Source organism: Amycolatopsis sp. NPDC043885 (assembly GCF_056435685.1).
Map to the genome: position 1 here is coordinate 98,380 of NZ_JBWKEA010000010.1, position 210,491 is coordinate 308,870.

General features: G+C 69.4%; 170 protein-coding genes, 2 tRNA genes, 4 pseudogenes and 1 riboswitch. Of the genes and pseudogenes, 105 read left to right on the forward strand and 71 right to left on the reverse strand.

Annotated elements, in window-relative coordinates:
- Positions 1 to 295 precede the first annotated feature (295 nt).
- A complete protein-coding gene (locus AC069I_RS26680; protein WP_478224815.1) occupies positions 296 to 1,165 on the reverse strand; it encodes an alpha/beta fold hydrolase in 870 nt (289 codons plus the stop codon).
- 121 nt (positions 1,166 to 1,286) lie between these two features.
- Here AC069I_RS26680 and AC069I_RS26685 point away from each other — a divergent pair, with 121 nt between their 5' ends.
- Positions 1,287 to 4,370 carry a BTAD domain-containing putative transcriptional regulator gene (locus tag AC069I_RS26685; RefSeq protein WP_478266616.1) on the forward strand — a complete coding sequence of 1,028 codons (3,084 nt, stop codon included), beginning with the start codon at positions 1,287 to 1,289 and terminating at the stop codon, positions 4,368 to 4,370.
- Between the two features lies 1 nt (position 4,371).
- Here the strand turns inward: AC069I_RS26685 and AC069I_RS26690 are convergent, their stop codons facing one another.
- The 3 genes from AC069I_RS26690 to AC069I_RS26700 are packed head-to-tail and all read right to left on the reverse strand — an operon-like array spanning position 4,372 to position 8,823.
- Complete coding sequence (locus AC069I_RS26690; protein ID WP_478224813.1) at positions 4,372 to 4,668, reverse strand: hypothetical protein; 297 nt, start codon at positions 4,666 to 4,668, stop codon at positions 4,372 to 4,374.
- Positions 4,665 to 8,060: a TM0106 family RecB-like putative nuclease gene (locus AC069I_RS26695; RefSeq protein ID WP_478266617.1), complete on the reverse strand. Its 3,396-nt coding sequence runs from the start codon at positions 8,058 to 8,060 to the stop codon at positions 4,665 to 4,667. The genes AC069I_RS26690 and AC069I_RS26695 overlap by 4 nt, the downstream gene beginning before the upstream one ends.
- A 52-nt stretch (positions 8,061 to 8,112) precedes the next feature.
- Positions 8,113 to 8,823: a GntR family transcriptional regulator gene (locus AC069I_RS26700; protein WP_478224811.1), complete on the reverse strand. Its 711-nt coding sequence runs from the start codon at positions 8,821 to 8,823 to the stop codon at positions 8,113 to 8,115.
- A 121-nt stretch (positions 8,824 to 8,944) separates the two neighbouring features.
- Here AC069I_RS26700 and AC069I_RS26705 point away from each other — a divergent pair, with 121 nt between their 5' ends.
- From AC069I_RS26705 to AC069I_RS26715, 3 genes are all read left to right on the forward strand, one after another.
- The gene (locus AC069I_RS26705; protein ID WP_478266618.1) at positions 8,945 to 9,859 is read left to right on the forward strand and encodes a glycoside hydrolase family 16 protein; all 915 of its coding nucleotides are present in this window, start codon (positions 8,945 to 8,947) and stop codon (positions 9,857 to 9,859) included.
- A gap of 9 nt (positions 9,860 to 9,868) precedes the next feature.
- Positions 9,869 to 10,732, forward strand: a complete 864-nt coding sequence (locus tag AC069I_RS26710; RefSeq protein ID WP_478224809.1) for a sigma-70 family RNA polymerase sigma factor — start codon at positions 9,869 to 9,871, stop codon at positions 10,730 to 10,732.
- A 124-nt stretch (positions 10,733 to 10,856) separates the two neighbouring features.
- On the forward strand, positions 10,857 to 12,194 hold the full coding sequence (locus AC069I_RS26715; RefSeq protein WP_478266619.1) for a deoxyguanosinetriphosphate triphosphohydrolase family protein: 1,338 nt from the start codon (positions 10,857 to 10,859) through the stop codon (positions 12,192 to 12,194).
- A gap of 53 nt (positions 12,195 to 12,247) precedes the next feature.
- On the opposite strand, the gene AC069I_RS26720 is transcribed toward AC069I_RS26715, so the two are convergent.
- Entirely contained in the window at positions 12,248 to 13,492 is a 1,245-nt protein-coding gene (locus AC069I_RS26720) for an HNH endonuclease signature motif containing protein (RefSeq protein ID WP_478266620.1), read from the reverse strand.
- Positions 13,493 to 13,735: 243 nt separating this feature from the next.
- On the opposite strand from AC069I_RS26720, the gene AC069I_RS26725 reads away from it, so the two are divergent.
- The 3 genes from AC069I_RS26725 (at position 13,736) to AC069I_RS26735 (ending at position 16,993) form a co-directional block, all read left to right on the forward strand.
- On the forward strand, positions 13,736 to 14,524 hold the full coding sequence (locus tag AC069I_RS26725; RefSeq protein WP_478266621.1) for a tyrosine-protein phosphatase: 789 nt from the start codon (positions 13,736 to 13,738) through the stop codon (positions 14,522 to 14,524).
- A gap of 85 nt (positions 14,525 to 14,609) precedes the next feature.
- On the forward strand, positions 14,610 to 15,386 hold the full coding sequence (locus tag AC069I_RS26730; RefSeq protein WP_478224801.1) for a cyclase family protein: 777 nt from the start codon (positions 14,610 to 14,612) through the stop codon (positions 15,384 to 15,386).
- Complete coding sequence (locus tag AC069I_RS26735) at positions 15,383 to 16,993, forward strand: thiamine pyrophosphate-binding protein (protein ID WP_478266622.1); 1,611 nt, start codon at positions 15,383 to 15,385, stop codon at positions 16,991 to 16,993. Before AC069I_RS26730 ends, AC069I_RS26735 begins: the two co-directional genes overlap by 4 nt.
- A 5-nt stretch (positions 16,994 to 16,998) precedes the next feature.
- On the opposite strand, the gene AC069I_RS26740 is transcribed toward AC069I_RS26735, so the two are convergent.
- Genes AC069I_RS26740 through AC069I_RS26750 form a run of 3 tightly spaced genes read right to left on the reverse strand, consistent with a single transcriptional unit; the run spans position 16,999 to position 20,920 of the window.
- A complete protein-coding gene (locus tag AC069I_RS26740) occupies positions 16,999 to 18,261 on the reverse strand; it encodes a class I SAM-dependent methyltransferase (protein WP_478224799.1) in 1,263 nt (420 codons plus the stop codon).
- A gap of 26 nt (positions 18,262 to 18,287) precedes the next feature.
- Entirely contained in the window at positions 18,288 to 19,673 is a 1,386-nt protein-coding gene (locus tag AC069I_RS26745) for an FAD-binding oxidoreductase (RefSeq protein ID WP_478224798.1), read from the reverse strand.
- A gap of 38 nt (positions 19,674 to 19,711) precedes the next feature.
- Positions 19,712 to 20,920, reverse strand: coding sequence for an SGNH/GDSL hydrolase family protein (locus AC069I_RS26750; protein ID WP_478266623.1), 1,209 nt, complete (start codon positions 20,918 to 20,920; stop codon positions 19,712 to 19,714).
- Between the two features lie 114 nt (positions 20,921 to 21,034).
- Here AC069I_RS26750 and AC069I_RS26755 point away from each other — a divergent pair, with 114 nt between their 5' ends.
- The 4 genes from AC069I_RS26755 (at position 21,035) to AC069I_RS26770 (ending at position 26,254) form a co-directional block, all read left to right on the forward strand.
- Entirely contained in the window at positions 21,035 to 21,406 is a 372-nt protein-coding gene (locus tag AC069I_RS26755) for an MmcQ/YjbR family DNA-binding protein (RefSeq protein WP_478224796.1), read from the forward strand.
- A 119-nt stretch (positions 21,407 to 21,525) separates the two neighbouring features.
- Entirely contained in the window at positions 21,526 to 22,692 is a 1,167-nt protein-coding gene (locus AC069I_RS26760) for a sensor histidine kinase (protein ID WP_340685656.1), read from the forward strand.
- Positions 22,689 to 23,351, forward strand: a complete 663-nt coding sequence (locus AC069I_RS26765) for a response regulator transcription factor (protein ID WP_340685655.1) — start codon at positions 22,689 to 22,691, stop codon at positions 23,349 to 23,351. Before AC069I_RS26760 ends, AC069I_RS26765 begins: the two co-directional genes overlap by 4 nt.
- Positions 23,351 to 26,254: an AfsR/SARP family transcriptional regulator gene (locus AC069I_RS26770; RefSeq protein WP_478224794.1), complete on the forward strand. Its 2,904-nt coding sequence runs from the start codon at positions 23,351 to 23,353 to the stop codon at positions 26,252 to 26,254. Before AC069I_RS26765 ends, AC069I_RS26770 begins: the two co-directional genes overlap by 1 nt.
- Here the strand turns inward: AC069I_RS26770 and AC069I_RS26775 are convergent.
- On the reverse strand, positions 26,226 to 26,666 hold the full coding sequence (locus AC069I_RS26775) for a hypothetical protein (RefSeq protein WP_478266624.1): 441 nt from the start codon (positions 26,664 to 26,666) through the stop codon (positions 26,226 to 26,228). The genes AC069I_RS26770 and AC069I_RS26775 overlap by 29 nt on opposite strands.
- A gap of 258 nt (positions 26,667 to 26,924) precedes the next feature.
- Positions 26,925 to 27,665 (reverse strand): carbonic anhydrase family protein, encoded by a 741-nt coding sequence (locus AC069I_RS26780; protein ID WP_478266625.1) that lies wholly within the window; start codon positions 27,663 to 27,665, stop codon positions 26,925 to 26,927.
- A 243-nt stretch (positions 27,666 to 27,908) separates the two neighbouring features.
- Here AC069I_RS26780 and AC069I_RS26785 point away from each other — a divergent pair, with 243 nt between their 5' ends.
- Positions 27,909 to 28,394 (forward strand): hypothetical protein, encoded by a 486-nt coding sequence (locus tag AC069I_RS26785; protein ID WP_478266626.1) that lies wholly within the window; start codon positions 27,909 to 27,911, stop codon positions 28,392 to 28,394.
- A gap of 4 nt (positions 28,395 to 28,398) precedes the next feature.
- On the opposite strand, the gene AC069I_RS26790 is transcribed toward AC069I_RS26785, so the two are convergent.
- Positions 28,399 to 29,052 carry a TetR/AcrR family transcriptional regulator gene (locus AC069I_RS26790; protein WP_340685650.1) on the reverse strand — a complete coding sequence of 218 codons (654 nt, stop codon included), beginning with the start codon at positions 29,050 to 29,052 and terminating at the stop codon, positions 28,399 to 28,401.
- Positions 29,053 to 29,168: 116 nt separating this feature from the next.
- Here AC069I_RS26790 and AC069I_RS26795 point away from each other — a divergent pair, with 116 nt between their 5' ends.
- From AC069I_RS26795 to AC069I_RS26815, 5 genes are all read left to right on the forward strand, one after another.
- Positions 29,169 to 31,865, forward strand: coding sequence for an MMPL family transporter (locus AC069I_RS26795; RefSeq protein ID WP_478266627.1), 2,697 nt, complete (start codon positions 29,169 to 29,171; stop codon positions 31,863 to 31,865).
- A complete protein-coding gene (locus AC069I_RS26800; protein ID WP_478224786.1) occupies positions 31,865 to 33,925 on the forward strand; it encodes a YhgE/Pip family protein in 2,061 nt (686 codons plus the stop codon). Before AC069I_RS26795 ends, AC069I_RS26800 begins: the two co-directional genes overlap by 1 nt.
- A gap of 252 nt (positions 33,926 to 34,177) precedes the next feature.
- Entirely contained in the window at positions 34,178 to 35,011 is an 834-nt protein-coding gene (locus AC069I_RS26805; RefSeq protein ID WP_478224785.1) for a class I SAM-dependent methyltransferase, read from the forward strand.
- Positions 35,011 to 35,622, forward strand: a complete 612-nt coding sequence (locus AC069I_RS26810; RefSeq protein WP_478224784.1) for a TetR/AcrR family transcriptional regulator — start codon at positions 35,011 to 35,013, stop codon at positions 35,620 to 35,622. Before AC069I_RS26805 ends, AC069I_RS26810 begins: the two co-directional genes overlap by 1 nt.
- 102 nt (positions 35,623 to 35,724) lie before the next feature.
- Positions 35,725 to 36,186 (forward strand): ATP-binding protein, encoded by a 462-nt coding sequence (locus AC069I_RS26815; protein ID WP_340685645.1) that lies wholly within the window; start codon positions 35,725 to 35,727, stop codon positions 36,184 to 36,186.
- A gap of 6 nt (positions 36,187 to 36,192) precedes the next feature.
- Here AC069I_RS26815 and AC069I_RS26820 read toward each other — a convergent pair whose 3' ends face one another.
- On the reverse strand, positions 36,193 to 37,548 hold the full coding sequence (locus AC069I_RS26820; RefSeq protein ID WP_478266628.1) for an MFS transporter: 1,356 nt from the start codon (positions 37,546 to 37,548) through the stop codon (positions 36,193 to 36,195).
- Positions 37,549 to 37,637: 89 nt separating this feature from the next.
- The gene (locus AC069I_RS26825) at positions 37,638 to 38,240 is read right to left on the reverse strand and encodes a TetR/AcrR family transcriptional regulator (RefSeq protein ID WP_478224782.1); all 603 of its coding nucleotides are present in this window, start codon (positions 38,238 to 38,240) and stop codon (positions 37,638 to 37,640) included.
- A gap of 88 nt (positions 38,241 to 38,328) precedes the next feature.
- Here AC069I_RS26825 and AC069I_RS26830 point away from each other — a divergent pair, with 88 nt between their 5' ends.
- Positions 38,329 to 39,378, forward strand: coding sequence for an NAD(P)-dependent alcohol dehydrogenase (locus tag AC069I_RS26830; RefSeq protein WP_478266629.1), 1,050 nt, complete (start codon positions 38,329 to 38,331; stop codon positions 39,376 to 39,378).
- Positions 39,379 to 39,448: 70 nt separating this feature from the next.
- Here the strand turns inward: AC069I_RS26830 and AC069I_RS26835 are convergent, their stop codons facing one another.
- Together AC069I_RS26835 and AC069I_RS26840 are read right to left on the reverse strand one after the other, a co-directional pair.
- Positions 39,449 to 40,318, reverse strand: a complete 870-nt coding sequence (locus tag AC069I_RS26835; RefSeq protein WP_478266630.1) for a lysostaphin resistance A-like protein — start codon at positions 40,316 to 40,318, stop codon at positions 39,449 to 39,451.
- Between the two features lie 52 nt (positions 40,319 to 40,370).
- On the reverse strand, positions 40,371 to 40,940 hold the full coding sequence (locus tag AC069I_RS26840; protein ID WP_478266631.1) for a TetR/AcrR family transcriptional regulator: 570 nt from the start codon (positions 40,938 to 40,940) through the stop codon (positions 40,371 to 40,373).
- Positions 40,941 to 41,014: 74 nt separating this feature from the next.
- Here AC069I_RS26840 and AC069I_RS26845 point away from each other — a divergent pair, with 74 nt between their 5' ends.
- Positions 41,015 to 42,754, forward strand: coding sequence for an ABC transporter ATP-binding protein (locus AC069I_RS26845; RefSeq protein ID WP_478266632.1), 1,740 nt, complete (start codon positions 41,015 to 41,017; stop codon positions 42,752 to 42,754).
- Between the two features lie 6 nt (positions 42,755 to 42,760).
- On the opposite strand, the gene AC069I_RS26850 is transcribed toward AC069I_RS26845, so the two are convergent.
- Positions 42,761 to 43,516 carry a sigma-70 family RNA polymerase sigma factor gene (locus AC069I_RS26850; protein ID WP_478224778.1) on the reverse strand — a complete coding sequence of 252 codons (756 nt, stop codon included), beginning with the start codon at positions 43,514 to 43,516 and terminating at the stop codon, positions 42,761 to 42,763.
- A gap of 88 nt (positions 43,517 to 43,604) precedes the next feature.
- Between AC069I_RS26850 and AC069I_RS26855 the strand changes: the two genes are divergently transcribed.
- The 6 genes from AC069I_RS26855 (at position 43,605) to AC069I_RS26880 (ending at position 49,202) form a co-directional block, all read left to right on the forward strand.
- Positions 43,605 to 44,285, forward strand: a complete 681-nt coding sequence (locus AC069I_RS26855) for a TetR/AcrR family transcriptional regulator (protein ID WP_478224777.1) — start codon at positions 43,605 to 43,607, stop codon at positions 44,283 to 44,285.
- A 55-nt stretch (positions 44,286 to 44,340) separates the two neighbouring features.
- On the forward strand, positions 44,341 to 44,973 hold the full coding sequence (locus tag AC069I_RS26860) for a GNAT family N-acetyltransferase (RefSeq protein WP_478266633.1): 633 nt from the start codon (positions 44,341 to 44,343) through the stop codon (positions 44,971 to 44,973).
- A gap of 70 nt (positions 44,974 to 45,043) precedes the next feature.
- Positions 45,044 to 46,075: an L-threonine 3-dehydrogenase gene (gene tdh / locus AC069I_RS26865; protein WP_478224775.1), complete on the forward strand. Its 1,032-nt coding sequence runs from the start codon at positions 45,044 to 45,046 to the stop codon at positions 46,073 to 46,075.
- Positions 46,075 to 47,256, forward strand: coding sequence for a glycine C-acetyltransferase (locus tag AC069I_RS26870; RefSeq protein ID WP_478224774.1), 1,182 nt, complete (start codon positions 46,075 to 46,077; stop codon positions 47,254 to 47,256). The genes tdh and AC069I_RS26870 overlap by 1 nt, the downstream gene beginning before the upstream one ends.
- Positions 47,253 to 48,167: a LysR family transcriptional regulator gene (locus AC069I_RS26875; RefSeq protein WP_478224773.1), complete on the forward strand. Its 915-nt coding sequence runs from the start codon at positions 47,253 to 47,255 to the stop codon at positions 48,165 to 48,167. Before AC069I_RS26870 ends, AC069I_RS26875 begins: the two co-directional genes overlap by 4 nt.
- Positions 48,168 to 48,206: 39 nt before the next feature.
- Positions 48,207 to 49,202, forward strand: coding sequence for a TerC/Alx family metal homeostasis membrane protein (locus AC069I_RS26880; protein ID WP_478266634.1), 996 nt, complete (start codon positions 48,207 to 48,209; stop codon positions 49,200 to 49,202).
- Here the strand turns inward: AC069I_RS26880 and AC069I_RS26885 are convergent.
- Positions 49,199 to 49,762: a TetR/AcrR family transcriptional regulator gene (locus AC069I_RS26885; RefSeq protein ID WP_478224771.1), complete on the reverse strand. Its 564-nt coding sequence runs from the start codon at positions 49,760 to 49,762 to the stop codon at positions 49,199 to 49,201. The two genes, AC069I_RS26880 and AC069I_RS26885, sit on opposite strands and share 4 nt — an antisense overlap.
- A gap of 81 nt (positions 49,763 to 49,843) precedes the next feature.
- On the opposite strand from AC069I_RS26885, the gene AC069I_RS26890 reads away from it, so the two are divergent.
- Together AC069I_RS26890 and AC069I_RS26895 are read left to right on the forward strand one after the other, a co-directional pair.
- Complete coding sequence (locus AC069I_RS26890) at positions 49,844 to 50,896, forward strand: FAD-dependent oxidoreductase (protein WP_478224770.1); 1,053 nt, start codon at positions 49,844 to 49,846, stop codon at positions 50,894 to 50,896.
- A 352-nt stretch (positions 50,897 to 51,248) separates the two neighbouring features.
- A complete protein-coding gene (locus AC069I_RS26895; RefSeq protein WP_478266635.1) occupies positions 51,249 to 52,400 on the forward strand; it encodes an HNH endonuclease signature motif containing protein in 1,152 nt (383 codons plus the stop codon).
- 567 nt (positions 52,401 to 52,967) lie between these two features.
- Here the strand turns inward: AC069I_RS26895 and AC069I_RS26900 are convergent.
- The 3 genes and pseudogenes from AC069I_RS26900 to AC069I_RS26910 all read right to left on the reverse strand — a co-directional run bounded on the left by AC069I_RS26900 (position 52,968) and on the right by AC069I_RS26910 (position 55,911).
- Positions 52,968 to 54,120: pseudogene (locus AC069I_RS26900) on the reverse strand (MFS transporter).
- 64 nt (positions 54,121 to 54,184) lie between these two features.
- A complete protein-coding gene (locus tag AC069I_RS26905; protein WP_478224768.1) occupies positions 54,185 to 54,967 on the reverse strand; it encodes an alpha/beta fold hydrolase in 783 nt (260 codons plus the stop codon).
- Complete coding sequence (locus tag AC069I_RS26910; RefSeq protein WP_478266689.1) at positions 54,964 to 55,911, reverse strand: LysR family transcriptional regulator; 948 nt, start codon at positions 55,909 to 55,911, stop codon at positions 54,964 to 54,966. Before AC069I_RS26910 ends, AC069I_RS26905 begins: the two co-directional genes overlap by 4 nt.
- 86 nt (positions 55,912 to 55,997) lie before the next feature.
- Between AC069I_RS26910 and AC069I_RS26915 the strand changes: the two genes are divergently transcribed.
- The 3 genes and pseudogenes from AC069I_RS26915 to AC069I_RS26925 all read left to right on the forward strand — a co-directional run bounded on the left by AC069I_RS26915 (position 55,998) and on the right by AC069I_RS26925 (position 59,675).
- Positions 55,998 to 57,146 (forward strand): acyl-CoA dehydrogenase family protein, encoded by a 1,149-nt coding sequence (locus AC069I_RS26915; RefSeq protein WP_478224767.1) that lies wholly within the window; start codon positions 55,998 to 56,000, stop codon positions 57,144 to 57,146.
- A 17-nt stretch (positions 57,147 to 57,163) separates the two neighbouring features.
- Positions 57,164 to 58,282 (forward strand): annotated as a pseudogene (locus AC069I_RS26920) (CaiB/BaiF CoA transferase family protein); the annotation flags it as partial.
- A gap of 439 nt (positions 58,283 to 58,721) precedes the next feature.
- Positions 58,722 to 59,675, forward strand: coding sequence for a helix-turn-helix transcriptional regulator (locus tag AC069I_RS26925; protein ID WP_478224766.1), 954 nt, complete (start codon positions 58,722 to 58,724; stop codon positions 59,673 to 59,675).
- A gap of 138 nt (positions 59,676 to 59,813) precedes the next feature.
- Here the strand turns inward: AC069I_RS26925 and AC069I_RS26930 are convergent, their stop codons facing one another.
- A complete protein-coding gene (locus tag AC069I_RS26930) occupies positions 59,814 to 60,446 on the reverse strand; it encodes a TetR/AcrR family transcriptional regulator (RefSeq protein WP_478224764.1) in 633 nt (210 codons plus the stop codon).
- Between the two features lie 48 nt (positions 60,447 to 60,494).
- On the opposite strand from AC069I_RS26930, the gene AC069I_RS26935 reads away from it, so the two are divergent.
- Genes AC069I_RS26935 through AC069I_RS26945 form a run of 3 tightly spaced genes read left to right on the forward strand, consistent with a single transcriptional unit; the run spans position 60,495 to position 63,673 of the window.
- On the forward strand, positions 60,495 to 61,442 hold the full coding sequence (locus AC069I_RS26935) for a patatin-like phospholipase family protein (RefSeq protein WP_478266636.1): 948 nt from the start codon (positions 60,495 to 60,497) through the stop codon (positions 61,440 to 61,442).
- Between the two features lie 48 nt (positions 61,443 to 61,490).
- Complete coding sequence (locus tag AC069I_RS26940) at positions 61,491 to 62,195, forward strand: SDR family NAD(P)-dependent oxidoreductase (protein WP_478266637.1); 705 nt, start codon at positions 61,491 to 61,493, stop codon at positions 62,193 to 62,195.
- The gene (locus tag AC069I_RS26945; RefSeq protein ID WP_478224761.1) at positions 62,192 to 63,673 is read left to right on the forward strand and encodes a flavin-containing monooxygenase; all 1,482 of its coding nucleotides are present in this window, start codon (positions 62,192 to 62,194) and stop codon (positions 63,671 to 63,673) included. Before AC069I_RS26940 ends, AC069I_RS26945 begins: the two co-directional genes overlap by 4 nt.
- On the opposite strand, the gene AC069I_RS26950 is transcribed toward AC069I_RS26945, so the two are convergent.
- The 3 genes from AC069I_RS26950 to AC069I_RS26960 all read right to left on the reverse strand — a co-directional run bounded on the left by AC069I_RS26950 (position 63,658) and on the right by AC069I_RS26960 (position 65,972).
- On the reverse strand, positions 63,658 to 64,536 hold the full coding sequence (locus AC069I_RS26950) for an alpha/beta fold hydrolase (RefSeq protein ID WP_478224760.1): 879 nt from the start codon (positions 64,534 to 64,536) through the stop codon (positions 63,658 to 63,660). The two genes, AC069I_RS26945 and AC069I_RS26950, sit on opposite strands and share 16 nt — an antisense overlap.
- 88 nt (positions 64,537 to 64,624) lie before the next feature.
- On the reverse strand, positions 64,625 to 65,377 hold the full coding sequence (locus tag AC069I_RS26955) for a hypothetical protein (RefSeq protein WP_478224759.1): 753 nt from the start codon (positions 65,375 to 65,377) through the stop codon (positions 64,625 to 64,627).
- A gap of 4 nt (positions 65,378 to 65,381) precedes the next feature.
- Positions 65,382 to 65,972 carry a papain-like cysteine protease family protein gene (locus AC069I_RS26960; RefSeq protein ID WP_034316771.1) on the reverse strand — a complete coding sequence of 197 codons (591 nt, stop codon included), beginning with the start codon at positions 65,970 to 65,972 and terminating at the stop codon, positions 65,382 to 65,384.
- 385 nt (positions 65,973 to 66,357) lie between these two features.
- Here AC069I_RS26960 and AC069I_RS26965 point away from each other — a divergent pair, with 385 nt between their 5' ends.
- The 7 genes from AC069I_RS26965 to AC069I_RS26995 all read left to right on the forward strand — a co-directional run bounded on the left by AC069I_RS26965 (position 66,358) and on the right by AC069I_RS26995 (position 78,229).
- The gene (locus AC069I_RS26965; RefSeq protein WP_478266638.1) at positions 66,358 to 69,189 is read left to right on the forward strand and encodes an ATP-binding protein; all 2,832 of its coding nucleotides are present in this window, start codon (positions 66,358 to 66,360) and stop codon (positions 69,187 to 69,189) included.
- Between the two features lie 159 nt (positions 69,190 to 69,348).
- On the forward strand, positions 69,349 to 70,806 hold the full coding sequence (locus AC069I_RS26970) for a trypsin-like serine protease (protein WP_478266639.1): 1,458 nt from the start codon (positions 69,349 to 69,351) through the stop codon (positions 70,804 to 70,806).
- A 27-nt stretch (positions 70,807 to 70,833) separates the two neighbouring features.
- The gene (locus AC069I_RS26975) at positions 70,834 to 72,372 is read left to right on the forward strand and encodes a S8 family serine peptidase (protein WP_478224756.1); all 1,539 of its coding nucleotides are present in this window, start codon (positions 70,834 to 70,836) and stop codon (positions 72,370 to 72,372) included.
- 214 nt (positions 72,373 to 72,586) lie between these two features.
- Positions 72,587 to 73,285: a TetR/AcrR family transcriptional regulator gene (locus AC069I_RS26980; RefSeq protein WP_478266640.1), complete on the forward strand. Its 699-nt coding sequence runs from the start codon at positions 72,587 to 72,589 to the stop codon at positions 73,283 to 73,285.
- A complete protein-coding gene (locus tag AC069I_RS26985; protein ID WP_478224754.1) occupies positions 73,285 to 75,807 on the forward strand; it encodes an ABC transporter ATP-binding protein/permease in 2,523 nt (840 codons plus the stop codon). Before AC069I_RS26980 ends, AC069I_RS26985 begins: the two co-directional genes overlap by 1 nt.
- Entirely contained in the window at positions 75,804 to 77,519 is a 1,716-nt protein-coding gene (locus tag AC069I_RS26990; protein WP_478224753.1) for an ABC transporter ATP-binding protein, read from the forward strand. The genes AC069I_RS26985 and AC069I_RS26990 overlap by 4 nt, the downstream gene beginning before the upstream one ends.
- Complete coding sequence (locus tag AC069I_RS26995) at positions 77,516 to 78,229, forward strand: alpha/beta fold hydrolase (protein ID WP_478266641.1); 714 nt, start codon at positions 77,516 to 77,518, stop codon at positions 78,227 to 78,229. The genes AC069I_RS26990 and AC069I_RS26995 overlap by 4 nt, the downstream gene beginning before the upstream one ends.
- Positions 78,230 to 78,355: 126 nt before the next feature.
- Here AC069I_RS26995 and AC069I_RS27000 read toward each other — a convergent pair whose 3' ends face one another.
- Positions 78,356 to 79,282 carry a hypothetical protein gene (locus AC069I_RS27000; RefSeq protein ID WP_478266642.1) on the reverse strand — a complete coding sequence of 309 codons (927 nt, stop codon included), beginning with the start codon at positions 79,280 to 79,282 and terminating at the stop codon, positions 78,356 to 78,358.
- A gap of 238 nt (positions 79,283 to 79,520) precedes the next feature.
- Here AC069I_RS27000 and AC069I_RS27005 point away from each other — a divergent pair, with 238 nt between their 5' ends.
- On the forward strand, positions 79,521 to 85,892 hold the full coding sequence (locus AC069I_RS27005) for a DUF7927 domain-containing protein (RefSeq protein WP_478266643.1): 6,372 nt from the start codon (positions 79,521 to 79,523) through the stop codon (positions 85,890 to 85,892).
- Positions 85,893 to 86,076: 184 nt separating this feature from the next.
- On the opposite strand, the gene AC069I_RS27010 is transcribed toward AC069I_RS27005, so the two are convergent.
- Positions 86,077 to 86,490, reverse strand: coding sequence for a RidA family protein (locus tag AC069I_RS27010; RefSeq protein ID WP_478266644.1), 414 nt, complete (start codon positions 86,488 to 86,490; stop codon positions 86,077 to 86,079).
- Between the two features lie 112 nt (positions 86,491 to 86,602).
- On the opposite strand from AC069I_RS27010, the gene AC069I_RS27015 reads away from it, so the two are divergent.
- Positions 86,603 to 87,253, forward strand: coding sequence for a maleylpyruvate isomerase family mycothiol-dependent enzyme (locus tag AC069I_RS27015; protein WP_478266645.1), 651 nt, complete (start codon positions 86,603 to 86,605; stop codon positions 87,251 to 87,253).
- Here the strand turns inward: AC069I_RS27015 and AC069I_RS27020 are convergent.
- Positions 87,244 to 87,573 carry a rhodanese-like domain-containing protein gene (locus AC069I_RS27020; protein ID WP_465536937.1) on the reverse strand — a complete coding sequence of 110 codons (330 nt, stop codon included), beginning with the start codon at positions 87,571 to 87,573 and terminating at the stop codon, positions 87,244 to 87,246. The genes AC069I_RS27015 and AC069I_RS27020 overlap by 10 nt on opposite strands.
- 81 nt (positions 87,574 to 87,654) lie before the next feature.
- On the opposite strand from AC069I_RS27020, the gene AC069I_RS27025 reads away from it, so the two are divergent.
- Genes AC069I_RS27025 through AC069I_RS27040 form a run of 4 tightly spaced genes read left to right on the forward strand, consistent with a single transcriptional unit; the run spans position 87,655 to position 92,269 of the window.
- Positions 87,655 to 88,230: a TetR/AcrR family transcriptional regulator gene (locus AC069I_RS27025; RefSeq protein WP_478232272.1), complete on the forward strand. Its 576-nt coding sequence runs from the start codon at positions 87,655 to 87,657 to the stop codon at positions 88,228 to 88,230.
- A gap of 28 nt (positions 88,231 to 88,258) precedes the next feature.
- Positions 88,259 to 88,651, forward strand: coding sequence for a hypothetical protein (locus tag AC069I_RS27030; protein WP_478224747.1), 393 nt, complete (start codon positions 88,259 to 88,261; stop codon positions 88,649 to 88,651).
- 60 nt (positions 88,652 to 88,711) lie between these two features.
- On the forward strand, positions 88,712 to 90,991 hold the full coding sequence (gene secD / locus AC069I_RS27035; protein ID WP_478224746.1) for a protein translocase subunit SecD: 2,280 nt from the start codon (positions 88,712 to 88,714) through the stop codon (positions 90,989 to 90,991).
- A gap of 54 nt (positions 90,992 to 91,045) precedes the next feature.
- Positions 91,046 to 92,269, forward strand: a complete 1,224-nt coding sequence (locus AC069I_RS27040) for a cation:proton antiporter (protein WP_478266646.1) — start codon at positions 91,046 to 91,048, stop codon at positions 92,267 to 92,269.
- A 72-nt stretch (positions 92,270 to 92,341) separates the two neighbouring features.
- Here AC069I_RS27040 and AC069I_RS27045 read toward each other — a convergent pair whose 3' ends face one another.
- The gene (locus AC069I_RS27045) at positions 92,342 to 92,599 is read right to left on the reverse strand and encodes a hypothetical protein (RefSeq protein ID WP_478224744.1); all 258 of its coding nucleotides are present in this window, start codon (positions 92,597 to 92,599) and stop codon (positions 92,342 to 92,344) included.
- 21 nt (positions 92,600 to 92,620) lie between these two features.
- Complete coding sequence (locus AC069I_RS27050) at positions 92,621 to 93,928, reverse strand: DUF5919 domain-containing protein (protein WP_478266647.1); 1,308 nt, start codon at positions 93,926 to 93,928, stop codon at positions 92,621 to 92,623.
- Between the two features lie 160 nt (positions 93,929 to 94,088).
- On the opposite strand from AC069I_RS27050, the gene AC069I_RS27055 reads away from it, so the two are divergent.
- Both AC069I_RS27055 and AC069I_RS27060 read left to right on the forward strand, forming a co-directional pair.
- A complete protein-coding gene (locus AC069I_RS27055; RefSeq protein ID WP_034316722.1) occupies positions 94,089 to 95,072 on the forward strand; it encodes a LysR family transcriptional regulator in 984 nt (327 codons plus the stop codon).
- 132 nt (positions 95,073 to 95,204) lie between these two features.
- Complete coding sequence (locus tag AC069I_RS27060) at positions 95,205 to 96,530, forward strand: alpha-lytic protease prodomain-containing protein (protein WP_478266648.1); 1,326 nt, start codon at positions 95,205 to 95,207, stop codon at positions 96,528 to 96,530.
- Positions 96,531 to 96,946: 416 nt separating this feature from the next.
- Here AC069I_RS27060 and AC069I_RS27065 read toward each other — a convergent pair whose 3' ends face one another.
- Together AC069I_RS27065 and AC069I_RS27070 are read right to left on the reverse strand one after the other, a co-directional pair.
- Positions 96,947 to 97,261: a DMT family transporter gene (locus AC069I_RS27065; protein ID WP_063277207.1), complete on the reverse strand. Its 315-nt coding sequence runs from the start codon at positions 97,259 to 97,261 to the stop codon at positions 96,947 to 96,949.
- A gap of 11 nt (positions 97,262 to 97,272) precedes the next feature.
- A riboswitch (guanidine-III (ykkC-III) riboswitch) is annotated at positions 97,273 to 97,341 on the reverse strand.
- A 78-nt stretch (positions 97,342 to 97,419) separates the two neighbouring features.
- On the reverse strand, positions 97,420 to 98,631 hold the full coding sequence (locus AC069I_RS27070) for an MFS transporter (RefSeq protein WP_478266649.1): 1,212 nt from the start codon (positions 98,629 to 98,631) through the stop codon (positions 97,420 to 97,422).
- A gap of 83 nt (positions 98,632 to 98,714) precedes the next feature.
- Between AC069I_RS27070 and AC069I_RS27075 the strand changes: the two genes are divergently transcribed.
- Positions 98,715 to 99,617, forward strand: a complete 903-nt coding sequence (locus AC069I_RS27075) for a LysR family transcriptional regulator (protein WP_478266650.1) — start codon at positions 98,715 to 98,717, stop codon at positions 99,615 to 99,617.
- A gap of 2 nt (positions 99,618 to 99,619) precedes the next feature.
- Here the strand turns inward: AC069I_RS27075 and AC069I_RS27080 are convergent, their stop codons facing one another.
- Positions 99,620 to 100,201, reverse strand: coding sequence for a TetR/AcrR family transcriptional regulator (locus AC069I_RS27080; protein WP_478266651.1), 582 nt, complete (start codon positions 100,199 to 100,201; stop codon positions 99,620 to 99,622).
- Between the two features lie 59 nt (positions 100,202 to 100,260).
- Here AC069I_RS27080 and AC069I_RS27085 point away from each other — a divergent pair, with 59 nt between their 5' ends.
- On the forward strand, positions 100,261 to 100,806 hold the full coding sequence (locus AC069I_RS27085) for an SRPBCC family protein (RefSeq protein WP_478224738.1): 546 nt from the start codon (positions 100,261 to 100,263) through the stop codon (positions 100,804 to 100,806).
- On the opposite strand, the gene mptB is transcribed toward AC069I_RS27085, so the two are convergent.
- The gene (mptB, locus tag AC069I_RS27090) at positions 100,710 to 102,149 is read right to left on the reverse strand and encodes a polyprenol phosphomannose-dependent alpha 1,6 mannosyltransferase MptB (protein WP_478266652.1); all 1,440 of its coding nucleotides are present in this window, start codon (positions 102,147 to 102,149) and stop codon (positions 100,710 to 100,712) included. The genes AC069I_RS27085 and mptB overlap by 97 nt on opposite strands.
- A 111-nt stretch (positions 102,150 to 102,260) precedes the next feature.
- Here mptB and AC069I_RS27095 point away from each other — a divergent pair, with 111 nt between their 5' ends.
- The 4 genes and pseudogenes from AC069I_RS27095 to AC069I_RS27110 all read left to right on the forward strand — a co-directional run bounded on the left by AC069I_RS27095 (position 102,261) and on the right by AC069I_RS27110 (position 106,354).
- On the forward strand, positions 102,261 to 102,896 hold the full coding sequence (locus AC069I_RS27095; protein WP_478224736.1) for a DUF4230 domain-containing protein: 636 nt from the start codon (positions 102,261 to 102,263) through the stop codon (positions 102,894 to 102,896).
- A gap of 59 nt (positions 102,897 to 102,955) precedes the next feature.
- Positions 102,956 to 105,297, forward strand: a pseudogene (locus AC069I_RS27100) (molybdopterin oxidoreductase family protein).
- A 3-nt stretch (positions 105,298 to 105,300) separates the two neighbouring features.
- Positions 105,301 to 105,759, forward strand: coding sequence for a hypothetical protein (locus AC069I_RS27105; RefSeq protein WP_478231998.1), 459 nt, complete (start codon positions 105,301 to 105,303; stop codon positions 105,757 to 105,759).
- 85 nt (positions 105,760 to 105,844) lie between these two features.
- Entirely contained in the window at positions 105,845 to 106,354 is a 510-nt protein-coding gene (locus AC069I_RS27110) for an SRPBCC family protein (protein WP_478224734.1), read from the forward strand.
- 249 nt (positions 106,355 to 106,603) lie between these two features.
- Here AC069I_RS27110 and AC069I_RS27115 read toward each other — a convergent pair whose 3' ends face one another.
- From AC069I_RS27115 to AC069I_RS27125, 3 genes are read right to left on the reverse strand one after another with little or no spacing between them, the layout of a single operon-like run.
- Positions 106,604 to 107,860: a cation:proton antiporter gene (locus tag AC069I_RS27115; RefSeq protein ID WP_478266653.1), complete on the reverse strand. Its 1,257-nt coding sequence runs from the start codon at positions 107,858 to 107,860 to the stop codon at positions 106,604 to 106,606.
- A 44-nt stretch (positions 107,861 to 107,904) separates the two neighbouring features.
- Positions 107,905 to 108,804, reverse strand: coding sequence for a transcriptional regulator (locus AC069I_RS27120; protein ID WP_478266654.1), 900 nt, complete (start codon positions 108,802 to 108,804; stop codon positions 107,905 to 107,907).
- Positions 108,801 to 109,106 (reverse strand): hypothetical protein, encoded by a 306-nt coding sequence (locus AC069I_RS27125; protein ID WP_478266655.1) that lies wholly within the window; start codon positions 109,104 to 109,106, stop codon positions 108,801 to 108,803. Before AC069I_RS27125 ends, AC069I_RS27120 begins: the two co-directional genes overlap by 4 nt.
- Before the next feature lie 158 nt (positions 109,107 to 109,264).
- On the opposite strand from AC069I_RS27125, the gene AC069I_RS27130 reads away from it, so the two are divergent.
- On the forward strand, positions 109,265 to 111,082 hold the full coding sequence (locus tag AC069I_RS27130) for an NAD(P)-binding domain-containing protein (RefSeq protein WP_478266656.1): 1,818 nt from the start codon (positions 109,265 to 109,267) through the stop codon (positions 111,080 to 111,082).
- A 134-nt stretch (positions 111,083 to 111,216) separates the two neighbouring features.
- Here the strand turns inward: AC069I_RS27130 and AC069I_RS27135 are convergent, their stop codons facing one another.
- Entirely contained in the window at positions 111,217 to 112,170 is a 954-nt protein-coding gene (locus AC069I_RS27135; RefSeq protein ID WP_478266657.1) for a helix-turn-helix transcriptional regulator, read from the reverse strand.
- Positions 112,171 to 112,261: 91 nt separating this feature from the next.
- Here AC069I_RS27135 and AC069I_RS27140 point away from each other — a divergent pair, with 91 nt between their 5' ends.
- From AC069I_RS27140 to AC069I_RS27155, 4 genes are all read left to right on the forward strand, one after another.
- Positions 112,262 to 112,825 carry a DinB family protein gene (locus AC069I_RS27140; RefSeq protein WP_478224729.1) on the forward strand — a complete coding sequence of 188 codons (564 nt, stop codon included), beginning with the start codon at positions 112,262 to 112,264 and terminating at the stop codon, positions 112,823 to 112,825.
- A 297-nt stretch (positions 112,826 to 113,122) separates the two neighbouring features.
- The gene (locus AC069I_RS27145) at positions 113,123 to 115,159 is read left to right on the forward strand and encodes an acyltransferase family protein (protein WP_478224728.1); all 2,037 of its coding nucleotides are present in this window, start codon (positions 113,123 to 113,125) and stop codon (positions 115,157 to 115,159) included.
- Positions 115,160 to 115,277: 118 nt separating this feature from the next.
- Positions 115,278 to 116,033 (forward strand): carbon-nitrogen hydrolase family protein, encoded by a 756-nt coding sequence (locus AC069I_RS27150; protein ID WP_478224727.1) that lies wholly within the window; start codon positions 115,278 to 115,280, stop codon positions 116,031 to 116,033.
- Positions 116,030 to 117,721: a flavin monoamine oxidase family protein gene (locus tag AC069I_RS27155; RefSeq protein WP_478224726.1), complete on the forward strand. Its 1,692-nt coding sequence runs from the start codon at positions 116,030 to 116,032 to the stop codon at positions 117,719 to 117,721. Before AC069I_RS27150 ends, AC069I_RS27155 begins: the two co-directional genes overlap by 4 nt.
- Here the strand turns inward: AC069I_RS27155 and AC069I_RS27160 are convergent.
- The 5 genes and pseudogenes from AC069I_RS27160 to AC069I_RS27180 form a co-directional block, all read right to left on the reverse strand.
- A complete protein-coding gene (locus tag AC069I_RS27160) occupies positions 117,685 to 118,197 on the reverse strand; it encodes a VanZ family protein (protein WP_478224725.1) in 513 nt (170 codons plus the stop codon). The two genes, AC069I_RS27155 and AC069I_RS27160, sit on opposite strands and share 37 nt — an antisense overlap.
- A 12-nt stretch (positions 118,198 to 118,209) precedes the next feature.
- Entirely contained in the window at positions 118,210 to 118,455 is a 246-nt protein-coding gene (locus tag AC069I_RS27165; protein WP_478224724.1) for an isochorismatase family protein, read from the reverse strand.
- 82 nt (positions 118,456 to 118,537) lie between these two features.
- Positions 118,538 to 118,882, reverse strand: a pseudogene (locus AC069I_RS27170) (isochorismatase family protein); the annotation flags it as partial.
- Positions 118,770 to 119,759 (reverse strand): TolB family protein, encoded by a 990-nt coding sequence (locus AC069I_RS27175; RefSeq protein ID WP_478266658.1) that lies wholly within the window; start codon positions 119,757 to 119,759, stop codon positions 118,770 to 118,772. The gene AC069I_RS27175 and the pseudogene AC069I_RS27170, both read right to left, overlap by 113 nt.
- Positions 119,760 to 119,933: 174 nt before the next feature.
- Positions 119,934 to 120,797: an alkaline phosphatase family protein gene (locus AC069I_RS27180; RefSeq protein ID WP_478224722.1), complete on the reverse strand. Its 864-nt coding sequence runs from the start codon at positions 120,795 to 120,797 to the stop codon at positions 119,934 to 119,936.
- 346 nt (positions 120,798 to 121,143) lie between these two features.
- On the opposite strand from AC069I_RS27180, the gene AC069I_RS27185 reads away from it, so the two are divergent.
- A complete protein-coding gene (locus tag AC069I_RS27185) occupies positions 121,144 to 121,779 on the forward strand; it encodes a MerR family transcriptional regulator (protein WP_478232009.1) in 636 nt (211 codons plus the stop codon).
- On the opposite strand, the gene AC069I_RS27190 is transcribed toward AC069I_RS27185, so the two are convergent.
- The 5 genes from AC069I_RS27190 to AC069I_RS27210 all read right to left on the reverse strand — a co-directional run bounded on the left by AC069I_RS27190 (position 121,736) and on the right by AC069I_RS27210 (position 126,394).
- The gene (locus tag AC069I_RS27190; RefSeq protein WP_478232010.1) at positions 121,736 to 122,542 is read right to left on the reverse strand and encodes a serine hydrolase; all 807 of its coding nucleotides are present in this window, start codon (positions 122,540 to 122,542) and stop codon (positions 121,736 to 121,738) included. The genes AC069I_RS27185 and AC069I_RS27190 overlap by 44 nt on opposite strands.
- A 174-nt stretch (positions 122,543 to 122,716) precedes the next feature.
- Positions 122,717 to 123,067, reverse strand: a complete 351-nt coding sequence (locus AC069I_RS27195; RefSeq protein ID WP_478266659.1) for a hypothetical protein — start codon at positions 123,065 to 123,067, stop codon at positions 122,717 to 122,719.
- A gap of 164 nt (positions 123,068 to 123,231) precedes the next feature.
- On the reverse strand, positions 123,232 to 123,501 hold the full coding sequence (locus AC069I_RS27200) for a hypothetical protein (RefSeq protein ID WP_340685579.1): 270 nt from the start codon (positions 123,499 to 123,501) through the stop codon (positions 123,232 to 123,234).
- Positions 123,502 to 123,660: 159 nt separating this feature from the next.
- Positions 123,661 to 125,613 carry a glycerol kinase GlpK gene (gene glpK / locus AC069I_RS27205; protein ID WP_478266660.1) on the reverse strand — a complete coding sequence of 651 codons (1,953 nt, stop codon included), beginning with the start codon at positions 125,611 to 125,613 and terminating at the stop codon, positions 123,661 to 123,663.
- A 13-nt stretch (positions 125,614 to 125,626) separates the two neighbouring features.
- Positions 125,627 to 126,394, reverse strand: coding sequence for an IclR family transcriptional regulator (locus tag AC069I_RS27210; protein ID WP_007033228.1), 768 nt, complete (start codon positions 126,392 to 126,394; stop codon positions 125,627 to 125,629).
- 151 nt (positions 126,395 to 126,545) lie between these two features.
- Here AC069I_RS27210 and AC069I_RS27215 point away from each other — a divergent pair, with 151 nt between their 5' ends.
- Genes AC069I_RS27215 through glpD form a run of 3 tightly spaced genes read left to right on the forward strand, consistent with a single transcriptional unit; the run spans position 126,546 to position 130,614 of the window.
- Complete coding sequence (locus tag AC069I_RS27215) at positions 126,546 to 127,367, forward strand: MIP/aquaporin family protein (protein ID WP_340685576.1); 822 nt, start codon at positions 126,546 to 126,548, stop codon at positions 127,365 to 127,367.
- Between the two features lie 11 nt (positions 127,368 to 127,378).
- Positions 127,379 to 128,896: a glycerol kinase GlpK gene (gene glpK / locus AC069I_RS27220; RefSeq protein WP_478266661.1), complete on the forward strand. Its 1,518-nt coding sequence runs from the start codon at positions 127,379 to 127,381 to the stop codon at positions 128,894 to 128,896.
- Positions 128,897 to 128,901: 5 nt separating this feature from the next.
- The gene (gene glpD / locus AC069I_RS27225; RefSeq protein ID WP_478266662.1) at positions 128,902 to 130,614 is read left to right on the forward strand and encodes a glycerol-3-phosphate dehydrogenase; all 1,713 of its coding nucleotides are present in this window, start codon (positions 128,902 to 128,904) and stop codon (positions 130,612 to 130,614) included.
- Between the two features lie 64 nt (positions 130,615 to 130,678).
- On the opposite strand, the gene AC069I_RS27230 is transcribed toward glpD, so the two are convergent.
- A complete protein-coding gene (locus AC069I_RS27230; protein WP_478232016.1) occupies positions 130,679 to 131,410 on the reverse strand; it encodes an SDR family oxidoreductase in 732 nt (243 codons plus the stop codon).
- Between the two features lie 106 nt (positions 131,411 to 131,516).
- Here AC069I_RS27230 and AC069I_RS27235 point away from each other — a divergent pair, with 106 nt between their 5' ends.
- Positions 131,517 to 131,999: an RrF2 family transcriptional regulator gene (locus tag AC069I_RS27235; protein WP_478224715.1), complete on the forward strand. Its 483-nt coding sequence runs from the start codon at positions 131,517 to 131,519 to the stop codon at positions 131,997 to 131,999.
- A 103-nt stretch (positions 132,000 to 132,102) separates the two neighbouring features.
- Here the strand turns inward: AC069I_RS27235 and AC069I_RS27240 are convergent, their stop codons facing one another.
- On the reverse strand, positions 132,103 to 132,255 hold the full coding sequence (locus tag AC069I_RS27240; protein ID WP_478266663.1) for a hypothetical protein: 153 nt from the start codon (positions 132,253 to 132,255) through the stop codon (positions 132,103 to 132,105).
- 36 nt (positions 132,256 to 132,291) lie between these two features.
- Between AC069I_RS27240 and AC069I_RS27245 the strand changes: the two genes are divergently transcribed.
- Positions 132,292 to 132,942 carry an Lrp/AsnC family transcriptional regulator gene (locus tag AC069I_RS27245; RefSeq protein WP_478266664.1) on the forward strand — a complete coding sequence of 217 codons (651 nt, stop codon included), beginning with the start codon at positions 132,292 to 132,294 and terminating at the stop codon, positions 132,940 to 132,942.
- On the opposite strand, the gene AC069I_RS27250 is transcribed toward AC069I_RS27245, so the two are convergent.
- Entirely contained in the window at positions 132,932 to 133,738 is an 807-nt protein-coding gene (locus AC069I_RS27250; protein ID WP_478232018.1) for an NmrA family NAD(P)-binding protein, read from the reverse strand. The two genes, AC069I_RS27245 and AC069I_RS27250, sit on opposite strands and share 11 nt — an antisense overlap.
- A gap of 142 nt (positions 133,739 to 133,880) precedes the next feature.
- Between AC069I_RS27250 and AC069I_RS27255 the strand changes: the two genes are divergently transcribed.
- From AC069I_RS27255 to AC069I_RS27270, 4 genes are all read left to right on the forward strand, one after another.
- Positions 133,881 to 134,096, forward strand: coding sequence for a hypothetical protein (locus AC069I_RS27255; protein WP_478224710.1), 216 nt, complete (start codon positions 133,881 to 133,883; stop codon positions 134,094 to 134,096).
- 167 nt (positions 134,097 to 134,263) lie between these two features.
- Positions 134,264 to 136,840: a glycoside hydrolase family 3 protein gene (locus tag AC069I_RS27260; RefSeq protein WP_478266690.1), complete on the forward strand. Its 2,577-nt coding sequence runs from the start codon at positions 134,264 to 134,266 to the stop codon at positions 136,838 to 136,840.
- Positions 136,841 to 137,496: 656 nt separating this feature from the next.
- Complete coding sequence (locus tag AC069I_RS27265) at positions 137,497 to 138,702, forward strand: MFS transporter (RefSeq protein WP_478224709.1); 1,206 nt, start codon at positions 137,497 to 137,499, stop codon at positions 138,700 to 138,702.
- A gap of 56 nt (positions 138,703 to 138,758) precedes the next feature.
- Positions 138,759 to 139,259, forward strand: coding sequence for a TetR/AcrR family transcriptional regulator (locus AC069I_RS27270; RefSeq protein WP_478266691.1), 501 nt, complete (start codon positions 138,759 to 138,761; stop codon positions 139,257 to 139,259).
- Positions 139,260 to 139,371: 112 nt separating this feature from the next.
- Here AC069I_RS27270 and AC069I_RS27275 read toward each other — a convergent pair whose 3' ends face one another.
- The gene (locus AC069I_RS27275; protein ID WP_478266665.1) at positions 139,372 to 140,337 is read right to left on the reverse strand and encodes an aldo/keto reductase; all 966 of its coding nucleotides are present in this window, start codon (positions 140,335 to 140,337) and stop codon (positions 139,372 to 139,374) included.
- Between the two features lie 2 nt (positions 140,338 to 140,339).
- Entirely contained in the window at positions 140,340 to 141,140 is an 801-nt protein-coding gene (locus AC069I_RS27280) for an SDR family oxidoreductase (protein WP_478224707.1), read from the reverse strand.
- A 302-nt stretch (positions 141,141 to 141,442) separates the two neighbouring features.
- Between AC069I_RS27280 and AC069I_RS27285 the strand changes: the two genes are divergently transcribed.
- From AC069I_RS27285 to AC069I_RS27305, 5 genes are read left to right on the forward strand one after another with little or no spacing between them, the layout of a single operon-like run.
- The gene (locus AC069I_RS27285; protein ID WP_478266666.1) at positions 141,443 to 147,754 is read left to right on the forward strand and encodes an SDR family NAD(P)-dependent oxidoreductase; all 6,312 of its coding nucleotides are present in this window, start codon (positions 141,443 to 141,445) and stop codon (positions 147,752 to 147,754) included.
- Positions 147,748 to 151,770 carry a beta-ketoacyl synthase N-terminal-like domain-containing protein gene (locus tag AC069I_RS27290; protein ID WP_478266667.1) on the forward strand — a complete coding sequence of 1,341 codons (4,023 nt, stop codon included), beginning with the start codon at positions 147,748 to 147,750 and terminating at the stop codon, positions 151,768 to 151,770. The genes AC069I_RS27285 and AC069I_RS27290 overlap by 7 nt, the downstream gene beginning before the upstream one ends.
- Positions 151,771 to 151,786: 16 nt before the next feature.
- Positions 151,787 to 152,086: a phosphopantetheine-binding protein gene (locus AC069I_RS27295; protein ID WP_478224704.1), complete on the forward strand. Its 300-nt coding sequence runs from the start codon at positions 151,787 to 151,789 to the stop codon at positions 152,084 to 152,086.
- 4 nt (positions 152,087 to 152,090) lie between these two features.
- Entirely contained in the window at positions 152,091 to 152,876 is a 786-nt protein-coding gene (locus AC069I_RS27300; protein ID WP_478224703.1) for an alpha/beta fold hydrolase, read from the forward strand.
- Positions 152,873 to 154,003, forward strand: a complete 1,131-nt coding sequence (locus AC069I_RS27305; RefSeq protein WP_478266668.1) for a glycosyltransferase — start codon at positions 152,873 to 152,875, stop codon at positions 154,001 to 154,003. Before AC069I_RS27300 ends, AC069I_RS27305 begins: the two co-directional genes overlap by 4 nt.
- Positions 154,004 to 154,130: 127 nt before the next feature.
- On the opposite strand, the gene AC069I_RS27310 is transcribed toward AC069I_RS27305, so the two are convergent.
- A complete protein-coding gene (locus AC069I_RS27310; protein WP_340685560.1) occupies positions 154,131 to 154,985 on the reverse strand; it encodes an ABC transporter permease in 855 nt (284 codons plus the stop codon).
- Positions 154,982 to 155,926 carry an ATP-binding cassette domain-containing protein gene (locus AC069I_RS27315; RefSeq protein WP_478224701.1) on the reverse strand — a complete coding sequence of 315 codons (945 nt, stop codon included), beginning with the start codon at positions 155,924 to 155,926 and terminating at the stop codon, positions 154,982 to 154,984. Before AC069I_RS27315 ends, AC069I_RS27310 begins: the two co-directional genes overlap by 4 nt.
- A gap of 237 nt (positions 155,927 to 156,163) precedes the next feature.
- On the opposite strand from AC069I_RS27315, the gene AC069I_RS27320 reads away from it, so the two are divergent.
- From AC069I_RS27320 to AC069I_RS27370, 11 genes are read left to right on the forward strand one after another with little or no spacing between them, the layout of a single operon-like run.
- Complete coding sequence (locus AC069I_RS27320) at positions 156,164 to 156,943, forward strand: hypothetical protein (protein WP_478266669.1); 780 nt, start codon at positions 156,164 to 156,166, stop codon at positions 156,941 to 156,943.
- A gap of 2 nt (positions 156,944 to 156,945) precedes the next feature.
- Positions 156,946 to 157,749, forward strand: coding sequence for an MlaE family ABC transporter permease (locus AC069I_RS27325; protein WP_125796979.1), 804 nt, complete (start codon positions 156,946 to 156,948; stop codon positions 157,747 to 157,749).
- Between the two features lie 4 nt (positions 157,750 to 157,753).
- Entirely contained in the window at positions 157,754 to 158,593 is an 840-nt protein-coding gene (locus AC069I_RS27330; RefSeq protein ID WP_034315131.1) for an MlaE family ABC transporter permease, read from the forward strand.
- Positions 158,590 to 159,813, forward strand: coding sequence for an MCE family protein (locus tag AC069I_RS27335; protein WP_478232026.1), 1,224 nt, complete (start codon positions 158,590 to 158,592; stop codon positions 159,811 to 159,813). The genes AC069I_RS27330 and AC069I_RS27335 overlap by 4 nt, the downstream gene beginning before the upstream one ends.
- Positions 159,810 to 160,823: an MCE family protein gene (locus AC069I_RS27340; protein WP_478224698.1), complete on the forward strand. Its 1,014-nt coding sequence runs from the start codon at positions 159,810 to 159,812 to the stop codon at positions 160,821 to 160,823. Before AC069I_RS27335 ends, AC069I_RS27340 begins: the two co-directional genes overlap by 4 nt.
- The gene (locus tag AC069I_RS27345; RefSeq protein WP_478224697.1) at positions 160,820 to 161,830 is read left to right on the forward strand and encodes an MCE family protein; all 1,011 of its coding nucleotides are present in this window, start codon (positions 160,820 to 160,822) and stop codon (positions 161,828 to 161,830) included. The genes AC069I_RS27340 and AC069I_RS27345 overlap by 4 nt, the downstream gene beginning before the upstream one ends.
- Entirely contained in the window at positions 161,830 to 162,834 is a 1,005-nt protein-coding gene (locus AC069I_RS27350; protein ID WP_478224696.1) for an MCE family protein, read from the forward strand. The genes AC069I_RS27345 and AC069I_RS27350 overlap by 1 nt, the downstream gene beginning before the upstream one ends.
- On the forward strand, positions 162,831 to 163,811 hold the full coding sequence (locus tag AC069I_RS27355; protein ID WP_478224695.1) for an MCE family protein: 981 nt from the start codon (positions 162,831 to 162,833) through the stop codon (positions 163,809 to 163,811). The genes AC069I_RS27350 and AC069I_RS27355 overlap by 4 nt, the downstream gene beginning before the upstream one ends.
- Positions 163,811 to 164,911 carry an MCE family protein gene (locus tag AC069I_RS27360; RefSeq protein ID WP_478224694.1) on the forward strand — a complete coding sequence of 367 codons (1,101 nt, stop codon included), beginning with the start codon at positions 163,811 to 163,813 and terminating at the stop codon, positions 164,909 to 164,911. The genes AC069I_RS27355 and AC069I_RS27360 overlap by 1 nt, the downstream gene beginning before the upstream one ends.
- A gap of 5 nt (positions 164,912 to 164,916) precedes the next feature.
- The gene (locus AC069I_RS27365) at positions 164,917 to 165,420 is read left to right on the forward strand and encodes a hypothetical protein (protein ID WP_478224693.1); all 504 of its coding nucleotides are present in this window, start codon (positions 164,917 to 164,919) and stop codon (positions 165,418 to 165,420) included.
- Positions 165,421 to 165,431: 11 nt separating this feature from the next.
- Positions 165,432 to 166,064, forward strand: a complete 633-nt coding sequence (locus AC069I_RS27370) for a hypothetical protein (protein ID WP_478224692.1) — start codon at positions 165,432 to 165,434, stop codon at positions 166,062 to 166,064.
- Between the two features lie 1,091 nt (positions 166,065 to 167,155).
- Here AC069I_RS27370 and AC069I_RS27375 read toward each other — a convergent pair.
- The 4 genes from AC069I_RS27375 to AC069I_RS27390 all read right to left on the reverse strand — a co-directional run bounded on the left by AC069I_RS27375 (position 167,156) and on the right by AC069I_RS27390 (position 172,516).
- Entirely contained in the window at positions 167,156 to 168,400 is a 1,245-nt protein-coding gene (locus AC069I_RS27375; RefSeq protein ID WP_340685549.1) for a PucR family transcriptional regulator, read from the reverse strand.
- 36 nt (positions 168,401 to 168,436) lie between these two features.
- Positions 168,437 to 169,627 carry a PucR-like N-terminal domain-containing protein gene (locus AC069I_RS27380; RefSeq protein WP_478224897.1) on the reverse strand — a complete coding sequence of 397 codons (1,191 nt, stop codon included), beginning with the start codon at positions 169,625 to 169,627 and terminating at the stop codon, positions 168,437 to 168,439.
- 340 nt (positions 169,628 to 169,967) lie between these two features.
- Entirely contained in the window at positions 169,968 to 170,957 is a 990-nt protein-coding gene (locus tag AC069I_RS27385) for an alpha/beta fold hydrolase (RefSeq protein WP_478224691.1), read from the reverse strand.
- A 338-nt stretch (positions 170,958 to 171,295) separates the two neighbouring features.
- Complete coding sequence (locus AC069I_RS27390) at positions 171,296 to 172,516, reverse strand: PucR-like N-terminal domain-containing protein (protein ID WP_478266670.1); 1,221 nt, start codon at positions 172,514 to 172,516, stop codon at positions 171,296 to 171,298.
- Positions 172,517 to 172,829: 313 nt separating this feature from the next.
- Between AC069I_RS27390 and AC069I_RS27395 the strand changes: the two genes are divergently transcribed.
- Positions 172,830 to 174,026 carry a PucR-like N-terminal domain-containing protein gene (locus tag AC069I_RS27395; RefSeq protein ID WP_478224689.1) on the forward strand — a complete coding sequence of 399 codons (1,197 nt, stop codon included), beginning with the start codon at positions 172,830 to 172,832 and terminating at the stop codon, positions 174,024 to 174,026.
- Here AC069I_RS27395 and AC069I_RS27400 read toward each other — a convergent pair.
- The 3 genes from AC069I_RS27400 to AC069I_RS27410 all read right to left on the reverse strand — a co-directional run bounded on the left by AC069I_RS27400 (position 173,966) and on the right by AC069I_RS27410 (position 176,415).
- Positions 173,966 to 174,505: a GtrA family protein gene (locus tag AC069I_RS27400; protein ID WP_478224688.1), complete on the reverse strand. Its 540-nt coding sequence runs from the start codon at positions 174,503 to 174,505 to the stop codon at positions 173,966 to 173,968. The genes AC069I_RS27395 and AC069I_RS27400 overlap by 61 nt on opposite strands.
- 8 nt (positions 174,506 to 174,513) lie before the next feature.
- Positions 174,514 to 175,728, reverse strand: coding sequence for a lipase family protein (locus AC069I_RS27405; protein ID WP_478224687.1), 1,215 nt, complete (start codon positions 175,726 to 175,728; stop codon positions 174,514 to 174,516).
- Between the two features lie 123 nt (positions 175,729 to 175,851).
- Complete coding sequence (locus AC069I_RS27410) at positions 175,852 to 176,415, reverse strand: hypothetical protein (RefSeq protein WP_478224686.1); 564 nt, start codon at positions 176,413 to 176,415, stop codon at positions 175,852 to 175,854.
- On the opposite strand from AC069I_RS27410, the gene AC069I_RS27415 reads away from it, so the two are divergent.
- The 8 genes from AC069I_RS27415 (at position 176,414) to AC069I_RS27450 (ending at position 186,220) form a co-directional block, all read left to right on the forward strand.
- Positions 176,414 to 176,662, forward strand: a complete 249-nt coding sequence (locus AC069I_RS27415; RefSeq protein ID WP_478266671.1) for a hypothetical protein — start codon at positions 176,414 to 176,416, stop codon at positions 176,660 to 176,662. The two genes, AC069I_RS27410 and AC069I_RS27415, sit on opposite strands and share 2 nt — an antisense overlap.
- 249 nt (positions 176,663 to 176,911) lie before the next feature.
- A complete protein-coding gene (locus AC069I_RS27420) occupies positions 176,912 to 178,150 on the forward strand; it encodes a DUF6801 domain-containing protein (RefSeq protein ID WP_478224684.1) in 1,239 nt (412 codons plus the stop codon).
- 73 nt (positions 178,151 to 178,223) lie between these two features.
- Positions 178,224 to 179,345: a DUF6801 domain-containing protein gene (locus tag AC069I_RS27425; protein ID WP_478232038.1), complete on the forward strand. Its 1,122-nt coding sequence runs from the start codon at positions 178,224 to 178,226 to the stop codon at positions 179,343 to 179,345.
- Between the two features lie 597 nt (positions 179,346 to 179,942).
- Positions 179,943 to 182,171 carry a heavy metal translocating P-type ATPase gene (locus tag AC069I_RS27430; protein ID WP_478266672.1) on the forward strand — a complete coding sequence of 743 codons (2,229 nt, stop codon included), beginning with the start codon at positions 179,943 to 179,945 and terminating at the stop codon, positions 182,169 to 182,171.
- Positions 182,172 to 182,220: 49 nt separating this feature from the next.
- Positions 182,221 to 184,104 carry a serine/threonine-protein kinase gene (locus tag AC069I_RS27435; RefSeq protein ID WP_478266673.1) on the forward strand — a complete coding sequence of 628 codons (1,884 nt, stop codon included), beginning with the start codon at positions 182,221 to 182,223 and terminating at the stop codon, positions 184,102 to 184,104.
- A 9-nt stretch (positions 184,105 to 184,113) separates the two neighbouring features.
- On the forward strand, positions 184,114 to 185,958 hold the full coding sequence (locus AC069I_RS27440; RefSeq protein WP_478266674.1) for a serine/threonine-protein kinase: 1,845 nt from the start codon (positions 184,114 to 184,116) through the stop codon (positions 185,956 to 185,958).
- A gap of 80 nt (positions 185,959 to 186,038) precedes the next feature.
- Positions 186,039 to 186,113, forward strand: a tRNA-Val gene (locus AC069I_RS27445).
- Positions 186,114 to 186,148: 35 nt separating this feature from the next.
- A tRNA-Val gene (locus AC069I_RS27450) sits at positions 186,149 to 186,220 on the forward strand.
- Between the two features lie 83 nt (positions 186,221 to 186,303).
- Here the strand turns inward: AC069I_RS27450 and AC069I_RS27455 are convergent.
- A complete protein-coding gene (locus AC069I_RS27455) occupies positions 186,304 to 187,587 on the reverse strand; it encodes an IS701 family transposase (protein ID WP_478266675.1) in 1,284 nt (427 codons plus the stop codon).
- Between the two features lie 175 nt (positions 187,588 to 187,762).
- Entirely contained in the window at positions 187,763 to 188,347 is a 585-nt protein-coding gene (locus AC069I_RS27460) for a TetR/AcrR family transcriptional regulator (protein ID WP_478266676.1), read from the reverse strand.
- Between the two features lie 88 nt (positions 188,348 to 188,435).
- Here AC069I_RS27460 and AC069I_RS27465 point away from each other — a divergent pair, with 88 nt between their 5' ends.
- Positions 188,436 to 188,855: a VOC family protein gene (locus AC069I_RS27465; protein WP_478224677.1), complete on the forward strand. Its 420-nt coding sequence runs from the start codon at positions 188,436 to 188,438 to the stop codon at positions 188,853 to 188,855.
- Here AC069I_RS27465 and AC069I_RS27470 read toward each other — a convergent pair.
- From AC069I_RS27470 to AC069I_RS27485, 4 genes are read right to left on the reverse strand one after another with little or no spacing between them, the layout of a single operon-like run.
- On the reverse strand, positions 188,830 to 190,320 hold the full coding sequence (locus AC069I_RS27470) for an MFS transporter (protein WP_478266677.1): 1,491 nt from the start codon (positions 190,318 to 190,320) through the stop codon (positions 188,830 to 188,832). The two genes, AC069I_RS27465 and AC069I_RS27470, sit on opposite strands and share 26 nt — an antisense overlap.
- On the reverse strand, positions 190,317 to 194,513 hold the full coding sequence (locus AC069I_RS27475) for a beta-ketoacyl synthase N-terminal-like domain-containing protein (protein WP_478266678.1): 4,197 nt from the start codon (positions 194,511 to 194,513) through the stop codon (positions 190,317 to 190,319). Before AC069I_RS27475 ends, AC069I_RS27470 begins: the two co-directional genes overlap by 4 nt.
- A complete protein-coding gene (locus AC069I_RS27480) occupies positions 194,510 to 196,252 on the reverse strand; it encodes a fatty acyl-AMP ligase (RefSeq protein ID WP_478266679.1) in 1,743 nt (580 codons plus the stop codon). The genes AC069I_RS27475 and AC069I_RS27480 overlap by 4 nt, the downstream gene beginning before the upstream one ends.
- A gap of 29 nt (positions 196,253 to 196,281) precedes the next feature.
- Positions 196,282 to 196,944, reverse strand: coding sequence for a hypothetical protein (locus AC069I_RS27485; RefSeq protein WP_478266680.1), 663 nt, complete (start codon positions 196,942 to 196,944; stop codon positions 196,282 to 196,284).
- A 446-nt stretch (positions 196,945 to 197,390) separates the two neighbouring features.
- On the opposite strand from AC069I_RS27485, the gene AC069I_RS27490 reads away from it, so the two are divergent.
- Genes AC069I_RS27490 through AC069I_RS27500 form a run of 3 tightly spaced genes read left to right on the forward strand, consistent with a single transcriptional unit; the run spans position 197,391 to position 200,490 of the window.
- Positions 197,391 to 198,437 carry an alpha/beta hydrolase gene (locus tag AC069I_RS27490; RefSeq protein ID WP_478224672.1) on the forward strand — a complete coding sequence of 349 codons (1,047 nt, stop codon included), beginning with the start codon at positions 197,391 to 197,393 and terminating at the stop codon, positions 198,435 to 198,437.
- Positions 198,434 to 199,267 (forward strand): SDR family oxidoreductase, encoded by an 834-nt coding sequence (locus AC069I_RS27495; protein WP_478266681.1) that lies wholly within the window; start codon positions 198,434 to 198,436, stop codon positions 199,265 to 199,267. The genes AC069I_RS27490 and AC069I_RS27495 overlap by 4 nt, the downstream gene beginning before the upstream one ends.
- Positions 199,264 to 200,490: a glycosyltransferase gene (locus AC069I_RS27500; RefSeq protein ID WP_478266682.1), complete on the forward strand. Its 1,227-nt coding sequence runs from the start codon at positions 199,264 to 199,266 to the stop codon at positions 200,488 to 200,490. The genes AC069I_RS27495 and AC069I_RS27500 overlap by 4 nt, the downstream gene beginning before the upstream one ends.
- Here AC069I_RS27500 and AC069I_RS27505 read toward each other — a convergent pair.
- Positions 200,487 to 200,921, reverse strand: a complete 435-nt coding sequence (locus AC069I_RS27505) for an SRPBCC family protein (RefSeq protein WP_478232049.1) — start codon at positions 200,919 to 200,921, stop codon at positions 200,487 to 200,489. The two genes, AC069I_RS27500 and AC069I_RS27505, sit on opposite strands and share 4 nt — an antisense overlap.
- Positions 200,922 to 201,215: 294 nt before the next feature.
- On the opposite strand from AC069I_RS27505, the gene AC069I_RS27510 reads away from it, so the two are divergent.
- Positions 201,216 to 202,145, forward strand: coding sequence for an LLM class flavin-dependent oxidoreductase (locus tag AC069I_RS27510; protein WP_478266683.1), 930 nt, complete (start codon positions 201,216 to 201,218; stop codon positions 202,143 to 202,145).
- 34 nt (positions 202,146 to 202,179) lie between these two features.
- The gene (locus AC069I_RS27515) at positions 202,180 to 203,163 is read left to right on the forward strand and encodes a TerC/Alx family metal homeostasis membrane protein (protein ID WP_478224667.1); all 984 of its coding nucleotides are present in this window, start codon (positions 202,180 to 202,182) and stop codon (positions 203,161 to 203,163) included.
- A 110-nt stretch (positions 203,164 to 203,273) separates the two neighbouring features.
- Here the strand turns inward: AC069I_RS27515 and AC069I_RS27520 are convergent, their stop codons facing one another.
- The gene (locus tag AC069I_RS27520; RefSeq protein WP_478224666.1) at positions 203,274 to 203,576 is read right to left on the reverse strand and encodes a hypothetical protein; all 303 of its coding nucleotides are present in this window, start codon (positions 203,574 to 203,576) and stop codon (positions 203,274 to 203,276) included.
- Between the two features lie 40 nt (positions 203,577 to 203,616).
- Between AC069I_RS27520 and AC069I_RS27525 the strand changes: the two genes are divergently transcribed.
- From AC069I_RS27525 to AC069I_RS27540, 4 genes are all read left to right on the forward strand, one after another.
- The gene (locus AC069I_RS27525) at positions 203,617 to 203,865 is read left to right on the forward strand and encodes a hypothetical protein (RefSeq protein ID WP_478224665.1); all 249 of its coding nucleotides are present in this window, start codon (positions 203,617 to 203,619) and stop codon (positions 203,863 to 203,865) included.
- A 27-nt stretch (positions 203,866 to 203,892) separates the two neighbouring features.
- Positions 203,893 to 204,087, forward strand: coding sequence for a hypothetical protein (locus tag AC069I_RS27530; protein ID WP_478224664.1), 195 nt, complete (start codon positions 203,893 to 203,895; stop codon positions 204,085 to 204,087).
- Positions 204,088 to 204,258: 171 nt separating this feature from the next.
- A complete protein-coding gene (locus AC069I_RS27535) occupies positions 204,259 to 205,038 on the forward strand; it encodes a hypothetical protein (protein WP_478224896.1) in 780 nt (259 codons plus the stop codon).
- Complete coding sequence (locus AC069I_RS27540; RefSeq protein WP_478224663.1) at positions 205,035 to 206,702, forward strand: serine/threonine-protein kinase; 1,668 nt, start codon at positions 205,035 to 205,037, stop codon at positions 206,700 to 206,702. The genes AC069I_RS27535 and AC069I_RS27540 overlap by 4 nt, the downstream gene beginning before the upstream one ends.
- A 14-nt stretch (positions 206,703 to 206,716) precedes the next feature.
- Here AC069I_RS27540 and AC069I_RS27545 read toward each other — a convergent pair whose 3' ends face one another.
- A complete protein-coding gene (locus AC069I_RS27545; RefSeq protein WP_478224662.1) occupies positions 206,717 to 207,514 on the reverse strand; it encodes a DUF2382 domain-containing protein in 798 nt (265 codons plus the stop codon).
- Positions 207,515 to 207,885: 371 nt separating this feature from the next.
- Between AC069I_RS27545 and AC069I_RS27550 the strand changes: the two genes are divergently transcribed.
- Positions 207,886 to 209,487, forward strand: coding sequence for an ABC-F family ATP-binding cassette domain-containing protein (locus tag AC069I_RS27550; RefSeq protein ID WP_478266684.1), 1,602 nt, complete (start codon positions 207,886 to 207,888; stop codon positions 209,485 to 209,487).
- Between the two features lie 4 nt (positions 209,488 to 209,491).
- On the opposite strand, the gene AC069I_RS27555 is transcribed toward AC069I_RS27550, so the two are convergent.
- Positions 209,492 to 210,313 (reverse strand): class I SAM-dependent methyltransferase, encoded by an 822-nt coding sequence (locus AC069I_RS27555; protein WP_478266685.1) that lies wholly within the window; start codon positions 210,311 to 210,313, stop codon positions 209,492 to 209,494.
- Positions 210,314 to 210,491: the final 178 nt, after the last annotated feature.

Sequence of the window (210,491 nt, forward strand, 5' to 3'; positions counted from 1 at the left end):
GTTTCGGGTTGATTCCCGGGTGGGCGGTGCCAAAGGGGGGTCGGGGGGGGTGTTTGGGGCGAAACCCAAAAACCCCCCCCACGACCCCTCGCCGAACCGTGCAAATCACCCAAGTCGGACACTGTCACCGCGGAAAAGTCCGTTATGAACAGTTGGAAGGTGCCTGGTCGGCGAGTCCCGCTCCTGCCGCCAACTCCGGCACGCCACGTTTGCCTTACCCCTCTATAGAACGATCATTATCACTCACGACCCTTTGTGGACACTGGCGGCGCGTCGCCTCTGCCTGGTAGCCGGCCTAGCGCGTGAGCAGGTCCCGCAGCGCCTTCACCACCTCCGCCGGTGATTCCTCGGCCATGAAGTGCCCCGACGTGACCGTCCGATGGTCCAAGTCGGTCGCCCACGCCTGCCAGAGCGCGACGGCGTCGTAGCCCAGTGCGGCGCCCCAATCCTGCTGGAGCACGGTGAGCGGCATCGTGAGCCGGTTGCCCGCCGCGCGATCCGCCTGGTCGTGCTCGACGTCGATGCCGGCCGACGCGCGGTAGTCGGCGACGATCGAGGTCACCGCGTTCCGTGACGCCTCCAGGTACGCGGCCCGGACGTCGGCCGGGATCGCGTCGCCGCGCTGGGTCCACGCGTCGAGGAAGTGACCGAAGAACGCGTCGGGAGCGGCGCCGATCAGCTGTTCGGGCAGTCCGGGCGGCTGGGCCATCAGGAAGAGGTGGAAGCCGACCGCGGCGGTGGTGCCGTGCAGGACGTCCCACATGTCCAGCGTCGGCAGCACGTCGAGGATCGCGAGATGGCTCACCTTGTCCGGGTGGTCGAGACCGGCGCGCAGCGCCACCAGCGCGCCCCGATCGTGCCCGGCGAGGGCGAACCGGTCGTGACCGAAGGCCTTCGCGACGGCGACGACATCGTCCGCCATCGACCGCTTCGAGTAGGTCTCGCCGGTGTCGGCGGGCTTGTCGCTTTCGCCGTATCCTCGCAGGTCAGGGCAGAGGACGGTGTGGTCGGCCGCCAGATCCGCCGCGACGTGCCGCCACATGAGGTGGGTCTCGGGGAAACCGTGCAGCAGCACGATCGGGCTGCCCGTGCCGGCGACGGCGACGTTGATCGCCACGCCGTCCGCGACGGGCACGCGCTGGTAGTCGAATCCGGTGATGCGCATGGGTACCTTCCTGGTCGTTCCGTGACGATCGCCAGCGTCCCCGGCTCGAATCAGCACCCGGTCAGCGGCGACCGAGCGGCCGGGGCACGATGATCACCGTCGGTGCAGCGAGGAGGTGACGATGCGGTTCGGGGTGCTCGGTCCGCTCGTGGCCGAGGACGCGCGGGGCGAAGCCGGGCTCAAGGGCCCGCGGCACCGCGCGGTGCTGGCCAGGCTGCTGATCGCCCGTGGCCGGGTCGTGCCGGTGGAACGCCTGGTCGACGACCTGTGGGAACGCCCGCCCGAGGGCGCGGTCGGCGCCGTCCAGACGTTCGTCGGTGCCCTGCGCCGCGCCCTCGAGCCGGATCGCGCGCCCCGTGAGCCCGCGCGGCTGCTCGTCACGGTCGCCCGCGGCTACGCCCTGCGCGCCGATTCCGTCGACGCGTGGGACTTCGAGACCGCCGTCGCAGCGGCCCGTGAACTGCTCGACGCCCGGCGGCCGGACGCGGCACTGTCGCAAGTGGACACAGCGCTCGCGCTCTGGCGCGGCCCCGCGTACGCAGAATTCGCCGAGGAGGGCTGGGCCGTCGGCGAAGTCTCCCGCTTGACCGAACTCCGTTCGCTGGCGGGAGAACTCCGTGCCGATGCGCTCCTCGCGCTCGGGCGCGCCGCCGAGGCGATCCCGGGGCTGAAAGGGCTGGTGCGTGCGCATCCGCTGAGGGAGAACGGTTCCCGGCTTCTGGCGCTCGCGCTCTATCGCGCCGGGAGGCAGGGTGACGCGCTGGCGGTGTTGCGCACGGCGCGCGAACACCTCGCCGACGAACTCGGCATCGATCCCGGCGCCGGCCTGCGGGAACTGGAGGCCGACATCCTCGCGCAAGCGCCTCGGCTGGAGCCGTCCGCGCCCAAGATCGCCGAGCGGCCACTGGTCGGGCGCGACGCGGAGCTGGCCGAGCTCGAAGAAGCCGTGACGCGGTCTCGGCTGGTGCTCGTCTCCGGCGACGCCGGGGTGGGGAAGACCGCGCTCGCCGAAGCGTTCTCCGCACGCCTCGCCGCGCGAGGCTGGACCACGGCGTGGGGAAGCGATCCCGACGACGAGGGCGCGCCGCCCGCCTACGCCTGGACCCGGATCCTGGCCACGCTCGCCGACGCCGGGTACGGCCCGGCGCCGACGGCGGAGCCGGGGACCGAAGACCCACTGGCCGCGCGCTGGCGGTGGCATCGCGCCGTCGCGGCTCATCTGTCCGCTGCCGCGCCGCTCCTGCTCGTCCTCGACGACCTGCACTGGGCGGGCGAAGAGACCTTGGCGCTGCTGACCTCGGTGCTGGCCGAACCGGTGTCGATCATCGCGACCTATCGCGGCACCGACCCACCCGCCCGGCTGACGGACTTCCTCGCCAGGGCCGCTCGCCACGAGCCGGCCCGGATCTATCTCGGCGGCCTGCCCGAGACCGAGGTCGCCGGCCTGGTCCGTGCCACGACCGGAGAAGAGATCGATCCGGAAACCGCCGCGGTACTCCATCGGCGCACCGGCGGGAACGCGTTCTTCGTCCGTGAACTCGCTCGCCTGCTGGCCACCGAAGGCGCGGCCGCCTTGGACGCGGTACCGCCAGGCGTCCGCGACGTCGTCCGCCACCGGGTGGACGCGCTGCCGGACGACGTCCGCGGCGTGGTGCGGCGGGCGGCGGTGATCGGGACGGACGTCGATCTGGACGTTCTCGAAACCCTGGTGGGGAAGACCGCGCTCGACGCCGCCGAGATCGCGGTCCGGCGCGGATTCCTGACCGAGCGGGCGCCGCGCCGGTTCCGGTTCGCGCACGCGCTCGTGCGGGACACGCTCTACCACGATCTCTCCCGTTCACGGCGCGCCCGCGAACACGGTGAGATCGCCGAGGCGCTGGAAGATCTCTGCCCGGACGAGGTCGACGCCCTGGCGCACCACTTCCTCCTGTCGGAGGAGCACGACGACCGTGCCGCGCGGTACGCGCAGGCCGCCGCCGAACGGGCCGAGAACCGTTTCGCGTCAACGGAAGCGGCACGCCTTTGGGACGCCGCACTCGCCGCGTACGACCGCTCCGGCGCCTCCGACACGGCGAAGCGGCTGGAGCTGATCATGGGCAAGGCCCGCGCTTCGGCGGTCGCCGGCGGGCTCGGCCAGTCGCGGCGACATCGAGCCGAAGCGTTGGAACTGGCGGAAAAGCTGGACGATCCACTGCTGACCGCACGGGTGATCGGTGCCTTCGACGTCCCCGCCAGCTGGACCGAAAGCGACGACAGGGAACTCGCTTCCCGGATCGCGGAAGCCGTCGAGCGCACCCTCGCCGCCTTGCCCGCCGAACACATGGCCGAGCGGTGCCGTCTGCTGGCGACCCTCGCCGTCGAGATGCGGAACGCGGGTGGACCGCGGGCACGCGAGGCGGCCCGGGAAGCCGAGGAGCTCGCCCGGCGGCTGGAAGATCCGGCTCTGCTGGCGTTCGCGCTCAACGCCCGGTTCCTGCAGTCCTTCGACCGCGCCGGTCTCGCCCCCGAGCGGGCCGCGATCGGCGCCGAACTGGTCGACCTCGCCGCGCGGCACGGACTTGTGACGTTCGAGGTGCTCGGGCACCTCGTGCTCCTGCAGGCGAAGAGCGCGCTCGCGGATTTCGCCGCCGCGGACCGGCACGCCGCGTCGGCGGACGAACTCGGCGAGCGATACGGTCTTCCGCTCGTCGGCGTGTTCACCCGGTGGCATCGCGCGATGCGGACCGCGATGACCGGTCCCGGTGGGGAAGCCGCCTACCGCGCCGCGGCGGCGGGTCTCGCGGGAACGGCCATGTCCGGTGTGGACAACGGGATCCTCGCGCTCGCGCTGTACTGCGACCGGATCCAGCGTGGTTTGCCGCCGGAAGCCTTGGAAGACGACTACGGCGCTTACGAAAGCTGGTGCCGCCCGGTGCTCCCGATCCCGGATTCGCCAAGAGACCTGCTGTTCGAGGCACGCACCTGTCTGCACGCCGTCGTCGCGCTCGAACTCGGTGACCGGACGACGATGGAACGCCTGTACGCCGAACTCCTGCCCGCCGAAGGGGAGATCGCCGGCGCCGGGAGCGGGATGCTCACCCTCCGCCCGGTCGCGTACTACCTCGGCGAGCTGGCCACCGCCCTCGGCCTGCGAGAAGCGGCCGCCGAGCACTATCGGAAGGTGCGGGAAATCGCGGTGAAGGCCGGTTCACCGCACTGGGGTTAGCTCACTGCTCGCGCATCGCGCGGCGGATCTCGGCCAGCTTGTCCTTGGCGGCCTTGTCGCGGTCGGCGATCTTCTTGTCGAGCGAAGCGACGTCTTCCTTGCCGCCGAGCCCGGCGAGCTCGGTCGAGCCCAGCGACGTCGTGTAGCGCTGCTCGATCCGGTCCCGCACGTGGTCGAACGAGGGCACGCCGCTCTCGCTGTAATCCGGCTCCGGGACCTCGACCGGCGCGGCCGGGGTCTCTTCGACGATCTCGGCGTCGAGGATCTCCGGCTTTTTGTCCGGGCTGTTCTCGGTCATCGTCCACTCCATCCTGCGTGCCACGGCACGGCTTCGGTCATCAACCCGAGCATGCCCGAAACCAGCCGCATCTGGTCGACCGTGCGGATGTCGGCTTCGACCAGCCGCGGCGAGCAGACCACGATCGCGAGCGCCTGCGCCCGTGAGAGCGCCACGTTGAGCCGGTTGCGGGAGAGCAGGAAGTCCAGGCCACGCGGCAGATCGACGGCCGACGACGAGGTCATGGTGGTGATCACCACCGGCGCCTCCTGCCCCTGGAACCGGTCCACGGTGCCCACCCTGACGCCGGGGTGCCCGGCCTGGTCCAGTGCGCGGGCCACGACCCTGGCCTGCAGGTTGTACGGCGCCACCACCAGGATGTCCTCGTCGCCGAGCGGCCGGGGCTCGCCGTGATCGGTCCAGGCGCGGCCGTGGAGTTCGGCGACGAGGGAGGTGACCGCCTCGGCCTCCTCGATCGACCGTGTCGTGTTGCCGTGGTGGTCGACCTCGGCGAGGTACAGGCCCGCTTCGACGCCGTCGATCGACCGCTCGGCCGCCGAGGGATGCGAGTGCAGGCGGCCCGCGTAGGACAGCCGCGACACCGGCGCGCAGACGGCCGGATGCATCCGGCGGGTCTCGTCGAGGAAGTACCCGAGCTCGGCCGGGATGATGTCCACCTCGTCGATCAGGTGTCCGAGCGCGGACGCTTCGGCGCCCGCGGGATGCGTACCCTGCACGACCTGCGGCAACTGCTGCGGATCGCCCAGCAGCAGGAGACTCTTGGCGCACATCGACACCGCGAGCGCGTCGGCGAGGGCGAACTGGCCCGCCTCGTCGATGATCAGCAGGTCGAACGGCTCTTCCCGGATCGCGGCGTTCGCGAACGTCCAAGCCGTCCCGCCGACCAGATGTCCGGTGTCGTGCTCCTCGCGCCATTTCACCAGCGCGGGATTGGTCTTCGGCTGCTCCCACGGCGCGGCTGGATCCGGGGTCCGCTTGGCGCGTTTGGCGCACGGCAGATCCGGCGCGTTCTTGAGCGCGGCCGACAGCACGTTCTCCACGGCCTTGTGACTGGTCGACGTGACGGCGATCGTCTTGCCCGCGCGCACGAGTTTCGCGATCAGCCTGCCCGCGAGGTACGTCTTGCCCGCGCCGGGCGGGCCCTGGACGGCGAGCGTGGAGCCGTCGAGCGCCTCGACGGCCTCGATCACCGTGGTCACCAGGTCCGGCCCGGGTTCGGGCAAGCCCCGGTCGTCGCGCAGCCGCGGCGTCGTACGCCGGAGGAGATCGACGCCGGGATGGGCGGGCAGCACCGGCAGCGTGTCGACGACGAGGCGGGCGAGATCCGCGACCGCGTCGTCCTTGGGGGAGGGACGGACCGGGCTCCCGGGCAATACCGCGACCGGCCGGTCGGCGGTGGTCTCGTCGGGCGGACAGCTCTCTTCCAGGGTCAGCTCGACGGCGGTGGCCGAGACGACCTTGGCGTCCCTCGCGGCCGCTCCGTACCGCAGGCGGACGTCGTCGCCGGGGGCGAAGGGATGCGGCCGGTCCGGGTCGCAGCGAAGCACGAGCGAGCGCTTCGCCTTCCGGACCCGGCCCGACGGCGGCACCCATTCCCCGGCCTCCAACGAGACCGGGACGGTGCAGGCGTTGTCGGTCTCCAGATCGCCGAGCGGGGCGGCCAGCTGGCGGAAGTACTCCCACCACGCCGGATTCGTCTCGCGGCGGTGGTAGCCGACGGACGCGGCCAGCAGCGCGCGGGCGCGATCCTCTCCGGTGAACTCGGCCGGATCGTCGGGAAGCCCGTCCAGCAGCGGATCGACCAGCGCGGCCAGCCGCGCGGCACGTTCGGCGCGTTTCTGGGCGGCGACGTCCTCCTCGGTTTGCCGGAGCAGCGCGTCCACATCGGACTCTTCCGGCGGCTCGGCGAGCGCGATCCCTTCCTCCACGCGGACTTTGTGGAGGAACTCGAAGAGCCGCAACGTGGAGACGCAGTCGTATTCGTTGTAGTCGCCGATCCCGCGCAGCACTTCGTCCGCGTGTTCGGTCTCACCGGAGGCGGTGAGTGCCAGGTATTCCTCGTAGGCCTCGATGCTCGAAACCGCGGTCTTGACGTCGCCGTCGCGGGCCTCGGGCATGTAGAGCGGTTCGAGGTACTTGATGGAGTACGACCGCTGCGAGACCCGGAGTGCCTTGCGCACCACGGAATACAGGTCCACCAGACCACCGCTGCGCAGCAGGTGGTCGACGGCGTCCTCGCGGGTCCCGTGCACGGCGGCGAGCCGCTTGATCGCGGTGACCTCGTACGGGGCGTAGTGGTAGACGTGCGAACCGGGATGCTCCGTGAGCCTCGCGGTGGCGAAGTCGACGAACTCCTCGAAGGCCCGTTTCTCCTGCGACCGGTTGTGCGCCCAGAACGACGTGAACTTCGTGCCCTCCTCGACGGTAACGGCGCCGAAGAGGTATTCGAGCCCCTCGCCCGCCAAGGCGTACGGGTCGCCTTCCATGTCGAAGAACACGTCGCCGGGCGCGGGTGGCGGGAGTTCGGCCAGCGCGTCCGGATCGATGACCTCGTAGGCGATCTGCCCGGTGGCGTCCTGCCTTACCTGGATCGCGGCCTGGGCGCGCAGCGTGGTGAACGACGTCGTCGAGATGTCGCGCGGCCGGTCTTCCGGAGCGGCGGCCGCGAGCGCGTCGATGGTGCCGAGGCCCGCGGCGACGAGTTTGCGCCGCTGGTCGCCGCGCATCCCCGCGACCAGCGAAAGATCGCGATCGGCCTCGCGGGCGCTCGCGCAGTGCGCGGCGTAGGAACAGCCGCCGCACGCGGGCCGCTCGTCGGCCCACAGCGGGACCGGCAGGGTCGGCGGCCGGTTCCGTCGCCGGGCGCGGAGCCGGTTTACCAGCGGGAGGAAGTCGTCGACGCGGAACGACCGCGTGCTGTGATCGCCCAGCAGCAGATGCATCCGAGGACCGGCGGGCCAGCCCGCCCGGCGCAACGCGTCGGCGTACGCGGTCAGCTGGACGACCGCGGCAGGCTTCGCGTGCCTGGCCAGCTTCGTGTCATAGACCTCGTAGCGGCCTTCGTCGTCCCGCATCAGAAAGTCGGCGCGGCCGGAGAACTCGCCGTCGTGGAAAACCGCCTGGTAGATCACCGGCGCGCCGGCCCGTAGCGCCTCTTCGGTGGCCTTCGCGGCGACGACCGGGTCGCGTTCGTCGATCTCGACGACGGCGCTCCGTTCGCCGCGCAGCTTGTCCAGCGTCGCGGCCTCGTGCGCGCGCCCGTGCGTGACCGCCAGCTGATCCGGCCCGGAGCCCGGCCGTGGCGCTCCCGGGAGGCCGGCGGCCAGCGCCTGGTTCAGGAGGCTGCGGTGCTCGCATTCGAGCAGGTCGGCGAGATCGGACGGGGTGTACATCGCCCGGGAGTCTCGCACGGACTCCCGGATGGACGGTCCCGGCGCGCCGGAGTCAGCCGGAGGTGTGGTCGAACTTCAGATGTGAGGTGATCCGGTAGCGGTCGCCCCGGTAGAGGGAGCGGGTGTACTCGATCACGCGGCCGCCCGCGTCGCGGGTGGTGCGCTCGAAGAGCAGCGCGGGGGAATGCTGCGGGACGCCGAGCAGGCCGGATTCGTCGGGGTCGGTGACGGTCGGCTCGATGATCTGCACGGCCGTCGCGGGAACGACCTCGTACCGGGTGCGGAGCAGTTCGTAGAACGAACCGGATTCGAAGCCCGCGGCCGTGATGTCCGGCACGAGATCCCGGGGGACCAGGATCCGTTCGATCGCCATCGGCGCGTCTTCGACCACGCGGACGCGGGTGACGGCCACCAGCGTGTGGCCGGGGGAGACCTCGAGGCGCTTGCCGAGCCGGGCGCCCGCCGGCGTGGTGGAGAACTCGATCACCCGGCTGGTCCAGTGCCCCTCGGCGGGTGGGGCGAACTGCTCGCCGCCGGTGGCGGGAACGAGGTCCTGGGAGATCTTGCGCGGAGCGGTGAAGGTGCCGCGGCCGTGCTCGCGGACCACGAGGCCGTCGCGCTCCAGTTCGTCTATCGCGGCTCGCAGGGTGGGGCGCGAGACGCCGATTTCACTGCTCAGCGCGCGTTCGGAAGGCAGGACCTCACCCGGCTGCCGCCGCTCGATGAGCTGGCGGAGCCGGTCCTTGACCTCTGTTCGCCGCATGACCACAGCCTACCCAGTGGTCAGCGTGAATTGGCTGGTGGACAAGTTGTCTAGACCTATTGACTTTACCACTTCGCGGGGAGACGGTGAAAGAAACTGACCAGTGGTAAAGGAGACGACGATGTCGACCTCAGGGAAGTTTCGCGTCGCCGCCGTCGCGGCGTTATCGGTCGCCGCACTGGCGGTGGCGCCGGGTGCCGCGGCCGGAGCGGCCGCTTGCGGGGCACTGTTCGACGATTTCCACTACGGCTCGCACACCGACGGGCTCCTCGGCCGGCACGGCTGGCAGGTGCGTTCCGGCGCCGGCGGCCCCGGCGTCGGCGGTGCGCGCTGGGCTCCGGAGGGCATCACCTTCCCGACGTCCGACGGGGACAAGGTGCTGCAGCTCGCCTCCACCACCGACGGCACGCCCGCGGGCACGACGCAAACCGAGATCATGCAACCCGACCGGCGGTTCTTCGAGGGGACCTACGCGGCCCGGATCCGCTTCTCCGACGCGCCGGTGTCAGGCCCGGACGGTGACCGGATCAACCAGACGTTCTTCACCATCAGCCCGCTCCGCTACGACAACGACCCGATCTACAGCGAGCTGGACTTCTCGGAGTACCTGCCGAACGGCGGCTGGGGCGAGGCGGGCCCGGTGAACTTCCAGACCAGCTGGCACACCTACACGCCGGATCCGTGGTACGCCGAGAACAAGAGCGACAGCCAGCGCCGCAGCATCGACGGCTGGCATTCCGTCGTCGCGACCGTGTCCGGCGGCCATGTGCGGTACTACATCGACGGCGCACTGGTGGCCGATCATGACCGCAGCGGGCCGTTCGACGTGTACCCGCGGCAGAACATGTCCCTGAACTTCAACCAGTGGTTCATCGATCTCACGCAGCACAGCGGCGGCACGAGTGCCTACCTCGAGCAGGTCGACTGGGTCTACTACGCGAAGAACGAGGTCCTGACGCCGCAGGCCGCCACCGAACGGGCCGCGTCGTACCGGTCCTCGGGCGTGCGGTTCGCCGACGATCTCGGTGGCTGTTAGATATGAGCCGTGGATCGGCTGACTGAGCGTTTCGAGGAGCATCGGACCAGGCTGCGTGCGGTGGCGTACCGGATGCTGGGTTCGGCCAGTGAGGCCGAAGACGCCGTCCAGGACACGTGGCTGCGGCTCAACCGCACCGACGCCGGGGAGATCGAGAACCTCGGCGGCTGGCTGACCACGGTGGTGGCGCGAGTGTGCCTGAACGTGCTGCGCTCGCGCGATCATCGTAGGGAAGAACCGCTCGACGAGCAGCTCGCCGAATCGGCCGACTTCTCGGCCGATCCCGCCGCCGACGCGGTACTGGCCGACTCGGTCGGCCTGGCGATGCTGGTCGTCCTGGACACGCTCGCGCCGGCCGAACGGCTCGCGTTCGTCCTGCACGACATGTTCGCGGTGCCGTTCGACGAAATCGCTCCGCTGATCGACCGCACCCCGGCCGCAGCCCGCCAACTCGCGAGCCGCGCCCGGCGCCGTGTCCAGGGCCGATCCGTCGCGACGGAACCGGACGTCGCACGACGGCGCCAGGTCGTCGACGCCTACCTGGCCGCGGCCCGCGGCGGCGACTTCGACGCACTCCTCCAACTCTTGCACCCCGACGTCGTCCTCCGCGCAGACAAGGCGGCGGGCCCCTCGCGCGCGCCGATCTTCCTGCGGGGAGCCGACACGGTGGCTCGTGGTGCGGCCGCCGCTTCGGTGCGGGCGGCGGTCACTCAGCTCGCGCTGGTGAACGGCGGCATGGGGCTCGTGATGGCCGACGAAGGACGGCCTTCGGTGGTCCTCGCGTTCGCTTTCGTGGACGGGAAGATCAGCGAGATCGACGTCATCGCGGATCGGGAACGGTTGCGGGGGCTGGACCTGGTGATGGTGGATTGACCCGGGTTGCGGTTCGGTCGCGAACGAGTACCGATGGCCCGCCCTGTGGCTTGAGTCGTTAACGGTTCCTCGTCGTGGTCCGCCTTCTTTTCAAGGCTCTTCGAGCCAGGACGAGGAGGGGACCATGTCGGAAGGAACTGCCCGGCGCCACAAAGTGCAGGAGAAGGAAACCTATCGGGACGCGTATCAGCGCGACCGGGACCGAGTGCTCTATTCATCCGCGTTTCGGCGGCTGGCCGGAGTGACTCAGGTCGCCGCGGTCAGTGAGCAATTGGTGCTGCACAACCGGCTCACGCACAGCTTGAAGGTCGCGCAGATGGGGCGAAGACTCGTGCAGCATCTGCGCGCTCAATCGGGCGTTTTCCCACCGGGATCGGATTTGAACGAGGATGTCGTCGAGACCGCGGGACTCGTGCACGACATCGGCCATCCGCCGTTCGGTCACGTCGCCGAGGAGGTCCTCAACCAGCGCCTCGCCCAGGTCGCGGGGCTGGAAGGCTTCGAAGGAAACGCGCAGTCCTTCCGAGTGGTGACGAAACCGGCCAGGCGGAAGGAGGAACACATGGGCCTCAACCTGACTCGGGCGACGCTGAACGCCATCCTCAAGTATCCGCGCCTCAAGCCGCGGGATTCGGCCAAGGCCACGACTTCGTGGATCGACCGTGGCTACGGCGAGAAATGGGGCGCCTATCAGACCGAACGGAAGGACTTCGAGTGGGCGAGAGACTTCAGCCGCGGTGAGTTGAGATCCGCGAACGCGATACTGATGGACTGGGCCGACGACATCAGCTACGCGACGCACGACCTCGAGGACTACTTCCGGGCCGGGCTGATCCCTTTGCACAATCTCGCGATCGACAACAACCGCATACTCAAGCATGGTCGCCGACGGTTGAAGAAGATCAACGGTTTCAACGAATATCGCTTCCGGGAGCAGATCGACGCGATCGTCGGCGAGTTCGGTGAAAGTCTCAAGTCGCAGTGCTGGGACACTCGCGAGAACCGGGTTCAAATGAACCTGATCACCAGCAAACATCTCACCAGGCTCGTGGACGCGGTCCGGCTCGTGGACGAAGCCCCCTACGTCGAAGTCGATGAAGAGTGTCAGTACCGGGTGGCCGCGCTGAAGGAGCTCACATGGTTCTACGTGATCGACAGGCCGCCGCTGGCCATCCAGCAGGAAGGTCAGAAGAGGATCATCGGTTCGCTCTTCGACCGGTTGCACATGTGTCTGGAGAAGTCGCCGAACAGCCCGAAGATCCCCATCCAGCTCCGCGTGATCTACCGCGACATCAAGCGTGACGATGAGGCGAAAGGGGCCTTCGATGACAACAAGGCGGCCCGGTGCGCCAGGGCCGTCACCGACTACATCTGCCTGCTCACCGAGGCACAAACGGTCGATCTTGGCGAACGGTTGGCGGGGCGGTCGCAGAGTTCGATGTTCGGTACCTGGTTCAACTGAACGTGGGCATGCCGAAGGGCCCGTCGCCGGTGGGGTCGGCGGGCTCTTCGGGTTCAGCGGTGGTTGTGGCGTGGCTTCTGTAGCGGGTCGAGGTATTGGGGTGGGATGAATTCGGGTCGTCCGTTGGTCATGTGGATTGTCCAGCCGGATTGTCCGTGGATGACCATGTGGTGATATCGGCAGAGTAGGCAGAGGTTGTCGAGGTCGGTGTCGCCGAGTTGGCCCCACGGCAGAATGTGGTGGGCTTCGCAGTGTTTGGGCCGTCGGTGGCATCCGGGGAAGGCGCAGCCGTGGTCGCGGAGGTTCAGTGCCCGGCGTTGGGCGGGGGTGACGCTGCGGGTGGCGCGGCCGATGTCGAGGGGTTCGCTTTCGGTGCCGAGGACGGCGGGGATGATTTTGGCGTCGCAGGCGAGCATGCGGGCGTGGCGTGCGGTGATCTGGGAGACCTCGTCCACGCAGGCGGATCCCAGTCCGGAGGTCAGGGTCTCCAGGGGGATGGTGACCACCACCGTCGTCCGATCCCCGGAGAGGGTGGGTGCTTTGTCGTTGGTCATGGCGTAGTGGATGGCGTCGAACAGGGCGTCGCCGTGGCGTTCGCCGGGGGTGCGGGGGTCGCGGTTGCCGTCTTCGTCGATGGGTCTTCGTTGTCCCCAGGTTTCGAACAACGCGTTGGCGCGGGCGCCGAATTCGGGGTCGAGGAGGCCGTTGAGTCGCCACCAGCCGTCGTCGCGTTTCCGGAGATGGACCTCACGCGACGGCGGCTTCAGGTCTTCGTCTTTGGGCTCGTTGCCGTCGGGATCCAGGTGCGCCATGAGTTCGGTGCCGCCGTTGACGATCTGCTGTGGCCCGGCGTGGCGGGCCAGGTTCACCAGGATCTGTTCCGCGCCGGATCGGTCTTCGGCGGATACGTCGGCGGGGATTTTCTTCAGTACTGCCAGGAGTGGGTCGAGTTGCTGGTGTCCGAGGTCCCCGTCGGCCGCGGCGGCTCCGGCGATGGGGGCGAAAGCGGGGGCGGGGGTGCCGTCCAGGTTCCGGCTTTCGTTCACCGCCAGCGCGCGGGCCACGGTGTCGCGAGCTTCTTTCGGGCTGATCCGGGCGGTTTCGGCGAACCAGCCCGCGGTCGAACCGTGCCCGAACAACTCCATCGGACCGCGGGACTCGATCTCGGCCAGGAACTGCCCGACCTCGGCCAAAGCCTGTCGTGCCACCGACAATCGCTCCACGACGCCGTGCGCGAGCTCGCGCGCACCGGCACGCCACAGCTCTTGTGGCGGTTCGAGGATTCGTTGGCTGGACACCCCGCAAGAATACCAGCGTTCGAACATGTGTGCGAATGTGAAAGGTGCTCCAGAATTGCATTCGCATTCTGTGGTGTGACGTGCCGGTGATTGCTAACTGGCCCCTCGGTCCGCGGCTCAGGTTTGATTCGCTTGAGCCCGGTCGGGGTCGTGGCCGACCCACTGTGACGCTGCTCTGCGCGAGTGGTCTGGTCAGGTCACGGGCGTGTTCTAACCGGCGGGCCTAGGGAAGAATGCTCGACCATGAGCTCGAGCAGAGCAGTGAGCTGGGAAGGCTTCTACAACACCAGAGATCTCGGCGGCTTGCCGACCAGGTCGGGCCATGCGACGCGCTACGGCGCCTTCTTCAGGGCGGCTGATCTTCGTTTTGTCACCGACGAGGGCTGGTCCCAGGCGCGACAATCCGGTGTCCGCACCATCGTCGACCTGCGCAATGCCGACGAGATCCGGCCCGCGACAGCAAAGTCCCCGACAGCGCTGGCGGGCTCGGCGCACTTCGCGGCCACCACCGCAGGCGCGACCACACCGACCGGCGTCGACCGCATCGAGGTACCCCTCGACGATGTCGAGGACGTCGAGTTCTGGCAGCACATCAACAGTGAGCAACTCAACGGCAGTCCGCTCTACTACCGTCCCTTCCTCGAACGGAAAGCCGGCCGCTGCGCCGCTGTCATGACCGCGCTCGCCCACTGCGGACCCGGCGGTGTCCTGTTCCACTGTGGCGCGGGCCGAGACCGCACCGGCCTGATCACCCTCCTGCTGTTGGCGCTGGCCGACGTCCGACCGGAGGCCATCGCAACGGACTACGACCTGTCCACCGAGGCCCTGAAAACCCTGTTCGCCGTGATGGGCACCGAGGACCAAGGACCGATCATCCAGTCCGTCCTCACCCATCGCGGCACCACGACCCAAGCCGCCATCCTCGGCACCCTCGAGGACCTCGACGTCGAGCACTATCTCCTCGCTGCCGGTGTCAGCAACACCGACCTCGACGGCATCCGCGGCAGACTCCTGGGATCACGCTCCCGCTGACACCGATCGAGAACGAGCCATCCCGCCACCCCCGAAACCCGCCTAAAGTGACCCAGGACGCCGCAGTCACTCCCGGGAGGCACGCATGTCGTTGTTGGCCCAGCTGAACACCGCGATCACCACGGGCACGATCGAGGTCGTCGACCTCACCGCCCCGTTGAGCGCGAGCACCCCGATCCTCCAGCTGCCGGAGCCGTTCGCGAACACGATCCCGTTCGGCCTGGAGGAGATCAGCCGGTACGACGAACGCGGGCCGCGCTGGTACTGGAACAACATCCACACCGGCGAGCACACCGGGACCCATCTCGACGTTCCCGTGCACTGGGTGTCGGGAAAGGACGGCCACGACGTCTCCGAGGTGCCGCTGCGCACGCTGGTCGCCCCGGCCGTGGTGCTCGACGCGACGGCCCGCGCGGCCGAGGATCCGGATTTCCTGCTCTCCACGGAAGACATCCGCGAGTGGGAACGTGAGAACGGGCCGCTGCCCGAAGGTGGTTGGCTGCTCTACCGCACGGGCTGGGACGCCCGTTCGCATGATCAGGAAGCCTTCCTCAACAACGACGAGAACGGTCCGCATTCGCCGGGCGTCTCCGCGGAATGCGCTCGCTGGCTCGCGGAGGAGGCGCCGATCACCGGGTTCGGGGTGGAGACCGTGGGCACCGACGCGGGGCAGGCGCTGGCACTCGAACCGGCCTTCCCCTGCCATGAACTCCTTCTGGGCGCGGGAAAACACGGCCTGACCCAGTTGCGGAACCTGGCGAGCCTGCCGCCCACCGGATCGCTGCTCGTCGTCAGCCCGCTCCCGATCGTCGGCGGTTCCGGCAGCCCCGCCAGGGTGTACGCGCTGGTCGAACGGGCATGAACGTCGCGGAGCTGGTCGGACGCACGCTGGCGGAACTCGGCGCGGGTGCCGCGTTCGGGGTGGTGGGCAGCGGCAATTTCGAGGCCACCAACGGATTACGTTCCGGCGGGGTGCGGTTCGTCGCCGCTCGGCACGAGGGCGGCGCGGCGAACATGGCCGACGCGTACGCGCGGATGAGCGGCCGCGTGTCGGTGCTGAGCCTCCATCAGGGGTGCGGGCTCACCAACGCGCTCACCGGGATCACCGAGGCCGCCAAGAGCCGGACACCGATGGTAGTCCTCGCCGGGGACACCGCGGCGTCGGCGGTGCTGTCGAACTTCCGGGTGGACCAGGACGCGCTCGCGGCCGCCGTCGGCGCCGTGCCGGAGCGCGTGCACGGCTCGGCCACCGCGGTCGCCGACACGGTCCGCGCCTACCGGACGGCGGTGCAACAGCGCCGCACCGTCCTGCTCAACCTGCCGCTCGACGTCCAGGCCCAAGAAGCGCCAGAAGCGGTCCCGGTCCCGAAGATTCCTGGCCCGGCGCCGATCCGGCCTAACGCCGAGGCGGTCGCGAAACTGGCGGACCTTCTCGTCGAAGCACGGCGGCCGGTATTCATCGCCGGCCGTGGTGCCCGGGCCGGTTCTGCACCGCTCAAAGAACTCGCGGAGGTTTCCGGGGCGCTGCTGGCGACTTCGGCGGTGGCGCACGGCCTCTTCCACGACGATCCCTACTCGATCGGGATCGCGGGCGGCTTTTCGTCGCCACAGGCGGCGGAACTCATCAGGGACGCAGACCTCGTGATCGGCTGGGGCTGCGCGCTGAACATGTGGACCACCCGGCACGGCACGCTCCTCGGCCCGGAGGCCCGGCTCGTCCAGGTCGACGTCGACCAGGCCGCGCTCGGCGCGCACCGGCCGATCGACCTCGGCGTCGTCGCCGACGTCGCCAGCACGGCCGTGGACGTTCACGCCGAACTCGAGAGGCGTGGCCACCGAAGGAGCCGCGAAGCCCTCAAAAGCACACGGTGGAACGACGTGCCGTATAACGACCTATCCGGCGACGGGAGGATCGATCCGCGCACGCTCAGCCGGCGTCTCGACGAGATCCTGCCCGCCGAACGCGTGGTCTCGATCGACTCCGGCAATTTCATGGGCTACCCGAGTGCGTACCTGTCCGTCCCCGACGAGAACGGCTTCTGCTTCACCCAGGCGTTCCAAAGCATCGGGCTCGGCCTCGGGACGGCGATCGGCGCGGCGCTGGCCCGTCCGGAGCGCCTGCCGGTAGTCGGGGTCGGTGACGGTGGCTTCCACATGGCCGTTTCCGAGCTGGAAACCGCCGTGCGACTGGGTATCCCGCTCGTCGTCATCGTCTACAACGACGCGGCGTATGGCGCTGAGATCCACCATTTCGGCGACGCGGACATGAGCACGGTCAGGTTCCCCGACACCGATATCGCGGCGATCGGACGAGGTTTCGGCTGCGCCGGGATCACCGTGCGGTCGGTCGAGGATCTGGCCGCCGTCACGGAATGGCTCGGCGGGCCACGGGACGCGCCGCTCGTCGTCGACGCCAAGATCGCCGACGACGGCGGCTCGTGGTGGCTCGCCGAAGCCTTCCGGCATTGAGCCCGCTAAACGCCCCAGTCCGGCCTCAAGGGCATGCCCGAGTCACCGTCCGGGCCGACCTTCACCCCGAGCACCTGGTGCAGTTCGATCTCTCGCCGCTCGAAGGCGAGACGGCACGCGGCCATGTACAGCGCCCAGACGCGGCTTCGCCCGGCGCCCGCTTCGGCGACGGCCGCGTCCCAGTTCGCGTCGAGGTTGGCGCACCACGCGCCGAGGGTGGTGGCGTAGTGCTCGCGGAGGTTCTCCGAATGCCGCACCTCCAGCCCGCTGTCGTGCATCGCGGTGGCGATCTCCCCGACGGACTCCAGCTCCCCGTCGGGGAAGACGTATCGGTCGATGAACCCGCGTGACCGGTGCGCGACGGAGGTGTCCGGGTTGGTGATGCAGTGGTTCAGCAGACGCCCGTGCGGCTTCAGTTTCCCGGCGAGGAAACGGAAGTACGACGGCAGGTTGCGGGCGCCGATATGCTCGGTGAGCCCGATCGACGACACCGCGTCGAAGCCCGTTTCTGTGACGTCGCGGTAGTCGAGATGCCGTACTTCGGCCTTGTCCGCGAGCCCCTTGGCCACGATGTCCTTCTGCGCCCATTGCGCCTGCTCACGCGAAAGGGTCACGCCCAGCGCCTCGACGCCGTAGTTCGCGACGGCGTGCTCCACCATCCCGCCCCAGCCGCAGCCGACGTCCAGCAGCCGCATCCCCGGCCGGAGGCCGAGTTTCCGGCACACCAGGTCGAATTTGTGTGCCTGCGCCTCTTCCAGTGACGCGTCGGCGGACGGATACGCGGCGCAGGTGTAGGCCATCGACGGCCCGAGCACCATTTCGTAGAACCGGTTCGAGACGTCGTAGTGGTTGGAGATCGCGTTGCTGTCCCGCGCTTTCGAGTGCCGCAGCCCGTCGACCGTGCGCTTGAGGCGGCTCGGCAGTTCCTCCGCGGGCGGGGCGACGCGGCGCAGATGCGTGGGACCGAGTTTGCGCAGCAGCCACAGCCGGTCGGCGGCGCTGAGCTGATCGACCTGGGAGACGAGCGCGCGCAACGCCGTGTAGAGATCGCCGTCGACGTCGAGCGCGCCGGCGACGTAGGCACGCGCGAGACCGAGGTCCCCTGGGGACGACATCAGGTACGTCAACGCCAGCGGCGACCGCACCTCGATCGACACGGGTGCGCCCGCGGGCCCGCTCGTGCTGCCGTCATAGGCGGTGATGGACACTTCGGTGCTCGGGCCGAGCAACCGCTCGAAGATCTCGCCGACGGTCGTCGTCTCAGCCATGGTCGTCTCTCTTCTCCAGTCCCGGGTCACCGCCGCCGCACGCATTTCGCGTACAGGTCGAGCAGGCGGCCGTCGGGGTCGTAGGCCGTCTTCAGTTTCCGGTAGGCGTCGCCGTTGTACAGCTGCCAGAACTCGTCCTCGGTATAGAAACTGTCGGAATACAGAGACTTCCGCCCGCCGAGCCGGGTCACTTCGGCCTCGATCAGCCGATTGTGCGTATCCGGCGCCTCGCCGGGGTCCAGCGGGACCGCGGACCAGAACCCGAAGTTGACGTACAGCGTTTCGGGGTCCATTTCGTACAGCGGCGAGTTCACGCCGCCCGGCCGTTGCTTCAGCGGGCAGATCCACACCGGGCTGATCGGGATCTCGCGGCGGAAGAAGTCCAGGAACTCCGCCGCCCGCGAGAGTGGTACTTCGATGTCCTGGACGATGGTCTCTTCAGGGGGAAGCCCGCGCAGCTTGAGCAGTTTCGCGGCGATCCCGAACCGGCGGTCGAGCGCCACGACCTTCCAATAGACCGAAGACCGCAGCAGCCGCCTTCCCAGCAGCAGCCTGGGGAGCCGGTGCTGCACGCCGAACGCCCGCGAGCACCAGAACCAGTCCGTGTCCCAGCGCCACAGGTAGTCGCGGACGCTCAGATGATCCGTCTCGCGGGAGCGGATCGACTTGTAGTAGATGTCGAGCCAGGTGTAGTCGCTGGTCGCGGGCGCCGAGGTGGTGAACGTGCCGAGCGTCAGGTACTGCTCGCCCGGCCCGAAGACCGTTCCGTCGACGAAGTCGGCCGACCCGTTACGACAGGCTTCGCCGAGTGCCGCGAAGTACTCCTCGGTGTCTTCGTAGCGGACGTGGTCGAGCCGCACATACGGTTTGACCGGCTCCAGTTCGATCTTCAGCCGCAGCGCGTAGCCGAGCGTCCCGTACGAGTTCGGGAAGCCGTGGAACAGGTCGCTGTGCTCGTTGTCCGGCCGCGCGACGACGATCCTGCCGTCACCGGTGAGCAACTCCATCTCCAGCACCGACTCGTGCACGAGCCCGTTGCGGAACGAGGACGACTCGATGCCGAGGCCGGTGACCGCGCCGCCGAGTGTGATCGTCTTGAGCTGCGGCACGACCAGCGGCATCAGCCCGTGGAGCAGGGTCGCGTCCACCAGTTGCTCGTAGGTGACCATGCCTTCGACGTCGGCCGTACGCGCCAAGGGATCGACGTCGAGGACATGCGTGAATCCCGAGACGTCCAGCCCCGGAGTGCTGGTCGCCTTCCGTGCCCGGAACAGGTTCGACGTCCGCTTCGCCAGCCGGATCGTGCCGTGGAGATCGGCGAGCTGCGCGCGGAGCGTTTCCGCCCGCGCTTCGTGTTCGGCGAACCGGACCAGCCGCGCCGTCTCCCGGATACCGCTGTCGCCGCTCGCCATCTGTTCATCGTGCCCCACGGAACCGCCTGGCGCAGCCCTTATTCGTGCCGGAGCCGGTGCAGCGGGACGGCGTCCGCCATGGCGGTGAAGCCCTTGTCACCGGGATGGAGGTGATCGCCGGAGTCGTACTCGGGTTTCATCCGCCGCGGATCGGCGGGGTCGCGGATCGCCGCGTCGAAGTCGATGTATCCGTCGAAGTGCCTGCTGGTCCGGATGAACCGGTTCACCGCCTGCCGGGTCTCTTCGAGCTGCGGAGTGTACGAACCCCAGCCCTTCCACGGCGTGATCGTCGCGCCCAGCACCCGCAGGCCGCGGTCGTGCGCCCTCGTCGCGATCTGTTTCAGCGCCGAGATGATCTTGTTCGGATCGGCCTGGTGCGGGGTCTGCTGGATGTCGTTGATGCCCTCGAACACGATCGCCGTCCGCACGCCGGACTGGTTCAGGACGTCCCGGTCGAGCCTGGCCAGCGCGTTGACCCCGTAGTTGCCGCCGTCGAGCAGCAGGCGGTTCCCGCTGATCCCGGCGTTGAGCACGCCGAGGCGCGCGCTGATCTTGTCGGCGAGCTGGTCGGGCCAGCGCAGGTTCGCGCCCCAGGTCGAATTCGCCCCGTCGGTGATCGAGTCGCCGATCGCCACGACGCTGCCCCGCAACCCGGTGCCGCGGACGTCCACACCGGACACGTAGTGCCAGACCGCGGTCTTCTCCGGGAACGCCGCCGCCGACTCGTCGGCCGCCTTGTCGCCGTTCCGGGTGAAGTACGAGTTCTGCATCGCGAGCGGATGGTAGGTGACCGGACCCGACGGCGTCGGGGTGTAGGTGGTCACCAGGAGGTCGCCGTCCCTCGGCACGGTCAGCGCCGCGCCGTCGCTGACGATGTCGGCGCCCGGCGGCACGGTGACCTCGCGATCTCCGCCGAAGGTCAGCGTGCGCATCGTGCCGGGCACGGCCTGCGGGGTGTCCGGGCCCGCGGCGACCGCGACGGTCACGCGGCCGAACAGCACCGGAGTCCGGCCGAAGGCGTTGGACAGCCGCACGCGGACCTCGTGCCCGCCGGCGCTGGTGTGGACGATGTTGCGGATCGAGAAGTTCGGGTAGCCGTTGTCGGTCCCGGCCACCCCGGCCGCGGGCGCCGCCGCCCAGGTGCCCACCCAGCCGCTGCCGGCAGGGCTCCGCACTTGGGCTGCCGCGGCACCCGGCATCAAGCCCAGCACCAGGATTCCCGCGATGGCGAGATACTTCACGCGCATGTCGGTTCCGCCTCCACCCAGTCGGCTCCACTCATCGTCAAGGAATCACCGACAACCGGTCAACGCCCTGGACAGGACAGGTTTCTGTCGGAGGGGGCGGTTAGCCTGAACGCCATGACACCTGCCGCTCTCCGGAAGATCTGCCTCGGCTTCCCCGGCGCCCGGGAGGAGTTCCCCTTCGGCGAGGACATCAGCGTGTTCAAAGTCGCGGGCAAGATCTTCGCGCTCGGCCCGCTCAAGGCGAAGCCGCTGCGGATCAGCCTCAAATGCGAGCCGGATCTGGCGGTCCGGCTGCGTGCCGAGCATCCGGCCATCGTCCCCGGCTACCACCTGAACAAACGGCACTGGAACACCGTCGAGCTGGACGGCTCGCTGACCGACGACTTCGTACGGGAGCTGACCGAGGACTCCTACGACCTCGTCGTCGCGGGCCTGCCGAAACGAGAACAGGAGAAACTGAACTGGGTCGCGCTCAGCCAGGAATGAGCGCCGGGGTTTCATCCGGATTTCATCCGACCGTGCTCGTCCGGCCTCCTACCGTGGGCGGAGACGGGTGCCGCCCGCCGCACGATGACGCGCTCAGCGGGACTTCCTAGGCTGATGCCGTGCTGGAGATCTTGCGGGACCGGTTCCGGGCACGGGTGCAGGCGAGTCTCACCCGGGCCGGGCTGACCCTGCCGTGGTGGGGGGCGTTGTGCGCGAGCGCCGTGAGCTTCGTGTTCACGGTGGTCGCGTTGGTGCAACGGGACGCCCTGCTACCGCCCGAGCCGATCGCGCTGGCCGGTCTGATCGTGATCGCGCCGTCGGTGATCTGGGTGGTCACCGACTGGATCATGCCGTGGGTGCGGATGACGGCGCTGATCATCGCCGCCTCGGTGCTGCTCATCGAGCCCGTGCTGCCGGATTTCGCGCCGTTGCTGCTGCTGGTCGCGGCCACCGAAGCGGGCAGTGTCCTGCGGACGACGTGGGGCATCGCCCTCGTCACCATCGTGGGCGAAGCGGTCTTGGTCGTGGCGGGGATCTGGGGCGGGCTGATCGGCGGGCCGGTGTACATGGTCGCGATCCTGCTCGGCCTCAGCGGCGGGCTCATGGTCCGCTGGTACACCAGGGTGCTCGACGCCGAACGCGGCAACCGTGACGCTTCCCGTGACAAGGCCCTGCTCGCCGAACGCCAGCGGATCGCGCGTGAGGTGCACGACGTCGTCGGCCATTCGCTCAGCATCACGCTGCTGCATCTGACCGGCGCCCGGCACGCGCTGCAGCAGGACCGCGACGTCGACGAGGCGATCGAAGCGCTCACCGAAGCCGAACAGGTGGGACGGGCCGCGATGGCCGACATCCGCCGCACGGTCGGTCTGCTCGCCGATTCCCCGTCCGGCAGCGCCCCGCTGCCGGGGGTGGAGGACATCGCGACGCTGGTGGAACGCACTCGCAGCGCCGGACTGGCGGTGCGCTATACACAGGAAGGCGACCTCGGCCGGGTAGGCGCCTCGGAAGGATTGGGCCTCTACCGGATCGTGCAGGAATCACTTGTCAACGTCGTCAAGCATGCCCCCGGCGCGACCGCGGAGGTCCGGCTGAACGCCGGCCGTTCGGGGTTGAAGCTCATCGTCAGCAACACCCTCCCCGCGACCGTCCGGCGCGCGGCGGAGGACGGTTCGGGACTGGCGGGGATGGCCGTCCGCGCGGCCCAGCTCGGCGCCGATCTCAGTGCCGGGCCCAGCGGCAGGCAGTGGATCGTGCAGGTCACCGTGCCGGGCGGCAAGCCGTGACCGCCGCCGAGATCCAGGTGCTGCTGGTCGACGACCAGGAGCTGGTCCGGTCCGGGCTGCGGCGCATCCTGCGGCGCCGCGACGGGTTCGTCATCGCGGGGGAATGCGGCGACGGTTCGGAAGTTCCGGCGGCGCTGGCCGCGCACGAGGTCGACGTCATCGTGATGGACCTGCGGATGAAGAACGTCGGCGGCGTCGAGGCGACCAGGCGGCTGCGGCGGTCCGGCGGGCATCCGCCGGTGCTCGCGCTGACCACCTTCGACGACGACAACCTCTTGGCCGACGCGCTGCGGGCGGGCGCGGCCGGGTACGTCCTCAAGGATTCCCCGGCCGAGGACCTGATCCGGGCCGTGCGGGCGGTCGCCGCGGGTGACGCGTGGCTCGACCCCGGTGTCACCGGGCGGGTGCTCGCCGCGTACCGGCAGGCCGCCGGGAACGGCAGTGGCGGACGCTCACCGGAGCTGCTGACCCCGAGGGAGCAGGACGTGCTCAGGGCGATCGGCCGCGGGCTGACCAACGCGGAGATCGCCGCGACGCTTGTCATTTCGGAGGTGACCGTGAAAAGCCATATCGGCCGGATCTTCACCAAACTCCAGTTGCGGGACCGGGCGGCGGCGATCGTGTACGCGTTCGACCACGGGATCGTGGTGCCGGGCTGATGCGCAACGATGGGGGGATCATGCCGGACTCGCGACTTCGCTTCGAACTGCTCGGCCCGTTGCGGGCCTGGCACGGGGAGACCCGGCTGGATCTGGGGCCGGTCCGGCAGCAGGCCGTGCTGGCCGCGCTGCTGCTGCGCCCGGACGTGACCGTCAGCCACTACGAACTCACCGACGGGCTCTGGGAAAAGCCGCCGGAGTCCAACGTGCTGCCGGTGTACGTCCGGCGGCTGCGGCAATGCCTGGACACCTCGGGCCAGAAGCCGCGGGACTCGGTGATCGTGTCCGATCGCGGTGGCTACCGGTTCGCCAGCGGCGGGGTCCGGTTGGACGTGGTCCGGCTGGAGGAGGTCGCCGCCGTCGCGGCCGCCGCCGAGGAGTCGGGCGACCTCGTCGCCGCGGTGGACACCTTCGCCGACGCGCTCCGGCTGTTCCACGGCGAGCCGCTGACGGGGCTGCCCGGCGCGTTCGTCCAAGGCGAGCGGCGACGGCTGGAGGAACGCAGACTTCTGTTGCTGCGCCGGAAACTGCGGGCCCAGCTGAAACTCGGGCGGTTCGACGAGGTGATCGGCGAGCTGTCGGCGCTGGTGTCCGCCGACCCGCCGAGCGAGCCGCTGGCCGCGTTGCTGATGCGGGCGCTCTACGGCGGCGGGCGGCAGGCGGAGGCGCTGGAGGTGTTCACCGACGTCCGCGAGCGGCTGATCGAGCAGCTCGGCGTCGAGCCGGGTGAGGAGCTGCGGCAGGTGCAGGATGCGGTGCTGCGCGGCGACGAGACGCTGCTCGGTGTCGCGCCGCGCCGCGAGCCGTCTCGCCGGATCCGCAACGAACTGCCCGCCGTCAACGGCGAACTCGTCGGCAGGGACCGGGAACTCGCGCTGCTCGTCGAAGAGGGGGATCCGGAGTCGGTCTCGGTCGACGCCGTCGACGGTGTCCCCGGTGCCGGGAAGACCACCCTCGCGGTGCGTGCGGCCCACCGGCTCCGTGAGTCCTATCCGGACGGTGCGTTGTTCGTGGATCTCCACGGTTACACCGAAGGCCGTGAGCCGGTGGCGCCGGAGCGCGCGCTGCGGCGGTTGCTCCGCGCGGTCGGGGTCGAGGACGGGGCGATGCCGGACGATCTCGACGAACTGGCCGCGTCGTGGCGGGCGGCGACCGCGCAGCTGCGGTTGCTGCTGGTGCTCGACAACGCCGAGTCCGCCGGGCAGGTGCGGCCGCTGCTGCCGTCCGGGCCGGGCAGCCGCGTGCTGGTGACCAGCCGTCGTCGTCTGTCCGGTTTGGACGCCGACCGCCGTATTTCCCTCGGCGCGCTGGGCCTCGATGCGGCCGAGCGGCTGCTCAGCCGCATCGTGGGGGCGCCGAGGGCGGAAGGGGAGCGGTTCGCCGTGCGCGCGCTCGCCGGGCTGTGCGGTCGGCTGCCGCTCGCGCTGCGGATCGCGGGTGCCCGGTTGCAGAACCGTCCGATGTGGACGTTCAAGGATCTGGTCGACCGGATGTCGGACGACGAGCGCAGGCTCGGCGAACTGACGGCCGAGGATCGCAGTGTCGAGGTGGCGCTGCGTCTGTCGTACGACCAGCTGCGGCCCGCCGAGCAGACCGCGTTCAGCGTGCTCGGTCTGTCGCCGACGACCGAATTCGACCGGCTGTCGGTCGCCGCCCTGCTGGACTGCTCGCCCGCCGAAGCCGAGCGGCGGCTGGAAAGCCTGGTCGACGCCAGCCTCGTGCAGGAGCCCGCGAGCGGACGCTACCGACTGCACGATCTGGTGGCGGTCTATGCCCGGCGGCTCGCCGGGGAGATGCCCGAAGGCGCCGCCGAAGCGGCTCGGAAACGGGTGTACGGGCTCTACCTCAGTGCCGCTCGACGGGCGAGTGAGTGGGGTGTCGCGCGATTCCCGGTGGAGACCGGAGGACCGTTCACCGGGCAGCGTGACGCTTCCGCCTGGCTCGACGCGGCCGGCGACCTGCCGGAGGTCGTGTCACAAGCGGCCGAAGCCGGGCTGGCCGACCTCGCCTGCTCGGTCGCCGAGGGCCTGGTCGACTATCTCGCGCGTCAGCAGCGGTACCACGAATGCCGGACGGCGTTGCAGGTCGCGCTGCCGCTCGCGGAACAGGCCGAAGACGAACGCCTGGTCTCGTCGTTGCGGTTCTGCCTGGGCTACGCCTATGCCATGCAAGGGCAACTCGACCGGGCTCGTGGCTGGTTCGACGACGCGCTGCGGGCGGGCCAGGCATCGGGCGACCGCGGAGTGGAGGCGCGGGCGCTCGGCGGGCTCACCATGGCGGATCTGATCGCCGGGCGGCACGATCTCGCCATTTCCGGGATGCGGCGGGTGATGATCCTCGCCGAGGAGGTGGGGGACCGCTGGCTCGCCGAACGGTCGCTGTCCGCCCTGGGGTATCTCGCCTACCTGCAGGGCGAGCACGAAGAGGCGCTCGTCCACCTCGGCCGCGCTCGTGAGCTGAGCGAGGAGATCGGCAGTCCGGGGATGCTGGCCAGGGTGCTGTGCCACTGTGGCACCGTCCGGCTGGAGACCGGCAGGTTCGCCGAAGCCGCGCTGGATCTCCGGCGCTCCGTCGAACTCGCCGAGGAGACCACGGACGGGCTGCTGACCGCGACCGCTCTCGCCCGCCTGGGCGCCGCGGAACTGGAGCTGGGGAACCTCGACGCGGCGTTCGAACTCCAGCGGCGGGCGCTGACGGCGGTCACCGAGGAGACGATCGTCGGGATGGAGTCCGAAATCCGCAACCGGCTCGGCCGCACCCATCTCGCCGCGGGTGATCCGGTGGCGGCCAGGGAACACTTCGAGTGGGTGCTCACCACCATCGGACCCGACGGCGATTCCCTCCAGCGCACTCTCGCGCTGGAAGGTCTGGACCTCACCAGACAGTCGGTACGCCGCCGTTGATGATCGTGAAGCGGTGCCCCGCCATGCTCGTCCGCCAGCGCGCGAAGTAGGCGTCGGCCGCGTCGGCCAGGTGCACCCCGGCGCGGACCTCGTGGACGACGCAGGCCCATTCCGCGCCGTCGCACAGCACCAGTTCCCGCGGTGCCCCGCGCTTGCGGAGCACGGAAGAGCAGAGGGCGCCGCGCCTGCCGACGTTGCCGTCGTCGAGGCAGCGACGGAGGTCTTCGACGGCGTGGGCGGCCGTCTCGAACAGCGTCCACCGGTACTTCGGCGACGGGCGGCCGTCGGCCCACGGCGTGGAGAACGCGGCCCAGCTCCAGCCCGGTCCGACGAGCCGGTCCCGTTCCCCGGGACTCGACGAGTCGTCCCTGGGCAGCACCATGTTGTAGGGGGTCCGGCTCGCCGGGCTCATGCACGTCTCCTCGTGGACCACCGGTCCGCGGCCGCGGATCCGTGCCCGGAACCGTAAAGCGGAGCCATGAAATCCCGATGAAACGAGACCTGACCGATCGGTACTCGGACCCGCGTGACCTGCTGGCGTGGCCGGTCACCAAGGTGGTGAAGGCCTCCTTCCCTACCCTCAAGGTAGGCAAGGAGGCCTTCACGGACCCAGCCCCCCGGGATCAACCGCAGGCACTGAGACACCCTTGGTTCTAACCGTCATTACCACTCACGAGCTCTGCGGTACGACGGTCAACTTCCGTCCATTGAGCGGCTGTGGCTCGCGGGCGTTGCCGTCGCCGAACAGCCCCCGGAACCGCGCGATCGTCGACGGCGAGACGGTCTGCTCGGACATCAGGAACCACTGCACGCCTTCGGAGAACGGCGCCGTGGTGAGCGAGCCTTCATACCGGAGTGTGCTCCTGTTCCGCGGCAGGAGCGTGTTGAGGTCGAAGTCCGCCAGCGCCACCGGTTCGCCGCATTCCGGTGCGAGCGTCGCCAGGACGCGATCCACCGGCGACCCGGCGCCCGCGCGCAGGGGAACGCCGATCACCAGCAGTTTCCCGGCGGCGCCGCGGTGCACGAAATGCATTTCCAACGGATCGGCGCGGCCCTGGAAACGGTGCTCCGACGGAGTGTGGAAATGGAACTGTTCGAGTTCGTAGCGGACCCCGGCAAGCGTGACGTGCCCGGTGCCCGGCCGGACCACGGCCTCTTCGGTTTCTTCGTGATTCCTCGTGCCGCAGCCGTTGGTGTCCGAGGTGTCCTTCCGGATGTATTCGAGGTCGAGATCCGAATGGCCGTAGGAGATCTCCAGCCTCGGCTGAGCGGGATCGAACCTGATGGCGCCAGGGGAGATGTCGACCGGGCTCTGCCACGGCTGACGCGATTGGGCGGTACCGCCCGCGGCGAGCAGGAATCCGGTGAGGACGAGGGGAACGACGAATGCGGTAAGGCGCCTGCGCGTCACGCTCTGAACCTTTCGAGGACCCGGACGAACTATGATCATCCGGGCAAATTCGGCCGCACCCGATGTAGTGGCACGGACGAGAAGAACACATCTTTTTCCTGTGCCGAAGAACGCGCAAGCCCCCTGATCGGGCCAATTTCCGACATATTCTCTCCTTTCGTGCGAAACGGAATGTGATTCGTGTCGGCGTTCCCCGAGATGGTCACTGTGCGCATCTGGCCGGACACCCGTAGTCTTTGGCAAGTGTCGATCTTGTCTGTGCTTCTCGCTCTGGTGACCCTTTTTCCCGCCGTGGACCCGGTTTCGCGAACCGGTGCCTGTGCGGGAACCGAAGGGGTGACCGTCGCGGTCGGCATGGCGGCCGGAGTGCTCGTGCGATGCGTGCCCGGCTCACCCGGTGACGCGCGGACCGCGCTCGAGCGTTCCGGGCTCGCGGTACGGCTGGGGAGCGGAACCGGACCGTATGGGGATTCTCGCTACGTCTGCGCCATCGAAGGTCTTCCTGGCGACGATGCCTGTGCCGGTCATCGGCGGGGCGCGCCGTTCTGGAAGGTGTGGCGCGTCGGGCTGGATCCCGTCGCGTGGCGCGAATCCGGCACCCAGGGCGGGCCCGGCGCGGTGCGGGTCTGCCCCGGTGGGCTCGTCGGGTTCGGTTTCGGGACTTCGCAACCGGCGGTGGCGCCGCAGCAGGTCGTGACCACGCCCGGCTGGCTCCCGCCCCGGTGCTGAAGGATCAGTTCGCCGGGACGATGAGCGAGGCCATCACCTTCGGGATCAGCTCGCTGACGAACCGGCCGTCGGCGGGGAGTTCGCTGCCGTCCAGCAGGTAGTTCTGCAGTCCTTGCTCGTAAAGGGCGACCAGGACGAGCACCGCGTCGTCCGCGGAGATCGTCAGCCGCCTGCCGATCCGGTCGAGCGTGCCGACCAGGATCGCGCCCAGTTCGGTGTGGAAATGCCGGAACGCCGCGCCGATCCGGTCGCGGATCTCCGGCTGTCGCAGGCCCTGCGTGCGGAATTCCGCGCACAGCAGGTACCAGTCCTTGTCCGCGTTGAGCGCGACCATGAACAGTTCGGCGATCCGCCCGAGGGTGGGGGAGAGGTCTTCGTGCGCGCCGACGGCGGCCTCGCCGAGCACGCTCTCGGTGGCCTCGCGGAACCGTTCGAGCCGGAGGGTGTTCTCCTCCTGGAACAAGGCAAGGAAGAGGTCTTCCTTCGAGCTGAAGTTCGAGTAGAAGGCGCCGCGGGTGAAGCCGGCGCGTTCGCAGATCAGCTCGACCGGGGTGTCCCGGATGCCGCGTTCGGAGAAGGCCTCGTATGCCGCGTCGATCAGCCGTCGGCGGGTATCCGCCCGGCGCCTGGTCATGGTGGCGCCCCGCTCCTCGGTCATCTCGCCATTCTTTCGCATCGGCCCGGTTCACCCGGCTGTGGGACAGGATACATCGTGAATCGGATACACCGTGCATTACGATACGTCATGTATCCAACGACTGCCGGGAGCCGATCGTGTCGTCATTCCTCTACCGCCTCGGCAGGCTGGCCGCTCGCGGACGCGTGCTGGTCACCGCGTTATGGCTGGTCATGCTGTGTGTCGCCGGCGGCGCGGCGTTGCTGTTCGGCCAGGGGACCGACGACACGTTCGCGATCCCGGGCTCGGAGTCCCAAGAGGCACTCGACCACCTCGGCCGGGTTTTCCCGCAGGTGAGCGGGACTTCGGCACAGTTGGTCGTGCTCGTTCCCGAAGGGCAGCGGGCGGATGCCGCCGTCGTGCGCGACTCCGTCTCCGCCGCGGTGCCCGAGCTGAGCGGGGCCCCACAGGTCGCGACGGTGGTGAACCCCTTCGACCCGAACGTGCACGACGCGGTATCCAAGGACGGCCGCGCCGCGTTGGTCACCGTGCAGCTCGACGTCGGGCTCGCCGACATCCAGCCGTCGACGAGGACCGCCCTCGCCGGTATCGCGCAGGACCTGGAGAGCCGGATCGGCCACGGCACCGAGGTGCTCACCGGCGGCGACGCGTTCTCCGACAAGGTGCCGAAGCTCAGCCCCACCGAGGGGATCGGTCTCGTCATCGCGCTCGTGGTGCTGCTGATGGTGTTCGGTTCGTTCATCGCGGCCGGAATGCCTTTGCTGACGGCGATCCTCGGCGTCGGGGTCTCGGTGGCGCTGGTCTACGCGGCGACCTCGGTGGCGACCGTGTCCTCCACGGCGCCGATGCTCGCGGTCATGCTCGGGCTCGCCGTCGGCATCGACTACGCGCTCTTCCTGCTTTCCCGGCACCGGGATCAGCTCGCCGAGGGACTCGAAGTCGAAGAGTCCATCGCGAGGGCGACCGCCACCGCGGGATCCGCGGTCATCTTCGCCGGGCTCACCGTGGTGATCGCCCTGCTGGGCCTGTTCGTCGCGGGGATCCCGTTCCTGACCACGATGGGTGTCGCGGCGGCGGGCGGTGTCGCCGTCGCGGTGATCGTGGCCATCACGCTCATCCCCGCGCTGCTGGCGTTCGCCGGCGAGCGGTTGCGGCCCAAGAAACCGCGCAAGGCACGGAAGACCAAGAAGAAGCCGCGTTTCAGCCTCCGCTGGGTCCGGCTCGCCACGAAATCGCCGTGGGTGACGATCGCGCTGATCGTCGGGGTGCTCGCGGTCGCGTCGGCGCCCGCGCTGGATCTCCGGCTCGCCTTGCCGGACAACGGAACCGACGAGGACGGCACGCCTGCCCGCGTCGCCTACGACGTAGTCGCCGAGCATTTCGGGCCCGGCTTCAACGGCCCGCTGGTCGTCACCGCGGACATCCTGTCGACCACCGACCCGATCGGGATCACCAACGGTATCGCCGACGACATCCGCGGGGTGCTCGGCGTCGCCGTCGTCCCGCTCGCCACGCCGAACCCCAAGGGCGACACCGCCATCATCCAGGTCGTGCCGACGACCGGCGCGTACGACGAGGCGACCGACGACCTCGTCGAACGACTGCGCGCGATGGAAGGGCAGTTCAAGGAACGGTACGGCGTGCAGACCGCGGTCACCGGGTTCACCGCGGTCGGCATCGACGTGTCCACGCAGCTCGGTGACGCGTTGCTGCCGTTCGGCATCCTGGTCGTCGGGCTTTCGCTGGTGCTGCTGGCGATGGTGTTCCGCTCGATCCTCGTCCCGCTCAAAGCCACCTTCGGGTACCTGCTGTCGATCGGCGCCGCGTTCGGCGCCACGTCGTTCGTGTTCGGGCAAGGACATCTGGCCGAGGCGCTCGGGGTGACCCGCACCGGCAGTGTGATCAGCTTCCTGCCGATCATCCTGATGGGTGTCCTTTTCGGACTCGCCATGGACTACGAAGTGTTCCTGGTGTCCCGGATCCGCGAGGACTACGTCCACCACGGCGACGCGCACAAGGCGATCGAGACGGGGTTCGTGTCCGCGTCGAGGGTCGTGACCGCGGCGGCGGTGATCATGCTGGGCGTGTTCGCCGCGTTCGTGCCCGACGGCAGCGCCACGATCAAACCGATCGCGTTCAGCCTCGCCGTCGGGGTGTTCGTGGACGCCTTCCTCGTGCGGATGACCCTCGTCCCGGCGATCCTCGCGCTGCTGGGCCCGCGCGCCTGGGGGCTGCCGCCGTGGCTGGACCGCAAACTCCCGGTGTTCGACGCCGAGGGCGACGGTCTCGTCCACGAACTGCGGCTCGCCGACTGGCCCGCGCCCGGCTCGGCCGAAGTGATCAGCGCCGCCGGTCTCCGCGTCGACGACGACCGCGGGCGCACCGTCTTCCGCGACGTCGAACTGCACCTCGGCCCGGGGGAGATCCTCGCCGTGCACGGTTCCGGCCCGGCGGGCAAGAGCGCCCTGCTCTACGCGCTGGCCGGCCGTGTCCCGCACGTTCGCGGTGACCTGAAGGTCCTCGGCCGGGTGCTGCCACAGCACGCGCACGCGGTCCGGCGGAAAGTCGCTTTCATCGCCTGCGAGGAGACCGACGACCCGGCCGGGGAGGTCCGCCGCGCGCTCGACGACGGCGTCGGCCTCGTCTTCCTCGACGACCTGGACACCGTCGTCGCCACCGCGCAGCGCGCCGGGTTGCGAGCGGCGTTCGCGAGCAGGGCCGCGACGTTCGCCGTGTCCTGCCAGAGCCTCGCGATCGTGCGGGATCTGCTGCCCACCACCGCCGTCGCGGGCCTCGCCATGGCGCCCGCCCCCGTCCCCGCCGAGGTCCGCTGATGCCCCGCTTCTTCACCGGCTCCGCCCGTGCCGCCGCCTTCGGCCCGCTGACCTGGAAGACCTGGCTCGGGATCGTGCTCGTCCCGGTGATCGTCGCACTCGGTCTGACGTGGGCGTTCTGGTCGCCCGACGGCGACCATGGCGCGGCCAAGGCCGCCGTGGTCAACAACGACGAGCCGGTGACCGTGAACGGCCAGGTGATCCCGCTCGGCCGCGAGCTGGCCGGAAATCTCGTGCATGGCGAGGATTCCGCGTACACCTGGGTGCTCACCGACGCCGAGGACGCGAAGGAAGGCATCTCGGACGGGACGTATTCGGCGGTCGTCACCATCCCGCCGGACTTCTCCGCGCAGGCCACGTCGACGGCCGGGAAGCCGCTCGACGCGAAGCAGGCGATCATGCGCGTCGAGACGTCACAGCGCACCGGCCTCGTCGACCCGGTGGCGAGCCGGGAAGTCGCGAACGCGACGCTCACCGCGCTGAACCGTCAGATCGTCGAGACCTATGTGGACAATCTGTACGTCGGATTCTCGTCGATTCACCAGCAGCTCGTGGCCGCGGCCGACGGCGGCGATCAGCTCGTCGTCGGGCTGCGCCAGTTGTCCGACGGAACCGGGAAACTGGCCGCGGGAGCGGGAGAACTCGCCGGTGGGGCGGGAAAGCTCAGCGGTGCGGCCGGTCAGCTGGCGGACGGCGCCCGTAAGCTCGCGAACGGCACCGGGCAGCTCGCCGACGGCTCCGGACAGTTGTCGTCGGGGCTGACCCAGGCGGAGAAGGACACCGCGCAACTGCCCCGGCTGACCAGAGAACTGGCCGACGGGGCGCAGCAGGTCGCGAACGGCAACAAGCAGCTGGCCGACAAGATCTCGCCGCTGGCGGACAAGGTCGTGCGGATCATCGACGCGCTGCCCACGGCGGGCGATTCGGCGCGGAAGTTCGCCGAGCTGGCGCAGAAATGCGAGCAGGACACCAAGTTCTGCGCCGATCTGAAGGCCGCTTCGGAAAAGCTCACGGCCGATGCCGCGATCCTCGACGGCAAACGCGCCGAGATCCGCGACGCCGTCGTGCAGACGAAGAAGGCGGTGCAAGACCTTTCGGCGGGCTCCCAGAAGGTCGCCGACGGCAACAAGCAGCTCGCGGACAGGTCGAAGGACCTCGCCGGCGGCATCGGCACCGCGGCCGCCGGTGCGCGGAAACTCGACGCCGGCGTCAAGGCCGCCGACTCGGGTGCGCGGCAGCTCGCCGACGGGTCCGGTCAGCTCGCCGGTGGCGCGACCACCCTGTCGACCGGCGCGGGTGAACTCGCCACCGGTGCCCGCACCGCCGCCGATGGCGCCGAGCGCGCCGAATCCGGCGCGTCCGAGTTGGCCAAGGGCCTCAACGACGGCCGGGGCAAGGTGCCCGACTACACCCAGGCCGAACGCGATCACCTCAAACAGGTCGCCGCCACGCCCGCGATCGCCGACACGGCGGGCTCGGGAACGTTCGGCGAAGGCGTGGTGGCGCTGATCCTCGTGCTGGCGCTGTGGGTGTGCGCGCTGGCGACGTACCAGGTGATCCAGGCGGTGCCGCCGAGCGTGCTCACCACCCGCGAACCGAGCTGGCGGATCATCCTCGCCGCGGCCGTCCCCGGTGCGACGCTGGCGGTGCTGACCGCCTTGATCCTGACCGGGGTGTTCTGGGCGTTCCTCGGCCTGAGTTTCGGAAAGGCCGTGACCCTGCTGGTGCTCCTTGTCCTCGCGGCGGGGACGTTCACCGTGGTGAACCAAGCGCTGGTGGCGATCTTCAAACGCCCTGGCCGTTTCGCCGCCCTCGCGATTCTCGTGCTCACTGTCGGCGCTTCGCTGATTTCGACCGTGCCCGGCTTCTTCGGGACCGTGCTGGGGATCCTGCCGACCAACGGCGCGCTGGTCGCGCTGCGATCGCTGCTGACGGGGACGGACGGCCTGGCGTCGGGGATCGTGCAGCTGGTGGTGTGGCTGGGAATCGGGACGCTGGCGATGATCCTGGTGACGGACCGGCGGCGCTCCTTGCCGGGCAGGGAGCTTCGGCTGGCGTAGGCCGTCATTACCGGCGCCCGTGCCCGCCTTCATGTACTCGGCAAGGTGTGAAGGTCGAGTTTCCTCGGCTGAGCCGAGGGAAGGGGGCCTTCACGCGCAGCCGCTGACCCGAATCGCCGCTCACGACCCCTGTGCCGAGACGCCACTCAGCCTTACCCCTACCCCGTATGTGCCGCTTGACGAGCGAACCAGACCTCCTCCAGTATGAACACGTGTTCATGAACGCACGTTCATAACGGAGGAGGTTCTGGTATGTCCGGCATCGTCAACACCGCGCAGTCGGAGGCGTGGAACGGGTACGAGGGACGGCACTGGGCCGAGCACGACGAGCGCTACGACGCGGTGAACAGCGGGTTCAACGAATTCCTGTTCGACGCCGCCGGAATCGGCGAGCGCGACCGGGTGCTCGACATCGGCTGCGGCAACGGGCAGGTCACCCGGCTCGCCGCCGTCCGCGCTCCGCTCGGGGGCGCGACCGGGATCGACCTGTCCGCGCCGATGCTCGCCACGGCGCGGGCGCGCGCGGAGGCCGAAGGTGTCGCGAACGTGGTGTTCGAGCAGGGCGACGTCCAGGTCTTCCCGTTCGGGGACGGGGTTTTCGACGTCGCGCTCAGCCGGTTCGCGGTGACGTTCTTCGCCGATCCGGTCGCCGCTTTCGCGAACGTCCGCCGGGCGCTGAAACCGGGCGGCAGGCTCGCCTTTCTGTGCATGACCGCGCTCGCCGGAACCGATCTCGGTGCGGTTTTCGGCGCACTGGCGCCGTTTCTGCCGACCCCGACCGGCGAGGACGGCACGGGCCCGACGGCGTTCGCAGACCCGGCGCGGGTTCGCTCGGTGCTGACCGGCGCCGGGTTCCGCGATGTCGCCTGCGACCGTGTCGAGGCGGACCAGGTGTGGGGAAGGGATGTTCCCGACGCGGCCGGGTTCATCGCGGACTGGGGGCCGGTCAAGTACCACCTCGATCTGGCCGGCGCCGAAGCGGCGAAGCGGGCGCGGGAGGCGCTTTCGGTCGCGCTGCGGCCCTTCGAGGGTTCCGGCGGTGTCCGGTTGCGCGGCGCCGCCTGGCTGGTCAGGGCGAAATCCTGATGTCACCGCGAAAAGCGGCCGCCCTGCGCCGGGCGGAAGACGGCCGGAGCCTGCGCGAGCACCTGATCGGCACCGCCGCGGACCTGATTTCCGCGCAAGGCACCGCGGAACTCACGGTGCGGGCGATCGCGCGTGCGGCTGAAGTCGCCGATGGCGTGCTGTACAACCATTTCGCCGACAAGGAGGAGTTGCTCGCCGACGCATTGGCCGAACACGTACGGAGAGTAGAAGCCGGACTCGGCGAGCTGCCCGAGCCCGGTTCGGCTACGGTCGAGGCCAATCTCCGTGCCCAGCTGGCGTACGGGTTGGCTCTGCACAAGGAGATCCTGCCCGCGTTCGCCGGGCTGCTGGCCCGTCCCGTCGTGCTCGCGCGGTTCGGGGAACGGACAGGCGACGGCGAGACCTGGCGCGATCGTCTCGCCGGATACCTGCGGGCGGAAAGGGAACTGGGCAGGCTGGACGGCGATGTCGGCGCGGCGGCGGCGATGCTGGTCGGTGTCTGCCACGAAACAGTGCTCTCCGCTCTGCTTCCGCACGGCCCCTCGGTGACCGGTTCACCGGAGGTGGAAGCCGTGGTCAAGACGGTGCTGGAGGGTATCGCGGCCCGATGATCGGAGTGTCGGGTCCGACACGGGTTGATCGGCGGGCGTTCTGGGTAACCCGGATGTGCGACTTCAGCAGGGAGGCCGCGCGCGACGGGGAAGGGTGGCTCCATGATCAGTATCGCGGAGCATCCGGTGCCGGGAACCTGGGTGCTTGACCTGCGAGCCACGACGCCACGGGCGTTGCCGGACATGCGTGCCTGGGTGGTCAGATGCCTTCCCGATCTCGGCGAGAAGCATCTCGACGACGTCCTGCTGGCGGCGACGGAACTCGTCGCCAACGCGTACGTGCACGGGGGTGGCGCGCGCCACATCCAGTTGTGGCGTGGCGTGACACCCTGCGCGGTGCGCATCGAGGTCGCGGACGTCAGTGTCGAGCAACCCCGGGCGCGGTGTTCGCAGATCGAGGATCCCCGCGGCCGCGGGCTGCTCGTCGTCGACGGGGTGGCGGTGCAGTGGGGCGTCCGGCGCGAGCCGGTGCGGGGCGGGAAGATCGTCTGGGCGCACATCCGGTGCGACGGCCGTTGTCCGGAAGCGCCCCCGCGCGTGCGCACGAGGCGCTCCCGGAACTGACCGGACTCAGGCCGCGCGGCGTGCGGTGAGCAGGCCGAGCGCGGAGATGGCCGCGAAGCCGAACAACAGCCACCTCGCCGACGTGACCACCGAAGTGCCGCCGAAGTTGACCAGCAGACCGGCGACCGCCGCGCCGAACGCGGTCGACATCGTCAGGATCGTCGCGATCGCGGCCGCCGCTTGCCCGCCCTCGCCGTCCGGGGCGGAGGTCATCGCCGCGACGGACAGATGAGGCATCGCGATGCCGATTCCGGTGCCACCGAGGAAGAGCACCGGCAGCCAGGCGAGTACGACGGGTAGCGACGGCTGCTCGGTCTGCAGCAGCCCCAGCAGCGCGAACCCGGCGGCGAGACAGACGGGCCCGGCCGGCACGAGCCGCCGTGTCTTGCGCGACGAAGCGCTGGCGAGCTGGCTCACCGACCAGCCCAAGGACAGCGCGGCGGCGAAGAATCCCGCCGCCGCGGGCGGAAGCCCGCCCAGCCGCTGGCCGAACAGCGGCAAGAACGTCTCCACCGCGACACCGGACGCCAGCACCATGATGGTCAGGTAGATCCACCGCAGCCGTGAGCCCCGCCGGTACACCGAACCGGGCAGGACACTGGCCGCCGCACGGTTTTCCGTCACCAGGAACGCGCCAACGAGTGCGAGACCCAGCGCGATGAAGGCCGCCATCGCGAGGACGTCGGACAGGATCCCGGCCACGCTCACCGCCCCGGCGGAGCCGACGATCAGGGCCAGCGAAGCGACCGGGACCGGCGGCGACTGTGCCGGGGGTCCGACGGCGGGAAGCGCCCGGGGCACGAAGATCGCCAGCACTCCCGCGGCCACGGTGAGGATCGCGAACGCCGACCGCCATGAACCGAACTGTGCCGAGAAACCGCCGAGCGCGGGGCCCGCGAAGTTCCCCACCCCGAACATCGCGGAGATCAGGGCGCTGCCCCGGCTCCACAGCCGTGGCGGTAACGCCGAATGGATCAGGGCGAAGCCCAGCCCGGTCAGCAGGCCGGCGCCGAGTCCCTGTGCCCCGCGGCCGATCAGGAGGACCGGCATCGACGGGCTCGCCGCGCACAGGACCGAGCCCGCGGCGAAGACACCGAAACCGAGCAGATAGGAAGCCTTACCGCCGAAGCGGGACAGGGCCCGGGCCACCAGCATGGTCGCGACTACCTGGGCGACCAGGAACGCCGTCATGGTCCAGGCGTACAGCGTCCGCCCGCCGATGTCCTGGACGGCGGTCGGCAGGAGGCTCGCCGCCACGTAGATGGTGATCGCGCCGACGAGCACACCACCCGCCAATACCGCCGCGGTGCTCGTATGGCGGCCCAGTTCCCGCCACGATCCGACTTCTTGCCCGGTGCTCACGCGGTTCTCCTCGTTGTCGAAAGGATTGCGCTTCGCATCCTGTCGGCGCGGGGAGCCCCGGTAATCGGACAAATCAGACGTGAAACAGGTCACATTTTCGCGCGGCCTTCGATGGCGGCGCGGGCGGCCTCTACCGACTTCCGGACGACGACTTCCGTGGAGTAACCCTGTTTCGTGAAGACGCCATCGAGATAGAACGTGCCGTAGCCGTGCGCCTGCGTGAACAGCTGCTCCATCAGTTCGAGCCCGTCCTGCGGCCGGTCCGCGACGGTCAGGCAGAGCATGACGAACTGGTCGGTCAGGCGGCGGGTCTGCTCGTGCAGGGTGGCGTGCTCGGGACCCTGGAGGCCGTCCGAGTAGATGATGTTCATCCCTGCCCGGCGTTCGATGAGGTATTCCGTGTACGCGCCGGCGGCCGCGGCGAGTGCGGCGACGGGGTCGCTCTCGGCCTCGATGGCTTCTTGCACCCTGTCGGCCAGCTGGCAGGCGACGGTGGCCGCGATCGCGGCCAGCAGGCTCTCCTTGTCCGGGAAGTGTCGATAGGGCGCCCCCGGGCTGACTTTCGCGCGCCTGGCGACCTCGGCGACCGAGAACGCGCCGAGCCCCTGTTCGGCGATCAGGTCCAGCGAGACCCGCACGAGTTCGGCGCGGAGGTCGCCGTGATGGTACTTGCCGCCCATGTCGTGGATCACACCGTCCCGGTCGCGGAATATGTAAGAGCCCTCTTACGCTCGTTGTAAGTGACCTCTTACATGGTCTCACTGTTTCTCGGAGGGTTTCATGACGACGACCACGCACGCCATCGCCGCGCCGTCCCCGGGCGCCGCTCTGTCGCCGACGACGATCGAGCGTCGCGACCTGCGTCCGGACGACGTGCTGATCGACATCGCGTACGCGGGGATCTGCCACAGCGACATCCACCAGGTGAAGGAGGACTGGGGCAGCGCGATCTTCCCGATGGTCCCCGGTCACGAGATCGCCGGCGTCGTCGCGGCGGTCGGCTCCGGTGTGACGAAGTACCGGGTCGGCGACCGCGTCGGGGTCGGTTGCATGGTCGATTCCTGTGGCGAGTGCGAATACTGTCTCGCGGGCACCGAGCAGTTCTGCGTCAAGGGGAACATCCAGACGTACAACGGTGTCGGGTTCGACGGCGAGAACACCTACGGCGGTTACAGCAGGCAGATCGTCGTGAAGGACGCCTTCGTCTGCCGTATCCCGGAAGGGATCGGCCTCGACGTCGCCGCTCCGCTGCTGTGCGCGGGCATCACCACCTACTCCCCGCTGAACCGCTGGGGCGCCGGGCCGGGAAAGAAGGTCGCCGTCGTCGGCCTCGGCGGGCTCGGCCACATGGCGGTCAAGATCGCGGCCGCCATGGGCGCCGAGGTCACCGTGCTCAGCCAGAGCCTGAAGAAGCAGGAAGACGGCCTGAAGCTGGGTGCGAAGTACTACTTCGCGACCGGTGACGCGTCGACGTTCAAGACGCTGCGCGGCCGTTTCGACCTGATCCTCAACACCGTTTCCGCGACGCTGCCCGTCGATTCCTACCTCGGCATGCTGCGGGTCGGCGGGGCGATGGTGAACGTCGGTGCGCCCGGCGAACCGTTGTCCTACAACGCCTTCTCGCTGCTCGGCGGGAACAGGGTGCTCGCCGGTTCGATGATCGGCGGAATCGCCGAGACCCAGGAGATGCTCGACTTCTGCGCCGAGCACGGGATCGGCGCGGAGATCGAGACGATCTCGGCCGACCAGGTGAACGTGGCCTACGACCGGGTCGAGAACAGCGACGTCCGGTACCGGTTCGTCATCGACGCGGCGACCATCGGCGCCTGATCCGCCCAACCGGCTCGTGAGTGGTAAGGACGGTTCTAACCGTCCTTACCACTCACGAGTGGCCGCGGGCTCACATCAGCAACAGGGGCAGGGTGTTCATCGCCGTGTGCGCGGCGATCGGCGCCCACAGGTTGCGGTAGCGCGACCACAGATAGCCGGCGAACAGGCCGAAGAACCCTTGGAAGGCCACGATCGCGCCCAGGGTGAGCGGGAGTGAGCCCTGTCCGTGCGTCGGCAGGTGCAACCAGGCGAACAACAGGGCCGACAGCAGGATTCCCGGCCACCGCCCGAAAAGCGCCTCCAGCCGGGTCTGCAGCATGCCGCGGAAGAAGACCTCTTCGAGGACGTTCGCGGTGAAGAAGGTCAGCGTGGCGCCGACGGCCAGGTATACCGGATCCGGGTAGTCCTCCGCGGTGGGGAGCGGCGGCGCGAGCGGGCCGAGGACGGAGAGCCAGCCGAACACGAGCACCGCCGGAATCGGCGCGAGCCATCGCCAGGTCTGCTGGGGCAGCCACGTCAGCCGGAACGGATCGGGTTCCCCTCGCGTACGCAGGAGAAGCAGCGGCAGCACCAAGAACACGAACGGCTTGGCGAGCGCCCAGATGTCGCGGACCAGCGCCTGTTGACCCGCGGCCGAAACCAGGAACAACGCCGGCGACCACAGGAAAGCGATGAGCGCCAAGGCCGTCGCCTGCTTCCGGAGTCTGCCCCGGTCGGTCGCGTCGGGGAGCAGTTTCGGCGCGTGGAGCGGGATCCCGTGGGTCAGCAGAATCCCGGCCAGCGCCGGAATCAGGGCTCCGGCAAGGGAAAGCGCCTTGTCCGAATCCGCGGACGGCTTGATCGTGCCGTGCCCGGTCGCCAGCAGCAGCGCGGGTGCGGCCACGAACACCGCGAGCCCGCCGAAGAGGATTCCCCAGGCGCGTACCGGTTTTTCTGTCACCGGGACAGGATCTTCGAAGCCGCGCGAGTCCGCGTCATCACTTCGGAGGACTTCAGCCGACCGCGATGACCTTTTCCAGGCTGCGCAGGCACAACGTGAGCGCCTCGTGCTTCGGCGTCTTCTCACGCACCAGTTCCCACGCCGTGTAGAGCAGGCTCCAGAGCAGTTGCAGCAACCACTCCTTCGTCATCGCCGGATCGATCGAGCCCTCGGCGTGCCCGCGTTCGATGAGCCGCAGCAGGCGACGGTCGTCGTCGCTCTCCTCCGCCCATTCCGGCCGGGTCACCAGATCCGGCATGGTGAACAGCAACTGGAAGATGTCGGCGTGCTCGAAGTACTCCTGGCACAGCCGGGCGAGCACCGCCGGGACCGGGCCGTCGTCGAGCCGGACCCGTTCGGTGCTCTGGGAGATCTTGTCCAGCGCGTCGTGACTGATGGCGTCGATCAGGTCCGAACGCTCCGCGAAGTACCGGTGCACCGTGGTGCGCCCGACGTTCGCCGCCGCCGCGATGTCGGCCAGCGTGGCGCTCGGTTGCTTGGTCAACGTCTCGATGGCCGCGTCCAGGATCGCGCGCCGGGTCCTCGCCCGGACACCCGTCTCGGTGACCACACCCTCACTCATGGCCGGTACCGTACCTCGCTCCCGATATGGAACTCGTTTGACGATTTTAGAACACTCGTGTTCCATTGAGAACCATGAACACTCCACGATTGAAGGTGCTGTGGTCGTTCGCGCGACCGCACAAGGGGGCACTCGCGATCGGCCTGGTCCTCGCCCTGCTCGGTTCGGCGGCCGGTCTCGCCACCCCCATGGTCACGAAGTGGGTGCTCGACTCACTCGGTTCGTCGGCGTCGCTGGCGGGCCCCGTGCTGGCGTTGGCGGGCCTGATGGTGGTCGGCGCGGTGATCTGGCTGGGGCAATGGATCCTGCTCGGCACCGTCGGCGAGCGGGTGGTGCTGAAGGCGCGGGAATCGATGGTGCGGCGGTTCTTCCGCGCGACGATCCCGGCGATCACGAAGCGGCCGACGGGGGAATTGATCACCCGCGTCACCTCGGACACGGTGCTCCTGCGCGAGGCGGCGTCGTCCAGCGTGATCGGCCTGATCAACGGCGTGGTGATGCTCGTCGGCACCCTGGTGCTGATGAGCGTGCTCGACCCGGTGCTGCTGGCGACGACGGTGGCGGCCGTGCTCGTGGTGATCGCGTTGTTCACGTGGCTCATGCCGGCCATCGCGAAGGAACAGGAGAAGGCGCAGGACCGCGTAGGCCGTCTCGGCGGCGTCCTCGAAGGCGCGCTGCGGGCGATCCGCACGGTGAAGGCCAGCCGCGCCGAAGCCCGGCAGTCCGAGCGGATCCTGGTCGACGCGGAAGCCGCCGCCGCGCACGGTGTCCGCGCGGTGCGGCGGGAGGCCGTCGCCTGGGTGGTGGCCTGGACGGGGATCCAGGCCGCAACGCTGGTGATCCTCGGCCTCGGCGCCTGGCGGGTCGGCGCGGGCCTGCTCGAGGTGTCGAGCCTCATCGCGTTCCTGCTGTACGCGTTCGCGCTGATGGAGCCGATCACCGAACTGAGCCAGAACATGACCGCGTTGCAGGCGGGGATCGCCGCGGCCGGGCGGATCCGGGAGATGGACGCGCTCGAGGTGGAAGAGGACCGGGCGCCCGCCCGGACGGAGCCGTCGGGCGAGCAGGGCGGCCCGGTACTGGAACTGCGCGGGGTGACCGCGGGCTACGGCGGCGACCCGGCGCTGCGGCAAGTGTCGCTGAAGATCCCGAGGCGCGGGCACACCGCGATCGTCGGGCCGTCCGGCGCGGGCAAGACCACGATGCTGTCGCTGATCATGCGGTTCGTGCGGCCGGAGTCGGGTTCACTGCTGCTGGACGGACGCGAGTACGCGGACCTGCCGTACGCGGATGTGCGGACCCGGCTGGCCTACGTCGAGCAGGAGACGCCGATCGTGCCGGGGACGATCCGGGAGAACCTGCTCTTCACCCACCCCGACGCGACCGAGGAAGAGGTGCGGCGGGCGCTCGAAGAGGTCCGGCTGAGCGACAAGATCGCCGCGCTCGACGACGGACTGGACACGCCGCTTTCGTCGACCTCGGTATCCGGCGGGGAACGGCAGCGGATCGCGCTGGCCAGGGCGATCCTGCGCACGCCGGACGTGGTGCTGCTGGACGAGGCGACCGCGCAGGTCGACGGCCGGACCGAGAGCGCGATCCACGACTGCATCCGGCGGCTGGCCCGCGAGGGCGCCGTGGTCACCGTGGCGCACCGGCTGTCCACGGTGATCGACGCGGACACCATCGTGGTGATGGAGGAAGGCCGCGTCCGGGCGAGCGGTAGTCATGAGCACCTGCTCGCCACCGACACGCTGTACCGGGAGCTGGTGGAGGCGCTGCGGATCGCGGGGGAGGGCGCCCCTGTCCCCGGCTGATCGGGTTCAGGCGGAGACGGCGCGGACACCCGGCGGCATCTCGCGGTTGATCTCGTCGAGCCGGGTGGCGACGGTGCGGCAGGATTCGCAGCCCGCCAGATGCGCGGCGATCAGGTCCGCCCGGCGGCCCGGCACACCGCCGCGGAGCCACGCGCCCATCCGGCGCCGCGCCTCCTGGCAGCACGGCGTTCCCGTTTCGGGGACCTGCGCCTGCAAGAAGGCCTGTCGGAGTCCTTCGCGGGCACGCAGGGCCAGGACGGAGGCGCCGTTGGGCGAGACTCCCAACAGCGGAGCGACCACCTTCGGCGAGTCGCCTTCGGCTTCGGTCCGCCAAAGCACTGTCCGCCAGCGGCCCGGGAGTGCGCAATAGGCGGTCCAGGCCAGCCGGGCGTTCGAGCGGAGGATGAGGAGTTCCTCCGCGCCGATCGTCCCGGCGGCCTCTTCGACCGCCGGGGTCGTGCCGTACAGCTCGACCCGCTTGTGGTGGTGGCTCCATTTGGCCGCGAGATTCCGGATGGTGACCGCGAGATAGGGGCGGAGGTTCTCCCGCGGGCCGCCGCCGTCGCGGATGACGCTCAGGACCCGCACGAAGGCTTCGGCCACGAGGTCGTCCCGTTCGGCGGGCTCGGAGACCCAGCCCGCGGCGATCCGGCGCAGCGGCTCGGCGTGCCGCCGGAAAAGGGTCTCGCCGGCGGCGATGTCACCGGCGCGGAAGGCGTCGAGCAGCGTGGCGTCCGCCGTGGTGTCGACGTCTTCCCTCATCGCGGTCTCCCGGACGGGCCGATCTGCATACCCGAAGTAACGGGTACGGCAGTGTACCGGTTAACCGGCCGCCGATAAACTCCGGGGGATGACGCCTGAAGCCGACGCGCCGAGGCCGGACGGCCGCGCGGCGCGCTGGGCGGGACAGCGTGAGCGCCGTCGACGGGAGTTCGTCGACGCGGCGCTGCGCGCGATCGCCGCGCACGGTCCGGAGGTCTCCACCGAGCAGATCGCCGACGAGGCGGGGGTGGCGAGAACCCGGGTGTACAAGCATTTCGACGATGCCGCCGACCTGCAGCGCGCGATCGCCGACCGCGCCGTCCGCCTCATCACCGCCGAACTGGCCCCGCTGTGGGACCCCAGCGGGACTCCGATGCAGCTGATCACCATCGCGGTGGGCGCGCATACCGGCTGGCTCGCCGAACACGGGAACCTCTACCGCTATCTCGCCAGGCATTCCCAGGCCGGGCGGCGCGGCGACGCCATCACCGACGTCAAAACGGCGATCGCCCGGCAGCTCACCATCCTGTTCGAGCACTACCTCGACACCTTCGACCTCGACGGCCGGATCGCCGAACCGCTCGCCTTCGGGCTGGTCGGCCTCGTCGACGCGAGTGCCGCGCGCTGGCTGGAGAACCCGGGTGGCATCGAGTTGCCGGAGCTCGCGGCCCTGCTGGTGCGATGGATCTGGCGGGTCATCGACGACACGCTCCGTGAACGCGGGATCGAACTCGATCCCCACTCGCCGCTGCTGGTGCCGGGTACCTGAGCGCTCAGGATGTGGAAGCGGGAATGAAAGCCCGCCGTCCGCTGTCGGAGCGGTCATGGTCACCCCTTTCGACGACCCGGCCTGGGCTTCGCTGACCGGGCCGCACGCCCACTTCGCGGAGCGCTTCGGACAGGTGCTGCGCTATCAGGTCGACGTCGCGCCCTTCTACGCCCTGCCGCCCGAGCCGGACGACGGCATGTGGGTTGATGTCGCCGTGCTGGCGGGTCCCGGCCAGACGGTCACCGTCCACAACGCGCTGCCCGTCCCGGTGGACTGGGAAGTCCTCGGCAGGATCGCCGGAGTCCGGCTGGTCGACGTCGCGCTCGAAGCCGCCGAAGATCCCGAAGCCGTCGTACTGGGGCCGGACGACGTCCCGGAGATGCTCGACTTCGTGGAGCGGACCAAGCCGGGACCGTTCCGGAAACGGACCATCGAATTGGGGACATATCTGGGCATCCGGCGCGACGGCGAGCTGGTCGCGATGGCGGGGGAGCGGATGCACCCACCCGGCTGGACCGAGATCAGCGCGGTCTGCACCGATCCGGCGTATCGCGGCCAAGGGCTGGCGACCCGGCTCATCCGCGCGGCGGCGGCGAACACCTCGGCGATCCGGCTTTACCGGTCGATCGGTTTCGAGGTGATGCCGCGGCCGGACTTCGTGTCGGTCCGGGTGCCGGGCTCCTTGTGAAGACCCGCTAACGAGGGATTTCAGAAACTCGCGATGGACTGAACAGCACGGGCGGGCCAGACTTCGCGCCATGAAGGCATTGGTCAAAGCCGACCGAGCACCCGGGCTGGAACTCACCGACGTGCCGGACCCCGCCGTCGGCCCCGGCGACGTCGCCGTCCGTGTGCTGCGCGCCGGGATCTGCGGCACCGATCTGCACATCGACTCCTGGGACGACTGGGCGGCGCGCACCATCGCCGCGCCGCTGGTCATCGGGCACGAGTTCGTCGGCGAGGTGGTCGAGATCGGCCGCTCGGTGACGACGGTCAAGGTGGGCGACCTGGTCAGCGGCGAGGGGCACCTGGTCTGCGGAAGCTGCCGCAACTGCAAGGCCGGGCGGCGCCACCTGTGCGCCAGGACCAAGGGCCTCGGCGTGCACACCGACGGCGCGTTCGCGCAGTACGCCGTCCTGCCCGAGCAGAACGCCTGGGTGCACCGCACCAAGGTCGACCTCGACATCGCCGCGATCTTCGACCCGCTCGGCAACGCCGTGCACACCGCGCTGTCCTTCCCCGTCATCGGCGAGGACGTGCTGGTCACCGGCGCCGGCCCGATCGGCATCATGGCCGCCGCCATCGCGCGCCACGCGGGCGCGCGCAACGTGGTCGTCACCGACGTCAGCGAGCACCGGCTGGAGCTGGCCCGCAAGGTCGGCGTCGATCTCGCGCTGGACGTCTCCTCCGCGACGATCGCCGACGCGCAGAAGCGGCTCGGCATGGCCGAGGGCTTCGACGTCGGTATGGAGATGAGCGGGCGGCCCGAGGCGCTGCGCGACATGATCGCGAACATGTCGCACGGCGGGCGCGTGGCACTGCTCGGCCTCCCCGCTTCCGACGTGTCGGTCGACATCGCGTCCGTGGTGCTCAAGATGATCCAGCTCAAGGGGATCTACGGGCGCGAGATGTTCGAGACGTGGTACTCGATGTCCGTCCTGCTGCAGGCCGGGCTGGACATCTCGCCGGTGATCACCCACCGGTTCGGCTACACCGAACACGAGAAGGCGTTCGCGACGGCCAGGGAAGGCCGCTGCGGCAAGGTCATTCTGGACTGGACGGAGAACTGATGTACGGCGCGATGCGCGACGACCTCAAGGCCGGGCTCGCCGAGATCCGGGAAGCCGGGCTGTACAAGGGCGAGCGGGTGATCCAGGGACCGCAACGGGCTTCGGTCAGCGTCGGCGACGGCGACGTCCTCAACTTCTGCGCCAACAACTACCTCGGCCTCGCCGACCACCCCAAGCTGATCAAGGCCGCGCAAGAGGCGCTGGACCGCTGGGGCTTCGGCATGGCGTCGGTGCGGTTCATCTGCGGGACCCAGCAGCCGCACAAGGAGCTCGAAGCGAAGCTGTCGGAGTTCCTCGGCACCGAGGACACGATCCTCTACAGCTCCTGTTTCGACGCCAACGCGGGGCTCTTCGAGACGCTGCTGACGGACCAGGACGTCATCATCTCCGACGAGCTCAACCACGCGTCGATCATCGACGGCGTCCGGCTGTGCAAGGCGAAGCGGATGCGCTACCGCAACCGTGACGTCGCGGATCTGGAAGCCCGGCTCAAGGAGGCGTCCGGCGCGCGGTACCGGATGATCGCCACGGACGGCGTGTTCTCGATGGACGGCTATCTAGCGCCGCTCGACGAGATCTGTGAGCTGGCCGAGCGCTACGACGCGCTGGTGATGGTCGACGACTCGCACGCCGTCGGTTTCACCGGGCCGACCGGTCGCGGCACGCCCGAGCTGTTCGGCGTCCAGGACAAGGTCGACGTGCTGACCGGCACCCTCGGCAAGGCGCTGGGCGGCGCGAGCGGCGGTTACACCTCGGGTCGTGCGGAAATCGTCGAGATGCTCCGGCAGCGTTCGCGGCCGTACCTGTTCTCGAACTCGCTGGCGCCGTCGATCACCGCGGCCGCGCTCGCCACGCTGGAGCTGCTGGACGAGTCGGGTGAACTGCTGGGCAAGCTGCGCGCCAACACGGAGCTGTTCCGGCGACGGATGACCGAGGCCGGTTTCGACCTGCTCCCGGGCGAGCACCCGATCATCCCGGTGATGATCGGCGACGCCGCCAAGGCGGGCAAGATGGCGGATCTGCTGCTCGACCAGGGCATCTACGTGATCGGGTTCTCCTACCCGGTGGTGCCGCACGGCAAGGCCCGGATCCGGACGCAGATGTCGGCGGCGCACTCGGCCGACGACGTCAACCGGGCCGTCGACGCGTTCGTGACGGCAAGGTCCATGATGGACGAATGATCGATCCGCGACGGCTGCGCGTACTGCGCGCCCTCGCCGACCACGGCACCGTGACGGCGGCGGGCCAGGCGCTGCACCTGACGCCGTCCGCGGTCTCCCAGCAGCTGGCCGCACTCGAAGCCGAGTGCGGCCAGCAGCTGCTTCGCCGCCGGGGCAGGCGGGTTTCGCTGACCCCGGCGGGTGAACTGATGGTGGTGCACGCCAACGCCGTCGCCGCCGAACTGGAACGGGCGCGGGCGACGCTGGCCGCGCTCGATTCCGGCGTACAGGGCCTGGTGCGGCTGGCGAGTTTCGCCTCCGCCATCACGATGGTCGTGGCGCCGGCGATCGCCTCGCTGCGTGCCGGGTCGCCAGGGGTCACCATGCAGGTGCAGGACGTCGAGGGGCACGCGAGCATCCCGCTGCTGCTCGACGGCGAGGTCGATCTGGCGATCACCGAGGAGTATCGGCTCTCGCCACGGACGGATGAAAGCAGGCTCACCCGGTTCCCCCTGTACGTGGAGCCCTTCGACGTCGTGCTGCCCACAGCGCACCGGCTCGCGGAAGCGTCCGAAGTGGACATCGACGAACTCGCCGACGACGAGTGGATCGCGCCGAAACCCGGAAATCCGTGCCGTGACGTGCTGATGATCGTCTGCGCCAACCCGGCGATCCGGCACGTGTCCGACGACTTCCACGCGATCACCACCCTGGTCGCCGCGGGCGAGGGCGTGGCACTGGTGCCGCGCAACGCTTTCGCCGCCGTGCCCGGCGCTGTCGCCGTCCCGTTGCGCGGCGAGCCGCCGCTGCGCCGCGTGTTCGCCGCCGTCCGGCGGGGGAGCGCGGACCACCCGCTGCTCAAGACCGTGCTCGCCGCGCTGCTGGACGCGGCGCCTGGCCATGCGAATGCGGACCGGGGTGGTCGCACTTAGGATCTTGGCACTTGCCGTCAACGGAAAGACAGGGTGCGGATGCTCCAGATCGATGGCCTCACCTGGATCGTCACGATCGGGCTGGTGCTCGGGCTTCTGGCACTCGATCTCATCCTCGCGGCCGTGCGGCCGCACAAGGTCGGCTTCGGCGAAGCGGTGGCCTGGTCGATCGGCTACATCCTGGTCGCGGTGGCGTTCGGTGTCTGGCTGACGCTCGCGCACGGTGGGGACTTCGGGCAGCAGTACTTCGCGGGCTACATCGTGGAGAAGAGCCTGTCGGTCGACAACCTCTTCGTCTTCGTGATCATCATGAGCACCTTCGCGGTACCCGAGGAACACCAGCACAAGGTGCTCACGTTCGGCATCGTCGTCGCGCTGATCATGCGCGCGATCTTCATCGCGCTCGGCGCCACGCTGCTTTCCTTGTTCTCCTTCATGTTCCTGCTGTTCGGGCTGTTGCTGATCTATACCGGCATCCAGCTGTTCCGGCATCGCGACGAGGATCCGGACGTCGAGAACAACGTGGTGGTGCGGTCCGCGCGCCGTCTCCTGCCGCTGTCCACCGAATACGACGGCGGCAAGCTGCTCACTCGCCTGGACGGGAAACGGGTGGGCACGCCGCTGGTCGTGGTGCTGCTCGCGATCGGCGGGATCGATCTGCTGTTCGCGCTGGACTCGATCCCCGCGGTCTTCGGCGTCACCGACGAGCCGTACCTGGTCTTCGCGGCCAACGCCTTCGCTCTGCTGGGCCTGCGGGCGCTGTACTTCCTGGTGAAGGGCCTGCTCGATCGCCTCGTGTACCTGTCGGCCGGGCTCGCGGTGATCCTCGGGTTCATCGGGATCAAGCTGATCCTGCACTGGGCACACGTGGACATCGACGAGAGCGTTCCGGAGATCTCGACGCCGGTCAGCCTCGCGGTGATCATCGGCATCCTCGTGGTGGTGACGGTGGCGAGTCTGCTCAAGACTCGCAAGGATCCCTCCGCCAAGGCGCATCCGGGCTCGTTGCGCGGCTCCCGCCCCGAAGAGGACTAGCGCCAGCCGCGTTCGAGGAGGTCGAAGATCCTCTCGACGTCCTCCCGCGGATCCGGGCGGCCCCTGGTGAGCGCCGGGATGTCCAGCACGAAACGCGCGAGCGCGCGGCAGGCGATGTCGTCGAAGCCCACGCCGGTCTCTTCGGCGATGGCGGCGCCGAGGGCCGCGGCGTGCCGGGTCCACATGCGCTCGCCGTACTCCTGCAGCGCAGGGGTGCCGTTCACCAGCGCGGTGAACTCGGCGTACTGGGGATGCGTCGTGATCGGAAGCCACGTCGCGAGCACGTACTCGCGCAGTCCCTCGACGATGCTCTGGCCCTTTTCGCGCTCCCGGACGGCGGCGACCAAGCGTGCTTCGCGGTCCTGCGACTCGTCGAAGACCAGCGCCTCCTTGCCGGGGAAGTGCTTGAACAGCGTCGTCGTCGAGACGTCGGCCGCCTCGGCGATGTCGCGGATGCTCACCTGGTCGTAGCCCCGCTCCAGGAACAACTTCAGCGCGGCGTCCGCCAGCGCTTGGCGGGTGGCCGCCTTCTTGCGTTCACGCCGTCCTGGTGTCTCCATGAGCGCACCCTACCGCATGAGTTGTCACGGTCAATAAGTTGCCTCATTGCACTTTTTAACTCGTTCTGCTTTTCTGGGCTTATGACGATCAGCATCATCGGAGCGGGCCCTGGTGGGTTGACCTGCGCCCGCATCCTGCAGAAACACGGCGTCCCCGTGACGGTCTACGACCGCGATCCGCATCCCCGGGCCCGCAACCAGGGCGGCACCCTCGACCTCCACGCGGACGACGGGCAGCTGGCCCTGCGTGAAGCCGGCCTGCTCGACGAGTTCTTCGCCCTCGCCCGCCCGGAAGGGCAGGAGATGCGCAAACTGGATCCCGCCGGACGTCTCCTGGAGCATCACGTTCCTGCCGAAGGGGAGATGTTCAAACCGGAGATCGACCGCGGTCAGCTGCGCGGCCTCCTGCTCGACTCGCTGGAGCCGGGCACCGTCCACTGGGGACGGACCCTGGATCGGGTCGAGGCTCCCGGGCGCTTGCTGTTCACGGACGGAACGGCGGTCGAGACGGATCTGGTCATCGGTGCCGACGGCGCGTGGTCACGGGTCCGCCCGGCGGTTTCGGCCGCCGTGCCCGAATACGCCGGGATCACCTTCCTGGAGGCGTGGTTCGACGACGTCGAGAACGCGCACCCCGAACTCGCCGAACTCGTCGGCAAGGGCAGCGCGATGGCGGCCGACGGCGAGCGGTGCCTTTTCGCCCAGCGCAACAGCGGGGACCACATCCGGGTCTACATCATCCAGCGGCTGCCCGCGGACTGGATCGGGACGACCTCGGATGTCCGCGGCCGGCTGCTCGAGGAGTTTTCCGACTGGTCGCCGTCGATGCTGCGGATGATCACCGACAACGACGGGCCGTACGTCGATCGCCCGTTGTATGTCCTGCCCGTTCCGCACATGTGGGAGCACACGTCATGGGTGACCTTGCTCGGCGATGCCGCTCACCTGATGCCGCCGCTCGGTGTCGGCGTCAATCTGGCCATGGTCGACGCTTGTGAACTCGCCCTCGCGCTGGCTGGTTCTGCCTCTGTCGGCGAGGGTGTTGCTCTTTACGAGAAGACCATGTTGCCGCGATCGGAGGAAGTCGCGCGGCGGTTGGAGAACGGTGCTCAGGGGTTGCTCGATGTCGATTAGTGCTGGTGTGTAAGGGAAAACTCCTGGGTTTGGGAACTTTCGGTCGGTTGGCGTTCTTTATGGTTGCTCCCTGAGGGTCACGCCCGAGAACGCTTGGGGGCGAATACTTTCGGTTCATGTCGGCCGGGTCGGCGCTGCTGCTCTTCGTGGGGATATCCTGTTGTCGAAGCCCGGAGATTCGTGCGGCGGTTGGAGATTAACGTTGTCGTTTAACGGAAACTCTCGCCGGTCCGAAATTGTCGGTGGTCGGTTGTAGCTTCTGTGTGTGGACACGCGCAACGCCACTGTGGCGCTACTCAAGGAAATCACTGCTTCTGATGTGTTGAAGGAGGTCAATGCGGCGCTGGATTCTATGGAGGATAAGGATGCTGTCGACGCTGCTGTCGCGGCCTCGGAGGGGATCGCGCGGTTGGAGGCGGTCCGGTTCCGCGCGTTGGCGCAGCTGAACCGGCACCGCGACGGGGCGTCGAGTGTGGTGCAGGAGGTCGCGTTCGCTCTGTCCGTTGTGGACGGTCACGCAGGCGCCTTGGTGTCCACGGCGGCGGCGTTGACCACCCGCCTGCCCCGAACACTCGGACTGCTGGACCGGGGACAAGTGGGTGGTTATGGGGCGATGAAGGTCGCGACCGCGACCGCGTGGCTGTCGGACGACGACGCCCGCGCGGTGGACGAGGTACTGGAAGACCGGCTGCCCGGCCGGAATTCCGAGCAGATCCGGAAGGCGGCGAACCACGCGGCGATGCTGGCCGACCGTGACGGCGCCGCCCGACGCGCGGAACGCCACCGTGCCGGGCGCCGGTTGTCGATCCGGCACGGCGAGACCGGGGTCGCCTCGATCGAGGTCGACGACGGCCCGGTGGAGAAAGTCGCCGCCGCCTACACCCGGATCGATCGCGAGGCACGCGCGCTCAAGACCGGAGGCGAGACCCGCACCCTGGATCAACTGCGCGCCGATGTCGCCTTGGACCTGCTGTTGGGTGGGCAGGGCGGGAAGAGTGAACGGTGCGAGGTGTTCCTCTACCTGGACCTCAACACCTACCTCGGGATCAACGAGGATCCCGCCGAACTGGCCGGACACGGCCACATCCCGGCGTCGTTGGCGCGGCAGATCGCGTCCGGGCCGGACACGGTCCTGCGGCGGATCATCACCGACCCGCTCTCGGGGCAGGTCCTGGATTTGGGTCGGGACCGGTATCGGCCGACGGCGGGGTTGGGTGAGTTCGTGCGGGTACGGGACCGGGAATGCCGAAGACCGGGCTGCCACCGTGTCGCCCAGGCCTGCGACCTCGACCATTCGGTGCCGTGGCAGCACGGTGGCCACACGAGTGATACTGAGCTGGTCGATCTGTGCCGCCGCGACCACCGCCTCAAGGACGAACCCGGTTGGGTCTATCGGCTGGCCGAGGACGGCACCCTCACCGTCACCACACCTACGGGGCACAGGTACGACAGCACGCCACCACCACTGCACGAACCCCGCATCGAGGAACCACCACCGTTCTGAACCGTCGCCGAAAAACGGCAACGTGTACACAACGAGCGGCGCCGGGCCTGGTCGCCGAAATACGACGACGGTTGAGCGCGCGGACGGGACTCCGTACGGATCGGTGCCACGGCAACTGTCGCTGTGGTACTCACGCTTCCAGCTGGGGAGTCGCTGTGACCGCTCGTCGCCGGAATTCGGCAACGCACGGGCCGCGGGGGCGAGATTCCGCGAGAATCGGCGCGATGCCGACGGTCCTGCGGGACCCATAGCGTCGCAACTCTCCAGCTGAGGAACCCTGCAACTGCCGTCGCCGGAATTCGGCCACGGCCTGTTCGGGCGGCGGCTTCCCGTGCAGATTTGCGGAACAGTGCGCTGCCGCAAACCCCAGTCGCTCCTGCGTCTCTTGCGGAGATCTGTGGCCCATTGCCGGAATTCGGCTACGGCTCATCGCAAGAGGCGAGACTCCCTACTCGCCCCGAAACGGCAACCGTCGTCGCTGCGGTACCCATCCCGCCGCGAGCACCCCGGCAGTGTTCCCACTCAAGGGTTCGCGGAACGGTGACCGCGGAAGCCCCACCAAACCGCCTACCTCACAACAGAATCCCGTGCAGGCACCACGTCGATCTCCAGAGAAGAGTCACGCGAAGGTTCCCGCACCACCAGAGTCGCCACGAAGGTCAGCGCGATCGGTTCCGAGAGTCCGCCGAAGACCGCGGTCGCCAGGGCGTGCGGCAGTCCGACTCCCAGCGCGCGGACGTTGGTGGGGAACATCTCCGCCTTGATGATGGCCGACAAAGCGGTGTAGCCGCTGAGGAAGACCATGGCGGTGATCATGAGCAGGAAGGCGACCCACGGATTCCCTGTCCTGCCCACGAGCGTCATGATCGGGACGGTCAGCAGCATGCCGCCGACGGAGAAGCCGAACATGACCGGGCGGCGGCCCCATCGGTCGGAAAGGGCGCCGGCGACGGGCTGCATGAAGATGAACAGGAACAGGGCGGCGAAACCGATGAGTGAGGCGGTCGGCTTGGGGATTCCCGCCGTGTTCACCATGTACTTCTGCAGGTAGCTGGTGAAGGTGTAGAACGCCACCGTGCCGCCGCGGGAAGGCGAGCCGGCAGTTGCGGTGCGCTGGAAGTGCTCCGATTCCACCATGCTTCGGCGGAGGTACATCACCACGAGCCCGGCGAGCGCGCCGAGCACGAACGGGACCCGCCAGCCCCACGCGTACATCTGCGCTTCGGTGAGCAGCGACTGCATCACGATCATCACCAGCAGGGCCGAAAGCTGCCCGACGGTGATCGAGACGTACTGGAAGCTCGAGTAGAACCCGCGTCGCCGCGGAGTGGCGATCTCGGACAGGTAGGTCGCGCTCGAACCGAACTCGCCGCCCACCGAGAGACCTTGCGCGAGCCTGGCGACCACGAGGATCACGGGCGCGAGGATACCGATCGACGAATAGCCGGGAGTAAGAGCGATGGCCAGCGAGCCGAAGCTCATCAGCGTCACGGACGGGGGCAGCGCGGCCCGGCGGCCGAACTTGTCCGCGTAGAGGCTGGGCCGTCAGGTTTCCCTCGGGGAAGAAGCTGGCCGCGAAGTAGATGCTGAACGAGGCGTAGACGAACCAGTCGTACCACTCGACCAGGTTGCCGAGGCAGCCGCGGACCACGTTCGCGACGACGCCGGGTTTCTTGTGCGGCAAGGGAAGCTCCTTCGCTCCGGGAGCGCCGACCATCATGAGCTGTGATCCCTGCGGTTGAGAAATAGAAATCCGCGATGGGCACGTACCCGGTCGGCATGGTCTACCCGAGGAAGTCGCTCACCAGCTCGCTCGATTCGGGACGGCACTCGTCGAAGTAGGCGTGGCGCGCCCCGGCGAAGAGATGCATCCGCGCGTCGGGGATCCGCTCCGTCAACAGCGGCGCGTTCGCCACGGGTGCGAGCAGATCGTCGTCACCGTGCAGGACCAGCGTGGGCGCGGTGATCTCGGGAAGCACATCCCAGGCGTCGTGCGTGTTGCTCGCGACCAGATGTCCGCGCACCGCGTGCGGCGGCATGCCGTGCGCGCCCAGCACCCGGTACGGACCGGGATTGGCCGCTCGCCAGACGGGTGTGTACATCAGGTTCTCCAGCGTCTCCCGTGCTTCCAGGGAAGACCGCCGGGCCAAGGCCAACCGCACGTCGTTCGACCGCTCGACACCGTGCGTGCCACCGGGCGAGGTGCAGCCGAGCACGAGCCGCCGTACCCGATCGGGATACCGCGCGGCGACCCACTGGGCGACGCGGCCACCCATCGAGGTGCCGTAGACATCGGCTTCACCGACTCCGAGTTCGTCGAGGACCGCGATCACGTCGTCCGCGAAACCCGTTGTGGAGTAAGCGGAATCGGGTGCGTCGCTGCCACCTGTACCGCGGTAGTCCATGGTGATCGTGCTCGGGAAGTCTTCGCGCGTGCGATCCCACCACGTGTGGTCGTTCGCCTGCCCGGCCAGCAGCACGAGCGGCCTGCCCGTGCCGTGCCACTGATAGGCCAGCCGGGTGCCGTCGGCGGCGACGGCGTGGCCGGTGCGGGGGAGCGTGCTCATTCTTCTCCTGTTCGGTCTTCCCAGAGCCGTGCCGAGGGCCAGTCGCCCTCCCGCACGGTCCGGTGGATCTGCCGGACCAGCGCCCGCGCGACGGCGTCGACGGCGGGTGTGACGCGCCCCGTCCTGGGCGTACCGAGGACGACGGTGCGCCAGACCTCCGGTTCGCACACCGGAGCCGCGCTCAGGGTTCCGTCCGCGACGTCCGCCGCGATGCCGATGCCGGGCAGGATCGTCCAGCCGTGCCCGCCGAGCACGAGGCGTTTCTGCAGTGTCATGGCGTTGGTCTGCACGGTGACCTCCGCCTCGGCGCCCGCCTCGCGGGCCGCGCCGTCGATGAGGGTGCGCAGCGCGTGCCCCTCGGAGGGCATCACCAGCGGATGCGCGGCCACTTCGGCGAACGGGACGGGCTGTGCGGGATCGAGCCCGGCCGACGGGGGAGCGACCGCCCACAGCCGTTCGCGGACCAGCGGACGGACGTTGAGCGACGGTGTACTGGTCAGGTTGTGGAGCAGGCTCAGGTCGACGTCGCCGTCGTCGATCCACCGCTGGAGATGCCCGGAGTACGCGGTGAGCAGCCGCAGTTCGATCCCCGGATGCTCGCGGAACACGTCCGTGGTGAGCGGCGCGGCGAGCCGTTCGGCGGCGCTCTCCAGCAGGCCGACCGTGACGATCCCGGTGACCACCCCGGGTTTCGGGGCCAGCTCGGCACGGGCCCGGTCGAGTTCGGTGAGCGCCCGCCGGGCACGTTCGACGAGTGTCGCGCCCGCCTCGGTGGGGCGCATCCCGTGGCGGGTCCGCTCGAACAACGGCACCCCGAGTTCCTGTTCCAGGGTGCGGATCTGCCGGGTGACGGCGGGCTGGACAAGGTGCAGCAACTCGGCCGCGCGGGTCACGCTGCCGAGCTCGGCGACTGTCACCAACGCCTTGAGCTGCTTGAAATCCACCTTCACCCCTGCTCATCGCGGTCCGGTATGCGGCCATCATGATTCGGTATTTCACATACCGTCTCATCAACGCTCATGATAGCCATATGACCGAGGAAGAGACCGCCATCGTCGCGCTCGTGGCCGAGTTCGTGGATCGCGAGGTCCGGCCCGTCGCGCGGGAGCTCGACCACACGAACACCTATCCCGAGAAGCTCATCGACCAGATGAAGGCGATGGGCGTCTTCGGGCTGGCCGTGCCCGAGCCCTGGGGCGAGACCCAGGTCTCCGCCCAGTGCTACGCGCTGGTGACGGAGGAGCTCTCGCGCGGCTGGATGAGCCTCGCCGGCGCGATGGGCGGACACACCGTCGTCGCGAAGCTCCTTGCCACGTATGGCACTCAGGAGCAAAAGGACACCTATCTGCCGAAGCTGGCGACGGGTGAGATCCGGGCGACGATGGCGCTCACCGAACCCGGTGGCGGCTCGGATCTGCAGGCACTCCGCACCACGGCGCGGCGCGAGGGCGACGAGTACGTGGTCAACGGCAGCAAGACATGGATCACCAACGCGCGCCGGTCCCAGCTGGTCGCGTTGCTGTGCAAGACCGACCCCGCCGCCGAACCCGCGCACAAGGGGATCTCGATCCTCTTGGTGGAGAAGGGGCCGGGCTTCGAGGTCTCACGGGATCTGCCCAAGCTCGGTTACAAGGGTGTCGAGAGCTGCGAGCTCTCGTTCGACGACTTCCGCGCGCCGGTCACGGCACTGCTCGGCGGGGTGGAGGGACGCGGATTCGGCCAGATGATGCGGGGCCTGGAGATCGGCCGGATCCAGGTCGCCTGCCGGGCACTCGGCGTCGGCCGGGCGGCGCTGGAGGATTCCCTGCGCTACGCCCAGGAACGCGAGAGCTTCGGCAAACCGATCTGGCAGCACCAGTCGATCGGCAACCATCTCGCGGACATGGCGACCAAACTCGAGGCCGCCCGCCAGCTGACGCACCACGCGGCGCGACGCTACGACTCGGGTGAACGCTCGGACATGGAGGCGGGGATGGCGAAGCTGTTCGCCTCCGAGGCCGCGATGGAGATCGCGCTCGACGCGGTCCGCATCCACGGTGGCTACGGCTACTCGACGGAGTTCGACGTCGAGCGGTACTTCCGTGACGCGCCACTGATGATCGTCGGCGAGGGCACCAACGAGATCCAGCGCGGCGTGATCGCACGTCAGCTGATCGAACGGCACCGCATCCCGTCCTGAACACCGAGGAAGGCAGTGTGCGCCAACCACTCGAGGGAATCACCGTCGTCGCGCTGGAGCAGGCCGTCGCCGCTCCGTTCGCCTCCAGTCAGCTCGCCGGCCTCGGCGCGCGCGTCATCAAGATGGAACGCCGCGGCGTCGGCGACTTCGCCCGCGACTACGACCACACCGTGCACGGACAGTCGAGCTACTTCGTCTGGCTCAACCGGGGCAAGGAAAGCATCGAACTCGACATCAAGGAGCCGGCGGACCGGGCGCTGCTCGGCGCGATGATCGGCAGGTCGGACGTGTTCCTGCAGAACCTCGCGCCCGGCGTGGTGGAACGGCTCGGCCTCGACGCCGGGACGCTGCGCGCGGAACGTCCGGAACTGATCCACTGTTCGATCTCCGGCCACGGCCCGGAAGGTCCATATCGGACGAAGAAGGCCTACGATCTGCTGGTGCAGTGTGAAACCGGGCTCGTGATGTCCACCGGCACCCCGGAGACACCGGCCAAGGCGGGGATCTCGATCGCCGACATCGCCACCGGGATGTACGCCTACAGCGGCGTCCTCACCGCGCTGTACGACCGCGAGCGCACCGGCGAGGGAGCGAGCCTGCACGTCGCGATGATCGACTCGCTCGGTGAATGGATGAGCCAGCCCGCCTATTTCTCCCGTTACGGCCAGGAACCACCGCGGCGCACGGCGGCGGCGCATCCGTCGATCTCGCCGTATGGCCCGTATCGCACCGGTGACGACAGGGTCTTCCTGAGTGTCCAAAGTGAACGGGAGTGGATCGTGCTGTGCCGGGACGTTCTGGGACGGGAGGCACTCGTCGAAGATCCGCGCTTCCGGACCAACGACGACCGCGTCGGCAACGACGGCGAGCTCACCACGATCCTGGAGGAGACCTTCACCGGCCTGACCGCGGACGAGGTCGGGGACCTCCTGGAACGCGCCGGGATCGCCAACGCCCGGCTGCGGTCGCCGGAGCAGTTCACCCGCCATCCACAGCCGGCCGCGAGGAATCGGTGGCGCGCGGTGGAAACCCCCGCCGGAACGCTGGAGGCGCTGCTCCCGCCGGTCGAGGTCGCGGGACGGGAACCGGTCATGGGGCCGGTGCCCGTCGACCACCGGTCGCACGAGGCGTTGCGGTACGCGCGGTCGGCGCTCGTCGTCGCAGCCGCGGCCGCGGAGGGCGGCTCCGATCGACGGTGTCACCACGGCACTCGACGACGAGGCCGCGCTCGCCGCGGATATCGGCCACGCCAGAACCCTCGGGTACACCGGGAAGCTCTGCGTGCATCCGCGCCAGGTCGCCGCCGCGAATCGTGGGCTGGGCCCCGTCGGACAGCGAGATCGAGTGGGCGCGGGACGTGCTCGCGCACGCCGGAGACGGCTCGGTGGCCGTGGCGGGCGGCCAGATGGTCGACAAGCCGGTCGAAGCACGGGCAGGGCCATCCTCGATCGCGCGGATGGTCCGTTCCGACCAGCCGGATGACGCCGATGTGCACCTGGTAGTGCCCGCCGGGTGGCGGTAACGTTCCGGCGGCTGACTTTTCGTTATAAGCGAACGGAAAGAAGACGTGATCCCATGTACGAACCGGTACTGACGGAGTTCGCGACCACCGATCCGGAGCAGGCGTGTGCCCTGATCGCCGAGGCCTACCGTGACAACCGGTTGCGGGTCCGGGGCAGCGTCGAAAACTACCGATTCGAGCACAACCGGTGTGATGTGGGGGACGTGCAGATCGACCTCCTGCACAACACGCTGACCACCGAGATCGTCATCCAGCCGCTGGGCAAAGTGGTGCTCCTGCGTGTGCTGGGCGGTGAAGTGCAGGTAGAGGACAGTTTCGGCGACCGAAGGCTGGCCGCCGGCGACGTATTCGTCGCCTCGCACCCCGGCAGCGGTTACCGGACGGGAATGCACGGCTCGCGGTTGCAGATAACCAGTATTGACCTGTCGCTGTTCACCGGGATCGATCCAGCGCAGGACGGCGCGGCGATCGAGCGGTTGCGCTACGAGCCGGTGAGCCTGGAGAAGGCGCAGCGATGGCGCCGGACTGTCGAGTACATGACCGGGCTGTTCTCCGAACCGGACGTGGAGAACGGCCCGCTGGTGCTCGGCGCGGCGGGCAGGCTGATGGCCGCCATGGCACTGGACACCTTCACCGCGGGCACGGGCGACGGTCGTCCTTGTGACCGCCGGGACGCCGTCCCGGACACCGTACGCCGCGGGATCGCCTTCCTGGAGGCGAATCCGGACCTCGACCTCGGCGTCGCCGACATCGCGCGCGCCTGCCGGGTCTCGGTGCGTGCCCTGCAATTGGCGTTCCGGCGACATCTGGACACCACCCCCATGGCCTATCTGCGCCGGGTCCGGCTGGACCGGGCCAGAGCCGAACTCCGCGACGCCGAGCCCGGCGGGGGCACGACGGTGACCGGTGTCGCGGCGAAATGGGGTTTCCTGGGCGGCAGCCGGTTCAGCGCGCAGTACCGTGCGGCCTTCGGCGAGTCGCCCAGTGACACTTTGCGTAAGCGGTGAAGTTCGTTTCCGTCGGTGCGGTTCTGCGTTTTCGCCGGTAGACCGCGACCGCCGGGGCCGGTTCAATGGAGTCCGGCCCACCGGCAGTGCCCAGCCCCCGCCTACTGGTGCGCCAAACCGGGCCGGCCGGCCGGTTTCCTAGCGAGGTGCGGCGATCCCGTCGTACATGACCCGGCGGACCGCCCGGCTCATCGCGGCCTGCCGCTCCGGTGACGGGTCCCGCAGCTCGGACAGGATCGACGCGAGGATCATGCCGTTGATCGCGCGGGCGGTGGAGTCGACGTCCAGGTCCTCGTGCAGATAGCCGAGGCGGACGCCGTGATGCAGGTAGCCGGCGGTCAGCTCGGCGGCGGTCTCGTAGAAGTCCAGCACCCGTTCCCGCATCTCGGCGTCGATACCCGCCGCTTCGAGCAGGAGGAAGCGCGCCATCCGCGGGTCGCCGCCGAAGATCCGGGCGAGCGCGTCGCCGATCCGCGCGCTCTGCCTGCGGTACTCGGCGAGACTGTTGACCGCGTCCGGCGCGTTGTCCGCGGCCAGCGCGCCGACCACCTTCTCGACCAGGTCCGTGATGACGTGGTCGACGATGTCCCGTTTGTTCTGGAAGTACCGGTAGAAGGTGCCGTGCCCGATGCCCAGCCGGGCGGCGATGTCGGCGATCCCCGTCGCGTGGTAGCCCCGTTCGGCGAAGCAGTCGAACGCGGTCTCCACGATCTCGCGCCGTAGTTCCTGCTTCTTCCGTGCGGCCCTGCTGACCGGGGTCTCCGTCGTCATCCCGCCAGCTTATTGCCCGGCGCGTTCAAATGACATACGGTTCCGGAAATGATACGTCATTCCGCGAGGGCGCTGGTGCTCGGCTGCGGCGGGACCCTGGGGTTCGCCTGGACGGCCGCGGTCCTCGACGCGCTGCACGCCAAGGCGGGCTGGGACCCGCGGGAGGCGGACGTCCTGGTCGGGACGTCGGCCGGGGCCGAGGCGGTGGCCATGCTCGGGGCGGGCATCCCGGCGAAGGCGATCCTCGACGCGGTGGCCGGCGCGCCCGGTGGAGACGCCGTCGTCGCCGCGCACGTCCGGCGGGTGCCGGACAGGCTTCCCCCGGTGCCGTCTCCTCGCTGGCCCGCGACCGGCCTGGTCCGGGCCGCGTTGCGGCGGGACGTCGACACGCTCGCCGGTCTCGCGGGTCTTCTGCCTCGGGGAAGGGGCGACGCGGGCTGGCTTCGCGAACTCGGGGACACGCTGGCGCCCGGCGGCTGGGTCCCGCATCCCGCGACCTGGCTGATGGCCGCGGACCTGACCGGGAAGCGAATCGCGCTCGGCTCCCCGGACGCACCGTCCGCTCGCCTCGGCGAGGCGATCGCCGCGTCGTGGGCGATCCCCGGCTGGTTCCCCCCGTCCGTTGTGGACGGACGGCCGCTGGTCGACGGGGGCACGGTCTCCCCGACCTCGGCCGATCTCCTGCTCGGCCACGACGTCGGCGATGTCGTGCTCATCGCGCCGATGAGCAGCGAGGGCGGAGCGCCGGCACGCGGTGCGGCCCGGCTGGAACGGCTGCTGCGGACGGCGATGACCAGGAGGGTCGACGACGAGGCGCGGCGGTTGCGCGCGGCCGGCGTCCGGGTGGTCCGGATCGAGCCGGGGCCTGCCGATCTCGCCGCCATGGGCGCGAACTTCATGAACGGACGGCGGCGGAAGCACGTGCTCACCACGGCATTGAGGACGGCGCCCGGCCTGGTCGCCGAAGCCTTCGAACGAGAAGGAGTACGCGCATGACCAAGTACCCGGACCTCGATCTTGACGGGGCGCATGTGGCGATCACCGGTGCGGGGCAGGGCATCGGCCGCGCGACCGCGGAACGCATGGCCGCGCTCGGCGCGCGTCTCCATCGGCGACCTCGACCTCGAAGCCGCGAAACGGACCGCCGCCGACATCGGCGGCACCGCCCATCACCTGGACGTCGCCGATCCGGGGTCGTTCGCCGCGTTCCTCGGCGAGGCCGAACAGGCGAACGGACCGCTCGCGGTGCTCGTCAACAACGCCGGGATCATGCCGAACGGTGGCTTCCTCGACCTCTCCGACGCACTGAACCGGGCGACCATGGAGGTCAACGTCTTCGGCGTCGTCCACGGTATGCGGCTGGCCCTGCCCGGCATGCTGGAACGCGGCCGCGGCCACATCGTCAACGTCGCGTCGCTGGCCGGGAAGTTCCCCGTCAAAGGCGCCGTGCTGCCGTCGGCGGTCGACACCGCACTCGCCTCCGGGCTCGACATGCGGCCGATCCCCAAGGTGAAACCGGGCCGGATCGCCGACGCCGTCGTGGCTTCCGTCCGCACGCGCGCGGCGGAGATCGCCGTGCCCGGCTACGTCGGCGCGCTCGCGACCCTCGCGGCCGTGACACCCGAACCGGCGCTCAACGCGTTCCGCCGGCTGATGCGGGACGACCGGGCGCTGCGCCCCGATTCACCGGAGCGGGACGGCTACCGCGCCCGCCTGGACCAGGACACCCACCGGGAGGAAAACGCATGAACGCGCAGTACGACGCCGTCGTCGTCGGGGCCGGTTTCGGCGGGATGGGCGCGGCGATCCAGCTCAACCGGCTCGGCTACGACAACCTGCTCATCCTCGAACGCGAGTCCGACCTCGGCGGCACCTGGCACGTGAACCGCTATCCCGGGCTGGCCGTCGACATCCCGTCGGCCACCTACTCGTATTCGTTCGAGCCGAATCCGCACTGGTCGCGTCTCTTCGCGCCGGGCGCGGAACTCAAGCGGTACGCCGAGCACGTCGCGGACAAATACCGGCTGAGGCGCTATATGCGTTTCGGTTCGGTGGTCACCGGCGCGGTCTGGGACGAGGCGAACGCGCACTGGACGGTCTCGCTCGCCGAGGGCGGGCCGGTCACCGCCAAGTATCTCCTCACCGCGACGGGTTTCCTTTCCCAGCCGAAGAAACCCGACATCGCCGGGATCGACACGTTCGGCGGCAAGATCATCCACACCACCGCCTGGGACGACGAGTACGACCTCGCGGGCAAGCGGGTCGCGGTGATCGGCACCGGCGCGACCGCGGTCCAAATGATCCCCGAGATCGCGAAGATCGCGCGCGAGCTCACCGTGTACCAGCGGACGCCGATCTGGGTGAGCCCCAAGCTGGACTTCCCGGTGCCCAAGGCGGTCCGGTGCGCGTTCGCCGCGGTCCCGTTCACCCAGCGGGCCGCCCGGCTGACCGGGACCGCGCTGCTGGAGTTGATGATGGTGTCCGGTGTCCTGCACTACAGGCAACTGCCGATGGCGAACCGGCTCGGCAAGCTGTGGTGCCAGGCGCATCTGCGCCGTCAGGTGCGGGATCCGCGGCTGCGCGCGGAACTGACGCCGCGCTATTCGTTCGGCTGCAAGCGCCCGACGTTCTCCAACGAGTACTACCCGGCCTTCACCAAGGACCACGTGCACCTGGAGACGACGTCGATCGCGAAGATCGACGAAACCGGGATCGAGACCGCCGACGGAGGGCGGCGGGAGATCGACGTCCTGGTGCTGGCGACCGGATTCGATCTGTGGGAGGCGAACTTCCCGGCGATCGAGATCATCGGGCGCGACGGCCGGAACCTCGGGAAATGGTGGCGGGAGAACCGTTTCCAGGCCTACGAGGGGGTGGCGATCCCCAAGTTCCCCAACTTCATCTCGCTCAACAGCCCGTATTCCTACTCGGGACTGTCCTATTTCACCACCATCGAGACACAGATGCGGCATATGGACCGGCTCTTCGGCGCCATGCGGCGGCGCGGCGCGACCGAGTTCGAGGTCACGCGGGAGGCCAACGACGCGTTCCTCGACCGGATGACCGAACGCCTCGGCGACTCGATCTTCACCCTCGGCGACTGCGCCCCGGCGAACAGCTACTACTTCAACCCGCACGGGGAGGCGACCCTGCTCCGCCCGTCCTCCACGTTGAACGCCATCAAGGAGGCCGGGAGCTTCCCGCTTGAGGACTACACCTTCGCCTGACCGTCCCTGCCGAGCAGCGTGCGCAGGACCTCGGCGGCGTGCGTCCACAGGACCGCGCCGCCGATGCCGGGGACGATCCGGAGGGTGGCATCGGGAAGGCGACCGGCGAGGGTGACCCCGTTGTCGGGAGAGTGGCTTCGGTCCTGTCCGCCGTACCAGAGATCGACGTGACCGGTGATCGAAGACAACGCGAACGGCCAGCGGCCCATGGCGAGGACGGTGTCGCGGGCGTACCCCGCCGGGCCCTGGCCGAACGCCTCGGCCATCGCCCGACGGTAGGCGGACTCGAACGACGGAGCGGTGTAGACCGCCAGATCGGCGTCCGGGGCGGAGCGCGTCACCAGGTTCCACATGGCGTCGGCGTCGAAACCGGTGAAGACGGCTTCCGCGCGGGCGGCATCGGAAGCGACCAGAGCGACCAGTCCCGCCAGCTCTTCGGGCAGCTTCCCGGTGAACTCCGGCCCGCTGATCTCGTCCGCGCCGGACACGATGGCGAGCGGACCGGCCGCTCCCGCCGCGGCGCAGGCGAAGGCGAACGGGGCACCCTGTGAGTTGGCGATCATCGGCGGGATCCCGAAACCCCGTTCGCCCGCGAGACAGGCGATGTCCGCGGCGAAATCGGCGAACGTGCGATCCGCCAGCGGGCTGGAAGAGCCGAGCCCCGGCCGGTCGACCGTGACCAGCCGGACGTTCAGCGACTCCACCACTCCGGCGGGCAGCCCCAGCCGACGGCTCGTCGCCGCGCCGGGGATCAGCAGCACGACTTCGCCGTCTAGGGGGCCCCACTCGGCCCAGCCGAGAACGCGTCCGTCGGGTAGTCCGGTTTCTCCCAGCCTGGCCGGGTCATCGATCCTGAAGTCCACGCCGCCATGATCACAGCAGGTCCACCGGTCACGCATCCGAAAAACGCGGAGGTGCCGGGACCCCGCGCGGTCCCGGCACCCTTGGCGCTTACTGCCTGCGGAGCCGCAGAGTGACGGCCGCGCCCGCGGCGGCGAGGAAGACAGCGCCGAGCGCGTACGGCCACCACGGCACCTCGGTGCCGCCCACGGGGGCGGCACCGTAACCGCCGGCGGCACCGGTGCGGTCGTAGGTCGAGCCGGGCAGCTTGTCGCCGTAGCGGCTCTGCAGGGCCTCGCGGTAGGCGGCGAGCGTCATCGTCTCGCCGGTCTTCGCCACCGACGAGCCGTCGAGGACGGTCACGGTGTCCCCGTCGACGGCGTACCAGGCGCCCGCCTGAGGTTCGCTCAGGAGGTAGCCCTTGCCCGCCCGCGCCGCGAGGCGCTTTTCGACGTCACCCGAGGCGACGTTGTAGACCGACCACCCCGAGCCTTCGCGCTGCGACCACACGGTCGCGGCGTCGCCGTTGCCCAGCGTGGCGGGTGTGGCGACGTAGGCGAGTTCGGCCGGGACGGAGGAAGTACCGGCGATGAAGGCGGCGGTCGGCTGGTAGACCGCGACCGGTGTCCGCGGATCCGCCTTGGCGGTCCTGGCTGCGACGGCCGTGTCCGCCTTGGCGGCGCCGGGGAACTGCGCGTTGGCGAGCCGTTGGGTGGTCGCGTCACTGGTGACCACTGTGGACACCGCGGCGAGGTCGGCGGCGGTGGGCGCGCCGCTGGGGGCGTCGGCGGCGGAGGCGTGGCCGCCGAGCGCCAGTGACAGTCCGAGGGCGAGGATCGTGGCGCCGAGGAAGGTTCGCTTCATGGTTTCAGTCCTTGATCCCGTAGACGGTGTGGGTCCAGGTGAACGAGTTGTTGGACCGGTAGGCGTTGTAGCTCATCTGGTTGTAGCGGGGGCTCGAGCCCCACGGGTCGCCGTAGTACACCGTCGTCGCGCCGTTGGTGTTGTCGTAGCCGTAGAGCACGTGCATATGCCCGCCGCCGTTGCGCCAGCCGATCCGGGTGCCGATCGGCTGCCGCGCGTCGACCTGGCTCTTGATGGAGGCGAAGCTCAGCGTCTGGCCGGACGAACTGTAGGTGCCGACGTTGCTGAACCCCAGCCAGCGGAACACCCGCTGCTGATCACTCAGGTAGCCCTGGTTGTTCGCGCAGTCCGTTCCGGACTCGTTGTGCGCGATCTGGCAGAACTTCGTCTGGGTGAGGGAATGCCCCCACCACGCGGCGATCGTGTTGCCACTGGCGTCCCAGCACCAGTTGCTCTTCTCCTGTGCCTGCATCCTGATCGGGATCGTGGTGGCCGCCGTGACGGCGGGCGCCGCGGAGGCGGGCGCCTGCAAGGCGACCAACGCGGCGACACCGGCGAAGGCGGTGGCCAGCCCGCGCCTGAATGAGGTCTTCACCGTCGGAACACTCCTAACTGGATGGTCGAACGCGAAGCAAGCGCGGGTGGCTACCCGTAAGGGACAGGTGGGGACTTCGGCTACCCGGCTGGGTGACCGTCCGGCGCGAGCAGGGGGTGAGCGCTGTGGCGAGGTGACAGAGGGGCACTGCGAATAGTCTGAGATTCACCCTCTGGTGGCCCCGTGGCAAGGTTCGCGGCAATACCTAAGGGTCCGTATTGCCGATGCGGATGCCGGTGTTACCGCAGGTCGGCGTCGCCCGTTCGAGTTAACGGTGCGGAGACGTCGTGACTCCCGTGGTGTGGACCAGCGGAAAGCGTGCGGACCCCGGTCACTGTTCGTGTTCCCGCCTTTCGGCGGGTGTCCGATCGGTAGGGTCCCGAGCATGCCGACGATCGGTGCGGCACCGGTGTTCGTGGCCCGCGACACCGAACTGGCCGAACTGGTGCGCGTCGCCTCGCGCCCGCCGTCGGTCGCCGTCATCGAGGGCGGACCGGGTGTGGGCCGCAGCCGTCTGCTCGAAGAACTGGTCGCCCATCCCGGGATCGCGTCGCGTGTGGTCTGGTCCGCTCGGTGCGGCTCCTTCGCGCGGCCGGGCCGGCTGGCGCCGTTGGTCGACGCGCTGCTCGCGAAGAGCGACGTCGCCGCCGCCCACGCGGCCGGTTTCTCGCCGGTGACGGGTGTCCTGCGACGGCTGATCCCCGAATGGTCCCCGTGGTTGCCGCCGTTCCCGGAGAACGCGGACGCCGAGACCGTCCGGCAGCAGGAGTTCCGCGCCGTGCGCGAAGTACTGACCGGCTGCGGTCCCGCGGTACTGGTACTCGACGACGTCCACTCCGCCGACGACGACACGTGGGAGTTCCTGCGCGGACTCGCGGCCTCCCCGGTGCCGCCGCTGAGTGTGGTGGTGAGCGTGGCTGCGTGCGGCCCGCGGCGATTGCCGCCGCTGGGTGAGACCACCGCGCATTTCTCGCTCGCCGCGTTCACCGTGGTCCAGGCGCGGACGCTGCTGGACGCGTCCTTCGGCCGCTGCGCACCGGATTTCGCCGAAGCCGCGCACCGGCGCACGTCCGGGATCGCCGTCGACCTGACGGCTTTGGTCCAGAGCGTCGGCGACACCGCCGAGTCGCTTACGGCGGACAGACTGGCGTCGGCGACCGTGCCGCCGCTCGTGCGGAGCCGGGTCTCCGGCCTGATGGCGGCGATCGGTCCTGCGGCGCAAGACGTCGTCCGCGCGGCCGCGGTGCTGGGATCGCCCGCCGGGGAACCGGATCTGGGTGCGGTCGCGGCACCGTCGACCGGGGAGATCTCCGGCGCGATCACCGAAGCGGTCGAGGCGGGACTGCTGCGTGACCTCGGCCGCGGCCGCTACGTCTCGGGGAGCCCGCTGATCGCCGAAGCGGTCTACGCGTTGCTTCCCGGACCTCAGCGGTGCGCGATGCACGGACGCGCCGCCGCCCGGCTCGCCGCGAGCGTCGAACCCCGCGCGTCCCTCATCGCCCGTCATGCGCGGTTGGCAGGTGACATCGCCGCGTGGACACAGTGGACCGGTGTGGCGGTCGACGACGCCATCGAAGACGGCCGGACGGAGGAAGCGAGCCGTCTGCTCGAAACGGCCTTGCGGGACACGGAACTCCCTCGGACCGCGCGCGAATCGTTCGCCGTCCGGCTCGGCAGGGAACTGCCGCGCAGTATCGCGCACGCCGGTACGGTCCGGCTCCTGCGGGAGATCCTGCGCGAATGGCCGCTGAGCAAGGCCGCGCGGGGCGAGATCCGGGTCCATCTCGGACAGGTGCTGATCAATCAGGTGGGCAAGGTCGAAGCGGGCAGGCTCGAGATCGAACTCGGCGCGGCCGACCTCGGCAGGCGGCAGGCGCTGCTCGCCAGGGGATTGGTCACCCTGGCGCTCCCGCATATCGGCACCGTCCCGGTGGAGGAGAACTTCCGCTGGCTCGACGAGGCCGTACAGGTGAGCAAGGGGGAACGCGACGCCGGGCTGCTCGCCGCGATCACGGCGAACCGGCTTTCGGCGCGGATGCAGATCGCCGATCCGGAGGCCTGGGACGAGATCGCCGACCTGCCACGGGCCCCGGAGTCGGCCGAGGTCTGCCGTCAGGTGGCCCGCACCTACATCAACCTGGCCGACGCGGTGGCGTGGAACGGGCATTACCCGGTGGCGCGGGCCTACCTCACGACGGCGCGTCGACTGATCCGTGACGACCACCAGCCGTATCTCGACGCGCTGGCCGACGGCACGGAACTACGGCTGGACCTCGCGATGGGGGAGTGGGCGAGCGTCGCGGAGAAGGCGCGGGCGATGCTGACGCGGGTCGACAAGGACGGTTCACTGGCGGCCGAGCCGCTGCTGGTGCTCGGCTGGTACGAGTACGGGCAGCACCGGCCGACGGCGGCACTGCGCAGTTTCGACGCGGCGTTCGCGCTTTCCGCGGGCAGCGTCCCGGTGCAGGCTTCGGCGTACGCGGGTCGCGTGGCGGTCCATCAGGCGGGCAAGGACCTCCAGGCGGCAAGGCGCCTCGCCGAATTCGGCCTGGAAACCGTGCGGCGCAAGAACAATTGGGTCTGGGCGGCCGAACTGATGCCGTTCGCCGTGCGCACCATGCTCGGGCTGGGGCAGCACGTCGAGGCGAGGGAGCTCCTCGCGGAGTACCGGCAGGGTATCGACGGCAAGGACGCACCGGTCGCGAACGCGTCGGCGCTGCTGTGCCGGGGCATGCTCACCCAGGCGCGTGGCGAGACGCTCGCCGCCGGTGATCTGCTGCTCGGTGCGGCGCAGGCCTACAGTGCGCTGCCTCTCCCGTATTTCGCCGCCTACGCCGACGAACTCGCGGCCGGATGTTTCTCCGAAGCTGGGGAGCGGGCGCGTGCCGTCGCGTCCTTCACCACCGCGGAGACGACGTACGCGAGCCTCGGTGCCGCCGTGGACGCGCTCCGCTGTCGTCGTTCGCTGCGGCGGTGCGATCCGGAGATGCCGCGGCGCGGCCGCAAGGGCTACGGCGAAGCGTTGTCGCCGAGGGAACTCGAAGTCGCCCGGCTCGCCGCCCAGAACCTCACGAACCGGGAGATCGGCGAGCGGTTGTTCCTGTCGCCGAGGACGGTCGAGATCCACGTCGGACGGGCGCTCCGGAAATTGGGCCTGCCTTCGCGCACCGTCCTGACCGAGGACCTGCTCGGCGACGGTTCTCCAACCATTCCTTAAGGGTCCGTATTCCGCGATTCGCTGGGTACGTCGGGAGAAACCGCAGGTGAGAGGCGGTTTCTTTAAATAGTGGGCCATCCGCCGCGCTCCACTGTTGTTCCGTTTCCGCCGCCGATCGACAGTTGTCGGGCAGTCGCGATTTCCCGGAAAGGAATCACCGTGAGCGGAAAACGGATCTTCGGCGTGGTCGCCCTGACCATGGCCGCCCTGGCGCCGGCGGCGGGCTTCGCCGGTGCGGCACCGGCCGATCCCCTGAGCGCCATCAGTCCCACCGATGCCGCGCCCCTGCCGGCGGGTGGCGTCCAGGGCCAGAGCATCGGCGGCACACCGGTGTCGGTGAAGGACTACCCGCACGTCATCGCCGCGCTGCGGGAAGGTGGCTCGCGACCGAAGGGGCAGAGCTGCTCCGGCTCCGTCATCGCGCCGCGGAAGGTCCTGGTCGCGGCCCACTGCAAGGAGCTGTCGGGTGAGAAGAGCGTCCTTTATGGACTCGACGACCTGAAGAGCGCGGGCGGCACCCAGCTGAAGGCCGTCGACTACAAGATCCACCCCAGGTTCACCCAGCCCTGGAACGGTTACGACGTCGCGGTGATCACCGTCGACGGCGACATCCCGGTCCCGCCCGGCGGCTACGCGAAGGTCGCCACGTCCGCAGACACCGGCCTGGAGGCGCCGGGCAAGGACGGGTTCAGCCTCGGGTACGGAAAGAAGGACATCAACGACTCCACGCAGGACGTCACGCTGCACAAGCTGACGTTGCCGATCGTGAACGCGAGCCAGTGCACCGGCGTGGAGAACGGCGTCGACCCGAAGACGATGATCTGCGCCGGTTACCCCGACGGCCGCAAGACCGTCCTGCCGGGCGACTCCGGCGGCCCGTTCGTCGTGAACGGGAAGGTTGTCGGGGTCACCTCGTGGAGCCGCAGCGACTTCCGCTGGTACAGCGTCTACAGCAGGCTCAACAACGAGATGGGGGACTGGGTCGCCGAGCAGATCGGCGGCGAACAGCCGGGTGACGCCTTCACTCTCGCGGCTTCGCCCTCGTCGGTGAAGGTCCTGCCGGGGAAGTACGTGTCGGCGAGTGTCACGAGCGAACCGGGCAAGAACGGCGCCGAGAGCGTCACCCTGTCGGCGTCGGGACTGCCCGAAGGTGCCAAGGCCACGTTCCAGCCCGCCACGATCAAGGCGGGTGAGGTGGCGAAGCTGACCATCGAGACCGCCGCCGGCACTCCGGAAAAGACTTATCAGGTCACGGTTTCCGGAAAGGGCACCACCGAGACGGCCACCGCGGGACTCTCGCTCACCGTCGGCGCGGGTGAACCTCCGGTCGGCGACCTGAAGGTGACCGTGAACCCGTCTTCGGGATCCGGCCGCGCGGGCTCGCTGGTGAGCGCGACGGTCACCGCGGCCGGGGGCACCGGCTCGATCACCTTGTCCGCCAGTGGATCCGGACTGCCGACCAACCCGTTCTTCTCGCCGCAGAGCGTGTCGAGCGGTGGCAGTTCGACCATGCAGGTCTTCGCGCCGTTCCAGCCGGGCACGTACCCGGTCACGGTGACCGCCAAGGACGGCAGTGGCAAGACCGCGACCACCACCTACACCCTCACCGTCCAGTGATCTTCACCGAAAAAGAGGGGAATTCCCATGCGTGACAAGACGAAAACCCTGCTGGCGCTCGGCCTGCTGAGCCCGTTGCTCGCCCTCGGCGCCGGAACGGCCGTCGCCGCCGAGGCCGAAGGTGTGGTGATCCCCGCCAAGGTGCACTACGGCGACCAGTACATCGTCGTCCTCCATGACGTCGCCGCGGCGGGACAGTCGGCTTCGGCCGATCTGGCCAAACGGTACGGCGGTGAGGTCCGTTCGGTCTGGACGTCGGCCATCCGCGGGTTCTCGGCCAAGAGCATGACCCCCGCGGAAGCGCGGAAGCTGGCCGCGGACCCGTCGGTCAAGGCGGTGTACGAAGACGGCACCGCGCGCGGCACCGGCACCCAGCAGAACCCGACCTGGGGCCTGGACCGGGTCGACCAGAAGAACCTCCCGCTCGACAAGGCCTACACGTATCCCAACGAGGGCGCGGGCGTCACGGCGTACGACCTCGACAGCGGCATCAACCCGTCGAATCCGGAGTACGAAGGGCGCGCCGGCCTCGGCAAGGATTTCATGGGTGGCGACGGCACGGACTGCAACGGACACGGCAGTCACACCGCGGGCACGATCGGCAGCAAGACCTACGGGGTCGCGAAGAAGGTCAAGATTGTCGGGTTGAAAGTATTGGGCTGCAACAACTCCGGTCCGGACTCGGGCATCATCGACGCCGTCGACTGGGTGACGGCGAACGCCAAGAAGCCCGCCGTGGCGAACATGAGCCTGACCATGGACGCCCCCGGGGTCGGGGACGACGCGGTGAAGCGGTCGATCGCGTCGGGTGTCGTCTACGGCGTGGCGGCGGGCAACGCCTCCACCGACGCCTGCAACACCAGCCCGGCCCGGGTGCCCGAGGCGATCACGGTCAACGCCTCGGACTCCTCGGACAACCGGTCTTCGTTCTCGAACTACGGAAGCTGCACCGACATCTTCGCCCCCGGTTCGAACATCACGTCGCTGAGCCCGAGCAGCGGCGGTTCGGCGGTGATGAACGGGACTTCGATGGCGACACCGCACGTCGTCGGCGCGGCCGCGCTCTACCTGTCGGCCAACCCCGGCGCCACTCCGCAACAGGTGCGGGACGCGCTGGTGAACGGCGCGACCGCGGGTGTCATCAAGAACGCGGGCAGCGGCTCGCCGAACAAGCTGCTGAACGTCTCGTCGATCGGCAGCGGTGGCCCCGGGCCGCAGTGCGGGGCCAAGTCGAACACCACGCCGGTGTCCATTCCGGACGCCGGGGCGGCGGTGACCAGTTCCGTGACCCAGGAAGGCTGTGACGGCAAGGCTTCCGCTTCGCTGCCGGTGAAGGTGGACATCTCGCACACCTACACCGCGGACCTCGTGCTCGACCTGATCGGGCCGAGTGGCAAGGCCTACCGGCTCAAGGAGTCGGGCGGAGTCGGTTCGGCCGACGGCGTGCACGAGACCTTCACGGTCGACGCTTCCGGTGAGGCGGCCAACGGCACCTGGAAGCTGAGCGCGCAGGACGTCTACCGGTTCGACACCGGCTCGATCGACGGGTTCGCCATCACGTTCTGAACCTGCTGAGACTCGCCGGCAGGGCGGGAGGGAAAACACCGGTGGGGCCGCTTCGGCGGTCTCGCCGGTGTTCGTTCGTTTGGCGACATGGTCACAGCGCGATCGAAGGCAACCCCTTGGCAGCTTCCGGCCACCAGCCGAACCGTGTCTTGACACCAAACTAAGCCTACCCTTAGTTTCCCCCTATAACTTTCCTTGGCCGCGAAGGGGCGAAATGCCGAAGATCGGTGGCCGTCCGGCGATGATCGCGCGGGACGACATCCTGCGTGCCGGTCGCGAGCTCGGGATGCGCCGGCTCAGTGTCAAGGCGGTCGCGGTCCGGCTGGGGGTGACCGCGACCGCCCTGTACCGGCACGTCGACGGCCGGTGGGGCCTGGAGCGGCTGGTCGGCGAGAGCATCCTGGCCGAGCTGCGGCTCCGGGACGATCCCCGGCACGGCCTCGAACAGCATTTGCTGTCCTTCGCTCTGCAGATGCGGGCCTTCGTGCTGGACCATCCTGGCCTCGTCACCTACCTCCAGTTGCTGTTCCCACGCGGTGACGGCGGTCAGCGCCTGCTGAACACCGAGGTCGACGCCCTCGTCCGCCGGGGTTACGAGCCCGCCGCCGCGATCGTGCTCAGTGGCGCCGTCGCGTCGCTGACCATCGCGATGACCGCGTCCGAGGAGAACAGCATGGCCGCGGAGGAGGCCGACGGCGACGGGCTGGACCGGGAGCGGCAGGCCGTCCGCGACCGGTTGTCCCGCGACGACCGGCTCGCCGGGCCGTCCGCCGCGTTGCCGGAGGTACCGCGGCCCGAGTACGTGCGGCTGCTGCTGACCGCGTCGATTCGCGGGTTGATCGAGTCCTGCCCGCCGGGCAGGCCGGTCGCCGAGATGGTGGCCGATCTGGCGGCCACGGGGGAGGGTCTGTGATGGCGCGCGGGTTCCAGGGCGCGGTGATGCGGGGTTTCGGAGCCAGAGACCACGAAGCGACCGTCGTCGGGACAGAAGAGATCACGCCGCGTTTCGTGCGGATCCGGTTCGTCTCACCGACGTTGTTCGAGGACGTCGTCGTGGAGCCGACGGCCTGGCTCCGGTTCTGGTTCCCGGATCCGGAAGGCGGCACGACGGAGTTCCAACGCGCCTACACCCTCACCAAAGCCGATCCTGAAGCCGGCACTTTCGCCATCGACGTCGTCCTGCACGAGCCCGCCGGACCCGCCTCTCGGTGGCTGCGGGAAGCGCGGCCCGGAGCGAAGGTCCCGGTGATGTCACTGGGTTCCTCGTCCTTCTCGGTTCTCGCGGAACCTCCGGCCGGTTACCTGCTGATCGGCGACTCCGCCTCGATCCCCGCGATCAACGCGATCCTCGAGGTGGTCCCGGCCGAAATCCCGATCGAGCTGTACCTCGAAGAGCACGACGACACCGATCGCCTGATCCCGCTGGGGGAGCACGCGAGGCTGACCGTGCACTGGGTGCCACGTCTCGACGCGACCTCGCTGGCCGCGGCGATCGAGACGCGCGACTGGTCGGACTGGCAGGCATGGATCGCGACGGAAGCCGGTTCGTTCAAGCAGCTGAAGACGCGTTTGCGCGACACGTTCGGCTTTCCCAAATCCGAGGTGCACGGCCGGGCGTACTGGTACTACGGCCGAGCCATGGGCGCGTTCCGCGGGGAGAAGGAGGAACCGGCCGCCGAAGTCGTGAAACCCGTCAAGGAGGCGCCCAAGGGAGCATGGCGGGCACAGGCGGCCGGACGCCTGCTCGCGCCGGTGCGCAGGACGCTGATCTTCGCCGGCCTCTTGCAGGCCGTCGTGACGCTGATCGGTCTCGCGCCGTTCGTGCTGCTGGTCGAACTGGTCCGGCGGCTGCTCGCGGGCGGCGAATCGCTGTGGGCGATGGGCGTCGCGGCGCTGGTGCTGCTGGGCGTGGGAACACTGTTCGAATCCGCGGTCGTGCTCTGGCTGCACGCGGCCGACGCGCGTTTCGCCCGGGATCTGCGGCAGCGGCTCTTGGGCAAGCTCGCGCGGCTGCCGCTGGGCTGGTTCACCGCGCGCGGTTCGGGCACGGTCGCGAAACTCGTGCAGGGCGACACGCTTTCGCTGCACTATCTGGTCACGCACGCCGTTCCCGACGCGGTGGCGGCCGTCGTCGCGCCGGTCGCGGTGCTGGCCTATCTGTTCGCGGTGGACTGGCGGCTCGCGCTCGTCCTGCTCGTCCCGATTCTCGTCTACCTCGTCACCACGTCGATCATGGTCGTCCAATCGGGACCCAAGACCGGCCAGGCGATGCGCTGGGCGGAACGGATGGCGGGCGAGGCGGGCGCGTACCTGGAGGGGCAGCCGGTGATCCGTGTGTTCGGCGGCGCCGCGGCTTCGTCGTTCCGTCGGCGGCTCGACGAGTACATCGGTTTCCTCGGCGACTGGCAGCGTCCGTTCACCGGCAAGAAGACCATGCTGGACTTCGCCACCAGACCCGCGACCTTCCTGCTCCTGATCACCGGCGCCGGGACACTGAGGATCTCGGGTGGCGGCATGGAGCCGGTGACCCTGATCCCGTTCCTGCTGCTGGGCACCACCTTCGGCGCGCGGCTGCTGGGCATCGGGTACGGCCTCGGCGGTGTCCGCGAGGGGATGCTGGCCGCCCGCCGCGTCCAGGTCGTGCTCGACGAGCCGGAACTGTCCACAGTGGAACTCAAGGACCGGGACGGCGTCGAGCCGGGCACGGTGGAACTGGACCGCGTGGGTTTCGCCTACCGCACCGGCGTTCCCGTACTGGAGGACATCTCCCTGATCTTGCGGCCCGGCACGGTGACCGCGCTGGTCGGCCCGTCGGGAGCGGGGAAGTCGACCCTCGCCGCCCTGGTCGCGCGGTTCCACGACGTCACCGAGGGCGCGATCCTGGTCGGCGGCCGGGACGTCCGCGCCTTCACCGCCGACGAACTCTACGGCCGGGTGGGATTCGTCCTGCAGGATCCGCAGCTCGTCAAGGGGACCGTGCGGGAGAACATCGCCCTCGCCGTCCCCGGCGCCACCGAAGACCAGGTCGTCGCCGCGGCCCGCGACGCGCAGATCCACGAGCGGATCTTGCGGCTGCCGCAGGGTTACGACACCGTTCTCGGTGCCGGTTCCCAGCTGTCCGGCGGGGAACGCCAGCGGGTGGCCATCGCCCGCACGATCCTCGCCGACGCCCCCGTCCTCGTCCTCGACGAGGCGACCGCCTTCGCCGATCCCGAGTCGGAGTACCTCGTGCAACAAGCACTCGACCGGCTCACCGCGGGCCGGACCGTCCTCGTCATCGCCCATCGGCTGCACACCGTCACCGGTGCCGACCGGATCGTGGTCCTCGACCGCGGGCGAATCGCCGAAAGCGGGACCCACGAAGAACTTCTCGCTTCGGAAGGGCGGTACGCCCGCTTGTGGCAGGCCGGTGCCGGTGCGGGGGTGACCGCGTGATCCGCACACTGCTGGACCTGATCCCCGGCCCGAAACGCGCGGCGTTCCGGCGTTATGTCGTGCTCGCCGTGCTGTCGGTGCTCCTGCGCGCCGCCGGTGTCGTGCTGCTGGTTCCGTTGGTGGGCGCCTTGTTCGGTGCGGAACCCTCGGACGCGCTGCCCTGGCTGGGTGCGCTCGCGGCCTCCACCGCGGCGGGCTGGGCCGTCGACGCCGTCGTGGGGCGGCTCGGGTTCGAGCTCGGGTTCGGCGTGCTGGACCACGCCCAGCACGACGTCGCCGAGCATCTGACGAACGTCCGGCTGTCCTGGTTGGACAGTGAGCACACACAGACCGCCCGTCAGGCGATCGCCGCCACCGGACCCGATCTCGTCGGCCTGGCCGGCTACCTGCTCACCCCGCTCATCGGCGCGGTCCTCCTGCCGATCGCGATCGCGCTGGCCCTGCTGCCGATCGCCTGGCCGCTCGGCGTCGCCGCGCTGGCCGGGGTCCCGGTACTGCTGGGCGCGCTGTGGGCGACCGGGCGGATCACCCGGCGCGCCGACCGCGCTGCGGCCGACACGAACACCACACTGACGGAGCGGATCGTCGAGTTCGCCCGTACCCAGCAGACATTGCGCGCCGCCCGCCGTGTGGAACCCGCGCGCAGTCACGCCGGTGCCGCGCTCGCCGCGCACCATGGCGCGACCGTCCGGCTGCTGTGTCTGCAGATCCCGGGGCAGGTGCTGTTCGGCGTCGCCGGTCAGCTGGCGCTGGTCCTGCTCGCCGGGACGACCGTTCTCCTTGTCACACAAGGCGGTTTGAGCGTGCCCGAGGCCATCGCGCTGATCGTCGTGATCGCCCGGTATCTGGAACCGTTCACCGCGCTCGGCGATCTCGCGCCCGGTATCGAAACCGCCGCCACCGCACTCGGCCGCATCCGCACCGTGCTCATCGCACCGGTCGCCCCGTCGGGGGAGGCCGCGGCACCGGCCGAGGCTCCGCTGATCCGCTTCGAGAAGGTCGGGTTCCGGTACGCGGCCGGGACCGAGAACGTGCTGGAGGACTTCGACCTCACCCTCGAACCGGGGACGACGACCGCGATCGTCGGGCCGTCCGGCTCGGGCAAGAGCACCGTCCTCGCGCTGCTCGCCGGCCTGTACCAGACCACCAGCGGGCGAGTGCTCGCCGACGGAACCGACCTCGCCGGGTTGTCCGCGGCCGCCCGCCGGGATCTCGTCACCGTCGTCTTCCAGCAGCCGTATCTCTTCGACGGTTCGGTGCGCGACAACGTGCTCGCCGGGGATCCCTCGGCGAGCGACGAGAGGATCGCCGAGGTCGCCGGGCTCGCCAGGGTGGACGAACTGCTGGAGCACACGGCCGTCGGCGAGGCGGGCGGCGCGCTCTCCGGCGGTGAGCGGCAGCGGGTGTCCATCGCCCGCGCGTTGCTCAAACCGGCGCCGGTGCTGCTGGTCGACGAGGCCACGAGCGCGCTGGACACCGAAAACGAGGACGCCGTGGTCCGCTCGCTCAGCGCCGATCCCGTGCCGCGGACGCGAGTGATCGTCACCCACCGGATCGCCGGGATCCGGCACGCGGACCGGGTCCTGTTCCTGGAGGACGGGCGGATCGCCGAGGACGGCACCGTCGAAGAACTCCTTGCCGGACAAGGACGTTTCGCCGAATTCTGGCGGCGCCAGATCGACGCCACCGGCTGGAGGATCACCGCGAGATGACCCATACCCAAGGTGAGCCGGAATGGGTCGTCACCCGCGACGGCAGACGGCTTCACGCGATGGTGCACCCGGGGCCCGAGGGATCCACCGGGCCGACGGTCGTGTTCGAGGCGGGTGCCGCGGCCACCCGATCGTCGTGGGCGGCGGTCCAGCCGGAGGTCGCCCGGTACGCCCGTGCGATCGTCTACGACCGGTCCGGGCTCGGCCGCAGCGCCCCCGACCCCGGCGGTCGCACGCTGCGGCGGATGGCCGACGACCTCAACGACGTCCTCGATCATTTCGGCCAGGGGCCGTACGTCCTCGTCGGGCACAGCGCCGGCGGGCCGATCGTGCGGCAGGCCGCCGCCCGACGTCCGGAGCGGATCGCCGGGCTGGTGCTGGTCGATCCGACCGACGAAGCGGCGGACGTCCTCTTCGGCCGCGCCTTCCGCACCGGTGAACGCGTCATGCTCCGGCTCGGCGCCGTGCTCGCGCGGCTGGGCCTGCTCAAGTTCGTCTTCCGCGGCCTGCTGCGGGGGTCCCGGAAGACGTCCGCCGCGAGCTCGAACGGGAGGCCTTCACCATTGGGACGGTGCGGACCCAGCGGGAGCAGTCCCGCACCTTCCTCGACGAACTGGCCCTCTGGCGGCAGGATCCGCCGGTGCTCGGCGACATCCCGGTCACCGTGGTGTCCGGCGGACTCGGCGGTGGCGGCTTCTCCGCCGGCATGAGGGCGCGGACGAACGCCTCACACGCTCACCGGGTGAGCCTCTCGCCCGGCGGCAGGCACGTCATCGCGGAGCGGTCCGGCCACTACGTCCCGTTGACCGAGCCCGACGTGCTCGTCCGCGAAATCGTCAGGATGACGTGAGCGCCCGCCTGAGTTCTTCGTAGGTCGGGGCGAGCGCCCGGAGGGTCGCGGCGGCGCGTGCGTCGTCCTCGACGACGAGGTCGTACTGCAACGAGCCGATCAGCCGAGCCTGCGTGGCGAGGACGGCGGCGGCCTTTTCGCGGCCGACCCGGCGCAGGCACGCCGCGGCGTCGGCCGTCCGTCGAGCGCCGAGGCGCACGACGAAATGGATGAGCAGTCCCCGCAGGTCCGGGTCGCCGCCGGAGCCGATCCGGTCGGCGAGCGCGAGTGCCGCGTCGCCGTTGCCGAGCGTGCCGGGCGGGAGCCCGGTGTCGTTCTCCCCGCTGAGCCGCCTGACCGCCCTGGGAAGCGACGCCACGATCGCGGCCTCGTCTTCGACGAAGGTGTGCCGCACGAACTTCGTCCGCATCGTGTGCGGTTTGCCGTAAGCGACCGTTTCGGCGCGCCAGGCAGCGGCGAAATCCGCCCGCGGGATCCGCGCGTACGGGTAGCCCTGCGGGTCGTGGGCGGTGACGGACTCGTCGTCCGCGGCGAGCGCGACCAGGAAATGGTCGGCGCCGATCGGGCCGGTCATCCCCGGCTGGTGGCGCAGGTGCCCCATTTCGACCGGACCGAGCAGGACCGGGCCGTCGGCGAGGCTCTCGACGAGCCGGGCGAAGGCGGCATCCGGATCCGGCTCGCTCGCCGTTTCCGCGCGCCAGCCGAGGACGTCGAGGGCCTCGCCGATACCGAGATCGGGATCCCAGCCGAAGGCGTCGAAGAACGGCAACGAACCGCCGATCAGCTGCATGCCGAAGGGGCTGCCGGTCACGGTTTCGAGCACGTCGGCGCCCGGAGCCTCGGAGCCGAGCATCATCGCGAGGGAATGGGCGTAGCAATAAGGGCCGGAGCCGCGATAAGGGAGATCGATCACATGTTCGACAATGGCAGGTTTCGCGCGAAAACGCCACTCCTTGCCGCGTCCGTTGTGGACAGTGAATTCATCACCCGTCCGGGGGTTTCGGGGCCACTCAACGGGTTCTATCCCGGCGACACCGCCGATCCCGGTTGCCGTCGACGATCTTGCCGACCCAGGATGACCACCACTTGAGCTCGCAGTCCCCGCCGTCCTGACCTGGGTCGACGGGAGCGAGGGGTGAGGCGGAGGCGGCATGGCGGAACGTCGTGGGCGGAATCGGTGGCGCCGGGGCATAGCGGTGCTCACGGTGGCCGTCGTGGCCTTGCTGATGGGCGCCCCGCTGCCCGCGAACGCCCAGACCCAGCCACGCGGAGCGGGCACCGAACGGCCGATCGGGCCGGAGCCGGTGTACTCCGGGCTGGCGCACGGCGGTATCACGATGGCCGCCAACTCCGTCGTGCAGTGCGGCGTCGGCGTGGTCTGCAACGAGTCCGCGAGCAACGCGAGCGCGGTGTCGTGGATCAAGACCGACCCGGCCGCTCCCGGCAACACCGCCTCCGCGGCGAGCCTGAACGTCCCGGCCGGCGCGAAGGTGCTCAACGCCCGGCTGTACTGGCAGTTCAATCCGGTCGCCAGCAGCGGGACCTCCGGCGACGGGGCCCGGGGCAACCAGGTCTCCGTGAAGACCCCGGGCTCCAGCACCTACCAGCGGATCACCGCCGAAACCTACGACTGGTTCCCCGCGACCACGACGGGCGGCTCCCCGACCCTGTACGCCTACGGCGGCGCCGCCGACGTCACGAACCTCGTGACGGCCGCCGGGACCGGGCAGTACACGGTCGCTGACATCCAGGCCTGCCAGGGCCAGTCGGTCAGCCGGACGAATCTCGGCTGCTGGGGTGGCTGGTCGCTGGTGGTGGCCTACGAACTGCCCAGCGAGCCGTTGCGGTATCTACAGGTCTGGGACGGTATGCAGGTGGTCGCGGGTGGGAGCACCCCGAGCTCGGCCACCATCGCGCTGAGCGGTATCAAGGCGCCGACCTCGCGTCAGCCCAATGTCGAACTCGGCATCGTCGCGGGTGACGGGGACGCGCCCATCACCGGCGACTACCTCCAGGTCGGCCCGGACGCGTCCAGCCTGCAGACCATCGCGATGCCCGCGCCGGGCGGCGTGGCGACCAACAACGCCTTCAGTAGCCGCATCGACCGGGTCACGGCCACCGGTTCGGGTACGAACGTCACTTCACGCGAGCCCAACCCGGTGAACAACGTCGGCTACGACGCCCGCAGCATCGACATCACCGGCAAGGTCCCCGCGGGGACCACCGCGCTCCAGGTGAAGATCGGCACCGTCGGCGACGCGCTGTACCCGCAGACGATCTGGCTCGTCACCGACGCGCTCGAACCCGACCTCCAGATCACCAAGGCCAACGACCCGGTCGGCAACACCGACGACGATCCGCCGGGTTACGTCACCAAGGGCAGCGAGGTCACGTACACCTTCGACGTCGCCAACCGGCACGCCGACGGCAGTGTCACCGATCTCGACACCGCGACGAACGTGGTGCTCACCGACACCCTGCCCGACGGCGTCACGTTCGTGACCGGGTCGAATCCGGACTGTTCGGCGTCCGGGCAGCTGGTCACCTGCACCCTGCCGAACCTGAGGCCGGGGCAGTCGCAGAAGGTCGCCTTCAAGGTCAAGGTCGGTGCCTCGGTGCCGGACGGCACCAAACTCGACAACACCGGCAAGCTGACCTTCCGCGGCGAAGACACCGGACGGCCGCAGGAGCGTACGTCGAACACGGTGCGGAACACGGTCGCCTCACCGGGATACCAGCTGACGAAGACGGTCGACCTCGCCGAAGCGATCCCGGGCGACACCCTGACCTATCAGGTGGCCGTGCGGAACACCGGGGTGATCCCCGTGCCCGCGTTCACGGTGCGCGACACCTTGCCGCCGGGGACGACCTACGTGTCCTCCACGCCGTCGAAGGGCACCGCGTCCGGTACCGGGCCGATCGAGTGGGCCGTGAACGGCCTCGCCGTCGGAGAGACGGCCACGTTGACCGTGCGTGTGAAGGTCGAAGAGGCCGCCATCGGCAAGGAGCTGGTGAACCGCGCGACCGTTCCGATCGGGCCGCCGCCGGTCGTCCCGCCGGACAACCGCTGCCCGGACGATCCCGCGGCCGCGTGCGCGAAGACCAAGGTGCCGCCGCCGTCGTACACGGTGACGAAGACCGCGGACAAGGAATCCGCGAACCCCGGCGACGTCGTGCGCTACAAGGTCACCGTCGCCAACACCGGAAAGGTGACCGCGGCGGATCTCAAGGTCGTGGATGATCTGACCGGGGTGCTGGACGACGCGGTCTACCAGGACGACGCCACCGCGTCGCCAGGTTCGGTGTCCTATGCGGAGCCGAGGCTGACCTGGACCGGTACTCTCGCGGCGGGGCAGAGTGCCGAGTTCACCTACACGGTGAAGGTCAAGAGCCCGAACACCGGCGACAATCGGCTGACGAACGTGGTGACGTCGGAGACTCCTGGTGGAAATTGCCCGTCGGGTTCGACCGATCCGAAGTGTGGGACCACGACGCCGGTGTCCGGGCTGTTGATCGAGAAGTCGGTGGACAAGCAGTCGGCGAATCCGGGCGATGTCGTGAAGTACACGGTCACGGTGCGGAATACGGGCCAGACGAAGCTGAGCGGTGCGACGTTCACCGACGATCTCACGCAGGTGCTGGATGACGCGGATTACCAGGGCGATGGTGCGGCGACGATCGGTGGTGTGTCGTATGCGGCGCCGAAGTTGACATGGACCGGTGACTTGGAAGTCGGTGCGACGTCGACGGTCACGTACACGGTGAAGGTCAAGAGCCCGAACACGGGCGACAATGTGCTCAGGAACGCGGTGTCGTCGGAGACGCCAGGTGGTAACTGTCCGCCGGGTTCGACGGATCCGAAGTGTGGGACCACGACGCCGGTGTCGGGTCTGTTGATTGAGAAGTCGGTGGACAAGCAGTCGGCGAATCCGGGCGATGTGGTGAAGTACACGGTGACCGTGCGGAACACGGGGCAGACGAAGATCTCCGGTGCGACGTTCACCGATGACCTCACGCAGGTGCTCGATGACGCGGACTATCAGAACGATGGTGCGGCGACGGTCGGTGGTGTCACCTATGCGGCGCCGAAGCTGACGTGGACCGGTGACCTGGAAGTCGGTGCCACGTCTGTGGTGACGTATACGGTGAAGGTCAAGAACCCGAACCCCGGCGACAAGAAACTGTCCAATGTGGTCACGTCGGAGACTCCAGGCGGAAATTGCCCGCCGGGTTCGACGGATCCGAAGTGTGGGACCACGACGCCGGTTTCCGGGCTGTTGATCGAGAAGTCGGTGGACAAGCAGTCGGCGAATCCCGGTGACGTCGTGAAGTACACGGTGACGGTCAAGAACACTGGGCAGACGAAGCTGGCCGGCGCGACCTTCACCGATGACCTCACGCAGGTGCTGGACGACGCGGTCTACCAGAACGATGGCGCGGCGACGATCGGTGGTGTCACCTATGCGGCGCCGAACCTGACGTGGACCGGCGATCTCGAAGTCGGTGCCACGTCTGTGGTGACGTATACGGTGAAGGTCAAGAATCCCAACCCCGGCGACAATGTGCTCAGGAACGCGGTGTCGTCGGAAACTCCAGGCGGGAACTGTCCGCCGGGTTCGACCGACCCGAAGTGCGGGACCACGACTCCAGTGTCGGGTCTGCTGATCGAGAAGACCGTGGACAAGCAGTCGGTGAATCCGGGCGATGTCGTGAAGTACACGGTGACGGTCAAGAACACTGGGCAGACGAAGCTGAGCGGTGCGACCTTCACCGATGACCTCACGCAGGTTCTCGACGACGCGGACTACCAGAACGACGGTGCCGCGACGATCGGTGGTGTCACCTATGCGGCGCCGAACCTGACGTGGACCGGCGATCTCGAAATCGGCGCCACGTCTGTGGTGACGTACACGGTGAAGGTCAAGAATCCCGTCCCGGGCGACAAGAAACTCATCAACACGGTCACGTCGGAGACACCGGGCGGGAACTGTCCGCCGGGTTCGACCGACCCGAAGTGCGGTACCACGACTCCGGTGTCAGGGCTGCTGATCGAGAAGACGGTCGACAAGCAGTCGGCGAATCCCGGTGACGTCGTGAAGTACACGGTCACGGTCACCAACACCGGTCAGACGAAGCTGACCGGCGCGACGTTCACCGATGACCTCACGCAGGTTCTCGACGACGCGGACTACCAGAACGACGGTGCCGTGACGATCGGTGGACTGTCGTACGCGGCACCGAAGCTGACCTGGACCGGTGACCTCGGCGTCGGCGAGACGGCCACGGTCACGTACACGGTCAAGGTCAAGAACCCGAACACTGGCGACAACCGGCTCAAGAACGTGGTGACGTCGGAGACGCCGGGCGGGAACTGCCCGCCGGGCTCCACGGATCCGGACTGCGGCACGGAAACCCCCGTTTCGGGCGTGGAGATCAAGAAAACGGTCGACAAGCAGTCGGCGAACCCCGGCGACGTCGTGAAGTACACGGTCACGGTCACCAACACCGGTCAGACGAAGCTGACCGGCGCGACGTTCACCGACGACCTGACCCAGGTGCTCGACGACGCCGTTTACCGGAACGATGGAGCGGCGACGGTCGGTGGTGTGTCGTATGCGGCGCCGAAGTTGACGTGGATCGGCGACCTGGAGATCGGGCAGACCTCGACCGTCACCTACACGGTCCAGGTGAAGAATCCGGGCGACGGCGACAAGAAGCTCGTCAACGCCGTCACGTCCGAGACCCCGGGCGGGAACTGCCCGCCGGGCTCGACCGATCCGGATTGTGGCACGACCACCCCGATCTCCGGACTGCTCATCAAGAAGACCGCCGACAAGAAGTCGGTCGACCCCGGCGACACGGTGAAGTACACGATCACCGTCACCAACACCGGGCAGACCAAGCAGGACGCGGCCACCTTCACCGACGACATGACCGAAGTCCTGGACGACGCCGACTACCAGAACGACGGTGCGGCGACCATCGGCGGCGTCACGTACGCGGCGCCGAAGCTGACGTGGACCGGCTCGCTGGAGATCGGGCAGACCTCGACCGTCACCTACACGGTCAAGATCAAGAACCCGAACCCCGGCGACAAGAAACTGTCCAATGTGGTCACTTCGGACACGCCGGGTAACAACTGCCCGCCGGATTCGACCGACCCGAACTGTGTCGCGGACGTGCCGTCCCGCGAACTGACGGTCAAGAAGACGTCGGACAAGCAGACCGCGAATCCGGGTGACGTCGTCACGTACACCGTCGTCGTCACCAACACCGGCAAGGTCGACCTGGTCGGCGAGGACGCCGCACGGGTCACGGACGACCTGTCCGAGGTGCTCGACGACGCCGACTACGCCGACGACGCCGCGGCGGCCCCGGTCGCCGGGACGTTCGCCTTCACCGCGCCGAACCTGGTGTGGGCAGGCGATCTCCCGGTGGGTGCTTCGACGACGCTGAAGTATTCGGTGAAGGTGAAGAACCCCGTGACCGGCGACCATGAACTGCGGAACACCGTCAGCACCAACACCCCGGGCACCTGCCCACCGCAGTCCGACGACCCGGCGTGCTCGACCGTCACCCCGGTGCCCGGCATCTCGCTGGAGAAGAAGGCGGACAAGGCCACGGCGAACCCGGGCGACGTCGTGAAGTACACGGTGACCGTGCGCAACACCGGCAAGACGAAGCTGACCGGTGCGACGTTCACCGACGACCTCACCGAGGTCCTCGACGACGCGGTGTTCCAGAAGGACGGTGCGGCGACGATCGGTTCGGTGACCTACGAGGAACCGAAGCTGACCTGGACCGGCGATCTGGAGATCGGGCAGACGGCGACGGTCACGTACAGCGTCAAGGTGACCAAGACCGACGGCGACGGCAAGCTGACCAACGTCATCACCACCGACACTCCGGGTGGCAACTGCCCGCCGGGCAGCAAGGATCCGAAGTGCGGCACGACGACACCGCTGTCCAGCCTGAAGATCAAGAAGACCGTCGACAAGGCGGAGGCGAAACCGGGCGAGGTCGTGACCTACACCGTCACGGTGGAGAACACCGGGCAGGCCACAGTGGACGACGCGACGTTCACCGACGATCTGACCCAGGTGCTGGACGACGCCACGTTCGACGGCACGGCGAAGGCCAGTACGGGAGCGGTCACCTATTCCGCGCCGAAGCTCACGTGGAAGGGCGAGCTCAAGCCGGGGGAGAAGGCCACCGTCACCTACGCCGTCACCGTGCGGAAGCCGGCGACCGGTGACCACCGCCTCCGCAACGTCGTCACATCGGACACCCCGGGCGGCAACTGCCCGCCGGGTTCGGCGAACCCCGACTGCGGCACCGACACCCGGGTGCCGCCGACGCCGCAGCCGCCGGACAAACCGAACCCTCAGCCGCCGACGACCCCGCGTCCGCCCGGGCTGGCCGTGACCGGCTCACCGGTGAAGACGATGACGGTGCTGGCGCTGGGCATGCTGGCCATCGGCGCGCTGCTGCTCCTCGCCGGACGGAGGCGCCGGGAGTCCTAGGAACGGGCGATTCGGTCTGGGAGTACAGGCGTGGTGTGCGCAACGGCGTGACTCGCGTGCTCAGGCACGGAACTCGCGTGCCTGGATGCCGCACTCGAGTGTTCCGCCGCTGAGCACGCGAGTTCCGGCTTCGATCACGCGAGTTCCGGCTTCGATCACGACCCGCCCGGACCGAGCCACCGTCCTAAACGGCGCGCGGCACCGCGATCAGCGCTTCCACCTCGACGACCAGTTCCGGCTTCGCCAGTGCCGCGACCACGATCAGCGACTGGGCGGGCCAGTCCGCTTCCGGATACCAGCGGGTGAAGGTCTCCCGCATCGCGGTGCGGAACCCGGCGAGGTGCTCGGTGCCGGAAAGCATGCTGAACACCTTGACCAGATGTTCCGGTCCGGCGCCCGCGGCTTCGAGAAGCCGTTCGAGGTTGGCGAGCAACGCCCGGGTCTGGGACTCGGCGTCGGGCCCGGCGAGTTCGCCGTCGGGCCCGACGCCGATCTGGCCGGACACGACGACGAGTTCGTGATCGGCGGGAACGCGGACGAGATGGCTGTACGGGCCGATCGGCGCCGCCACGGTCTCCGGATTCCAGCGCTGGATCATCGGTCCCCTTCTCGTCAACGGAAGAATTCGTCACCAAAAATAGCGAAGACCGATGATTCCGCGCCGCGGCGGGAGTCTCACCTCCGGACAACGACGACTGGAGGGACTCCGGATGACGGATTCAGGAACGAAGACCGAGATCTGGCCGCTGATCCACGCCGAGCGGGCGGCGCTGGCGAACGACCTGGCGGAGCTCACCGAGGAGCAGTGGAGAACACCGTCGCTGTGCGCGGGGCTGACGGTGCGTGAAGTGCTCGCGCATGTCACTTCGGCCGCGAGCCTCACCCCGCTGCGGTGGATGGCGGGCGTGATCCGCTGCCGGTGGGATTTCGACAAGCAGGTCGCCATGCGGCTGGCCGAGCAGATGGGGGACGACGGCGCCGAGACACTGGAGCGGTTCCGCGGCGTCGTCACCAGCACGACGAAACCGCCCTTGCCGAAGAGGGCCATGCTCGGCGAGACGATCGTGCACGGCGAGGACATCCGGCGTCCGCTCGGCATCCGCCGCGATCACCCGATCGACGTCCTCACCACGCTGGCCGAGTACTACCGGGGTTCGGACCTGGTGGTGATGGCGAAGGGACGCATCGGCGGGCTGCGGCTGGAAGCCACCGATGGTCCCTTCGCCACCGGGACCGGTCCGCTCGTCTCAGGCCCGACCTTGGCGCTGATCATGGCCATGACCGGACGGGCGGCCCACCTCGCCGAACTCGACGGCGGCGGGGTCCCGATCCTGCGGAAGCGTGTCCTTTCTCAGGACTGAGACTCGAGGGGCAGGCCCGCGCCGGCCCAGTCCTCGATGCCCTCCCGGTACTTGCGGACGTCTGTGTAGCCGAGGGCGGTGAGCCGGTCGGCGACCTGGCCGCTGTTCGGGCAGCCGGGGTTCGAGCAGTAGGTGACGATGGCGGCGCCGCGATCGGGCAGCACGGTCGCGGCGTGCGCGTCAACGTCGGCGAGGACCAGGGGAACGGCGCCGGGCAGATGCTGCTTGGCGTAGTACTCGCCACCCAGGGCGTCGACCACCGTCACGGTCTTCGCGTCGATCGCGGCCTTCAATTCGTCACGGGTGATGAGTGCGGTCATGTCGCTACCTCCAGTTAATCGGACTATAGTCCGGATGTGCCTCACGACCATAACGGACCGCAGTCCGCTTCTGCAACCTCGCTGGAACTCCTGCGCACGCCGCCGCCCAAGGAGCGCGCCGACGCCGCCCGCAACCGGGCCGCGATCCTGGACGCGGCGGCGGCCTTGTTCGCCGAGCACGGCGTCGAAGCGGTGTCGATGGATCAGGTGGCGGCGGCCGCCGGGGTGGGCAAGGGCACGCTCTTCCGCCGCTTCGGTGACAAGGCGGGGCTGGCCGTCGCCCTGCTGGACGCGCGGGAACGCCTGCTCCAGGAGGGAATCCTGCACGGCCCGCCCCCGCTGGGACCCGGCGCGCCGCCGGTCGAACGGCTCGTCGCCTTCGCCGAGGCCTACGTCGACTACGTGCTCGAACACCTGCCGCTGGTGCGGATGTCGGAGACCGCCGTGCCGGGGGCGCGCTACCGCATCGGGGCCTACCGGTTCTGGCACCGGCATGTCGCGCTTCTGCTCGACGGCACGCCCGACCCCGAGCACGCCGCGCACGCCCTGCTGGCCCCGCTCGCGGCCGAGCATCTGACCGCGTTGCTGCCGGAGCTGGGGGAGGACCGCGTCCGCGCCGGGATCGCGCGCCTGTGGCGGCAGGCCGGATCCCAGTAGGGTGTCGGCGAGACCTGGGAGTGTGTCGATGACGGTGGAGAGCGGGAGGTACCGGACGGCCAGGCAGGCCGTGCCGGCGCTGCTCGCCGCCGTGCTGACCGCGCTCGGTCTCTTCCTCGCGCTCCACACGGGCGGTTCCGCTTCGGCGGACGAGCCGCGCGGGGCGGACGCGACGGTCGGCTCCTCGGTCTCCAAGGCCGTCGCGCCGGTGCGCGCCGCGGGCAGGCTCGCCGCCGAACCCGCCCTGCTGGGAGTGCACGGTCACGGTGACCTGCCTCTCTTCGGCACCGTCCCGCACGGGCCGGCGTCCACGACGCTGCTCCGCCTGAGCGAACTCCACGAAGACGTCACCCCGCCCTCGCGCGCGGCGAACCGCCTCGCGCTGGGGGATCGAGCTCCTCCTTTCCCGGCAGCCGTCTGAAGCTGACGGGCGCGCGGTCCGCGCGTGCCCGAACCGGGAAACCCTTGAGGAGAGAACTTCGTGCCGCGCGAAACCGCGCGGCGAGGCATGACCGGGCGAGCCGTCGTCTCGCTGGTCGTCCTCGCCGCGACCGTGTACCTGTTGCTGACCACCGCCCCGCGCCTGGGGCTCGATCTGCGTGGTGGCACGCAGATCGTGCTGGAGACCAAGGATTCGCCCACCGTCACCGCCGACGCCCAGACCACCGACCGGACGCTCGAGGTGCTGCGCCGCCGGGTCGACGCACTGGGTGTCGCCGAGCCGATGCTGGCCCGCTCCGGCGACAACCGGATCATCGTCGAACTGCCCGGCGTGCGGGATCCGCGCGAGGCCGTCGAGGTGATCGGCCGCACCGCGCAACTGTCCTTCCATCCCGTGCTCGCCGCCGGCGCCGCCCCTGGCGATTCCAAGGTCCTCAACGACGAGAGCGGGCAGCCGATCACGCTGGGACCCGCCGCGCTGACCGGTGAAGGCGTCGACGAGGCACTCTCGTCGATCGATTCGCAGGGCGGCGGCGGATGGCTCGTTTCGGTCGACTTCAAAGGGGACGCCGGCCGTGCCTGGGAGCGGCTGACCGGCCAGGCCGCCTGCTCGCCACCCGGCGATCCCGCCCGCCGGGTGGCGATCGCGCTCGACGACAAGGTGATCTCGTCGCCGCAGGTGAGCCCGCAGGTCGCCTGCGGGGTCGGGATCGTCGGCGGGAGCACGCAGATCACCGGGCGGTTCTCACCCGCCGAAGCCAAGGATCTGGCGCTGCTGATCAACGCGGGCGCGCTGCCGACACCGGTCGAGATCATCGAGCAGCGGACCGTCGGGCCCACGCTCGGCGCGGCCGCCATCGACGCCAGTGCCCGTGCCGCCGTGATCGGCCTGGCGCTGACCGCGCTGTTCCTCCTCGCGGTGTATCGCCTGGCCGGGCTGATCGCCGTGGGCGCACTCGTGGCGTACGCCGCCGTGTCCTACGCCGCGCTGCTCGCCGTCGGCGCGACACTGACCTTGCCGGGTCTCGCCGGGTTCGTCCTGGCGATCGGCATGGCCGTCGACGCGACCGTGCTCGTCTTCGAAAGGGCGAGAGAAGAACACTCCGTCAAACACGGAGGTTCCCTGCCGCGGTCGGTCAGCCGCGGGTTCAGCGGGGCTTTGTCGGCGATCGTCGATTCGAACGTGACCACCCTGCTCGCCGCGGGACTGCTGTTCTGGCTGGCGTCCGGGCCGGTACGCGGATTCGGGGTGACGCTGTCCATCGGTGTCGTCGTGGCGTTGTTCATCTCGCTCGTGCTCACGCGTTTGCTGCTGCACCTCACGATGCGGGGCGTGGTCGCGCGCAAACCACGGCTGTCCGGCCTCACCCACGAGGGCCGGGTCCGGCGGTGGGTGAACCGCCGCGATCCCGGGTTCCTCGGGAAGCCCCGGCGCTGGCTGATGGTCGCGGGCGCGGTCGTCATCGCCGCGATCGCGGGACTGTTCGTGGCGGGACCGAACCTCGGCGTCGAGTTCACCGGTGGCAGGGTCATCGAATACAGCACCTCGGCGCCCGCCGACGTCGAGCGGGTCCGGGACGCGGTCTCCGACGCCGGATTCCCCCGCGCCGTCGTGCAGACATCCGGGGAGAAGGACATCTCCGTCCGCACCGAGCCGATCGACGAGGATGCCACCGAACGGATCCGGGCCGCCGTCGCCGGGGTCGCGGGCGACGCCACCGAGATCCGCGACGAGCAGATCGGCCCGAGCCTCGGCGCCGAACTGCGCACCAAGGCGGTGATCGCGCTCGGCCTCGCGGTGCTGGCGCAGCTGATCTACCTGGCGGTGCGGTTCGACTGGCGGCTCGGCGTGGCCACGGTGGCCGCGCTCGCGCAGGACGTCCTGATCATCCTCGGGATCTTCGCCTGGCTGGGCAAGTCCATGGACGGTGTCTTCCTCGCCGCGCTGCTGACGGTGATCGGCTATTCGGTCAACGACTCGGTGGTGGTCTTCGACCGGGTGCGGGAGGTACGGGGGCAACGCCGCAAGGAGCCGTTCTCGCGGGTCGTCGGCACGGCGGTTCTGCAGACGCTGCCGCGGACGATCAACACCGGGATCGGGGTGCTGTTCGTCCTCGGGGCGCTGCTGTTCCTCGGGGACGGGTCGCTGGCCGACTTCGCCCTCGCGCTCCTGCTCGGTCTCGTCGCCGGCACAGTGTCCACAGTGGCCACTGCCGGTCCCGTCGCGATCCTGCTCGACAAGCGGTGGCCAGGAGCCGGACGTCCCGTCCGGAAGGCGTCGCCCGCACGACAGCGGGACGACAACGGCGCGGTGGTGTGATCGACGTTCCTTTGTGGACCGCCGCACTCGGTCCGGCCTCTAAGCTCGTTCCCGGTGGCAGGGGAGTCCACCGGGAACGAGGGGCGGGAGATGATCCAGAGCGTGCTCGTCGGCGCGGTCGTCGTGCTGGCTTGGACGATGACGGCGGCCAGGCTGGAACGGTGGCAGATCACCGCGCCGATGGCGATGGTGGCGGCCGGGCTGGCGATCGGGTTCAGCACCCGCAACGATCTCGGCAACGGGCTCAACACCGAGATCGCGCTCAACGCGGCGGAACTGATCCTCGCGCTGCTGCTGTTCGTGGACGCCACCGCGGTCAAGGGCGGCTATCTCGGCCACGACGCCAAGACCGCGGTGCGGCTGCTGCTGATCGCGCTGCCGCTGACGACCCTGATCGTCATGGGTGTCGGCCTGCTGGCGCTGCCGGGCCTCGGCTGGGCGGCGGTCCTGCTGATCGCCTGCATCGTCGCCCCGACGGATTTCGCCCCGGCGACGTCCGTGGTGCACGACGTCCGGGTGCCCGAACGCGTGCGGCATCTGCTGAACGTCGAGAGCGGCTACAACGACGGCGTCGTCGCCCCGGTGTTCATCTTCGCGCTCACCCTCGCGGGGAGCCACCACCAGGCGGACACGCCGGGCGAGGCGCTGCAGACCGCGATCCCGGCGGCGTTGCTGGCCGTGCTGGCGGGCTCCGTCATCGGTGCGGTGGCCGCGGTGGCGATGAACGTGACGGCCAAGCACGGCTGGTCGACCCGGCATTCCGCGCGGGTCGCGGCCGTCGCCCTGCCGCTGCTGACCTACACCGCCGCCGTCGCGATCGGCGGCAACGGCTTCGTCGCCGCGTTCATCTGCGGGATCGCCTACAAGACCGCGCGGCACCCCGGCGAAGACGAAGTCGGGCTCGCCGAGGACGTCAGTTCGCTGTGCGGGCTGCTCATGTGGTTCGTCTTCGGCAGTACCGCGGTGCTGGTGCTGTCCTTCGGCCTCACGTGGGGCATCGTGCTCGTCAGTGTCGTCGCGCTGACCGTCGCGCGGCTGATCCCGGTGCTGCTCACCTTGCTGCGGACGGACTTCCGGTGGCGGGACCGGATGACCATCGGCCTGCTGGCCCCGCGCGGCGCGGCGTCGATCGTGTTCGGCCTGCTCGCCTTCAACTCACTCGACGGGGACGCGGCGGACGTCGCGTTGAGCGTCATGGCGGTGACCGTGCTGCTGAGCGTCGCCGCGCACGGTTTCGGGGCCTCGGCGTTCCTGAACCGCAAGTCGAAGAGGACGTGACCGGCTAGGACGGTCAGGGTCAACGGCGCCTTCACGTACGGCAAAGGTGTCCCGAAAGCCACTTTCGGGACGTCAGATGTCCCGAAAGTGGCTTTCGCGACACGCCTTGTCGGCGTACATGGGCACGTCTTCGACGATCGTCTTGGACGCCCCGTTCACGTCGAAGATGAGCATTCCCGGCTTGGACGCCGTCGGCGGGATGTTCTTGATACCGCTGATCTTCTCGACGGCGAACGTGTGCTTCTTGTAGTTGAGCCCCTTGACCGCGGCCTTGACCGTGATCGTCCGGCCGCTGAAGCTGATGGAACGACGTCTGGCGTGGATGTGCACGAACCCTCCTCAGGGCGCGGCTCAGTTGCCCGCCGTCTCGACGTCGTCCACGGTCAGATCGTGCGGTGCGGCGCTGTTCCACAACGCCTCCGCCTCGCCGAGGAAGGTCCGGTACGCCGCGCCGTCCGCGGGCTGCAGCACGAACTTCGGCTCACCCGCGGCCTGGTAGGTGTAGTACTCGGCGAACAATGCCGAGCCGGTGACGATGACTCCCGTGGCGACGGGGTGCGCGACGAGCCGGACCGTGAGGTCGCCGCCGGTCGAGCGTTTCAGCTCGGCCAGCACCCGCAGCGTGTGGAGGACACGCTCCCGCGCGCTTTCCGGAGACCGCACGGCGTAGTAGCGGGAGGCCGCGGTGCCGATCGCGGGTGAATGCGGGTCGATCAGCACGAACCGGATCTTGGCGCCGGCCCGCAACCGTTCTTCGAGTTTGCCGTAACTGTTGTTCACCAGGGTGTTGCGGGCCATCCCGGTGACCAGGAGTTCGCTCGCGCCTTCGATCGCCTCGGCGAGTGCGGGGCCGAAGTCCTCGCTGAACACCGGACGGCGCGCCCGCGCGACCTGGTCCGTGGGAGACAGCGGCCAGGGCGTGCCGTCCTCCCACAGCCGTTCCGCCCCGTCGGCGAAGTGCCGGTACCAGGGAGCGTCCTTCGGTCCCACTGTGAACACCGGCGCGGCCTCACCGCTCGGCCGGTATTCGTAGTGCTGTACGCAGATCAGTCCCCGTTTGCCGGAGACGTCGAGACAATTGAAACCCGCGGACGGGATCCGCGACGACACCCGGATCTCCAGTCTGCCGCCGGTCCTGCTCTTCAAGGAGGTCAGCTCGTCCAGGGTCGCCAGGATCCGCTGCCGCAGCCGCCCCTGCCCGAGGCTCTGGGAGATGCGGCGATCGGCGATGGCTACGAGCTCTTCGTCGGTCGGATCCAGCACCAGTACCCGGATCCGTCCGCCCGATTCGAGGATCGACCGGATGTCACCGCGCATACCCTGCACGGTCCTGGTCATCGAATGGCCGATCAGCAGGATGTCGAACGCCGCCGCACGCCGGGAGATGAGATCCGCGGGGAACTCCGGTTCGAAGAACGACGCCGGACCGCCTCGGTTGGAGTCGCGGACCTGTTCGGTCAGCCGCCGCGAGCGGATCTGGGAGAAGGCGAGCAGTGCCAGCAGCGCCGTCACCACGGACGAAAGCGTTTTGACGTCCGAGATCCCGGTCGCGCCCAGGACGGTGAACGCCAGTGCGACGGTGCCCAGTACGTACAGATCCAGGTTGTCGTCGGTGATCACGCGCGCCAGCGATCGCCGGATCCGTCCACGCTCCGCCACTGAACCCCCTCGTCGTCGGTTCCGTGGTGACAGTATCGGCCGGAGCCCTGGCGTGTCCTGGATTCCTGACATCGATGGCATCGCCGAACCAAGCGATACGAAGCCATTTGGCTCATTCGTTTGTCTGGTCCAGTCCAGTTATGTCTACTAACGTAGAGGGATGGAGCTGGAACTGCGCCACCTGCGCATCATGTGCGCGATCGCCGAACTCGGGAGTATCACCAAGGCGGCGAACACGCTCGGAATGGCGCAGCCTGCACTGACAGCACAACTGAAGCGCATCGAACGGACCCTCGGCGGAAAGCTGTTCCTGCGCGACCACACGGGCACCCGGCCGACCGCGCTCGGCCTCCTCGTCCTCGACAGGGCGAAGATGGTGCTCCCCGCCGTGTCGTCGCTGCACGACGAGGCGGCGCGGCTCGCCCAGCACGCCGGCACCGGGGAGCCGGTGACCCTGCGGCTCGGCTCGGCGACGGGGCCGATGCTGGGGGCGCTCCTGCAGCGCCTCGGCACCACCCATCCCGACATCCATGTCGCCACGCATACATCGTGGTCGGCCAACAAACTCGCGGACATGACCGCCGAGGGCGCGCTGGACTTCGCCTTCGTCGGCGTCTGCGGTGACGCCGCGCCACCGCCGGAGCCCGGTCTCCGCTGGCGGACGCTCGCGCATCATCCGGTGTTCGTGCTGATGTCGGCGCGGGACGAGCGCGCGCAGCGGCCCGAGGTCGAACTCGGCGCGCTCGCGAACGAACGGTGGTGCGCGACGCCGGGCGACGGATGCTTCGGCGACTGTTTCGCCTCCGCGTGCGCGAGATCGGGGTTCACGCCGCGTTCGTTGTACGAAACCGATGTGCTGACCTGCATCGAGATGGTCGAATCAGGGCACGCGGTGGTGCTGTGCCAGCCGCTGTTCCACGAGATCCCGGGCATCGTCGCGGTCCCGATCGCGGGGAACCCGCTGAGCTGGCGGAATCTCGTCGGCTGGTCGGAGCGGGGGGAGATGGGTCCCTTCGCCGCGGAGATGATCGCCCTGTCCCGCGCGGTGTACGGCGAACTGATCGACCGGCGGCCGACCTACTCGAAGTACCTGGAGTTGAACCCGGGGTACGGCGTGGACTACACGGACGCCGGGATGCGCTGACCTGCGCGGAAGCGGTTGAAAGGTCCAGTCCACTGGGTGGATATGACCTAAATGGTATGTACCATTCGTAGCAGGTGCCTCGTACGGTCTGGACGAGATCTTCTTCCGGAACGCGGTGAGGAAACGCCTGAAATGAACCGAAAGATCGTAGCGGCCGCCGCGGCGGCCCTGACCGGCGCGGGCCTGGTCACGGCCATCGCGCTGACGCCGAGCGCCAGCGCCGGCCAGAACGGGCCTGTGGCCGACCAGGTCCAGTCGGAGATCGTCGCCGCCTTGGCGCGCGACCTGAAGATCAGCCCGGACCAGGCAAGGACCCGCCTCGCCGGCGAGCAGAAGGCGGCTCGCGCCGACAGCGACCTCAAGTCCCGCCTCGGCTCGTCCTACGCCGGATCCTGGCTGGACTCGGCCGGGACCACGCTGACCGTCGCGGTCACCGACGCGGCGCTGGAGGGTGTCGTCCGTGCTGCGGGCGCGACCCCGAAGACGGTCGCGCGGAGTGCCGCGCAGCTCGACGCGGCGAAGCTGTCGTTGGACGCCAAGGGAACCACCGCTCCGAAGACCGTGCCCGGCTGGTACGTCGACGCCACCACGAACTCGATCGTGGTGCTGGCCAACGCCGGTGGCGAGTCGGCCGCGAAATCGTGGGCGACCGCGGCCGGCGTGGGTGCCGACGCGGTGCGGGTCGAGACCAGTACCGAAAGCCCGGTTCCGCTGATCGACGTCATCGGCGGCAACGCGTACACCTTCGGCTCGGGCCGGTGCTCGATCGGTTTCTCGGTCGAAGGCGGCTTCGTGACCGCGGGACACTGCGGAACCACGGGAACGCGGACCTCGAACCCGGGCGGAAGCGTCGCGGGCTCCAGCTTCCCCGGCAACGACTACGGGTGGGTCCGCGTGGACGCGGGCAACACCCCGCGTCCGCTGGTCAACCGCTACCCGGGCACCGTTCCGGTGGCGGGTTCGCAGGAGGCCGCGATCGGCGCGTCGGTCTGCCGTTCCGGTTCCACGACGGGCTGGCACTGCGGCACCATCCAGCAGAAGAACGCGTCGGTGAACTACCCGCAGGGCACCGTTTCCGGCCTCACCCGGACCAACGCCTGCGCCGAGCCGGGCGACTCCGGTGGTTCGTGGCTCGCGGGCGACCAGGCCCAGGGCGTGACCTCGGGTGGCTCCGGCAACTGCAGCTCGGGCGGCACGTTCTACTTCCAGCCGATCTCGGAGATCCTGAGCGTTTACAACCTGCGCCTGGTGACCTCGGGTTCGAACCCGCCCTCCAGCACGACGCCGACCACCACGACGTCGAACAACCCGCCCGGTGGAACCTGGGCGGCGGGCACCACCTACGCCGTCGGCGCGACGGTGACTTACGGCGGTGCCACCTACCGGGCCCTGCAGGGCCACACCGCACAGGCAGGTTGGGAGCCGCCGAACGTCCCAGCGCTTTGGGCGCGCGCCTGACCGCCTAGCCGTCCGGGCCACACGCAGGGGTGCGCCCGGACCGACCGCCCCCGACGTCGTCCGTGCGTCGGGGGCGGTCCCTCTTTGCGCTGAGGTGGTCGTGAGTGGCGATTCGGGTTATTGAGGGGAAAAGCAACTGTGGCGTGTTGCGAAGCTACTTTCGCGCTGTCAGCTGAAGTGATCGACCCAGGTGGTGGTGAAGGCCTCCTTGCCTACCCTGAGGGTAGGGAAGGGGGCCTTCGCTACGTCGTCGACATGGCCTGGGGCGTGTGTCGCGAAAGCCACTTTCGCGGCGTGTGATGTCCCGAAAGTGGCTTTCGCGACACGATCGAAGGCGGCCATGAGCGGACCGCCCACCGCACCCGACACATTTGCCTCACCCCTCAATAGAACTCGAATCGCCACTCACGACCGGGTCAGTGCAGGACTTTCAGACCCACCACACAGGCCACGATCCCCACGATCAGCAGGATCCGGGCCACTGAAACGGTTTCCGCGCCCGACCACATGCCGTACGCGACGGTGAGCGAAGCCCCGATCCCGACCCAGACCGCGTAGGCGGTGCCGACGGGGAGATCCTTCATCGCGTACGCGAGACCCACCATGCTGGCGACCAGCGTCACGCCGAAGATCACCGACGGTACCGGCCGCGACAACCCTTCGGATTTGCCGAGGGCGGTGGCCCACACGGCTTCCAGCACACCCGAAACGATCAGGACAAGCCACGACATGACGCGCTCCCAGAGTGCCGTCTTGTCGCTGGCCGGGTACGGCACCCACTCGTCCGGGGACCTCAATCACGAGGTTCCGCGACCAGGATGGCACACCGCCGCGCGGAGCGCCCGCGGGTTTGACGAGGGTCACCACCCGGACGCGCCACTGTGGACGGTCAGGTCAGCACCTTGGGCGCCGACCAGGCGAGCAAACCCAGCTCCAGCACCGAGAATCCGATCAGCGCCCATGCACTCGGCAGCCAGACCAGCGCGATTCCGACGAGAAGGACGGGCAGGACCAGCCCGGCGTAGGCGGCCAGGAACAGGGCCGCGAGAACCTCGCCGCGCACCGGTGGCTCGGCGAGGGCGGCGACGGTGGCCACCGACGCGCGGAAGCCCAGCCCGACGCCGGCGCCCGCCACGAACCCGCCCGCGAGGAAGAGCCACAGCTGGGACGAGGTGACCGCGACCGGCAACGCCACCAGACCGGCCACCATCAGCCCGAGGCCGAGCCGTAGCTGGGTCTTCCTGGCCAGTCCGGCGAAGACCACCTGCGCGCCGGCGGCCGCGAGGAATACGGAGAACGACGCGAGACCAGCGAGCATCCGCGAACTCTCGTGCATGCCCTGCGCCAGCAACGTCGGCGTCAGTGCCATGAACAACCCGGTGATCGCGAAGGCTGCGAAGGCGCCGATCGCCGCGCCGAAGAAGGCAGGTCGCGCGCTCGACGGCAGTGAGACGCGCTGCGGCCGGTACGCAGGTCGCTCTTCGGCGCGCTCCACCGTCTCCGGAACCAGCGCGACGGCGATCGCGGCGGCGAGCAACAGAACCAGGAAGAACACGAACGGCGTGGTGAGCGGCTCGGCCGAATAGCTCGCGAACACGCCGCCGAACAACGGCCCGAGCGCCAGCCCGCCCATGTTGACCACGGTCGCGATCAGCCCAGCGCGGCCGTGGTCCTCGCGCGGGCGGGCGACAGCGCGCAGTTCGGACAGGTGCGCGGTGGCGGTCGCGGTCAGCGCGCCGATCCCCGCCCCGCCGACGAGCCTGGCCAGGATCAGGCCGGGAACGTCCGGCCACGCCAGGAAAAGCGTCGCGGAAAGCGCCTGGGTCAAGGTCGCGGCGAGGATCACCCGCCGCCGTCCCAGCCAGTCGCTGACATGGCCGGCGAGGTAGAGGCTGCCCATCACGCCGACCGCGTAGGCGGCGAAGACGATGGTGACGACGTAGGTCGGGAAGCCGTCACGTTGCTGGTAGAGCACGTAGAGCGGGGTGGGAACGGTGGAGAAGGCGAGTGAGGCGGCATAGGCGGCCGCGATGACCCAGAAACCGCGGCCGTGGCTGATCCGCCGGAGCGCGGGACGGGGGAGGGCGACGCTGTTCAGCATGCCTCCACTGTGAATCGCCGGATCATCCAAGTCCAACGAACAATACTGGTCACAGTTATCGGTGAATGCGATAATCCGCGACCGTGGAGACCCGTCAGCTCGAATGTTTCGTCGCCGTCGCCGAGGAACTCAGTTTCACGCGCGCGGCCCGGCGCCTGTACGCGGTGCAGTCCACCGTCTCGGCGACGATTCAGGCGCTCGAAAGCGAACTGGGCGTCAAGCTGTTCGACCGTTCGACGCGGCGGGTCGCGCTCTCTACGGCGGGCAAGGTGTTCCTTCCCGAGGCCAAGGCCGCGCTGGAGGCGCTCGAAAGGGCACGCGAGGTGGTCGCCGACGCCTCCGCCGGCCTGCGCGGCAGCCTCCGTATCGGCACTTTGACCAGCGTCGGGGACCTCGACCTGCCCGATCTGCTCGGCGCGTTCCATCGGCGGTACCCGCTGGTCGACCTGCACGTTTCGGTGTCGATCACCGGGTCCACCGGGCTGGCCGAGGACCTGCGCCATGGCAGGCTCGACATCGCCCTGCTCGGCCTGCCCGAATCCGACCTCGCCGGGCTCGACACCAAAATGCTCGGCTCGGCGCCGTTCGTCGTCGTGCTTCCCGACGCTCACCCGTTGTGCGATCGGCGGTCGCTGACCTTGGCGGACCTCGCGGACGAGTCGTTCGTGGACAATCCGCGCGGCTTCGGCAACCGGGTCGCCCTGGATCGCGCGTTCGAGGCGCTCGGGACGCCGAGACGGGTCGTCGTCGAGGTCGCCGACCTGCGCGCCGTGCCCGCCTATGTGGCGGCGGGGCTCGGTGTCGCCGTCGTTCCCGATCTTCGCCTGCTGGCAGGGGTCCGGACGATCCCGCTCGACGAACCGGGGCTCGCCTGGCCGCTGACCATCGCCACCAGGGGAGAGCGGCCGCCCGGCCGGGTCGCCCGGCTGTTGCTCGACCTGATCGACGAAGCGGAGTTCTCCCTCGTGCTCCCGGCCCGGCCCTGAGTTCAGCCCGTCAGCAACGTGCGGGTCGTCCTGGCGACCAGGTCGACGGTGCGCGGCGGTGGCGCCTCGCCGCGGTCGAGGTGCCGCCTCACCGCCGCGTAGGGAAGGTCGACGAGGGCCAGCATCAGTTCGTCGGTGCTCCGGCCGGTCAACGGGCGCAGCCGCCGCAGGACCCTGGTGATCGCCGCATCGAGGCGGCGGTTGGCGTCGTCGACGCGAGCGCGATCTTCGGTGCTCCAGTCGTCGACGCCGAGCGCTCTGTCGCCACCGTAGAGCAGCTTCCCCTCGGCGGGATGGGCTCGGCACCAGTGGACGACCTGTGCGGCCGCCTCGATGGCGGCTTCGGTGACCGGTTCCCGTTCGAGTGCTTCGAGGTAGCCCTGCTGGAAGCGGCTCACCGTGCGGAGCCAGACGGCGGCGAGCAGCGCCGGTCGTCCGGGGAAGCGGTGGTAGATCGACCCGCTCGGCGCGCCGACCTCGCGGGCGACGGCCGACATGGTCACCCCGGCGACCCCTTCGGTGGCGAAGATCCGCACGGCGGCGTCGAGGAAGTCGTCGGCGGTGTGCCGCGGTGGCCGTCCCATTTTCAGAGACTATCCTCTACTATGGTTTTAGGGGAAGATCTCTAGAACGGGGAGGCGCGATGCGCGTGTGGAACAGGCATCACCGGATCGTCGACGTGGCACAGGAGCGTGCCGGCGCGCTGATCGACACTCTGTCCACGGACGGAGACAGGCTCTGGCCCGTCGACACGTGGCCGCCGTTGCGGTTCGACCGGCCACTCGGGGTGGGGGCCGACGGCGGGCACGGACCGGTGCGGTACCACGTGGAGTCCTACGATCCCGGAAGGTCCGTGCGGTTCAGGTTCAGCGCGCCCCGCGGCTTCGACGGGTTCCACGAATTCACCCTGCGTGCGACGGAAACGGGGGAGACCGAACTCGCGCACCTCATGGTGCTGCGGCTTCGGCACCCGGCTTGGTTCACCTATCCGCTGCTGTGGCGGCCGATGCACGACGCGCTGCTGGAAGACTGTCTCGACCGTGCCGAACGTGAACTCACCGGCACGGTCGCGAAGCCCGCGCGATGGAGCCTTTACGTCCGGCTCTTGCGGAGCCTGATCTCCGGCAAGAGGCCCTTTCGCTTGAGTGCGACCAAAGTGCCGCCGACGAGCACGACGGCGATCAAGTAACCGAGCGCCAAGGACACGGCGCCGCCGTTCGCGGGTGGGAGCAGAACACCGAACACCGCGCTGACGACGGCGAGGATCCGGCGGCCGCGGTCGGTCGTCAGGCTCACGGCCAGCAGGGCGACCGTCCACAAGAGATACCAGGGCTGGACGACCGGCCCGAGGACCAGCATCGCGGCGAAGGTCAGCCCCGCGGCGTAGAGCGGGTGCAGCTTCTCACGGTAGGTGAGCCACAACAGCCTGGCGCCCACGGCGAGCCCGAGGATCGCGCCGATCAGGGAGAACACCTTGATCGCGCCGTCGGTCAGGTCGGCCTCGAAGATCTTGCCCAGCCCGCCGACGAGGAAGCCGAGTTCGTTGGTGGGGGCCATCCAGCTGTGGACCTGGCCGGAAACCCCGGACAGCACGCGCACCCAGCCGAAGCCGAGCCCGCTGCCGAGTGAGATCGCCACCGTGACGGCGGCGAATCCGGCGGGCAGCCCGAGCGCCACCGCCGCCCGGCCGGCGGGAGTGGCCCGGCGGAACAGATCGACGCCGACGAACAGCAAGCCGGCGACGGCCACGATCTTGATGTTCGCGGCGGCGCTCACCGCGATCACCCCGGCCGCGATCAGTGCGGGCCGGGCCACGCCGGTCTTCGCCGCGCCCATGAGGACGAGTTCCAGCCCGGCGACCATCAGGCCGACCATGAGCCCGTCGTTGTGGACACCCGCCACGACGTGCCACAGCACGAGCGGGTTGAGCAGCGCCAGCCACAGCGCGATCGACGGCGAGACCCCGACACGGCGGGCGAGCCGGGGGAGCGCCCACGCCATCAGCACGATTCCGATCAGCCCGAGCAGCCGGTGCAGCAGCACCGTCGGCACGAAGGCGTCCCCGGCGACGTGGGCGATCGTGCGGGCCAGCGCGACGAACGCGGGACCGTAGGGTGCGGGCGTGTCCCGCCAGTAGTGGCTGACCGCCATCGTCACCGGCGAATCGGCGCCGAGCGCCTCGGCGGGCCCCACGAGATAGGTGTCGAATCCCTTGGCCGCGATCAGGCCCTGTGCCAGATAGCTGTTGATGTCGCCGCTGAACAGCGGGCGCGCGACCAGCAGCGGCGCGCACCACGACACCGCGATCCAGTACAGCCGCCGCTCGGGCAGCCCTGCGGCGAGCCGTCCGATGCCGAGCCAGGAGAGTACGAGGGTGGCCATCCCGGCGACGCCCAGCGCCACCACCAGCACCGAGGGGAGGCCGATCCCGGACGTGACCAGCACCAGCACGGCGATTCCGAGGAAACCCGCCCAGTGCAACGCCGAGATGTTCAGCCCGGTCTTCTCCGGCGCGGGCAAGACGTTCTGCATGCGGCCAAACTACTCCAAGTGCGGAATCCGGTTCCGCCGATCGCACGGTAAACCGGCATGGACGCTTCGGGGCCGCGTCCGCCGGGTACTCCACGCCGTGGAGAGGCGGTGGTGAGCGTGAAGAAGCGCTGGGTGCGTCTCGGGGCGTTCGCGCTGGTCGGGCTCCTGATCGTCGCGGCGGCACTGCGGATCACCGGGCTGCTGCCGAAGCTCGATCCGTTCGGGACGTCCACTGTGGACCGTTCGCAACCCGCGGTGCTCCAGGCGGTCCGGGATCTGAGCCGGTATCACGCGGCGGCCGGTGACTACCAGGTCGTCGTCGACATCGAGAAGGACGTCGAGTGGGTGCCCGCGAGCATCGCCGGGGAACGTACCCTGTTCGTCGCGGCGGGCTCTGTCGACGCGTACGTCGATTTCGGCCCGCTGGTGGAGTATTCGCTGACCGTGTCCGAGGACCGGCGGTCGGTCGAGGTGCGGCTGCCCGAGCCGAAGCTCGCGAAACCCACCTTGGACCACGAACGCAGCTACGTCTTCGGTCAGGAGCGCGGCTTGATCGACCGGCTCGGCGCGCTGGTTTCCGCGCAGGACCAGCGGCCGTTCTACCTCGCCGCGGAGAAACGCATCGGTGAGGCCGCGCAACACTCCGGCCTGCTCGAACGCGCCAAGGCCAACACGAAGGTGATGCTCACGCGGCTACTGCGGGCGCTGGGCTTCCAGGTCACCTTCGCGGCGGAACCGGCCACCTGACCCCGTTCGCCCGCTTTGTCCGGTGTTTCGGCTGGTGAGCGAGGTGGTACGGCTTCCACATGAACGCAAACCCGGTGCCGGAGCGGATCGCGGAAGTCTGGGGAGAACGGACGCCCTACCGGCGTGGGGACACTTGGCCCCGCAGAACGGACTCGCATCTGGAAGCAGGTGTCGGGGAATCCGATGTGGACCGATGGGTCCAGTCGGCCTGCGTGTTGTGCAGCAACGGATGCGCGTGCGACATCGCGGTGAAGGACGGCCGGATGGTCGGTGTCCGCGGCCGCGAGACCGACCTCGTCAACCACGGCAGGATGGGTCCCAAGGGCCTCTACGGATCGTGGCAGTGGAACGGCAAGGACCGGCTGACCCGGCCGTTGATCCGTCGCGACGGTGAACTGGTGGAAGCCGGTTGGGATACCGCGATGGACCTGATCGTGCGGCGCTCCACGGAACTGCTGGACGAGGCCGGGCCGTTGTCGCACGGGTTCTACACCAGCGGCCAGCTGTTCCTGGAGGAGTACTACACGCTCGGCGTCATCGGCAAAGCCGGCCTCGGCACACCGCATATGGACGGCAACACCCGGCTGTGCACGGCGACCTCCGCCGCCGCGATGAAGGAGAGTTTCGGTTCCGACGGCCAGCCCGGGACGTACGCCGACATCGACCACTGCGACGCGCTCTTCCTGTTCGGCCACAACATGGCCGAGACGCAGACGGTGTTGTGGAGCCGTGTCCTCGACCGGCTCGCCGGGCCGGAGCCGCCCGTGGTCGTCGTGGTCGATCCGAGGCGGACGAAGGTCGCCGAGGCGGCGGTGGAATCCGGTGGTCTCCACCTCGCCCCACTGCCCGGCACCAACCAGGCACTGATGAACGGCCTGGTCCGCGAGCTGATCGTGAACGAACGGGTCGACGAGGACTACGTTTCCGCGCACACCCTCGGTTTCCCCGAACTCGAAAAGACCGTCGAGCCGTACACCCCCGGTCACGTCGGCGAGATCTGCGGGATCGACCCGGACGCGCTGGTGCGGGCCGCGAAGATCTTCGGCACGGCCGAGCGGGTGCTGTCGACCGTGCTGCAGGGCTTCTATCAGTCGCATCAGGCGACGGCGGCGGCCTGCCAGGTCAACAACCTGCATCTGCTGCGGGGGATGATCGGCAGGCCGGGCGGCGGCGTGCTGCAGATGAACGGCCAGCCCACCGCGCAGAACACGCGCGAATGCGGCGCCGACGGCGACCTTCCCGGGTTCCGCAACTGGGAGAATCCCGGGCACGTCCGGCAGCTGGCCGAGCTGTGGAACGTCGATCCGATGACCATCCCGCACTGGTCGCCGCCGACGCACGCCATGCAGATCTGGCGGTACGCGGAGCAGGGTTCGATCCGGTTCCTCTGGATCTCGGCCACCAATCCGGCCGTCTCCATGCCGGAATTGCCGCGTATCCGGGAGATCCTCGGCAAGGAGGATCTGTTCGTCGTGGTGCAGGACGGTTTCCGGACCGAGACGGCCGAGTTCGCCGACGTCGTGCTCCCCGCCGCGCTCTGGGGCGAGAAACAGGGGACCTTCACCAACGCCAACCGGACGGTGCACCTTTCGGAGAAGGCGGTCGACCCGCCCGGGGAGGCCCGCGCCGATCTGGACATCTTCCTCGACTACGCGCGGCGGATGGACTTCCGCGATCGTGACGGCGACCCGCTGATCGGCTGGCGGACCCCGAGGAGGCCTTCCGCGCCTGGCAGGAGTGCAGCCGGGGCCGGTTGTGCGACTACAGCGGGCTGTCGTACGGCAAACTCCGCGGCGGCAGCGGGATCCAATGGCCTTGCGACCAAGAGCACCCGGACGGGACCGAACGGCTCTACGCGGACGGCGTGTTCACCACGAAGACGGACGCGTGCGAGGACTACGGCCACGACCTGCTCACCGGCGGGACGGTATCGGCTCGGGAACACAAAGCCTCGCGCCCGGACGGGCGCGCTTTCCTCAAGGCCGCCGAATACACGCCTCCGCCGGAGGAACCCGGCCAGCGATATCCGTTCGTCTGCACGACCGGGCGCACGGTGTACCACTTCCACACCCGCACCAAGACCGGACGCGCCCCGAAACTCCGGCGGGCCGCACCGGAGCCCTGGGCGGAACTCGCCGCGGCCGACGCCGCCGTACTCGGGGTCACGGACGGAGATCTCGTCCGGGTCGAGTCGGCGAGGGGCGGTGTCGAGGTGCCGGCGCGGATCGGCCGGGTCCGTCCCGGCGTCGTGTTCCTGCCGTTCCACTACGGCTATTGGGACACCGGCGGTGAAGATCGTCCGCGCGCCGCCAACGAGCAGACCATGACCGAATGGGATCCGGTGTCCAAACAGCCGTTGTTCAAGATCGGTGCCGTCCGCGTCCGCAAGGTGGAGGGCTGACTCATGCATCTCGCCACCTATCTGGGGCTTCTGCACAGCTCGCTGACCACGCTCGCCGACGCCTTCCGGCAGGTCGGCCGAGGCCACGGTGAGGAACCCGACGTCCGGCAGACGTGCCTGCTGCTCGCCGGGCGGATCGACCGGCAGACCGAGGCGCTCGCCCCGATCGTCGAGCGCTACGGCGAAGACCGCGAGCAGGAGCCTGAGCGGCTCCACGCCGCGGGCCTGGAAGGCACCCGCGGCGGCGGCGTCGGCCTGCTCCGGGACCTGCAAGACCTCTACGCCCTGTCTTCGTTCACCGACATCACCTGGACGGTGGTCGGTCAGGCGGCGCAGGGTCTCCGAGACCGGGAGCTGCTCGATCTGGTCGAGAATCACGAACAGGAGACCGCGCGGCAACTGACCTGGCTTCGTACGCGGATGAAGCAAAGCGCACCCCAGGCACTCATCGCCGCACACTGATTCCGCGTCCGTGCGGTGCTTACCCCGCCGGTCTTGACCGGACGGGCTCGTGCTGGTGGGCTGGCGAAGTCGACTGGGAGGCGCGATGGTGACGAAGCCGAGGGACAGCCTGACCTACAGCGAACCGATCGCGACCGGGGAGGTCACGATCGACACCGCCCCCGAGCAGGTGTACCGGCTCGTCAGCGATCCGGTCTCGATGTCGGAGTGCACCGAAGAGCTCCGCAAGGCACGCTGGATCCGCGGCGCGACCGAGGCGCGCGTCGGGAACTGGTTCGCCGGCAGCAACCGCAACGGATGGCGGCGCTGGGTGACCCACGCCGAGATCACCGAGGCCGAACCCGGCCGCCGGTTCGCCTACCGGGTGCGGACCCCGTTCTTCGTGCCGATTTCCCGGTGGGAGTACGAAATCGTCCCGGAAGGCGACGGCACCCGGCTCGCCGTGGCGAACTGGTTGCTCGTGCCGCCGTGGTTCGTCCCGTTCGCCATCCTCATCACCGGCGAGCCCGATCGGGCCGGGACCAACCGGGCCAACATCGCCGCCACGCTGGAGCGGGTGAAGGCCCGGCTCGAGGGCCGTGAGTGGCACCGCTAGCGGGTCGTGAGTGGCGATTCGGGTTCTATAGGGGGTAAGGCAAACGTGGCGTGCCGGAGTTGGCGGCAGGAGCGGGGCTCGCCGAAGGGACACCTTCCTGACTGTCCATAAGGGACTTTTTCCGCGGTGGCAGTGCCCGAGTTGAGTGATTTGTGCGGTTTGGAGAGGGGGTCGTGAGTGGCGTTTCGGGTTAGAACCCTACTTGCCACTCACGACCACGGTGACCCAGTCGGTACCGGTGCGCCGGCCTCACCCGTTCTCGAAGTTCTGCATCCCCCGGTGCTCCAGTTTGCGCATCACCGGGCCGGACAGCAGCCCGTGCACGAGCACCGAAACCGCGATCGTCAGCGCAGTGACCCGCCACAGCGAGTCGGCCATCGGGAAATCGCCGTGCCCCAGCGCGTAGGCGAGGTAGTAGAGACTGCCGATCCCGCGGATACCGAAGAACGCGATCGCCACCGCGGCCGGTCGGGTGGTGGAGTCGCCGCCGAGCAGGGCGAGGCCGCCGAACAACGGGCGGACGATGCCCACGGCCGCGACCGCCACCAGGACTTCGACGAGTTTCAGCCCGTCCAGTAGCCCGTCGCCCAGTGCGACGCCGAGACCGAGCAAGGCCAGCGCGACGAAGAGCCGTTCCAGCTGATCGCCGAATTCGTGCAGCACCTCGTGATACTCGTGCGAACGCTCGCTGGCGCGGATGGTCGCGGCCGCGGTGAACACCGCGACGAAGCCGATGCCGCCCAGCCATTCGCAGAGCGCGAAGGGGAGGAACGCGATGGCCAGCACTACCAGCCCGTCGGAGTATTCGCCCAGGCGCAGCCTGTCGTGCCGCACCCGGAACATCAGCCAGGACAGCAGACGGCCACACGCCAAGCCGACCAGTACGGCGACCGCGAGCGGGACGACGACTTCGGTCAGCAGCCAGGGAACCGGCGACGTGGTCGCCGTCCCGGCCCAGACGAGGGCCAGCAGCACGAACGGCATCGCCAGTCCGTCGTTCAGCCCGGCTTCCGAGGTCAGGGTGAACCTGATTTCGTTGTCCGAGCCCCGGCCGTCGTCGGTATGCGGGGCGGGCACCTGGACGTCGCTCGCCAGCACCGGGTCGGTCGGCGACAGCACGGCGCCCAGCAGCAGCGCGGCGGCGGGGGACAGGGCGAGCGCCCACCAGCCGAGCAGGGCGACCGCGCAGACCGACAGCGGAAGCGTGATCGCCAGCAGCCGCCAGGTCGAGTTCCACGACCGCCAGCCGAACGGCCGGTCGGATTTCAACCCCGCGCCGACCAGTGACACCAGCACGCCGAGCTCGGTGATCACTTCGACCGCGCCCACCTGCGACCGTGGGTCGAGCACCCCCTGGCCATAGGGGTGTCCGAACGGGAGCAGCCCGAAAACGAGCCCGCCGACCAGGAGGACCAATGGCATCGAAAGCGCGCGTTCGTGCAACAGGTTCGGCAGCACGGCGGCACACAGCGCCAGAACGCCTGCCCCGGCGAGCAAGATCTCCATTCGCGCGGAGTACCCGGCCTGCTCCTCCGGCAACCGGGCGGGGTTCAGCCGCCCACTTCAAGTCCTTTGTGGACTGTCAGGGTGACACCCGCGGCCAGCCGGTACGGCCGGGTGTCCACAATGGCGCCGAGCAGCCGTCGCAGCCGGGAGACCTCGGCGCGGACGGTGACGAGGTGTTCGGCGTCGCCGTAGAGCGCCCGGCTGAGCGCCTCGGCCGAAAGCCCGGACAGGCCCGCCGTGTTGAGGTGTACCAGGATCTCCGCGTGCCGGGGCGTCACCGTGCGGACCCAGCCGACGTCGCCCGACGCCATCCGCAGCATCGGCGCGTGGCCGAGTTCGAGGTCCAGCCGGACGCGGCGCGCGGTGTCGGCAGGGCGGACGAGCCAGCCTTCGGCCAGCCGTTCGGGCAGGCAGGCGCCGAGTCCCGGCACGGCGAGGATCTGTCCTTCCGCCGGCGCGGCGATCCGCGCGCCGGAGGCGACGCCGGCGGAGTGGGCCACCCAGCCGTCGTCGTCCACCAGCAGTACCGGGCCGCCGACGCCGGTCACCACCGGTTCGGCGGTCCGGCGCAACCGGTCGAGACCCTGCTGATGGTGCCGCCAGAGTTCGGATTCGACCAGGCGCCGCCCGGTCTCCACCAACGCGCCGATCGCCGGGTGCAGCGTCAGCGCGGGACCGCTGACGTCGATCACGCCGAGGAGTTCGCCGGTGCGCGGATCGTGCACCGGCGAGGCGGTGCAGTACCAGGGATGCTGGCCCTGTTCGAAGTGTTCACCGGCGAGCAGTTCCACGGGCGAGGCCTCGGCGAGCGCGGTGCCGATCGCGTTGGTGCCGACCCTGCTCTCGGTCCAGACGGCACCTTCGGTGAAGCCCAAGGTGTCGGCCCGGCGCCGTACGGCGGGCGATCCCACCCTCCAGAGGATGATCCCCTCGGCGTCTGTCACCACCAGAAGCATGTTCGCGGTGTCGGCCGTCGCGCCGACCACCTGTCCGAGGTCTTCCACCACCAGCCGCAGCGGGGAGGCGCGGCGACGCGGCCGACCTCGTCGAGCGGCACCGAATCCCGGGTGTTCACCCCGTCGGCGGCGAGCCCGAGGCTCAGCATCCGTGACCACGACCGCGACACCAGCGGCCGCGGCCGGACCCGCGGACGGCCGCCGCCGATCACGGCTTCGTGCATGCGGATCAGGTCCCGGGCGTGCATCGGCAGGTCGACGCCGGGCGGGACCGAGCTGTACAAGCTCACCGGCCACCTCCGCACCATCGCGTCGATTGACCAGCATAGGACCGCCCGCCGAGGCGCGCCAAGGAGCCGGAGGTGCAACACGCTGCAACCTTTGCCGCCGTACTCGCCCGAGGCGTGTGATCGGGGTAACAGCCGAACGCCGAAGTTCAGGAGTGGCCATGACACAGACGGTGGACCGGATCGAGGCGACGGGCTCGCCACAGGCTCGGGTGGACGCCTGGCTGAGCCGGTTCGAATCGGCCCTCGCCGCCCGCGACGTCGAAGCCGTCGCCGCGCTTTTCGCCATCGACAGTTACTGGCGTGACCTGGTCGCCTTCACCTGGACGATCAAGACGGTCGAAGGCCGTGACGAGGTGGCCGGAATGCTCGGCGCGTGCCTCGACCGGATCGACCCGTCCGGGTTTCGTACGACCGAGACGCCGACCGAAGCCGACGGCGTGACCGAAGCGTGGCTCGAATTCGAAACCGCGACCGGACGCGGGAAGGGGCACTTGAGGCTGAAGGACGAGGGCGCCTGGACGCTGCTGACGAGTTTGCGCGAGCTCAAAGGTTTCGAGGAACGTCGCAACGAGCAGCGGCCGAAGGGTGTCGAGCACGGCGTCGTACGCGGCCGGAAGTCCTGGGCCGAGAAGCGCGAGGAGGAACAGACCCGGCTCGGCTACGAGCAGCAGCCGTACGTCGTCGTCATCGGCGGCGGCCAGGGCGGGATCGCGCTCGGCGCCAGGCTGCGGCAGCTCGACGTGCCCACGCTGGTCCTGGAGCGCAACGAGCGGCCGGGCGATTCATGGCGCAAGCGGTACAAGAACCTCTGCCTGCACGACCCGGTCTGGTACGACCACCTGCCGTACCTGCCGTTCCCGGACAACTGGCCGGTGTTCGCGCCCAAGGACAAGATCGCCGACTGGCTCGAGATGTACACGCGGCTCATGGAAGTGCCGTACTGGACCGGCACCGCGGTCACCTCGGCGTCCTGGGACGAGGAACAGCGGCAGTGGCTCGTGACCGTGGTCCGCGAGGGCGAGGAACTGGTGCTCACGCCACGGCACGTCGTGTTCGCGACCGGAATGTCGGGCAAGCCGAATCTCCCGTCGTTCCCCGGGATGGACGTGTTCGAGGGCGATCAGCATCATTCGTCCCAGCACCCCGGCCCGGATTCCTACGCGGGCAAGCAGGCCGTCGTGGTCGGCTCCAACAACTCCGCGCACGACATCTGCGCGGCACTGTGGGAACACGGCGCGGACGTCACCATGGTGCAGCGGTCCTCCACGCATGTGGTGAAGTCGGATTCGTTGATGGAGCTGGGACTCGGCGACCTGTACTCGGAACGCGCGGTGCGGTCGGGGATCACCACCGACAAGGCGGACATGATCTTCGCGTCGATCCCGTACCGGATCATGCCGCAGTTCCAGATCCCGGTGTACGACGCGATCCGTGAGCGGGACAAGGACTTCTACGCGCGGCTGGAAGCGGCCGGGTTCCAGCACGACTGGGGCGACGACGGATCCGGCCTGTTCCTGAAGTACCTGCGCCGCGGCTCCGGCTACTACATCGACGTCGGCGCGTCGGAACTGGTCGCCGACGGGAAGATCAAACTGGCCCACGGGCAGGTCGACCATCTGACCCGTGACGCGGTGGTGCTGTCCGACGGCACGGAACTGAAGGCGGACCTCGTCGTCTACGCCACCGGCTACGGCTCGATGAACGGCTGGGTCGCCGACCTGGTCGGGCAGGAGACCGCGGACCTCGTCGGCAAGTGCTGGGGTCTGGGCTCCGGGACCACGAAGGACCCCGGGCCGTGGGAGGGGGAGCAGCGCAACATGTGGAAGCCCACGCAGAAGGAAGGCCTGTGGTTCCACGGCGGGAACCTGCATCAGTCGCGCCACTACTCGCTTTACCTCGCGCTGCAACTGAAAGCGCGTTACGAGGGCATCCCGACACCGGTGTACGGCCTCCAGGAGGTGCACCACAAGGCGTGAGGAGCATCGAAGCTTCGGTAACCGGGATGCCGGGCCGTCCCGGTACCGGAGGGCACCGCCTCCGGATCCCGGGCGGTAGGCGACGTCGGGCACCGTCCCCAGACCCTGGGCGGTTCCCGGCGTCGTATCCGTGTTCAGCCGATCCGGGCCGCCTTCGCGTAGCGGCGGGCCAGAACGGCGAAGGCGTCCTGGAGTTCGGGAGGCCCGACGACCTCGATGTCGGCGTCGAAGCGGCCGATACGCGCCGCGAGCCCGGCCCACGACCACGACCCCAGCAGCAGACGGCACCGATCCGGCCCGAGTTCTTCGACGACACCGTCGCGGACGTAGTGGGACACGGTGGCCGCGGGAAGGTCGAGGACGACTTCGCCGCGGCACGGCCACTCGCCGGACTCGGACGCACCACGGAAGCGGCTCGCGACGAAGGTGGCGACATCGGGGACCGGGAGTTCACGTGGTGTGAACCGCGGACCGGTCGGGGTGCGCGGGGAGATCCGGTCGGCCCGGAAGGTGCGCCAGTCCGCGCGATCCAGATCCCACGCGACGAGATACCAGCGGCCATGCCAGGTGACGAGGTGATGCGGTTCCGCCCGGCGCGGCGCGTCCGCGTAGTCGAACCGCAGGACCTCGCGGGCGTGCACGGCCGCGCCGAGCGCGAGCAGGACGTCGCCGTCGACGCGGGGGCTCGACCGGCTCGCGGGCGATTCGACGGCCGTGACCCGCAGGGTGTCGATCCGGCGCCGCAGCCGGGAGGGCATCACCTGCCGGACGGTGTGCAGTGCCCGCATCGCCGCTTCCTCGATCCCCGCGCCGCTGGTGGTGGCGATCTGGAGCGCGACGGCCAGCGCGACCGCCTGATCGTCGTCGAACAGGAGCGGCGGCAGTTCGGTCCCCGCGTCGAGCCGGTACCCGCCGTCGGGGCCTTTGATGGTCGCGATGGGGTAGCCGAGTTCGCGCAACCTGTCGACGTCGCGCCGTACGGTGCGCGGGCTGATGTCCAGCCGCTCGGCCAGTAGCGCTCCCGGCCAGTCACGGCGGGCCTGCAGCAACGACAGCATCGAGAGCAGGCGCGCGGAGGTTTTCGGCATGTTTCCATGATGCCCCGAGAAGCGGCCACAACCTGTCCTCTACCCCTGAGAGAGTCGTCATGTGCCAGAAAACGACAACTCGGAGGGCCCGATGACCGCCACCATCCTCGACGCCGAGCGCGCCGACCTGCTCGAAGCCCTCGACACCGTTCGCGCCGCCCTGACCGCCACCGTCCAGGGGCTCACGGACGAGCAGCTCGACGCGCATCCGACGATCAGCGAACTGAGCCTCGGCGGCCTGATCAAACACGTCGCTTCGATCGAGGAGATGTGGCTGCGCTTCGCGGTCGACGGCCCGTCCGCGATGACCTACGACCTGCCGGAAGGCGTCACCTGGGCCGACCTCGGCGCCGGTACCGCCCGCGAGTTCCCGCAGTGGGCGATCGACCACCGGAACAACTTCAGGATGCTGCCCGGCGACACGCTCGCGGGAATCCTCGCGCGCTACGAGCAGGTGGCCGCGCGGACGAGGGAGATCGTCTCGTCGATCCCGGATCTTTCCGCGACCCACCCGCTGCCGGAGGCGCCCTGGAACCCGCCGGGCGCGGTGCGCAGCGTGCGCCGCGTGCTGACGCACGTCATCGCCGAGACCGCGCAACACGCCGGCCACGCCGACATCCTGCGGGAGAGCATCGACGGCCAGAAGTCGACCTGACTCTCGTGGCCGGGTTTTCTTGAGGGGATAAGGCAAAGGTGAGCATGGGCCTCACCAAAGCCACGGCGGCGTAGTGAAGGCCTCCTTTCCTACCTTCAGAGTAGGGAAGGAGGCCTTCGCTACCGTCTGGGCTGGCCACTTTCGCAACCCCGTCTCCTTGCCCAACCCCTCGAGATGACCGGCCTTCATGTACTTGTGGCGAGCAACCTCGCCACTCACGAGGGGGCATAGCTCGCTCACAGCTTCCTGCCGTAGGGTCCCCGCCCGTCGGTGGCCGGTGATCTTGGTGGTGGTTGTGTGCGGGAGACGGAGCGGCGGTTCCGCCCGGAAATCCAGGGGCTGCGGGCACTCGCGTGTGTTCTGGTGGTCGTCTATCACGTGTGGCTCGGCCGGATCTCCGGTGGCGTCGACGCGTTCTTCCTGATCTCCGGGTTCCTTGTCACCGGCCAGCTCTACCGGGCGGCGGTGCGCGGGAGGATCGAGTACCGGCCGATGTGGGGCCGGATGATCAAGCGGTTGTTCCCGGCCGCGCTCACCGTGCTGCTGCTGGTCGTCGCGGTGAGCCTGGTGCTGCTGCCGCAGAATCGCTGGTTCCAGACGATCAAGGAGGTCGTCGCTTCCGCGCTGTACCTGGAGAACTGGCAGTTGGCGGCGGATTCCACGGACTATTTCGCGCAGCACGACTCGGCCAGTGTGGTCCAGCATTTCTGGTCGTTGTCGATCCAGGGGCAGTTCTACGTGGTTTGGCCGTTGCTGGTCGGCCTGGTGCTGCTGGTCGCCAGGCGGACACGGCGCAACGTCCGGTCGATGCTTCTCGGTGTGCTCGGCGCGGTGTTCGTGGGTTCGCTGGCGTATTCGGTGTGGTTGACCGCGGTCGACCAGCCGTTGGCGTACTTTGATTCGCTGACGCGGGTGTGGGAGTTCGCGCTCGGCGGGCTGCTCGCGCTGGTGCTCGACCGGGTTTCGGTGCCCCGGCCGGCGCGGGTCGTGTTCGGCTGGGCCGGGGTCGCGGGTCTCGTTTCCTGCGGCCTGGTGCTTCAGGTCGGCACGGTCTTCCCCGGGTATCTCGCGCTCTGGCCGACGCTTTCCGCGGCGCTGGTGATCCTCGCGGGCGACACCGCGTTCAAAGCCGGCGCCGATCGTTTCCTCAGCAGCCGCCCGTTGAAGTACCTGGGCGACCTGAGTTATGCGCTCTACCTCTGGCATTGGCCGGTCCTGGTATTCTACCTCGTCGCCCGTGACCGTGAGGAGGTGGGCCTGCGCGGCGGCGCGGTGATCATCGCGCTCTCGTTCGCTCTCGCCGTGCTCACCCATCACCTGGTCGAAAAACCGGTCCGCGTGTCCGCGATCGGGACCGCGACCGGTTGGGGCGCCTACCGATTCGGCGCCGCGACGCTCGCGGCCGTGCTCGCCGCGGCAGGCGCGTGGCAGTGGGTGAGCGTGAGCCAGGCGGAGCGCTACTCGATCGCGGTCGACGACCCCGATCACCCCGGCGCGCTCGCGCACACCGAAGGATTCACCTACTGGGGCGCCGCCGACGCCGCGCTCGTCCCGTCGTTCGTCGCGGTGTCCGAAGACTGGGCCGGGATCGACCCCGCCCGCTGCGGCACTTCCCCGCGCAACGCCGACCTCGAGGTCTGCACCTCGCAGACCTCCGGGCATCCCACTCGCCGGATCGTGGTCACCGGCGACTCCCACGCCGGGCAGTTCCTCGGTGCCCTCCTCCCGATCGCCGAAAAGAAGAACTGGGAGGTCACCTCGATCCTCCGCGGCGGCTGCCCGTTCTCCACCGACTCCGACACCGTGCCGGGGGACCAGTCCTGCATCGACTGGAACGCCGCCGTGGTGGACGAGATCGTCACCACCCGCCCCGACGCGGTGATGACGATCGGCACCAGGGACGTGAAACCCGGCGTCGAGGAACGAGTGCCGTCCGGCTACGTCGCGCAGTGGCGCAAGGTCGACGACGCGGGCATCCCGGTGCTCGCGGTGCGGGACAACCCGCGCTTCGGCCAGTCGCCGTCGGCGTGTGTCGAAGTCCGCGGTGTCACGGCGCCTGAATGCGCGACTCCACGGTCAGAGCTCTACGCTGCCCAGCCGCCGTACGAAACAGTTCCGGATCTCCCGCCGAACGTGCGGTTCGTCGACTTCAGCGACTACTTCTGCACGGCCGAGGTCTGCCCGCCGGTGATCGGCAACGTGCTCGTCTATCTCGACGACAACCACGTCAGCGGTACCTACATGTCGACCATGTCGGCCATCGCGGAGAAGGCGATCACCGAGGCGCTCGGCTGGGCGGACGACCACGCGGAGGAACCGCCGCCGGGCGGGTGATCCAGACAACAAATCGCCGCTGGATTGCGTGATGCTGCACTGACTCGACGGTATACCAGTTTTCTGTGCAACGATTTGCCCTTATCGGTGCATCGAAACGGTGGATATCGTCGTCGGTATGAAGGTCGCCGTCCATCAGGGCTCGTCCGCCGAGCTGCCGTCCGCCGTCGCGGCGTCGGGCGCCGATCTCGTGATCGCCGCCGAGATGATCACCACCGGCTACCACATCGGCGCCCGTTCCCACGAACTCGCCGAACCGGCAGACGGTCCGACGGCGGAGCGGATGTCCACGCTGGCAAGGGAAAGCGGTATCGCACTGGCCTACGGGTACCCCGAGTCCGCCGACGGCCGCGTGTACAACAGCGTCCAGCTGATCGGCCCCGGCGGACAACGTCTGGCGAACTACCGCAAGACGCATCTGTTCGGCGACATCGACCGTGACTGGTTCGAACCGGGCACCGAGGCGGTCGTGCAGGCGGACCTCGGCGGTCTCCGCGTCGGCCTGCTGATCTGCTACGACGTCGAGTTCCCCGAACTGGTGCGGGCGCACGCGCTGGCGGGGACCGAACTGCTCGTGGTGCCGACCGCGCTGATGAGCCCCTACGAACTGGTCGCCGACACGCTGGTGCCCGCCCGTGCCTACGAGAGCCAGCTGTTCGTCGCCTACGCGAATCGTTGCGACACCGAACAGGAACTGAACTACTGCGGCCGTTCCTGCGTCGTCGCCCCGACCGGCGAAGTGCTCGCTCGCGCGGGCGCCGGTCCGGAGCTGATCGGCGCCGAAGTCACCCGTGACGCGCTCGCCGCGTCGCGTCTGGAGAACACCCACCTGGCCGACCGAAGGCCCGATCTGTACCGAGGACTTTCCGCATGACCTCCGCCCTCCCGACCGCGATCCACCACGACGAATCCACGGGCCGTCCGATCACCATGTTCGGCCCCGATTTCCCGTTCGCCTACGACGATTTCCTCGCCGACCCCGCCGGGCTCGGCTCGCTCCCCGCCGAGCGCCACGGCACCGAGGTGGCGGTGATCGGCGGCGGCCTCTCCGGCATCGTCACCGCGTACGAGCTGATGAAGCTCGGCCTGCGCCCGGTCGTGTACGAGATCGCCGAGATCGGCGGCCGCCTGCGCACGGTGAACTTCCCCGGCTGCCCGGACGACGTCGTCGCGGAGATGGGCGCGATGCGCTTCCCGCCGGCGTCGACCGCGCTCTTCCACTACATCGACAAGGTCGGCCTGGAGACGACACCGTTCCCGAACCCGCTGGCTGCGGGAACGCCGAGCACCGTCGTCGATCTCAAGGGGGAGAGCCACTACGCGCGCACCGCGGACGAACTTCCCGCCGTCTTCGGCAAGGTCGCGGCCGCCTGGGACAGCACACTGTCCGAGCAGGCCGCGTTCACCGAGATGCAGAAGGCGATCCGCGAACGCGACGTTAAGACGATCAAGCGGCTGTGGAACGAACTCGTGCCGAAGCTGGACAATCAGACCTTCTACGGCTTCCTCTGCGACTCGCCCGCGTTCGCGTCCTTCCGCGACCGTGAGATCTTCGGACAGGTCGGCTTCGGGACCGGCGGCTGGGACACCGACTTCCCGAACTCCATCCTGGAGATCCTGCGGGTGGTCTACACCGGTGCCGACGACGAGCACCGCAGTATCGTCGGCGGGAGCAGGCAGCTCCCGTTGCGGCTGTGGGAACACGCGCCCGAGGACATCGCGTTCTGGCCCGTGGGAACGAGTTTGAGCTCGCTGCACGGCGGGAGCCCGAACCCCGGCGTCGCCCGGCTGCACCGCACCGCGCCGAACAACATCACCGTGACCGACACCGAGGGCCGCATCCGCACCTACCCGGCGGCGGTGTTCACCGCGCAGAGCTGGATGCTGCTGTCGAAGATCGAATGCGACGAGGCGCTGTTCCCGATCGACCACTGGACGGCGATCGAGCGCACGCACTACATGGAGTCCTCGAAGGTCTTCGTCCCGGTCGACCGGCCCTTCTGGCTGGACAAGGACCCGGCGACCGGCCGCGACACGATGAGCATGACGCTCACCGACCGCATGCCGCGCGGCACGTACCTGCTCGGCGACGACCCGGACGCGCCCGCGGTGATCTGCCTGTCCTACACCTGGGCCGACGACTCGCTGAAGTGGCTGCCGCTCTCGGTCTCCGAGCGGGTCGAGGTGATGCTGCAGTCACTGAAGGAGATCTATCCGGGCGTCGACGTCCGGCGGCACATCATCGGCGACCCGGTGACCGTGTCGTGGGAGGCCGAGCCGCATTTCATGGGCGCGTTCAAGGCCAACCTGCCCGGCCACTACCGGTACCAGCACCGGCTGTTCACCCATTTCAAGCAGGACCGGCTGGAGGAGCGCCACCGCGGTCTCTTCCTGGCGGGCGACGACATCTCGTGGACCGCCGGCTGGGCCGAAGGCGCCGTCCAGACGGCGCTCAACGCGGTGTGGGGCGTCCTGCACCACTTCGGTGGCGAGACGGACCCGGCGAACCCGGGACCGGGTGACGTCTACGACGAGATCGCGCCGGTCGAACTGCCCGACTGAGCGCGGCGGTTTACCAGCCACGCCGTGCCCGCCGCGATGAGGGCACCGAGGACCGCGCCGATGGTGTTCATCAGCCAGTCGTTGGTGTCGCAGGCACGGCCGATCGCGGGCACGAGCGCCTGGAGCGTCTCGATCACGGCGGACAGCACCGAACCCGCCGCGAGCATCGTCACCGGTCGCCGGGACGCCAGCGCGGCGAAACAGACCGGCGGGAGGAACAGCGCGACGTTGGCCAGGAGTTCGACCGCTCCCAGCGTGGGCACGGAGAACTGGACGGTGCACAGGACCTCGTCGATCGTGTGCACTGTCGGCACCAAGGTCAGCGCGAAGACCGGGAGCGAGGACACCCCGGCGAGCGCCCACAGGATCCGTCGCCTGTCCACGAACAGACGGCCGAGGACGGCGCAGACGAGCGCGACCAGCAGGATCGCCACCGGCACGAGGGCGGAGTGGTCGAGCAGGAAGTTCGTGATCATGGCGGGCCGATCCTACGGGCCGGTGAACTCGACCTCCGCCGACGGCACCACGCGCACCCGCCCGCCGGGATGGATCGCCGTGCTCAGAAGCAGGTTGTGCCGGGCGATGACCTGTTCGGCCGTCAGGCCCGTGGTGGGATCCCCGTCGGCGGACGGCGCGTGGCCGTCGGCGACCAGCACGACGTCCAGGCCATGGCTCTGCGCGGCCCTGGCGGTCGCGTCGACGCAGTAGTCGGTGGCCAGCCCGGTCAGCACCACGGTGTCGACGCCCCGGTCGACCAGCAGTCCCCGCCAGGCCGGTGCGGTAGAAGGAGTCGGTCGCCGTCTTGTCGATCACCAGGTCGACCGGTTCGAGACCGAGCAGCGCGCTGACCCGGGTGCCGGGCGACGCGGGATCGAAGTCGGTGCCGGGGGCGCCGATCTGCCGCAGCGCGATCACCGGAACGCCGTTCTCACGGGCTCGCCGGGCGAGTCCGGCGAGCCCGGCCGCCAGTTCCTCGCCGCGCCAGACCAGGGGAACGAGCATTTCCTGCATGTCGACGATCAGCAGCGCGGCCCTCATACGCGGCAGCCTAGGGCAGCGCGGCGGGCGACTCGGCCTCCGGGATGAGCAGCCGCGGCGTTCCGGTGCCGTCGGCGGGGACCGACCAGACGTCGGAGTGTCCTGGCGTGCGGGGGAGGGCATAGGCGACGGTGCGGCCGTCGAGCCAGGCGGGCTGGTCGTCGACGCTCCGGGTCTCGGCCAGCGCGGTCACGGTGCCGTTCGCGAGGTCGAGCACCGAGAGCCGCCAGCCCTTCGCGGGGTCGCCGTCGACGGCGGACTTGTAGGCGATGCGGGTCTCGTCGGGGGAGAGGGACGGGCATTCGACGTTGTCCCGCACGGTCCGCACGGTCCGGGCCGTCGAGTCGCCTTCGACGAGGTACCGGTGGGAGCCGGTCGACATGGTGGCGTAGAACCGGTTCGGCTGCCGGGTGAAGGTGACGCCCCAGAAGTTGACGTCGGCCGCCTTGTACGGCTTGCCCCCCACTGTCACGGCGAAGTCCTCGAGCGTGCCCTCGACGTCGCCGGTGGTGAGGTCGAGGGTGCCGGCGCGAGTGGAGAACCGGCCGCCGTTGTAGGAGTCGCCGGTGACGAACACCGTCCACGCCAGCCGCTTCCCGTCTGCCGAGACCCGCGCCCGGTTGGGCACCCCGACCAGCGGGATCTCCTGCGTCACCGCGAGACGGCGGTCGAGCACGGCCAGCTGGTAGGTGGTCAGCCCGGTTTCCGGCCGCAGGCAGATCCCGGTGCCGCCCGCCGCGTGGAGCCGGCCGCAGGACACGGTCGACACCGCCCGTGCCCCGCCGGGATCTGCCGCGCTGACACTGGACACGTGCCCGCGGTCGGCGTCGGCGGTGCTGCGGAACAGCAACCGCGGGCCTTCGAGCGTGACGGCGTCGCTGGTGCCCGCCGACGCGGCGTCCTGGTTGCGCGCGCCCGCCGCCCCGACGTAGATCACGGCGGCCGCGGCCAGCGTGAGTGTTCCGGTGACGGCGATCAGGACGCGGGTGCGGGTGTTCACGGTCGTGCCTTCCTGCGGGGAGCCAAAGAACTATTGAGGTGTCCGGGTTCACTCGGCCGTGAAGGCCTCCTTCGCTACGACTCCGCCGGGTTCATGGCGTGCCTCATGGTCAAGACGGGTCGCGGGCGCCCCGCGGGCGCGTCCACAGTGGACACGCCCGCGAAGTTCACCCGATCACCGCCAGACGCTCGTGATCGGCGGCTTGTTCGCCGCGTTGGCGATGCCCGGCAGGCCGAACGCCGCCTCGATCGTGCGGAGGATCGAGTAGTGGTTGATGGATTCGCTGTAGCTGCCCGGCTTCACGTGGGCACCGACGAACGTGGTGAAGATCTGGTTCACCGACGTCCCGCTGTCCTCGTCGAAATTGACGATGAGCAGGCTGTTGTGCGTCTTCGCCCACTGCGCGTAGGCGTCGAGGTTCTTCTTCAGCCATTTGTCACCGGTGTCGACCGGGCAGTCGTGCATGTCGCTGCACAGGTCCGGGGTCACGAAAGCGACGTCCGGCAGCTTGGTGAAGTCGCTCGGGAACGACGAGAACCGTTTGTTCGCCGACGACGGCACATTGCCGAAGCTGACCCAGCTGTTGTGCTTGCGTGCGTATTTTCCCTTCGTGCAGCCGGTGTAGCCGTCGGAAGGCATGCTTTCGGCATAACCGACGAACTTCTTGCCGATCCCCGCCAGCTGGGAAGCGAGATTCTCCTTGTTCCCGAGATCCTGGCATTTGTTGCTGTCGACACCGTGCGTCGAGCCCGCGAACTGGGCGATGTAGTTCGGCTGGCTCGGGTGCGTCGTCCCGTACGCCTTGGTGAACTTGGCTCCCTGCGAGGCGAGTTGGTTGAAGTACGGTGCTTTCGAGCTGCCGCTGATCTCCTTGTAGTCCTTGTTTTCGAACATCACGAGAACGATGTGGTCGAATTGGGGCACCGCCGCCGCAGCGGGCGTGCCCGCGGCGGCGGGTGTGTCCTGATGGGACACCACCAGCGCCGTGGCCAGCCCGGTCGCGGCCACGGCCGCGACCGCGATCCGTTTCCAGAACATTGAAACCTCCTGGGGAAAAGGTTGAAACTTTGACGACCGACCGTGGGGTTCAGCGGCGCTCCGCAGGCGTCGACAGAGTCGAGACATCAGATGTCTCAGGTGCATTTAAACGGCAGGGGGGTCCTTGGCCCATCAAGATCGCCTGACTGGAGCAGTCGGCGGGAGCGGAACGCCTCAAAACCGGCATTGCTTGACATGAAACCATGTAAACCGGGCGTTCACCTTGTGTTCGGGCGCGCGAACCGATCAACTTATGGCAACTCGCTGATTCAGCCGGTTGACAGTGGCGGTGCCATTGCCCCGGCTTCATGGTGCACTCATCCGACCATTGGTTAAGCTGGTCGGTGTGAAGCCCTTTTCGCCGAGACCGGCCGGATACACGATCGAAGAACTCTCCACGATCGTCGGCATGTCGGCGCGCAATATCCGGGCCCATCAGACGAGGGGCCTGCTCGCCCCGCCGGTGCGGCACGGCAGGTCCGCCTACTACGGCCCGGCCCACCTGCGGCGGCTGCGGCGGATCACGATGCTGCAGAAACAGGGCTTCAACCTGGTGTCCATCGCCGCGATGCTCGGAACGACCACAGTGGACGGCGTCGAGCGGCTGGACGCGGCGATGGCCGACATCGCCCGTGACCAGCCCTCCGTCGTCCGTTGCCTGGAGCGGCACGGCGTGCTCGGGCGGGACGATGCGGGAACGCCGTCCGTCGTGCGCCCGTCGGTTTCGCGCGCGGTGGCGGAGCTCGCCGGAGCCGGGGTGCCGCCCGCCGCTGCGCTGCGGTTCCTCGGGCAGTTCATGGACCGGGTCGCGCCGCTGGCGTGCGAGCAACTGGCCGCGCTCAAAGCCCAGACCGGCGGTATGTCGGCAGCTTCCTGGGCCTGCTTCACCGAGCTCCTGGTAAGCGCTTTCAGGGCGACCGTGGAGAACGCGGCCGAAGTCACTTTCGCAGACGGGGAGCCAGCGACACGGCCGCCGAGGTGACCGCCGCCGTCGCGACGTCGAGGCTCGTGCCGTCGGCGAAAGCGGACAGCATGACGACGATGTAGCGGTCGCCTTCACCGACGAGCCCGGTCGTGTGCGCGTCCACCGAACCCCGGCCGGCCGCCCAGCCCTGCTTCACAGCCCACGGCAGGCCGGGGAAGGCCGAGGGGATGCCGAAATGCTGGTCGAACCCGTCCGCGGCGGTGCGCGTCGCCTCCCGGAGCGGTTTGAGCACCACGTTCCGTTTGGCCTTCGGCAGGGCGAGGATGTGGCGGTAGACCGCGGCGACGTCGTCCGCTGTGGACAGTGTGTCGCCCCAGCGGCCCGGGTCGGCGGGCGGGGTGGTGTTCTTCAGGCCCGCGGCGGCCATTGTCCTGGTGACGATCGCCGGCCCGCCGTTTCTGGTCCAGAGGGTGTTGGCGACGGCGTCGTCGCTTTTCGCCAGCATCCGGTGGATGTGGGATTCGTCGGTCCTGCTCGCCTTGCGGGTGACGGCGTCCAGCGCGATGAACAGTTTCACGACCGACGCCGTGCGGAATCTTTCCGAGCCCCGGTCGCCGATCACCTGCTCGTCCGACGTGCGGTCGAAGACCACGGTGGCGTCGCGTCGTTCGGGGGCCGGAAGGCTTTCCGTGCCGACGCGGAAGACCACGTAGCCGAGGATCGCGGCGATCGCCAGGAAGACGATCAGGATCGTCACGCGAAGGCGTGTTCGCCGGTTCGTGCCCGGCACCGCGATGGGCGTGGTTCGTTGGTCGAGCATGCTGCCGATGTTCAGAGGCGATCATCGTGGCCCCGTCTCGTTCATGTCATGACTCCGTAACAGCGGCCGACTACATGGAAGGCGCTTTCTCGCTTCGGGAAATGGGCCGGGAAAACGGGCGTCCACATCGGCCGATCGGCCGATGTGGACCCCTCGTCCGGTGGATGTGCCTGCTCAGGAACGCTGCACCATGATCTGATCGACCAGGGTGCCGTCGGCGCTGATCGCCCGGACGTCCATTTTGGGCGGTGTGGTGCCCGTACCCGCGATGACGTCGACCGCGACCAGGCTGTAGCCGCGGAACCGGACACGGGACCAGGTGACCTTCTTGGTGCGATCCTGGCCGTCCCGTTCCGAGTACTTCATCTGGACCGGAGTGTCGTTGGCGGTCTCATGGCCCAGGTAGGTGTCCGGCGCCGGGAATTCGGAGACGCTTCCGCCTCCGCCGCCCGCGGTGATGTAGGTCGTTCCGTCCTTGACCGGGTCGGTCGTCCCTCGCGACGGCACCTTCTTGACCGGCTGCATGGAACCGTCCAAGGAACTTCGGGCATAGGGGATGTTTGCGCCGATCTCGCGTGATCAGAGACGTAACTCGCGTGCTTGGAGACGTAACTCGTGAGATCCGCCTTCAATCACGTGAGTTCCGTGTCTGATCACGCGAGTCACGGATTCCGGGCCGTGACCGGCGGTCAGACCAGTTCGGAGGAGACGACCGAGGTCAGCCCGCGCAGCCTCTCCAGCAGCGGCTCGACCTCATCGGCGTCGATCAGGACCGCGCAGGTCATGGTGCTTTCGCGGACCCCGTCGCGGACATCGACGGACAGGTCGTGGACCAGGCAGCCGAGCGCCTCGACCAGGCCGGGGATCTGCTCGACGCCGCCGACGAAGTAGGTCGCGATCCGGCGGCGGACCAGCATGGACGAGCGAGGTGCGGGGATCTGGAACGAAACAGCGGACATCGTGGACTCCAAGGGCGGGAAACGTACAGGCCATGGAGGGCCAGGTCCCGGGAGATGCCCCGTATCGAGGGGTCGCCGGAATGCGCGCCGGCGACCTGGTTCAGCCGGCGCGCTTGACTACGAGTCGAGTCCAGCGGCGCACGGCGACAGGGTAGCACGTCACGAGAGGCGCAGCCGGGAGCCTTGCTCGCGGACGTGCGCGGCGGAGCCGCAGTCGAGGTCCAGCTGCCGCTGCCGTTCGGCCACGAACGCCCGGCCGAGGCCGGTGCGGTCCGAAGTGGACAGCGTGCGCCGGAGGTCGTTCAGCAACCCGCGTTCCTCCACGCGAATATGCGCGTCCACAGAATTCTCCAGTACCACCAAGGCCTTCTCGGGGTCGGTGGATTCGAGCACGGTCAGAAGCTCGTCCGCGAGCCCGCTCTCCGTCGCATCGGGACGGACGATCCGTTCGGTCGCGGTGGCATGGGCGACCAGCGCCGCCGAGAGCTCCGCGATCAGCGCCGGACGGTCGGCCTCGTCGTTACGGAGATCCCGGAACAGCTGTTCGATCCGGCGGTGATCGGCCAGGACGACCTCGACCAGGTCGGAGCCCGGGGGAGCGGCGGTCGGACCCGGGCGCATCCAGCCGAACGTCAGTTCCACGGCCTGGCGCCAGTGCGAGTATTCGCTGTCGCGGCGGGCGGGGTCCATCGTCGGCAGCCACTGTCCGGCACGGTGCCAGTTCCGGCGGAGGCCTTCCAGATCCGGCCAGTACCCGACCGACAACCCGGCCGCGTACGCCGCGCCCAGCGAAACCGTCTCGGCGACCATCGGGCGCACCACCGGCACGTCGAGGACGTCGGCGACGAACTGCATCAGCAGGTTGTCGGCGGTCATGCCGCCGTCGACCTTGAGTGTCGACAGCGCGAGCCCCGAATCGGCGTTCATCGCGTCGACGACCTCACGGGTCTGCCAGCCCGTCGCCTCCAGGACGGCCCTGGCCAGGTGCCCCTTGGTGATGTACGAGGTCAGCCCGGCGATCACGCCGCGCGCCTCGCTGTGCCAGTGCGGCGCGAACAGGCCCGAGAACGCGGGCACGATGTAGCAGCCGCCGTTGTCCTCGACCGTCCGCGCCAGTGTCTCGATCTCGGGAGCGCTGCCGATCAGTTCGAGCCCGTCGCGGAACCACTGCACCAGCGATCCGGTGACGGCGATCGACCCTTCGAGGGCGTACACGGCGGGCTCGTCGCCGATCTTGAACCCGACGGTGGTCAGCATGCCGTGGGTCGAAAGCACGGGCGTCGGACCGGTGTTGAGCAGCAGGAAGCTGCCCGTGCCGTACGTGCACTTCGCCTCGCCGGGCGCGAAGCAGGTCTGGCCGAACAACGCCGCCTGCTGGTCGCCGAGCGCCGCCGCGATCCGGATCCCCGGCACCACCCGTGACGTCGTCCCGTACACCTCGGTCGACGGCCGGATCCGCGGCAGCATCGCGCGCGGGACGTCGAAGAACTCCAGCAGTTCGTCGTCCCACGACAGCGTCCGCAGGTTCATCAGCATGGTGCGCGAGGCGTTGGTGACGTCGGTGACGTGCACGCCGCCGTCGGGCCCGCCGGTCAGGTTCCAGATCAACCAGCTCTCGACCGTCCCGAACAGCACGTCGCCCCGCTCGGCGCGTTCCCGCAGGCCAGGGGTCCTTTCCAGCATCCACCGAATACGCGGTGCGGAGAAGTACGTGGCCAGCGGCAGCCCGCACAGCCGCCGGACGCGGTCGGCGCCCGGCTCGCGGGCGAGTTGTTCGAGCATCGAGTCGGTGCGGGTGTCCTGCCAGACGATCGCGCGGCCGACCGGGTTGCCGGTGTGCCGGTCCCACAGCACCGTCGTCTCGCGCTGGTTCGCGATGCCGAGGCCGACCACCTGCGCCGGTTCGACGCCGGCGTCGGCCAGTGCCTGCGGCACGATCCGGCCGACGTTGCGCCAGATCTCGGTCGCGTCGTGCTCGACCCAGCCCGGCCGGGGGAAGTGCTGCTGGTGTTCGCGCTGCGCGACCGACACCAGCCTGCCGCGCGCGTCGAACAGGATGCACCGCGTCGAGGTGGTGCCCTGGTCGATCGACATCACGTAGCGCTGGACCACGCGAGCACCTCCATCACCATCGGGACGCGCCGAGATCGCGGGAGACCGCCCGTGCCGCGTCGCGCACGTGGCCGAGCAGCCGCGGGATCGGGCTGCCGTCGGCTTCACAGATCCGTTCCGTCGCGCCGGACACCCCGATCGCGCCGACCACGATGCCGCCGTGGCCGCGGATCGGCGCCGCGATCCCGGCCTCGCCGGTGATCATCTCGCCGTTCTCGCTCGCCCAGCCCGCCTCGCGCACCTTGCCACAGGCGCGTTTGATCGCGGTCTGGGTGACCAGGGTCCGGCGGGTGTAGGCCTCCGGCTCGCCGGTGCGCAACGATGCCACGAGACCGGTGTCGTAGGCCAGAAGTACTTTTCCGAGCGCGGTCGCGTGCAACGGCAGAAGCGTGCCGACGTCGAGGGTCTGAAGGCTGTCGTCGGGCCGGAACACGTGGTGCACCACCAAGACGCGGCCTTCCAGCGGTGCGCCGATCCGGACCGCTTCACCGCTGCGCGCGGCCAGCGCGTCGGCCCAGTTGATCGCGCGCGACCGGAGTTCGTTGACGTCGAGGTAGCTCGTCCCGAGATGCAGCAGTGCCGCGCCCAGTTGGTATTTCCCGGTGTCCCGGTCTTGTTCGACAAAGCCGACCCCTTGCAGGGTGCGCAGGATCCCGTGCGCGGTTCCCTTGGCGAGTTCGAGGGAATCGGCGATCTCGCCGACGCCGAGACGCCCCGAACCGCGCGCCAGCAACCGCAGGATCGCGGCGGCGCGCTCGATGGACTGGATCGGACCGGGCACGGCTCAACCGTAGCCCGACCGGCCCTGATTCGACAATGTCGAACATCGTCTCCGGGCGTTCGACAATGCCGACCGGTGTCCGTTGACCCCGGGTTTCCGCGAACTTAACTTCGGCCTCAACAGGGCAACGGTGTCCTTTGTGGAGGAAGCAATGGTGCGAAACCTCAAAGCTCGCGGACTGGCGGGCGAACTGGCGGCGGAGTTCGTCGGGACGATGATCCTCATCCTGTTCGGCTGCGGGGTGGTGGCTCAAGTCGTCGCCGCGGGCATCGGGGACCACGACAGCATCGCGTGGGCCTGGGGTATCGGTGTCACGCTCGGTATCTACGTGGCTTCACGGATCAGCGGCGCGCATCTGAACCCCGCCATCACCGTGGCGCTCGCGGTGTTCAAGGGTTTCTCGTGGCGCAAGGTCGCCCCGTACGCCTTGGCGCAGACCGCCGGCGCGTTCCTGGGCGCGCTGCTGGTGCGCTGGAACTACACCGAGGTGCTCAACGCGGCCGACCCCGGCCTGACGATCAAGACCCAGGGTGTGTTCTCCACTCTTCCGGGTAACGGAACCCTGCCGGTGGGTGACTGGGGCGCCTTCCGGGACCAGATCATCGGAACGGCCATCCTCGCTTTGGTGATCTTCGCCATCACCGACCTCCGCAACACCGCGCCCGCCGCGAACCTCGCCCCGGTCGTCGTCGGCTTCCTGGTGGTCGCGATCGGCATGGCCTGGGGTACCAACGCCGGCTACGCGATCAACCCGGCCCGCGACTTCGGCCCGCGGCTGATGTCCTGGCTCACCGGTTACGACACCGCGTTCACCGATCAATACGGCTATCCGTACTGGTGGATCCCCATCGTGGCGCCGGTCATCGGCGCGGTCATCGGCGGCGCGATCTACAAGTTCTTCATCGAGCGTTACCTGCCCGCCGACCCGGCACCGGAAGCCTTGCCCGCCAAGGACATCGAGCGCGTTTCCTAGGGAGAGAAACCATGTCTGACTACATCGGCGCCGTCGACCAGGGCACCACCAGTACGCGGTTCATGATCTTCGACCACGGCGGCAACGAGATCGCCCGCCACCAGCTCGAGCACGAGCAGATCCTGCCGAAGCCGGGCTGGGTCGAGCACGACGCCACCGAGATCTGGGAGCGGACCCGTTCGGTCATCGCCACCGCGCTCAACAAGGCGAAGCTGACCGCCGCCGATCTCGCGTCGCTCGGCATCACCAACCAGCGTGAGACCACGGTGGTGTGGAACCGCCGGACCGGGCGGCCCTACTGCAACGCCATCGTGTGGCAGGACACCCGCACCGACCGGATCGCGTCGGCGCTCGAGCGCGAGGGCAAGGGCGACGTCATCCGGCGGAAGGCCGGTCTGCCGCCCGCCACCTACTTCTCCGGCGGCAAGCTGCAGTGGATCCTGGAGAACGTCGAGGGCGTCCGCGAAGACGCCGAAAAGGGTGACGCGCTCTTCGGCACCACCGACACCTGGCTCATCTGGAACCTCACCGGCGGGCCCGACGGCGGCGTGCACGTGACCGACCCGACCAACGCGTCGCGCACCATGCTCATGGACCTGGAAACGCTGGAGTGGGACGACGAACTGCTGTCGTTCTTCGGCGTCCCCAAGCAGATGCTGCCGTCGATCGCGCCGTCGTCGAACAACGGCCGCTTCGGCGTCACCCGTGCGGACGGCCCGCTCGGCGGCGAGGTCGCCATCACCGGCGTGCTCGGCGACCAGCAGGCGGCGACCGTCGGCCAGGTGTGTTTCCGCCCCGGTGAGGCCAAGAACACCTACGGCACCGGCAACTTCCTGCTGCTGAACACCGGGCACGAGGTCGTGCGCTCGAAGCACGGGCTGCTCACGACGCTGGCCTATCAGTTCGGCGACGAGAAGCCGGTGTACGCCCTGGAGGGCTCGATCGCCGTCACGGGTTCCGCCGTGCAGTGGCTGCGCGACCAGCTGGGCATCATCAGCGGCGCGTCCCAGAGCGAGAGCCTCGCCCGCCAGGTCGAAGACAACGGTGGCGTGTACTTCGTCCCCGCGTTCTCCGGGCTTTTCGCGCCGTACTGGCGATCCGACGCGCGCGGCGCGATCGTCGGCCTCACCAGGGCCACCACCAACGCGCATCTCGCGCGGGCGACCCTCGAAGCGATCTGCTACCAGACCCGCGATGTCGTCGAGGCCATGCAGAACGACTCGGGCGTCACGCTCGACGTGTTGCGTGTGGACGGTGGCGTGACCGCGAACGAACTGTGCATGCAGCTGCAGGCCGACATCCTCGGTGTGCCGGTGTCGAAGCCGGTCGTCGCGGAGACCACCGCGCTCGGCGCCGCCTACGCGGCAGGGCTCGCCGTCGGGTTCTGGAAGAGCACCGACGAACTGGAACAGAACTGGAACGAGGACAAGCGCTGGGAGCCGTCGTGGACGGACGAACAGCGTGTCGAGGGCTACGCGGGCTGGCAGAAGGCCGTCGGCCGCACGCTCGACTGGGTCGAGGTCGAGTGAGCCCGATGAACAGGAGGAACAGAGTGACACCCGTACCGCTTTCCCCGGTCTACCGGGCCGAGACGCTGCGCAAGCTCGCTCGCGAGGAGATCGACGTACTCGTCGTCGGCGGGGGAGTGACCGGTGCCGGCGTCGCGCTCGACGCGGCGTCGCGCGGGCTCTCCGTCGCGCTCGTCGAGGCCCGTGACTTCGCCGCGGGAACCTCCAGCCGGTCGTCGAAGCTGATCCACGGCGGGCTGCGTTACCTGGAGAACCTGGACTTCAAGCTGGTCCGCGAGGCGCTGAAGGAACGGAGCCTGCTGCTGCAGACGCTGGCGCCGCACCTGGTCCGGCCGGTGAAGTTCCTCGTGCCGCTCAAGCACCGCGTCTGGGAACGCGGCTACATCGGCGCGGGTGTCACGCTCTACGACACCCTCGGCGGAGCGCGGGCCTTGCCGCGGCACCGGCACCTGTCCAAGCGCGGTGCGGGCAAGGTCGCTCCCGGCCTCGCGGACGACGCCCTGATCGGCGCCATCCAGTACTACGACGCGCAGGTCGACGACGCACGCCACACGATGATGATCGCGCGCACCGCGGCGGAACAGGGTGCTTCCGTCCTCACCCGCGCCCGGGTCACGTCGCTGATCCGTGACGGCGAACGCGTCGTCGGCGCCAAGGTCGTCGACCGCGAGAGCGGCGCGGAGATCGAGGTCCGGGCGAAGACGGTCGTCGCGGCCACCGGCGTGTGGAGCGACGACATGGCGGAAGCGGCGGGCATCCCCGCGCCGTTCACCGTGCGCGCGTCGAAGGGCATCCACCTCGTGGTCCCGCGCGAGAAGATCGACCTGGACACCGGGCTGATCCTGCGCACCGAGAAGAGTGTTCTGTTCGTCATCCCGTGGGGGCGGCACTGGATCGTCGGCACCACCGACACCGAATGGGACCTCGACCGCGAACACCCGGCGGCCAGCCAGGCGGACGTCGACTACGTGCTCGACCACCTCAACGCGGTCCTGCGCACGCCGATCACGGCAGACGACATCGAAGGCGTGTACGCGGGGCTTCGGCCGCTGCTGGCCGCGAAGGCGACGTCGACGACGAAGCTGTCGCGGGAGCACGCCGTGGCGCATCCGGTGCCGGGTCTGGTGATCGTGGCCGGCGGCAAGTACACGACGTACCGCGTGATGGCCGCCGACGCCGTCGACGTCGCGGTGGAGGACCTCGGCCGTCCCGCGCCGTCGTCATGGACCGAGCGGCTGCCGATCGTCGGAGCGACGGGCTACCACGAGATGTGGGGCGCGCGGCACTCGCTCGCCCAGCGTGCGGGCCTGCCGATCGGCCGCATCGAGCACTTGCTCCAGCGCTACGGCACCGCCGTGGAGGACATTCTGGAGTCGATCTCGGAACGTCCCGAACTGGGCGAAGCGATCCCGGGGACAACGGAGTACCTGAAGGCGGAGGTCGTCTACGCCGTTTCGCACGAGGGCGCTCTGCATCTGGAGGACGTCCTGACACGGCGCACGCGAATCTCCATCGAGGAGCGGGACCGCGGTGTGACGGCGGCGCCGGTGGTGGCGGAGCTGATGGCGCCGCTGCTGGGCTGGGACTCGCACAGGCAGGAGCGCGAGGTCACCAACTACCTCGCGCGGGTCGAGGCGGAGCGCTCCGCCCAGGCCCAGCCGGACGACGAAGCGGCGAACGCCAGCCGTCTCGCGGCTCCGGCGCTGCTGCCGAGCTGATCCGAAGCGCGTGAAGGCCCCCTTCCCCTTGGGTTCAGCCAAGGGGCCTTCACGCGCTGTGCCGCTACTTGAGCCAGTCGGGGTAGCGGGTCTCGGCGATGCGGGCGCCGTCCTTCGTGGTGAGGACGTCGCCCTTGACGGCGGCGAACATGCCCGCGGTCTCGTCGACGGTCACCGGACGCGTGTCTCCCTTGGCGGACAACGTGATCCGGCCCAGCTCGTCCAGCGGGTAGACATCCGGGCCGCCCACGTCGAGGGTGCCGTTCAGCGGCTTCCCGGCCGACACCTCGGAAACGGCGGCGGCGACGTCCGCCGCGGCGATCGGCTGGATCGGCGTACTGGGCAGGCGGACCGCGGTCTCGTCGGAGGTCCAGGACAGAACCGCGTCGACGAATTCCATGAACTGGGTGGCGCGGACGATCGAGTAGGGGAGGCCGCTCTCCTTGAGAATGTCCTCCTGCAGCGTCTTCGCGCGGTAGTAGTCGAGCTCGGGCACCTGGTCGACGCCGACGATCGACAGGATCACGAAGTGCCCGGTGCCCGCCTTCTTCGCGGCCGCGACGAGGTTGTCCATCGACGTCCGGAAGAACGCGGGGGAGGCGTCGTCGAAGGTCGGCGAGTTCGTGAGGTTGACGACCACGTCGGCGCCGTCGAGCGCGCTGTCCAGCCCTTGGCCGGTGAGCAGGTCGACCCCGGTGGACGGCGAATGCGGCACCGCCTCGTGCCCCGCCTCCTTCAGGTCGCGCACGACCTGCGAACCGATCAGCCCGGTCCCGCCGATGATCGCGAATTTCATGGCCCAGTGCCCTTCGTCGGTGGCGTCCGTAACCCGGACACCTCATGTCCGAGATAATACTCGGACAGATTGTGTCCGAGTCAAGAGGCGGGTTAGAGTCATCCGGGTGAAGATGTCCGGTGGGGTGGAGTGGGCCCTGCACTGCTGTGTCGTGCTGACCTCGGTCGACGAACCCGCGCCCGCCGCGCGCCTGGCGCAGCTGCACGACGTCTCGCCGAGTTATCTCGCGAAGCAGCTTCAGGCGCTTTCCCGGGCCGGCCTCATCCGGTCGGTGCAGGGGAAGGCCGGCGGCTACGTCCTCACCCGGCCGCCTTCGGAGATCACGGTGCTTGACGTCGTCGAAGCCATCGACGGGCCTGGGCCGGCCTTCGTCTGCACCGAGATCCGGCAGCGCGGCCCGATGGCGACGCCGCCCGAGGCGTGCACGACGCCGTGCGCCATCAGCCGCGCGATGGCGAACGCCGAAATCCAGTGGCGGGCGGCGTTGCGCGCCGTCACCATCGCCGATCTGGCCGACGACGTCAGGGGCGACTACGGTCCGGGCGCGCTCGCCGGGATCGGCGCGTGGTTCAAGGCCGCCGAGGGGTAGCGAGCGTGCCGGTCCGGGTGGTCGTGAGTGGCGATTCGGGCTAGAACCCGAATCGCCACTCACGACCACGGTAGGCCAACGCTCACCGTCGCCTTCGTTTTCCTCAAGTGGTCCGGGGCATCAGCGCGGTGGCGACCATGGTCGCCACCACTACCAGCACCGCCGCGAGCGAGAACGCCTGCGCCACGGAATGGCTCAGCGCGCAGCCGGCCACCGCGCGGACGCTCGCCCGGTCGCTGGCGAGACGGCCGGACACGTCCTGGTCAAGCTCACCTCGGGTGGCACGGAGATCGTGACGATCGCGCACACGCCGAGACACGAGCAGAGCGCCATGCTGCTGCACGACATCCCGCGCACCGCGAGCGTCACGGCGGTGTCCGCGCATTTCATCCTGCACACCTACCTCGGCGGCCCGACGGCGTGGCGCGGGCGGGTCGCCGCGTTGACGGAGGAGCAGCAGGAGGCGTTGCGGCCGCCGGAATCCGTCACCGAGGAAGTTCCGCTGACCGCGGCGGACCACGCGCTGATCGCCGCCCTCCGGCAGGACGGCCGAGCGAGTATCGCGGATCTCGCCGCGGCGGCGGGACTGGCGCCGGCGACCGCGGCCCGTCGCCTGGCGGATCTGCGCGCACGGGGCGCGCTCTTCTTCGACGTCGAGATCAGCGCGGCCCTGTACGGCGTGACCACGCAGGCGTTCCTGTGGATGGCCGTCGCGCCGGCGGACCTCGACGAGGTGGCGACGACGCTGGCCACTCACGAGGAGCTCGCCGTCGTCGTCGCCACGACCGGGCCCACCAACCTGGCCGCGCAGGCGCTGTGCCCGGATCCCGCCGCGCTACACCGCTACCTCACGCACTGGCTGGGCGCGCTGCGCGCGATCCGCACGGTGCACACGGCGCCGGTGCTGGAGATCGTGAAGGCGGTCGGACCGCTCACGGCTTGAACCGGTCGGCGTGCTCGGCGACCCATTGCGCGAACGTGCGGGCAGGGCGTCCGGTCACCTTCTCGATCGTGTCGACCACGGTGCGCGCCTCCACCGGCGGATCGCTGTGCCAGCCGATGACGTATTCGGCGTCCGCGACCGAGACGCCCTCGGCCAGCAGCCGGTCGATCGCCTGCTGTCGCGTGATCCGCTCCAGCGCGATGTCGTGGCCGAGCGCGGAGGAGAGGATGGCGATCCGTTCGCTCGTGGTCAGCGCTTCCGGGCCCGTGAGGTTGTAGACCTTGCCGGAGTGCCCGTCCTCCACGAGTGCGGTGGCGGCGACGGCGCCGATGTCGCCCTCGTGCACCACAGCGCTCGGGAGGTCGAACGGCTCACGGACCACCTTCCCGGTGCGGATGGAGTCGGTCCAGGTCAGGGCGTTGGACATGAACTCCTGCGGCTCGAGCCGCGTCCACTCCACCCCGGACTCGGCCATGGCCTGTTCCGTCGGCCCGACGTAGCCGCCCCAGACGATGGTCATGCGCCGCACTCCCGCGGCCACGGCGCGTTTGACCAGATCGGCGCCGACGTCGGCGAGCCCGGCCGTCACGGTGATGTGCAGGCGGGTGACGCCCTCGAAGGCATCGGTGAGTGTTTCGGGCGCGGTGTGCGTGCCCTCCACCAGTTCGACGCCTGCCGGAAGCCGTGCCCCGGCGGGGTTCCTGGTGAGTGCCCGGACGCGTTCCCCGCGGCGGACGAGTTCGGCCACCACGTGGCGGCCGGTGTTCCCGGTGGCGCCGGTTACCAAGACGGTCATGAGTGATTCCCTTCGTTTCCAGCGAAGGTAAAAGCTCAAGTAATGTGGAGGTCAAGCGGACCGATCAGGAATCGAGAAGCGTCGGTGCCCACGGGATCCCTAGCGTCTTCGCCATCAGGCAAGACGACTCCAGGAGGTTCTCGTGAGCAAGCGGATCCGGACGTTCCACCGGTGGACGTCCCTCGTCTTCGTCGCCACCGTCATCGTGTGCTTCGTGGTCGTGGCACAGGGCGACCCGGCCCAGTGGGTGCTCTACACGCCACTGCCGCCGCTCTTCCTGCTGATGTTCAGCGGTCTCTACCTGTTCGCGCTGCCGTATACCGCCAAGTGGCGGAACCGGCGGCGCGTGGCCGGGTGACTCGCCCAATCTTAGTTCATGGCAAAAATTAACACTCGGTGTACCGGCCCGAAACTCTTGACGCGGCCGCCGGGTCCGGTGAGGATCGGCCGGTCCCCGCCTCCCGCAGAATGGACCAGACCATGGCAAGACGTTCTCGTGCGCGCCGAAGTCCGCTGATCGCCTTGATGAGTCTCACGCTGCTCGGCGGGGCCGTGGTGGCCACGCCCGCGGCCGTCGCCGCCGAACAGCCCGTGATCGGGAAGCCCGCGTTCGACCGGGACGGTTGCGCCCGGATCGAGAAGAGCCTGCCGACGTTCGCCGACTGGCCGAAGGTCGAGAGCCGGTTCAAGGGCAAGGGCGGTGACGAGCAGCGGATCGCCCGGATCCTCCAAGAGATGACCCTTGAGGAGAAGGTCGGGCAGATGACGCAGCCCGAGATCGCGGCGATCACCCCCGACGAGGTCCGGCAGTACTCGATCGGTTCGGTCCTCAATGGCGGCGGTTCGTGGCCTAACAAGGACAAGCACGCCTCCCAGCAGGACTGGCTCAAGCTCGCGGACGCCTACTGGGAAGCCGCGAAGGGCAGCCGGACGAAGATCCCGGTGATCTGGGGCATCGACGCCGTGCACGGCAACAACAACGTGTACGGCGCCACCGTCTTCCCGCACAACATCGGTCTCGGCGCGGCGCACGACCCGTGCCTGGTGCGCGACATCTCCGCGGCGACGGCCCGGCAGATCCGTGCCACCGGCCAGGACTGGGCCTTCGCGCCGACGCTGGCCGTGGTGAAGGACGACCGCTGGGGCCGCACCTACGAAGGATTCTCCGAGGATCCGCGGATCACCAGGGCCTACGGCTACGAGGCGATCAACGGTCTCCAGGACGGCTCGACCAAGCGCATCGGCTACAACGGCGTGATCGGTACCGCCAAGCACTTCATCGGGGACGGCGGCACTCTGAAGGGTCAGGACCAGGGCGTCAACCCGTCGTCCGAAGCCGAGATGATCAACGTCCACGGCCAGGGCTACTACGGCGCGCTCGCGGCGGGTTCCCAGACCGTGATGGTGTCGTTCAACAGCTGGACCAACGCCGAACTCGGTATCGACGAGGGCAAGCTGCACGGCAGCGACAAGGCGCTGAACCAGATCCTCAAGGGCAAGATGGGCTTCGACGGCCTCGTCGTGTCCGACTGGAACGGCATCGGCCAGGTTCCCGGCTGCACCAACGCTTCCTGTCCGCAGGCGATCAACGCCGGCATCGACATCGTGATGGTGCCGAACGACTGGAAGGCGTTCATCGCCAACACCGTCGCCCAGGTCAACGGTGGGCAGATCCCGCTTTCGCGAATCGACGACGCGGTGGCCAGGATCCTGCGCGTCAAGCTGCGCTCGGGGCTGTACGAGGCGCAGAAGCCGTCGGACCGGTCCTACGCCAACTCCGACGAGGCGCTGAAGGAGACTTGGCTGGCGCGCGACGCCGTCCGTTCGTCGCAGACGTTGCTGAAGAACAACGGCAACGTGCTGCCGCTGAAGCCGAAGTCGAAGGTCCTCGTGGTCGGCAAGAGCGCGGACAGCATTCAGAACCAGACCGGTGGCTGGACGCTGAGCTGGCAGGGGACCGGCAACACCAACGCCGACTTCCCGAACGCCACGTCGATCCTCGCCGGGCTCAAGCAGCAGTTGGGCGACGTCAACGTCACCTTCGACGAGAAGGGTGACACGGACCCGAAGGGCTACGACGCCGTCATCGCCGTCATCGGTGAGACCCCGTACGCGGAAGGCGTCGGCGACCTGACTCGCAAGACACTGGAGGCGTCGAAGCTCTACCCCGAGGACCTGGCCGTTCTGGACAAGGTCCGAGGGAAGGGCGCTCCTGTCGTCACCGTCTACGTCGGCGGCCGCCCGCTGTACATGAACAAGGAGATCAACCGCTCCGACGCGTTCGTCGCGGCCTGGCTGCCCGGCACCGAAGGCGGCGGCGTCGCCGACGTCCTGCTCAAGGGCGGCTTCAAGGGCAAGCTGCCGTATTCGTGGCCGAAGAGCGCCTGCCAGACGCCGCTGAACGCGGGCTCGGCGGAGTACGACCCGCTGTTCGAACTCGGTTACGGCCTCAAGGCCGGCCAGCGCGTCACCGTCGGTCAGCTGGACGAGACGGCCGGACCCGCGACGTGCGGCTCGACCGGTGGCGGCGGCACGGCGACCGAGGATCTCGAGGTATTCAACCGTACCGATGTCGCGCCGTACAAGGGTTTCATCGGCTCGGCGGAGAACTGGGGCGGTACTGAGATCGGCCCCGACGGCGCCGCTTCACACGCTGAGATCGGCGTCGTGCAGTCGGACGTGAACGTGCAGCAAGACGGGCTCAAGTCGACCTGGACCGGCACCGGGCCTGCCCAGCTCTACTTCCAGAACCCGGCCGGTACCAACGATTTGCGGGGCTATCTCAACGCTGACGCGGCGCTGGAGTTCGACACGATCGTGCACGAGGCGCCCGCCAACCGGACGGTGATCAGCATGCACTGCGTCTACCCGTGCTTCTCCGAGGTGAACGCGACCAAGCTCTTCACCGATCTGGCGGGGGCGCCGAAGTCGACGGTGAAGATCCCGGTGTCGTGCTTCGCCAACGGCCTGGATCTGGAGAACGTCAACACACCGTTCCTGGTGTACACCGACGGCAGGTTCTCGGCTTCGTTCGCCAACGTGCGGTGGGTGCCCAAAGGGGCACAGGACCCTGATGCGAGGCCTTGCTCGAGTCTGAGCTGATTTTCGCCGCGAGGGTTCCGGCGCGGCATGATGCGAAGGCCACTTTCGCAACCTTCAAGGTTGCGAAAGTGGCCTTCGCGTCGTCGGGGAGCGGTCGGCGCAGGGGGTAGTAAGTGCCGAACCGGGCTGGAGTCAAGGTGGCTCAGGTACCTACGTGGATTCCGGCTGAGGTTGATGTCAGGCCGGTGAGGAGCCGCTGGCACAGGGTCGTCCATGAAGGATTCGGGACGCTCAAAGTCCCAAATCCTTCATGGACACGGGACAGCCCAGCTCCCCCGACATGATGAACCGAAGTACGAGGCACCTGGTCCACCAGAACCCGAATCGCCACTCACGACTCTCGCGGCGCGGCCGACGCGAGGCCGCTGATCAATGGCTCCAGGGGGGTGAAGTCCCGCTCGGGGTCGGAAACTGGGCGTGGTCGTCCCCCGTCTGGGGCCGTGTACTGCGCGAAACGAGGACCAGGCCGCGTTGCTGCGTCCCGGTTAGCACGTCGCCGCGCTCCGCGAGGTGATTGAGGAGACCTGGAGATCTCGGCGGCCGAACGGCACTTCATCGCGGTGGCTCCCGCGCTCGTTGCGGGGTGGAGCGAGCCGCGTGTATAAAGTGAAACGACTGTTCAAAATGTAACGATCGTTCAAGTTGTGGGGGGCGCCGTGCCAGGCCAGTATCGGGAGCTGTTCTCCGCGAAGGGCTCTCTCGCCTTCTCCGCCGCCGGCCTGGTCGCCAGGGTCCCGATCCCGATGATGGGGATCGGGATCATCACGATGCTGGCGCAGACGCGGGGCGACTACGGGCTCGCCGGTCTGGTTTCGGCGACGTTCACGCTGTCCATGGCGCTGCTCGGGCCACAGGTCTCGAGGCTGGTGGATCGCCGGGGACAGAGCCGGATCCTGTTGCCCGTGACTGGGATCAGCGTGATGGCGCTCGGCGCGCTCCTGCTCTGCGCCCGCTTCGGGGCACCGGTCTGGACGCTGTACGCGTCCGCGATCCTCGCCGGGTTCATGCCCAGTATGGCGGCTATGGTCCGGGCCCGGTGGTCGCGGTTGTACCGAGGCTCACCTCGGCTGCACACCGCCTTCGCGTTGGAATCGGTGGTCGACGAACTGACTTTCGTCATCGGGCCCGCGCTGTCGGTGGCGCTGTGCACCACTGTCTTCCCCGAGGCAGGACCGCTGGTCGCCGTGGTCTTCCTCGCCATCGGAGTGCTGCTGTTCGTCGCGCAGCGCGAGACCGAACCGCCCGTTCTGCCGCCGAGCGGATCGGCCGGGAGTTCGGCGATCCGGCTGGGCGCCGTGCGGGTGCTCGTGCTGACGCTGGTGGCGGGCGGCGTCATCGTCGGCACGGTCGACGTCGTCAGTGTGGCGTTCGCCCGGCACGTCGGGTCGCCGTCGGCCGCGGGGGTCGTCGTTTCGGTCTACGCGGTGGGCTCCGCGATCTCCGGACTGGTCTTCGGGACGCTCAAACCGGCCATGACGCCGCCTCGGCTGCTCCTGATCGGCACCGCGGGCACGGCCGCGAGCGTGGTGCCGTTGCTGGTCGTGGATGGCGTCGTGAGTCTGTGCGCGGTGGTGTTCGTCGCCGGATTGTTCTTCTCTCCCACGATGATCGTCGTCATGGGGATGATCGAGAAGGTCGTCCCGGCGGAGAAGCTGACCGAGGGGATGACGTGGGCGATCACCGGCCTCAGCATCGGTGTCGCGCTCGGCGCCGCCGTGTCGGGCGAGGTCGTCGACCGGTTCGGGGCGGACGGCGGGTTCGCCGTGGCGGTCGTCGCCGGTGGCTTGATCATCCTGATCGCGCTGCTCTCGTATCCTCTGCTGAGCAGGAGGACCGCGATCAGTGAGGAGGCGGCACGCTGAACGAGCCGAGCACCGACGGCCGCCTCGCCAAAGGCGAGCAACGCAAACGGGAACTGATCGAGGCCACGCTGCGCATCGTCGCGAGGGACGGAGTATCGGGGGTCAGCCACCGTACCGTCGCCCGCGAGGCGGGTTTGCCCGCGACAGCGGCCGCGTACCACTTCCGGGGGATCGAAGACCTGCTGACAGCCGCGCTCACCCAGTGCATGGACGAGGACTCCGAACGGATGCGGATGCTCGCCGCCGAAGCCGACGGGGGCGAGGACGCACTGCGGAGGTTCGGCGCCTTGATGGCCGAAGTGGTCGCCAAGCCAGGGCATTTGCTGGCGGAGTACGAGCTGTATCTCTTGGCGGCGAGGGAGCCGAAGCTCCGCGAGTCGACCGATCGCTGGATGGCGGCCCTGGCGGACTTCGCCCGCCGCTACACCACCGATCCGGTGCGGGTCGAGATGGTGGTGGGGCTGGTGGACGGGGTGCTGCTGCAGGGATTGCTGCGCGACGAGCCGCCGACGGCGGAACGGTTCGAGGCCATCCTGCGGACCGCGTTGCCCTCGTGAGCGCGTTGCGAAAGCCACTTCCGCAACGTCAGGGCAGGCCTGGGGTGTCCGTGAAGGCCTCCTTCCCTACCTTCAGGGTAGGTAAGGAGGCCTTCACGGACTTTCGGGCGCCTCAGGTGGTCGCGGGTGGCGACCAGGTCAGCCGCGGATCCGTCTGGACGAAGCTGCCCAGCAGGTGATCGATCCGCGTCAGCGCGTCGAGGTCCAGCACCACGCCTGCCGCCTTCGCGTTCTCGGTCACCTGGGCGGCGGTGCTCGCGCCGGTCACCACAGAGGCGACGGTGTTGTGCTGCAACGTCCACGCGAGCGCCAGCTGAGCCATGGTCAACCCGGCCTCGTCGGCGACGCCGCGCAGCATGCCGACGCGTTCGAGGAGGTCCGGCAGGAGTAACGGCCGCGCCTCGACCGCCTTCGCGGCCCGAGAGCCCGGCGGGATCTCACCCGGCCGGTACTTGCCGGTCAGCACACCCTGCGCGAGGGGGACCGACGCGAACTGCCCGATCCCGGAGCGTTCGCACACCGGCATCACCTGGGCTTCGGCGACCCGCCAGAGCATCGAGTAGTGCGGCTGGTTCGCGACGAGCGGGACGCCGTGCCGCTCGGCGATCGGCCGCGCCTCCAGCAGTTGTTCCGCCGTCCATTCCGCCGTGCCCGCGTAGAGGATCTTCCCCTGCCGCACCAGATCCGACAGCGCGAGGAACGTCTCTTCCAGCGGCGTGCGGTAGTCGAACCGCAGCAACTGGTAGACGTCGATGTAGTCGGTGCGCAGCCGCCGGAGCGAGCCGTGCAGCGACGTGACCAGGTGTTTGCGGCTGAGGCCCGCGTCGTTGACCCCCGGGCCTTCCGGCCAGAAGACGCCGGTGCACAGGACGAGATCGTCGCGGCGGGCGTGGCTCAGCGCCGCGGCGAGGTTCTCCTCGGCGGCACCGCCGTCCCAGGCCGAGGCGGTGTGAAACGTCGTGACGCCCGCGTCGAGCGCGGCCTGCACGCATTCCGCGCCGTCGTGGTGGGTGAGCCAGTTGCCGTAGGAGATCTCACTGACGGACAGCCCGCTCGCGCCGAGCCTGCGGTACTCCATGGTCACCTCTTCCGCGCGCCGGTTTCGAGGATGGTGCGGTCGATCCATTCGTCGAGACCGGCGGCCTTGCGCGCGTAGGTCTCCCGCACCGATTCGTGCGGCAGGATCAGGAACTCCTCCGACGCCAGCCCGTGCACGACGGACTCCGCGACGTCCTCCGGTTCCAGCAGGGGCGCGGCGGCGGCGATCGCGAGCGCGGCGGGGTGCCCGGCCGCGATCCCGGGTTCCAGCAGCGCGGTCCGCACGCCGAGCGGGCACAGCGCGCTGACCCGCACCCCCCGCGGACGGTAGGTGATGGCCAGCCATTCGGCGAGCCCGACGGCCGCGTGCTTGGTCACCGAATACGGCGCGTCACCGGGGGTGCCCAGCAGGCCCGCGCCCGACGCCGTGATCAGCAGGTAGCCGTGCCCTCGGCTCAACATCCCGGGAAGCGCGACCTGTGCGGCGTGCACGTGCTGCATGACGTTGATCGCCCACGACCGCGTCCACTGTTCGTCCGCGGCGTGCACGCCGGTCCCGAACGCGGCGCCCGCGTTGGAACAGAAGAGGTCCACCGCGCCGAACGCCGAGCGGGCGTCGGTCACCAGCATCTTCAAGTCCTCTTTGGACGACGCGTCGGCGTGGCGCGCGATCGCGGCGCCGCCCGCGGCGGTGATCCCGGCGACGACCTCCTCCGCGGCGTCGAGATCGAGATCGGAGACCACCACCCCGGCGGCGCCCTCGGCGGCGAACCGCCTGGCCATGGCGGCGCCGATACCGTGTGCCGCGCCGGTCAGCACGACGACTCGTCCTGTTACTTCCACATGCGCTCCATGGTTATCGATTCTGCTTTCGGTGACAATTCTTCTGTTTTGTCATATCGGTGAGCAACGCGTTGCCAAAACATGCGACGCGGGTGATAAAAGTGCAGGTCAGAGGCTTGTTTCGTGGGTGCCGACATATTTGTTTCCGGCGTCGGACTTTAGCACGCGTTCCCTTGTTTTCCGAGTTTTCGCACGAGACTATTGCGCTCTCTGCGGCAAGTAGGTTATTTCTTGGGAATCCCGCTGAAAGATCGCCGAACCCGGCGAGGTTCGACCAGCCCAGCCGAACAGGAGGTCCGCCGGTGAGTCATGCGACGGCGCGCACGCGGGTACTCGGCGTCAACCCGCTCGGACGTCCCGATCCCGGACTGGCGGCCGCCGTCGCCAGGGGTGGCGGTCTCGGGATCGTGGATATCGGGTCCACAATGGACTGTGGCTTTCCGTTCGGCGTCCGGATCCCCGCGGGACGTCACGTGCGGGACGAAGAGGTGCGGGAAAGCGGCGCGGGGCTCGTGCTGCTGGCCGAGGGGGCGGTCTGGCAGGGCAGGGCCGACCTCCCCGTGCTGGCCGAGGTGACCGGTGTCGAGCAGGCCGTCCGGATACTCGACACCGGCGCCTCCGGTCTGGTGGCGAGGGGAGCCGAAGCGGGCGGCTCGGATCTCACCACGTTCGTCCTGCTGCAGCGGTTGCTGGCGCGGTTCGGCGACGGTGTCCCGGTGTGGGCGTACGGGGGCATCGGGCCGAGGACGGCGGTGGCCGCGATCGCCGGCGGCGCCGCGGGCGTGGTGCTCGACGGGCTCGGCCTGTTCCCGGAGGCCGACGTGCCCGCCGCGGAGCGCACCGAACTGGCCAGGGCCGACGACGGGCTCACCGCGCTGTTCGCGAATCGCTTCGAGGACGCGGAAAGCGCTGTCCGCTCGGTCGTGCGCTCGCTCGCGGCGCCGGCGGTGATCCCCGCGGACCAAGGCGAACGGCTGTGCCGCACGTTGGGGACCCGCCTGCCGGTCGTGCAGGGCCCGATGACGCGGGTGAGCGACCAGCCCGGGTTCGCCGCCGCCGTCGCCGCGAACGACGGCTTCCCGTTCGTCGCGGTCGCCACCGCGAACGGCGCCAAGACCGCCGAACTGCTCGGCCGGACCGCCGGCGCCCTCGGTGAACGACCGTGGGGAGCGGGCATCCTCGGGTTCGTTCCGGAGGCCCTGCGCGCCGAACAGCTCGCGGCGATCCGCGCGGCGCGCCCACGATGCGTGCTGATCGCGGGCGGGAAACCCGCGCAGGCCAAGACACTGGAGGCCGACGGCATCGCGACCTTCCTGCACGTGCCATCGCCGATCCTCCTGCGGCAGTTCCTCGACGCCGGGATCCGCCGGTTCGTCTTCGAGGGCGCCGAGTGCGGCGGGCATATCGGCCCGCGGTCGAGCTTCGTGCTGTGGGAGCAGCAGCTGGACGTCCTGCGCGAACACGGCGCCGACGACGTCGAGGTCCTGTTCGCGGGTGGGATCCACGACGCCCGGTCCGCCGCGATGGTGTCGGCGATGGCGGAGCCGCTCACGGGCATCGGCATCCTGATGGGCACCGCGTACCTGTTCACCGGAGAAGCCGTGACTCATGGCGCCATCACCGGGACCTTCCAGGACCGCGTGCTCGACGCCGGGTCCACGGTCACCCTGGAGACCGCGCCCGGACACCTGACCCGCTGCCTGCCCAGTCCGTACACCGACGAGTTCGCCGCGCTGAAGGCCGGGCTCCGCGCGGACGGCGTCCCGCCGCAGGAGGTCTGGCAGCGGCTGGAGGAGCTGAACACCGGACGGCTGCGGATCGCGAGCAAGGGCATCCGGCGGGAAGGCGACGCGCTCGTCGAGGTCGACACCCTCTGCCAGCTCGCCGAGGGCATGTACATGGCTGGGCAGGTGACGGTCCTGCGCGAGCGGTGTACCGACATCGCCGCCCTGCACCGGGAAGTCACCGAAGGCGCGGCGAAACTGCTCGCCGCCCGCGTTCCCGCCGAGGAGTCCGTTGTGGACGGTGACATCGCGATCGTCGGGATGGCCTGTGTGTTCCCGGGGGCACCCGACCTCCCGGCCTTCTGGTCCAACGTCCTGCACGGTGCGGACGCCGTCACCGAGGTGCCGGTTCACCGCTGGGACACCGATGTCTACGCGGACCAGTCGACGTCGAAATGGGGCGGTTTCCTGCCTCCGGTGGACTTCGACCCGCTCGCCTACGGCATCCCGCCCAAGTCGATGGGCAGCATCGACCCGGCCCAGCTCGTGTCCCTGCGAACCGCGCGCCGCGCCCTCGAAGACGCCGGCTACGGTGAAGGCGGCTTCGACCGCGAGCGCACCAGCGTCATCTTCGGCGCCGAAGCCGGGGGAGACCTGGCGAACGCAGGAGTCCTGCGCGCGCTGCTCCCCAGCTACCTCGAAGACGTCCCGGAGGAACTCCTCGCCCAGCTGCCGGAACTGACCGAAGACTCGTTCCCCGGCACCCTCGCCAACGTCATCTCCGGCCGGATCGCCAACCGGCTCGACCTCGGCGGCGCCAATTACACCGTGGACGCCGCGTGTGGCTCTTCGCTGGCCGCGCTGGACCTCGCGGTGAAGGAGCTGCGGGCGGGGACGAGTTCGATGGTCCTGTGCGGAGCGGTCGATCTGCACAACGGCGTCAACGACTACCTCATGTTCACCTCGGCGGGTGCCCTGTCGCCGACCGGCCGGTGCCGTCCGTTCGACGCGGCGGCGGACGGGATCGCCCTCGGCGAGGGCGTCGCGTGCCTCGTGCTCAAGCGGCGGTCCGACGCCGAACGCGACGGCGACCGTGTCTACGCCGTGGTCAAGGGCGTCGGCGCCGCCAGTGACGGCAAGGCGCTCGGCCTCACCGCGCCGCGTCCCGAGGGACAGCGGCGAGCCCTCGCCCGCGCCTACAGTGACGCCGGTGTGTCCCCGGCGGACGTCTCGCTGGTCGAGGCGCACGGTACGGGCACGGTCGTCGGCGACGCCACCGAACTGACCACGCTCACCGAGTTCTTCCTCGCCGCGGGTGCCGAACCGGGCACGTGCGCGCTGGGTTCGGTGAAGAGCCAGATCGGGCACACGAAATGCGCCGCGGGACTGGCGGGCCTGATGAAGGCGGCGCTGGCGCTGTGGCACGAGGTCGTGCCGCCCACATTGCACCTGAGCAGGCCGAACCCCGCCTGGGACGCCGAGAGCAGTCCCTTCACCTTCTCCACCGGCGCCCGGCCGACGCCGGTTCCGCGCGGACGCGAGTTCGCCGGAGTGAGCGCGTTCGGGTTCGGTGGGACCAATTTCCACGCGGTGCTCGCCGCCCCCGGAGTGCCGCCGGGGCGGCGGCACGGCCCGCGTGACTGGGACGCCGAGCTGGTCCTGCTCCGCGGCACCGACGTGGACGCCGCCCGCGCCACCCTGCGTGATCTGCTGGCGGCCAACGAAGGCCGTCCGCTCCGGGAGATCGCCGCCCTCGCCGCCGAGCGGGGCGGATCGGGGCCGGTGCGGCTCGCGGTCGTCGCGAGTGACGTCGCGGAACTGCGTGAGGCCGCCGAGAACGGTGGAGGTCTTGCCGCGGAGAGCACCGAACCCGGTGCGGTCGCCTTCCTGTTCCCCGGCCAAGGCAGCCAGCGGACGGGAATGCTGGCGGACCTGTTCGTGCACTTCCCCGAACTGGCCGACGTCCTGAGGCTCGCTCCCGACGTCGCCGCGACGGCTTTCCCGCCGCGCGCGTTCACCGAAGACGCCCGCGCCGCGCAGGACGAAGCGCTCAAGGACACGCGTATCGCACAGCCCGCGCTCGGGCTCGTCGAGTCGGCCGTCTGCCGGCTGCTCGCCGACCTCGGCGTCCGGCCGGATCTGCTGGCGGGGCACAGCTACGGCGAACTGACCGCGCTGTCGGTCGCGGGCGCCTTCGACACGCCGACCTTGGTGGCGCTCAGCCGGGCCAGGGCCCGTTCGATCGCCGAAGTCGCGGGCGCGGACCCGGGCGCGATGGCCGCGGTGAAGGCATCCAGCGAGGAACTGGCCACCGCACTCGACCACCCGGACGTCGTACTGGCCAACCACAACGCGCCGGGGCAGACCGTCCTTTCCGGACCGACGGCCGCCATCGAGGAGTCGGTCCGCGAACTGCGCGCCCAGGGGATCGGCGCGAAGCGGATCCCGGTCGCCTGCGCCTTCCACAGCCCGCTGGTGGCCGGGGCGAGCGACGTGTTCGCCGTCGATCTCGACAATGCCGAGATCGGCGAGCCGGGTCCGCCGGTGTGGTCGAACCGCACCGCCCGGCCGTACGAAGCCGGGGCGGTCCGCGCCGAGCTCGCGGCACAGATCGGCTCGCCGGTGCGGTTCGTCGAACTGATCGAGGACATGTACGCGGCAGGCGCGCGCACATTCGTGGAGGCGGGCCCCGGGCAGGTGCTTTCCCGGCTGGCCAAGGACATCCTCGGCGACCGGCCGCATACCGTGATCGCGTGCGACCCCGGCGGGCCGGGGCTGCGCGGGTTCCTCACCGCGCTCGCGCGACTGGCTCTCACCGGTGTCGATGTGCGCATCGAACGGCTCTTCCGCGGCCGTGTCCGTGTCGGTCCGCTTCCCAAGCCCGTTTGGACCGTGGACGGCCAGACCGTCCGCGCGCCAGGCGGCGAGGTCCCCGCCCATGGGCTCGTGCCCGCCCGACGAATCCCGAGGACGACCATGAACCAGCCCGCGCCCGGACGTGACCAGGCCGTCGTCGAATTCCTCCGCACCAGCCGCGAGCTGCTGGCGGCGCAACGGGACGTGATGCTGGGGTACCTCGGCACCGCGCCGCTCGCCCCCGCTCCGGTGCGGGCTCCGGTCGTGCCGGCGTTGCTCCCGCCGGTCGAGGCCCCGGCCGTCGTGCACACGCCGGTCGCCGAGCCGGAACCGGTCGCGGAGGCCGCGGTCACGGACGTCCTGGCCACCGTGATCGGCGCGATCAGCGAACGCACCGGCTATCCGGCCGAGATGATCGACGCCGATCTCGACCTGGAAGCGGATCTCTCCATCGACTCGATCAAACGCACCGAGATCGCGGGCTCGTTGCTCGCGAAGCTGGGTCTCACCGGCCGGGTGCACGACGACGCCCAAGATCAGCTCAGCCGTGATCGGACGGCGAGCGCGCTGGCCGCACGGCTGCGGAAGTGGCTCGAACCGGCGGCACCGGTCGTCGCGACACCGGTTCCCGCCGAGACACCCGTCGGAACCGCTCCCGGCCGGTACCTGCTCGACCGCGTGTCCGCGCCGCTCGGCACGCCCGACCTCGCCAAGGTGACCGGCAGATCGATCGCGGTGAGCGCCGAGCCCGGCCAGGAGGAACTGGCCGAATCGGTCCGCGCGGTGTTCGCCGACGCGGGTGCCCTGCCGGGGGAGCGGGACGAGGCCGACGTCGTCGTCGTGCTGAATCCGTTGTCGGACGCCGAGGAACCCGTCGCGGCGCAGGTGTTCGGCCTGCTCAAGAGCGCCAAGGGCGCGGTGGTCGTGGTGGCGAGGCCAGGTGCCGCGCACACCGCCGGGCTGCGTGGTCTCGTTCGCGCGGCGGCGCGGGAGCGGAGCGAGCCGACCAGACTGGTCGAGGTGGAGTCCACAGTGGACCTCGGGCGGATCGTGCTGGAAGAGGCGATCGCCGACGGTCCGGTGGCCGTTCGCTACGACACCGCGGGACGCGCGGCGTTCGAGCCTTCCGCGGGCTCGCTCGGTTCGATCGCGTATGCGGGCGCCGGTCCCGGCGGGGGCGAGGTCAAGGCGCTCGGCCTCGACGCGGATTCGGTGCTGTTGCTGGTCGGCGGCGCCCGCGGGATCACCGCGCGGGCGGCGGTCGCGCTGGCGGCGAGCGGATGCCGGATCGAACTGGCGGGCCGCACACCGTGGCCCGCCGAACCCGGCGACGAGGACCTTCCCGATGACGCGCCGGGGATGCGCTCGGCCTTGGCCGCGCGTGGCGGCTCGCTCGCGGACATCGAACGCCGGGTGCGCACCGTCCTGGCCCAGCGCGAGATCGCGCGGACGCTCGACCAGATCCGGGCGGCGGGCGGTATCGCCGCCTACCGGTCGCTCGACGTACGCGACGCCGCCGCCGTCCGGCAGGTGGTCAAGGATCTGCACACCCGCTACGGGCGGATCGACGGCGTCGTCCACGCGGCCGGCGTGATCGACGACAAGCTGATGGCCGACAAGGACGAGCACTCGTTCCGCACGGTCTACGGGACCAAAGTGGACGGTGCGCGGGCGTTGCTCGACGCGCTGGAGCATTTCGGTGTGCGGCCCGGGTTCGTGACCTTCTTCGGCAGTATCGCCGCGGTACTGGGAAACCGGGGGCAGACCGACTACGCGGCGGCGAACGACGCGCTCGAAACTCTCGGCGAGCAGTGGGCGGAACGTACCGGCTGCCGGGCGCTGACCGTCCACTGGGGACCGTGGGCGCCCTCGGACGATCACGCGGGCATGGTCTCGCCCGAGCTGGCGCGCGAGTACGAGCGCCGCGAGGTGGCGTTGATCGACCCGGACGAGGGTACCGCCGCGCTCCTGCGTGAGCTGGCCTACGGTCCGGCCGACGTCCGCTCGGTGCTGTACACGGCGTCGCTGTGGTGAACCAGGAGCCGGTCGCGATCGTCGGGATGGGCGTGTTCCTGCCCGGCGCGTCCACTGTGGACGAATATTGGCGGAACATCGAGTCGGGCACCGACGCGATCACCGAGATCCCGCCGCACCGCTGGGATCCGAGTTTCCACGACGGAGACGGCCGCACCCCGGATCGCACCTACGGAAGGCGCGGCGGGTTCGTCGCCGACAGCCTGGACTTCGACGCGACGGCGCTCGGCATCGCCCCCAGCAGCGTCGCCGGGATGGAGCCGGACCAGCTCGTCGCGCTGGCCGTGGCCGCTTCCGCGGTCGACGACGCCGGTGGCCTGCGACGGCTCGGAGACCTCGAACGCGTGGGCGTGATCCTCGGCAGGGGCGGCTACCTCTCGCCCGGGCTCCAGCGGTTCGACCAGCGGGTCCGGTCGGTCCGCCAGATCACCGGCGCCGTCCGGGAGCTGCTGCCGTCGGCGCGTCCGGAGATGCTGGACCGGCTCCGGGACGCTCTGCTGGAACCGCTCGGCGAGTTCCGGCCGGACACCGCGATCGGGCTGGTGCCGAACCTCGCCGCGTCGCGGGTCGCCAACCGCCTGGACCTCGGCGGCCCCGCGTACACGGTGGACGCGGCCTGCGCGTCGTCGCTGCTCGCCGTGGACCAGGCGATCGGCGAACTCGCCCGGCGCCGCTGCGACGTCGTGCTGGCCGGCGGCGTGCACCACTGCCACGACGACACGCTCTGGTCGATGTTCACCCAGCTCGGCGCCCTCTCGCCGAGCCAGCGGATCAGCCCGTTCTCGCGGGACGCGGACGGGCTGCTGATCGGCGAAGGCACCGCGATCGTCGTGCTGAAGCGGTTTTACGACGCGCGCCGCGACGGCGACCGGGTCTACGCGGTGCTGCGTGGTTCGGGGACGTCGAGCGACGGGAAGGGCGCGAGCCTGCTCAGCCCGGCCGTCGCCGGTCAGACGCTGGCGCTGCGCCGCGCGTGGGCGTCGGCGGGCCTCGATCCCACCGCGCCCGGCGCGCTCGGCCTGTTGGAGGCGCACGGAACCGCGACACCGGCCGGGGACGCGGCCGAACTGGCCACCCTCGCCGAGGTGTTCGGCCCGCCGGACGGACCTCGCGCCGCGATCGGCGCGGTGAAGGCGATGATCGGCCACACCATGCCGACCGCCGGGGCCGCCGGGCTGGTCAAGGCGGCGCTCGCCCTGCACCACGCGATCCTGCCGCCGACCCTGAACTGCGCCGATCCGAGCCCCCTTCTGGACAAAACGCGATTCCGTACCTTGACCACCGCCGAGCGCTGGCGTTCGGGGGACGTCCCGCGCCGGGCGGCGGTCAACGCCTTCGGTTTCGGCGGCGTCAACGCGCACGTGGTGCTGGAGGAGGCCGACCCGGCGCCCGTGCGGCCGCGCCGGGCCAAGGTGACCGGGGAACCCGAGCGCGTCCTGCTGCTCGCGGCGCACACTCCCGGGGAACTGCGCGCCCTGCTCGCCCGCCCGGAGCCGGAATCCGGTGGGCACGGCCCGTGCCGGATCGGGATCGTCCGGCCCGACGAGAAGCGGCTCGAAGTCGCGCGGAGGGTGCTCGCCAAGGTCACGGCCGAGGGCGGGTCCTGGCACGGCCCCAACGACATCTGGTGCACGACCGCGCCCCTGCTGGACCAGGCCGGGGCGAAGACCGCTTTCGTCTACCCAGGGCTGGAGGCGGACGCGGAACCACGGTGCGACGACGTCGCCAGGCACTTCGGATCGGACCGTCCGGAGTGGTCGACGGCGAGTGTGCTTTCGCGGGCTACGAGCGTGTCCCAGGTCGGGTTGCTGCTCGACGCCGCGCTGAGGCGGCTCGCCATCAAGCCCGATCTGCTCGCCGGGCACAGCGTCGGCGAATGGACCGCGATGCAGGCGGCGGGCATGTACCCGGGACAGTCCACAGAGGACATGCTGAACCGGTACTGGCCGCAGGGGTTCACCCTGCCGGACGCCGAGTTCCTCGTGCTGGGCTGCTCCGCGGAGCGTGCCGAGGCGCTGCTCGCGGCCGAACCGGAGCTGATGATCTCGCACGAGAACGCGCCACGGCAGACGATCGTCTGCGGTGACCCGGCCGCCGCCGCCCGGCTAGCCAAGCTGTGCACGCAGCATGGCATCGTCGCCAGGACACTGCCGTTCCGGTCGGGATTCCACACGCCGCTGATGCGGTCCCGGCTCGGCCCGTTCACCCGGCTCGCCGCGGAACTGGACCTGAAACCGCCGCGGATCCCGGTCTGGTCGGCGACCACGGCGCGGCCGTATCCCGCGGACCCGGTGGAGGTCCGCGAGCTTTACCTGGCACACCTGGTGCGCAAGGTCCGGTTCCGGGAACTCGTCGACGCGCTCTACGCCGACGGCGCGCGGGTCTTCGTGCAGGCGGGCGCCGGTCAGCTCGGCTCGTTCGTGTCGGACACGCTGGGCTCGCGGCCGCATCTGGTCATCCCGGCGTCGTCCGGTACGAGGCCGGGCCTCGCGCAGTTGCGCAGGGTCGCCACCGCGGTCTGGGTGGAGGGCGGACGCCCGGCGTTCGAGGCGCTGGAGCCGCGTCGCACCCGGATCGACACGGCGGGCACGCTGCTCTCGGTCGAGGGTGACTTCAAAGGCATGTTCGACGGCGCGGTTCCCGAGCTGGTCCACGGCGTGCCGGACGCGATCGTCGCGGAGTTCACCGCGCTGCTCGCCGAGACCAGGGAGGCCGCCGCGAGTGTCGCCAACGCCGCGGCGCGGCGCACCTTCGAGTCCGCTGTGGACGTGTCGCTGACGACGATGCCGTACCTGGTGGACCATCGGTTCTTCCGTCAGCGCGAGGGCTGGCCCGACGAAGCAGACTTCCGTCCCACCGTGCCGGCGACGACGCTGGTCGACCTGGCCTGCCGGGAAGCGGAACGGGCCTGGCCGGGTACGGTCGCGACCGGGGTGAGCAACGCGGCGTTCTCCCGGTGGCTGATCGCCGCCCCCGCCGTACGCGTGCCGCTTTCGATGACCCGCGAGGATGATCGGATCAGTGTCCAAATAGGACCCCACGCCAGTATGGACGTCCATCTCGAACAACGGTATCCGACGGCCCCCCGGCCGTCCCCGCCGCCGGGACCGGAAACCGCGCCGCCGCTGAGCGCCGCCGAGATCTACACCCGCCGCGAGATGTTCCACGGCCCCGCGTACCAAGGGCTCGACAGGCTCATCGGCCTCGGCGAACGGCATATCCGCGGCGACCTCGTCGTGCCGACGGCGCCCGGCGCGCTGCTGGACAACGTCGGCCAGTTGCTGGGCTGCTGGCTGATGGCCACGAAGGCGGACGCGCTGCTGGCGTTCCCGACGTCGATGGGCCGGATCACCTGGTACGCGCCGGAACCGGCGCCGGGCACCCGGCTGCGGTGCGTGGTGCGGGTCCGGCTGCCGCGGCCGGACGTGCTGGAGATGGACGCGGAACTCGTGCTGGACGGCGCCGTGCTGGCCAGGATCGAGCAGTGGCGGGACATCCGGTTCCCGTGCGACCGGCCTGCCCACCGGGTCTACGCCTTCCCGGACCGGAACCGGCTTTCCGAGGACCACCACGGCGGCTGGACGCTGGTCACCGACCGGTGGCCGAGCCCGGCGGCGCGGGACATCTACGCCGGCATCTACCTGGGCACGGAGGAACGTGCCGAGTTCGCCGCCTGCGCGCCCCGGCGGCAGCGCGGCTGGCTGCTGGAACGGATCGCGATCAAGGACGCGGTCCGCGCGAAACTCGGCCTGGGCGGCGTGTACCCGGCGGAACTCCGCGTGAGCGCCGACGGGACCAGGGTGACCGGGCTCCACGGCCGGACGGTGCCACCGCTGGAGGTGGCCGTCGCGACCACGGGAGAGGTCGCGGTCGCCCTCGTCCGCGAACCGGCCGCGACGCCGCCCAGGATCGCGATCCGGGCGGAAGGTGAGCTGGCCGGGCTGGCCGAGGAAATCGGTATCGGGGCGGAATTCGCCGGAATCCCCGGGCATGTGGTGGCCTGGAACCGCGGGTAAGAACAGGGAGCAGAGCATGACGATCGAACAGCAGAGCCCGACGTCGGTCTTCGGCACCGTGGCGGAGTTGCTGCGAGAACTGGTCGGGGACACCGACGTCCTCGGCATCGAGATCACCCCGAAGACCACCTTCCACGAGGATCTGCAGCTGGAGAGCATCGACCTGGTGACCTTCGCGAGCATCCTCGCCGAGTTCTTCGGCGCGGACGTCAACCTCGCGGAGTTCCTGGCGGAGAAGGACCTCGACGACGTGATCGAACTCCGCGTCTGCGACATCGCCGACTACGTGGCCGCCCGCCTCGGCGAACGGGGGTGAGGCGGTGCCGACGATGACCGTCAACGGGCTGCGCACCAACGTGCAGCTCGTGCCCGGCGGGGGTTCGGAGACCGTGGTGTTCCTGCACGGAATGGGCACCGACAGCCTCGCGAGCTTCTACCTCACGCTCGCGCCGCCGGTCGCCGCCGCCGGGGTGGACGTGATCAGCTACGACCTGCGCGGGCACGGCAAGACAGAACGCCCGGAGCGCGGGTACACGATCGCGGACTTCGTCGCCGACCTCGACGACCTGCTCGATCAGCTCGACCTCGACCGGCCGGTTCACCTGGTGGGCAACAGTTTCGGCGGCACCCTCGCCTACAGCTACGCCGTGGCGAAACCGGAACGGGTGCGCAGCATCGTGTGCATCGAGTCGGAGCCCGCCACCGAACTGTGGGCGGGCAAGATGGCGCAGATCCTCGAACACACCGTGCGTTTCTTGAAGGTCGAGGAAAGCTTCGACTGGATCGAGGCCAACTACAGCGCGCATCACCGGCGGCTGGCGCGGATGGCGGCCGAGCGGATCATGTCCACGTCCATGGCCGAGGAGGTCCCGCTCGGTCCGCTGCTGACTCTCGACCAGGTGGCGGGGATCGGCTGCCCGGTACTGTCCATTTTGGGCAGTCACGGTTATCAGGCCGACGACCTCACCGCGTTGACGTCCCTGTTGCCCCGTGGCGAACTGCACGTGTTCGAGGGGCAGGGCCATTCGGTGCTCGTCGAGCAGCACCGGGAAGTCCGGGAGCTGCTGCTGAACTGGATCTCGCGGCACGGGAGGCCACGCGGATGAGATTCCTGCTGGTCGTCCCGCCGCTCACCGGGCACGTGGCGCCGTTGCGCGCGGTGGCCGCCGAGCTGGTGGACCGTGGTCACGACGTCGCCTGGTGCGGTCCGGAACCCACGACGTCCGAGCTGACCCGGGCGGGCCGGGTGTACGCGGCCGCCGACGCGCTGGAGTTCGCCGTCGAGCGCCGCCCCGAGGGCCTGCGCGGGTTCGCGGCGCTGAAATACCTTTGGGAGCAGTACCTGGTTCCGCTGGCGGACGCGATGGTGCCCGGGGTCGAGAAGGCGGTGGCCGCGTTCCGGCCCGACGTCGTGCTCGCCGACCAGCAGGCGTTCGCCGGTGCTCTCGTGGCGAGCCGTCACGCCCTGCCGTGGGTGACGTCCGCGTCGACGTCCACCGAACTCGGGGACCCGCTGGGCGCCATGCCGAAGATCGTCGCCTGGGTCGAGGGCCTGCAGGAAGGCCTGCGAGGGCGGCACGAAGTGTCCTGCGGGGACCTGCGTTTCTCGCCGGATCTCATCCTGGCTTTCACCACCGTGTCCCTGACCGGCCCGATCGCCGACGTGGGCGCGGTCCGGTTCGTCGGCCCGGCGCTGGCCCCCGCGCCCCCGGTGGGCTTCTCGTGGGACCGGCTCGACGGACGTCCGCTCGTCCTGGCCACCCTCGGCACCGCCAACGCCGCTCTCGGCCGCCGCTTCCTGTCCGAATGCGTCGACGCCCTCGCCGGGATGCCGGAAGTCCAAGGTCTCGTCGTCGACCCCACCGGCGAGCTGCTCAGCGACGAAGTGCTGGTGGTCAAGCGGATCCCGCAGGCGGACGTGGTGCGGAAGGCGGCGGCGGTGATCTGCCACGGCGGACACAACACCGTCAGCGAGACTCTCGCTTCGGGGCTGCCGCTGGTGATCGCGCCGATCCGGGACGATCAGTCGATGCTGGCGCAGCAGGTCGAGGCCGCCGGCGCCGGGTTGCGGCTGCGCTTCGACCGCGTGAAGGCACCCGACATCCGCGACACGGTCACCGAGGTGCTCACCGAGCCCGCCTACGCCGCCGCGGCCGCGCGGGTGCAGGCCTCGTTCGCGGCGGCCGGGGGAGTCGTGGCGGCCGCGGACCACCTGGAAGCCTTGCCGCGCTGAGCGGGACTCGCGTGCTTGGCGCCGGATCTCGCGTGCTTGGCGCCGGATCTCGCGAGTTACGCCTTCAAGCACGCGAGTTCCGTCTCCAAGCACGCGAGATCCGGCTTCAAGCACGCGAGTGCGGGGTTCAGGCGATCGGGGTGACGCCTCGCGGCGACCGGAACGTCCTCGCCGCGATCCAACCGCCGCCCGCGGCCGCCACGGCGGCGATCGCCAGCGAAATGGGGATCGACCAGCCCGAAGGGCGTCCGAGCGCGAGTGCCCGGGTCGCATCGATCGCGTAGGTCAGCGGGTTGAGCGCCGAGACCACTCGCAGCCACGTCGGCATAGTCTCGAGCGGCATGTACGCGCTGGAGGAGAACATCAGCGGGAACATGACCACAAAGGACGCCATCTGCAGCGTTTCGGCCTTGCGCAACCAGGTCGTGATGGCGACGAAGATCCAGCTCAGGCACCAGCCGACGACGAGCGTGAGCACAAGGGCGGCGGTGATGCCGAAGACGCCGCCGGTCGGCCGGAACCCCAGCAGGACCACGCTGGCGAGCGCGGTCACCAGCAGTTGCACGCCGAGCCGGGCGGAATCCGAGATGGTGCGCGCCACCAGGACGGCCGAAAGGCTGATGGGCATGCAGCGGAGACGTCCGGTGAATCCACTGTAGATCTCCGCGAGCAGGCCCGCCCCCGAACTCATCGCCGTCGTCATCGCGATGTTCACCAGCGTCGCCGGGACGAGGAAGTTCACGTAGCCCTGGTAAGCCGCGACACCGGGCAGCGTGCTGACCCCGTTGAAGACCTGGCTGAACAGCAGGAGGAGCACGATCGGTTGCAGCAGCCCGAAGAACACGAGCCGCCGGTCGCCGAACGCCGTCTTCAGCGAACGTGCGGCGAGCACCCGGACCTGGGTGGCGAAGGTGCTCGGCGGCCAGGTCGACGGGTCACCCAGCACCGGCGGGGACGGCGCGCGATGCCGTGCCTCGGTCATGACGTGACCGCCGGATTCCGGTGCAGCGAAAGGTAGACGTCGTCGAGCGTCGGCTCGGCGACGGTAAGGTCCTTCATCGGCGCCCCCGCCGCGTCGAGCGCGCGCACCAGCACCGTGATGTCGGCGGGCCCGGACAACGCGACACCGAGCACCAGCCCGGAGGCCGACGTCGTGCAGCTCATGCCGAGCCGGTGCACCGCGGCCAGTGCCCGGCGGGCGGCGAGGTCGGTGCCGAAGGTCAGGGTCGCGGTCCGTTCCCCGAGCCTGGCCTTCAGCTCCGACGGCCGCCCGGCAACGGTGACGTGCCCCAGCCCCAGCACGATGACGTGATCCGCCAGCCTGTCCGCCTCCTCGAGGTACTGCGTGGTGAGCACGACGGTGGTGCCGCGCGCGGCGAGCCGTTCGACGCCGTCCCAGAGCCCCGCGCGGCTGAGCGGGTCGAGGCCGGTCGTCGGTTCGTCGAGGAAGAGGACGTCGGGGGAGCCGACGAGCCCGGCGGCGAGGTCGAGCCGCCGCCGCATGCCGCCGGAGTACGTCCGCGCGGGCCGGTCGGCCGCGTCGTCGAGGCCGAACATGGCGAGCAGTTCGGCCGCGCGAGCCCTGGCCTGATGCCGGTTGGCGCCCAGCAGCCGGGCGACGAGTTCGAGATTGCCGCGCCCGGAGAGCGCGTCGTCGACCGCCGCGAACTGGCCGGTGACCCCGATCCGCCGCCGGACGTGATGCCCGGCGCGCACGACGTCGAAACCGCAGACCTTGGCGCTGCCGCCGTCCGGTTTGACGCGCGTGCTGAGGATGTCGATCAACGTCGTCTTGCCCGCGCCGTTGTGGCCGAGCACCGCGAGCACGGTGCCACGGCCGACCCGGAGACTGACGCCGGCGAGGGCCGTCACTTCACCGTAGTGCTTGGCGAGGCCGGTCACCTCGATGGCAGCCTGCTCCATTCGCCGAACGTAGCCGGGGTTTCGGTGCGGCCGCAAGCTTTTGGGCTCGTGAGTGGCAAGGACGGTTAGAACCGTCATTACCACTCACGAGACCCGACGCAAAACAGTTACGCCCATTACAATCTTTTCCTGTCGCGGACCCTCCATTCCCGAATTACTTGTCCCTCTGGCATTCCGTCAGTAGCGTGCAGCACCAGTTGGCCGTTCGGCCGGACAAGTCGAAATGAGGAAGCCCGTATGTCAGTGCTGACCGGGCGCGTTCTGCGCGCCTTCCTGCTCCCGGCGGTGCTGGGGCTGGGGGCGCTTTCCTTGGCTTCCGCCTCCGCAGATCCCGCCAGGACACAGCAGACACCGGAAGCCTTCGCGCAGGAACCCGCCGTCGCGCAAGCCGGATTGACGTTCGGTTTCTACGTCGGCGACGACCAACAGCCCACGACCAGCCGCGTCGCGAAACTCGGTTCGGACATCACCTTCCCGCAGGGCCGGTTCGACGGCAAGATCCTCGGTTTCAGCGACACCTCGCCGATCACCGGCAAGCTCGCCATCCCGCCGACTTCGAGTTATTTCGTGTCCTTCCGGTTCATGCCCGCCACCGGCGATGTCGCGCTCATCCCGGACGGCGACGCGACCGGTGTGGTCGACGTGGACACCGGCGCCACAGGCGACTGCAAGGAGGTCGGCACCAACATCTGCGCGCATACCGATGTCACGAACAAGGTGTTCATCAAACTCTCGAACGTCAAAGTGGACGGCAAGGTCCTCGACGTCGGACCGAACTGCCGGACCGCGCAATCGGTCGCGGTGAACATCAAGGCCCTGGTGCCGCTCGCGGTCCCCGCCCCGCCGGTGAAGGTCACGAGCACCTTCACGACACCGGGGTTCACCGGATGCGGGGTGCGTGAGGATCTGAGCCCGTTGCTGACCGGGCTGGTGTCCGGTCCTGGAAACACCCTGGTCACCAACCTCAGGCTGCGATGCGTCGGCGATGGCCCGCCCCCCAACGGATGTGGAGCCTGACGATGGCCAATCCAGTCGCCCTGCTCGCCCGCGCGCCGGAGAAGGCCGCCGCGGGCCTGCGCGAGTTCGGCCGCATGTGCGCCATGGGGATCGACGTCGTCCTCGCGATGTTCCGCCGCCCAGTGCAGGTCCGCGAGTTCATCCAGCAGTTCTGGTTCATCGCGAGTGTGTCGATCACCCCCGCGATCCTCGTGTCGATCCCGTTCGGCGCGGTCATCTCGCTGCAACTGGGTTCGCTCACGAGCCAGATCGGCGCACAGCAGTTCAACGGCGCCGCGAGCGTCCTCGCGGTGGTGCAGCAGGCCAGCCCGATCGTGACCACGCTGATCATCGCGGGAGCGGGCGGTTCGGCGATCTGCGCGGATCTGGGCGCCCGCTCCATCCGCGAGGAGATCGACGCGATGGAGGTGCTCGGCGTCTCGCCGATCCACCGGCTGATCGTGCCCCGTGTGCAGGCGGCCATCGGCGTTTCGGTGCTGCTGAACGGTTTGGTCAGCGTCGTCGGCGTGCTCGGCGGCTACTTCTTCAACGTCATCGTGCAGGGCGGGACGCCGGGCGCGTACCTCGCGAGTTTCAACGCGCTCGCCCAGCTGCCCGACCTCGTGGTCAGCTCGATCAAGGCGTTCATCTTCGGTTTCCTCGCCGGCGTCGTCGCCGCCTACCGGGGCCTGAACCCCAAGGGCGGCCCCAAAGGCGTGGGCGACGTCGTCAACCAGTCGGTGGTGATCACGTTCCTGCTCCTGTTCTTCGTCAACACGATCCTGACCGCGCTGTACCTGCAGCTCGTCCCGGCGAAGGGAACCTGATCCCGTGACCAGCGTCCCCGAACGGGCCCGCGAGGCGTTCAAACGCCCCGGCAACAGTCTTTTCGAGCTGGGCGACCAGTTGCTGTTCTACATCCGCGCGCTCGCGGCGATCCCGATGGCGGTCACCCGCTACTTCCGGGAAGTGGTACGCCTGCTCGCCGAAGTGACCTTCGGCAGCGGGGCCCTCGCGGTGATCGGCGGGACCGTCGGAGTGATGGTCGGTCTGTGCGTGTTCACCGGGATCACGGTGGGGCTGCAGGGTTTCAGCGCGCTGAACCAGATCAACATCTCCGCGATGACCGGCTTCCTCACCGCGTACTTCAACACCCGCGAGATCGCTCCGCTGTCGGCGGGGCTCGCGTTGTCCGCGACCGTCGGCGCCGGGTTCACCGCACAACTGGGCGCCATGCGGATCTCCGAAGAGATCGACGCACTCGAAGTGATGGCCGTGCGCAGCATGCCCTACCTCGTCACCACCCGGATCGTGGCCGGATTCATCGCGATCATCCCGCTGTACGTGATCGGCCTGTTGATCTCCTATCTCGGCTCGCGGGTGACCACGGTCGTCTTCTTCGGACAGTCCGGCGGAACCTACGACCACTACTTCTCCCTGTTCCTGCCGCCTGAAGACGTGCTGTGGTCGTTCGCCAAGGTCCTCGTCTTCAGCGTCGGCGTCATCCTCACGCACTGCTTCTACGGCTATCGCGCCGCCGGCGGCCCTGCGGGCGTCGGGGTCGCGGTCGGTCGCGCCGTGCGGACGTCGATCGTGCTGATCAGCGTGCTGGATCTGTTCCTCAGCCTGGCGATCTGGGGCGCCACCACGACCGTGAAGGTGTCCGGATGAGCGCGCGCGCCCGGACGCAGGCGGCGGGGGTGGTCTTCCTCGTCATCCTGGTGCTGCTCGGCTGGCTCGCCGTCGCCATCTTCAACAAGGACTTCGACCGCGCGGAACTGGTCACGCTCAAAACCGACAGGGTCGGCAACCAGCTGGCCCCGCCCGCCGAGGTCAAGGTCCGCGGCGTCCCGTTCGGCGAGGTCAGGGCGGTGCGGGGCACCGCGGAAGGCGCGGAGATCGATCTCGCCCTCGATCCGGCGAAGATCGATCAGCTGCCGCGCAACGTCTCGGCGCGGTTGCTGCCGAAGACGGTGTTCGGCGAGCGTTACGTCAACCTCGTGCTCCCGGAGCGGCCCGCGGGAGGTTCGCTGCGCGACGGCGACGTCATCGGCCAGGACCGGTCTTCCAACGCGATCGAGCTGGAACGCGTCCTCGGCGATCTGCTGCCGCTGCTGCGTGCGGTGCAGCCGCAGAAACTGAACAGTTCGCTGGGCGCGATCTCGCTCGCGCTCGACAACCGTGGGAAGTCCTTGGGGGACAGCATCGTCCAGCTCAACGACCTCCTTAACCAGGTGAACCCGCTGATGCCGCAGTTCAAGGCCGACATCAGCGGTCTCGCCGACGTGGCGGATCTGTACACCGGTGCCGCGCCGGACATCCTCAAGGCGCTCTCGGATCTCTCCACCACCGCGAAGACCATTGTGGACACTCGGGCGGACCTCGACAAGCTGTACGCCAGCGTCACCACCGCGAGCGGCGACCTGAACAAGTTCCTGGTGCAGAACAAGGACAACATCATCGGCGTCAGCGTGAAGAGCAGGCCGACACTCGAGCTGCTTTCCCGATATTCGCCCGAGTTCCCTTGCCTGTTCGACGCGGTGAACCGCCTCAAGCCGGTGATGGAGAAGGCTTTGGGCAAGGGAACCGGGGAGCCGGGACTGCACGTGACGTTGTCCGTCCACGATCCGCGCGACAAATACGTGCCGGGCCGGGACGATCCGCGGTTCGACCAGAAGGGCGGGCCGCGCTGCTACGGCGGCGGCGGGACTTCGGCGGCGGTGGCGTTCGCCGCCGATGGGGACCTCGGCCCGGCCAATTCGAAGGGGGAGCGGGGGCTGGTCGCCGAGATGCTGGCGCCGTCGCTCGGGATGAAGCCGGCCGAGGTCCCGGACTGGAGCAGCGTGCTCGTGGGCCCGGCCTTGCGTGGTACGGAGGTGACCGTCCGATGAGGGGTATCGCGGGGCCGGCGATCAAAGGCCTGGTCTTCTTCGTGATCACCGTGGTGGCGACCGGGATCCTGGCCATCACCATCGCCAACTCCGGGGTCGGCACGACGGTCGGCTACACCGCGAGGTTCACCGACGCCACGTCGGTCAACCCCGGTGACGAGGTCCGGATGTCCGGTGTCCGCATCGGCCAGGTGGATTCGGTCGGGGTGGTCGAGCGTCGGCTGGCGGACGTGCGGTTCTCGGTCGAGAACAAACGCCGCCTCACCGCCGGGGCCACGGTCACCATCAGGTACCGCAACCTCGTCGGCCAGCGATATCTCTCGATCGATCCCGGCCCGGACGGGCCGGCGGTGCTCGACGACGGCGCGTTGATCCCGCCGGAGCGGACGCATCCCGCGCTGGATCTGACGGCGTTGTTCAACGGATTCAAGCCGCTGTTCCAGGCACTTTCGCCGAGTGACGTCAACCAGCTGTCGTTCGAGATCGTCCAGGTGCTGCAGGGCGAGGGGAGCACCGTCGACAGCCTGCTCGAACACACCGCGTCCCTCACGAACACCCTGGCGGGCAAGGACGAGGTGATCGGCCAGGTGGTCGGGAACCTCAACACGGTGCTCGACACGCTCAACTCCCAGGGCGACCAGTTCGACAAACTCGTCGACGTCACCGCGCAGCTGGTCTCCGGGCTCGCCGGCGACGCGAAACCCATCGGGCAGGCGATCGGCGGGCTCGGCGAGCTCACCACCGCCACCGCGGATCTGCTCCAGGACGGCCGCGCGCCGTTGAAGGACAGCATCAACACCCTCGGCGACCTCTCGAAGAATCTCGCCGACAACACCCCGGTGTTCGAGCAGTTCCTGGCGAACCTCCCGAAGAAGCTGGACCGCATGGGCTCGATGGTCTCGTACGGCTCGTGGTTCAACTTCTACCTGTGCTCGGTGAAATCGGACGCACCGCCCGCCCCGGGCGGCCCGCCGGTCGGGATCCCGCTGACCCAGGGACGGTGCCGGTGAAAGCGCCGAGGATCAAACCGTTCCGCAGCCGCAACCCGATCGTCGTCGGCGCCGTCACGGCGCTGCTGATGGCGGTGGCGGGCTCGGCCACCTTCTTCTCCGACGATCTCCCGCTGGTCGGCGGCGGAACCACGTACGCGGCCGAATTCACCGAAGCCGCCGGTCTCAAACGCAACGACGAGGTCCGCGTGGCCGGGGTCAAGGTCGGCGAGGTCTCCGACGTCCTGCTGGACGGTGGCCGGGTCAAGGTCCTGTTCCGGGTCAGGGACACCTGGATCGGCAACCGCACCACCGCCGCGATCAAGATCAAGACCCTGCTGGGGCAGAAGAACCTGGTCCTCGACCCGGTCGGCAACGCGGAACTCGATCCGGACGAGCCGATCCCGGTGCAGCGCACGAGTTCCCCGTACGACGTCACCACGGTGTTCAACGACCTCGCGAACACGGTGGGAGCGATCGACACCGACCAGCTGGCGAAGGCGTTCGGGACCCTGTCGGAAACGCTCGGCGCCTCCACCCCGCAGGAGGTCCGGACCGCGTTCGACGGCATCACCGCGCTGTCCAAGACGCTCGCATCTCGCGACCAGGAGCTGGTGAAGCTGTTCGAGAACACGAACAAGGTGTCGAAGACGCTCGGGGACCGCTCGCAGCAGATCGAGGCGTTGATCCGCGACGGGAACACTCTCCTCACGGAGCTGAACGCGCGCAAGGACGCCATCGCGAAGCTGTTCAGCGGGGTGAAGAACCTGTCGATCCAGCTCAAGGGACTGGTGGCGGACAACCAGAAGACGCTCGGCCCGGCGCTCGACCAGCTCGATCGGGTCGCCACCGTGCTGCTGCGGAACCAGGACAAGCTCAACGAGAGCCTGCGGCTGGCCGGGCCCTTCTACCGCCTGCTCGGCAACGCGGTCGGCAACGGCCGCTGGATCGACACCTACATCTGCGGACTCGTCCCGACCGGCGGCACACCGGGCAGCTGCATGCCTTCGAGGAAGGGGGGACGCTGATGGGGCGCCACTTCACGTTGTCGGATCTCGGGGCGCAGGCCCGGCGGCGGGCCTGGGTACGGAGGCTCGCGCTCGCCGTCGTCGCCGGGCTCCTCGTGACGGCGGCCTGGCCGCTGCTGACCAGGCAGGCCGACCGTGTCCTGACCGGGTTCTTCACCGCGACCGTCGGGGTGTACCCGAACACCGAGGTGCGGGTGCTCGGTGTCCCGATCGGTTCGGTGACCAAAGTCGAACCGCGCGGCACGAACGTCGAGGTGACCATGACGGTCCGGCCCGATGTCAAGCTGCCCGCCGACGTCGGCGCCGTCGTGATCACGCCGAGCCTGGTCGCCGACCGGTACGTCCAGCTCACCCCGGTGTACGTCGGCGGGCCGGAACTGGCCGACGACGGGCGGATCCCGCCCGAGCGCACCGTCACCCCGGTCGAGGTCGATGAACTCCTGGGCAGCCTCAACCAGCTGATGACCGCGCTGGGGCCGAAGGGCGCCAACCGGGACGGCGCGGTCAGCGACGTCCTGACCAAGGCCGCGGAGTACCTCGACGGCAACGGCGGCAAGCTCGGCGAAGCGATCAAGAACCTCGGCGAGTTCGCCAGGACCGCGAGCGATTCCAAGGACGACCTGTTCAACTCGGTCGACAACATCAGCAAGTTCACCGCGATGCTCGCTTCGAACGACGACAAGGTGAAACAGGCGATCCAGCAGATCTCCTCGCTCAGCAAGATCCTTGCCGATCAGCGGGACCAGTTCTCCGGCGCGATGACCGAACTGACCGAAGCGCTCAGCGTGGTGCAGGGCTTCATCAAGGACAACCGGGGCAAGGTCAAGTCCGATGTGGACAAACTCGCCGAGATCACCAAGCTGCTCAGTCAGCAGAAGGCGTCGCTGAGCGAAGCACTCGACGCCGCGCCGAACGCGCTGGCGAACGTGCTCGGCGCGTACAACCAGGGCGCGGGAACGCTGGACGGCCGAGGGAACCTCACCGAATTCTCGGGGGCGAAATGAAAAGCAGGACACTATCTGCCGTCCTGGTCCTCGTGCTGGCCGCCACCGGCTGCAGCGGCGGTGTCGACGTCTACGACATCCCGCTGCCGGGCGGGGCCGCGCTGGGCGAGCGCCCGATCCACGTCACGGCGAGCTTCACGAACGTGCTGGACCTCGTGCCCCAGTCCGGGGTGAAGGTCAACGACGTCCCGGTCGGTCAGGTGCGGACCGTCGAGCTGGCGCCGGACGGCCGAAGCGCGGTGGTCGGCCTGCTCATCAACGGGGACGTGAACCTGCCTGCCAACTCCGTCGCACGGCTGCGGCAGGCGAGCATCCTCGGCGAGAAGTTCGTCGAGCTCGCGCCGCCTCCCGAGGGGACCCCGAGCGGGCGGCTGGTCGACGGCGCGGTGATCCCGCTGGCCAGTTCTTCGCTGACCCCGGAGATCGAGGAGGTATTCGGTGCGCTTTCCCTGCTGCTCAACGGTGGTGGCGTCGCGCAGGTGCAGAACATCACCCGTGAACTCAACGACGCGCTCGGCGGCAAGGAAAGCGCGGCACGCAGCCTGCTGTCCAATTTGGACACGTTCGTACGCGGCCTCGACGAACACAAGGCCGAGATCACTCGCGCCATCGAGAGCGTCAACAAGCTCGCGGCGACGCTGAACGCGAACACCGAGGAGATCAAGGCGACGCTGAACGGGCTCACCCCCGGCATCGAGGTGCTGAACCAGCAGCGTCAGGCGCTGGTCGGGATGCTCAAATCGCTGGACGGGCTGACCTCGGTCGCGGTCGATACGGTGAACCGCAGCAAGGACGACCTCGTCGCCGACCTCAAGGCGCTCGAACCGTTGCTGCGGAAGCTGGCCGACTCCGGGGACAAACTGCCGAAGGCGATGGAGATGATCTTCACCTTCCCATTTCCCGACGCCGCGCTCGAAGCCATCCGCGGTGACTACCTGAACACGTTCCTGACCTTCAAGAACAGTGGTGGCCGCTGATGCTGACCAAGTTCGTCCGCGTCCAGCTGGTGGTCTTCGTGACCATCGCGGTCCTCGGCGTCGCGTACGTGGGCGCGACGTACGCGGGCCTGGACAAACTGGTGCTCGATCGCGGGTACACCGTCAAAGTGCGGCTCGCCACCGGTGGCGGCATCTTCACCAACGCCGAAGTCACCTACCGGGGCGTGCCGATCGGCCGGGTCGGTGAACTGCGGCTGACGGCCTCCGGGATGGAGGTCGATCTCGAAATCGAGCCAGGCGGCCCGGAAGTGCCCGCGGACACCGAAGCCGTCGTCGCCAACCGATCCGCCGTCGGCGAGCAGTACGTCGATCTGCGGCCGCGCCGCGGCGACGGCGCCATGCTGCGCGACGGTTCGGTGATCGCCGAGGCGGACACGAAGATCCCGCTGCCGGTGGACATCGTCCTGTCCAGTGTGGACTCTTTCGCCAATTCGGTGCCGAAGCCCGCCCTGCGGACCGTGGTCGACGAGCTGTACAACGCGACGTCCGACGCCGGCCCGGCGCTGGACCAGCTCGTCGGGCGGGGGATCGAGTTCGTGCAGGAGGCGAGCGCGCATGTCGGCCCGCTGACCCGGCTCGTGACCGACGCGCAGACCGTGCTCGACACCCAGGTCTCGCAGGCGGACGCGATCCGCTCGTTCGGTGCCAACGCGAAACTGCTCGCCGCGACCTTGAAGAGCTCCGACGGCGATCTGCGGCGGCTGATCCCGGCCGTCCCCGCGGCCGCGAACGAGGTCAGCACGCTTCTGCGGGAGACCGGCCCCAGCCTCGGCATCCTGCTGGCCAACCTGCTGACCACCGCGGACGTGCTGGAAACGCGCCAGGACGGCCTCGAACAACTGCTGGTCACCGCGCCGAAAGCGGTCGCCGCGGGGCACGCGATCATGGGACCCGACGGCGCGCACGTCGGTCTCTCGCTGACGTTCTTCGATCCGCCGCCGTGCGTCACCGGTTACGGGACCGCCTACCGCGACGGACTCGACACTTCGCCGCGTCCGTTGAACACCGCGGCGCGCTGTGCCCTGCCCAAGGGCAACCCCACGAACGTGCGCGGCTCGCAGAACGTGCCGGGAAGGTGAAGGCCATGACTCGAATCGCCGCGTTCCTCGCCGCGATCGCCACGGCTTTGGCGGCTTGGTTCGGCTACTCGTGGTGGGAAGCGAGCCACGACGAAGGTGTCGCGCGGGCGACGGTTCGCGAGGAGGCGTTGCAGGTGGGCAGACAGGCCGTCGCCGCTCTGACCACTTTGGACTACCGGCAGGCGGAGCAGGGCTACCAGAACTGGCTGAACCTGTCCGGCGGCGCGTTGCACGACGAACTGGCGCGCGACCGTGAAGGCGGTCTCGGCCGGATCGGCCAGGCGAAGACCGTGACCACCGGCCGGGTCGTCGACGCCGCGGTGACCGAAGTGGACAGTGGCGGTGGAACGGCCGAGGTGATCGCTTCGGTCGAACTCGAGGTGCGGCCCGAAGGCGGGGAAGCGGTGACCAAGCACAACCGGTTCCGCGCCGGCCTGAACCGGACACCGGACGGGTGGCGGGTCACGTCGCTCGGCCAGGTGCCGGTGACCGACACCGGAAAGCCCTGACGGAGGACGGGATGACCACGAAACGAGCCGTCAAACCGGCGCGGCGCGCGGTGAAGGTCGCCGGGAAGATGGGCGGTGGCACAAAGGTACTCGAACCTGCGGAAGCCTCGGAGGAGGCTCCGGCCGATCCTCCCGCCGTCGCTCCGGTGCGGCGGCGGGGTGCGCTGGTGTTCGGCGCGGTCGCGCTGGTGATGGCGGCTCTGGCGGGGTGGTTCGCCATCGAGGCGCGGGACGCCACGGCGGTGCTGGCGCACAACACGGCGCTGACCGACGTCGCCACCACCGCGGAGGTGAGCGATCAGATCGGCAAGGCGCTCGGCACGGTCTTCTCCTACCGCTACGACGACCCCGCCAAGAGCGAGCAAGCCGCGAAAGAGGTCCTCACCGGGCCGGCGCTGGGGCAGTACGACCAGCTGTTCGCGCAGGTCCGGGGGCTCGCGGCGGAGCAGAAACTGGTCGTGACCTCGACCGCGGTGGTCTCGGGAGTGAAGGTCCTCGACGGGGACCGGGCGTCGCTGCTGGTGTTCCTGGACCAGACCGGCGTGCGCGGGGACGGGCAACGCAGTACCGGTGCGGCTCAGCTGAGCGTCAGCGCGGAACGGGCCGAGGGGAAGTGGCGGGTGACCGCCCTGGCGGCCGCCTGACTTGAGCGGTCGCCGGTCCGTGAAGGCCTCCTTCCCTACTCTCAAGGTAGGGAAGGAGGCCTTCACGGGCTTTCGCCTCAAGAAGGGGCCGCCCGAAGGGTCAGGATCCCGGCAAAGTCGGCTATCCGCGGGTCAAGCGGGTGCCGGATGGGACACTGTCGGTGTGACCGTGTCTGCTTCGGGCGTTTTGTGATGGGGTCGTGAGTGGCAAAGAGGGTTATAGAGGGGTAAGTCAAACGTGGCGTGCCGGAGTTGGCGGCAGGAGCGGACTTGCCGAAGAGACACCTTCCTGACTGTCCATAAGGGACGTTTTCCGTGGTGTCAGTGCCCGAGTTGAGCGATTTGTGCGATTTGGCGAGGGGGTCGTGAGTGGCAAAGAGGGTTAGAACCCTACTTGCCACTCACGACCCCCTTGCCAAAGCGGGCATATGGCCTTGAAACAGACATTTCGTCACCGGAAAGCGTCCCCTGTGGACACTCAGAGCGCAGCTGACTCCTGTCGGCCAGTCCAGAACCACACCGGGAAGGGCCGCCTCTCCGCCTTGACCCAGCGAAGGGGTCCTTCACCGCAGAGGCTCGGTCACGCCACATTTGACTTACCCCTCAATGGAACCCTCTTCGTCACTCACGACCCCGCTCGAAAACCGTACAGATGCGCTCAAACGGACGTCCACCTGTCAGCTGGCGTCCTTGTGGACACCGTCCGTTCAAGCCCCCTGCCGTCGGCCCCGTTCGAATCACCAAGAGCGACACCGAGCAGCGTTTACGCGACTTTGCCGAGCCCCTGACCCTGAGCCTAGGGAAGGAGGCCCTCACGGGCTTTCGTGGTCCTGCTGGGTGCCGTGCCTGGAGGAGGGTTGCGAAAGCCACTCTCTTTCGCAATCTCCGGCCGCCGTCGGGCTCACGACCGCCCGGCGATCATGTCCCGAAAGCGGCTTTCGCGACACCACCCTCCAGAACCCAAAGGCCTGTTGCGCCTGAAGCCCCTTCCCTCGGCTCAGCCGAGGAAGAGGGCTTCACGTACTTTCCTCGGCCGAGCCGGGTGTCCCCAATGCCACATTGGGGACACCCGAGCGGTCCGCCGCAAAGCCTCAAGAAGGGGCCGCCCGAAGGGCCAGGATCATCTCGAACCGTCGCTCAGGGTCCCGCAGCCCGTCCGCGAACAGCGCCTCCAGCTCTTGGGCACGGGACCGCACCGTCTGCGGATGCACGGCGAGCCGTTCCGCCACCTCGCGGACGTTCCCGCAGGTCTCCAGCCACGCCAGCAGCGTTCCCGCCAGCCGCGAATGCTGCTTCCCGGTCAACCCGGCCAGCGGCCCGAGGCGTTCCCGGACCAGCTCGGCGGCCAGAAACGGCTCCTTGAGCAGCCACAGGCGGGAAAGATGGTCGACGCACCACGTCACGGGCTCGTCGGCGAGCGCGCCGGAGTCGACGAGCCGCAGGGCCTCGCGTGCGGCCCGCAGCGAACGTGCCGCGAAAACGGGTGGGACGGCGGGGCCGATCGCGGCCCGCCAGCCGGTCAGTTCTTCGGCGAACCGGTCCCGTTCGTCCGGTTCGGGGGCGGGGAGCAGAAGACAGGGCGAGGCGCTCTCGAAGTCGGCCAGCGCGGTCGGCGCGGCCGCCGGTGCTTCGTCCGACGGCCGGTCGAGAGCGACGGCGACGAGCAGATCCGGTAGTTGCCAGCGGGCCAGGTCGGCGGCGTGTTTGACGACGTCCGGCGGTGACGGTGGCTCGGCGAGCAGGAGTTCCATCAAACGGTGCCGCCGGCGCTCCAGTGCGCCGGCGGCCTTCTCTCGTGCCTCCGCATGGCCCTCGACCGAGAGCGCCGACAGTTCGTCGATATAGGCGAAGATGGCTTCCGCGAGCAGGCACAGTGTCGCCGAAGGAACTCCCGCGCGTCGGCCCGCTTCGGCCACCCGGCGCCAGGTCACCCTGGCGCCGACGCGGTACGCCGCCTGGAGGACGTCGACGTTGCGGCCCTGGTGGAACTCCTGGACGCCCAGGCTCAGGAATACGCTCCGGCGGTCCTCCGACGGCGCTTCCGGGTTCCCGATCCGCTCCACGAACTGCAGGAACGCCATCTGGACGCCGGTCTTGAGCGCCTTCCCGAACGCGCCGTCCAGCGGCCGCGCGTAGTCGGGGATGGTCCGCTGGATCTCGCGGACCACCTCCCCGGCCACGTCGGCCAGCACCGGTCTGAACACCGTCGCCAGCTCTCTCGGCAGCAACGCCCAGAGCTGGACCGGGCGCCCGCTCGGCCCACCCGGCCGGGCAGGCGTGAGCAGCGGACCGTACGTCGCCTCGACCCCGCTGCGGGCGTCCTGCGGTCGGGTCACCTCGTCACCTCGTTGTGAGTGGGAAACGCTTATCTGTCAGTCCTCGGCGAGCAAGGCCTCCGCGCGCAGGGCGATCTCCATGTCGAGCCGGTCGTCGGCGTTGTTCAACCGGTCGCCGAAGAGATCGATGAGCTGGTGCATGCGGTACCGGACGGTCTGCGGGTGGACCTTGAGTTTCTTCGCGATCTCCGGAGCGCTGCCCCGGGATTGCAGCCAGATCAGCAACGTCTCGCCGAGCCGCGCCCGCTGTTTGGGGGTGAGGTCGTCGAACGGGGCGAGGCTGCGCGTGCACAGTTCACGGACCAGGAACTCGTCCGCGAGCAGCCACAGGGTGGACAGATGATCGCTGTACCGCGTGACCGGATTGTCCGGAAGGACCCCTCGCTGGACCAGCCGCAGCGTGCGGCGCGCCCACAGCAGGGAGCGCGGCGCTTCGGTGAGCCGCACGGCCGGGCCGATCACCGCGCGCCAGCCGGGGAGCCGTTCGGCGAGATCCTTCAGATGCTTGTCCGGGTCGCCGGTGACCAGGCAGGGTTTGGGGCCTTCGAAGTCGACGAGGACGTCGGCGTCCAGGTCGGCGCTGTCGGGGTCAAGCGGGCCGAGCCGTCGCTCCAGCGCGACGACCGTGATCTCGGTCGGCAGCGCCCACTGCGCGTTGGCGGCGTGGGACGCGATCGACTGCGGTGAGGACGGGGGATCGGAGAGCATCAGTTCGAGCAGCCTGCGCCTGCGTCTGGCCCTGGTGCCCGCGGCCCGCTCCTGCGCGGCCGTGTAGCCCTCGATGGACAGTGCGGAAATCTCGTCCACGTAAGCGAAAATCGCTTCGGCCGCGGTGCACAGGAGATCGGCGTCCGCTCCGATCGCCTGCCCGAATTCCGAAACGTGCCGCCACGCGACGCGGCCGCCGACGCGGTAGGCCGTCTGGAGACAGTCGAGGCTGCGGCCCTCGTTGAATTCGACCTTCCCGAGGTTGCGGAACACCGCCGACCATTTGTCGAGCGGCGCCGTCCCCTGACCGACGGTGTCGAGGCAGTGCAGGATCGCCTGCCGGATACCCTGCGTGATCATCTGTCCGAACGCGCCTTCCAACGGCTGCGCGTACTCGGGGACGGCTCGTTGCACCTCCTGCAGGATGGCTCGTGCCAAGGGGTCGGCCCGCGGCCGGAACCGCTCGCCAAGGTCTCTGGGCAGTGACGCCCACAGTCCATTCGCACCGGTGCTGCGCACAGGTCGGTTCTCCACTGGGGTTCTCGGTGCCGGCGTGAAGGCGCGCGGTCGCTGGACCGGACCCGGTGGCTGGCGGAGCGGGGTGGCGGGGTGACGCACGCCGGGGTCGGGTCGTGCGGTCCGCAGATCGTGCCGCGAGAATCCGGTATCCAAGTCGGTCATGTTTTTTATCCTTGCTGGCAACAAAATCAGCCTCTTCAACGGTGAAGCCGATCCAGATTTTGTGGCTCACGCAACATAAAATCCGGCCGAGAGGACTGTCAACGGCTGGCGGGAGCTTGAGCGGCCACCTGGATGGACTACACCCGAACGGGTGGTCCGATCCGATGGTGGGTGACATTCAGGCAGGCCTGAGATGGCGTCCGGATGACAATTTTTCCGGGACGTTTTCGGGCGCTTCCGCCGCCTCGCTGGCGCGGATGAGCACCTCGACGACCTCGTCCAGGCTCAACCGGGCCGGAGCGGTCTCGGTGAGGAAGCGTTCGAGCTCGTCACCGAACCGGGCCGGGTCGGCCACATGTGGAAAGTGTTTCGCATTTTCGAACACCGTCAATCGGCTGTCCGGCAGCACTTCGGCGGTCTTGCGGCCGTGGGCGACCGGGATGAGCGGGTCGTGCGCTCCCCAGACGACGAGGGTGGGCACCTCCCGGGCGAGATAGAGCTTGTCGATCGCGCTCGCGCGCTGGCCCCGGAGGTCGATCAGGCTGCGCGCGATGAACAGGAACGCCCGACGCCTGCCCGGGGCGGCCAGTGACGCAAGGTGACGGGTCAGCTCTCGGGTCTCGGCGGAGAGCTTCCCGCCGAGCGCGCGGCCGGCGGCGGCGATCCCGCGAGCGATCGCGACGGTGACCGGATTGACCGCGACGGTGAGCGTCGCGTTGGCCCCCGGCAGCGCCGTCGCGCGCAGCACAGGGGTCACCTGCGGGCCGAGCCCGGCGCTGCCCACGAGCACCAGCCGGGCGCACATCTCGGGGAACTGGTAGGCGAACTGCATCGCGATCCCGCCGCCGAGGGAATGCCCGACGATGGTCGCGTGCCGGTTCCGGGTGAGCGCGAGGACGTCGCGGACCACACTGGCCATCGCGCCGAGGCCGTAATCGGCCCGAGGTGCGGCCGAATCACCGTGGCCCGGAAGATCGGGGGCGAGGACATGGCGCCCGAACCCGGTGTGCTCGAAGTGGTCGAGCAGCGGGACCCAGGTCTCGCTGCTGCCCGAGATGCCGTGCAGCAGTACGAGCGGTTCACCCGCAGCGTCCTTTGTGGACGGAACGTATTCCCGTAGCCGGATTTCCCGCCCGTGCAGGGTCAGTGTGCGCGCTTCGAGGGCCATGTCCCGCCTTTCCGTTGTCAGGCGTCAAAATAACGTGTAGAACGCCGGGTCCGTCAGCGTGTCGCCGGACACGTCCGGCAATTGCGACCCGGGTGACAAGAATGCCGGGGCCGACCCCGAGCCGGATGCCAAAACCGCGCGGGCGGGGCAATTGCGCATCGACATTTTCCCACCGTCCCGGTATTCAGGAAAGCGTCGGTAAACACCCGTAACGACGGAGAACGCGATGGCCTGCCGGGCGGACTTCCACGTCGATCAGCCGAGGGCGAAGCGTGCCCGCCGCGGCCTCCGCTGGGTGCTCCCCACCGTGCGGCCGCCGGAACGCAGGGTCCGGCGTGTCAGCTCCCTGGCGTCCCTTCGTCGCGGCGGTGGGCGCGCATGAGCCGCTGCGCGCGGAGCGCGAGTTGCATGTTCAGCCGGTCGTCGGCGTCTTTGAGACGGTCGCCGAACAGGTCCTCCAGCTGACGGAGGCGGTTCCGCACGGTCTGCGGATGCACGCCGAGCCGCTGCGCGATCTCCGGCGCGCCACCGCGCGTTTCCAGCCACGCCAGCAGGGTTTCGCTGAGCCGCTCCTGCTGTTTCCCGCTCAGCGAGGTGAACGGGTCGAGGCTCTGCTTGGCGAGTTCGGCACCGAGGAAGTCCTCGGCCAGCAGCCACAGTGTGGCGAGGTGATCCCGGCACCAGATGACCGGGCCGGGCGCGTCCTCACTGTTCAGCAGTAGCGCGCGGCGGGCGGTGCGGAGGGCGGCCGGGGCGTCGGCGAGCGGCACGACGGGGGAGACCGCCACCCGCCAGCCGTCCAGTGCGTCCTTCAGCGGGGCGAGATCGGTGTCCGGATCCGCGGTGAGTAGGTACGGCTCGGCCGTGTCGAGGTCGGCCAGCACGGTGGTGTCCAGGAGGTGGACCGGGAAGGCGGGGGCGCCGGGAGCGCGCTGGAGTGCCACCATGGCCGCGGCTCGCGGAACCCGCCAGCCTGCGCCGTCGGCGAGGCTGGCGATGCTGCACGCGGAACCTTCCGGCGCCTGGGCGATCAGTTCGAGCAGGCGACGGCGCCGGAGCGGGATCGCGTCCGCCGCCCTGGCCTCCGCCTCCTGATACCCCTCGATCGTCGTGGCGCACAGTTCGTCGACGTAGACGAAGACGGACTCGGCCGCGAGCGCGATGACGTCGAGGCCCACGCCGAGCCCGCGCACGATGGGCCGCATCGCCCGCCATGCCGCCCGTGCGCCGATGGTCACGCTGTCGTGCAACGGTTCCAGGCTGCGGCCCTCGGTGAATTCGATCCGCCCGCGCATACGGTAGAAGTCGATCCAGCGGTCGTGGGGCACGTCCGGATCGCCGATGCACTCGACGTAGTGGCGCACCGCCCGTTCGCAGGAGACGACCAGGACGCGGCCGAAGACCCCGCGCAACGGCTGCGAATACGCGGTGACCGAGCGCTGCACCTGTTTGACCATGGCGGCCGCGGCGTGACCGGTATACGGACGCAGTTCTTCGCCGAGCGAACGCGGCAGCGCCGCCAGCATGCCGAAACCGCGGTACTCGACCACCAAGACCACCCTTTGATTTTCTTCGAACCAGGAAGGGAAACATGAATCCGTTTGCATAATCGCGTCGGATCGACGGGAACGGTGCGGGCCGTTTGTACTGGATCGGCGGACGGCCTGTACCCCGAATGTGACGTTGAATTTGCAACGGAAAGTCGCGACGCTCAGCCACGTGACAACGGGCGGGCGTTTCGGTGTGACGTCTTTTGACACGGATGTGTCGGCGGTCCTACGCTCCGTGCATTCGAGTGCGCCGGTGGCGCGCGGACGAAAGGGATTGGGTGCCCGAAATCGTCGGCCTACTTCACAGCGGGGGATCGCACACGTGAGCTGGCAGTCCGTTGGCGTGTTGTGGGAACGCCTGCCGAGGGAACTCGGTGACGCCATCCGCCCGCGCATCCCGGCGATCGCCCGGCACTGTGTCGAAGGCGTGGTGTCCGAGGTGGGCGAATGCGCCGAAGTGTTCAGCGACGGCGAGGCCCGTGCCGCGGCCGTCGAGCTGACCAGGCGCAGTATCGAACGCGCCATCGACCGGGTCGGCGTCCCCGAACTCCTGCAGAACGACCTGCTGGCCGATTTCCGTGCCCAGGGCCGGATCGCGTTCCAGCAAGGGCTCAGCAGGGAGTCCGCGCAGGCGGCGTTCCGGGTCTCGAGCCGGGTGCTGTGGCGTTCGATCGCCGCGATCGGCCGCCAGCTCCAGCTGCCCGGCGACGTCCTCTACGGCGCGGCGGAATGTCTGTTCGGTGACGTCGTCGAAGTGACGATGGCGCTGACGGACGGGTACAACGCCGCCCAAGCCGAGGCGACGGGCCCCGCGGAGCAGCGGGCCAGGCTCTTCCGGCTGCTGACCGGTGGCTCCGGATACAGCCAGGCCGACGCCGGCGCGCTCGCCGTCGCCATCGGCTGGCGGATCCCCGAACGGATCACCGCGGTCGTCTTCACCGCGGCGCCCGGCGCGCCCTCGTTCCCGCCGGGCCTGCTGCCCGCGGCGGTCCCGGTGGACCTTGTCTCCGACGTTCCCGGCGCGCTCGTGGCTTGTCCGGAGGCCGACCTCGGCGGCCTGCGGGACCTGCCGTCCGGCTGGTCGGCGACGGTCGGGGTGTCCGTCCCGGTCGCGCAGGCCGCCGAGTCGTTCCGGATCGCGCGGCGCGCGTCCGAACTCACCCAGCGGGGCATGATCACGACGGTCGGCCCGGTGCTGTGGTGCGAAGAGCACATCACCACGCTGCTGTTGCTCGCCGACGAGTTCCTGCTCGACCGGCTGGCCGGCGAGGCGCTCGAACCCTTGTCGAGGCTGGCGCCGCGCCAGCACGACGAACTGGCGGCGACCCTGCTCACACAGGTGCAGACGCGGGGGAGCGCGCCCGAGATCGCCCGACGGCTCGCCGTGCATCCGCAGACGGTGCGGGCACGGCTGCGGCGGCTCACGGAGCTGTTCGGCGAACGGCTGGACGATCCGGATCAGCGGCTGCGGATCGAGCTGGCGCTGCGCGCGGAACGGTTGCGGCCCGCCGACGTCTGACGCGCTCCCGCCACCGGGAACACCCAGCGGCGGTAGCCCCACCAGCGGAACGCCGAACCCGCCGCGGTGCCCAGCACCATCCCGCTGACGAAGTCGGCGATCTCCTGGACGAGGAAACCGACTTCGGGCACCTCGAGCCGCAGGACGTAGCGCGAGATCAGCGGTGGGCACAGGTTGATCGTCACGGCGATCGCGTTCACGGTGAAGAACAGCGCCGCTTCCGGGAAGCCGCGTCTGCCGCCGCGGGTGTGGAACGCCCAGCGCCGGGACAGCAGATATGAGAAGGCGGTGGTCACGACGGTCGCGATCGCGAGCGCCGTGACCGGTTTCTCTTGCAGGACGGTGAGTTTCAGCCCGTAGTTGGCCCCGAGCGTGAGCCCGAACGCCGCGAGGCCGACGGTGGCGAACCGGAGCAGCTCACGCCGCTCGCCGGTCCGCGCACCATCGTCCACAAAGGATGCCGGGGCGGTTCTGAGCACCGCCCGGCTCAGCAGTTCGACGTCGCCGGGGTGCCCGTGACCCGGTCCTTGAGGAAGGCGAGCACGTCGGCGTTGCCGGTGTAGACCGCCGTGATGTGGTCGGTGTCGAAGGTCTTCCAGGTCGTCTTGACACCCGCGGCGCAGTAGGCCTTGCGCAGCGCCTCGGCCTGCGCGAACTGCACGAGCTGGTCCTGGGTGGCGTGGTAGAGGAATACCGGGACCTTCGGCGGAGTGCCGCCGAGCTTGTTCTCGTTGAGCCGCTTCACCCATTCCGGCCGCACGTAACCGGCGCTGGTCGTGTAGTCGGCGATCTTCTGATTCGCGTAGGTGGTGAGCAGCTCGAAGGTGCACGCGCTCTTCTGCATCTCCGCCAGCTTCACGCGGCCGTTGTCGCTGAGGAACGAATCCAGCTTCAGCTCGGGATAGGCGTGGTCGAGGCCGATCAGTGCGTAGGCGAAGACGCCGAAACCGAATTTTCCGTCGAGTTGCAGCGTGACCTGGACGAGGTCGGCGGGCACGCCGCCGGCGGCGACACCGACGAGGTTCAGCTCCGGCGCGTAGGCCGGTTGCAGTTCGCCGGCCCAGGCCGCCGCCCCGCCGCCCTGCGAGTACCCGCGGAAGAGCACCTTGGCGTCGGTGGACAGGTTCGCCTCCGGCAGGCGCTGCGCGGCGCGGACCGCGTCGATCATCGCCGGTCCTTCCGAACGCCCGACCACGTACGTCGTCTTCGGATCCTGGCGATAGCCTTCGTAGTCGGTGAGCGCGACGGCGAATCCGGCGTCGAGCGCGTCGTCGAGGCCGGATTGCTCGTAGAACGCGCCGATGTCGATCATCTTCGACGGCGTGCAGTGGAAGGCGGGGCCGTGCGTACCGGCGCCGAACGAGACGATCGGCGCCTTCGCCGGGTCCACGTTCTTCGGTACCAGCACGGTCCCGGTCACCGCGTCCGGCCGCCCGAGGGCGTCGGTCGACAGGTACATCACCTGCCACGCGTTGACGGAATCCTTACGCGGACCGGCTTTCGAGACACGCGAGCGGATGATGTCACCCGGTTTGCCCGCCGGGAGCGGGGACGGCGGGGTGTAGAACGAGTCGTCGGACGCCGACGGGGCGGCGGAGCTCGCCGGGCTCCCGCTCAGCACGGTCAGGAGACCGGCAGACAGGACGATCGCCAGGGCGACGGCGAGCGTCCGGCGGGACGGGCGGGGGAACGGGGTCGGCACGGCCGGGCCTCCAGAGGCGGTGGGCTGGGTGAGGGGCAGAGCGTCGCGAAAGCCACTTTCAGGACATCAGGTGTCCCGAAAGTGGCTTTCGCGACACCTGCCCCGGGCTTCGAGGGTGTCCGCTCAGGCGTTGCCGCCGTAGACCTGGCGGCAGGTCGTGGACTCGGCGAACGCGAGCTCCAGTTCGGGGTTGGCACGAAGGTGCTTGATCGGGCCTTCCGGCTCGCTCAATCCGCTCATCGTGCTGTCGGCGTCGGCGACCACCTTCTGCAGGCTCGCCTGGTCGGTGACCTTCGCGTCCTGCATCCGCGTCAGGGTGGCGGACACCTTCGATTTGGTCTCACCGAGCGTGGTGGTGGCCTTGTCCACAGCGGACTGTCCATCCGGGACCGGTGGCACACCGGCGTTCCGGATCCCGCCCGCCATGTCGTCGAGCGCGGCGGACAGCGAATTCAGGAAACCCACCATGGCGGTCTTGGTCCCCTGCGGGTCGGCGGGGTCGAACGCGGGTGGCTTGGACAGCTTCGCCGAGCCCGTCGCGACACCCGAGCACACCTTGTCCACCCAGGCGAGCGCGGCCGGGTCGGCGTGTCTGCCGGCGTCGGCGGGATCGTCGGACCCGCAGGCGCTCAACAGGACCGCCGCGGCGGTCGTGGAGACGGCGGCGAACGCGATTCGCGCTGCCATGCGGCGCATTCTTTTCATGGTTTCCCCGTCGAATTCGGCGAAAGAGAGCCTGCCCCGGCGCGACGAGCGGGATTCCGCACTGGTCGGCGGTGACCGGCTTGCTGAACCGCGAGGTTACTCACGAAAGATTCAGGCAGGCAAGGCGGCCGCGACACCGAAAAAGGTGATTGGCATGCGCGAGATAGTTTTCAGTGGTGAGATTGTCACTCTCGTCAGCGGTTCCGCGAGCGGTCTTACCTGGCTCTGAACTGGGGAAACCCATGTGCCGCTACTAGGAACCAGCCGGTTGTACCGTGCCCGCGTGACAATTTACCCGTGGCCGGTCAACTTTTCCGGTGGAGCACTTGATAGCGGTGTGGACGCGTCGTTAGTTTACTGTTCGGTTGCGATCCGTCAGACATCGTCGCTACCCGGAGAATTCTCTCGGGCCGATATTCATTGCTCTGGGGAATTGTACGCCGTTTCGTATCATCGTTGATACCACGGAAGGACGATCGTGAGTCACCGTAGAGGAACCAAGAAGGCGGTCGCCGCCGCCGCTGCCGGTGCCGTGGGGCTTGCCGCCGCGGTACTCGTGGTCGGGGCACAGTCCAGTGTCGCCGATCCGATCTCGCTCCCGCTCAACTACCACTGCGACCTGCCGCTCGTGGGGTCGCAGTCGCTGAAGGTGGTGATCAACACCGATCTTCCGCTGTCGGTCAAGACCGGTCAGCCGACCGGCACGTTCGACATCAAGGCCGTCTCCACGATCAACGCGGACACGGTCAGCGGGCTCAACCTGATCGGTGCGACCACGCTGGAAGGACAGGCCGTCGCGGCGGCGACCGTGGCGGCACCGGGGCTCAACCTCCCGGTCAACGTCCCGAACGACATCGCCAAGCAGAACATCCCCACCTCGGGCGAGATGACGGTCAACGCGGCGGGCAAGACGCCTTCGCTGACCTTCAACCAGCCCGGCGAAGCGAAGATCACCGTGGGTGACCTGCAGCTGAAGGTCACCCCGCGCAAGGCCGACGGTTCGGTCACCGGCATCACGCCGGACGGCACGATCGACGCGCCGTGCAAGCAGGATCCTGGCCAGAACAACACGCTGGCCACGATCAAGATCGGTGACGGCGGTGGCGGCACGACCACGCCCACCACCCCGACAACGCCCACCACTCCCACGACGCCGACCACCCCGACCACGCCGACGACCCCGCCCACTACCACCACCACGCCCGGTGGCGGCGGGATCAAGTACGCGTTCGGCATCAAGGGACAGACCGCGCTGAAGTCGCTCGGCAGCACGGCGGCGATCAACGGTGGCTTCGACGCGGACGTGGATCTCGCGTCGAAGACGTTCACCGGTGACCTGAAGCTCGACCCGTCGTCCACCCAGTTCAAGCTGTTCGGGTTCGTCGACGGCCGTTCGGAGATCAAGGTCGAGCAGGTCGGCAAGCAGACCGGTGAGCTCGTCGGCACCGGGTTCAAGGCGCACATCAAGTTCAACGTGTTCCTGCCGAGCGTGCAGGTCTTCGGGATCCCCATCAGCAGTGACCCCAAGTGCGGCACGGTCAGCCCGTCCACCAGCGAGATGACCACCGGTCCGGACTTCGACCTGCTCAAGGGCGGGAAGCTCACGGGCACCTACTCGCTGTCGGCCCTGCAGAACTGCGGTCAGCTGAACGACTGGATCAGCGCGTTCGCCAAGAGCGACGGCAACACGCTCGATCTGAACCTCACCAAGAAGTAAGTCAGGCAGCCGGTCCCCGTCGCGTTCCGTGACGGGGACCGGTGCCGTTTCCGTGCCGTCCAGGAAGGCGACCATGCCCCTTCGCATCAACGTCCGGATGCTGCTCGCGGCGGGCCTCACCGTCCTGCTCACGGCGGGCTGCCTGCTGTTCGTCGCCGTCCGCGGCGCGGCGGCCGGTACGCCCGTCGACAAGAAACTGTCGTTCACCTGCCCGTTCCCGCTGATCGGGCTGCAGAAGCTCGACGTGAACATCAAGGCCGACTTCGAGGTGCCGACGGCGCCCGGCGGTACGCTCACCACCTCCGGCCTGACCATCACCGTGACGGTGCCGGACAAGGCGGCGCGCGGCCTCAACCTCGTCGGCGCCACCACCATCGAAGGCACCGCGGCGGCCGGTGTGACACTGGTCAACGGCGACGCGAACCCGCTTCCCGTGCGCATCCCGCTGAACGTCGCCAAGACCGACGTCCCGCCGTCCGGCACGTTCAGCCCGGTGGCGACCGGCTCCGTGCCCACCATCACGCTGGCGAAACCGGGCAAGACGACGCTGACCGTCGGCGACTTCACCACTCGACTCACTCCGAAGAAGGCCGATGGCTCCTTTACCGGGCTGGGCTCCTTCACCTCGGACTGCACGCTCGACCCCGGCCAGGACCCGATCCTGCTCTCCTTCGATCTCGGCGAGAAGCCCGCGGGGCACCGGTTCACGATCGCCGGGAAGACCGGTATCAAGGCACTCGGTGCCGACGCGCCGCTGACCGGCGCCTTCGAGCTGAGCCCGACCGCGGCGACGGTGTTCAGTGGCGGCCCGGTGTTCGACAAGGCGCACGCCGATTTCCGGCTGTTCGGCTTCCTGCCGGGTTCGGCCGATCTGGAGTTCGTCGCCGACGGACCGCAGGGCGGCGATCTCGCCGGGACCGGTTTCGTCGCGAGATCCCGGTTCACCACCGTCCTCCCGCTGGTGACGCTCGTCGGCATGCCGGTCAGCACCGGGCCGGGCTGCCGGACGTCGGCCCCGTCGACGGCGGAACTGCGCACCGGCGACGGTTTCGCCATGGCGAAGGGCGGCGCGCTCAGCGGCACCTATTCGCTGGCGCCGCTGACCGGCTGTGGCGCGTTCACCTCCTACGTGAGCACACTCGTCCAGGGGGACGGCAACACCTTCGAACTCGCGCTGACCCCGCGCCAGGCCTAGTGGTACAGCTGGTCGTGAGTGGCGATTCGTGTTCTATTTGAGGGGTAAGGCAAATGCGGCGTGCTGCGTGCTGGAGGCCCGGCCTGCCGAGCTGATCGCGACCCCGCTGTCCACAAGGGACACGAAGACACCCCCTTGTGCCCGATTTGGGTGCTTTGTGCGGGGGTCGTGAGCGGCAATGATCGTTCTAACCGTCTTTGCCACTCACGACCCCGGCAAGAAGCGGACATCAGGACATCAATCGGGCACGCAATCGGCGTGAAGCGTCCCGGGTGGGCACTTCACGCCGGAGTCGGCCGGCGAGTCAGTCCGGAACCCTGTTGTCCAGGGCGGTGATCTCATCACGAAGCCGGCGAAGACGGCCCGCGTGACAGGATTCGATCACGCCACGTTTGCCCTTCCTCTCATTAGAACCCGAAACGCCACTCACGACCAGCTGTACCGAAGCCTGACTTGAGACGCCTGTTTCCACCACCACCGCAGTAGTCGGGCCGACGGCGGCGCCGGTTCCCGGCGGCGGTAATCTGCCTCGCGACACGACCCGGACACCTGTTCCGCCACCGAGGAACCACTGGTGAATCCTGGGAGTGCCACGAAATGACGATTTCCGCGCCGGAGGCCGCCGTCCGCACGGTGGAACTGACCGTGTCGGGGATGACCTGCGCCGCTTGTTCGGCGCGGGTGGAACGCACGCTGAACAAGCTGGACGGGGTGCGCGCGTCGGTGAACTACGCGACCGAGCGCGCCACCGTGCAGGTGCCCGCGGCGCTGGCTGACGACGTGCTCATCGAGCGGGTCCGCAAATCCGGCTACACGGCGGAGCTTCGCGGCGAAGAGGATCCCGACATCGGCTTCACCCGGGTCCGGGATCTCCGGCGACGGCTGGTCGTCGCCGCGCTGCTGGCGATCCCGCTGGGGAACCTCTCGATCACCCTCGCGTTGGTGCCGCGGCTGCGGTTCCCCGGCTGGGAACTGCTGTGCCTCGCCCTGGCCGTTCCCGTGGTGTTCTGGTCCGCGCTGCCGTTCCACCGTGCCACGCTGCGGAATCTCCGTCATCGGTCGTCCAGTATGGACACCTTGGTGTCGCTGGGCGTGCTCTCGTCGTTCGCGTGGTCGGCGTGGTCCGCCTTCGCGGGCGGCACGGAACCCGGGTACTGGATCGGCTTCGGCCCGACAGCGGCCGGCGCCGACGCGATCTACCTCGACGTCGCCGCCGGTGTGACCACCTTCCTGCTGGCGGGCCGGTATTTCGAGAGCCGGTCCAGGCGCAGTGCCGCCGGACTCCTGGCCGCGCTGGACGCCTTGGCCGCCAAGGACGTCCGGGTGCTGCGGGACGGTGTCGAGCGCATGGTCCCGGTCGGCGAACTGGCCGTCGGGGACCTGTTCGTGGTCAAGCCGGGGGAGTCGATCGCCGCCGACGGCGTCGTCCGCAGCGGACTGTCCACTGTGGATGTGAGTGCGGTGACCGGTGAGCCGGTGCCCGCGGAAGTCGCCACCGGGGACCGGGTCGTCGGTGCTTCGGTGAACCGGGACGGCAGGCTCGTCGTCCGCGCGACCGCGGTCGGCACGCATACGCAGCTGGCCCAGATGACCGCGCTGGCCGAACGCGCGCAGGCCCGCAAGGCCGCGGTGCAACGGCTGGTCGACCGGATCTGCGCGGTGTTCGTCCCCGCCGTGCTCGGCGTGGCGGTGGTGACGCTCGCGGCCTGGCTGCTCGGCGGGGCACCCGCCCGCGAAGGGTTCGCGGCGGCCGTCGCCGTCCTCATCATCGCCTGCCCGTGCGCGCTCGGGCTGGCGACGCCGACCGCGTTGATGGCCGGGGTCGGCCGCGGCGCTCAGCTCGGCATCCTCATCAAGGGGCCGGACGCGCTCGAGGCGAGCCGCACGGTGGACACCGTCGTACTGGACAAGACCGGCACCGTCACCACCGGGAAGATGACCGTCACCTCGGGCCGCCCCGCCGACGGGTTCACCCTCGGCGAGGTGCTGCGGTTCGCCGGGGCCGTGGAGGCCGGTTCGGAGCATGCGATCGCGGCGGCCGTGGTGACCGCGGCGCGGGCGGAACTGCCGGATCTGCCCCCGGTCGAAGGATTCGGCGCACTGCCAGGGCTCGGCGCGAAGGGCGAGGTCGAGGGGCACGAGGTCCTCGTCGGCAACGCGCGCTTGTTCGCCGACCGCGGGATCGCCGTCCCCGACGACTTCACGGCGGAGGACGGCACCACGGCGGTCCTCGTCGCGGTCGACGGCCGGATCGCCGGGCAGCTCGCGGTCCGGGACGTCGTGAAGCCGTCGGCACGAGCCGCTGTGGACGCCCTGCACGCGCTCGGCCTGCGGACCGTGCTGCTGACCGGCGACAACGAAGCCGCCGCCCGCGTGGTCGCGGACGAGATCGGCGTCTCCGACGTGCGTGCCGGAGTGCTGCCCGCGGAGAAGGCCGCGGTCATCGACGAACTGCGGGCCGGGGGAGCGCGGGTCGCGATGGTCGGCGACGGGATCAACGACGGCCCGGCGCTGGCCACCGCGGATCTCGGCATGGCGATGGCGCAGGGAAGCGACATCGCGGTGCGCTCGGCCGACATTGTGCTGGTCCGCGAAGATCTGCGCGTGGTCCCCGACGCCATCCGGCTCGCCGACCGCACCCTGCGGATCATCCGGGGGAACCTGGCCTGGGCGTTCGGGTACAACGTCGCCGCGATCCCGCTGGCCGCGCTCGGCCTGCTGAACCCGCTGATCGCCGGGGCGGCGATGTCGCTGTCCTCGGTGCTCGTCGTGTCCAACAGCCTCCGGCTCAAGGACTTCGGCCGGGCGGACCGACGCGCCGCGTGACACTTGCGGGTGGTTTTGTACCATCGCCCCTCGGGACAAGGGGGCCTTCGTGAAGCCGTTGAACACCGGCGAACCCACCGGCGTGGGGCGCTACCGGGTGTTCGCCGCGCTCGGCGAGGGCGGGATGGGCCGGGTGCTGCTCGGGATCTCCGCCGACGGGCGCCTGGTCGCGATCAAGCAGGTTCACCCGGGTTTCGCGCAGGACCCCGGCTTCCGCGAGCGGTTCCGCCGGGAGGTCGAAACGTCCCGTCTGGTGTCCGGCGCGTATACCGCACCGGTCATGGACGCCGACCCGAACGCGCCGACACCGTGGCTGGCGTCGGTGTTCGTGCCCGGCCCCGCACTGTCGGAGGCGGTCTCCGCCGCCGGCCCGCTGCCGCCGATGGCGGTCCGCCATCTCGCCGCCGGGCTTGCGCTGGCGCTGGGCGACATCCACCGTGCCGGGCTGATCCACCGCGATCTGAAGCCCAGCAACGTCATTCTCACCGGTGACGGCCCCAGGGTGATCGACTTCGGGATCGCGCGCGCCGTCGAAGGCGACTCCGAGCTCACGCACACCGGCGCCGTCATCGGTTCGCCCGGGTTCATGTCCCCGGAACAGGCCGAAGGGAAGCCGCTGACCCCGGCGAGCGACCTGTTCTCGTTCGGCGCGCTGCTGGTGATGGCCGTGACCGGACGCGGCCCCTTCACCGGGACGTCCACTCCGCACACCTTGTACAACGTCGTGCACCTCCAGCCCGACCTGCGGCAGTTGGCGCCGGAGCTGCGGCAGATCGTCGAGCCGTGCCTGGCGAAGAACCCGGCGGACCGGCCGTCACCCGCCTGGGTGCTGGAGCGGCTCGGCCCGATCCCGCCGACGACCAGCCCGTGGCCGCCGGTGGTGTCGCAGCTCATCGAGACACAGCAGGCCGAGGTCCGGCGGCTGCTGAACCCGCCGCCGCCGAAGCGATCCCGCCGCGGCCTGTACGCGGGACTGGCCGCGGCCGCCGTGGTGCTGCTGGCCGGTGGCACCGTCGCGGCGATCTCGCTGTCCGGGGACGATCCGCCTCCGGCCGCCATCGCGCCGAGTTCGTCACCGCAACCGGACGAACCGGTCGCCACCCCGGTCAATCAGGATCCGCTCGGCCCGGACAACCTGCGCCGGGTCGACCTGTGCAAGGTGCTCGCGGGCCGGGACGTGCCCGGGTTCGGCAAGCTGAGTACGGAGATCGACATCCAGTTCGACTCGTGCACGTACTCCTCGCCGTCGGGTAAGTGGCTGGAGCTGAGCGTCGGCGGCGACCTGGTCGAAGGCGAAGCCGGCGGCGAGCTGGAAGGGCTTCCGCTGCGCATCAAGGGGTCCGACGACGCGTGCGCGGTCGCCGTCCCGGTCAGCGGCCTGCCGAACACCAAGCTCAGCGTCGACGTGAACTCGGTGTCCACAAAGGACCAGGCGTGTTCGGTGGTCAAGGCGGCGCTCGCCGACGCGGTCAAACGGATCCGCGCCGGAGGCCACGAACGCGAACTCCCGGCGGGCACACTGGCTCCGCTGGACCCGTGTGCGCTGCTCGGCCCCGCGACCACGGACCGGCTGATCGGCCCGGTCGTCGAAACGATCCGCGAACACCTGCACCAATGCCGGTACGACGCGGCGGGCAGCGTCCGCCTGAGCTTCGTGCGCGCGTACCCGCCCGCGCAATCGAAGGACTCGTACTACACGGAGGCCGCCACCCTGGATCTCGGCGGCGCCAAGGTGTACCTGGCCAAGAAGGACGACGGCATCGCGCGCTCCACCTGCTCGCTGACCTGGCAGCACCGGTCCGTCAGCGATCGCGACGGGGAGAACGTCGAGCTGACGGTCGGGACCAGTGGTACGAAGATGACCGCCGACGAAGCCTGTGAAAAGGCGAAGGCCTTCGCCGGGGCACTGCTGCCGAAACTTCCGAAACCCTAGGGCTGACCAGTGAAACCGTTGAACCCCGGCGAACCCCGGCAGATCGGCCCGTACCGGATCATCGCCGAACTCGGTGAAGGCGGGATGGGCCGCGTCGTGCTCGGCCTCGCCCCGGACGGCAGGCTCGTCGCCGTCAAACAGCTGCACGCCCAGTTCGCGCACGATCCACGCTTCCGTGAACGGTTCCGGCGCGAGGTCGCCACATCGCGGTTGGTCTCCGGCGCCTACACGGCCGCGGTCATGGACGCCGACGCGGAAGCGGAAAGCCCGTGGCTCGCCTCGGTCTTCGTCACCGGACCGTCCTTGAAGGAGGCCGTGGACGGTGCCGGGCCGCTGCCCGTCGAGTCGGTGCGGCTGCTGGCGTCCGGGCTCGCCGCGGCGCTGACCGAGATCCACCGCGCCGGACTGATCCACCGGGATCTCAAGCCCAGCAACATCATCCTGACGAGTGACGGCCCCAGGGTGATCGACTTCGGTATCGCGCGGGTGGCGGAGGACGCGCAGGATCTCACTGGAACCGGCGCGATCATCGGTTCGCCCGCGTTCATGTCGCCGGAACAGGCGGGCAGTGGGCGGGTCACCGGCGCGAGCGACGTGTTCTCCCTCGGCGCGATCCTGGTCATGGCCGCGACCGGACGCGGCCCCTTCACCGGCCCGACCGCGCCGCAGACCCTGTATAACGTCGTGCACGCCGCGGCGGATTTCAGCGACGTCCCGGACGAGATCCGGCGGATCGCCGAGCCTTGTCTGGCCAAGGACCCCGCACGACGGCCGACTCCGGAACAGATTCTGGACTTCCTCGGCCCAGTGCCTCCGGGCGCGGCGCCCTGGCCGCCCGCCGTGCACGCCCGGATCCGGCAACAGGACGCAGAAGTACGCTCGGTGCTGGCCCTGCCCTTGCCGATCTGGCGCCCGCCGCCCAAGAAGATGGCGCCGCGGACGAAGAAGATCCTGTTCGGCTCGCTCGCCGCGGTCGTCCTGCTCGTCGTTTCGGGGATGGTCGCGCTAGGCCTCACCATCGCGGACTACGCCAAGCCGGAGAACCCCGGGACGACTTCGCTGTCGGCGACCGACGCGCTCGGCGCGGAACGCCTGCGCCTGGTGGATCCGTGCAAGGTGCTCGCGGGCCGGTTCGTGCAGGAGTTCGGCACCCTGAAACCGGAGACGGGCCCGATCTACCCGGCTCGCTGCAAGTACACCGGTCTCAAGGGCGTCGACTTCGAGCTGCGGCTCGGCGAAGGCGTGTCCACCAGCAGTCTCGACCGGACGGACCGCACGGCCGAAGGACTTCCGTTGCTGCGTAGCACGATCAGCGGCGGATGCGACTCGGTCGTCCAGCTGCCGACGGACCGGCGGCTCGGCGTCGTCGTCTCCCACCCCGGCCGGGAGGGTGATCCCTGCAAGGCCGCCGACGACATGCTGACCGCCGCGCTCACCCGGCTGCGCACGCACGAGGTCGACCGCGCGGGTGATCCGGCGAGCCTTCTCCCGCTCGATCCGTGCACGATCGCCGACCCGGCGGTGCTCGGCAAGACCATGCCCAACGCGCAGCCTGCCCCGCGGACGCTGCGGATCTGCGAGTGGGTGGGCGGCGGGGACACCCTGACCGTCGAATTGCAGCGAGGTTCCTACGCGCCGGAGGGTTCGCCGGTCGATCTCGGCAGCGGTGTCACCGGCGACATGCGGGAGTTCGGCGACTCGAACTGCGCCGTCACCTGGCGGCATCGCCCGCTGCCGGACCGCGAAGCCGAACACGTCGCGGTCCGCTTGCTGGCGCGTGAGGGGAGCGGAAGCCCTTGCGACCGGGCGAAGGAGATCGCGGGCTCGGTCGCCTCGCGGCTGCCGAAACCCTGAGCCACGCGGGTAGGCAACCCCCTGTGACAGCCCCGGAAACGGGGTCCGCTAAACTATCGTCAGTACGAACGAAACACCACGCGCGTTTAGCTCAGCGGGAGAGCGCTTCCCTGACACGGAAGAGGTCACTGGTTCAATCCCAGTATCGCGCACCAGGTTCGCTTCCCCGGCGGACCGAAGTTCGTACCGCGGGCGATTAGCTCAGGGGGAGAGCGCTTCGTTCACACCGAAGAGGTCACTGGTTCGATCCCAGTATCGCCCACCGTAGTGAAGGCCCCACCCGGCGAGGGTGGGGCCTTTCGCGTTGCGGTGGGCGTTGGGGTCTCGTGAGTGGTAAGGACGGTTCTAATACTCCAGCTGTAGATCGTGATCTTGGTGTCGTCGCTGGTAGTGGCTTGTTTTGGCTCGGTGCTGGTGTCGGCGGCGCCATTCCGACCAGCCCAGAACGTTGATCGTGGCGTAGGCCGGTTCGATGACGAGTTTGCTGTAGAGGTGCCTGATCTCGTTGCGTGTCAACGGGATCAGGCCCGGCGTGGTGTCGGCGCGGGCGTGAGCGGCAGCGACGGCGAGGAAAGCGTGCGCGAGCATCACCAGCGTGGTCCAGCGATACCAAGAGGTCCAGGTCCTCACCTGGTGCTGGTCGAGGCCGGTGAGTTCTTTGCCGGTCTGGAAGGCTTCCTCGATGGTCCAGCGTCGCCCCGCGATCCGGGCGAGCTCGGGCAGCGACGCCGGGTTCGGGCTGTAGCAGCGGTAGAACGCGGTCTCGCCGGTCCGCCGGTTCCGGCGCATCAAGACCCAGTGATGCCCGGATTTCCCGGCCGGGTTCAGTCGGATCCGTGTCCAGAGGTAGTAGCGATGTCCTTTCGCGCCGGGCCCGGCGGAGAGTTTCTGCCACGCTCGTTTCGGGAGCCGGCCGGCCAGCTCGTCGACGCGGACGTTGCCGCTCGGGCCGGGGACACGGTGGTCACAGGCCACGGCCAGCACATAGGCCTGTTCCCGGGTCTCGAGCGGGTCCCGCAGCCCGGTGCCGTCTTTGCCGTAGGCCTCGTCCCCGGTCACCCATTTCGCGGGCGTGCCCGCGTCCAACGCCCGGATGATCATCGACAAGGCCAGCGCCGACTTCGTAGCGAACCCGGTCCCGGCCGGGACACCCGCGCGTTCCCGCCGCACCGGGTCCTGCGACCAGCCTGCCGGGAGATAGAGCTCCCGATCGATCAGCGTGTGCCCACGCCGCGCCGAATAGGTGAGAAACACCGACATCTGCGAATTCTCGATCCGCCCCGCCGTGCCGGTGTACTGCCGCTGCACCCCGACCGTCTCGGTGCCTTTCTTCAGATCCCCGGTCTCGTCGATGACCAGCACCGCATCCGAATCGGCGAGGTGCTCCAGCACCCAGCCACGCAGGTCATCACGGACACCGTCGGCATCCCAGCTCGCCCGCGACAGCAGATGCTGCATCCCGTCCGGGGTCCGTTCCCCGACCCGCTCGGCGATCGTCCAGCAATTCACCCGCGACAACCCCGACAACAGGCCCGCCACGAACCGGCCCGCCCGCCGACGCGGCTCCACCCGCGCGAACCGGCCCGCAACACGACCTAAACCCTCACCCAGCAACGCCTGCCACCGCACAACGTCTACGCTGATAGCCGCGGCCACCACACGATCTTGAGTTGTCCTCACAAACACCCATGATCACTGCGGTGGCCGCACCCATCTCAGCGGGTCAACCAGCACCATCACGATCTACAGCTGGAGTACTAACCGTCCTTACCACTCACGAGACCCCAACGCCGTCAGTTCGGCCTCAGCGCAGCGATTCGATCATCGGCGTGAGCGTGTCCATGGTCGCGGCGAGGTCGGCCTTCGGGTCGGGGGAGTGGGCGAGCCAGACGGCGGCCTCGTTCATCGCGCCGGAAAGCAGGCGTACCAACGGTTCGACGGGCCGCTTCGCCAGGACACCCTCGGCCATCAGTTCGGTCAGCGCTTCGGCGAGGTGCCGGGCGGACGACTCCGCGTCCAGTTCGCGCCAATCCTGCCAGCCGACCACTGAAGGACCGTCCAGCAGCATGATCTGCTGAGTCACCGGATCGGTCGCCGCGGCGAGGAACGCGCGGCAGCCGGCGAGCAGTCCGGACCACGAGTCCGGCGCGGCGTCCGCGGCCCGTGCGATCTGCTCGCCGACGTCGTGCTGTACGACGCCGAGCACGTGCCGGAACAAGTCCGACTTGCTGCTGAAGTGGTGGTAGAGCGCGCCTTTGCTCACGCCCGCGGTCTGCGCGATGGTCTCCAGCCCCACCTTGCCGTACCCGTGCTCGGCGAACAGTCGCCGGGCAGTGGCGGTCAACGCCTCCATCGTCTCTTCGCGTTGCTGCTGCTTCGTGCGGGCCATGGCCGGAATCTTGACATACCGACCGTCGGTTGGCTAACTTCAGAGAAACAAACCGACGGTCGGTATTGTTCGCGAGCAAGGTGGCATCATGCGTCTGACCAGCTTCTACCCCGTTCTCATGACCGAGAAGATCACCGAGACACGGGACTTCTACTGCGACCACTTCGGCTTCGAGCCCACCTTCGAAGCCGACTGGTACGTCAGCCTCAAACGCGGCGAGTGGGAGCTGGCGATCCTCGCCCCCGGGCACGAGACCATTCCTGCCGGGGCAGGCAAACCCGTGCAGGGACTCTTGCTGAACTTCGAGGTCGAAGACGTCGACGCCGAGCACCGGCGGCTGGTCGAAGAGGCTGGACTGCCCGAGGCGCTTTCCCTGCGCAGCGAGGATTTCGGACAGCGGCACTTCATCGTCGCCGACCCCAACGGTGTGCTGATCGACGTCATCCAGGAGATCCCGCCGACCGGCGAGTTCGCCGAGCAGTTCACCGACGAGGCACGCCCGCGCTGACGACGACGGCCACCATGAACAGTCCACAAGCGACGGCCGCCGACACCTGTAGTCCTGTGGTGCAGGCGGCCTTCGCGGCATCGAGCAACTCGCCGGTCAAACGCGGAGTGAGACCGGCCGTGGCCGCTTCGGCTTGAGCGGGCCCCGACAAGGCCAGTTGCCGCGCCGGTTCCGGTACGCCGGAGGGGACGGCCAGGTGCCCCGCGTACACCGCGGCGGCCAGGGAACCGAACACCGTCGTCCCGAAGCCGGCGCCCAGTTCGTAGCCGGTCTTCTCCACGGCCGCGGCGCCGCCTGCCTGGTCCGCCGAGGTCGCCGAAAGGAGGGTGTCGGTGCTCGACGTGAGCGCTAGAGCCATCCCCAGGCCCAGTCCCGTCAGCCCGGCGCCGAGCAGCACCGGCGACGTGAGCGCGGCCGATCCCGCCGCGGGGACCAGCAACGACACCGCCGCCACGGTGAACCCGGCCGTGCGGACCCGGGCGTTGCCGAAGCGTCCCAGCAGCGACGGAGTCACGACACTGCCGACGGCCGAAGCGCTCAGCACCAGGAGCAACCGGCCCGCCGCCGCGGTGGGCGAAAGCCCGAGCACCACCTGCAGGTACTGGGCGAACAGCAGGCCGAGCCCGACGAGGGTGCTCATCACCAGCAGCACCCCGCCCACCGCGGCGCGCACTCCCGGCCGCCGGAACAGGGTGAGGTCCAGCAGCGGCGGTTCGGTCCGGCGCTGGCGGCGCAGAAACAGTCCGATGAGGACACATCCGGTCGCACCAGACGCGACGGCCGTGGGCCACGTACCCGGATGCCCGACGGCGAAAGCGATCCCGAGGACACCGCCCGCGGCGAGGGCGGCGCTGAGCGCGTCCCACGTACCCCGGCCCGGCGGATTCCGGGGGAGCCACCGCAACGCCAGCGCGACTGCCGCCAGGATCACCGGTGGATTCAGCAGGAACGTCGTCCGCCAGCCCCACGCCTCGACGAGCACCCCGCCGAGGATCGGCCCGAACACCGATCCGGTGCCCGCGATCCCGCTGCACACCGCGATCGCCGTGCGGCGATGCCGCTGGTCCGGGAACAGTTCGCGGAGCAGCGACATCGTCACCGGCATGATCATCGCGCCGCCACAGCCGAGCAACGCGCGGAACGCCAGCAGTGCCGGGACGTTCGGCGCGAACGCGCAGCCGAGCGACGCGATCCCGAACACGACGTACCCGGTAACCAGCACGCGTCGCCGTCCGTACCGGTCGCCGAGGGTGCCGAACGGCAGCAGCAGCGGCGCGGCGGTCAGCGGGTAGATCGCCACGATCCACACCTGAGCCGACGCGCCGGGCCGCAGCTGCCGGACGAGATCGGGCAACGCGACGTGCAGCACGGTCGCGTCGACCGCCACGAGGAAGAGCCCGGCGCCGAGTACCGCCAGCAGCGGCCAGGCGCGGTCGACCGCTCGCTCGGCCCGGGCCGTGGTCACAGGAGTCCCGTCAGATGCCTCGCCACGACATCGACGTGCGGCGGGTCGACGACCGACAGGTGGTGCGCCTCGACCGGCACGATCTCCAGCCCTGGGCACAATTCCGCCCAGCCCGCCGCGAGATCCGTGCGCGAGTACCGGGGCTCCATCGCCAGCCCGGCCGCGTACTGCTCGGTCGCCCGGTAGAGCACGACCCGTCCGTCGTAACGGCGGGGCGTGCCCCGTTCGGCCGCCAGCGTGTCCAAAAAGGACTGACGCTGGTGCCGGAGCACGCCGGGGCTGAGCAAGCCCGCCTCGGCGACCCGCCGCATGGTCAGCTCGATCTGCTCCTCTTCGGGCAACGGAGCCAACTCTTCGTGACCGAGCCGCACTTCGCGGCCGTAGGTGCCCTCGACATAGCCGGTGAACCGCAGGAACCGCCGGGCGGACGACGCACGCGGGTCGAGGTCCGGCTCCGGGAGCGGGAGCATGGTGTCGATCAGCGCGACGAACTCGACCTCTTCCCCTTCTTCGGCGAGCCGCGCGGCGACGCCGTAGGCCAGCGCCCCGCCGAACGACCAGCCCGCCAGCCGATACGGCCGGTCGCGACGCTGTTCCCGTACCAGCGGCAGCAACTGCTCGACACGGTCTTCGATACTGACCCCGGGAACGCGTTCGAAGCCGACGCATGGCACCGAGGTGGGCAGCCGGTCCAGCAGCGGCCGGTACACGGTGCAGGTGCTGCCGCCGGGGTGGAACAGCAGCAGCGGCGCGACTCCCGCTTCGCCGGGAGCGAGGACGTGCACCGGCCCCCGCTCCTCCCTCGTGTCGAGGACGGCGCGGGCGACATCGGCGATGGCCGCGAGCGAGTCGTGCCGTCGAAGTTCGGCGGCGGTGACAGGCGTGTCGAGTTCGGTGCTGAGCGCTTCGGCGAGCAGTTCGGCCAGCCTGTCCGGGGTGGCGGTCTCGGTCAGCCGAACCTGCGTGCCGCCCGCGTCGGTCCCGGTGTACTCCTGCCACAGACGCAGGACGAGGCGATCCGCCGCGTCCCAGGCGCGACCACGGGACGGCAATGGTTCCTCGTTCTCGCGGGGTGCGAGATCGCGGCTGAGATCGGCGAGAGTGGCGCCGCGGAGCACGCTGACGGCGTCGGGTTCCGTACCGAACTCCCGGCGGACGGCGTCGGAGATCCGTTTCGCCATCAGGGAGTCCAGCCCGAGTTCCACCAGCGGGACGTCGGCGTCGAGGCGATCGGGACGCAGTCCCATGACGGCGGCGACGATCTCGGTCAGCCGGTCGCCCCCGGCGATGCGCACCGGTTCGGGTTCCGGCGTGCGTGCCGCGAACGTCGGGGCTGCTTCGGCGGTGGTGTACCAGTGGCGTTCGTGCCGCCACGGCATCGACGGGACGTCGACCAACCGGGCACCGTCGTCCGGGTCGGCGGTGGTGATCCGGGTGCCCGCGCAGTACAACTCGGCCGCTGCGGTGCCCAGCGTGCGGACCTCGTCCTGGCCCCGGCGCAGGGTTCCCGTGACGACGGCGTCGTGGATCCCCTCGGCTTCGAGGGTTCTCGCCACCGAGCCCCGGAGGATCGGATGCGGCGACACCTCCAGGAAGACACGGTGCCCGTCCGCGGCGGCGGCCGCCACGGCCTGCCGGAACCGCACCGGACGGCGCAGGTGCGCGGCCCAGTACCCGGCGTCGAAGTCCGGCAACTCCCGCGGATCGGCCAGAACCGTGTCGTACCAAGGCACCGTCGGACGACGGCCGCCCAGTTCGACGAGCGCCTCCCGGAGCGCGGGCAGCACCGGATCGACACGGGCGGAATGCCCGGCGACCTCGACCGGCAGCCGCCGCGCGGTCAGCCCGGCGGCTTCGAGTTCCGCGACGAGCAGGTCGAGCACGGTCGCGTCCCCGGCCACGGTCAGCTGCCCCGGCGCGGATTCGACGGCGAGTTCGATGTCGGGGTACAGCTCCAGTTCCTCCGGCGCCAGTTCGACCGCCGCCATCGCGCCACCCGGGCCGAGGGTGCCCAGCAGTCGGGCACGGGTCGCGACCAGGTGGACGGCCTCGTCGGTGGTGAGCACGCCGCTCACCACGGCGGCGGCCGCGGAACCGAGCGAGTGCCCGACGACGGCCGATGGCCGGACCCCGAGTGCCTCCCACTGGCCGGCCAGCGCCACCTGCGTCCCGAAGATGGCCGTTTGGGTTTCGGGCAGGGACAGGGGATCCGCGCTGGTGAGCAACGCGCGAAGCGATCGGCCGGTGTGCTCGGTGAACAGGTCGTGCAGCTTGTCGACCTGCGCGGCGAACGCGGGTTCCGCGCGCAGCAGCCCTTCCCCCATCCCCGGCCACTGCGAGCCGTGACCGGAGAACACGAAGACCGGGCCGCCGGTGCTCACGGCGGTGCCGGTGACGGCGCCCGCGGGAAGCGGATCGGCGCCGGAACCGACGGCCCGCAGCAGTACCGCCAGTTCGGCGGTGTCGCCTGCCACGACGGCGGCACGGTGCGATCCGCCGTTGTCACGCCGGGACAACGTGTGGGTGATGTCGGCGAGGGAAAGCGACGGCGTGGAGTCCAGCCAGTCCGCCAGCTGCGCCGCCCGTTCGGTGAGGCGGTCGCGGGTGCGGGCGGACAGCAGTCCGATCCGGACGTCGGCCCGATCCGGCGCCGGTTCCAGCGGCGGCGCCTGTTCGAGGACGACGTGCGCGTTGGTCCCGCCGAACCCGAACGCGGACACTCCCGCCGTGGCACGGCCGGACCGGCGTGGCCACGGCGTCGGCTCGGTGACCACCTTCAGGCGCAGGTCGTCGAACGGGATGTGCGGATTGGGGGCGGTGAAATGCAGCTGTGGTGGCAATTCGTCCCTGGTCATCGCCAGGACGACCTTGATCAGCCCGGCGATCCCCGCGGCCGCCTCCGCGTGCGCGATGTTCGTCTTCACCGAGCCGATCAGCAGCGGGGCGTCGGCCGGGCGGTCCTTGCCGAGCACGGCGCCGAGCGAGCGGGCCTCGATCGGGTCACCGAGCAACGTGCCGGTGCCGTGCGCCTCGACGTAGTCCACAGTGGACGGATCGAGCCGGGCGCCGTGGTACGCCGTGCGCAGCATGTCTTGCTGGGCGACCGGGTTCGGCGCCGCCATACCCTGTGACCGGCCGTCGGAGTTGACCGCGGTGGAGCGGATCACCGCCAGCACCCGGTCGCCGTCGTACTCGGCGTCCGTCAGCCGCTTGAGCACGACGACACCGCAGCCCTCGGCACGCGCGATGCCGTCGGCGTCCGCGGCGAACGTCTTGCACCGCCCGTCCCCGGCGAGCAGGCCGGCGGCGGCGAACGCGGCGGTCGGACCGGGCAGCAGCATGAGGTTCACCCCGCCCGCCAGGGCCAGGTCCGCCTCGCCGTCGCGCAGCGCGCGCACCGCGTGGTGCACCGCGACCAGCGACGAGGAGCAGGCGGTGTCCACCGCCATGCTCGGCCCGCGCAGGTCGTAGACGTAGGAGAGCCGGTTGGCCGCGATACTCCCGGCGGCACCGGTCGCGGTCCAGAGGTCGACGCCACCGCCCGCCATCGTGAGATGCCCGTAGTCGTGGGTCGAGATCCCGGTGAACACGCCGGTCCGGCTGCCGCGCAGGGAGGCCGGGGCGATCCCGGCGTGTTCGAGCGCGGCCCAGGCGACCTCCAGCAGCATCCGCTGTTGCGGGTCCATTGTGGACGCCTCGCGCGGGGTGATGCCGAAGTGGTCGGCGTCGAAACCGGCCACGTCGTCGAGGAAGCCGCCGACGATCGGGGCCGCGTCGGCGTTCCAGCGGCCCGGCGGAGCGGTCCGGACGGCGTCCCGTCCGCTGCGCAGCAGATCCCAGAACTCGTCGAGGCCGTCCGCGCCCGGCCACCGGCAGCCGAGGCCGACGACGGCGATCGGGTCGGTCCGGCGGCGGTCCGTGCCCGTCTGCTCCGCCTCGGGCTCCGTGCCGCCGGTGAGCGAGCGGGCCAGGTGATCGATGGTCGGGCTCTCCCACAGCAGGGTGGCCGGGAGCGGGGTGCCGAGCAGATCTTCGAGGTCGGCGGCGATACCGACGGCCTGGCGGGAGGACAGGCCGTAGTCGCTGAGTGGGCGGTCGGCTTCGAGCCGGGCCGCGTCGACGCCGGTGTGCTCGGCGACGGTGTCGAGCAGCCAGCGGCGCAGCGCCGGGGCGTCGAACGTCGGGTTTCTCATCGCACCAAGGCCTTTCCGTAATCGCCGGCGAGGTAGCGGTCGCGGCAGGCGCTCCGCGCGATCTTGCCGCTGGAGGTCCGCGGGACCAGGCCCGCCGGGACGAGCACGACATCACGCAGGGCGAGGCCGTGCGCGTCGGAAACCAGCCGACGGATCGAGGCGGCGAGGGCTCGTTCGTCCTCCGTGGTCAGCGCGGTGTGACCGCGGTGCTCGGCGACGACCACCGCGGCTTCGGTGTCGGTGCCTTCGACGGCGAACGCGGCGACACTGCCGGGGCGGATGTCGCGGTCGGCCGAGGCGGCGGTCGCTTCGACGTCCTGCGGGTAGTGGTTACGGCCGTCGACGATGAGCAGGTCCTTGATCCGTCCCGCGATGTAGACCTCACCGTCGTGCCGGACGCCGAGGTCGCCGGTGCGCAGCCACGGACCAGCCGGAAGGTCCCCGTGGTCGCCCGTCAACCGGGCGCCGAAGGTTTCGGTGCTCTCCAACGGTTTCTGCCAGTAGCCGGTGCCGACGTTGGGTCCGTGGACCCAGATCTCGCCGACCGCGCCGTCTTCGAGCGCGACGCCGGTTTCCGGATCGACCAGCGCCACGTGCTGACCCACCGGGACACCGCAGGCGACGAGCCGGAGACCGGTATCCGCCTGCCGCGCCGTTCCCGCGCCCAGCGCGACGCGGTCGAACGTGGTGACACGCGGGGGAACACCGGGGCCAGTGGTGACGAAGACGGTCGCTTCGGCCAGCCCGTACGCGGGCCGCGTCTTGTCCGGGGTGTACCCGGCTTCGGCGAAGGTGTCATGGAACCGGTCGAGCACTCCGGGGTTGATCGGCTCCGCGCCGTTGACGATCGCGGCGACGCGGTCGAGGCGGAGCTTGGCGCGGTCCTCCTCGCGCACCCGGCTCGCGGCGTAGTGGAACGCGAAGTTCGGGGCGGCGCTCCAGCTCGCGTTGTGGTCGCCGAGCAACTCCAGCCAGCGCACCGGGCGCTCGATGAAGGCCAGCGGGTCCATCAGTACCGACCGCATGCCCATGGCCAGCGGCGTGATCAGGCCGAGGACGAGACCCATGTCGTGGAACAGCGGCAGCCACGACACCGTGGTCCCCGCCGGGTCGATCCCGAGTCCGTGCACCGCCTGGCTGACGTTGGCGAGCACGTTCGCGTGGGTCAGCACCACTCCCGCCGGGCTGCGGGTCGAACCGGACGTGTACTGCAGGTACGCCACGTCGTCCGGCGCCGGGGCCGGGGCGGGCCACGCGCGGCCGGGCCCGGCGGTGGGCTTGTCGGCCGCGACGACGGCGACGTCTTCGCCACCGGGCAGGCCCACCAGGAACTCGCGGACCGCGTCCACCGACGCGGACGTGGTGACGACCGCGGTGGGGGAGCAGTCGGTCAGCACCGCGGCGAGCCGTCCGGCGTGCCCGGGCAACCCGGGATCGAACAGCGGCACGGCGATCGCGCCCGCGGTGATCGCGCCGAGGAAGGCGACGACGTAATCGGCGCTCTGCGGGCACAGCACCGCCACCCGGTCACCGGGCCCGACGGGGAGAGCCGCCGCGACGGCGTCGACGCGTTCTTGGAGTTGCTTCCAGCTCAACGTCCGCCGTCGTCCGGCGCGATCGGCCGAGAAGTCGGCGAAGGTCAGCGCGGCCCGGTCGCCGTCGGTGTCCGCCCAGTGCCGGAGGCAGGCGGGGAGGGTGGGGCCGGCCGTGGCGGGCAGGTTTTCGGGGGCCAGGGACATGGCGTCTCCTCGGGGTTTTCAGGGGGGATTCAGCGGCCGAGCGGCCCTGCGGCGTGCCGCCAGGCGGCGACGGCGAGGGCGTCGAGATCGAGGCCGGTCGTTCCGGCGTCACGAAGCACGACCAAAACGTCGTCGGCGGCGATGGCGACGGTGCGCAGACGCAGTCCCGGCAGCTCGGGGGGCTGGCCGGGTAGTGTCAGGAGTTGTTGGTAGGAAAGGGTTTTCGCCCCCGGAACGGCGGGAGCGGGGTGGACGGTGACGGTCGACACCGCGGTACCGGCCGCGTCGTCGACCGTCACCTTCGAGCACCGTCCGGCCTGCGCGGCCCACGCCGCCAGATCGGGCGGGTTCGTCGTACGCGCGACGAGTTCGGAGACCTGCCCGCCGGGCACGGCGGACTGGAAGCCCTGGCCGGTGGCACCGGCGCCGACCAGCCTGCCGTGGACGACGTCCTCGCATCCGCCGACGTCGACCTTGCCGCTTCGCCCGCGGTCCGAGGTGGACAGTGCCGACGCCACGTCGAAACCGTCGCGCGCGGACGCGTCCGGGACGGTTTCCGGAGGTAGCAGGGCGGCGGGCGGAACAGTGGGGGAAGGCGGCGCGGGCGCGGCCTGAATCGATTCTCCGGGTGTGCCGGAAATGGTCAGCAATGCTGCTGCGGACAAGACGAGAGCGCGAATTCGGGCAGCCATGAATAGCCCTTTCGGAAGGGTCCTGATGGGGTCTGGTCCCTTCGGTGGGACGCGGGGCGCCGGGTCGCGTGAGGGGACGCCGAACCCGGGCGGCACGACGAAGGCTACGACGGGAAATCGAATACCGGAAGGTGTCAAGAGAACATAAATGTCCTTCGTGTACAGGGTGTGACCTGCGGGTTCCGGGATTTTCGCTGGTATGCGAGCCGGTCTGGTACTCCCGTGCCACAGTCCTTCACTGTCCGTGAGTGACGGGTCACCCTGATGGGGGAGGTGGGGGCATTTCTTGTTTCCCTGGCATTCATATTGTCCTCCCGGATTGTGGGCAGGACAATTGCCTGGAAGGGGTCCGTCCGCTTACCGTGTCGCCACCTCTGATTTTCTTTATCGGGTAATCGTCGTCACATTTTCGAATTCGATCGAACGACCGGGACAAAGGATTACGTATGCGCACTACTTCGAGGCGGCTGCGGGCCGTCGCGTCGCTGGCGGTCGCGATGTGCTTGCTACCGAGCGTCGCCGCCGCACCGGCGCGGGCCGAGAGCGGTGTCCCGGACGCCCGTGCCGACGACGGCTCGCACGTCGTCGCCCAGACCACTGTGGACGGTGACCCGCGGATGCTGGACCTCACCGTGCGCTCGGTCGGCGTCGGAAGCTACGCGATGGTCCGGCTGATCCTGCCGTCGCGGTGGGAAGCCGAACCGGAGCGGAAGTGGCCGGCGGTGTACCTGCTCGCCGGTGAGACGCGCCTCCAGGACTACCGCGGGTGGACCGCCAATACCGACATCCGGAAACTCGCCGACGACTCGGGTGCGCTCGTGGTGATGCCGGGTTCCGGTTCCGCCGGGTTCTTTTCCGACTGGTGGAATTACGGCAAGAACGTCGTGCTCAACCAGTGGGAGACGTTCACCGCGGTCGAGATCCCGCAGCTGATCGATCGCGGCTATCGCGGGGACGGGCGGCGGGTCGCGGCGGGGCTCTCGCTCGGCGGATACGGCGCGGTGGAACTCGCCGCCCGGCGGCCGGGAGTGTTCCGCTTCGCCGGGTCGTTCAGCGGCAATCTCAACCCCACCGGCCCGTACGGCGAGCTGCTGACCAGCGCGATCGTCGCCTCGGCCCGGCAGGATCCCGAAGCGCTCTGGGGCGACCGGAGGCGCGAGTCTTCCCGGTGGGACGCGCACGATCCGCTGGTGAACGCCGACCGCCTTCGCGGCACCGAGCTGTATCTGTCCACGGGCAATGGCCTGCCGGGGCCGTTCGACGGGAAGCTCCCGATCGACGTGCTGCCCGGCGCGATGCTGCTCGAATTCCTGTGCTCCGGCCAGACCACCGCGATGGCGGACCGGCTGAACCGGCTCGGCGTCCCGGTCATGACGGACTTCTACGGGCCGGGCACGCACCACTGGGCGTACTGGCAGGACCAGCTGCACAAGACCTGGCCGAGGATGCTTCGTGCGCTTTCCGCGCCGGTGAAGCAGGGGGAGGCGTCGTGACCCGTCCGTCCTTTGTGGTCACCGGGGCGTCGAGTGGGATCGGCCGAGCATGCGTGGCCGAACTCGTCCGGCGGGGCGCCCACGTCTGGGCCAGTGTGCGTACCGACGCGGACGAAACGGAACTCGCCCGTGTTCACGGCGGGGCCGTCACCGTACTGCGGATGGATCTCCGCGATCCGGCGTCGATCGCGGCGTGCGGTGAGAAGGTCGCGGCGGCGGGGCCGCTGCGTGGTCTGGTGAACAACGCCGGGATGGCCCGGCCGGGACCGCTGGAACACGTCCCGCTCGAAGACTTCCGGCAGCAGCTGGAGGTCAACGTCACCGGTCAGCTGGCCGTCACGCAGGCGATGCTGCCCGCGCTGCGCTCCGCGCCGGCCGCCAGGGTGGTGACGATCGGGTCGATGGGCGGGCGGATCGCCGGGCCGATGGTCGGGCCGTATCACGCGTCGAAGTTCGCCTTGGTCGGCTTGACCGACAGCCTGCGCGCCGAACTGGCCCCGTCCGGGATCGGCGTCGTCCTCGTCGAGCCCGGTGCCGTCGCCACGTCGATCTGGCCGCGCGCCCGCGCCGCAGCCGAAGAAGTGCGTGCCGCCCTGCCGGAAGCCGCGCGGGAGAGATATGCGGCGCAACTGGACGAGGCCGAACGCAGCGCGGAGCGGTCCGCGCGGAACGGTGTTCCGCCGGAGCGGGCGGCAAGGGTCGTCGTCCACGCGCTGACCGCCCGGCGGGTCGCGCCGCGGTACTTGGTCGGCAGGGACGCGCATATCGCGGCGATACTGGCGAAGCTGCCGTTCCGCCTCCGCTACCGGTTGACGGCGGCGAAGCGATGACCCGGCTCGTCGTGATCGTCGCTCCGGGTTCTCGCGGCGACGTCCAGCCGTGCATCGCCCTCGGGCGTGGTCTCGACGGCGACCGGGTCCGGGTGCTGGCGGCCGAGCGGTTCCGCACCTTGGTGACCGGGCACGGCCTGGATTTCGCGCCGCTCTCCGCCGACCCGAGCGAGATCCTCGGATCGGACGGCGGACGCGAATGGACCGAGGGGCGCACGTCCGCGACCTTCCTGCGTGGGCTGCGCGGTGCGTTGGCCCCGGTGATGGAGCGTCTGCTGGCCGACGTCCAGCCAGGAGCGGCGGGAGCGGACCTCGTCCTCGCCCCGACGCTCGGGTTCCTCGGCGCGCACCTGGGTGCCTCGCTCGGTGTCCCCGACGTCGAGCTGCACTACCAGCCCAGCGTGCCGACACGGGCGTTCGCGCATCCGCTGGTGCCGTGGGCGGCCAAGGCCGGGCCGTGCGGCAGGCGGTTGAGTTTCCGCGCTGTCGACGCCGCCGCCTGGCAGGTGCTGAGGCCGGAGGTGGACCGGTGGCGCGAGCGGTCGCTGGGGCTGCCCGCGGCCGGTCTCCGCGGACCCCGGCGATCGGAAACCCCGGTGCTGTGCGGTTTTTCCGACGCGGTCGTGCCGCGGCCGAAGGATTGGCCGTCGAGGGTGCACGTCACCGGATACTGGTTTCTCGAGGCGCCCGCCGCGTGGCGGCCGGACCCGCGACTGCGGGATTTCCTCGCGTCCGGGCCGCCTCCGGTGTACGTCGGCTTCGGCAGCATGCGGCCGTCGGAGGCGGAGCGGACGTTCGCCGCCGTCCGCACGGCGTTGCGCCGGGCGGGGTTGCGCGGCCTGCTCGGTACCGATGCCGCGTCCGGCGACGACGATCTGCTGACGGTCGGGGACGTCCCGCACGCGTGGCTGTTCCCGCGCACGGCGGCGGTGGTGCACCACGGCGGCGCGGGCACGACCGCGGCCGCGTTGCGCGCGGGGGTCCCGGCGCTGGTCTGCCCGGTGTTCTCCGACCAGCCCTACTGGGGAGACCGGGTGTTCCGGCTCGGTGCCGGGCCGCGACCGCTGCCGCTCCGGGACCTCACCGCGGACTCGCTGACCGCGCGGCTGCTGGAGCTGTCCGGCAACCTGCTGTTCCGCCGCGGTGCCCAGTACGTAGCCGGGCGGCTGCGGGACGAGGACGGGGTGGCGCGGGCGCGGAAGGTCCTGCGGGAACTCGGCTAGCGTTGCTCCGCGAGGTGGGTGGCGAGGCGGCTGAAGCAGGACTGCCAGCCTTCGACGTGGCTGTCGCGTTCCGCCACGGTCTCGAAGATCGCCTGGTGGAACGCCATTTCGGTCTTGCCGTCGAGGTCGGAGAGGACGACCGTGACGAGGGTGTCATGGCCGCGGGAGCCTTCCGGTTCCTCCCAGGCGAAGCTGAAGACGAGCCGCTCCGGCGGGACGATCTCGTGATAGACGCCCGACGCCCAGAGCTCGGTTTCGCCGTCGCTCATGCACGTGCGCCACTTGCCACCCTCGGTGAGGTTGACGGTGCAGGACTTGGTGGTGAACCCGACCGGGCCCCACCACTGGGCGAGATGGTCCGGATCGGTCCACACCCGGAAGACGAGCTCGCGGGGAGCGTCGAGGAGGCGGGTGATCGTCAGGTCGGTCATCGAAGTCTCTTCCACAGGGCAATCAACCACAAGGTTAATCAACGTACTGGTTGAACTCTAGTGGTCGTGTCAAGCGGTGAGGCGTGACTCGCGTGTCCAGACCCGTAACTCGCGTGCTTGAAGACGGAACTCGCGTGCTTGAAGACGGAACTCGCGTGTTTGGAGGCGTAACACGCCGGTGCCGTGTGTTCCGCCTCCAAGCACGCGAGTTACGGCTGGAAGCACGCGAGTTACGGCTTAGCGCACGTCGGGAATTCGCCGCGAGTGTCGGTGCCGGTCCGTACGGTCGCACTCATGACTCTGCGCTCAGCACTCTGGCTGCCGATCTTCGACGAACTGGCCGATCCGGTGATCATCGCGCGTCTCGCCGCAGAAGCCGAAGAAGCGGGCTGGCACGGCCTGTTCGTGTGGGACCACGTCCGATGGCATGAGCCGGTGCGGGCGATCGCCGATCCGTGGATCACCCTCGCCGCCGTCGCGTCCGCCACCGAGAACCTCGCCATCGGCCCGATGGTCACGCCGCTGGCCAGGCGCCGTCCGGTCAAGCTGGCGCGTGAAACGGCCACCCTCGACCAGCTGAGCGGCGGAAGGCTGATCCTCGGCGCGGGGCTCGGCAGTGACCGCTTCGGCGGCGAGTTCTCGAAGACCGGCGACGAAGTGGACGACCGCAAGCGCGGCGAGATGCTCGACGAGTCGCTCGAGATCCTCATCGCGGCCTGGTCGGGGGAGCCCGTGCGGCACCACGGCGTGCACTACACCGTCGACGACATCACCTTCCTGCCTCGGCCGGCGCGGCGGATTCCCGTGTGGCTGGCGGGCTTCCCTGGGAAGCCGAAGCCGATGCGCAGGGCCGCGCGGTACGACGGGTTCTTTCCGGTGCATCTGCCGCACGCGGACGAGTTCGCCGAGGTGGTCGAGACGATCACCGCGCTGCGCGAAGACGGCGAGAAGCCGTACGACTTCGCCATCGGCGTCCCCGTGGGCACGGATCTCGCGCCCTACGAACGAGCGGGCGCGACCTGGTGGATGGCCGAATTTCCCTGGGACGACCTGTCCGTCGACGCGGTGCGCGGGCGTGCTGAGGGAGGGCCCGGCTTGACCCGACCTTTAATAACTCTTTACCAAGTGCGATACTGGACCGGCGAGGGGAGTACTTCCCAAGGGTCTGCCCGGTCAATACGGACACTCCGCTGGTGTCCCCGGGAGACCGCCCCGCAGGGGTGAAGGAGACCTCGAACTTCGAGTTCGAGGAGGCTTCATGCCCGAGTCCGTGGCAACCGTGGGATCGCCGGGGTTGTGGGCGATCAGCATCGCCGTCCTGGTCGCGCTGCTCGTCGCCGATTTCGTGGTGACCCGCCGTCCCCACGAGGTGTCGATGCGGGAGGCCGTCGGCTGGTCGGTCTTCTACCTCGCGCTCCCGGTCGTGTTCGGGCTCTGGCTGTGGCTCGAGTTCGGTAGCGGCCAGGCGCTGGAGTTCATGACGGGTTTCGTCGTCGAAAAGTCCCTGTCGGTCGACAACCTGTTCGTCTTCATGCTGCTGCTCGCCGCCTTCGCGGTCCCCGCGGCCGTGCAGCAACGCGTGCTGCTGTACGGCATCGTGGGCGCGCTGGTGCTTCGCGGCGTGTTCATCGCGGCCGGTGCCGCGATGCTGTCGGCGGGCACCTGGGCGTTCCTCGTGTTCGGCGTGATCCTGTTCGTCTCGGCGGTCAAGATCCTGCGCGAGGCCATGTCCGGCGGCAAGGACGAGCTGGATCTTTCGCAGCTGCGGTCGGTCCGGCTGCTGCGACGGCTGATGCCGGTCACCGACGACTATCACGGCACCCGGCTCACCGTGCGTGAACACGGGCGCCGCGCGCTCACCCCGCTGGCGGTCGTGGTCGTCGCGGTGTTCGCCACCGACGTGGTGTTCGCGGTCGATTCGGTGCCCGCGGTCTACGGCATCACCGAAGACCCGTACCTCGTGTTCGCCACCAACGCCTTCGCGCTGATGGGCTTGCGTGCCTTGTACTTCGTGCTCCACTCGGCGCTGGCGAAGCTGGTCCACCTGAACCACGGCCTCGCCATCATCCTCGCCTTCATCGGGGTGAAGCTGGTCCTGCACTGGGCACACGGGATCTGGCCGTCGGTGCCGCAGGTCCCCACACCGGCGTCGCTGGGCGTGATCATCGCCGTCCTGGTCACGGTTTCGTTCACCAGTCTGTACGCGCGCCGCCGCGAAGCCGCCAGGACGGCACAGGAGTGAGCGATGATCACCGCACTCGTCGTCGGTTTCCTGGTCGACCTGGCGGTCGCCGCCCTCTTCCTCGCCGCGGTGTTCCTGGTCTTCGCGGCGATGCGGCCACCTCGGTGACCTCAGGGGAAGCGGATCACGGTGATGCCGGCCAGCACGAAGAACACGAGTACCACCAGGGTGCCGCTGTGCCCGCCTGACGAACTGGTCACCACCTGCTCGACGGCGCCGGTCAGCCGCACGCCGCAGTCGGCGACGACGGTATGCCTGCCCGCCTCGATCCGGGTGAACTCGACGGCCGCGGTGAAGGCGCCGGTGGCGTCGGCATAGGCGCCGCCGACGCGCTCGCCGTCCGACGTCAGCGTGACCCGCTCGCCAGGCGTGCACCCCTTGCCGGTCGCGGACAGTGCGTCGCCGGGCTTCACGATCGGCCGATCGAGGATCAGGTCGTCGGGGCCCGGCGGCGTGCTGCTGGACGAGGGGACGTCCGTCGTCGTCGGCGGGGGAGTGCCTGTTGTGGACGGTGGGGTCGTCGTGGACGGCGGCGTCGTCGTGGTGACCGGGGTGGTGGTGACCGGGGTGGTGGTCGTTCCGGGTCTGGTCGTGGTGGTCACCGGGACGGTCGGCTTCGTCGTCGGGGGCACCTTCGTCGTCGGTGGCGCCGTCGTCACGGTCCCGGTCACCCGGAAGGTCGCGTTTCCGGTCAACGGCTGACCGGTCCGCGCGTTCGTGCAGGTGCCCGTGACCGTGTGGCCGCCGGGTGTCGCGTTGCCCGGAACCGTCGCCCCGGTCTGTCCACTGGGGGCGCTGACCGACGTAATGGCCGTTTCTTCCCAGGTGAAAGAAATCGGGCCTTTGCACGGAGAGAAATTCCAGGAAATGGTGAACGAACTCCCGGCGGGGCCGCTCGAAGGTTTCAAACCAACCGTGGACTGATAAGGGGACTGCTGCGCGTTTCCCGCTCCCACCTGGGAAAGCAGGAACAACAACCCGGTCACGGTGCCGAATATCAGGCGAACCACGATACGCATTGGGACGTCCCTCTCCGGTAAGTACTCGCTGTAGCATTCCGGACCAGTCGGATAAGGAAAACAGGGGATGCGCAAAATGGGACGTGTCATCGCGGCAGGGGTTGCGTTGGGTCTGTGCGCGGTCCTCCTCGGCTCGCCACCGGCCGTCGCGGACAGTGGCGGACTCGACCTGGCGGTCACCTTCGACGACCGGCCGATCACCAACGCCACGGTCGTGATCGATCCGGCGAAGCAACTAGAACTCACCGTCACGGCGACCAACAGCGGCGGCACCGCCGTCAAGGTCCGTAGCGTGCGGGTGTCCGGAGTGGCGCTCGCCCTGACCTTCTTCGCCTACGACACCACGGCGCCGTTCGAAGTGCCCGCGCACAGTCGCGTCACCAGGACCTTCGTACTGGACATGGCCGACCTCTCCGGCCAGGCGATCGGGCTGCTCCCGTCGACGGTCGAACTGCTGGACGCCCGGCGCGGAACCCTCGGCGAGGCGACCACGGTCGCCGACATCCGCGGATCCTTCTGGTCCGTCTACGGCGCCTTCGGGCTCGCGATGCTCGTGCTCACCGTGCTGGCGTGGCTGACGGCCCTGCTCGCGCTCGCCCGCCATCGCCTCCCTGCCAACCGGTGGCGTCGCGGCCTGCGTTTCCTGCCCGCCGGCTTCGGCACCGGCCTCGTCGCCGTCGTCTCGCTGTCGGTCCTGCGGCTCGTCCCGCCGGAGCCCGCGATCGAGATCCCGGTGGTGCTCGGCGCCGCCGTCATCGCGTTCCTGCTCGGCTACCTGACCCCGCATCCCGCGCCGGGGCCCGCCGTCGACGAGACGGTCCGCTTTCCCGACTCCACCAAGGAATTCAACCGATGAGCGCACCCGCCGAGGTCGTCGCCGCGCTGCCGCAGTACGAGATCGGGCCGGCGATCGGCCAGGGCGGTATGGGGGTCGTCTTCGCCGGCGTCCATCGTTCGCTGCGCCGCGACGTCGCCATCAAACAGCTGCCGTGGGACGTGCTGAACCACGCCGCCAGCAGTGAGCTCTTCGACCGCGAAGCGCGTGTGCTGGCCAGCCTCGACCATCCGCACATCGTGCCCGTGTACGACTATGTCCGCACCGGCCGCGAGCATCTGATGGTGATGGAACGCCTCGACGGCGGCACCGTGTACAGCCGCTTCCGCAGCGGGGAGATCGGCGGGGAGCAGGCCTGCGCGATCGGGCTGGCGATGCTCGCCGGGCTCCACGCGGCGCACGAAGCGGGCGTGCTGCATCTGGACGTCAAGCCGAAGAACCTGCTCTTCACCACACAAGGCGTGATGAAGGTCGCCGACTTCGGCATCGCGAAGGTGATCAGCGAGGGCGCCACCCTTGTCACGCACGGCGGCGAGGTCCTCGGCACACCCGCCTACATCGCGCCCGAGCAGGCCATGGGCAACGCGCTGAGCCCGGCGGCAGACGTCTACTCGGCCGGCACGGTGCTCTACGAACTGCTGTCCGGGAAGCTGCCGTTCGACAACACCCGTGGCGCGATCAGCATGATGCGCCAGCACATGTTCACCGATCCGCGCCCGATCGACGGCGTGCCGTCGCCGATCGCCGGGGTCGTCATGCGCAGCCTCTCGCGCGAGCTCGACTCCCGGTATCGCGACGCGGAGACCTTCGCGGCCGACCTCGCCTCGGCCGCCACCGCCGTGTACGGACCGGGCTGGCTGGAACGCTCCCGCGTGCCGGTGCGGCACCTCACCCCTCGGGTGATCTCCGCGTTCGGCGCGCCGGTCCCGGCCGGAGACGGTCCGACAAGACCGGTGCACCGCCCCGCACCGGATCCGACACTGTCGGCGACCCGCGCGAGCTTCGAGCCCGAGTCCCGGTCCGGTGCGGTGCTCTGGTTCCGACTGGCCGCGGCGGCCGCCGCGATCGCGCTCGTGGTGCTCACGCTGCTCACCCCGGAACGCCTGCCGCACGAGGCCACGACACTGAAGATCGACGGTGTCGCCGCCTCGTCGGCGCCGGTGGACCTCAGCAAGACGTTCGCCGTGACGGGGGAGGGGCGCCCGGAACAGGTGACCCTCGCCCTTTCGGCCGCCGGGATCCCGCTCGGATCCGCGTCGGCGGTGCCGAAACCCGAGGGCGACGGCTTCCGTGCCGATCTCGCTTTTCCCGGGGTCACCCGCTGGATCGTCGGCGGAGCCGTCACCGCGACCTTGACGGCCGACGGCGTTCCGAGGACCTTCGCCGTCGTCACGCGGCAGCATCCGCTCGCGAGCGCGCTCGGCGCGGGCAGCCTGATCCTCGCCCTGTTCGCCTTGGCGTACCTGGAATCCGGGCTGCGGACCATCCGGAACGGTCACCGCTGGCGGGGCGCCCTCGTCGGCGGCCCGGTGCTCGGCCTGCTGTTCGGCGCGTCGGCGTGGCTGTGCGTGTCGGTCCTGCGAGTGCACGAGCCCGCGGTGCTGTTCGGTGTCGGCTGTTCGATCGCGGGCGCCGTGGCGACCGGTTTCGTGGTCGCGGCCGCCCGCGCCCGCCGCATGCGCTGACCCCGGGGGCGGGCTCACGACTTGCGGTGCTTGCCTTCGTCGTCGGTGACCTCGAACTGTTCCTTGCGTACCTTGCCGGACACGGTCTGGTCCTCGGTGACGGTCTCGGTCTTGAGCCTCGCCCGTTCCACCTCGACGGTTTCCTTGTTCACGACCGGTTTCTCGGCGTGGAGCACGACTTCCTGTTCGTCCTCGGCGATCTCGGCGCGCTCACCGCCCGGCTTCGTGATCGGCTCGCGTTCGATGCGCACCTCCTCGTGGCTGACCGGAACGGTGACCTGCTGCTCCTCGGTCACGACGTACTTGCGCAGCCGGACATGGCCGGTTTCGACCTGCTCGGTGCCGACGTTCAGCCGCTCCTCGGACCGGGTCATGGTGGGCTCGGCGTCCCGGTGCTTCCTGCCGGTGTCCGTTCCCGTGTCCATCCCTGCCCTGGTCCGGCCCGCGTCGCCCCGGCCCTGCGCCCGGTCGTCCATCCGGCCGTCCGGCGAGGTCCTCGGCATCGGCAGCCCGTAGTGCCGGTAGAGCTGCGCGCTTTCCTCCGCGGACAAGTGGCCGTCGGCCTCGATGCGGGGTGCGTCGGTGACCGCGTCCTTGTCGACGCGGACGTGGACGCCGTCCTGGTCCGCGTGCGCTCCGGACAGCGGGACGAAACTCTCCTTGGTGCCGAACAGGCCCGTCTTGACGGTGATCCATTCCGGCTGGCGCGTCGCGTCGGCGAGGTAGACGTTGCCCACCTTGCCGAGCTTGTTGCCGGTCGGGTCGACCACGGCACTGTCGATGAGTTCCTGCGGCTGCATGGTCTTCGCCATCGGTCCCGCTCCTCTCGGAAGATGCCTGCTGAGAAGCCCACCGTCGAACGGGCCGGTGATCATGGCAACCGTCGTGATGCCCCTGAGGGTGACCCCTGAAAGTGGGGGTTTGAAGCCGTGATCGCGGGCTAGGAGAGGCGTGTCGCCGCAGGTGAAAGGGGGTCTCCATGGGGTGACCGCTAGTCGTGGGGGATGGTGCGAACGTGTGGTCCCGAAAATCGGATGCGGCGCTCTCCGGACGTGACCTACCCTCGTGATCGTGATGCAGCAACTGCTGTTCCTCTGAGGAACGACGCCTCCACCGGTACCGCGAGCCGCGGTACCGGACTTCGTTCTTCCTGCTCATCACTTTCACCGGAGGCAGTTCCTTCATGTCATCCCCTCTTTCGCCCGCGCCTGTGCGCGCGGCGCACGTCCGCCTGTCCGGCGTCCACCTCTCCTTCGGGGGACGGCCCGTCCTGTCCGGGGTCGACCTCGTCGCCGCGGCCGGCGAACGTGTCGCCATCGTCGGGGAGAACGGTCGCGGCAAGACCACTCTTCTCCGGGTACTCGCCGGTGACCTGGCCGCCGACCGCGGCGAGGTGCATCGATCCGGTTCGGCCGGCGTCGCCGACCAGCAGATCCCGCTCGGGGCGACCGACACCGTCGGCGCGTTGATCGACCTCGAACTGGCCGCCGTCCGCGGCGCGCTGGCCCGGCTCGAGGCCGCCACCGAGGCGCTCAGCGACGGACGTTCCGGAGCCGAAGACGCGTTCGCCGCCGCGCTCGAAGAAGCCGAGGCCCTCGACGCGTGGGACGCCGACAGGCGTGTCGAAGTGTCCTTGGCGGCCTTGAACGCCGTCGACGACCGCGACCGTCCACTCGGGACACTGTCGGTCGGCCAGCGGCACCGGGTCCGGCTGGCCTGCCTGCTCGGTGCCGGGCACCCGGTCCTGCTGCTCGACGAGCCGACCAACCATCTCGACGCGGCGGGGCTCGACCATCTCACCGAGCGGTTGCGCGCGCATCCGGGCGTGATCGTCCTGGTCAGCCATGACCGGGCCCTGCTCGCGGACGTCGCCACCACGGTGATCGACCTCGATCCGTCGAGCGACGGACGGCCACGCGTCTACGGCGGCGGATACGCGGCCTATGTCGAGGCCCGGCGAGCCGAACGCGCCCGCTGGGAGTCGGCGCACGCCGAGCAGATCGCCGAGCGGCAACGGCTGGCCGACGACCTGTCCGCGGCGCGGAACCGGTTGCGTGACAACTGGCGGCCGCCCAAGGGCACCGGCAGGCACGTCCGCGCCACACGCGCGCCAGGGCTGGTCCGCGCGGTCCACCGGCGGCAGGAAGAACTGGCCGAGCACGTGGTCGCCGTTCCGCCGCCACCCGCCCGGTTCGCCATGCCCGAGCTACCGGCGCACGGAGGCGCGACGCTCCTGCGTGCCGCCGGGGTGACGGTGGCCGGACGGCTCGCGGGTCCGGTCGATCTGGTGCTGGAAAGCGGCGACCGGCTGGTCGTCACCGGCCGCAACGGCGCGGGCAAATCGACGCTCCTGTCCGTGCTGGCCGGGGAGCTGGAGCCCGGGACCGGCACGGTCACGCGTTCGCGGTCCGCGCGGATCGGCAGGCTGGGCCAGGAATCCGAGCTGCCGGCCAGGCGGACGGCGATGGAGCTGTACGACGAACAGCTCACCAGGGCCGGGATCCCCGGGCCGGGGCTGGGCGAGCTGGGCCTGCTCGCCGGCTACGACCGGCACCGGCCGGTGGCCGAACTGTCGGTCGGCGCCCGGCGTCGGCTGGACCTGGCACTGGTGCTGGCTCGCCGTCCGCACGTCGTGCTGCTGGACGAGCCGACCAACCACCTCTCCGCCGCACTCGTCGACGAGCTGACCGCCGCGCTCGAAACGACCCCGGCCGCGGTGGTGATCGCCACGCACGACCGGCAGTTGTCACGCGACACGGCGTCCTGGCCGAGGCTCGCGTTGTGACCGGTCAACCGCGGTGGGCGAGGGTGTAGCGCACGGTCTGCGCCAGCACCACACTCCCGTCGTGCTCGCGGAGCGGTTCGAGCTCCGCGAGCACGGCCTGGCGCACGGCGTCGAGGTGGTCTTCCGGGATCAGCTCCCAGAACATCCGCTGGCCGTGCGACCACGACCAGGTGATCCAGTGCCCGGGGTCGGCGAACTTCACCGGATAGACGCGTTCCACGGACGTGACACCGGTGAAACCCGCCGACTCCACGGCCTGGCCGAACCCTTCGATGGTGGCGAACAGTCCCGCCCTGACGGCCAGTGTCCAGGCCAGCTCCGGCGGAACGGACGGTTTGAACACCTCGCGCACGCCCGCCCACCGGGGATCGTCGGCGCCGAACGTGGTGACACCCAGTCGGCCGCCAGGTGCGAGGAGGCGATGCCAAGACCGCAGGCCGTCGACCGGATCAGGCAGGAAGAACACCACGAACGACGCGAGGACGGCATCGAAGGCGGCGTCGTCCAGCGTCGGTTCTTGGGCGTCCATAAGGGAAACCGAGGCGTTGGCACCACGTGCCTCGATATCCTTCGCGGTGCGCTCGACCATTTCCGCGGAAAGGTCGATCCCCAGCACCGATCCTTCCGGACCGACCTGCTCGGCCGCGCGGAACAGCACCGCACCCCGTCCGCAGCCGACATCCAGCACGCGCTCACCGGGAACGAGCCCGACCCGGTCGAGCAGTTCCGCGGCGAACGCGCCGAAGAAGTCGACGCCGAGCGCGTCGTAGGTCTCCGCCGTCCGATCGAACAGCCGCGCCATCGCCTGCCGGGTGTAAGCGCTCATGCCCAGGACGATGGCCCCGCGAAAACGGTGTTGTCAAACGGATGCGGGGGATTTATCAGTCTCGTGAGTGGTGAGGACGGTTCTATTGAGGGGAAGGGCGAATGTGGCGTGACCGAGCCTCTGCGGTGAAGGACCCCTTCACTGGCTCAAGGCAGAGGCGGCCTTCGCGGCCGTGGTT

Bases quoted from the DNA above. Each gene is read 5' to 3' on its own strand.
- AC069I_RS26965 (WP_478266638.1), top strand. From the start codon at position 66,358: ATGCCGACGATCGGTGCGGCACCGGTGTTCGTGGCCCGCGACACCGAA.
- AC069I_RS27550 (WP_478266684.1), top strand. From the start codon at position 207,886: ATGTCATCCCCTCTTTCGCCCGCGCCTGTGCGCGCGGCGCACGTCCGC.
- AC069I_RS27215 (WP_340685576.1), top strand. From the start codon at position 126,546: ATGGTGCGAAACCTCAAAGCTCGCGGACTGGCGGGCGAACTGGCGGCG.
- AC069I_RS27475 (WP_478266678.1), bottom strand. From the start codon at position 194,513: ATGAGAAACCCGACGTTCGACGCCCCGGCGCTGCGCCGCTGGCTGCTC.
- AC069I_RS27105 (WP_478231998.1), top strand. From the start codon at position 105,301: ATGCATCTCGCCACCTATCTGGGGCTTCTGCACAGCTCGCTGACCACG.
- AC069I_RS27320 (WP_478266669.1), top strand. From the start codon at position 156,164: ATGTCAGTGCTGACCGGGCGCGTTCTGCGCGCCTTCCTGCTCCCGGCG.
- AC069I_RS27535 (WP_478224896.1), top strand. From the start codon at position 204,259: ATGGGACGTGTCATCGCGGCAGGGGTTGCGTTGGGTCTGTGCGCGGTC.
- AC069I_RS27250 (WP_478232018.1), bottom strand. From the start codon at position 133,738: ATGACCGTCTTGGTAACCGGCGCCACCGGGAACACCGGCCGCCACGTG.
- AC069I_RS27360 (WP_478224694.1), top strand. From the start codon at position 163,811: ATGCTGACCAAGTTCGTCCGCGTCCAGCTGGTGGTCTTCGTGACCATC.
- AC069I_RS27365 (WP_478224693.1), top strand. From the start codon at position 164,917: ATGACTCGAATCGCCGCGTTCCTCGCCGCGATCGCCACGGCTTTGGCG.
- AC069I_RS27340 (WP_478224698.1), top strand. From the start codon at position 159,810: ATGAGGGGTATCGCGGGGCCGGCGATCAAAGGCCTGGTCTTCTTCGTG.
- AC069I_RS27135 (WP_478266657.1), bottom strand. From the start codon at position 112,170: ATGCCGAAAACCTCCGCGCGCCTGCTCTCGATGCTGTCGTTGCTGCAG.
- tdh (WP_478224775.1), top strand. From the start codon at position 45,044: ATGAAGGCATTGGTCAAAGCCGACCGAGCACCCGGGCTGGAACTCACC.
- AC069I_RS27180 (WP_478224722.1), bottom strand. From the start codon at position 120,797: ATGTTCTGGAAACGGATCGCGGTCGCGGCCGTGGCCGCGACCGGGCTG.
- AC069I_RS27430 (WP_478266672.1), top strand. From the start codon at position 179,943: ATGACGATTTCCGCGCCGGAGGCCGCCGTCCGCACGGTGGAACTGACC.
- AC069I_RS27155 (WP_478224726.1), top strand. From the start codon at position 116,030: ATGACCTCCGCCCTCCCGACCGCGATCCACCACGACGAATCCACGGGC.
- AC069I_RS27485 (WP_478266680.1), bottom strand. From the start codon at position 196,944: ATGGCTGCCCGAATTCGCGCTCTCGTCTTGTCCGCAGCAGCATTGCTG.
- AC069I_RS27410 (WP_478224686.1), bottom strand. From the start codon at position 176,415: ATGGCAGCGCGAATCGCGTTCGCCGCCGTCTCCACGACCGCCGCGGCG.
- AC069I_RS27085 (WP_478224738.1), top strand. From the start codon at position 100,261: ATGCGCGTGTGGAACAGGCATCACCGGATCGTCGACGTGGCACAGGAG.
- AC069I_RS26845 (WP_478266632.1), top strand. From the start codon at position 41,015: ATGAACACTCCACGATTGAAGGTGCTGTGGTCGTTCGCGCGACCGCAC.
- AC069I_RS26860 (WP_478266633.1), top strand. From the start codon at position 44,341: ATGGTCACCCCTTTCGACGACCCGGCCTGGGCTTCGCTGACCGGGCCG.
- glpD (WP_478266662.1), top strand. From the start codon at position 128,902: ATGAACAGGAGGAACAGAGTGACACCCGTACCGCTTTCCCCGGTCTAC.
- AC069I_RS26740 (WP_478224799.1), bottom strand. From the start codon at position 18,261: ATGGCTGAGACGACGACCGTCGGCGAGATCTTCGAGCGGTTGCTCGGC.
- AC069I_RS26770 (WP_478224794.1), top strand. From the start codon at position 23,351: ATGCGCAACGATGGGGGGATCATGCCGGACTCGCGACTTCGCTTCGAA.
- AC069I_RS26790 (WP_340685650.1), bottom strand. From the start codon at position 29,052: ATGACCGAGGAGCGGGGCGCCACCATGACCAGGCGCCGGGCGGATACC.
- AC069I_RS26685 (WP_478266616.1), top strand. From the start codon at position 1,287: ATGCGGTTCGGGGTGCTCGGTCCGCTCGTGGCCGAGGACGCGCGGGGC.
- AC069I_RS27305 (WP_478266668.1), top strand. From the start codon at position 152,873: ATGAGATTCCTGCTGGTCGTCCCGCCGCTCACCGGGCACGTGGCGCCG.
- AC069I_RS27140 (WP_478224729.1), top strand. From the start codon at position 112,262: ATGACCGCCACCATCCTCGACGCCGAGCGCGCCGACCTGCTCGAAGCC.
- AC069I_RS27190 (WP_478232010.1), bottom strand. From the start codon at position 122,542: ATGCTCGACCAACGAACCACGCCCATCGCGGTGCCGGGCACGAACCGG.
- AC069I_RS26730 (WP_478224801.1), top strand. From the start codon at position 14,610: ATGTCGTTGTTGGCCCAGCTGAACACCGCGATCACCACGGGCACGATC.
- AC069I_RS27200 (WP_340685579.1), bottom strand. From the start codon at position 123,501: ATGTCCGCTGTTTCGTTCCAGATCCCCGCACCTCGCTCGTCCATGCTG.
- AC069I_RS27055 (WP_034316722.1), top strand. From the start codon at position 94,089: ATGGAGCTGGAACTGCGCCACCTGCGCATCATGTGCGCGATCGCCGAA.
- AC069I_RS26745 (WP_478224798.1), bottom strand. From the start codon at position 19,673: ATGGCGAGCGGCGACAGCGGTATCCGGGAGACGGCGCGGCTGGTCCGG.
- AC069I_RS27545 (WP_478224662.1), bottom strand. From the start codon at position 207,514: ATGGCGAAGACCATGCAGCCGCAGGAACTCATCGACAGTGCCGTGGTC.
- AC069I_RS26700 (WP_478224811.1), bottom strand. From the start codon at position 8,823: ATGCGGCGAACAGAGGTCAAGGACCGGCTCCGCCAGCTCATCGAGCGG.
- AC069I_RS26955 (WP_478224759.1), bottom strand. From the start codon at position 65,377: ATGAAGCGAACCTTCCTCGGCGCCACGATCCTCGCCCTCGGACTGTCA.
- AC069I_RS27010 (WP_478266644.1), bottom strand. From the start codon at position 86,490: ATGATCCAGCGCTGGAATCCGGAGACCGTGGCGGCGCCGATCGGCCCG.
- AC069I_RS27350 (WP_478224696.1), top strand. From the start codon at position 161,830: ATGGGGCGCCACTTCACGTTGTCGGATCTCGGGGCGCAGGCCCGGCGG.
- AC069I_RS26915 (WP_478224767.1), top strand. From the start codon at position 55,998: ATGACCGAGGAAGAGACCGCCATCGTCGCGCTCGTGGCCGAGTTCGTG.
- AC069I_RS26850 (WP_478224778.1), bottom strand. From the start codon at position 43,516: ATGAGGGAAGACGTCGACACCACGGCGGACGCCACGCTGCTCGACGCC.
- AC069I_RS26815 (WP_340685645.1), top strand. From the start codon at position 35,725: ATGATCAGTATCGCGGAGCATCCGGTGCCGGGAACCTGGGTGCTTGAC.
- AC069I_RS26695 (WP_478266617.1), bottom strand. From the start codon at position 8,060: ATGTACACCCCGTCCGATCTCGCCGACCTGCTCGAATGCGAGCACCGC.
- AC069I_RS26840 (WP_478266631.1), bottom strand. From the start codon at position 40,940: ATGAGTGAGGGTGTGGTCACCGAGACGGGTGTCCGGGCGAGGACCCGG.
- AC069I_RS27005 (WP_478266643.1), top strand. From the start codon at position 79,521: ATGGCGGAACGTCGTGGGCGGAATCGGTGGCGCCGGGGCATAGCGGTG.
- AC069I_RS26880 (WP_478266634.1), top strand. From the start codon at position 48,207: ATGCTCCAGATCGATGGCCTCACCTGGATCGTCACGATCGGGCTGGTG.
- AC069I_RS27160 (WP_478224725.1), bottom strand. From the start codon at position 118,197: ATGATCACGAACTTCCTGCTCGACCACTCCGCCCTCGTGCCGGTGGCG.
- AC069I_RS26985 (WP_478224754.1), top strand. From the start codon at position 73,285: ATGGCGCGCGGGTTCCAGGGCGCGGTGATGCGGGGTTTCGGAGCCAGA.
- AC069I_RS27115 (WP_478266653.1), bottom strand. From the start codon at position 107,860: ATGGAGATCTTGCTCGCCGGGGCAGGCGTTCTGGCGCTGTGTGCCGCC.
- AC069I_RS26870 (WP_478224774.1), top strand. From the start codon at position 46,075: ATGTACGGCGCGATGCGCGACGACCTCAAGGCCGGGCTCGCCGAGATC.
- AC069I_RS27070 (WP_478266649.1), bottom strand. From the start codon at position 98,631: ATGCTGAACAGCGTCGCCCTCCCCCGTCCCGCGCTCCGGCGGATCAGC.
- AC069I_RS26935 (WP_478266636.1), top strand. From the start codon at position 60,495: ATGATACGTCATTCCGCGAGGGCGCTGGTGCTCGGCTGCGGCGGGACC.
- AC069I_RS27195 (WP_478266659.1), bottom strand. From the start codon at position 123,067: ATGCAGCCGGTCAAGAAGGTGCCGTCGCGAGGGACGACCGACCCGGTC.
- AC069I_RS27480 (WP_478266679.1), bottom strand. From the start codon at position 196,252: ATGTCCCTGGCCCCCGAAAACCTGCCCGCCACGGCCGGCCCCACCCTC.
- AC069I_RS26755 (WP_478224796.1), top strand. From the start codon at position 21,035: ATGACACCTGCCGCTCTCCGGAAGATCTGCCTCGGCTTCCCCGGCGCC.
- AC069I_RS27310 (WP_340685560.1), bottom strand. From the start codon at position 154,985: ATGACCGAGGCACGGCATCGCGCGCCGTCCCCGCCGGTGCTGGGTGAC.
- AC069I_RS26800 (WP_478224786.1), top strand. From the start codon at position 31,865: ATGCCCCGCTTCTTCACCGGCTCCGCCCGTGCCGCCGCCTTCGGCCCG.
- AC069I_RS26680 (WP_478224815.1), bottom strand. From the start codon at position 1,165: ATGCGCATCACCGGATTCGACTACCAGCGCGTGCCCGTCGCGGACGGC.
- AC069I_RS27465 (WP_478224677.1), top strand. From the start codon at position 188,436: ATGCGTCTGACCAGCTTCTACCCCGTTCTCATGACCGAGAAGATCACC.
- AC069I_RS27555 (WP_478266685.1), bottom strand. From the start codon at position 210,313: ATGAGCGCTTACACCCGGCAGGCGATGGCGCGGCTGTTCGATCGGACG.
- AC069I_RS26775 (WP_478266624.1), bottom strand. From the start codon at position 26,666: ATGAGCCCGGCGAGCCGGACCCCCTACAACATGGTGCTGCCCAGGGAC.
- AC069I_RS26830 (WP_478266629.1), top strand. From the start codon at position 38,329: ATGACGACGACCACGCACGCCATCGCCGCGCCGTCCCCGGGCGCCGCT.
- AC069I_RS27370 (WP_478224692.1), top strand. From the start codon at position 165,432: ATGACCACGAAACGAGCCGTCAAACCGGCGCGGCGCGCGGTGAAGGTC.
- AC069I_RS27130 (WP_478266656.1), top strand. From the start codon at position 109,265: ATGACACAGACGGTGGACCGGATCGAGGCGACGGGCTCGCCACAGGCT.
- AC069I_RS27425 (WP_478232038.1), top strand. From the start codon at position 178,224: ATGCCCCTTCGCATCAACGTCCGGATGCTGCTCGCGGCGGGCCTCACC.
- mptB (WP_478266652.1), bottom strand. From the start codon at position 102,149: ATGCAGAACGTCTTGCCCGCGCCGGAGAAGACCGGGCTGAACATCTCG.
- AC069I_RS27015 (WP_478266645.1), top strand. From the start codon at position 86,603: ATGACGGATTCAGGAACGAAGACCGAGATCTGGCCGCTGATCCACGCC.
- AC069I_RS27110 (WP_478224734.1), top strand. From the start codon at position 105,845: ATGGTGACGAAGCCGAGGGACAGCCTGACCTACAGCGAACCGATCGCG.
- AC069I_RS27505 (WP_478232049.1), bottom strand. From the start codon at position 200,921: ATGACCGACCTGACGATCACCCGCCTCCTCGACGCTCCCCGCGAGCTC.
- AC069I_RS26930 (WP_478224764.1), bottom strand. From the start codon at position 60,446: ATGACGACGGAGACCCCGGTCAGCAGGGCCGCACGGAAGAAGCAGGAA.
- AC069I_RS26890 (WP_478224770.1), top strand. From the start codon at position 49,844: ATGACGATCAGCATCATCGGAGCGGGCCCTGGTGGGTTGACCTGCGCC.
- glpK (WP_478266661.1), top strand. From the start codon at position 127,379: ATGTCTGACTACATCGGCGCCGTCGACCAGGGCACCACCAGTACGCGG.
- AC069I_RS26705 (WP_478266618.1), top strand. From the start codon at position 8,945: ATGTCGACCTCAGGGAAGTTTCGCGTCGCCGCCGTCGCGGCGTTATCG.
- AC069I_RS27295 (WP_478224704.1), top strand. From the start codon at position 151,787: ATGACGATCGAACAGCAGAGCCCGACGTCGGTCTTCGGCACCGTGGCG.
- AC069I_RS26875 (WP_478224773.1), top strand. From the start codon at position 47,253: ATGATCGATCCGCGACGGCTGCGCGTACTGCGCGCCCTCGCCGACCAC.
- AC069I_RS27385 (WP_478224691.1), bottom strand. From the start codon at position 170,957: ATGGCCCTCGAAGCGCGCACACTGACCCTGCACGGGCGGGAAATCCGG.
- AC069I_RS27355 (WP_478224695.1), top strand. From the start codon at position 162,831: ATGAAAAGCAGGACACTATCTGCCGTCCTGGTCCTCGTGCTGGCCGCC.
- AC069I_RS26855 (WP_478224777.1), top strand. From the start codon at position 43,605: ATGACGCCTGAAGCCGACGCGCCGAGGCCGGACGGCCGCGCGGCGCGC.
- AC069I_RS27020 (WP_465536937.1), bottom strand. From the start codon at position 87,573: ATGACCGCACTCATCACCCGTGACGAATTGAAGGCCGCGATCGACGCG.
- AC069I_RS27260 (WP_478266690.1), top strand. From the start codon at position 134,264: ATGAGTCTCACGCTGCTCGGCGGGGCCGTGGTGGCCACGCCCGCGGCC.
- AC069I_RS26905 (WP_478224768.1), bottom strand. From the start codon at position 54,967: ATGAGCACGCTCCCCCGCACCGGCCACGCCGTCGCCGCCGACGGCACC.
- AC069I_RS27335 (WP_478232026.1), top strand. From the start codon at position 158,590: ATGAGCGCGCGCGCCCGGACGCAGGCGGCGGGGGTGGTCTTCCTCGTC.
- AC069I_RS27500 (WP_478266682.1), top strand. From the start codon at position 199,264: ATGACCCGGCTCGTCGTGATCGTCGCTCCGGGTTCTCGCGGCGACGTC.
- AC069I_RS27030 (WP_478224747.1), top strand. From the start codon at position 88,259: ATGACGGTGGAGAGCGGGAGGTACCGGACGGCCAGGCAGGCCGTGCCG.
- AC069I_RS27065 (WP_063277207.1), bottom strand. From the start codon at position 97,261: ATGTCGTGGCTTGTCCTGATCGTTTCGGGTGTGCTGGAAGCCGTGTGG.
- AC069I_RS26995 (WP_478266641.1), top strand. From the start codon at position 77,516: ATGACCCATACCCAAGGTGAGCCGGAATGGGTCGTCACCCGCGACGGC.
- AC069I_RS27325 (WP_125796979.1), top strand. From the start codon at position 156,946: ATGGCCAATCCAGTCGCCCTGCTCGCCCGCGCGCCGGAGAAGGCCGCC.
- AC069I_RS26975 (WP_478224756.1), top strand. From the start codon at position 70,834: ATGCGTGACAAGACGAAAACCCTGCTGGCGCTCGGCCTGCTGAGCCCG.
- AC069I_RS26805 (WP_478224785.1), top strand. From the start codon at position 34,178: ATGTCCGGCATCGTCAACACCGCGCAGTCGGAGGCGTGGAACGGGTAC.
- AC069I_RS27230 (WP_478232016.1), bottom strand. From the start codon at position 131,410: ATGAAATTCGCGATCATCGGCGGGACCGGGCTGATCGGTTCGCAGGTC.
- AC069I_RS26980 (WP_478266640.1), top strand. From the start codon at position 72,587: ATGCCGAAGATCGGTGGCCGTCCGGCGATGATCGCGCGGGACGACATC.
- AC069I_RS27540 (WP_478224663.1), top strand. From the start codon at position 205,035: ATGAGCGCACCCGCCGAGGTCGTCGCCGCGCTGCCGCAGTACGAGATC.
- AC069I_RS26895 (WP_478266635.1), top strand. From the start codon at position 51,249: ATGGAGGATAAGGATGCTGTCGACGCTGCTGTCGCGGCCTCGGAGGGG.
- AC069I_RS26735 (WP_478266622.1), top strand. From the start codon at position 15,383: ATGAACGTCGCGGAGCTGGTCGGACGCACGCTGGCGGAACTCGGCGCG.
- AC069I_RS27415 (WP_478266671.1), top strand. From the start codon at position 176,414: ATGCGGCGCATTCTTTTCATGGTTTCCCCGTCGAATTCGGCGAAAGAG.
- AC069I_RS26715 (WP_478266619.1), top strand. From the start codon at position 10,857: ATGTCGGAAGGAACTGCCCGGCGCCACAAAGTGCAGGAGAAGGAAACC.
- AC069I_RS27515 (WP_478224667.1), top strand. From the start codon at position 202,180: ATGCCCGAGTCCGTGGCAACCGTGGGATCGCCGGGGTTGTGGGCGATC.
- AC069I_RS26925 (WP_478224766.1), top strand. From the start codon at position 58,722: ATGTACGAACCGGTACTGACGGAGTTCGCGACCACCGATCCGGAGCAG.
- AC069I_RS27060 (WP_478266648.1), top strand. From the start codon at position 95,205: ATGAACCGAAAGATCGTAGCGGCCGCCGCGGCGGCCCTGACCGGCGCG.
- AC069I_RS27490 (WP_478224672.1), top strand. From the start codon at position 197,391: ATGCGCACTACTTCGAGGCGGCTGCGGGCCGTCGCGTCGCTGGCGGTC.
- AC069I_RS26725 (WP_478266621.1), top strand. From the start codon at position 13,736: ATGAGCTCGAGCAGAGCAGTGAGCTGGGAAGGCTTCTACAACACCAGA.
- AC069I_RS26885 (WP_478224771.1), bottom strand. From the start codon at position 49,762: ATGGAGACACCAGGACGGCGTGAACGCAAGAAGGCGGCCACCCGCCAA.
- AC069I_RS26810 (WP_478224784.1), top strand. From the start codon at position 35,011: ATGTCACCGCGAAAAGCGGCCGCCCTGCGCCGGGCGGAAGACGGCCGG.
- AC069I_RS26690 (WP_478224813.1), bottom strand. From the start codon at position 4,668: ATGACCGAGAACAGCCCGGACAAAAAGCCGGAGATCCTCGACGCCGAG.
- AC069I_RS27315 (WP_478224701.1), bottom strand. From the start codon at position 155,926: ATGGAGCAGGCTGCCATCGAGGTGACCGGCCTCGCCAAGCACTACGGT.
- AC069I_RS27080 (WP_478266651.1), bottom strand. From the start codon at position 100,201: ATGGGACGGCCACCGCGGCACACCGCCGACGACTTCCTCGACGCCGCC.
- AC069I_RS27460 (WP_478266676.1), bottom strand. From the start codon at position 188,347: ATGGCCCGCACGAAGCAGCAGCAACGCGAAGAGACGATGGAGGCGTTG.
- AC069I_RS26945 (WP_478224761.1), top strand. From the start codon at position 62,192: ATGAACGCGCAGTACGACGCCGTCGTCGTCGGGGCCGGTTTCGGCGGG.
- AC069I_RS27510 (WP_478266683.1), top strand. From the start codon at position 201,216: ATGACTCTGCGCTCAGCACTCTGGCTGCCGATCTTCGACGAACTGGCC.
- AC069I_RS27150 (WP_478224727.1), top strand. From the start codon at position 115,278: ATGAAGGTCGCCGTCCATCAGGGCTCGTCCGCCGAGCTGCCGTCCGCC.
- AC069I_RS27275 (WP_478266665.1), bottom strand. From the start codon at position 140,337: ATGGAGTACCGCAGGCTCGGCGCGAGCGGGCTGTCCGTCAGTGAGATC.
- AC069I_RS26750 (WP_478266623.1), bottom strand. From the start codon at position 20,920: ATGCGCGTGAAGTATCTCGCCATCGCGGGAATCCTGGTGCTGGGCTTG.